Below are 230686 nucleotides of genomic sequence, written 5' to 3' on the forward strand. Positions count from 1 at the left end.
ACCTTCCACGGCTGATCCAGATCCAGCAGTGCGCAGCCGATCCGATACACGAAGCCATTGCAGGTGTTAATGACGCCGTGGTAGATCAGGAGCCAACCCTCGTCGGTTTCGATCGGGATCGGGCCGGGGCCGATTTTTTTGGACTGCCAGGCCGATTCGTCGCCGCCAATCGTGCCCATCACGTAGCGGTGTTTGCCCCAGAAGGTCAGATCCGGGCTTTCACTGTAAAAGATATCGCCAAAAGGAGTATGTCCCGTGTCGCTCGGACGGCTCAGCATCGCGTAACGCTCGCCGATTTTGCGCGGGAACAACACACCATTGCGGTTGTAAGGTAGGAACGCATTCTCCAACTGATGGAATGTTTTGAAATCAAATGTGTAGGCGATGCCAATCGTCGGACCATGGTAGCCGTTGCACCAGGTAATGTAGTAGCGGTCGTCAATTTTACATACGCGCGGATCGTAACGGTATTCCCGTTTCGTCACATATTCGTCGCCTTCGAACGTGATCGGCTCATGGTTGATGTTCCAGTTGATGCCATCGTCGCTGAATCCGGCAAAAATGTCCATGCTGACCGAACGCGAGTCGCAGCGGAACACCCCTGCGAACCCGTCGCCGAACGGCACAACGGCCGAATTGAAGACGCTGTTCGAGTTAGGGATGGCATGTCGTTCGATGATCGGGTTTTGCGAATACCGCCATACCGGCGCATGCGTGCCTTCTGGCTTTTCCTGCCAAGGGATGTTGGGAAGTTTGTCTCCGATAATAGTACTCATAGGTGCACTCTCCTTTAATATTAATTGAGCCGTACTCGGGCTGCTGATGCGGGGTTAGCTTTTTTAGGCTTTTGCCACAATAGCTATTATCACATAATCCTTCGTATTTTGCAGTGATAGAAAACATAAATTTCGATCGATGTACTTTCAAAGAAGACAGACCGCATTTAACGGCTATTATTATTGCGATGATAGAATTCTTCAGCTCTGCTGAAAACTTAATAATTCTAAAATCTTAAAAAAGCTGTCGAGACTCTCTCGACAGCCTGAGAAACGGCCGAGAGTTCAAGCCGTTCCTCCTTTTGATCCAAAACCAGGGTTATAAGAAGTATTATTTATTTTGCGCTTTCCATTCATCGAATTGTTTTTGTGCTTCAGCAATGACCTTGTCAATACCGGCATCCTTGAATTTCTGCTCTGCTTTCTGCAAGTATTCGCCAGGATCAACTGAACCAGTGTACAATGCAGGGATAAACTCTTTGGCAACATTCGTGATTGCTGCTACCTCGGTTTTAACTGGATCTGTATTGAAGTTAAAGCCAAATGTAGGAGCAACTACTGCGGAGCTATTGAATTTCTTAAATGCTTCCCATTTGTCTTTAGGCTCCCCTTCGTGCAGGTAAGTCAGGTACATGTTGCCCAGTGCGAAACCTGGCATAGCATAATTTTCTTGCATCGCAGGCATATCTTCGATGTATGGATCTTCAAGCTTTTTGTAGTGGACGCCTTCCAAACCATATTGAATCATATTGCGCAGCTTAACATCCGTATTCAGCAGGTTCAAGAACATCATCGCCCGCTCCGGATTTTTGGAATACGCCGAGATCGCCATCATAGAGCCTGCAGCAGAGCTGGTGTAAATGACAGGATCTTGCATTGGTCTTGTGACGATATCATAGCCAGCATTTCTGGACCAGCCAAGCTCTGCGTATGGTTGTGTAATTTCACGGTCAACCAGCCATTTTCCAGTTTTGATATTATCAATGCCTTCCAATGTGGCAACATCTTCACGTAAATATCCTGCTGTGTAATATTTCCGCATGGTGGTCAAAGCGGATTTCAACTCAGGCGATTCGAGAATGTTGATGAATTTAAAGTCCTTGGTGTCCAGATACATCGCAATTGGAATTTCATCGCCAAGCGGGTAAGCAACCGGCAGATAAGGCTTGAAGGTTTTTGGTACCGCTAATGGTGTAATGTCCGCAGGCTCGTTGTCCTTAATTGTTTTCAGCAGCGGCTCCAAATCTTCCAGTGTTGTTACCTTGGAAATATCGAGTTTATACTTGTCCAAATATTTTTTGTTAAAACGCCATACAAACTGTTGCGCCAACTCTTTGTTCGCAGGAACGCCATAATTCACGCCATTTACTTTTGTTCCTTCTAAGAAACGCGGGTCCAGCTCCTCTTTGATGCCTTTTCCATATTTATCAAGCAAATCATTTAACGGTTTAAATGCACCCTTACTCACATTTGGCAGATAATCAAAAGCCCAGGAGCTGGTGAAGGCAATATCATAATTCTCACCGGAGCTGGTGATTACTTGCATTCTTTGGCTATAGTCACCCCAGTCAATCATGTTGATCTCAATAGTTGCGTTGATTTTTTCGGTTAAGTATTTATTGATCTCCTCTTGAACTTTTGGAAGATCCTTTTGATTAGGTCCAATCAAGTACATTTTTAGTTTAACCGGGTCCAGCTTGGAAGCGTCAATGGTACCATCACTTTGAACAGCAGCTTCTTCATTTGAAGCATTGCTGGATTTCCCGCCTTCATTGCTGCCGCAAGCCGATAAAACGACTGATAGCAAAAGCACTAGGGCAAGGGATATTAACGAAGCTTTTTTCTTGAACATGCAGTTTTCCCCCTATGTCGCTTAGTAGTAAATTATTTATTGATACCGCTTACACACCCGATGCATCGAAGCCGGATTTCTCCGGCGATGTGTACTTGCGGTTTCAACCTTGAATATCAACCTTTGACAGAACCTACGGTAAGACCTTGCACAAAATAACGCTGGAAGAACGGATACGCCATAACAATTGGCAGCGTAGCCAGTACAACCATTGCCATTCTGACCGTTTCGGTCGGCAGCCCGGCAGCGGCATCAAATGCCCCCAGATTCTGCGCGTTTTTAGTCAGGAAGTCCATGTTCTTTTCAATCTGCATAAGCAAAAATTGAAGAGGTGGAGTTGACTGAGGATTATTGTAATAAAGCAAGGCGTTAAACCAGTCGTTCCAATAACCCAATGAGCTGAACAAACCAATGGTTGCAATCCCTGGCAATGAAATCGGCAGGACGATCCGAGCAAAAATCAGAAACTCGCCGGCACCATCGATTTTGGCTGATTCGATAATTTCATCCGGTACCGTAGTCTGGAAGAAGGTTCTCATCACTATAATAGAAAAGGCGCTTAGGGATAAAGGGAATATCAACGCCCAAATTGTATTTTGCAAATGCAAAAACTGAGTCATGACGATATATCCAGGTACCATCCCGCCCGAGAACAACATCGTAAAGAAAGCGAGAAAGCTGAAAAAACCTCGGAATTCAAAATTCCGTCTGGAAAGCGCATAAGCGTAAGTCGTTACCAAAGCCAAGCTAATCAATGTACCCAGCACGGTAACCAATAATGTTAAAGCAAATGAGTTCAACAATTCGTTGCTAGATTGAAATACGTATTTGTAAGCCGCAAGGCTGAACTGGCTTGGCAGCAGCCTGAAACCCTCCAGGGCCAGAGTTTGCTCATCGGTTAAAGAAATAATAATAACGAACAAAAAAGGAAAGATGCAAGAAAATGAGAACAAGCCGATCACGATATTAAAGATCGTATTCCATAAAGGAGAGATGGCGTTATGGTCTCTTTTTTTTGACCGTCTTCCCGGCTGAAGAACGCTTTGCGTTGTGGTCTGCGTCATGAGATTCGCCTCCTTTGGATTAAAAGATCGCGTGATCTTTTTCAATTTTACGAACGATATAGTTCGCGATCAGAATCAGAACCAAACCTACAAGGGATTGATAAAGACCCGCTGCGGTGCTCATACCGATGTCACCCATGTTGATCAGTCCACGATAAACGAACGTGTCTATAACGTTAGTTACAGGGTATAATGCGCCTGAATCCTTCGGAAGCTGATAAAACAAACCAAAATCAGAACGGAAGATACCGCCGATGGCTAATATCGTCAGAATGATCATGAGCGGCTTTAGCAGTGGAATGGTGATGTACCGTGCTTGCTTCCACTTCGTAGCCCCGTCAATGACCGCAGCTTCATAATAGGACTTGTCGATGCCTGTAATTGCCGCCAGGTAAATGACGCTGTTGTATCCGACGCCTTTCCAAATCCCAACAAAAATAATGATAAACGGCCAATATTTCACTTCTGAATACCAACTGATCGGTTCTCCTCCAAAGAAGGTAATAATGTGATTGAGAGTACCTTTATCTACACTCAAAAAGGTAAATGCGAAGTAACTGATAATAACCCAGGATAAAAAATGCGGCAAAAACATGCCTGTCTGATACACCTTTGCCATTCGCTTGTTCACAAGCTCATTTAGCATTATGGCAAAGCCAACCGCTATAATCAGACCTAAAATAATAAAAGCCAGGTTATACAAAATCGTATTTCTCGTAATGATATAAGCATCGTTGGTTGTGAACAAGTATTCAAAATTTTTCAAACCAACCCACTTACTGCTGAACACACTTGCAAAGAAACCATCTGGATGAATTCGAAAATCCTTGAAAGCGAGAACCGTGCCGAACATCGGCATATAGGCGAAAATCAAAAACCAGATTGTTCCTGGCAGTATCATCAGCAGCATAAATCGGTTGCGAATAACCTTTTTGATGAATGCTGACATAAGCATCCCTCCCCATACTGTTAAATCAAGTGATGTCATTGCTCTTAACTGCAATCAGAAATCCCCCATGATCCTGATTTCAACACGGCTCCTTAAGGGAGCCGCCCGCTTTTCGTATCACTCGCCCTTAACTAATTCAATTGTGCCAAGAAAGCGTTACCGCTCTCAAGTTGAAAAATACTAGAATGAGATGGATAAATCAAAGATACCCTCCCTCGGCAGCAAAAAAACTAGCCCTGGGCCGAATCGCCCAGAGCCAACTTTGGCATGACTTTCTCTCGCACGTCGATTACTTCGGATTAGAGTACATCGATCTCATCTCCGTGGGAGACACGCCTGTATATTTTTTGAACTGTCTGTAAAAGTAGGAGCTGTCCGTATACCCGACGCTTAAAGCAATATCCGTGGTTTTCTGATCGGTATGCAGCAGGAGTTGCGTCGCTTTCTCAATGCGATATTGGTTCAAATAATCGGAGAAGTTCGCCCCTACCTCCTGCTGAAAGAGCTGCCCTAGATAATTCGGGTGCATTTGCAGCCGCTGACTTAACGTTTTCAAGGAAAGCTCTTCAGGGTAGCTATGCCGCACCTGTTCAACCAGAAACGAAACATGCGCGCTGTATCCCTGTTCCGCTTCCTGCCGGCGCTTCAACCCCCGCTCAGCAATACGCCATACATGCTGCTTCAGTCCCTGCAATGTGTTAATGTGGGGTATGGGGCCAAACACCTCGGCATAGTCCGGGTTCTTCTCCATATCCTTCACATCGACCATTAGCTGAACAGCAGTATTAATATGAGGCCCGCGCTGTATGATCTGTTTGCCCTCGCTGACATGAAGTGCAGAGGCAATATAAGCCTGAACTGCTGAAATTTCTCCTTCAATAAGGAGTCTGGAAAAGGTATCCGAGCGGACGTCAGACGAATTGCCTTGAACAGGCTCATTTGACGAAGATGAGCTGTAAAGAAGCATATCTTCTCCAGCGATAAGATAGGCTGCAAAATGATCCTTGGCCCTTTTATAGCCTTTTTGAATATCTTTAAAATCATTGATTTCGGAACTGCCTTCCACGCACCATAAACGCAACCCGGTCAGATCGTGAAGCTTGCGCATCGCATTTTCCATACTTATTTTTTGCGCAGTATCATGTTCCTCACTCATCGTTGCTGTTAACACAACGATGTCGTCGTCGACATCAGGAAAACAGATTACTTCGTCACTGTCCTCTAATTCCTCCGACAATACGCGGCAAAATTCGTCCGCCATGTTGGTCAAGTGATATAAGTAAGACATCGGCCGATCATCTGAGATAAGCCGTAATACATATACCTGATAAGAGGCACAGTTAAGCGGAATTCCAAGCAGCTCGGCACGTTGCTTTAGTTCAGGGCTCTCAATGTCGCCGTTTACCCATCGCTGCAAAATATTGCTTCGAAGAATCTTCCAGTCCTCCTCGGAGCGAAACCGTTTTAGCTCCTCGCGTTCCCAGTCTCCCCTAATATGCTTGATGGTGGCCTCCAGTTCCTCAATGTTGATCGGCTTCAAAATATAATTCTGAATGCCGAGTGTAATTCCCACTTTCACATATTCAAATTCATCATACCCGCTCAATACGATGAATTTAGTATGAGGTTGCATTTCCTTTACCTTTCTGATCAGTTCCAGCCCATTCATGTTTGGCATCATAATATCTGTAATCAACAGGTCTACAGGTTCATGGAGCAGTTTTTCCAGTGCCTGCAGACCATCATTGGCCGAACCAGTAATCTGTAGCTCATACTTGCGCCAGTCCATAATGGTTGAAAGTCCTTTAGCAATAAGCGGCTCATCATCCACAATAAATACCTTTCTCAAGCAGATCCCCCTCCTATGAGCATCGGTATCTCCATGCGTACCTCGGTCCCTTGCCCTACTTTACTGTTAATCGTTACACCATAATCACTGCCATAATTCAGGATGATCCGTTCATGTACATTCATCAGTCCAATTGAACGATAACCCTTCTCGGGCGGATCCAGCGTCCTGTTCAGCGTCTGCCTGATGTGTGCGAGTTTGTCTTCCGGAATTCCTGTTCCATTATCCAAAACAGTGATCACGATCCGCTCTCCTGAACGTTGTGCTTGTACAGTAATGCGATTGTCATGCTCCTGCGAGCGGAACCCATGCACAATATAATTCTCCACAATTGGCTGAACCAGCAGCTTGATAATACTGCACTGACGAATATCCGGATCAACCTCAATGTTCGCGCTAAGCTGTCCTTCATACCTCAGACAAAACAATTCCAAATAAACCGAACACATATCAATTTCTTCTTCAATCGTCACAATCGTGCTCTTTTTGGCCATGCTCTTGAACATGACCGATAAGCTATAAATCATTTGCCCTACATCTTTAACGCCTTCAAAATAGGCCTTCATACGAATAGACTCCAGTGTATTATACAAAAAATGCGGGTTAATTTGAGACTGAAGGGCTACAAGCTCCGCGTTTTTTTGTTTGATTTCCGAAGCATACATCCTGTCGATATACTGCTCTAAACGATCACCCATATCGTTAAATCTTTGCGAAATCTGCTGCAGCTCATCTTCTCCCGACATTTGAATCCGCGTGGACAAATCCCCTTCACCAATGCGGTTCATGGACCGAATGATGCGCTGTACTTTTTTGGAGTATTTTCTGATGATTGAAGATGTGATGACAAAGCTGAAGACGACAAATACGAGCGTTACCAGGATAAGTCCTGTTCTCAAGCTTTGCGTGCTTTCCCTAATCGAGGATTGGGATACAATTCCCACGACAGACAAACCGGCATTACCGACATTCAGAATGCTGACTCTGGAAGGCTCGTTCAGTTCTACCCACTCGCCTGCCTTTTCCGTGTCAAGACGGTACGGATAAGTCTGACCAAAATATTCATCTTTAGAATCATAAATGACCAATCCCTTTGCGGTCAGCACCAGAATCCTGCCGGTAATAGCAGCACGGCTCTCCAGCCATGAGGTAAACTGCCGGGCATCAAACTCTACGGTCATCATGCCAACGCGCTGCAGGGTCCACGGATCCTTTATTTCCCTGGAGTATACATAAGCCCTGGAAGCTTTTCCTTCCTGCACTTTTCCAGGTTCTTCAAGCGGCAATGTATCCCAGCTGTGCTGTTCCCTGCCAGCATACCAGCTTTCCTTGCCTTCAGCAGAGTTAGAGCCATTAAACAATTGTTGATTAGTTCGGCTGATTTGCATATGTACATCGTTAGGATAGCTGTAAATAGACACATTTTTGGCGCTTGAATCCTGCTCCAGGTAATTCATTAAGAGCGTCTTAAAGGAGCTCAGCCGCTGCTCCCGCATTCTGCTATACACATCCAGGCGATGCTTTAAATAATCCTCGTAGTCATGATTGAGAAAGTAGAGCAGATCATCGCTTAATGTAGCATCGCCGTAAATCTGCTGGAATACATTCTGGATGTTTTCGTATTGCCTGCTAAGATATATATTCAGAACCTGCGCGCTTTTAAGATTGTCATCCGTTTGCTCGCTAAGTATCCGCTGCGTCTGGTATTGGTACACCAAGGCTGCTGCGATTGCAAACAAAACGATCATGACCCCTGAATACAGCACCACGATTTTATTGAACATCTTCCGCTTCACATGATTTAAATAAAACTGACGTATTCTGGAAATATGAAACACACCCTGTTTTGTATATGGTCACTTCGCCCCCAGTTTAACACTGCATCTGTAAACGGAGCAAATGATTTTTGTACCCTTTACAAATGAGTGGCTCATGATTATAATGTACGATGATCCCCTAAGATCCCCGCATTATTATGCTTGGTCATGTGCAAATCAATGCCATTAAACCAGGTTTCCTGTATATACACATCGCCCCCCAAATCTATCAAGGGGGTTTTTCTATGTTTCTTACTTCACAAAAGCTGGATGCGCGTATTCATGAATTATCCCGTTATCGTTACCGTGATAGCATTTCTATTCCATCCTTCCTTAGTTTGGAGGATAAGCGCAAAGAAATTAATCCTGAAATTCCCGAGGTCAACGAATCCTGGACTCCGCTTCGTACGGGTGAAACCTGGACTGGTCGCGACCTTTATTTATGGTTGTCCGCCCATATTGATATTCCATCTGATTGGACTGGCAAAAAAGTGCTGGGCATTTTTGATTTTGGAGAGACTGGCGCCGGCAACAACTCCGGATTCGAGTCCCTGTTCTATTTGGATGGCCAGCCTTACCAAGGCGTGGATTCCAATCATACCGAAGTTTTTCTGAACGAGGATTTCGCGGGAACCCGTCAGCATTTTCTGTTCCGCCTCTGGTCCGGTCTTGAAGGTGGAGGACCACGCAAGAACCAGACACACGGCATACGCGCGGCAGAAATCTGCTGGCTTGATGAGATCGCTGATGACTATTATTTCTCGCTGTTGGCTGTAGCGGAAACTGTAAAGGTACTTGATCCAAATCTGGCCGAGCGGGCCCAATTGCTGAAATACGCAGATCAATCCTTGGCTTTGATCGACTGGAGTCACCCAGGATCACCTGAGTTCTACACAACTCTTTATGAGGCTCGGGATGATTTGGCCAAGCATATCGAAGCTATGGAAAAATCAACTCCGGTGGAGATTACTTGCATCGGCCATACCCATATCGATGTTGCATGGCTATGGCAGCTGAAGCATACCCGTGAGAAATGCGCTCGTTCCTTTTCGACTGTTTTGAGATTAATGGAGTTATTCCCAGAGTATATTTTCTTGCAAACTCAACCGCAGCTGTATGAATATGTGAAAAATGATTACCCTGAGCTTTATGAAAAGATCAAAGAGCGGGCTGCTGAAGGACGTTGGGAAGCTGGCGGCGGCATGTGGCTGGAAGCCGACTGCAACCTGACCTCCGGGGAATCCCTTGTGCGTCAATTGCTGGTGGGCACAAGATTTTTCAAGCAGGAATTTGGAGCGGATTGCGATTACTTGTGGCTGCCTGACGTCTTTGGCTACAGCTGGTCCCTGCCGCAAATTCTGAAAAAGTCAGGAATCAATACGTTTATGACCACCAAAATCAGCTGGAACCAATACAACCGGATGCCGCATGACACATTCAACTGGCGCGGGATTGACGGAACTGAAATTCTGACCCATTTCATTACGACAACAGAGCCATGGTCGGAGCCAGGGTCATGGTTCTACACCTATAATGGTCGTATCACGCCGAAGACCGTCAAGGGAAGCTGGGATGCCTACCGCAACAAAGACATGAACCAGGAACTGCTGCTATCATACGGCTTTGGCGATGGAGGCGGCGGCGTCAACCGCGAAATGCTGGAAATGCGGCGCAGACTCGATAAGCTGCCGGGAATGCCTAAACTGAAGACAGGACGTGCAGATGAGTTTTTCCGCAGGCTGAACGATACTGTAGCTAAAACAGACAGCTATGTCCATACTTGGGATGGCGAGTTATATCTCGAATATCATCGTGGCACTTATACTAGTCAGGCTCATAATAAGCTGATGAACCGCAAGCTTGAGCTGCTGTATCGAGAAACAGAATGGTTAAATGCGATGCACAGTGTCATTGGCGGCGACTGGAGCGTATATCCTGGCAGTTCGCTTCATGAAGGCTGGAAGATTATATTGCGCAACCAGTTCCATGACATTATCCCGGGCTCGTCCATCCGCGAGGTATACGAGGACAGTCGTGTTGAATATGACGAAGCGGAGCAAATCGGTAAACAGGCTTGGCAGCAAGCCGAGACCGCCCTTGTTGCTGAAGCAGCAAATAACGGCGAGTTCACGGTTTGGAATTCCTCGCCTTGGGCATGGACCGGACTGGTTGAAATTCCAACATGGGACGGAGCATCCAAAGGACGCTGGAAGGATATTCATGGGGTGGAACTGCTCTCGGAGAAGACCAACAACGGTTGGCTTGTAGAGGTACAGGACGTGCCTTCGCTTGGATATACAACGATCACCTTCGAGCAACAAGATAATGCGTATGAGGCAGACAGCACAAATCCATTTGTATTGACCGCACACGGCGTTGAAACACCTTTCTACAAGCTGGAGTGGAATGAAGCCGGACAGTTAACTCGCATCTATGATATTGAAGAGCAGCGCGAGGTGCTGGCGAAGGGGGCTCGCGGGAACGTTCTGCAAATTTTTGAAGACAAGCCGCTGGCCCACGAAGGATGGGATATTGATATTTTCTATCAGCAAAAATCACGGGAAATCAACGCTTTGACTGAACTTAAGGTTGAAGAATGCAGTCCATTGCGAACCGTCGTCAGCTTTGCCTGGACATACGGACAATCCACGCTGTCTCAGCAAATGATTTTGTACGGAAACAGCCGCCGGATCGATTTTGTAACGGAAGCAGATTGGCACGAACGGCAGCAGCTGCTTAAAGTAGCCTTCCCGGTTAACGTTCGCTCCACAGAGGCGACATATGACATTCAATACGGTAATGTAAAGCGCCCAACCCATTGGAACACAAGCTGGGATATGGCCCGTTTTGAGACGGTTGGACATCAATGGGCTGATCTATCCGATCAAGGTTATGGCGTAAGCCTGATGAATGATTGCAAATACGGTTACGACATTAAAGATAACGTGATGCGTCTTTCACTAATTAAATGCGCCATTCACCCAGACACCGAAGCAGATCAAGGCTACCATCGTTTCACGTATTCCCTCTTCCCGCATAAGGGAACATGGCTGCAAGGAGATACTGTCCGCAATGCCTGGGATCTCAATAATCCGCTTAAGGCCAGCCAAGGAAGCGCAGAGGTACAAACGCGCTCCATGTTCAAGCTGTCTTCAAATACAGCTATGATCTCTGCTGTGAAGAAAGCCGAAGACGATAATAAAGTGATCGTTCGTGTTCACGACTTTTCCGGCAGCCGAAATGTTATCAACATGGAAAGCGACTTTAACCTCGTATCCTGGCAGGCATGCAATTTGATGGAACAGCCGGAAGGCGAACTGCAGCATAACTCTCTTATTTCCTTTGTGCTAGAGCCTTACGAAATCAAAACCTTTATTATTGATCTTGCTAAATAAACGATTCATGGATTAAAAATGCCCCCTGATTTCAAATTCATCAGGGGGCATTTTGTTAATTATCAGTTCAATACTTACTTCAGTTTAGCTACACTAACAGCGATCTGTTCGATTTGGCTGCTGCTCAGAGAACCGTCAGGGGAACTGATCGTCACTGTCCGGTCGTCCAGTTGGAAACCCAACATCGGCGTATCTGAAGGTGAATACCACTTCGCGCTGACGCCGCCCGCCAGCTTAACCTTCTTGGATTCATAGCCAGTGGAATAATCCCGTGGCGACACATTAACAATCATATGCTTAAAGACCAGATTGACTCCATCACTCGTACCTACTGCTTTAACGTAGTTGTCGTTATTGGCCATTTGCTTTGGAGCATAAGCCGTCTCAAAGGAATCGAAATTGGCGTAAGCCTTTTTGATCGCCTTGATCTGTGCTTCACTGTAATTGACGGTTGTCAATTTACCTACGGGTTGGCTATCGCCGGCCTGTTTCGTATCCAGACGGATCTGCTGGCTGGCGGCATCGAACTCTACATTGATTCCAGCCATGTTGGAAATGGCCCGTACTGGTAAATACGTCGTATTTTGATAGGTGATCGGCACCAGCTTTTTGCCATTACTATCTGTTAAGGATTGAACGGTTCCGTTTACTTTAAAGATAATGCCGTGATTCAGATATGCGTTGATCTTCTCAAGCTTGCTTCCGGCATACACACCGGCGGCTCCCGATATAGTCATCCCCAATACGATAACGGACAAAAGTGTTTTTTTCATAACGAATCTCTCCTTTTTCATAACGAATCTCTCTCTTTTTTCTGAACAAAATCATTTTTTGAAATCGACGATATGTGTTACGATCAGCTTCTCTTTGTCATCCACCGTGATTCCCAGCCTGGTGCCAGAAGGATTCCAGCTTAGCGGATAAACCGGCTGATACGATAACCCTAGCGGCGAAACCTTGCCGGATACAGTATCAAAAATATAGATACCATTCATGCCACCTTTATCCTCGGTATAAACCGCGAAAGCCAGCTTGGAGGAATCGGGGGACCAGGATGGATAGGACAGCAAATCACCTTTACCAATCAGCAAGCCTTGCACATGACCACCCGTATCGTAGATGAGCAGGCGCGGTTCTTCCTGCCCGCCGTTTCCTGCGGTAGAGACGGCGATCCGCTGCCCGTCAGGAGACAGGCTCAAGCTGGAGACATCCTCTGCTAGTTGGATTGGCCGAGTTTGTGTGGGGGTGAAGCTCTTCAGGCGGCTTTTGGCATCCGTGTAATAAATCTTCCCGTTGCCCACAGCAAATTCGGTGAAGATCTCTATGTCGGAATCCTGCAGCGCAATCTTTTTCCGGCTACCGTCCACGGATATGTTCCATATCTCGCCCCGGTCCTTCATCGAGCCGGTTGCAAGAATATAGGAGTCATTATTAAGCCAACCGCCCATTTCCATATAATTGTCGATTGCAACTTCACGCAGCTCTCCTGTAGCGATATTTTTGATCGTATTCACGGCCGTATATTTATTCTTCCAGGTCTGAATGAAGCTGTATTTCCCATCCGGCGATGGAAAAGATTTGATGACTTCTCCCTGGTCCGCTTCTGCCTGATCCTTGATGTTCAGCCGCTTTCCCGTCTCCAGATCAAAACGGAACCGGCGGTAGCTATATTGCCCTTCCTTCGTAGCCGTGGCCTGTTTCTCCAACGTGGTTTCCTGGATTTCCAGTTCATGGTCTGATAGCCATTTCTCGATATTTGCGCCATCAATCCGGTGTATGCGCTGAACGGCAATTCCCTGCTCGGCAGGCGGTTTGCTCTCTTTGACTACTGTCAGTTCACGTTTTCCTCCTCCCGTCTCGGCTCTAGTTTGGCCTGTTGTATCCGGCGTGCTGCGCTCCTGCTTTGCGTTACAGCCGGATAAGATGCCGGCTGACAGCAAGGTCGCGGCAAGCAGTCCGGCGATGTATTTCCCTTTATTGATCTTCATCGGGGGTCCTCCTATTCAAAAATGTTATTCAGACCCAGGTCGCTTGATCCAGTTGTTATTTTCTTCCGTTTCAACAGGCTGCAAGCTCCCCCATGGCCCTTAGTATAAAGAGACAATATTGCGCAAACATATCTGGCTTGTAACGAACTTGTAAACAATCCAGGAAGCCGAAAGTCGGCTCAAATCACGGCGAAAAGCCCGGATGATCTCGTTCATTCCGGGCTTCGCCTTCGTCATTTTTGTATATTTTATCCTTTGCAACCGGAAGCATCTAATGGAAGCTCAACCCTGAAACGCGACCCGTTCGGTCCCGTCTCGGAAAGCTGTACCGTTCCCCCTTGCTTCTCAGCCAGATTGCGAACAAGAGCTAATCCAAGTCCTGTTCCGCCGCTGGCTCTTGATCGGTCTCTACTGACCGTATAAAACGGATCGAAAATACGGGATACGGCATCCTCCGGAATACCGAATCCTGTATCGGCAACCTCGATGATCATCCGGTGTGCTTCGTCTGCTGACGCTGCAGTGTAGTTAAGCAGGTGAACTTGTCCGCCTGGCCGATTATATTTTACCGCATTGTCCAGTAAATTAAGCATTATGTGCATCACGTTCTCTGGATCGGCCCACACCTCACCTGCAACAAGTGAAGTATGGATCGTAACCTTAGAGCTGTCTGCCTTTCCTTGCAGCCGGGCTACAGCTTCCTCCAGCAAAGGCCGCAGCGGAACCGTCTTCGCATGTGTCTCAAACTCGTAAACATCCATTGCTGACAGCTGCAGCGCCTTTTCCACAAGGCTGTACAGCCTCTGCGCCTCCTCATGGATGCGCCTGCCGGCATCATCCAACAGGGCAGGATCATCACTGTACATATTCAACAGGTCGGAGTACGCGATAATCGAAGTTAACGGCGTCTTCAGCTCATGGCTGATATTGCCGATGAACTGCTTTTGCTGCTGCTCCAGTTCCCGCAGCCTCCCCACTGTTTCAAGCAGCTTCTGCTTTTCTTCATGCAAAGCACCGACTGAAGTGGAGATGCTTCTGCTCATTTTATAGATTCCTTGTGCGAGTTCACCTAGCTCATCCTTTCTGACTACCGAAGGGGCTGACAGGTAATCACCTCGACCAATTTGCGATGCCACCCTGTTCAGCCGATCAATGATATTGACCTGCCGCCGGACATACACATATCCGATCAGGAAACCAATACCAAGCACGGTGGCTCCGACAAGAAGAAACAGCCGGCGAATTCGGGCGTAAAAAGCATTTTGCTCGGCGAGTGAAGCATGAAACTGCACCGTCCCCAGACGCTGCTCGGCATTGTACAGGGGAGCGAGAAACAACAGCTGATCCCCTTCTGTAATATACGCCGACTGTCCCTGGGCTGTAATTTGCAGAGCATCCTGCACATCGGCCCGGGGCTGAAATGGCAGCGAGGTGCCGGCAATGGAGCCATCCACCGTATACAGCGTCACCGCCATACCGCTTTGTGCGCCCAAATCCACGGCCAGCCGCTGACCCAATTGCTTCATAAACCGCTCCGGCGGCATCCTGCCTTCGGTCAGATATTCCTCCCGCACGCGCAGATTGGCAGCTTCTGCCTGCCGGGTAAAAGACTGCTCGAGCAAGGTTCGCTGGTTCTCACGGATGCCGCTGAGCACCAGCACGCTCAGGCAGGTTACGACAAAAACGAGCAGCAGGGCGAGCAACAAAGACATTTTCCCCTTCAGGCCCAGCCGGAATTTTCCTGTCATTAGGGTGCCCCCGTGCTTTTATAACCGATTCCGTACACAGTCTGAATGAGCCCATGGTGATTGCCCAGCTTTTTGCGCAGACGCTGCACATGGATGTCCACGGTGCGGGTGCCGCCCGCAAAATTCATATCCCACACCTTCTCCAGCAGCATCTCCCGTGAATAGACCCGCCCCGGATTTCGCATCAGCAAAACCAGCAGATCAAATTCCTTAGGAGTTAAATCCAGCAGTTCCCCTTGAATACTCACCGTGCGGCTGAACATCTCTGCAGTTAACTCTCCCAGTCTCAGCACATCCTGCTGCTCCTGCTGCATTTGTTGCACATAACCGCCCCGGCGTGATAGAGCCTTGACTCTGGCCAACAGTTCCCGCATATCAAAAGGTTTGGTCATGTAATCGTCGGCGCCCAGCTCCAGTCCCAGCACTTTATCGACAATATCATCCTTGACAGTCAGCAAGAGAATCGCAGGCCGCGGTTGTCCATCCAGCTTGCGACATACGTCATAACCGCTTACACGAGGCATCATGACATCGAGCACCATAACAGCAGGCAGGAACGTCTTCACCTTGTCCAGCGCCTCCTGACCGTCCGCAGCCATCTCCACCTCATAACCTTCTCTGCGCAGCGCGTATGCTAAAGCCGACCGGATGCTGCTCTCGTCATCTACCACAAGAATTTTTATCATGAATATCTCCTCGCATGCTTTGTGCCGATAATCTTGCATCGTTGCATCTGGATGAAAAAGTTACCTGTAGCATAAGAAAAACGTCTATCGACGTACTCTCTAGGAAGACAGACCGCGTTTAGCGGATGTCTTTCTTGCGATATCAGGATGCGTTTCCCGGAAGTTTATACTTTCTGATATCTTAAGATAAACGTCTATCGACGTACTCTCTAGGAAGACAGACCGCGTTTAGCGGATGTCTTTCTTGCGATATCAGGATGCGTTTCCCGGAAGTTTATACTTTCTGATATCTTAAGATAAACGTCTATCGACGTACTCTCTAGGAAGACAGACCGCGTTTAGCGGATATTTTTCTTGCGATATCAGGATGCGCTTCCCGGAAGTTTATACTTTCTGATATCTTAAAAAAGTATGTTGATTTCGTCAAATCATTCATTTCTAGGACAATAGCGGCGATAAAAAAGTAAACCAGCCGTCCCAATGAGCCGGCTGGTCGCAATTAGCAATCCCTAAAAAGACTATATGTTTCGTTCCTCATACTCAAATGGTCCTTCACATGAGTAAATCTCATGGAAAAATCCCAAATACGGGATATCGTCTTCCAAGCATTTTATACGATACGATAACTCCTCATCACACTCTAGCTCTTCGCCGTTGTTCCGCATTACCTCGAATGCATCTACAACATTTTCCATGAGCGTTACCTGAATGAATAAGGGTAGCGTATCCAACATCGAATCTTCGATCTCAGTCTCGGATCTGTATCCCGCGAGGACTGTTTCAAAATAATCATCCATAAAATTTTTACGTTTACCGGCGTCTGGTTCAAATTGTATCCAGCCTACTCCGTGTGTCCAGAGATTTGCCAGGTCATAAATATACCAACAGAAACATGAATTATCGAAATCATATACGGTGATTTGCCCGGTTTCAAAATCTATCATATAATTCCCATCACTGTAATCAAAATGGACCATGCCGAAAGTCTCCTGGTTCCTGTCCAATCCCTTTAACGTGTTGAGAAGCTCTACCAGCTTCTCCTTAAGCGGAGATAAGGAGCCAGGTATCAGCTTATCGATATATTCGGCATTGTATTTGTCAAAAAAACTATACCGGCGATGGACAGGAGTATACCCTTTCGATATTTGGTGCATTTTCCCCAGGACTTTACCGGAATTATAATAATATTCGGTAATTGGAGCTCCCTCCCGGTACCGATAATTATTTTCTGCCAGCATTTTTCCCTTGGCTTTTTCGAACAGGCAGATATAAAAGGTATGCTCATTATGCGTGATCTCTTCCAGCAGATTCCCCTTGCGGGAGCTGACTACATTCGAGACACTTCCGCCATGCTCAAATAAATACCTGATATACTCCACTTCGGCCAGAAAATCTTCCCGGTTTCTGTCAGGTAAGAAGGCGATTCTAAGTATTTTGGCGTCTGCGCCCTCTTTCTCACAGGTATAAACGACATTTCGTCCTCCATCATGTGCCGGAATCAGCTGAATTTCATAACCTTCTAATCCGAACAACTCTGATATTGATGGAAGCAAATATGCATCCACGATTTTAACAACCTCGTTAAAATTCAACATATTCATATTTTCTTTAGCTTGCAATCTTTCTGTGCACCTTCCTTCATCAATATTATGGACTTAAATGATAACCACCTTGTTTAACATTGATACGTCACCCTCTCGGCTTTTTCTATTTGATATTCTATATGGAAATACCAGCTAAAATCTAGGGAAAGTTCTTATATAACGAAAATCTACTTTCAAGACAAGATCACGCTTGCTCCAATAAAAAACAGCGGTAGTCTTTGACTGCCGCCGGTTTATTGAACTAACATGCCCGTTAGTTATGGCATATAATTTCCTTCTTAAAGAAAAGGCTCCGTACCTTTGTCCTGTGATAGCCGTTGCTTATCCATTTTGTGAAATGGTATGGAATAGGTCCACACTAGGATGACATAAGGAGACCTGTTCACTGCTATATTCTTTTAGAAACAGGTATACCATAAAATAACGGATGAAGGAAATGTTCCAAACGAATACGTCGGAAATATGAAGCCTTGTGTAAAACCAAACGGATTAGTAGATGTGACATACATAAGAAAAACATTAAAGGTGCGGGTCACAATTAGTGTCCATCGGTTCTGACAGCCTGCAGCGAATGTCGTAACGCCTTGGATCGGATACTGGGATACAAAGCTCTGCACTTGAGCTGGGGACTGGGATAACTGCTGAAACGCACCCAGCAATTGGGGCGGTGGTGGCGTAATGCCTGGAGGTAATCCCGCTCCCGGCCCTACCCCTGGTCCCGGAAATCCAGGCGTGGGAAGCACACCACCTGGCGTTGATGGAATTGGAAAAGGCAAAAATGGACTGAGTGCTCTATAGGTATTCATAAATCACACTCTCTCTTATTAGGATCGAAATATATCGTTACGCTACAGTATGCATGGGCGATAGCACATGTTCTTTGAACCCATAAATAAATGAACGCGTACTGCTAATGTTTTCGCTCCTAGCCGGTGATTCATAGCTCCCCTTCCCCCCGGAGATAATGCAAAAAAGCAACCGTCATCCGGCGCTTTCATGCATTAACCATCTACGCATGAAAAACCACGATGCGTTTGCGGACATCATCGCTAAGTACATCTGTCGATAAAATTAAACGGTTCGTCCCAAACATGCAAATGAGCGCGTTCGCAGAGGCTTTTCGCAATCAGAACCTTCTTCTTCTGACCGCCGCTATATGAAGCGATGTCCTTTTCAAATTGCAAGCGCGAAAAATCGAGTTTTGTAATATGGGTCAAGCACCATTCGATATCTTGAGGGGAGCCGAAATAAGCTTCGATCTGTCTTCCGATGTGTGCATTTGATTAATACGATATGGCCTTATAAAAACCAGGCTATCTCCTTGGTAGAAGACGACCTGGTTTTCTCTCTGCCTGTTAAGGGAAATTGACAGCTTATTGGAAGTTTGCCGCATAAATGCCGGGACGCTTATGATTCCATGGCCGGGCGGCTTCTAATTGACCAGCTAGCCGCAACAGCGCTGCTTCGTCGGCGAAGCGTCCGGCAAACTGCATCCCAATGGGCAAGCCGTCGGAGCTCCAACCGAGCGGCAGCGAAATAGCGGGCTGGCCCGTCGTATTAAAGAGACTTGTGAACGGAGCGTAAGTAAATACCTGTTCCAACCAGCGCCTTACGTCGATTTCCGGATCGTTGGCGTTCAGCACGCCGAGCGGAAGCGGCGGAGAAGCGAGCGTCGGGGAAAGCAGTGCATCATACTGCTCAAAAAAACGGCCGACGGATCGAGCGGCTTTCGCGCTGATATCGAGTGCTGTCAGCAGATCGTGGGCGGACAAGGAAGCGCCGTACCGGTACGTTTTCAGGATCGTTGCTTCAAGGTTATGTTCCGAAGGTATCCGGTTCAGTGCCTTCGAGAGCCGCTCGATCCCATGGTAGGTGTTGGCCGCCCAAAGGTTCATGGTTGCCTCGAACAATGCCTCGTCATCCACCTCCGGCAGGGCCTCCACCAATTCGTGCCCCAGTTCCTCGCATAAGCCGACGGTTTCATGCAATACCCGCAAGCATTCCTTATCAACGGGCGTGCCCGATAACGGATTTCCCGTCCACGCAATCCGCAACCGCCCCGGCTCCGCAGCTGCTTCTGCCGAAAAGGGACGACCCGGGCGCTCCGCCCAAGCATATGCTCCCGAATCGGGACCTGCTACCGCATCCAGCAGCGCAGCTGCATCGCGAACGCTTTTAGTCACGGCAAACTGAACACCAAGGCCGCTCAAGACTTCTCCGTTGTCCGGTCCGTTGGGCGTTCTTCCACGTGTCGGCTTCAAGCCGACCAGACCGTTGCAAGACGCCGGAATGCGGATAGAACCGCCGCCGTCATTGGCATGGGCAAGAGGCACGATGCCTGCCGCTACGGCTGCGGCCGAGCCGCCGCTTGAACCGCCGGGACTTTTTTCCGGATTCCAAGGGTTTCTCGTCGGCCCGTACAAGACTGCTTCCGTTGTTGCATTGAATCCAAATTCCGGCGCTGTGGTAGACCCTATCGCCACCAGACCCGCCTGACGGAACCGTCTCATCAGCTCGGAGTCGTACGGATAAATCATTCCTTCCCCCAACCGGCTGCCGCTATTGAGAGGCACTCCCGCGGCATGCAGAGTCGAATCCTTTAATAAAAATGGAACACCTGTAAACGGTCCTTTCGGTAAAACAGACTCGCTTTCCTTTATCGCCAGTTCCTGCATGGAAACGGCTATTACGTTTAATTGCGGATTCACCAGCCGGATGGCTTCGCAAGCCAACGCCGTCAATTCCCGAGGCGCAACTTCCCCGCGCTTGACCAGCTCAGCCAGTCCCAGTCCGTCATATCTCGCATATTCGTATAACTTCATTGCACTCACCTCTTTCTTGGTTATGCGCTTATCATAAGAGGTGGAGCATCCTTGAGATCAAGCCCGCCTTAAACCGGTTTTTCCAAAAAAATCTAGAGGGCACCCATAAAAATGGCTTATTATTATATAAAAGTAAGAAATGGAGGTATATAGCATGAAAATTGGGGCATTCGCCAAGAAGTTTGGCGTCTCCGTCGATACGGTCAGATACTACATTGAGTTGGAGCTGCTGCTACCGGATAAAAAGGCAAGCGCCCAATACGAGTTTACTCCTTCGTGCGTAGACGATATGGCGTTTATCAATGAGATGAAGCAATATCATTTTACTCTTCAAGAGATCCGCCAAATGCTGTTGTTGAAGCGAATTGCCGATTTTACCGTCGCCGAAGACGTCAACCGCTATTATCTTCGTTGGATGGACGAAAAAAAACAGCAGCTGAAGAGAGAAAAAGAGGAACTGGAAAACTCGCTTCGGCGGCTCGAAAACAAATTGCTCGCTTTGCAAGACGAAACAAGATCGGACGCGGAGATTGGAGTTCCTTACTCTTTTTTGCCTTTGCTCTACTGTCCCTCATGCCGCATCCCGCTGCAGATCCGTAACGCTTGCCTTCAGGGAAAATATATGCTTAGCGCTCAGTTGAGCTGCTGCTGCTCTTATCGGGCGGAAATCAGGAACGGCATCCTGCTTACCTCGACTAAAAGAAACGCACGCTCTACCTATGCCTATGGCTATGACCACGAGCGTTTTAAATTGATCTCCTCCGCTTTTATCGGCCTTACGGAAAAGGGCAACCTGTGGATGGCAAGACGTCTTATAAGCGAGTCTGCAAAGCATCGGCTGATTGTGGAAGCCAACGCTGACGTGTATGCGGTTCTGCCCAGATATATCTCGTCTCTCCCACCGGAAACGATGTATGTTTTTTGCGGTACGTCAAGCGAACTGCTCATCAGACTCCAAAAGCGGCTTACGCAGAGTCATGAAAATTTGCAGGCGCTTTACATCGTCAACGGCGATTGGCAGCTTCCTCTTGCTCCCGCAACCGTCGACTTGATCGTCGACAGCTTCTCGTTCAACGATTTCTCGTTGGAAAACCGGCTCTTTCCGCTTCTCCCGATGCTGCCTTATCTTAAGCCGGACGCCCGAGTGCTTGGACAGTACTTGTATTACCAGCCGCCAGCGGCTTCGCTCTCGTGGATTCGTCATTTGTTTCCGCAAGCGCATGAGCGGACCTATTATCCAGAATATTTGAATGAGAACTTCTTCCGTATCGGCATGGAGTTATCCGAGTGCGAGCCGCTTGGTTGCACGAAGGATCCGGGCAGCTATTTACGCTATCACGTTCCGAATGAAAAACTTCATCTGTTGGCTTACTTGGCTACATCATCACATTCTTGAAGCATGTGTATCCTGATAGAATAATCCGAAATCGGAATAGAAAAATCCCTCCGATCTGGCAGCAGTGTCATCACTGTAACTACAGGCATGATCAATGGGAAAGCAATGCTTCTGATCTGTCTCCACTCGACCTTGGAGCCGAGTTACGGGTGCCGTTTTTCTTAGATCCATCACTAATTGTGGATCTTGCTCATCCTTTTTTGTTAATATGATGCTGTTTTTTTATGATGAGGTTCTATTGACGTAATCAGCTATTACAATATTTCGATATACCCTTCTGTCCCATGCACGCGAATTCGTTGCCCGTCTATTATCAGTTTGGTAGCATTTTCTACTCCAACAACGGCTGGCAAGCCATATTCACGCGCGATAACTGCGCCATGGGTCATCAGCCCACCAACTTCGGTAACTAGGCCCTTGATGGATACAAATAATGGTGTCCAGCCAGGATCAGTAAAGGAGGTGACTAATATATCCCCATCTTCCAGATCGGCATTTTCCATGTTTAAAATGACACGCGCTCTTCCTTCTATCACTCCAGAAGAAACAGGTAGACCTGCAATCGCATTTGCCGGCAAATTTTCTCGTTTGTACTCACCGGAGAGCGTTTCACCATCAGACGTGATGACACGCGGGGGAGTAAGTCTTTCATATAATCTGTACTCGTCTTTGCGTTTGCTGATGATCCGATCATCCAGTTTGTTTGTGCGTACGACTTCATGAAGCTCCTCAAAAGTCAGATAGTAGATATCCTCTTTTTCATGAATAACGCCGAATTGCACGAGTCGCTCGGCTTCTTTCATTAAAGCCCGCTTATAAACGAAGTAGCGGCTAATATAACCGTATTTGGGATACTCCCTATACCCAATGAAATTCCGAACGAGGTCGATCATTCGTTTGGTTTCTTTGGCTTTTTGTTCGCCATCCGGTAATTGCTTCAATCGATCTATTAACTCTTGTTCTTTTTCCAAGGCTTCCTGAAGCCCTTGCTCAAATTTCCGGCTGCCGGCATTAGGCTCAAAGTTTTTGATGTTGCTAAGAATCAACGGGACTAGAGTAATTGGTTTTTCGCTCCATCGAGTTCTCGTAATATCGATTTCTCCGGTACACCGCATTCCGTATTTGCCGAGAAAATCATAGATCGCGTCACGGGTTTCCCGTCCGCCCTTAAACTTAACCAGTTCATCCAGAAAGTTATCTTCTTTTGCATGCTGCAAATAATCAATCACTTCCGGATAAGGACGGATTACGTCCGCGACATCCAATAGCGCCAGACCCATTTCCGAAGTAATATTGTTTGGTACGGATTGAGAAATCGTATCTGCCGCGTTTTTTTCACCCAACCATTTGTACATGTTTTCATTGATCCATAATGAAGCCTCCATCGCAGACATAAACACAGCCGTACTTTGCGGATCAAACAAGATTTTCTTTAATTGCTGGATATCCTCCAGAATAAAGTCAAATAAATCCGCCCCTGATTTCGTTCGGATATTTTGTTTTAACTCTTCTATCGAGGTTTGAGTACGCTTGATCAAATCGGAAACGATGGTCGGATCGTTCTCGAATTGTGCCAGCTTATCTGTATTCCTTCTGCCCGGAATCGGTGCTGTTTGTTCATTTGGCAACAATTTTATAAAATCACGCTCTATTATGGTCATGAGTGCGCCTTTTATGAGCGGATCGGATTCCATGGTTTTTAATAAAGCTTCCCGTCCGACAGATGTAGCCAGCCTAGGTGCAATATCAACAAACAACCTTCCGCCGGCTTTACGCATAGGTGCAGGAGTAATTAACAGGTAAAAAGACAATCCCAATGGTTTGATGGGGTCTGTCATCATTTGTTGATGACCAACGGATAGATAGACGTGTTTTTCTTGATCATTCGCTTCAGGAATCGGGTATAAAGTCGTGATCGGCCGACTCTGGACGATATAAAATGTATCATCAGCCAAACACCATTCGATATCTTGCGGCTGGCCGAAATAAGCTTCGATCTGTCTTCCGATGCGTTCTAGTCGTAAAATTTGTTGATCGGTCAGAGTTTGAGCCTTTTGCTGATCGGGATCGATCTTCCGGGTTTCGGTTCCGCCTTCTTTTCGTCCATAGATCGCCAACGTTTTGGTTGCTATCCTCTTATCGACGATTTCCCCTTCCCGTACTTTATAACAATCGGCAGATACAAAGCCTGAGACCAGCGCTTCTCCAAGTCCAAAACCGGCATCGATGGACAGTTGCTTCCGGTTTCCGCTCATCGGATCAGCGGTGAATAATATTCCTGAAGCCTGCGGGAAAACCATCCTTTGAACGATCACGGATAAATACACTTGATGGTGATCAAATCCATTTTGCATACGGTAGATGACCGCACGATCTGTAAAAAGGGAAGCCCAACATTTGCTAATATGCTGCAAGATGGCATCGACGCCGATGATGTTTAAAAAAGAGTCTTGTTGACCAGCAAATGAGGCATGAGGTAAATCTTCAGCAGTCGCACTAGAACGTACGGCATAAGCATGTTCCTCGCCAAACCGGGAGAGATAGTGAGTAACTGCCTCCACAACATCGGAAGGTATGTCTGCTTCTAAAATGATGTGCCGAATCTTCCTGCTAATGTCACCAATTTGATCTCGATCATCTGCATTTAGCATGGTTAGTCGCCCCAGCAAAGCATGATACGTTTCGTTTTGATCGATGGCTTTTTGATATCCCGCTGTTGTAATACAAAATCCTTCCGGTACTTGTACTCCTTGAATTTTTGATAATTCCCCTAAATTTAATCCTTTTCCGCCAACGAGAAAAAGCTGCGATTTTTCGATTTCCTGAAACCCGAGAACCAATGAACTCATTCGACCATCTCCCTAACCATTAGATTGAGAAAAAAACATTTGACAAGAGTTTAACCGGAATGTTACACTTAAGATGTAAGATGAAATACTTATGTCCATATTTAATTTGACAGTGGTGATCCGATTATATCATCATGTCTATTTATGTGCAATATTAAAGAACCTGGCCAAATTGTCCAGGTTCTTTTTGAAGATTATAGAATTTAATTTTAAGCGGAGCTTAAGAAATCCTATAATCGCAAGAAAAACATCCGCTAAATGCGGTCTGTCTTCCTAGAAAGTACGTCGATAGACGTTTTTCTTATCTCTATCATTCGCTTGTCTATTGCCCTATTTTGATCAATCATGGTTTTATATTACCGGAGTTGTTGCCGCTCTTGTGTCATTAGACACTTTTCTTCCAGACTTAATATTCGCCTTTAATTACAAAAAACGAACCCCGAATTGTTCCAGCTAATTTAGACTTCTGCCTAGCGAACTTAAACTTTCCTTCTAATTCTTTGGGTACCTCCATCCCCTCAGAAAGCTTAAAACCAACGGCCCGCTTCTTAGGGTCATCAATCGTATACATCACATTGAGCCCCAGACCATCCTCATAAAAGACGTAGGTAAATTGGATATTTTCCGCTTGAAAACGCGACGTTTCCAAAGGTTTGGCCGCAAACTCGATATCACGTTCTTCTTTTAAAATCCGGTTCACATACTCAAGGGTCTCCCGGCTTTCGCTGGCGGGCACAACCGTAAACTCATGCTTGTATTTGTTCATAATGTAACGGGCTTCATTCGCGCGCAAACCGGCAAGCGCTTCTGCGACAGGTGAAGATTCTAAACCAATCGTGGACACATTTTTAAAATCAACGATATAGGACATTTCTGTTCCTCCTAAAAGTTTTGCGAGCGTTACATCTTAGAGCATACTTCGAGCAAAACTCGCATCGGAAGCATTCGCATATCTCTTCTATTTTTTAACGACAGGAATCCACATTTCACCAAATACTAAGCCGTCTCGCTGCCCCATCTCAACCGTTGCATTTGGCCCGCCAACATAGGCAAAATTCTTTGCCTCTGGCAGCACTTGACCAAAGGCAATGCCGGCAAGCTTATTACTCAACTCATCAGCGGTATTTCCTTCCCCTTTAACAACCAGGTATTCCCCTTTAGGAAACTGGATTACTCTGGTCGCTTCTGGTAACGATGCCTCTGTCATGACGCCAGCATAGTGCATCATCTTGCCATTCACTGCTTCGTTTACGGCAAAAATATAATCATTTGTGGCTAGGGCTTTTAAATTGTCAAGCGTACCATCTTGTTTGACGGCTGACCAAAAGTCAGCCTTTTCCTTGTTTATGCCAGCATAGTCAGTGTAATCGCTCTTAAGCTCGGTTCCAATACCTAAAACGGTAAAACTGTCTTTTTCCTCCAACTTATATTGTGCCATTTTCAAAATCCTCCTTTTTAAATGAACCAAATGATTTGTCTTTTCACTTGATGGGTTTATAATAGCCTTAAATCATGTCAAAAAATGATACTGTTTAGGAGGCTCCATGAAAAAAGTTGAACGGATAAATATTATCATGCGCTATATCAACAACCGCGCTCACTTTACAATTACCGAAATCATGCAAGAATTTAACATCTCTCGTTCGACAGCTATTAGAGATATCAGGGAAATTGAAGCCATGGGGATGCCGCTTGTCGCTGAAGTTGGGAGGGATGGAGGTTATTTTGTTATGAATAACTCAGTCCTGCCCACGGTTCGTTTTACCGATAATGAGATTAAAGCTCTTTTTATTGCTTTTATGGCCACAAGAAATCAACAACTCCCTTATCTGAAGAGCCGTCAGTCTTTAGCTGAAAAATTACTAGGCCTCATCTCAGAAAACCAGCAAGATGACCTTGTTCTTTTAAATCAAATATTGCTTTTTGAAGGGACTAACCCCAATAATCCCGATCTGCTTGATCTGTCGGACCTACCCCATCCCATGTTAGAAAAACTTATCCAAATCCTTCTTTTGGACAGCTATTTACTAGTTACCATCCAAGAAGAGAAAGTAATAAAGTCTTATCCAATTTATCTCTTGCACCTTTATCGCGAAAAAAGCGTTTGGCTGATTGAAGGCTTTGATTTGAAGGAAGAAAAAAGAAGGATTTTTCCTGTTGATGATCTTGCCGATGTAGAACCTTACCCTGAGAAAAAAAGAGTAAGCAAGAAAAAGATTCTAGAAAAACTAAGTAAGCAGGAAGAAGTCATCAACCTTGTCATTGAACTTGGTCCAAAGGCGATTGCCCAGTTCAAAAAATACCATCCTTTAAAAGTTTCAATTTCCTATACGAATCCTTACCAAACCACAGCCGTTCTAAAGACTTTTATCAATGTCAATCATTCAGAAGAATTAACCGAAATAACAAATTGGCTGCTTTTCCTAGGTGGGGATATCAAGGTCAGGGAAGTGCCAAAAGAAGTCCTAGAAGGTTTACAAGAGAGATTATGCTTATATACCAATAGCATTCCCAGCAATGCGCAGAAAATAACCGATGACTCCGTAAAAATCTATAATTGAAAGACGACTATCTTTTGTTTCCCGATTTTTTTAGGTACTGTAACGCCTAACCATGACGCAACGTAAAATCAAACCTTGCAGGGGTCTGCATGCTTGGTAAGCTTTAAGGCGATCCCTTGGGCTGAGCGTTTTTTTCTTATATTTTCTTATAGTCGATCTTCATGATCCCTTTCACCAGACTTGGCCATTTCGGATTCGCTGGGCAATACTTTTTCCCGACTTTCTCAATGGTGGTATAGCCTTTCTTCACGTAATTCTTCGAGAGTAGTTGGCCGAATTTCTCCACGCAATCTTCTTTCGAATCAAAATAGAACGCGTTCTTGTTCGAACCTCCTGTTGCGTTCAGCCCGAACAAATTGTTCTTCTTCCTCGCAAGCTTGCTTCTTCCATTGCCGCTCTCGAGCTTCATGACCGCAATTGTGAAATAGGCATTAATGCCGTACTTATCTTCGATTTCGAGCACCGCTTCTTCGAGTTCATGTCCCTCAAGCGCCGTTCCGCGGAAGATTTCCTTAATATGCGATGCTTCCAATCCCGAAACCGAACGAATCGATGACGACGGTGCCGAAGGTTTGGCAGAGGACCGCTTTGCAGCCGGCTTGACCGAAGTCTTCGGAATTGTTCGCGCAGGGCGTTTCGTCATGGTCGCAGAATCCGGTAACAATGTCGACGTCTGCCCTTCAATTTTTTTCGCATAACCACTATGTACGTATCCACCAACCTTAAGCTTAAGCCATCCGTTTTCCGTCACATCGTCGATTTGCAGCATATTGCCTTGCTCTTGTACCGCGAGAATCCGGGATTCCGCAGTCGGCTCGCTTCGAACATTCAAATAAGTCGCAGTCACTTGATACGTGCGCGGTTGTTCCGTCCCGGATAAATTCAATGCACGCATGGATTTTCGCATATGTAATTTTTCAGAATTCAAAGCTTCGGCCTGCAGGGATGGCGAGGATGTAGGAGCATGGGGAACGGTAGGCGAATATACAGGGGACAACACGTTGGGAAAAATAACGGGCGGACTCGATTCTTGAACAGACATTGCCAACTTATCGTGCTTCTGCCCATCAGCGACCCGACTCGGCAAAAAATCCATACCGATAGTAAGTAGCATACTTATACAAATCACATATACGAACCATTGTTGCTTGAATATTTTACGCATGAACACACCTCTTCCTAGTAAAGTGATGAATGTGTGATTATGATGTTATACGCGTTCGATTCTTCATCAAGTTCGTAAGATCTATTTGTCCTACAATATGTAACAAAACTGAAACTTATTCATCGCGTTCTTTATCATGCATTTCACACAGACAGACCGCGATTAGCGGCAGTTTTTCTTGCGCTAAGGATGCGGAGGCTCCGAAACATATACTTTTTCTTATATCAAAAAAAACATCGCCTTCCTTAGAAGGCGATGTTTTTGCAAAGCATTGAACCCTATTCAATTGGACATGACATATCTTTATTCGTACGCTCCGATATTAACGGCTGCACCCTGCACCCTGGCATTGCCGTCAAGATCATATTCTCCAATGATCGCGGTGTCCGTCGAGCCGGCATCAATCGCCGGCGACGTAGGCTGAAGGTGAAAATCGTTCAACGAAACGTTAACGAACTTAGGGTCGGCAAAAATGGAATGTGCATCATTGCCTGTTCCCGTTTTGTATGCAGAGAAGCCGGTGTACTCTTTGTTTTTCCACGTCCAGGATGCATTGGCGTTTCCGCCAGGCGCGAAGTAAAGGTTGTAATCGACGATATTCCCCGTATTTTTAGTGTATTCATTATAAATGAGGACATCGGAGGAGTCAGCTACCATGATGTTGTTTTTAATGACGTTATTTTGCGTATCGTACTGAACGTATAGTTGGCCGTTTCCACCGCCCAAGGAGTCGTTTTTATAAAGCGTATTGTTGACGATTTTGCAATTGACGGTGGAGCCGCGCTTCGTGTCATATCCGCCCATGGCAATGCCGGTCAAGCGATTTTTGTAAATCAAATTGCTGCGTATGGATATGTTGCTTGTCGACTTGCCGGCATGTTCGGATGCAATTTCGATGCCGATGTCGTTATTGTAGCTGTAGTTTTGCTCAATGACGCTGTCTTTGCCCCCATCGACATAAATCCCGCCTGCTTCCGTGCTGCCTTTCTCGTAGGATGGATTATTACTGGACGTGATATTGTAGACCTTATTGCCTTTTATAAGTCCGTTTCGTGCCTGATCGTAAGCGGCGTTCGGAGACTTTCCTTCAAAGCCGATTACGTCGATCCCGATGTTGTCGTTGTCGTGAATCACGTTGTCCGTGATTTTGTACGCGTCGACATTGCCGTTCACCACAAGCGATTCGCTGGAGCCAAGTACGAGATTATATAGCTCGTTGCCGTCAATCGTAATGTTGTTGATCGATTCCGGCGCTTTGGTGCCATATACGGCGATCCCATGGGCGTCCCTGCCTGACAAACCTGATCCCTTTGGAGTAGCCGTATTTTTAATGTCATGGACCTTATTATTCGATAAGGTAATGTAACTGCCCGAACCATGCACATAGATACCGACCGGCATGACACCGTTTGTTGTCGTAGTATAATTCCGGATTTCAAAGCCGTTAATCGTGATGTATTTAGCATCGGTCAGATCGACGATTCCTTCCGAGCCGCTTACCGTAAGCCCGGTACCATCGATAATAGGCACTTCAGAAGCATAATTCGAAAACGTGATAGCTCCTTGCTCTGCAGACCCGGAACGGGTGATTTTCAACTTTTGGTTATAGACGCCTCCGCGCACGTAGATCTTGCTGCCAGGCACGGCAACGTCGGCTGCGTGCTGCAGCGTTTTCCAAGGCGAGGCGATCGTTCCGGCATTCGAATCACTACCGCTTGGAGATACATAATACTCTCCCCCTTCCGCTAAAACCTTCGTCGGAGCAGCATCTCCAAAGGATGCCCCTAGGAAGGCAATACTCAAACCAATAATCATACCGAATTTCAACATGTTTTTTTGTCATCTCCTTTAATATTAGTTTTTTAAAACTAGCTTTTTCCACTTCCCGATGGACTCAAATGCATCTTTTGCAGGCAGCCAAGAGAGCTTTGCATGGCTGCCTGCTTTGCTATAGGCTATCCTTCCTCTTGCAAGCGGGCAACGCCCTCCACCGTCGGCAGGCTGCCGGTGCCGCCTACGCCAAGCGTCGACAAAGCGCCGCATGCATTGGCGTAGCGAAGCAGCGATTTAGCCGTTTTTCCATGCAAATACCCATAGATGATGCCGGCATTAAAGCAATCCCCCGCCCCCGTCGTATCGACAGGCAAGACGCGGTATCGCTCAGCCAACATAACCGTACCGTCCGGTTCGCGCAGCGAAGCCCCTTTGGACCCTTGTTTGACGGCAATGCGGCCTGCGATCGGAGGGATTTTGGCAAACACTTGGCCGAGAGACGCCGACTCGAAAATATGCAGAATCTCCTCCTCGCTCGGAATAAACAAATCGGTATGGGCCAACAACGCAAGTATCCCTTCGCGGTCCCATAAATTCCTCACGTCCCAGCCCGTATCGAATGAGGTACTGACGCCATGGCTTTGCGCCCGCTTGAATAAATCAGGCCAATGCGGCCTCATTCCGTCCTGCAAATAATAGGAGCCGAAGTGAAGATGGTCTGCTTCCATCAGCAGCGTTTCCGGGACATGCTCCGGTCCGACAAGCGGAATGCTTCCCGGATAAGTCAGCAATCCGCGGTCCGACGGCGTGGAGAAGGACATCGTGACGCCTGTCTGCACGCCGGGCAAGGAGATGACATGCTCTGTATCCACCCCCATGCGCTTCAATTCCGAAATGCAGAACGACCCGAAATCATCGTCGCCAACCACGCTGACGAACCTCACGTCCGCCCCGAGGCTGGCAAGAGCGCAAGCGGTGATCGCCGACGAAGAACCGAGGACGACCCGAAAGCCGTCGACGATTTTCTCGCGATTCCATTCCGGTATAACGTCGCTGCCCGTAACGATGACATCCACGTTCAATTCACCGACGATGACGACAGTAGGGGCCGTCCCCCCTTTTCCCGCTCTGCTCATCGCAAATCCGGGATGAAATCCCGCTCCGCTTCGTAAAGTTCCTCGAACATATCGCTAATTTCTTTAAGAGAACATACGGCGGCAGACAATGGATCCACCATAAGCGCATGACGCGCCATTTCCTTGTCGTTTTCGAGCACGGCACCGACGGCCAGTTCGAAAAATGCCATATTGGAGCGGCAGAGCGCGGCCAAATGCCCCGGCAGCTCGCCGAATCGGCAAGGGTTTACGCCGTTTCGGTCGATCATGCATGCAACCTCAACAACCCCATTTTGCGGCAAATTATGGATAAGCCCCTCATTCGGCACGTTGCCGTAAATCACTTTCGGTTCGTTTTTCAGCATCGCTTCAATGATAATCGCCGCATATTCATTGCTGGACTCCAGGCTGATCGGGAGCTTTCCTTCAAGCTTCTCCAAGATCTGCTCGTCGTTTTCCTTGCGCCAGATCGGCCAGTTATTGGCATAGAAGCCGGTCGCTCCATTATAACCTGTACTGCAATGCTGGTCGATCAAATCCTGCCGTTTGCGGTAATACGGAATATATTCGGAGAAATGTCCGCTTGATTCCGAGACGAATGCTCCTAAATACTTCATCGCATCAAAACGCACAGGATCTTTTTTCAGCAGATCGGGGTCCTTGATTTTTTCGCGAAGCACCGGATATAAATCCTTGCCTTGATGCGTCAGCTCCACGAACCAGGACATATGGTTGATGCCTCCGGCTCTCCACTGCATCTCTTCGTAAGGAACACCCGCATATTTGGCAAGCTGGCTGGACGTGTTTTGGATCGAGTGACATAACCCGACGACCGGGATCTCGGTAATCCGGGACGTGAGCAGCGTCACGGCCGACATCGGGTTCGTATAGTTCAGAATGATACTATCCGGGCATAACTCCTCGATATCCCGCACAATATCCATCCAACTCGGAAGCGTTCGCAGCGTTTTGAACAAACCGCCGGGGCCAAGCGTATCGCCGATACATTGATTCACCCCATATTTCAATGGAATCTCGTATTCATACCGAACGGTCTGCAGCCCGCCGACTTCAATCTGATTGATAACAAACTGAGATCCGGCCAGCACCTCTCTGCGGTCGACGGAGGCGATGACATCCCATCGTTTCCCGGTCATCTCGATGATCTTCAGTACGAGCTTCCGGGCAATTTCCAGCCGATCCGCATCGATGTCGACCAACGCGATCATGCCGCCCTCCACACCTTCAATATTCAAAATATCCACGGCAATTTCTTGTGTAAAGGCACTGCCTGCGCCGATAATCGTTATTTTCGTCATAAGTTATCTCTCCATATTTTTTTATTTCATGCCGGTCATCGTCAAACCTTTAACGAACTGCTTTTGGAAAATAAGAAACACGATGATGACGGGAATCGTAATTAAGACAGCTGCCGACATGACGACATTGTAATTGACGATATGAGTGCCGTTAAAATAGACCAGCGCCAGCGGAACCGTCATTTTTTCGGTATCGTTTAACACAATCAGCGGCCATAAGTAGTTGTTCCACGCATTCATAAATGTGAATATGCCAAGCGCAGACAACATCGGTAAAATAAGCGGTGCGATAATGCGGACCATCAACTTCAGCTCGCCAGCCCCATCCAGCCTGGCGGCCTCGAGCAAATCGTTGGGAATCTCCTCAATAAACTGCTTTGCCAGAAACACGCCGTAAGAGCTGACGAGATTCGGCAAAATGATCGCGGATAGATTGTTGACAATCCCAAGCTTGGCCGTAATTAAATATGTCGGAATCATAATGACTTGAAACGGAATCATCATCGTCCCCAGGATGAGAAGAAACCAGATTCGTTTGCCCCGAAACTGATGTTTGGCGAAAACATATCCGGCAAGTGCGCTTGTGAACAGCGTAACGGCCGTGATGATGACCGAAGTGACGGCGCTGTTCAAGAGCCAAGTGCCGAACGGGGCATCCTGCAGCACCGTACGATAGCCGTCCAGGCTGGGATGCTTAGGCCAGAAGCCGCTTGAGCCCGACATGATGTCCATATTGCCCTTAAACGATGATAGCACCATCCACAGATAAGGGACTAGCATGATACAGGCCGCCACCACGAGCATGATCGTGACGGTAGTATCAAGCCATACATTTTTACGATGCATACGTTTTCAGCCTCCTGTCAATATTCCCACTGCGTGCGGCTCCATTTCATCTGCAGCAAAGTGACAACTAAAATAATAACGAGGAACAAGGTGGCCAAAGCCGAAGCATAGCCCATATTCGAATTGGAAAAAGCTTGATCGTAAATTTCCAGCGCAAGTACCCTCGTTTCATTGAAAGGCTCGCCCTTGGTCATGATCTGGAACTGCGGAAATGCCTGAAAATAAGAAATAACGGTTGTAATCGTGACGAATAACGTCGATCTGCTTAACAGCGGCAGTGTCACATGGCGGAACAAATGCCAGCGATTCGCCCCATCTAAAATGGCGGCTTCATAGTACATATCCGGGATCGAATCAAGGCCCGCCATAAAGAGGACGATATTGTAGCCGATATCCGCCCACAACGTCATTATGATGACCGAAAGCAGAGCATAATGCGGGTCGCTCAACCATTGAACGGGTGCGATGTGAAACTGTTCGAGTATCATGTTGAACAAGCCGTTCTGGTAGCTAAACATCGTGCTCCAGACGATCGCCGTCCCGGCGAGAGGAGCAATGGTCGGAAGAAAAAATACGGAGCGGAAGAAATCCTTGAGCCAGCGTACCCGCACTCGCTGAATGGCCATCGCAATCAAAAGCGTAATGACAAGATTGGAGATTACGGTGATGAAGACGAATTTGAATGTGACCCATAGCGATTTAAGGACAACCTCGTCCGTAAACATTCGCACATAATTCGCCACCCCGACAAACCGGCCGTGATCGCTCATCGGGTTATATTGAAATAGGGACAAAATCAGGCCCCATGCAATGGGCAGGAAAGCAAATACGCCGAACAACAGCAGTACAGGCGTTAAGAAAGCGAATACAAACCGTCGTTCGTTCCGGAATCGGACAGGCTTCTTTTGTAATCCTGCCCGCTTGTTATCGCTCATTACGGTCGCTTCATTCATTTTCCAGACACTCCGATCATTTATGGTTGTCCTGACTATCGTTAATCGCTCTCTCCATGGTTTTGAGACCGTCTTCCACGCTTTCCTTCCCCATCGCGATCAATTGAAAATGGTCATTCACTTGCTTGAAGAAATAATTGCGGTCCGCTATAGGACCGATCCATTGACCGTACTGAAGGATGGAGAGCGATGTTTTCATATACGGATTTCCCTTGACGAATTCCGGGTCGGCGGCAACCTCCTTCTTGGCCGGAACCGTGAAGGTATCGAGATTCCATGCTTTAAGATGATCCTTCTGTGCCATAAATTGAATGAAATCGAGCGCTTCCGCTTTCGCTTTGCTTTTTTCAGCGACAACCGCCCCCCAACCAGATTCCGCTGCAAAGACCGGTTTCTCCGAGGTGAACGACGGTATGGGCACATAATCAAAATCCTTCACCTGATAGTTGTTCAAACCCGCCGCGATCGTCCATGGCCCGCGGTAAGTCATAGCGGATTTACCTTGAAAAAAGTAATCCGAGGTGTCCAACTGGCTGCCCAAGGTTGTCAAATCCGTCACTTTATCGTCGGCGACAAGCGTCTTAAGTACCGTCATCGCCTTGACCGCTTCCGGGGTTTGGAAATTTACATGATCGTTTTCTCCCCAGAAATCGCCATTCTGCTGCAAAATAAGCGAAAGAAACGTAAAGGTGATATTATCTAAGGATGCAAAGTCGAAACCTTTCACTTTAATGTCTTTGCCGTCTCGCACAGTCAACTTCTTCGCTGCGTCAACGAGTTCGTCCCATGTAGCGGGCGGTCGGTCGATTCCCTTCTCCTTCAGCATCTGTGGATGAATGAGCATGCCGCCGTTCTCGATGTTGTACTCCATCGGCAAACCATACAGTTTGCCATTCAACATGTAGCCGCCGATCGGAGCCGGGTAGTACTCCTTGCTCAGTTCTTCTCCGTTCGGAAGCTCCGCAAGTGCCCCATTCCGCGAATACTCGGGCACCCATGTACCGAACATTTCAGCGATATCGGGAGGGGTCCTCGCCGAGAAGGAAGCCTTTAATTTCTGGTTGTAAATGTCATAAGGAAAAGACTGAAATTTGATTTCTATGTCGGGGTGTTCCCTTTGGTAGGCTTTAATGAGCCTCTTGTATGCTTCGACAAAAGCGTCTTCCTGATGGGCCCAGAAAACCAGCTTAACCTTGCCTTTGCCAGCAGCCAAGTCTGTGTTGCCTCCACCCGAACATCCTGAAATTGCAAAAACAATGCAAAAACACATGATTATTGCCGCAATCCTCGCGAAACGCATCATTCCTCCTCCTTTTAATCCTTGTTTCAACATCATCTCCAAGCTCTTCATGTCTACATGAAAAAATATAGCGCATTCATTGGAGCCAGTCAATCGTTTTATTTCATATATTTGCCGCAAATACAATCTATTTTTTCTATATTTTTGCGCAAAACGTAGTTGACCTTGCTCCTCTTTTTACTTATCATAGGATGTGGGGGTTTATCGCCAAAATTAGGAAATAAATATGACTGACATCGTGAAAAGGCAGGTTATCCATTATGCCCACATTAAAAGATATAGCTGAACGCGTCGGTGTTTCCATTTCCACCGTGTCCCGCGTGCTGGCCAATGAATCCAACCGCTCGGTCAACAGCCAAACCAAGCAAAAAATCTGGGATGTCGCCAGGGATCTAGGTTATCCCATCAAATCGAGCGCTCAAGAACCCGCTTCGGCGGTCAAGGGAATCGGTTGCATCGTATCGACGATGCAGGATCGATATTACCATCCCTACTTCTCCGTTATTCTCGATGGAATTGACAAGGAATTGACAAGAAATGGCTACAAAATCGCTTTTACCCGTACTCAGGAGGATCTGAAAAGACCGGAGATTTTGCGGGAAGTTACGGAGGATCCGCAGATCGAGGGGATCATTCTGATTGAAGGCATTGACAAACAAATTTACGATCACATAAAAAAACACATCAAACATATCGTCGGTATCGATGTGTCCGACCCGGGCATTCCAACGATCTCTTACGACCGGGTTGAAGCAGCCCGTCTGGCCGTTGCGCATCTGATCGACCAAGGGCACCGCGATATTATATTCATCGGTGGAACCGGCCTCTCCGGCAACTTTGAGCGTGAAAAGCGGTACCGCGGCTACAAGACCGCACTGGAGCAGGCAGGTCTCCCTATACATTCACAGCATGTGCTTAATGCAGAGTGGGAACCGGACAATGCTTACCAGCTTATGCTTAAATTCCTCGACCAGCCCCCGGGAAGGCTTCCGACAGCCGTTTTCGCTGCCAGCGATATTATGGCCATGGCTGCGATGCGAGCCATTTCGGAAAAAGGCTACCGGATCCCGCAGGACTTCGCCATTGTCGGTTTTGACGACAACGAGCCGTCCCGCTATACGGTGCCGCCGCTGTCGACCATCCATATCCCGACATTCGAGATCGGAGTTGTTGCAGCCAAAACGATGCTGCAGTGCATTTTCTCCCCGTATCCGCTGCCTATCAAAATTTTGCTGCCGTATGAGCCAATGTTCCGACAGTCAAGCGGGCGCGTATCAAGGCAGCTATAAGACTAGAAGAGATCACACAATCAAAACCACCCGTTTTCAGAACGGGTGGTTTTCGCTACGGCTACAGGGCCCCATTGTCATTCCATTGTCCGTACATTTTGTTTTCTCTCGTGTTTGTTATGAATTTGTCTAATCTGCTCTTAAATAATTCCGGTTGATTTTTAACGCTCTGTATCGTGTCGATCCGAACTCTTTTATAAAGATCCGGAAAAGCCAAGAAATTCTCATATACTTGCTCGTCTTCTTTTAACCTTTGCTCTATCTCCTTATCAATTCTAAAAGAATCTTGATCCATATCAGGAAGTACCTTTCTTCCCTCCTCACTCATCAACCCCAGCTTTTCGAGCCGGCGGACACGTTCTTTATTTAATTCCGTCCAAGAACTTTTTTTACTTCTGGGAGACAGTCTCTGCGCCAGCTGAGTTTCGGATATTTTCTTTTTGACTCCATCGATCCATCCAAAGCACAAAGCTTCCTCGACCGCATCCAAATATAACAACATATCAGGGGTAGGCTTCATACTAACCAATACCCAGCAGTACTTTTCAATCTGACCTTTTTCCTGCAGCCAAATCCTCAAATCTCCTCTCGTTTTCACTGGAATTAAATTTTCAATTTCCATAGATAATACAATAATCCTTTCATAATTGATTATATTTCCCATACTATATAAGTTGAACCAATGATTATGAACGGAAGGAGGCAGCCGGGTGAAATGTTCTATCGATCGCTGTTGCTCCCAGATTTCTATGATTGGAACCTATCTTAGGTAGAAATCCGCTCACAAAGGCGAACGCTCCGCTTCTCCGTAAATCTTTCCCCCTCTTGCCTGTCCCTTTTCATTTTCTTTAGTTCAACTTATATAGCAAGCTAAAAAATGTAAAGCAGTAATAAAGTCGATTCCTCAAGTTTATAAACAAGATTACCGACTATTTTCGTTATGCACTCATTCTCTGCGGTAGTTCATGTTTGCTTCCTCGACATTTGATTTGGTAATTGCTATTTTTAGCATGATCAGTAAGAAAGCAATCAACAAAAGCATTATACCGCTCCAGATAAGCTGATGCGCACCCAATTGAGAAATAAACAAGCCACCGATCAATGTCCCTACCGTAATGCCAACATTCGAAAAGGATACAAATAAACTGTTCCCAAATTCGGGAGCTTCTTTCGCATCAATCATCAACAAGGCTTGACTTAGAATAAGTCCCCCGGAATGCACAGCTCCCCAAACAAATACGATGATCGCCATCGGCCAAAAATAAGAACCAAAATAATAAGTGAAGAAGTAAATGACCGCATATACGAGTGGAAACAAGATAACTGTTTTTGTCATATTTTTGTTTAAAAAGTACCCGAATAAAAAGTTCCCTACAATCATGGTGACACCAAAGATCATCAACATCACGCTAATCCATGTACCGTTCATATGGGTGACTTCTCCGAGATATTCGGCAAAGTAGCTATACACTGAACTCATGGCTGTAAAGATCATCACAACGATCAGGATCGTTAACCACAATTGAGGTTTGCGCAATATGCCGAGTTGCTTGCCGAAAGACATTCTTTCCCTAACAGGCATAGAAGGAAGCCGGACAAGTATGCCTACAAAAGCAATCACGCTCACCATAGCTCCAAACAGGAAAGCAGCTCCCAGTGAGATTTTTGTGGCGAGATATGATGTAATCGGCACACCAAAAGCGAATCCAACGGTTACTCCGGCCAAAACTTGGGTGACCGCTTTGCCGCTCCTTTCGGGAGGAACAAGGCTGGCGGCGGTCGTAAGCGCAATCGAGAAAAAAATAGGATGGAAAAGAGCAGGAACAATCCGGAAAGCCAACATAACTTCGAACCTGGTAGTATAGGCGTACACAATATTAGAGATGGCGAACATAAGAATAGCGGCTAGCAAAATAACTTTTCGATTCGTACCGGATGCGAGTAACGTCAGAAATGGGCCTGAAATAGCAACAATTAAAGCAAAGGCGCTTACAAGGTACCCAGCCTGCGAGGGAGTTATATGAAATTTTTGAGTGACTTGGGGAAGAACTCCGATGATGCCCATTTCCGTTGTAATGATGCCAAATATACCCAAAGCAAGAAAAAAGATTAGCGAAGAGTGAATATTTTTCATAGAAGTGCCTCCATTGGTTTGCGTTATATTAACTCGCCACACACCGATCATCTAAATGTATCCAGATATACCTTTTTCAGATAAAGGATACATTAAAAAAATGGCCTTCAATTGCAAGACCATTTTTTTAGAATGAGTTACTGTTTGTTTGAAATTACGTTATCAAGAAACTTATCTGCGTCACTATTAAATTTCCAGGAGACTCCATACTTATCAACCAGCATTCCAAAACACGAAGACCAAGGCGTATCGGATAACGGCATGATCACATAACCACCCACAGACAAATTAGAAAAGTAATTTTCCAGTGTCTGTTTATCATCATTAACGATACTAATCAGCATATTATTGCCTTTAACCAACTCGCCCATTACACTCTTCATCGAAGGTAGAACATCCGACATCATGATTTTCCCGCCTGCAAATTCTACTGAAGACTCCATGATCATATTCAACTCATTTTCCGGCAACGGGTAGTTTGGATCTTGCGGGATGTCCTTAAATTTAACTTTTTTAACTCCTTTCGCATTCAAAGCCTCCGCATAAAAATCAATCGCTTGTTCTGCAACCCCATCAAAGTTTAAATAGACAACAGCTGACATAAAGTAAAACCTCCTTCTTGTGATATATGTAGTATAATGAATAAGAGGTGACATCTGTATGTCACCGTTTAAAAATAAATGCAGAATAGAAGGAGAACATATGGAAAAGGTTGAGAGATTAATATCCATCATCATGATATTGCTGAAAAAGGATGTTGTTTCAACCACAGAATTCGCACAATTATTTGACGTTTCCAAAAGAACGATTCTTCGAGATATGGAAACACTAAGTTTATCAAACATTCCTATCTATGCTGTCAATGGAGTCAACGGCGGCTACGGTATTATGGATGAATACAAGGTGGATAAACGTCTTTTAAGCAGCTCCGACCTAGAGAATATATTAACTGCGCTCGGCGGATTGGAACAAATCCTAATTAGTGAAGAAGTTGAAGTGACGATTAAAAAAATAGAAGCCATGGTTAGCCCATTAGCTTCGAAAGGTTCAATCCAACTGTCATTTTATGATTGGGAGGGCCGGTCTGAAATTCTTCAAACCTTGAAGACATGTCAGGAAGCAATATTAGCGAGAAGGTTCATTTCATTTGATTATATTGATAAAAATGGCATGGTAACGAATAGAACGGTCGAGCCATATCAGCTCCATTTTAGTGAAACGAGTTGGTATTTGAAAGGATTCTGTTTGCATCGTAAGAGATATAGAACTTTTAAATTATCCCGGATTGATCATCTTCATATAGATGAAAAGACATTTAACCCTAGAGATTATTTATCGGAACAAAAACTTGAAGCAAGTTATCAACCGGAACTAGTCGCTGTAAAGGCGTTGATCTCGCCCAGCATAAAAGATCATTTCATTGAAAGGTACGGTCGGAAGAGTATCGAAGACTATAGTTCTGAACTTTTCTTGGCAACAATCTATGTTCCTCAAAACAGTATAGGGTTTCAATTTTTAGCTAGTTTCGGTACAAATCTAGAAATAGTAGAGCCCAAAACATATGTCGAAGACTTTCGGGATTATTTAAATAAAATGATAGAGAAATATTCTTAAAAGACCCCGTTTAACCTTAAAATATTGGCAGGACCCCTAATTGAAAAAAACAACATCCCATTTCTCTGTTGGTGAGAGTGGGATGTTTATTGGTTTAATCAAATGGATATTTTGCCAATTCATTTTTTGCTATTTTCATGATTTGATTGCGTACTTATTGGAACGGCCTTTCCAATCCCAAAAGCGTAATAACTAATCACAACAATAGCTAAGAAAACAATGCCGATAATCAGGGGGATGCGCGTATCATTGTTCATCCACATGCCTGCCAGTACCATAAGCAAAAAGGCGATGGTCAGATAGTTTGTCACTGGGGCGAAAGGCATTTTGAACGGATGATGAGTTAGTGTATCCCCCTTGATTTTTCTGAATTTGATTTGACTGATTAGAATGACAAACCACGGCACCATACCGGGAAGTACGCTGGCACTGTACACGTGCACAAACAGATTTTCCGGTGCAATATAACTTAAGATTACGCCAATGCCTAATCCCACGAGCACGCCAATTGTTCCCAGCAGGGGCACTCCGCTATGGGACAGTTTCGTAAATATCTTCGGTGCCTGTCCATTGACTCCTAATGTATAAAGCATGCGTCCTGCGCTATAAATCCCGCTATTACAACCCGACATGGCAGAGGTGATGACGACAAAGTTGATGATCCCCGCCGCTGCAGTAATGCCGACTTTAGCAAATGTTGCAACGAACGGGCTCCCGATGGCTTGCAATTGATTCCAAGGGTAGACCGTTACAATCACAAAAATCGCGCCAATATAGAAGATCAAAATCCGCCATATAATACTTTGGGTCGCCCTCATTAACGTTTTTTGCGGGTTTTTTGCCTCACCTGCTGTAATCCCGATCAGTTCGACACCTTGGTAGGCCGCAGTCACCAGCGAGAGAGCAAAGAAAAAGCCCGACCATCCACCGGTAAAAAAGCCTCCATGCTGCCATAAGTTGGAAAATCCGATCGCATTCCCGCCGTTGCCAATTCCGAAGAAAATCAGGCCAAATCCCGCAACGATCATCAATACGATGGTTACGATTTTAATCATCGCAAACCAAAACTCAAATTCGCCAAATGATTTCACAGAAAATAGGTTGGCTGCGCCGAGAATCACCATGGCGATGATCCCTGGAATCCAAGCAGGCAAATCCGGGAACCAGTACTTCATATATGTCCCAACGGCAATGATCTCCGCCATCCCGACAATAACCCATTGAAACCAGTTGCTCCAAGCCGTCATATACCCTGCCAAAGGATGAATGTACTTATGGCCGAAGGTCGCAAATGACCCCGTGCTTGGTTCTACGTACTGCATTTCTCCCATTGCGCGCATGATGAAAAATATAAAAATCCCCACAATTGCATACGCAAGCATCACCGATGGACCCGTCCATTTGATCGTGCTTGCAGAGCCCATAAATAACCCGACACCAATTGTGCCGCCCAAAGCAATCATCTGAATATGACGGGCTCCGAGCCCCCTCTTTAATTCATTGTTTTCCATTGCAGTTTCCCCCTCTGCTACTTTTCTTTTAGGTGTTCATTTGAACAAGTTGCAGAATCTCACAATGATAAAGTAGACGCCAATTTTATTTTGTAAGCGCTAATCTTATTTTAGTATCTAGTTTCTATGAAAACAATGATATTCATTTGGTAAACTACAAAGGGACAGCTTGTGTCCGCTGGAATCCATCTTCATAATAAATGTATTGTCCCGTAAATTCATTTTTCACTCCCTGTCGGAAAGGATGCCCATCATGACCAGGAATTCAAATATACGCACAAAGCGCGATATTACCAATGCATTTATGGAACTGCTAGAGACAAAGAGTTTTTCATCCATTACAATCTATGATATTTGCGAAAAATCGCTTATCCACCGCAGTACCTTCTATCGTTACTATGAAGACAAGTACGATTTGCTTAGCCAAGTGACAACCAGTATTGGAAATGATCTTTTTCAGAATGTGAATAGTAATCACGAGTCGTCACATGCCTTCTATGAACAAATACTGGATTATGTAGATGAACACAAACAACCGTTTCTTAACATTACGAATGATGTATACAATGAATTGGTCAAAATAGGAAGCAGATTTTTGATGGAAAATTCAAAAGTAATGGATGATCCGATCTCCAAAAAAATTCGCCATTCCAACTACTCCAAGCTTGCATGCGACTTTTACATGAGTGGCCTGATCGAGATATTTAAGAATTGGGTTGATGGAAATTACAAAATTTCGAAACAAGAATTAACTGAAACGCTCCAGAAATTAATGGAATAACAACACAATTTGCGACAAATGTCTCATTTTGAATCATATATCTCAAATTGAATGTCGTATCCCCACTGCCCCTCTGCTATATTCGTCATACACTAATGAAGGGGGAGCATGAGTTGGAGAGATTATTTACAAAATTCGGAGATTTCATCATACGACGTTCCAAACTCACGATCATCGTGATCACGATATTGACCGTGTTTTGTTCTTTAGGTCTTCCGAAGCTTGAGATGCAAATGGGCAACAATGTATTCGTAAATGAAGCGTCTGATGTATTCAAACGCACGACAACCTATCAGGAGCAATTTGGCGGGGAATCGATCTTCATCATGATCAGCGGCGATCCGAAAGTTCTCATCTCTCAAAGAACTTCACAGGAAATCGTTCGCTTCGCCCAGAAAGCCGGTCAAATCGAGGATATTACAGGCAGCATGCACTATATTAGCTTAATGAATGAAATGCTTGCTATGGAGCATCCTTCCCTGCCTTTGGGTGAAGATGAAGCGAGTCGTTCAAAGCTGCTTAACACGATCATGGCTGCCATCAGCGAGCAGGATCAGCGGTCCATTCAGCAATCCATGATGAAGAACTTAACAGATCAGCAGCGAACAGATCTGCAAAATTACACGCTCAGCCAATTAACAAAGAATCAACAACAACAGCTCGCGGCAAAAATGGCCAATCTTGGTGAGAAGAATACTGTTGGACAGCAAAACGCCATTCTAAACGGTCTTCTTACCAAACAGCAAAACGATGCGATTGCGATCTACGCTCAAGGCTTGCTTACGCCGCAGCAACAATCGGCTATGGCCAGCCAAGTAGTTCAAGCATTGCCTGCTGTGCAAGATATGGATGACAATTTGCTGCAGCAGCTCGTATTTTCAGATAAGGGGAAAATTCCTTCTCAACTTATGACTATGATCCCCGATAATGGCAAACATATTTTAATCGTACTGAATACATCCAAAAATACAGACATCCTCACCTATTCACGTATCAATCGAGAACTCAATCAACTGATTGATAGCAGCAATTTCGAATCGAAGATTACCGTCAAAGCCGGCGGCATGCCGGTCGTTCTAGGCGAGGTGAAGGATGAAGTAATATCCACCATGGCAATCATGCTTGCAATAGCCGTGGTATTAATGATTGTCGTGTTATTCCTTGTCTTCCCGGTTCGCCGAAGGGTTTTGTCGCTCGCATTCGTATTAGTTGGTTTAATATGGACGTTCGGATTTATGGGGTGGGCCGGTCTCCCGATCACAGTTGCCACCATGGCTACACTGCCCATCATCATTGGACTGGGAACCGACTTCGGCGTTCAATTCCACAATAGATATGAAGAGGAACTGAAAATTAGCAATTATAATGCGACAGCAGCCGTTGCGAAATCCATCAAGCATATGGGGCCGTCCGTTGGTATTGCCGTATTTATTATGTCCTTAAGCTTTTTAACGATGCTGCTGTCCAAAGCTCCGATGATGCAGCAATTCGGCTTAACGTTAGCGATTGGTGTCATGTTCTGCTATATCATAGAGATCTGTCTGCTGTTCTCGACCTTTCATTTACTGGATCATAAGCATACGAAACCAGTGAAATCAGTAAAAGATAGTACGTGGCTATCGCGATTTCTCGAAAAATATACCCATTGGGTGGGCAAAATGCCTGTTCCCATTATACTCGTGGCTTTGATTCTATCTGTCATCGGCTTCTCCACGGAGTCATCTATACCGACAGAAACGAACTTGATGAAAATGATCCCGCAGGATTTGAAGGCATTGAAAGATACAAATTCCCTGCAAGACGTTGTAGGCTCTACAATTTATATTACGTATTTGGTCGAAGCGAAAGATGTAACCGATCCGGATACGTTGAATTGGATGAATCGCTTTGAAAACAAGGTTGTGACTCAATATAAAGATGTGGAAGGAGTAACTAGCTTACCAAAGCTCATGCTTCAAATGAATGGAAATCGCGATTTACCCAATGACCAAAAAGAAATTGCGAATCTAATTGAGCAGATGCCTCCTACTCTGCTGAAATCTATCGTTACTACAAACAAGCATTATGCGACGATCCAGTTTAAAATAAATAAAGATTTGGCATCGTCTGAGCAGTTGGCGCTAATGAATACCATTACACAACATATTGATGCCAGCGACGGGATTAAGGTGAGCCCAGTTGGTACTCAAGTCATGATGCTGCATGGGATAGATAATGTGAGTGCGAATCATAACTTAATCACGATTACAGGTTTATCGATTATTTTCATAGGTTTATTATTGGTCTATAGACGTTTGAAATACGCCCTTTATTCTTTACTGCCTATTGTCTTAGTCCTTGGATTTTCGCCAGGTACCCTGCATGTATTGGACCTATCCTATAACCCGCTTACAATTGCGCTAAGCTGTTTAGTCCTAGGCATAGGAACCGAATTCACAATTCTGATCATGGAAAGATATCGAGAAGAAAAATCGAAAGGATTATCTACAAAAGAAGCGATAACCGTATCCTTATCCAAAGTTGGGCAAGCGATTACTGTATCCGGCCTAACCGTTATGATCGGGTTCTCTACTTTACTATTTGTAAGCTTCCCTGTACTCCGATCATTTGGGATAACAACGGTTATCGACACACTGTATTCCTTGATCTGTGCCATAACGATCTTACCTGCTATCATCATTTTATTTCGCAAAAAGAAAAGATCTAAACGGTGATGAAGTAAATAAAAACTATTACAGATTGTCCCATTTACCCATTCGTAGTTTACAATATAAATATCGATTAACAAAATTTAAAGAGGCGGCTTATCGTAGCCGCCTCTTTTTGAAGATTATAGAATTTATAAATTTTCTTGCTACGCTGAACAATTCTATAATCGCAAGAAAAACATCCGCTAAATGCGGTCTGTCTTCCTAGAAAGTACGTCGATAGACGTTTTTCTTATTTGCATTATCAACTAATTGTCCATGACCATAAACATCCCTGTCATTCCAGGCGAATGGTCTTTGAATCCGAATGTTTCGTAAAACTTATCTTTTCCTTATGATGCGATTTGATACAAAAAGCTGAATTTAAACCTTAACCCAAAAAAGCAATAGAGCGTTTTACTTTTCTTGCAAAATCAACGGGATTATCGATCGATTCCCAGTGAATATACATAAGACGAGGTTCCTCAAACAGCCAGTGATTATGAACAGCCGTTACTTTAATCCCGTTTTTTCGAAGATTTGACAGTAATCGATTCACTTGGTTTTGGAAGAGAGCCGTTTCCCCTAAACAGAGTGCGCGTCCTGAACTGTCCAATGATTCAAACGAGAACAGCTGATAACGGATCAATGGGGATGTGGTACGTTTTCCTAAAACAGATGCTCTAAATTTCCTATTTCTGGTAACGAAACAAACCGGACCTTTTGTAATGGAATGCTCTGTTCCACCTAAAATGGTTGAAAATTGATTACATAGTTTTATAAAGCGGGGACTTGCTTTAGCTTGTTCAGACATACATTATCATCCTTTCATTAAATGATCGTTACACCTTCAATTCGGGCCGCATCAACCTAAGAATGCGATGGATTCTTTGGTTCTTCTAGCAAACACGACAGGATTCATAGTGGCTTCCCAATGCATATACATTAACCGGGGGTTTTCATTTAGCCAGTGATTATGGACCGCAGTCACTTTAATCCCGCGTTTACGAAGATTCGATATCAGTCGATTAACCTGATTTTGGTGTACGGCAGTCTCACCCAAACAAAGCGCGCGACCCGACTTATCAAGAGATTCAAACGAAAACATTTGCATTTGGACTAATGGGGAACGCGTTCTTCTTCCCAAGATCGTTTCCCTTAGGTTCGTCATCCGCGTGACAAAACAAACCGGACCTTCATCAACCTCCGATACGCCGCCTAATATTCTTCCAAATTGAGTACAAAGCTTTTTGAATTGTGGGCTTACCTTCACTTGTTGTGCCATATAAATCCTCCCTTTCATCATGTTCGGTTTATCCTATGACGAAAGATATAAACGGACTTGGATGACTATTCATATTATAAAAACTATTTGTAAAAGAGCCTAAGCGGAATACAGCTCTATTTAGAGATTTGCTCGTCAGTGTACCTTTATTTAATAAGGGGACTAGTCATTTGGGACCAGAAGATAGAGTCGCATTCTTCCCGGTTTGATGAGCAGGTCTGGTGCAGAAATAGGCACCTTTTTCAGAACGACATAATATTCTACATTAGTTTACTAAAGGGAGAGCCCTAATGAAAAAGAACTTAACTTATGATTACATTGTTGTTGGCACGGGTCCGGCAGGTTCTGTCATCGCGAAGACGCTTTCTGACGACAAACGAACCTCCGTACTTGTCTTGGAAGCGGGGGGAAACCATGATAAAGATAAACCGATCAAGGATTCCACTTTTGCACCGGAACTTGAAGAAAGCTTTTCCCCAAATTATTTTTGGCAAGGTGAAGGTGTTCCCCTAGAAGGCCTGGATGGCCGCACATTCGAGTGGACTACGGGACGTCTCTCAGGAGGCGGGTCTTCTATAAATGGAGAGCAATATGTGCGTCCGACAGCAGCTGTACTCAAAAAATGGGAAAGACTGCTTGGGCCTCTATGGTCACCTGATAAAGCCATACGGCGTTTCAAACAGTTGGAAAATTTCAATGGATCAACGACAAATCGGGCTGCGCATGGTTATAAAGGAAGAGTGGATATCAGGCAAGCGCCCGAAAATCCAACATCAATGGCTCAAAAATTGGCAACGGCAATCGAGCGGGCTTCAGGTTATCCTATAATTCTTGACTATAATGATCCTGATACCCCCCTTGGACCGTTCACACGCTGGCAATTATACCAACAACCTGACGGCCTTAGGGAAAGCTCATCTACAGCCTTTTTATCTTCGGATATTATGACGCCTTCAGGCGTAGGGGTTAATAATCGTAAACTAACCGTATTGTTCAGGACAACGGCTCTTCGGATTCTCTTTTCCGGCAAACGTGCCATTGGAATTGAATTTTTGAAGGATGGTAAATGCACCCGTGCGTATTCGCGTAAAAAGGTTATCTTATCGGCAGGAATCAACAGCCCGCAGATCTTGATGCTGTCCGGGATCGGATCCGCTAAAATGTTAAAAAAGTCAGGTATCGCTGTCGTTTTTAATAATCCAAACGTAGGGCAGCGATTAAAAAATCACACGTTAAACTTCGCTGTATTTGCTGTCAATTCAAATGATCGTCCCCTCCCTGTCCAAGATTCTAATGCACTTTATACAGGAGGAGCTTTTCTACCGGATCCATCCGGTAATAATCCAGAAGAGCGGGCCGTTCAACTGCTCGGTATCGGAGCCGATGAACAATTGACAATAGCGATTCTGTATTTACGGCCTAGGAGCAAAGGGAATATCCGCATACAGAGCAAAGATCCGCTAAACATTGTATTGGCAGACGAAGGATTTCTTTCTGATCCGGACGACATGGAGGCTGTAAAAAGGATTTATCGAATTTATATCAAGAATATCGCTCAGGAGCTATCACGAATCGATCCTTCATATCAGCTCCTCTCGCCTACATTAGATATAATTGATGATGATGAGAAGCTCGAAGAATTCATTAAAGAAAATTTCGATCATAATCATCATCAGCAAGGGTTTTTGCGAATGGCTCCTTTGTCAAAAGGGGGAGTCGTTGATTCTAGGGGAAATGTGCATGGGGTCAAGGATTTGATCGTTGCAGATGCTTCCATTATCCCTTTTACAGTCGATGGAAACACCTCTTCGGCTGCATATCTCATCGGCTATACAATCGCGAAGCAATTACGCAAAAAAACAACCCGTAATAAAAAGCAGCGAACGCGAACAGAATGGACGGAAGAGTAAATTCCAAAGGGGCTATCCAGCCCCTTTATGAAGTTTTCCTCTCATAGTTAAAACCCATTACTATAAATGGAATAGTTACTTGCTTGGCTTACCCTAGCTTGATAAATGGAAAAAACCGCTTTAGTTATACGAACTTAATTCGTTGGACATGTTATATTTAGGATTTAAAAATTGGAAATGAATAAGGAAAAGAGGTATCCAGCAGGAAGCATTAGCCTACTCCGTTTATGTCGCCGGGGAGCATATTGAAAACCTTGATGAGATCAAACCTGTAATTTATGATAATTATCGCTTGGTGGTCTGCTCAATCGAAAGTCCGGTTTATAATATCTCATACAAAAAAGCTTTTCATAGCCACCCTTTCGGGCGTATAAAAAGCTTTTCTGCTTTGCAGCGTCTATCGCTTTCGTTTAAAACTTTTCAGGAAACTGTTTGACGATGCCTTCTGTCAGGATATCCGCTAAATGAATCATATGGATCTCGTTTTTGTCGGTTGCTGCAATATCCGCTTTCCAATCTCCTTTGAGACAATCAAGGACTATTTCCGTAATCAACTGAAGGTGCGTATACAGCATATCTTGCAGCATTTTAAACTGCCAGTTCGGATTCGCTGCGCTTAAAAATTTGGCGATATCGTCGGCGTTTCTATGCCAATCCGCCTCTAACTTTTTTACATCCGCCTGATTTCCCGCTTTGGCCGCCGCTACAATTTTCCCTGCGATCAGAATATGCTCTCTCAGAAGATCAGCCAACTTATTGCCGGCGGCTTCTCCATAATAAGGCTTGATCACGTTGCCTATGTCCTGCTGGTTTCGCAAAAGCCGGTCCAATACGTCCTTCACATCCGGTCGATTGGAAACGGCGCTGACAATAAAGCTTCTCGTCCATATCGTATGGTCAATCCAAACCTTCTGCATATCGGTTTTCAGCTGCACCATTTTGGGACTGAGGCAAACCAAAACCTTCTCCTGATCTACCTTCGCTTGCGCGGATGCTACTGGCGTCGTGCTAATAACAAGCGCTAGGGTTAACGGCAACGCTAGCAACCATTTATTTTTCATATTCATCTACTCCTCTGTAACTCTGAAATAATACGGGCTGTCTTATTATGGGTGAAGTATCCGATTTTATACAGAGGATTAATTACAGTGTGTTCTCCGGTCACAACATTATTTTGTTCGGACAAACGCATGTTGGGGGGTAAAATGCCCAAATTTCAAATCTCTTCCAATACAGAGTTGTACTCGCCTAATTATAAAAATATGGTAAAAATGTCCAAGATAAATACGCTTAGTCCCATATAATAAAATTGGATTTAACCCAATTCTTATGGAGGTGGATCAATTTTGCAATTCATTCATCCAATTTCAGAAGATACTATAAGACCACATATGGGTAAAAGAGTTTGTGCTGTTCTATGTAATGGGACTTATTATTACGGTGTAGTCACGGATGTACGTGACGGCCATTTAGTTTTAGGTGGTAAAAGTCCCCAAACTGCAACATGTAGATCGAAAATAACAAAACCAGAAACCAAATCAAAAGCGGTTACTATTTCTCAATTTTTCCCCGGCGCTTTAGCACTCTCTTTAGGAACACTTGCCTTTTTGTTTTTAATTTAACTGAAGCGGAGCAATTAAAATCGATTTCGGACAATATGGCTTATGGAACCTTCCTATTCCTTACAAATCTGAAGAGCGTATATGAAGCTTTTGGAAAATTTGGATTGGGGCAGACTTAGAAACAACCATTTATAAACATTGGATTGGTGACATAGTGACCCTAACCTTATGAAGACCTGGCGATACGCTGCATCTTCCATACAGTATAGGCTCTGTTCAGTCCCGAATATCTCTTTGTTAAGCGAATAAAAAAGAAACGGCAACCGTTGTTAAAAGGCGGCGGCCTGTTTCTTTTTTGAAGTTTCTACGAAAAAAAATTAAAGCTCGTCACTCAGCAGCTCTTTCCGCTGTTTTTACCCGGGTTCATCGGTTTATTTCCTTCATCTTCTGTCAGCTTCTCACCGAATTGATCCAGGCGTCCAGGAGAAGAGGCAGGTCCGTTGTTCTTCGGTTTGTTGTTTCTTCCAGCCATGACGTTCACCTCCATTCAAAATAACTTGAGCGCCTGACCCTGTTTTCATACCCTAATGCTTATTCCAGATAAAGGGTGCAGGTATTCGTTGCCAAATTTGGGCCAAGGTTTATTTACCGTATTTCTTGCTGCGAAAGTTAAATGTAGTATTTGAAATCGGAGATTAGTTTATGCCGTAAATACATTCCTAACTCTCATCATCCGAATATGGCCCTTGTTGTCGGAATAACCCTCCTGGTGACACTGATATTAAATGAAGTCACACTTCTGAAGGAGTCGCTGTATAATTGCTGCAACTTCGGCTCTTGTAATGTACGCCTTCGGTGAGAGAAGGCTATTGCTTCTTCCCGATACGATGCCTGCTTGAATACCGTCGGCTATGCTGTTTTGCGCCCACTCGGATGCATCTGCCTTATCTGTGTACGGACGAATCATTGCCTCTGTCGCCTGGGCAGGAAGCTTGGCTTTCAGTTCCGTGATTTTCATCGCTTTGGCGATTATCACCATCGCTTGTTCCCGGGTAATTCGGTCATTCGGACGAAAAGTAACCGTTTTCAAAACCGTCGATCAGTTGATAAGCATATGCCGTGGTAATCGCGCTGCTGTACCAATCCGAAGTCTTTACATCCGAGAACGGCGTTGTTCCGTTTTCCAGCTTGAGTCCCTCTTCCGTTCACTTTCTGAAGAAGCATAATAAAATGAAGGAAGAATACCCACGTGTTCACGCATTTTGCAAAAAGCCATTTGGCTAATATTATGCTATGTAAGATATTCATTATCTTCATATTGTCTAATTGAAAAATTACTCTCAGTGAGAAGTTCACCTTCACGCTCCATATAGTACATAGAATAATCCACATAATATCCATTCTTGTATAAAAACTGCAAAGAAGAGCGGTCTCCGTCAATACATGCACCCATCGAACAGTTCTACTACGTCGTATTGCGAAAGCAATTTATCAGCCTTTTTTAATAAGTTTGGTACCAATACCCTTTCTTCTGTATTCCTTGCTGACAAATATCGTCGTTCCAGCTCCTCGCCCCCGCTTATAATTATTCAAGTAAAGAAAGCCTACTGTTAAGCCATTGTAACGAGCAACAAATAAACCGTCATGAAAATTTGCTTCGTTCTCTTGAAACGCTGCCCCCACTGCTCCTACGTAAGAGGACCGATCGGTTGAATCCCGATGCCGAACGACCAAGAAAAAGCTTTTCCACTCGACCAGGATTATAGTATGCTAGCCATATAAGGAAGGAGATGGAATCAATGGTGAAACAACTGATCGTCGGAGACGCCATGAATGAACTGGCCACTACTCGCCGCATCCTTGAGCGCTTGCCCGAGGAGCATATGACGTGGAAGCCGCACGTGAAATCAATGACACTCAGCGGGCTGGCCACGCACTTGATCAACCTGCTGAACTGGCAAGTCGCGATTTTTCTTTACCCGGAATTCGATCTTTCGACCGTGCCGCATCGGCGGGAACCTTTGGAAAGACGCGAAGACGTGCTGGAGGAATTCGACGCGAACGTCATCAAGCTTGAAAAGTTGTTAGCCGAATGCGACGAGAAAACGCTCGGCGAAGAATGGACCTTGCGCAACGGCGACCATATCATCCTGCGCCAACCGCGGGCGATCGCGCTCCGCACCTTCGGATTAAGCCACATGATCCATCACCGGGCGCAGCTCGGAGTTTATTTGCGGCTCCTCGATATTCCGGTGCCGGGTCTCTATGGTCCCTCGGCCGACGAGGGCAACTGAACTAAGACGCGACGAAAAGTCGCAGGGCATCGGCAAACTGCCGGTACTCTGCGACTTTTTTTCAGGACGAACGCTTTTTTATCTCCGGGCATAGCGCGAATGACTTGCTTTTTCGCCAAGCGGCAATACTTTCCATCTAGGTGTCCACATTCAGAACAAATCTGGCTTGAGGGAAACCATGGATCTACCTTTACAATTTGACGACCGTACCAGTCGGCTTTGTATTGTAACTTTTCTACAAAACTAGACCAGGATACGTCAGAGATGCTTTTCGCTAATTTACGATTACGCAACATACCTTTTGTGTTTAAGTCCTCTATACAGATCACATCGTGGTTTTTGATGATTTCTGTACTTAACTTATTTAGAAAATCGGTACGTTGATTCATCACTTTTTCGTGGAGTCTAGCGACTTTTCGCTTTTGTTTTTGGTAGTTCTCCGCATGAAAAAGGTCGATTCCCTTCTTTTTAGCCAGGAAGGCACGACGTGACAACTTACGCTGTTCTCGTTTCAGTTTCTTTTCCATCTGGGCAGTGAATCTATGGTTATCTTTCTTCTGACTATCCGATAGAATTGCAAAATCTGTGATACCTAAGTCAATACCAATCGCGGAATTCACTTTCGGTAGTTCATCGATTTCTTCCTCACACAGGATGGAGACGAAGAATTTTCCACTCGCATTTTTACGAAGGGTAGCATTAAGTATACGTCCTTTCGGTTCTCGGCTTTTAGCCAACTTTACGAATCCGAGTTTAGGTAGCTTCACGTAGTTTTCTTTGATTTCAATGCTTTGATTCACGTTCTTCGTAGTATAGCTTTGAACGGGATTCTTTTTACTTTTGAATTGAGGCCTTTTATTTTGTTTTTTGAAAAAACGAGAAAAAGAATCCGCTAAGTTTAAAAGAGAGGATTGGAGTGCGATGCTATCGACTTCTTTCAACCAACAAGTCTCAACGTCCTCCTTCATTTTGGGAAGCATAGCAGAACAAGAAGGGTAAGATAGACCTTTTCCTGTATTTGAATAAGCTGTATTCCACATATTTAGAAAGTGATTGTAGACAAATCTGGAACAACCGATAGTTTTAGCGATTAATATTTGCTGTTCTTGATTTGGATAGATCCGAAACTTATAAGCTTTATGTCGAGGCATGGCATTCACCTCACTTCTTATTCGTTTTAAGCTTAACATACGTCAGTTGATTAACATAGCTAAAGCTATGCCTCAACTGAAGCCGATTCATCTGCATGACAAAATTCACGAGTATTCTCGGCTAATTGATAAAAAACTCATTTCTCGTACTTAGCTAAGATTCTACCAACATAGTCTATGAAACCTTCCCGTACCTCAGAGGGTCCAACAATTTCACATTTATCTCCAAACTTGAGTAGTGTGTCATAGCCATATTCATTGTGTATGATTGGATACGTAGCCAAGCAAGTATTCCCTTCTACGCTTATTACATTTCCTTCGCCAAATCGTTCAATCACTTTATCCATTACGGATAAATCAATGCGGATCGTAACCTCAACCCAATCTTGATTCATCCAATCCATTCCATCCATAGGCAGCGGCGAGAAATTCCGTGACTCAAATGTTTCCCGCAAAACTTGCAACTTGCTCATGCGAGCCAATTTAAATATCCGATAGTCCATTTTTTCAACGCAGTAACCTTGCAAATACCAACTGCTTTCTTTAAAAACGACCCGATAAGGCTCGATCTTTCTGGAACTAATATGGCCTGCACTATCCACGTAATCAAAACTCAGATATCGCTCTTCATTTAAAGCTGTTTCCACGTGGCTAAGCAAAGAGCGCAATGATTCATTGCCCTGATTCAATGATAAATCGACAACAAACTTTCCTTCAGGGATCGAAGTTCCACCGTCATAAGCGATAGCGCTTAATTTCTCCAGCACATGGACAATATCCTTATGGTTGAAAAGCTGCTTGTAGCTCTTCAGACTGGTCACCAGCGCTTGAATATCCTGGTGTGTGAACAACTTTTTGTCAACTTTATACGATTTCATGAGACCAACGCCTCCCGATGCTCCTTGCTGGGTAAAGATGGGGAGCCCGGCAAACGTTAACGTATCAATATCGCGGTAGATGGTTCTTCTGCTAACTTCCAGCTTCTCAGCTAACTCTCGAGCATTAATGACCTCATATTCCAAGAGAATGACAATAATTGCAATCAAACGATCAATTTTCATGCCGCACCTCCACCTCAAGTATGCCACACAGGTGTCATATTTGACATGCTACGATAAACACGAATTCAAAATTAAACAAATCGGGAGGCAGTTAGAATGAACAATTTCAAAGTAGAAAGAAAAGAAGCTTTTCGAATTATCGGATTCAAAACCGCATTGACAGATGGGACAAGCATCCACTCGCCGCATTTTTCAAGTCAAAAAACAGCGTTTTTCAAAAGTATGATTGACAACGGGCAAATGGCGACGCTCCGTGCACTGGCAGAAAATCCGTATGGCTACGCTGCGGTGACCAAGGATCAAGAAACCGTGTTTTATTACTCGGGCGTCCAATCTTCACAGCCTTTGCCGGATCATGCCGGAGAAGTATGGTTTCCGGAAAGTGAGTATTTGATACTATCGGGCAGCGGCGGCTTGTCGCGTCTGGCCTTCGATCAGCTGGAGGACCAGGCTTTTGAAACCCTCTTAACCGATACGTTTGAGTGGGAATATTCCGGCGGACCTGTCGCGGAAATATTACTGAATGGAAATCCGGCAGACGCGGAAGTGGAAGTGTGGGTACCTGTACTGAAGCGAAAATGATCGGGATGCAAAGGGCCGCCCTAATGTGGGCGGCTTATTTTATGCCGACCGCACCCTGAGGATCTTTACCAAACGCTTCAGTCCCAAAGAAATTCATCGCCCATTACAAAGGCGTGCTGGAACGATTCAGAATAGTTCCCCATCAAACATGCTTTCTATGATCTCGGTTTCATCCTTATAAATCTTAAACATAAAGTACATCATACATGTTAACGAAAACAGAAGTAAATCGCGTGAAGCTTTCTCGTCCATAAAAAACGTTGCTCCAAAAGAAAAGGCATTCGGTTCAATGAGCGCAACCTTCTTTCCATCCACTTTCACTTCAATTTTGTGATCCCAATTCTCTTCGAACCGCAGCTTCTTCCCGTGTAACATGCCGTCCACACAGAAATAAAGAATGCTATTGACGGTGTTATCCTTAAGAATAAATTCCTCGCCATTTATTTGAAATCTGTAACTGGCGAAAATTAGCCGCCCCTCTTTGATGCCTAGAGCAGTTTGTTCTCCGTTTCGCTTTAAGACGAAGGTATTGCCTTTCTCATTTCCTGAAATGGATGTTTTCATGACTTCTGCGATCACATGATCCTCGTCGTCTAAAACGTTTACGTATTTTTTTTCGTTAAAAATAAACATATCTTGTATTTTAAAGGTTACCAAGTCTAGCACCTCTCCTAAGCTCAAGTCCTAACCTGAATTCCCACGCAGTTCATAAAAAAGCAGGTTAAATCCTTGTTGTACCAAGATATTTCCACACACACCGAATCCGATTACTCGGAGTTGTTCAGCTCCTATATCAAAAAGCAACTTTTCGGCCAGTACCGGACTGCCGCTTATTGCTTATGTTGAGTTCAACTAACCGATCACCTTTAAACCGATCACGGACAAAATAACGCCAAGTATGCAGCCGAGGCGGAGCCAGCCTTTGGACTCTTTAAAGAAGATCATGCCGACAATCGCGGCTCCGACCGTGCCGACGCCCGTCCAGACCGCGTAAGCGGTTGCCAGCGGGATCGTCTCCATTGCCCGCACAAGCAGTCGAAAGCTCATCACAAATCCGCCGATCAGAATCAAATTATTCTTCCAATTATTGTTTTGGGCAACGCGCTTTAAACCAATCACACCGATAATTTCCATTAACCCGGCTGAAATAAGCAGCAACCAGTCCATCATCCGTCACTCCCTTTGCTTGTCAGCTTTAATCCAATGATGCATGCCAGCAAAGTCAATATAAATACAATTCGCAACGGATGGATTGCCCCGCCCGACCAAATCATTTCTACGATGGTCGTGCCCACCGTCCCCATTCCGGCAAATACCGCATATGCCGTACCGATCGGCAGCACCTTCGCAGCCCGAATGACCAGATCAAAGCTGGCCAGCAGCGCTATGAGGACGACGAACGGCGGGATTTCATCATATTTGAACCCGCTGGCCCACACGACCTCGAGCAGCCCTCCCAGCACGACATAGCTCCAGGCTTTTGATTCACTCATGACCTTCCCCCTCCTGCTCATGTTCATGTTCCAAATACCAGTCCACGATGCAGTCGATATGATCCATAACCTCTCTGCTCAGCCCAAATACCTTGGCATCCTCGCCCCTATTTGGGCGAATCAGCGACCAATATTTAGAAATTAATTGCTCATCCTCCTTAAACCATTCCATCGACAGCTCAATAATGCGGGCAGCAAGCAGACGAGAAATTTCCGAGGATGGCGGCTCATGCAAGCTGGCCTTGACCATTCGAACAACCTTTGCCCATTCCATCGCCTGCGATTGATCGTCGCCTAAACCCGGCAATTGCTTAATGATTTCGACTTCAGACGCCGTGAAATTGTCAGGGAGAAACGATGATCTTGCAGAAGGCGGCGTCTGCATTGCCTTAATGAACAGAAAAATATCTTCCGGCTGCAGCTCCCCGTTCATCTCCAGCCCATACTGAGCCAATTGCAGCAGCTTTTCCATTTCATTCAGCCGTTTTCTTTCCGCTTCGATCGTCTTCAGCTCAAAGTCCAGATATACACGCAGACGCTGCTCCTTGGGATGCTCCTCGGCAGATAGCATATCCTTGATCGCCGCAAGCGTAAAACCTAATTCCTTGAGTGCTGTAATGTGCCTAAGCGTATTGATTTCTTCGTTTGAATAGTAACGGTAGCCGGACTCCGATATCTTGGCTGGCTTCAGCAAGCCGATTTCATCGTAATAGCGCAGCGCACGGATCGAAATATTCGTTTTCTTGGATAATTGGCCGATGCTGTACATGATCAATACCTCCTTCTTTTTAAATATAAGGTCTACCGTATACGTGAGAGTCAACTAAGAAGATCGGCGTCACTTCGTAAATCACCGCATGCCTGATCCATCAATTTTATCGACTTCAATATTCGCGATAAACAGCCTGATCCTTCAAGAGGATGATGAATGGTCGTCATCTTGTTCCAGAGTGATGTATCTAAAAAAATAATATGTCCTGCCTGCTTGAAGCTTTGTGTTAGTCCAAACCGTTCTGCTGGCTGTTTCGCTCCCAATCCAGTTGGTTGATGCGTTTTACATATTCGCTTGGATTGCAGCTATAATTCTTGCAAATGCCTTCGTGAAATTGCTGGATTGCTAATCCTTTGCGGTATTAAGGAGCAGGCTCCTCTACATTATATCCACCTATCATGAGAACTGAATGTTCAGGTTTAATAGATCGTTATATACAAACGCTTGACCTTAGGTCTGACCTAAAGTGTATCGTTGAGATATTCCGGGCATGATCAAACATGAAACAAGAAAAGCAAAAGGTTTCCTTCGTGGAAAAGCTTTAACAGCTTTGGAAAATGGAACTTTCTTAAAATGTTAATAGGGTTATCTTTCTTAGACCATAAACCGCAAGCTGGGGAATGTTATATTGCCGACGTTGTTGTCCATCCAGATCATCGAAGTAAGGGCGTCGGAAAGTAACATATTTTCTATGGAAGATTAGAAAGCTTCGTTTCTACGCAACCTTGGGTTTTAGTAAACCGTAAAGATTCATATAAATGTCCGCTACTTAAGCAAAAGGCTGCCGGTTCCGCCGGCAGCCTTGTTAAGCATACGTAAGTTTAACGTTTCATATGATCTACTTGTCATGCCGAGAATTATAAAGCCCATATATTTCTAAAGTTGATTAGACGATTACATCAAGTACCTTCCCGTGATCGACTGCTCCGCATGGATAATCTGCGAAGGTGTGCCCTCGAACACCACCTCGCCGCCTTTGCTGCCTCCGTCCGGTCCCATATCGATGATCCAGTCCGCTTGGCTGATCACTTCAAGGTTGTGCTCGATAACGATCACCGTATTGCCGGCATCCACGAGGCGGTTCATGATCTCCAGAAGGTGACCGATATCCGACATATGCAAGCCGGTCGTCGGTTCGTCCATCACATAGATGCTGCCCTTCTTGTGCAGCTCGCTGGCCAGCTTGATTCGCTGGCATTCTCCGCCTGAGAGCGTGCTGAGCGGCTGGCCGAGCGTAATATAGTTCAGACCTACATCGCTCATCGCCTGGAGTTTGCGAACAACCTCTTTTAGCTGGAAAAATTCCAATGCCTGCTCCACCGTCATCTCTAGCACTTCTGCAATGGACTTGCCGTTCAGCTTGTACGCAAGCACCTCTTCCTTGAATCGTTTGCCCCCGCATACTTCGCAGGGCATCTTCACGCTTTCGAAGAAGGAAAGGTCTGTATATACGACGCCCAGCCCTTGGCAGTTCTCGCAAGCTCCCTTGGAGTTGAAGCTGAATAAGCTTGGGCTCACCTTGTTCGCGGAAGCAAACGCTTTGCGCACATCATCCAGTATGCCCGTGTAGGTCGCGGGATTCGATCGCGTCGATACGCCTACCGCCGATTGATCGATGACGATCGCATCTGGATGCTGGCTGAGGAATACGTCGTTAATCAGCGTACTTTTGCCCGAGCCGGCGACTCCGGTAACGACCGTCAGCACTCCGGTTGGAATATCTACGCTCACGTTCTGCAAGTTGTGCAGCTTGGCATCTTTTATGGACAGCTTGCCGGACGGCTGCCTGCAATCATGTTTTAGCTGTAGTGGCCGCTTCATATGAGTGCCTGTCAATGTACCTGACTCCAACAGACCTTGGTAGCTTCCTTCATACACGATATTACCTCCGTGGTTGCCGGCGTAAGGCCCGACATCGACGATATGATCCGCTACCTTGATTACATCGGGATCATGCTCGACGACCAGCACGGTATTGCCCTTGTCGCGCAGCTTCAGAAGCAATTCATTTAACCGGTGTACATCACGGGGGTGCAGGCCAACGCTGGGTTCATCGAAGATGTAAGTGACATCGACCAGACTCCCGCTCAGGTGCTTTACCATCTTGACGCGCTGCGACTCGCCGCCGGATAAGGTATCGGTCTCACGGTCCAGCGTCAAGTAGTCAAGCCCGATATCCACCAGATGCTGCAGCCGCTCTATCAGCGATTTGACCATCGGCGAGGCGGCAGCATCGTCAATCTCCCGAATGACTCGGATGAGATGCCCGACCTCCATGGCGGACAGCTCCGCAATGTTGTGGCCGTTGATCCTGCAGCCCAGAGCGGCTTGACTCAGTCTTGCACCATGACAGCTGGAACATGGACCTTCAGAGATGTACGGCGCAACGGTTTGCTGCGTGCGTTCGGACTTCGTCTTCACGTCCTGCTTGATGTATTTGTTAGTGAACTTTTCGATGACGCCTTCCACGGTAATATTCGTTGCCTTCCCGGCGAAATCCATCTTCACTTTCCTTGCCTTGCCGTACAGCAGCTGCTCCAAGTCTTCATCCGAATAATCGCTGAGCTTCTTATCGGGATCAAAGGAACCCGATTGTACGAGCATGTTCCATTCCCAGCCTTTCACTGTATAGCCCGGCAGCATAATCGCCCCTTCATTGAGCGATTTGGACATGTCCACCGCCTTGCTCATGTCAACGCACATGCTGCGGCCGATCCCGTTACATTCGGGGCACATGCCTTGCGGATCGTTAAACGAGAACATATTCGCTCCTCCAACATAGGGCTGTCCTACTCGTGAAAAGAGAAGACGGAGAATGGGAGAAATATCGGTAATCGTGCCCATTGTGGAATGGGAGCCGCCGCCCAGCCGCTTCTGATCCACGATAACAGCCATGCTTAGGTTCTCGATTGCGTCCGCATCCGGCTGTGGATAGAGCGGCAGGAAAGTGCGCACGAACATGCTGAAGTTCTCGTTCAGCAAACGCGTGGATTCGGCGGCAATCGTATCGAAGACGATCGAGGACTTGCCGGACCCGGATACCCCGGTGAATATCGTGATCTTCCGCTTGGGAATGCGCAAGGATACGTTCTTGAGATTGTTCTCCCGCGCAGCCGAGATGATGATATATTCCTGATTCAATTCGCTCAAGGCTAACATCCTTTCGATCGTGTTCATTTCTAGTCAAAATTCAAATGGGAGATGATATATTTGCTTTATCTACAACTGACCCAAAAGACGTTGTCAGATCTTCCGAATTCGACATAAACCGGCTGCATACGCTATGCAGCCGGTTTATGCTGATTCGGATGAAACGAAGTGTAACGGTCGTTCCCGGCCTTTTATACTCAGGAAGGAGCCGCTTTGCACTCCAATGCGATTATTGTTGCAACATTTTTTCAAGCTCAACGACCCAACTGCTCCAACCATACTTGGCGCCTTCAAGTCCTTGGGCATTGGAGAAGCCGGTTTGTTCGAGATGAAGGTTCACCTTACCGTCCCCTAAGTCCTGCAGCGTCAAGGTGACCGTTTGCTTCTCTTGTCCGACGGCCCATTCATAGGACAACCGGTTTGGTTCGTCCACGATCAGGACTTCGCCATTGACGATTCCATCCCACCATTCGGACGGCTGGTGACGAAACTGAAAACGATGCCCTACTTCGGCCTTAAAATCATTTTCCGCGATCCACTTGGCAAGCTTGTTGGAATCGGTAATAGCGGACCATAGCTTCTCGATCGTTGTGGTGAACTGAAAATTCATAGATAATGATAAACTCATTCTTCTTCCTCCTCTAATAATTGCTTCAAGCGCACCATATTCGTACTCCAGTACTTGCTGTAGAAAGCCACCCAATCTTGAACTTCTTTGAGTGGAAAAGCGTTCAGCCTAAATCGCGTTTCTCTGCCGACTTTTCGGTCCAGTACCAGTCCGGCCTCTTTCAGGATTGTCAAATGCTTGGATACCGCTGTGCGGCCCATTTGAAACTGTGCCGTTAATTCATGAAGCGGTGTCTCCTCAGCCTCTGCCAACAATTGAATCAGTCGCCGCCTCGTTGGATCTGCAATCGCGTCGAACACATCCCGAAACTGGTTGTTCTCGCTCACAACAACCTCTCCTAAGTATTATTACCAATGGACAACCGTTAATTTCACCGCCTCTTTAAGGTATACGCTCTTTGAACGCAGCTCATCTGAGGTGAATGCTAGGGTTGTACAACTCCGCTCTCCACACCGAATGCTGGCAGTGCAATTGTAACTTATGTGATAAAATTATGACTAACTCTTAATAGGACACCATTTGGTGGCGATATGATTATAGGACACCGTTTAGTGTCATGTCAACAACACTTTTAAACTCTACATCAAATCTGTCAGTTGCATTACAAAGCAGATCTGCACACTAGCGAAAAATCTGGGTTTTCCTTATGTAATACTAGAACTTACATCGTTAAAACAAAAAAGCCGCCTAATAGGCGACTCATAGTTGAATTTAATCAATATATAAAAACACAGATAGCATAGACCAACAATATAGGGAACTTTTTTTCATATCGCTATGCCGATAAACTCATGAAATCAGAACAGCGCAATAGCTTAAAACAACATCAATGTCAGAAGCAAAAACTGTACAGAGCCAATAATCTCCATGATCCCAACTCTCATCGGTTTAAGTGATTTCCCGGCATACAGGAAGGTTTTTGCGAACGGATAAAAAAATGGCACGCACATCCATGGATACCCGCAGAGCAGCGGCAATATAAAGATCATCATATGAACCATTTTCGCATATACTGTCCAGCGTGTGTTTTTTCGTTCCCGAAAGACGGATTTGACGAAAAATACAGTACTCATAAAATACAAGAAATTGAACAATATCACGCCAGCAAGTCTTGCGTCGAATCCGCCGCCCCCCAGCATATAAGCGGCTGCACCCCCGGTGCAAAATAACAGAATTGCGCAAACATCGTTTAACAGGGCCCGTTCCTTCTTTTGAAGGACATGCCAACTGTTGATCAAAATCAGCAATATAAGGACAGGAGCAAACCCTAACAACCAGGGCTTTACTAGCAGTACGGGAACTAAGCATACGAACGCAAAGACGGCATATCCAATCCCCCAGGAAAGCCAAGTTTTTCGTTTCGCGGTCTTTTTTAAGGATTGCAGCAGCGGATAAGAAGATAAGTACAAAAACAGCCAGGCCAAAAACAAAGGGAGGTGCAGAAGTACCGGCTTGACTGCCATCATGCCGATGACATAAGGCAAAACGACCATCGCCCAGCCGCCATGCTCACGCGGAATGACCACGTTAGTCTTTTTCATTTGCACTTCCTCCCCCTTTTTGGGAATTCATGATCCTCTTAACCACCGATATAGGACATCCCGATTTTATTGAAGTTTTTGGCCGTATGCTCCGTACGCTCTTCCGAGTATCTGTCCCCTCTTTGTTCCCATGTCTTGCGAATCGCGGCAAGAAGCTCCTCATCCGAAGCGCCGCCTCGAAGCAGCGCCCGGAGATCGAAACCCTTTGATGCAAAGAGGCAAGTATACATCTTCCCGTCCGAAGACAAACGCACCCTGGTGCAGGATGAACAAAACGCCTCTGATACGGACGAAATAATTCCGACCTCTGCCTGTCCATCTTTATAGCGGAATCTCTTGGCAACTTCACCCGGATAACGGGGCTGAACCGGCACAAGGGCATCGGCCCCACCCAATCGTTCCCAAATTTCCTTTTTCGTGACAACCTTCTTAAGACTCCAGCCATTGGTATTACCCGCATCCATAAATTCAATAAAACAGAGCGTGATTCCCCTCTTTTTAAAATAATCCGCCATGGGGAGAATTTCCTGCTCATTAACGTCTTTTTGCACAACCATGTTTATTTTGACTTGAAGTCCGATCTCACTGGCAAGATCGATATTTCGGAGAATTGTATTGGACGTAACCCCCCTGCCGTTGATTCTGCCGAATAGATCCGGATCAAGGGCATCAAGGCTCACATTAATCCGCCGAAGCCCCGCGTCGTACAAGTTTTGTGCCTGCTGCCCGAGCAGCAGCCCATTTGTCGTGCAACCAATATCCTCGATGCCCCGGATGGATGACAGCATTCTGATCAGTTCCGGAAGCCCTCGTCTTAGGAGCGGTTCCCCTCCGGTCAGTCGGATTTTCCGAATGCCTAATGTTGCATACAATCCGGCCAAGCGGGTAATTTCTTCCCATGACAGCAGCTTCTCTTTGGGCATAAACGCATAATCGTCCCCGAAAAACTCTTTGGGCATGCAATAAGCGCAGCGGAAATTACAGCGGTCCGTCACCGAAATTCGCAGATCCCGCATCGGTCTTGCCAATTGGTCTACTATTGGATTCGCAGCCATTTCTCCCGCTTCCTTTCATACCACTTCTGCTGCAGTTCTAACCTTGTAGCTTCGCAGCGGAGTTAATCTTGTTGTCCCCCCTGCCGACTCGACTGTATGGCGTATGAGAGGTAATATCGCTAAAAGTGCCTACATAATTTATGATGTCTCCCGAATCGTCTTTTGCGGCATTGATCGTTAACAGCTCCAAATATTCCTCGCCGCTCTTTCTGCGGTTCCAGATTTCTCCCTGCCAGCTGCCATGTTCTTGAATTGCGGTCCACATATGGTTGTAAAATTCCGGAGATTGTCTGCCCGACTTCAATACGCTTGGATTTTTGCCAATGACCTCTTCTTTACTATAGCCCGTCAACTTGGTGAATGCAGGATTAACCGCGGTTATTTTCCCGGCTAGATCCGTTACCAAAATCCCTTGGCCCGTAGAGTTAAACACTTCGGAGGACACCGAAAGCTTATCCTGGTAATACATCCATACCACAATGACGAGACTGGCAAGGGCTATTTGCGACAAAGCCATAAATCCGATGGAATATTGACCTGTGATCGAATGAATAACAGAAAGCATAAGCGGAGGAAAGAAACCGCCAAGTCCTCCCATCATGGATACGACGCCATTCACGATGCCGGCCTGCTTGTTGAAATACAGCGGTACGAGCTTGAATATAATTCCGTTGCCAAGTCCGGCGCAGACGGCAATCGTCAGGCATCCGGCCGTATACAAGCCGATAGATGGCGAAAAAGCCAGCAGAATAGCGGCAATTGTAAGTCCGATAAAAACGCCCATCAACAAAAATAGCGGTTTGAATTTATCCGCAAGCCAGCCGCCGACAGGTCGCAAGCATGTCGCCACCACGATGAAGCCTGCGGTACGTATTCCCGCATCCACCTTCGCGAGCTCAAAATGCGACACCAGGAAGTTCGGCAGATAAACGGTAAAGGCTACAAATGAACCGAATGTGATAAAGTAAAACAGCGAGAAAAACCATAGTTTCTCATTTTTGTACACGCCTTTGATTTGTTCCATAATCGGCGTTTTGACCTTTGCTTCCTTGCGGTCGCCCAAAAAGACATTCAGCAAAACAAAAAACAAGAGCAAAATCAAATATAACTGAACGGTTCTTGACCAGCCAATTTGGTTGGCAATCACAGGCGCGGCAAAGGTGGTTATGGCTGTACCCACATTCCCCATGCCATATATACCGTTCACCAAACCCAGCTTTTCCTTGGCATAATATTTCGGCAACGAGGTTACGCCTACCGAAAACACGGCGCCGCCAATCCCGAGGAATAGACCTCCGATGACAAGATGAGTAAAGGATGAAGCCGTACTGATAAAATATACCGGAAAAAGAAGCAAGATAAAGCTGGCAATAAAAACAATCCTTGCCCCAATAACGTTTGCATAATACCCCAGAGGAATCCGCAGGATCGATCCCAACACGACAGGAATAGCGGTCAAAATTGCAAGCCGGTCTGCCGGAATGGAAATGTCCTCCTTAATAAACGGCAAGAGCGCGGATATGATGACCCACACCATAAAGCCAAGAACCAGATTCATTGTTTGCAGCGGCAGCTGCATTTTTTTGATCATCCCAATCACCTTTCTGCACTTAATGAATGGTTGTTACTTGATCCCCCATCACATATTCTAAGTGCGTACATTCACAAAGGTAATAGGGAAGTTCCCTGAACCTTATCAGGGAACTTCCCTAATATCAACTGCCGCTCCTCCCTCCTATAGGGAACCGATTAGAAGTCCAGAAGCTTTTTTTTGAGCGCGTATTCTACAAGATCCGGCCGGCTCTTCAAATTGAGCTTCTCCATGATCTTGGCTTTATGCGCCTCGACCGTCTTAACCGAAACGAACAGTTTCTCCGCAATTTCCTTGTTGCCGTATCCCTTGGCGATTAGCGGCAGAATTTCAATCTCCCGTTTGGACAAGCTGTTAAACGGATCATTGTTCGATCTCTCGTTGTCTTTCTTAATAAATTCGCGAACTAGTGAGGTTGCCATCTGCGGGTGGATGTAGGTTCCTCCTTTATATACCATGCGGATTGCCGAGAGAAGTTCTTCGTCGGGCGCATTTTTGAGCACGTAACCGGAGGCGCCGTTTTTGAGTACATGAAACAGGTAATCGTCATCGTCGTACATAGTAAGGATAAGAATTTTCGTTTCGGGGAAATCGCTGCTGATCTTGCCTGTCGCTATAAGTCCGCTCTCTCCGGGCGGCATGCTTAAATCCATCAACAGCAAATCCGGACGGTGTTTGGCCACCATGGCGTAGGCTTCGATGCCATCAGCCGCCGTGGCTACGACCTCCATGTCTTCCTGATAATTTAAAATCATCGAAAACCCGCTTCTGACGACGGCATGATCATCCGCAATAACAATTTTCATGGCGCATTCACCTCCCCTTGATTGAGCGGAATCCGGATCTGAATCGTTGTTCCCGATCCAGGAGCGGAGCGGAGAATAAACTGCCCGCTGACAAGCTCGACACGCTCCCTCATGCCATACAGACCCAATCCGGTACCTTGGGCTTCCCCATCGTTTATGTTAAATCCGAGCCCATAGTCCTTAACAGTCAGTTGAAGATTTCCTTCCTCCTCGCATAAACGTACATGAACTTCATCTGTGCCGGAATATTTCAAGGCATTCAGCACCGCTTCCTGGCAGACCCGGTATACTACGGTTTCAACCTCACTGTTGTAGCGGGCGGCTGCCAGCTCGGCTGAAAAATTGACCAGCAATCCGTAATTTTTCTCAATCCATTTAAAATGCGAGCGGAATGCCGCTTCAAGTCCCAGATCATCCAGTGCAGCAGGTCTGAGTTCTACCGACAAATGCCTTATATCGTCGAGCAGACGCGTTAAGGATACCTCGGTCTGATGCAGCTTCTTGAGCACGTCTTCCCCGACATTCATGTATTTAACGACGCGCAGATCAACAAGCGAGCTTAGTAGCTCCTGGGCTACGCTATCGTGCAGCTCGCGCGAGATCCGCTTGCGCTCGTCTTCCTGTGCCTTGATGACGTATTTCAGCATATTCGTACGCTGCAAAATCTCCTGGGTCTGCTGCTGCTTGGTCAGGTTGAGAAGCATTAGAACCCGGACACCCCGCGTTTCATCGATGGTATGGTAGCTGGCTGCATAGGGAACGTTCCCTTTTCCTCGGGTTTTAAGATACACTTGGAATGAAGAGAAGTCTCCCTTCGGGTAATCCAAATAACATTTGGTACAGGACATAAGCTCTTGTTCATCCGTATATCCCTCACAAACCTGACAAAAAGAACCATCGGCGCCGGAATGGATCCGTTCGATCAATTCAATGTCAAGGATTTCCTCTGCAGCCGGGTTCATGGCGACAATCGCCCCCTTCTCATCGATGAAGAAGATCGCCTCCATACTGTTCATATACATCTTTTTCAGCATTTCGCCTAATTGATTATCCGTCATTTGCTTCAAGGCTGCGCCACCACCTTGGCCAAAAAAGTTTCAAAATCCGTTCCGAGCTCTTTCTGAAATTGATTAAAGGCAGCTTCACCAAGCCGGTCCTTCTCGCGGTATCCTACCAGCAATACCCCCATCACCCGCATACCTTCCCACAAAGGCACGGCACCAAGGCTCTTCAGCTGCTCGGCGATAATAATCGGATAATTATATAAGTCTGAAGATTGAATATCCTTATTTACATTTTGAATGAGTATGGGCTTGCCGGTTTTAAATACCATCCCAGCGATCCCTTTACCGGAATGCAGGACGATACGTTTATAGCGCTCATTAATATTTCCCGAAGCATATTGCCAAGTTAATACAAAGCGGTCCTCAGCCGGCTGCACCAATGCCATGGACACGAAGTCGAATTGAAACCGGGCCCTAAGCTTGTCAATTTCATCTTGGTAATTGTTCGGCTGATCCTTCATCTTCATAACTCCTCTGATGTAGAAAAGAAGGCTACTTAAGCCTTCTCTTCTACGATTCATATTTTACGATGCTTTCTATACAGAATATATCTTCTCCCAACATAATTCAATGGAACACTCCACACATGTACAAGCCGGGTAAACGGCCACAAAGCAAAAATGCCGAAACCCGCAAGGATGTGGATTTTAAAAGACAGCGGTACATTAAGCATCAGCGAAGCGTCAGGACGCAAAAGAAAAAGGTTCCGGAACCAAACCGAAATCGTTTCCCGGTAATTGAAATCCGGCTGCGCAACATTCGTAACCAGCGTGCTGTACATTCCCATGATGACAATGAACAGCAGAAGGACATTAACAATCATGTCCGAAGCCGAGCTGAGCTGCCTTACATTCTTGATGGTGAACCGCCGGGATGTCAGTAATATCATGCCGCCCAGCGTTATAAATCCGAAGAAGCCGCCGATATATACAGCTCCGATATGATACATATGATCGCTGACTCCCAATGTTTCCATCCATGATTGAGGGATGGCCAGTCCCGCCGCATGGCCTCCGATGACCGGGATGATGCCCAGATGGAACATCAGGCTTCCCGCCTTAAGCCTTTTTTTCTCAATAAACTCACTGGATTTTGCAGTCCAATGAAATTGGTCCGTCCGGTAACGGTAAATATGGCCGACAATAAAAACCACCATACACATATACGGGAAAATAACCCATAAAAACTGATCAATCATGCTCATGCGCTTCAGCCTCCTGAATGATGCAGGCTTTAAATGTACTGCGAAGTCCTTGGATCAGATAAAAATAAGGGCTGTTGGCTTTTTCTAGAGCCTGCAACAGATGATAAGTCCCGTCCTCCATGACGGCGATCATCAGCTTTAGGCTTTCCGCCGCTTCTTTCTCATGCCCTTGCCAATCCGCCGCATACAAAAATTCACACATGAGCGGCAAATAATCCGACAGCTCAGAGCTTGCGATTTCCAGACCAAAAAGCTGATACGTTTCTTTAAGTCTGGCCAGCATCTGTCCCCGTTCCTTGCTATCTTCAAATTTGTAAAAAGTCATATATAAGGTGCTTTTTTTCTGAAAATCGAAGGTTTGAACGTACATCTCTTCAATCTGTTCCATACTGTATTCATGCATGGCATTCCAATATGTTTTCACAGATTCATAGGCAGGATGGGAGGACCCCAGAGCTTTCTCGATAACGGACGGATGAAAGTCCAGTTTTTCCGGATAGGTAAGCTGCTGGGCGAAAAAGCCAAACACATCTTTAAAATCATGCAGCCTTCCAAGATTAATCACGCCAGATCCCCCCATAGAAGTTTTCTTCGTATAATTCCTTGCCCGTTTTGCCTTGCGGGCTGGCCGGACCGCAGCCGCTGCAACCTGTGCCGAATCCTTCCAAACCCTGTGAGCGGTAAACGTCCATATGGCTTTCCTTATGCGATGTCGGGATGACAAACCGGTCATCATATTTCGCGATGGCCAGAAGACGGTACATTTGCTTGATCTGTTGAGAATTCAGACCGACGCGCGCCAGACGTTGCTCATCAAATTCGGTTCCTGCCGACAGGGAGCGCATATACGAGCGCATCATAGCCATTTTTTGCAATGCTTCTTTCACCGTAACGGTGTCTCCCGCCGTCAGCAGATTGGCCAAAAATTGGATCGGTGTGCGCATTTCTTCAATGGCCGGGAAGATCATATCCGGGTTCGCGATGGAATCCTTGCCTTCGAAATAGTTCATGATCGGGCTAAGCGGCGGAACATACCAGACCATCGGCAGGGTCCGGTATTCCGGATGAAGCGGGAAGGCAAGTTTATATTCAATCGCGAGCTTGTATACCGGAGAGTTCTGAGCTGCCTCAATCCACTCTTCGGTTAAGCCATCTTTCCGCGCCTGCTCGATTACAGCCGGATCATGCGGATCTAGAAAGAGGCTGCATTGTGCCTCGTATAGATCTTTCTCATTCGGTGTCGATGCTGCTTCGAGCACCCGGTCCGCATCGTACAGCAAGACGCCCAGATACCGGATGCGCCCCGTGCAGGTTTCAGAACATACGGTCGGCAAACCCGCTTCGATTCTTGGAAAGCAGAAGGTGCATTTTTCCGCCTTGTTCGTTTTCCAGTTGAAATATACCTTTTTGTAAGGGCAGCCGGTCATGCAATACCGCCAGCCGCGGCAGGCTTCCTGATCCACCAGGACAATCCCATCCTCGTCTCGCTTGTACATAGCGCCAGAGGGACAGGATGCCACGCAGCTTGGGTTCAGACAGTGCTCGCAAAGACGGGGCAAATACATCATGAACGCCTGCTCGAAGTTAAACTTGATCTCTTCCTCAATCTTCTCAATATTTGGATCTTTGGGACCCGTTACATGCGCACCTGCAAGATCATCCTCCCAGTTTGGGCCCCATTCCAGATTCATCGTATCGCCGGTTACGGCTGATTTTGGGCGGGCTACAGGCTGATGTTTTTTCTCTCCGGAATTCGTCAGATGCTCATAGTTATAGGTCCACGGCTCATAGTAATCTTTCATTTCAGGCATGTCGGGATTGTAGAAAATTTTGCCGAGCGCGATCTTGGACAGCTTGCTGCCGGACTTCAGCTGCAGCTTTCCTTTTTTTAGCGTCCAGCCTCCTTTGTATTTCTCCTGATCCTCCCACCGGACGGGATACCCGATCCCTGGTTTTGTTTCCACGTTGTTGAACCACATGTATTCCGCTCCAGGGCGATTCGTCCATGTACTCTTGCAGGTTACGCTGCATGTGTGGCAGCCGATGCATTTATCCAAATTCATTACCATGGCGACTTGCGCTTTAATCTTCAAGCCAATCCACCTCTTTCATTTTGCGGACAGCCACGTACACATCCCGTTGGTTGCCGATCGGTCCGTAGTAATTAAATCCATAGCTGAGCTGCGCATATCCTCCGACCATTTGCGTCGGCTTCACATGTATCCTCGTCGGTGCGTTGTGGCTGCCGCCGCGATCCTTTGTAATTTCCGAACCCGGTACATTGATGTGTTTGTCCTGGGCGTGGTACATGTACATCGTGCCTTTGGGCATCCGGTGGCTGACGACGGCGCGGGCAGTGACAACCCCATTACGGTTGTATACTTCGAGCCAGTCGTTATCTTGTATATCGTTAGCCGCCGCGTCATCGTTGTTGAGCCATACGGTGGGTCCTCCGCGGAACAAAGTCAGCATGTGCAGGTTATCCTGGTATGTGCTGTCAATGTTCCATTTGCCATGCGGCGTAAGATATCGGAGCACAAGCGCGTCCTTGCCTCCGGTAATTTGCTTGTCGCGCGGTCCGAATACCATCGGCGGCAGGGTTGGTTTGTACACTGGCAGTGCTTCGCCAAACTGCAGGAAAATTTCATGATCGATATAGAAATGCTGTCTCCCGGTCAGCGTCCGGAAAGGAACGAGCCGTTCGATGTTTGTTGTAAAGGGAGAATATCTTCTCCCCATTTTGTTGGAGCCGGTGAACACCGGGGTTGGAATGACCTCCCGCGGCTGGGCCGTGATGCTCTGGAATGTAATACGCTCAGCCGCGCGGTCTGCGGAAATATCCTTCAGTTCTACACCGGTATCCTGCTCCGCAGATTCCCATGCCCGCTGAGATACCTTTCCATTTGTTGCCGAAGAGATATTCAAAATGGCATCTGCCGCATTTCTGGCAGTGCGAAGCTTGGGCAGTCCATTTTTAATCGTATCATCTTCATAAGTCCCGTTTATGCGCTTCAGCTCTTCATATTCTTCAGCAACCGAGAAGCTGACGCCATGGGCTCCGATTTTCCCCGTAGCTAAATTGGGGCCAAGCGTGATGAATTTCTCATAGATTTTCGTAAAGTCGCGCTCGACAACCGTCAGATTCGGCATCGTTTTGCCGGGAATGGCTGCAATTTCGCCTTTACGCCAGTCCTTCACCTCGCCATAAGGCTGTGCAATTTCATTGACCGAGTCATGGGTAAGCGGTGTGCTGACAAGGTCTTTATACACCCCAGGCAAATAGGTTTCTGCCATTTCCGAGAAGGTCTGGGCAATCGTTCTATAAATATCCCAGTCCGAGCGTGATTCCCAGAGCGGATCCACCGCCGGATTAAACGGGTGGACGAATGGATGCATATCCGTTGAAGACAGATCCGTCTTTTCATACCAGGTGGCCGCCGGCAAAACTACATCGGCATACATCGGAGTGGCCGTCATCCGGAAGTCCAGGGCAACGAGCAGATCCAGTTTGCCTTCCACATCCTCGCGCCAGACCATTTCCTCCGGCTTTTCATCTTCATTGGGCGTCGAAAGCAGGCTATCCGCTGCGCCCAGCAAGTGCTTCATAAAGTATTCCTGTCCCTTGGCCGAGCTTGAGATCAAGTTCGAACGCCATACAAAAAGCGAACGCGGATAGTTCTCCGGCGCATCCGGATCTTCGGCCGCAAATCTGGTTTCTCCAGAGACAATTTGCTCCAGCGAATGTTTCACAATGTCTTCATTCGCGGTTTTTCCCTGCTTCGCTGCTTCCTCCGCAAACGTCAAGCTATTTTTGTTAAACTGCGGATAGGACGGAAGCCAGCCCAGTCTGGCGGCAAGCACATTATAATCGGCGGGGTGCTTGTAGCGGATATCCCCGCTCGTTGGCGATTTCAAGGAATCGGCGCCCATTTCTTCATATTTCCACTGATCGGTGGCGAAGTAGAAGAACGAGGTCGCGTTTTGCTGGCGAGGCGGCCCCTGCCAATCCTTGGCAAAAGCGACCGTAGACCAGCCCTCGATCGGGCGGCATTTCTCCTGCCCCACATAATGCGCCCAGCCTCCGCCGTTTACGCCTTGTGAAGCCGTCAGAATGACCAGATTCAAAATGGACCGATAGATGGTATCGCTATTGAACCAGTGGTTAATCCCTGCGCCCATGATAATCATGGAGCGTCCACCGGTATCCAGGGAATTTTGAGCAAATTCCCGGGCAATCTGAATCACGACCGATGCTTTCACGCCGGTTATTTGTTCCTGCCAAGCAGGCGTGTAGTGAGAGTTAGCATCTTCATATCCTGCTGATTCAGCCCCGCTTCCCGCGCGACCGATGCCATATTGGCTCAACATCAGATCATAGACGGTCACCGCTAAACGCTCCGTTCCATCGGACAGCTTTATCTTTTTCGCGGGAATTTTGCGTTCGAACGTACCGTTGGCGTTGTTATCGAAAAAAGGGAAGCAAATCGTCTGCCATTCAGCCTCGTGAGTTTCCACAGACAACGCGGGGTCGATACGGGAACCGTCTTCACGTTTGAGAATCAGGTTCCACTTCCGATCCTGCTCCCAGCGCTGGCCCATCGTCCCGTTCGGAGCCAGGATCTCATCGGTCGTTTCATCTATAATTACCGGCTTCCACTCGGCATGCTGCGAAGTATCTCCAAGGTCGCTCGCCCGCAGGAAACGGCCTGCCTTATACCCTCTCTCATGCTCATCCAGCAGAAGGAGGAAGGGCATATCGGTATATTGTTTGGCGTAATTCAGGAACAACGACTCCTGACGCTCATGGTAAAATTCTTTTAAAATGACATGCGTCATCGCCTGGGCAATTGCCGCGTCCGTACCCGGATTCGGAGCCAGCCAATTGTCGGCGAACTTCACATTTTCAGCATAGTCCGGCGCGACCGACACTACCTTGGTACCCTTGTAGCGCACTTCAGTCATGAAATGAGCATCCGGTGTCCGGGTTAAAGGGACATTCGAACCCCACATAATGAGGTAACCGGCATTGTACCAATCGCTTGATTCCGGAACGTCGGTCTGCTCGCCCCAGATTTGCGGAGATGCTGGCGGCAAATCGGCGTACCAATCGTAAAAGCTGAGCATCTCGCCCCCAAGCAGGGAAATAAATCTTGCCCCCGAAGCGTAGCTGATCATCGACATGGCCGGAATCGGCGTGAATCCGGCAATCCGGTCAGGTCCGTATTTGCGGATCGTATATATTAACTGGGCGGAGATCAGCTTCGTCGCTTCTTGCCAGGTTACGCGTACATGACCGCCTTTTCCGCGGGCTTGTTTATAAGATTTGGATTTTTCCGGGTCTTCAACAATGCTGGCCCAGGCAGCGACCGGATCGCTTTGTTCGTTTAACGCCTGATTCCACATCTTCCATAACCGGCCGCGCATATAAGGATATTTCACACGAAGCGGGCTGTACTCGTACCATGAGAACGAAGCCCCCCTCGGACATCCTCGTGGTTCGAATTCCGGCATGTCCGGTCCGCATGAAGGGTAATCAATCTGCTGATTTTCCCAGGTAATGATTCCGTTTTTGACGAATACCTTCCAGCTGCAGGAGCCTGTGCAATTCACGCCATGTGTAGTCCGCACGACCTTGTCATGAGACCAGCGTTTGCGGTACATGTCCTCCCATTCCCTGCTTTTTTCTTCTAGCACGGACCAGTTGCCTGAATAGCTCTCCAATCTTTTAAAGAACTTCAGTCCTGATTTTCGTTTCATTGGATAGTTCAACTCCTTTGCGAGAACAACAATGATTGGGGAATCAATTGTGTCTACCATTCGTCTGTCTTTATTATGAGTACCGCGTTAATCCGTTCCAATTAGGGAAACTCCTATATCCCCGCGAGAATTCCCTTGGTTCTGTGTTTGAGATACCAAACAGCCCCTCTCCGTGTAAAGGAAAGGGGCTGTTGCAACGTATAGCGGAAGTTACAAATGGTTTCTGGTATAAAAAAGCAACCAAACAGTCATTACTGATTGGTTGCTTTCGACATAGACCGATTTCCCTTAATTGAGAAAGTTCGATTTTTTCGTATCAACTATCCTGCATAAAGGAATCGTTTAGATTAACTTATACTCCTTAAGCAGCTGCATGATTCTGGTACGGGAAATCTTTTCTAGGCCTGTCATCGCAGCTAGTTGCACTGTTGGAGGCAGCTCCATCTCGGTTAGTTTCTTACCGTCCATCATCTTGGCTGTGGAATCCATCAATACACGGACGTCATAGGCGGATCCAAATACTTCAGGCACGCCCCGATCAACGTCAAGCAGCGTGTACACAGCTTCCATAGCTGTACGTACCGAATACTCTGTAGTGAACACCGTGTCTCGCGGTGTTTCGGCAAAGTTGCCGATAAAGGCGGCATTGACGCAACCATCAGGGACTACATTCGGACGGTCTCCCGCAGCTCTTGGCATGAAGTACGAGGTTACATAAGGCATCATGCAAGGAACACAGTTCGCGGAATTTACCGCTAGTTCATGAATCTCTGCTTCCGGTACGCCCATGTGATAGAGCCATTCTTCCGTGATCTCAATACCCGTGCAGTCCTTCATAGGTTTCTTGATGTAGTCACCCGGCACGTCGCAGTACAAGCTGTATACCCATACGACGAGCTGGTCTTTCGGCTGGGATTTGAAGTGAGGCTGACGGTTCAGCGTAAAGCTCATCAGCCATTTCGAATCTTTTACCGTCACGATACCGCCGGTAACGACCTTGCCGCTAAATGGATCGCGCTTGCAGATCTTCTCGATATAAGGCGGAATGCGGCCATCCAGCGTTGTAATGGTGGCAGATTCCCAATTGCTTTCCGCAATGTTGCCGCAGAATTTATCCGGACGGCCAAATGCAGGATCTTGTTCCGCGATCTTCTTCCAAAGCTCCCAGCTTCCCCCGAGGGATGTGTTCATAACTGCAGGAGTATTGTTGTCGCCTAAAGAGGAGCATTCGGTATTGCTGCCATTGGTGATGAATACCAAATCATTTTCAGTCAGGTCAATATGTTTTTCTTGTCCTTTTTGAACATAAACCAGCTTTTTGGCAACTTTCTTGTTCTCCGTAATGTCAAACTCGACATTGGTTACGGTCGTTGCGTATTGGAAGGTAACACCATGGCTTTTCAAATACTCGAGTAGTGGCAGCGCAAGGGATTCGTACTGATTGTATTTGGTGAATTTCAACGCCGAGAAATCTGGCAATCCGCCGATATGATGGATGAATCTAGCGATATATCTGCGCATTTCCATCGCGCTGTGCCATGGTTCAAACGCAAACATCGTCTGCCAGTAAAGCCAGAAATTCGAGTTGAAGAAATCTTCCGAAAAGACATCTGTAATCTTCATATCTTCAAGAGCTTCTTCTGGAGTAAAGAACAACTTGATGATTTCCATCGAAGCGGATTGACTAAGTGTGAATTTGCCATCGGTATGTGCATCCTCACCACGATTGAGGATAGCACGCTGCAAGGAGTAGTTAGGATCCTCCTTGTTGAGCCAGTAAAATTCATCTAATACCGATGCCCCCTCCGTTTCCAAGGAAGGAATAGAGCGGAATAGATCCCAAAGGCATTCGAAATGGTTCTCCATTTCACGGCCACCGCGGATAATGAATCCTCGTCCGTCATCATAGATGCCGTCCAATCCGCCGCCGGAGATATCGAGTTCCTCCAAAATATGAATGTTTTCCCCTTTCATCTGGCCATCGCGTATCAGGAATGCGGCTGCGGACAGTGATGCTAGGCCAGCGCCGATTAGATAGGCGGATTTTTGATCAACACCGTGTGGTTTCTTCGGACGGGCAAAAGCTTCGTAGTTTCCATTGCTGTAATACATCATAACAACCTCCTTTAATGTTCCTGACACTTAACTGTATTGGAATATAAGTGTTCCTGACACCTTTACTGTATAGGAACATAAATGGAATAAAAATAGACAGTAAAAGCCCTATGTACAAAATTTCAACATTTGTTGTCATGTGTCTAATAAATCAACGACAAAAAGCCGCAAGCAGCATGTCTTATCAAAGGCATACCGCTTGCGGGTCGGAATTATTTTATATAGCTACACGGCGCTCGACTGGATCTGCTGAACCAGCAGCTCAGTAAAATGTGCAGCATGCTTGGCAACGTCATCCAGATTATCATCGAAGCTGTCGGCCGTATCGCCACCGTGTCCGGTAATATCCGATACCGCCTTGATGGCTAACACCGGAATGCCATATTGGGCAGCAGCTTGCACGATCGCCAGCCCTTCCATGTCCGATACCTTGACGGAAGGAAAGGTCGATTTAATCCATTCGACTCGTTCCGATTCGCTCATGAATGAATCCAGCGTCAGTACTAATCCGAAATCCAGGGAATACGGCAGCTTATCTGCTACTGCAGCAGCTTGTCTGGCTACATCCACCCATTCCTCGTCCAAATCATATTTCACCGGCATTTGCGGAACCTGACCATGCTCATATCCAAAGCAGGTCGCATCGACATCGCCATACCTGTACTGTGTAGCGACAACGACATCGCCAACCTTTAATCCATCGGCAAATGCACCGGAGGAACCTGAATTGATGATTAAATCCGGTTTATAACGTTCGATAAGCAGCGTAACCGCAACAGCTGCATTGACTTTGCCGATACCGCTTTCCACCAAAATTATAGGCTGATCCCGGTAAATTGCTTCTTCAACGATGACCTTGCCCACCTGTGACCTTGCCTGTATTCGGGATTCACTGCGAAACGGAGCCATTTCCTCCGCCATTGCAGCTATAATTGCAATTCTCATAGTTAGCCTCTCTATTCTTCCAGGAATGAAACCGGCTTATTTACGGGCACTTTCGTGCCGCCGAATTCTTGTTCTATATATTTTTGCGTATCGTCGTTATGATACAATTCACCTAATTTCAAGATGCCAGGATCGTCCTTTTTATCAGAGGTGGTCACAAGCACGTTGATACTGCTTTTTGTGTCGACGGATACTTCCTCATGGAACAAGGAGTCCTTCAATACGTTTAATCCGCCTTCCATTGCGACCGTATTACCGATCAACACCAGATCCACGTCTTGGATCACGCGCGGACCGGTCGTGTCGTCGATCAACTTGAATTTTAGATGTTTGGGATTGTCGGCGATATCGTTAACCGAACCTGTTCCCTCATTGAAACCATCTTTTAACTTGATGAGTCCGGCTACCTGCAACAGTTTTAATCCTCTGGCCGTATTAGCCGGATTATCTGCCAATGCGACGAGAGCGCCATCCGGGACATCATTCATGTTCTTGATCTTCTGAGAATAAATCCCCATCGGCTCCAGATACGTGGTCGCTACCGCTACAAGATTAGCATTGCTTTCTTTATTGTAGCTGACCAAATAACCCCAGGATTGGAAGGCGTTCACGTCAACTTCTCCCTCTTTGGTTGCGTTATTTGTAACGACACCGCCATCGATCTCCTTGACTTCAATATTGAGCTTGGCATCCTTGGCCGCCTGAGATTGCGCGATATGCTTCCAAATCTGGGCGTCGGAACCCATGGAACCGATAACGATTTTCTCACCGTCGCCCGCTGCTTTGCTGCCACAGCCTGCGGCCGCTAGTAGTAATGTCAATCCAAGCGCTAATCCGCTCAACGTTTTTTTTATATTCATATGCCTTCGCCCCCCCTGGATGAAAAAAATATCATTACCCTAATGCATCGTCATGCCGCCGGTTACATTAATGGCCTGTCCTGTCATATATGAAGATAATGGGCTAGCCAGAAATAACACGACATTCGCAACATCTTGAACCTCGGCGGTCCTTCCCAGCGGAACCTGAGAACAATCCTCTGCATAGATCTCCTCTGCGGTCATCCCGCGGATTAATCCGCCTTCAATACGTTCTCGATGCTTCATCGGCGTCTCCACAATACCTGGACATACCGCATTGACCAGAATGTTATGCCGCGCCAGTTCAATCGCCATGACTTTAGTTAACCCTAGAACAGCATGTTTGGACGCGCAGTATCCGCCCATGGCCCGATATCCGTTTTTTCCGGCCTGTGATGCCATTTGAATGATTCTGCCCGGTTTCCCGGCTTCGACCATCTTCTTCGCAAATATTTTGGATACCAGATATAGCCCGGTGGAATTGATGGAGAATACCTTTTCCCAATCTTCCAGCCTGCTGTCAATCACATAATCCATCGTGGAAATGCCTGCGCAATTTACAACGATATCCGGAACCCCTGACTGCTCCAACAGGATATCTGACCAGCGATAGATATCCTCCGGTCGGGACAAGTCCAGTCTAGACTCATATAACCGACCGTCAATATCCTTATAATCATCTGTATACGCGAGATCGGCTGAGATAACCTTAGCCCCGCCCTCCAGCAATATTTGCACGATACCTTGTCCGATGCCTGAATTTCCGCCAGTTACAACCGCCGTTAGATGCGATAAATCAAGCGTAATCATCACGAATTACAATACCCTTTCAAATGGATCTCTGCTGATTCCGGCACCCAGTACAATCTTCGCGTATTCTTGCGCCGAGAACAGCGAATGATCCTTGTAATTGCCGCATTCCAACGCAGATACAGCCGGAACCTCCGTCGTTTCCAATACGCGCTGGAGCGTTCTTTCCAATGCGGATGCGATTTCTTCCGGTTCATGCTCATTCCAGAGAATCAAATAATACCCCGTTCTGCACCCCATAGGCGAAATATCGATGATTCCTTGAATCTCATCCCTCATATATGTAGCCAACAGATGTTCAAGAGTATGAAGCGCAGCCGTCGGAATTGCATCTTTGTTCGGTTGCAGGAAGCGCAGGTCGTATTTTTGCACGGTGCTGCCTTTCTCGTCATGCTCGATCCCTGCCGCTCTGACATAAGGAGCCTTTACGATCGTGTGGTCCAATTGGAAACTTTCTACTTTTGCCATTGTACTTCAGTCCTTTTTTATAGTTTTGTATATTTATTTCAGTACGTACCCGGAGGCAGATACTGCATAAACCGTTGCAGGCTTGATGTTAATGCGTTGCCTTCTTGGTAAAATAATCACCGATGAATTGGCACGCAAACACCAGAATCAGGATCAAAATGGTTGCTACAAGCGTGATATCCGTCTGGAATCGGTTATACCCCTTATTAATAGCCAGACTGCCTAATCCTCCCGAGCCAATAGCGCCCGCCATCGTCGTCAGTCCGATCAGGTTAATGACCGTAACCGAAGAAGCGCGGATAATTCCTGCCAAGCCCTCCTTCAGATAAACACGGAAAATAATCTCAATCGGCCCCGAACCCATGGATTGAGCCGCTTCAATTATCCCGGGATCCACCTCTATCAGCGCATTTTGTATTTGTCTGGCATAGAAAGGTACGATTCCGATTACCAAAGGCACTATAGCTGCATGCATGCCGATCGATGTCCCTACGATTAGACGGGTAAGCGGAACGACAACGGCGATGAGAATGATAAACGGAATGGATCTGAACAGGTTAATGATTTTTTCCACGACACTATAAATCAGCCTGTTCTCCAAAATACCTCCCTTATCTACCACAACTAGGGTAACGCCAAACAATATGCCGAATAACACGGAAAATAATGAGGTCACCGCCACCATATAAATCGTTTCATAGATGCTCAAGAGTATATCCTCTCTTAAACTCCATATATTCGGGAAATATTTCATGAAAAAATCGCTCATACCGGATCACCTGCTTTACTGTTCTGTAACAGACGGGAGTCGATCATCTCGACGGTCAAGTTAACCGCCTGCAAATACTGCAGAGCTGCTTCCAAATCGCTGGCGGCGCCCGACATGACAACGATCAAATTGCCGATCGGCGTCTGTTGTAAAATTTCCACATTCGCGAATAAAAGATTGGTCGTCACCCGATAACGCGCGGTAAGCGCTGAAATAACCGGCTCGCTTGTACTATCGCCAATATAAGAAATCTTGCACAAGATATCATTATCCTTCAGATGGACCAATGACGGATGCAGCGCGAGCTTTTCCAGCGTCTGCTCAACATGAGTCGCCGTATTGATAAAATCGCGGGTTAGCGCATTTTGCGGATTGCTGAAGATGGAGACGATATCACCTTGCTCGATAATCCGACCGGCTTCCATTACTGCTACTTTGTTGCATATTTCTTTCACCACCTGCATTTCATGCGTAATAATAACGATTGTCAAGCCGAGGTCTTGATTCAATTTCTTCAACAATTTCAGGATGGATAACGTTGTTTTGGGGTCCAGAGCGCTGGTTGCTTCGTCGCATAAGAGTATCTCCGGGTCATTCGCCAGCGCTCTGGCAATGGCTACCCTCTGCTTCTGTCCACCCGATAATTGAGAAGGATAAGCTTCCCGCTTATCCGATAATCCTACTAACTCAAGCAAATCATTGACCTTCCGGGCTCTTTCGCGCTTGGAAAGTTTGGAGCTTTTTAAAGGGTAATCCACATTATCAAAGATCGTTCTGGAACTCATCAGGTTAAAATGTTGGAAGATCATGCCGATCTTCTTTCTAGCCGCGCGCAGCTCTTTGGAATTCAAGGACAGTAAATCCTGTCCGTTCACTTCAACACTTCCCGATGTAGGTCGCTGCAGCAGGTTAATGACGCGAACCAAAGTACTCTTCCCGGCCCCGCTGTAGCCTACAATGCCATATACATCACCAGCATCAACCTGCAGATTGACATCCCGAACGGCTGGCACCGGCTGAGAGCCAGATTCAAAAGTAACATTAATATTAGATAGAGAAATCATAATGCCCAACCCTTCCTATTACTTCGATGTACTCAGATCTCCATAAAATTCATTTCAGTTATTGTACATCAGAATAGTCGGAATTGAAACTAAAATTTTTTATTAGGGATTCCGCCAACATTTTAACGAAGCGCGGTGCGGCGTTAGCATGCTGGCGGTCTCGGTATTAATGACACAAACATTACCTTAAAATCGGTTTCGCACGCTTCGCGAGCTCAAAGATGCAATTATAAAAACAGGCTCAAGCACTTGACTTGAGCCTGTAATTTATAACTCCCACGTGGTTTCGAGCATTTGCGTGGATTTGATTAACATGTTTGTATAGGCATCCCGGTTTTTCTCATTATGGAGGTCAGAAGTATGAAATTGCTCGATCTTATTCCCGCCTTTCATAACTAAAATATCGTTGCAAAGTCCGGATATAAGCGAGAGGTCATGGGTGATGAACAGAAGAGATACCCCTTGTTCCTTCTGGATGGACTTCAGTAGATCGATCACCCGCTGTTGCAGTACGATATCAAGGCCCGAAACTATTTCATCGCAAATCAATAGATTAGGTTTAATCAATAGTGCTTTAGCTAGGCACGCCCTTTGATACTGCCCTCCGCTTAATTTACCCGGGCGTTTTCTAAGCAGGTCCTCGCGAAGACCCACCTTGTCTAAATACTCTAGAATTCTGTGTTTGCGCTCCAATCTATTCAAGTTGGTAAAGTTAACTAACGGTTCTTCCAAACACTGAAACAAGCTCATCGCCGGGTTCAATATTGATGCCGTATTTTGAAACACAATCTGAATATCCCGATACCATTCTTTGTATGATTTGCTTCTTTTGCTGGGTAAGCTTCGTCCGTTAAACATAATTTGACCCGATGTCGGTTGTTGTAATGCCATAATCAACTGAGCAAGCGTTGATTTACCGCTGCCACTCTCGCCTATAATGGCCAGAGAGCCTCCATTTTCGATCTCGAAGCTAATGTCGTTCAGAATTTGCCTTCCATTAATTTCTTTGAACAGCTGTAGAACTTGAAGCACGGGGGCTAACACCTCCTTTGCTCAGGAACCTCTGAGATCGATACCTGCATAATTGCTGGGTATATTCATGCTCAGGCTGCCTTAATACCCTTTCGGTGCTTCCCTGCTCGATTATTTTTCCATCACGCATTACACCGATCGTATCCGCGAGATAACTCGCAAGGAGTACATCATGCGTAATAAACAGCATACTCATGTGTAGATCCGATATGAGATGATGCAATAAAGATATGACTTCCGCTTGTGTCGTGACATCAAGTGCACTCGTAGGCTCATCGGCTATGACGACTTCAGGCTTTAAACAAAGCGCCATCGCGATCATTACACGTTGATTCATTCCGCCGCTTAGCTCATGAGAATAACTTTTCATGACATGAGCCGAATCTTTCAAAAGAACTTGTCCCAGCATCTTTTCCGCTTGTTTTTCCGCCTCATGCCTCGAAATCGGTAAATGACTGCGCATCAGATCACTGAATTGCCTGCCGATCGGGATCGACGGATGCAATGCTTGTTCAGGATGCTGAAAAATGGCACCTATACGTTTCCCCCTGATTTTTCGCCAGTCCTTTTCAGTTAGACGATTCAGTTTATAGCCTCGTAACATGATGTCACCTGTCATGTGCAGATCAGCGGGAAGCATCCCTAAAATAGCTTTACTTGTTAATGTTTTACCGCTTCCGCTCTCCCCTAATAAGCAGTAAGTTTTCCCTGATTCCAAAGAAAAACGGCTGTGATGTACAAGCGACTGACCGTATGCGTTTCGAATATTCAAATTTTCTATTTCCAGTATGGCATCCATCACATCTCCCTCCTGAGTCGCTCGCCTACGATTTGGAACGAACAGGCTGTCAGGAAAATCATAAAACCCGGGAAAAACCCCATCCATGGCGCAACTTGCAAATAATTTTTCCCATCCAATAACATAACGCCCCATTCAGGCGAAGGAGGCTGAGCACCAATTCCTAAAAAGGATAAACCGGATAAAGTCAAAATCACCTTACTTACATCCAGAATCAACATAGTTCCAATCTGAGGGGCGATATTCGGCATCATATGCCTTATTATAGTTCTCATTCCAAATGATCCGCTTACCCTGCTCGCCATAATATACGGCTCCTTTTTAACATCATGGATCAAACCACGAATTAATCTTACATACTTGGCCCACCAGGAAAGAATAACTGCGAAATAGACATTCTCCATGCCAAAACCAAGGAAACCGACAATCACGATGGTGAGAAGGACACTCGGCATGGCCGTAAATATATCCGTCAAGCTCATCATCAACATGTCAAGTTTTTTTCCAAAAAAGGCACTTATCGTGCCGACGAAGAGTCCGATCAACATGACAACGCTGAGAACTACGAATACAGGGAACACGGAGTCGCCGATGCCATGAATCACACGACTAAACAAGTCTCTGCCTAAATAATCCGTTCCAAACGGATGAGAGAGGGTTGGCGGAAGAAGCTTTTCTTGTTGATTGGTTTGGAATGGGTCATAAGGTGAAATCCATGATGCCGTGAGTCCTGCAACCATGAGCAAGACAATAAATAACAAGGCTGTTGTTGGAAGTTTATTCGCTCGAACGAGATTCATCATAGTTCCCACCTCTGTTTGTCAAGATGGACACGCGGATCGGTTAAAAAAAATAGGACATCGGTTACGAAATTAAACACAAATATAAAAGCAGCCACGAAAAGCGCGCTTCCTTGAATGACAGGGAAATCCCGGCGATAAATAGCTTCGAGCATATATTTTCCAAACCCTGGAAAACTAAAAATCGTTTCGGTTATGATAGATGCGCCAAAAAAGCTTGGCAAGCTAGTCGTGATTAGCGTCAGTATCGGAATGAACATGGAGCGGAATAAATAAGATGGATAAAAGATAGATGGTCGCAAGCCTCTGGCTCTTGCCGCCTCAATATAGGAGAATTTACTATATTGAATGGTATATGATCGTACCATCCGAATGAAGTAAACACTTTCCGCGATGGAAATCGCCGTTATTGGAAGCACATAATGCAGTGCGGAAGAGCTCCCGACAACGGGAAGAATAGGCCATATAACACCGAAAACATACATGATTAGAATAGCGAGCCAATATAAAGGTACTGACAACCCTAAAATGGTTACCGAATAAATAACCCGATCCGGAATCGAGCCTGCATTTAATCCTAACCAAATGCCAACCGGTATGGAAATCAACGCCGTAAGTAAAAAGGAGCCTGTAATCAATCTGAACGTCGGATCTAAGCGGTCGATCATCTCATTTAACACCGGTTCGCCAGACATAAAAGAATTTCCTAATTCTCCTCGGAAGATCTGATGTACCCATGCTATGTATTGCTGAATAAACGATTGATCAAGGCCCCACTGCTCCTGTAAATGAGCCACCAACGATTGCTCAGGTACCACTCCAATTTGTAACAGTATCATCGACGCCGGATCACCCGGCGCCAGACGCATTAGTGTGAAGACGAACAATGAAAATAGGACAAGCGTAACCATTAGCATCAACAGACGATGGATCATGGAACGCAGCATTATTGTGCTTCTTTCTTTAAGCGATGCCACTTCACCGGATCGTCTTCAATTGCATTGAAAGTAAAGCCGACAAGTTCGCGCGAATGAACAAAAGTTTGCTTGGCGTAGTAAATCGGCACTGACATCGCTTCCTCGTGCATGCGCAAAAACACTTGGTCAAATAGCGCCTGCTGCTTTTCTGCTAAGACCGTAGAAGCAATCTGATCCAGCAAGTCCGACAATGGACGATCTTGATAAGCAACTCCCGGCGTTGACGGCGAACTGTAGAATAAAGAGGACAAGAATCGATATGGCAATTGAGCATCGGTATACGTTCGATACATCAACAGGTCATAATCCTTGCTGCTCCATAGCGTATCGTAGTAAGCTGCCCGTTCCTTATTCACGATGTTAATTTGGATTCCTATTTGCTTCATGTTGTCTTGAAAAATTTCAGCCATCTCTTTCCACTCCGGATATTCTTCCGTTTGAATCACCAATCGCAACTGCAAGATTTGTCCGTCTCTCTCATATAGCTGCTTTTTCTCATTCCATTTGTAGCCCGAGGCTTCAATCCGTTGTTTGGCCTTCTCGGGATGATAAGGATAGAAAGGCTGATTGTCGTCCGTTACAAAGGCGACGTTCTTTTGAAACAATCCTTTGATTGGATCACTGCTTCCATCTGCATATTTATTCGTATCATTTCCATAATTCATGGCTTGTCGTATATTTTTATCCGATAGAAATGCATTGTTTTGGTTAATGACCAAAAAATAGGACATGGTGCTGGTCCCCGTTTCAACCACATACTTGTCTTTATTTTGAAAAACACTTAGACTTTCCGCTGGAATATTGCCAAGTTCCCCGCCTGCAAGATCCGCCTCTCCGGATTGCAGTGCTAACACCCTTGCCTGTGGATCCGTAATGACTTTAAAAACAAGAGAATACTCTGAAGGTTTCTCTAACCAATAATGCTCGTTTGCAACCAGAACCGTCTCAACTCCTTGATGATAGCTGTCTATTTTCCAAGGGCCCGTTCCGATCGCTTTGTCAAAAGTTCCATTCACATCCCCCACAGGAATGACCGAGTTTGGACTCATAATTCGAAATGGCCTTGCTTGACTAAGCTCATACAATACTTGTGTTGCGGTTTCTTTAAAAGTAAGTACGACGGTGTTATCATCAGGAGCTTCTATTTTTTTTAGCAAACGGGATATTTCAAGCCCAGCATTCTCTTCTCTGCTCGTCGCTCGCTCCAAAGAAAACTTAACTGCTGCTGAATTCAAAGGACTGCCATCCGAGAATTTGATTTGTTTTCTTAGATGAAAACGATAGGTCTTTCCGTTATCGGAGACTTCCCATGATTCGGCCAGGCTCGGGGCGATTTTGCCTTCTCCTTCATATTCCACAAGCGCATCATATACGGCGGCATGCGTTTGCCGTGTTCCATTGTATGTCGTCGCATCAAGTTTATCCCCTTCCGTATCCTGTGTGACCGCTACAACGATTTGCTTGTTCGCTTCTTGGACAGTACTGGAAGTCGAGCTTTTTGTTTGTGAGCACCCCATAATTAACAAAAACGTCAAAACAACCACAACACTGAAACAATATCTGCTATACATCCCTACTCCTCCTACTTCTCTCCTTCGATGTTTGTGATTAAACTGCTGCAATAAACAGGAACACTTGCATACGGAGTAATCTTTGTTTATTATTAATCGTAATCATTACGATTTGCAAGATATTTTTTACTAAAGGAGACTATGTTTCATGACGGAGCATCAATTTGCGCAACAATATCGTGATTATTGGGACAAAGGAGCAGCTGTCTATGATGAAATCGTAGATACAGAATTTGAAACGGATACATATGATCATTGGAAAACGATCCTGAATAACCTTTTATCCGGCAAACAAAATCTAAAGATCCTGGATGTTGGAACGGGTCCCGGATTTTTTGGCGTTTTGCTTAGTCGTATGGGCCATCAGGTTACTGCCATCGATTCCTCGCCGGAAATGATAGCCAAAGCTAAAAAGAATGCGGAAAAATATAACTGCAATATCAAGGTCATTGAGACGGATATCATAGAATATAAAACTGAAAAAACATTTGATATCATCATTTCCAGAAATGTAACCTGGTTCCTATATAATCCTGTTGCCGCTTATCAAAATTGGCATAGGATGCTTAATGACGAGGGGCAAGTTATTGTTTTCGATGCGAATTGGAATTTGTTTTTGAGTAATCCCCAGGAAGCAGCGCTCTATCGACAAGCGAAGAAGGAGGCTTTTGAGCAAGGTTTCTTGCCTTACCGCGAAGAGAAAGACATTGAGGAAGGGGATCAACTGGCGCTTACCTTACCGTTGACCTACGTAAGAAGACCCGAATGGGACCGCGAAATGCTTAAGTTTATTGGCTTTAGTAAAATTCAAGTTCATGAAGGATTCGATTCTAACTTTTACAGTACAGGAGAAAAAATCCTAAACCGTCATAGGCCCATGTTTGTGATCGTCGCTGAAAAATAGGGTTCATATTTAAAAAAGCTAAAAGCAAACAGCCCTCTACTCTTTCAGAACAAGCAGAGGGCTGCATTCATTATGCATGATTCAGTTCAGCAGCTGCCTTGCGGCTATCCCTTCTTGAAGGTGCGTCGTGAGATTCATGCTTATCCTCCGCACATGAACAGGTGCAGAAGTTGAGCGCTTTGTGATGAAGGACATTCCTATATAAGCGCAGGTTTACTGAATCTTCTTCCCCTTGCCGTGAAGAATCTTCAATTCTCCGTTCTCATAACCGACCGTGTAGCTCATACGGTAACTCTGATAGACGGTACCGCTCTTGCGCCGCTCTTCGGCCGTAATTTCAACCCTGACCATAGCACCGTCGGCCTGCTCTTCAAGCGACAGGTGGTCTAGCGTAATGTAACCGGTATTCAGATATCCCGCTCGAAAATTTTCGTAACTTATCCCGCTCTGCCAATCGCTGCCCAGGAGGGAATACGCAGTGACATAATCGCCGTTGCTCAGGCTTTGATAGAAGTACGCGACAATATCCCGTTCGTCCCCTACCGCTCCGCCGCTGTCCGTACCATACTCATCTCCATCGGCTATGGCTGGAAGCTTGGTCATCGGCGTCTTCGACCACTCCCTTGCCTGCTGCAAAATGCTGGAGATTGGGATGCTGAATCCGATCCCCGACTCCTCGGTGGCGGCCGCCGAATTGATGCCCAGCACCTCGCCAGTTTCAGCGTTGACCAGCGGTCCTCCGCTATTACCATGGGTGATCGGCGCAGAGATCTGGTATAGATTGCTGTATGTATAAGAATCGATGTCGAAGCTTCGTCCAAGGCCGCTGATAATGCCGGTTGTAACCGTATTTTCCAGTCCCAGTGGGCTGCCTAGCGCGAGGATTTCGTCCCCGATCTCCGGCTTGTAGCGCTCAGCCACAGGGAGCGGATCGAGCTTCTTAAGCTCCTGTACGCGGACCACAGCAATATCTATATCCGTGCCGATACCGATGACTTTCCCTTTATATTCTTTGTGATTCAGCGTCCGTACTGTCACCTGCGCCGACCCGGCTACGACGTGGGCGTTGGTCAGCAGGTCACCTTCATTGTTGTACAGAAATCCTGATCCGAGTCCGCTTCCCGATTCGATGGTGACGACCCGTTTCTGGCTGTCTTCGATAATCTCCTTGCGGGTCTTCTGGGGCTTCGTCTTTGCAACCGGCGTGACCGTCTTCGCTGAAGTCTGCACCGCTAGTAGCGGCTGCCCTGCCAGCTGATTCTCGGCACTCCGGTGAATGATATACGCGCCTCCGCTTCCCAAGCCAATGATGATCAGGCAGCTCAGTGTACTCATCCAAAATCCTTTACTCATGTTCCATGCCTCCTATTCTAGATACCAGGATGCGTTGGTAACCTGAACCTGCGCCTGTTCGTATACCCCATAATACGAGGTTGAAAAGACCCCTGATTCTCCAGGGTTCAGCCTGAACGGAGAAACGTCGGTATAGACATTGCCGATATAGGCTCCCGAGGAGTTGCTGTAAATCTCCATGTTGACGCTGATTGAATAGATCGGGCGAGTCGCGCCGTTCGTGATCGTCCCGGTAATGGATAGATCGCCGTAATCGTCAAGAACAGCTTTAAGGTTCGACACATTCACCGCCGCCGTCCGGTTATTCAATTCTTCTTCGGCCGCCTTCTGCTGGGCCAGTTGTATACGCTTCGCCTCGGCTTTCTCGAATTCCCGCTTCGCTTGCGCGATCTGCTTTCGGTACGCCGTCAGTTTCTCGTTGCCCGTATCATAAGACAGTCCGTTGTCCACTTCCGCCAGCGCTCCTGCAAAATCCTTTTTTCGCAGCTTCGCTTCGGCGGATGAATAACTAAGACCGGTAATTTTGTTTATAATCTGTACTTTGACGGCTTCGGCTTCCTGGCCGCTAAGGCCGCGGACCGTGTCCAACTTGTCTGCAAGCGCATCAACCGTGCTCAGCTTGTCCAGCTCGCCTTTGATTCTTAGTACCTTTAGCATAACTTGATCCGCCGCAAGTACCTTCTGAAGCGGCGCGAACAACGGTTCTTCCCGCTTGCCTATCATGTCCGCAATTTCCTTCAGCGTTTTCTCGCCTTCACCCAGTTTCTGCGACTTCAGCTGCTTGGAAACGTCGGCCAGCTGAGTCTGAAGTCGAGCAGCCTTGGACGCGAGCTCCCGGTCCCGAGCAAGCACGGCATAGCGCGGCCTTTTCTCTTCGGCCCGTTCTAGCAGCTGGACGGCATCCGAGTAACGTCCGGCCAATGCTTCTTTCTTCGCCTGCTGCTGCAGAGCCATCACCTCCCGATTCACGGACTGCTCATGCTTGTAATAAAGCGTAAGCCCCAGGCCAACGACCCCGGCAAGCAGCAGCGGAATAATCCACTGGAACGCGCGTTTGCTACCTCTCTTGGAGATGACTGCTTGATTCTCTGGAAGCAGGTTTTCCCCCGGCTTACCTGCCGCGGCGTTCGACCGCTGGAGTGCCTCGGTGCCCGCCGCGACCTCCAGAACGGCCTGGCGCACTTCTTCCGTCAATAATTTTGCACCGCACTTACTGCATGTTTTCTGCTCCGAGGCACACTTTGCCCCGCACTGATGACAATACACCTTTCTCCCCCCAGAGTCCTTTTTTCCACCTAGCCGGCGATGATGTACGCAGTACTATGTAAAAGCCAGGTCCTTAGCGAAGCGTATGGTTCAATAGACCTAACTCGCTAGTTTACTATACCATATTGTGGATGGACAGGAGAATATTATTTCGATAAACCTCATACACCAGGTCTGCACAGTAAATATTGACGACTAAACTTCACAAAACCAATATTTGATGAATCATTAAGTCTTCATGAATGGGGAGAATTCGTATTGTGACTTATCGGTATTCATGTAGATAAAATTTTATCATGAGCCAATTATTAGTACAGCAACGCCGCCTGTCTTTTATAGTGGTCTTCGATCACCATACAAGCCATTGCTTCAATTACTGGCACAATTCTGGGACAGATACAAGGATCGTGTCTTCCAACTGTTGTTATATTCCTTTCGTTTCCATCCATATCGATGGTTTGCTGTGGAATGGATATTGAGGAGGTTGGTTTGACGACAACCCGGAAGACAATATCCGCCCCCGTACTGATCCCTCCAAGAATGCCACCCGCATGGTTTGTTCGAAATCCCATTTCATCCATCTGGTCGTTGTGTTCGCTTCCCAGCATGGATGCCGCACGGAAGCCCGCTCCGAATTCAATTCCCTTGATTGCGCCTATAGACAACATGGCCTTTGCCAGCTCAGCATCCAACTTATCAAACACGGGTTCCCCTAACCCCGCAGCAATTCCGCTAATGCGACATTCTACTATACCACCACAACTATCGCCTTCCGCTGCAAGTTTTTCAATCCGCTCAATCATTTTGTCCGCCGCTGCAAGATCACATGCCCGAACAGGGTTTCGCTCAATGGCATCTGGGTCGAATGTTGTGCAACGGATGCCACCGATCTCAGTCGTATATGACACTACTGAGACTCCTCGCCGTTCCAACAACTTCCGTGCCACCGCTCCAGCAGCTACGCGAGCGGCAGTTTCCCTGCCTGAAGCCCGACCGCTTCCTCGATAGTCACGAAAACCATACTTCTTAACGTAGGAAAAATCCGCATGTCCTGGACGAAACATGAATTTGATGTCGTCGTACGCTGATGGACGCATATCCGTGTTATTCAAAATTATGCTCAATGGCGTCCCTGTTGTTCTGCCTTCGAAAACTCCTGATAAAATACGAATTCTATCATATTCTTTACGTGAAGTTGTGACGGAAGATTGTCCCGGCTTTCTGCGATCCATCTGAATTTGAATGTACTCTTCGTTCAATTCAATATCAGGAGTGACGCCTTCAATAATTACGCCTACTGCTTCTCCATGCGATTCACCAAATGTAGTCATTTTAAAACGTTCACCAAACGTACTTCCCGACATAGATATTCCCCCTATTTTATTAATAAGATGTCCTTCTCCTTTAGATTAAGGGTATACTTGTAATAAATGAAATTGAAATATCAAACCTTTGTCATAGAGAGGATTGATAGCATTTGATTATTAACACTGAATGGTACCGTATTTTTTTACATACAGCCGAAGCCTTAAATATGACAAAAGCTGCACAAAGTCTCAATATGACACAGCCTTCCGTTAGTTATGCAATTAAGCAGTTGGAAGATGCCCTTGGGGTCAAATTATTCGACCGTTTATCTAAAGGCGTCCTTTTAACACAGGAAGGATATGCCCTGCATCACCACGTAAGACAAGTGTTCGAAGAATTGGAATATGCCGAACATTACATGAAGAAGTTAGGACAGTTGAACGAAGGCCGGTTGCGGATTGGTGCGAATGGCGCTATTATCAAAGACTATATTCTTCCTACTCTTGAAACCTTCCGTTCCCAATTTCCCAACATTAAAATCCAATTGTCGCAGCAAAAGACCGGTCATATTTTGGAGCAGTTAAAGCAGGGATTGTTTGATCTGGGATACGTTTATCTTCCAGTTGGGGATGAGGAAATCAAGATAGTCAGCTCTTTTATATCGTCCTATTGCGTGGTTGCGGGAACATCCTTTTCCGATTTGGCGCAAGCCCCCTTGCCGACTGTACAACTGGCCGAACTCCCCCTTTTAATGCTTTCCCCGGGAAGCGCAACGCGCACATTCATCGAAGGTTGGTTCAAGTCACAAGGTTTGGAAGTAGCCGCTGACTTCGAACTTAACAGTTTGGAGATGCTAGCAGAGTTCGTCGAGCGGGATTACGGGGTAGCTATCTTGCCTCGAGCTTTTGTGGCTTCACGAATCATGAAAGGCTCCTTATTGGAACTAAAAATGGAGGTACCATTACCCGACCAAAGTATAGGTGTAGCTGTCAGGAAACAATCGTCTCCATCATTGGCGGCTGAAGCATTCTTAAGCATACTTATTTAGCTATTCTATTTTTTTAAGGGGCCATCTCTGTGATGGTAATGACCATCAATTACACCACGCTAAAAATCTTGAAATTTCCATATACTTCTGGTTTATTTGGTCCATTCAACATGGACTTATAGTTCATATACATATAAGTAACAGCTATTATGAAGGGGGAATAAACCGTGGTGAACGTACAAATCTCGCCAAGTACGAGTAACCAGTTTGAGCCAACCATCGCGGTCAATTGGCTTAATCCCTCCGTTATGGTGGCGGTGGCAGTCGATTTTAGAACAGGGCCTGCATTGATTGGATTGTACAAGTCAATCGATGCAGGCGCAACATGGAGCACCACGTTACTCCCGCTTCCAACCGGATTTGCCGGCATAGAGTCGCCACATATTGATTATTTTTTTCCCAATTCATTCGTCGTGGCAGCACACGCCTTTGACGCCGACGGTCTCAGCGGAACAATCGTAACTTATACCTCCAACGACAACGCATCTTCGTTCGGACCGCCTGTCATTGTAAACCAAGGATTTGGACAGTTTGTCAATGACGACCAAGTGGTTGTTATCGCCGATAAGGCTGGGTCCAGCCCATTTTTGGGAAGCATTTACACTGGCTATACGCATGATTACAACACGCAATTTATACCGGGAAATACAATATTCTTTAATCGTTCCCAAGATGGGGGCAATACGTATTCGGGTCCAATTCTCCTCTCTTCAGTCAACGAATTTGAAGAATTTCCCGGAATTGCAATCACATTAAATGGAATTGTTATCGTTGGATGGATTACTCAACCTCCCGGCAGCAGCAGTTTTAATACTCGAACATCACAAGACGGTGGGGCGACATTCGGACCCGAGACTATGGTTACATCCGTAGTTGTTGCACCTTCGCCATTACCGGGATATCAATTCAGATGCCTGACATTCCCATCCTTAGCAGGGGACACCTCAAACGCCCCCACGACGCGAGGAAATGTCTACGCCGTCTGGCAGGACTTTCGGCAAGGTTATTCCGATATCTTTATGTCTGTCTCGACAAACTTTGGCGTAGATTGGAGCACGCCTAAGCCCATTGCAAACAGTCCGGCGGGTACCCAGAACTTTTTCCCGGCGATCACCGTTTCACCAACGGATGGAGCGGTTTTTGTTTCCTACTACACCAATCGAGTCAATCCGCCTGAGCTTGACGTTTTTCTTGCTACATCCAGGGATGGGGGAAATACGTTTACCAATACCCGCATTACGACAACTTCGTTTAGTGTTGCGGGCCTTACTTTAATTGGAGACTATATTGGAAATGCGGTTGTCCCGCAGACTGGTCGGCTTGTCACCGTTTGGACAGACACTCGGACAGGGGTTGAAAACATTTGGTTTGGCGATAACCAATAACCTCCTGATGGGTCAATGAAAAAACAAAAAACACAGGCAGCGCGTTTGCCTGTGTTTTTTTGTTTTTTCGATCATAAATGCGTGAAAACGGAGGCAACCTGTTTGTCACCATTTTGTTAAAATTATAGCCCTATCGAGTCATGCTAAAAAAAGAAACAGACCAGGGTCCAGTGACCGCCCCAACGTTAGTCCAGCCCTTCACCAGACCACGGACAGAAGATATGTTCATTTTGTTTTGTTAAATTTAATGGGTAACCAGTCCATTTTGAAGGAGCGAAGCAGGTGAAAACTGTATTACGCATCATGATCTATCTCATCGTTTTTATCGTCGTCGTGGGGGGAGCAGGCACGGTCGGGTCCATCAATACGATGAACGCGGGAATGTCGGTTTACGATAAAGCCCCCCCTGCATTGACGGATCTGCAGGTACCGAAATTTGACGCGACCAAACCGACAGTGGCTGTGCTGCTGGCAAACGAAGTGACCGAAGTGTTCGATTTCCTCGTCCCGTACGAGATGTTTGCGATGACGGAAGCTTACAATGTATATGGCGTTGCCCCCGATCGCGAAATTAAATCACTAACTGACGGACTTGATGTCGTCCCGCATTATTCTTTTGACGAAATAGATGCGATGCTCGGCAAAAGCCCGGACATTATCGTTATTCCGTTTATGCCTATTTTGGACGAGAAAAAATACGCTCCCGTCCGTGAATGGATTCGGAAGCACTCAGGCGCCAAGACGACATTGATCTCTATTTGCAATGGGGCTGAAAACCTAGCGGATACCGGCTTGTTGAACGGCAAATCGGCCGCGACGCACTGGGGAGACATCAACAGGCTCATTAACAAATATCCGGAAATCCAGTGGGTGAAAGATCGGCGCTACGTACCAGAAGGCAATATCGTATCTTCTGCCGGTCTGACATCAGGGATCGACGCTACGCTGTACGTCATCTCCCGGCAGTTGGGCGAGCCGGCGGCGAAGAAAGTAGCGAAAGAGATGAACTATCCCTCTTACGATTACGTGACTAACCCGCAAATGGAACCGTTCGTTGCCGGGTTGAGTGATATAACGTACGTACTGAACAACGCTTTTCAATGGAACAAAGTAAAAGCGGGCGTGCTGCTATATAATGGCACCGATGAACTGGATTTGGCCGCTGCATTCGATACATACGCCGCTTCCGGCACGACGACAACGTTGACCGTTTCCAGCGCGGATGAACCGATCGTAACAAAGCACGGCCTGAACCTAGTCGCGCGTTACCAGATAAAAAATGTGCCGAAGCTGGCGAAAATGATTGTTGTCGGTGCCGATGCCGAGTCTACGGCTGCCGAAGAGGTCAACCAATGGAAGAACAGCGGCAACAGCGAAAAATTGCTGTTCCTGCACCGCAACGCAGAGAATCGGTTTGCAATGGACCCCGCATTCGAGGATTTGGCCGGACAGGAGGATATCCAGACGGCGAAATTTGCCGCCAAGCGGCTCGAATATCGCGCTACCGACCACCTGAAGCTGGAAGGCAACTCCTTCTCTTTTGAAGCGTTTGGCATACCGGTTTTGCTCGGCGTCCTGTCCTTGCTCATTGCTTTTTTCATTGATCGCCTCTTCATCCGCAGGAAAAAGGGACGTCCGCAGATATAAACGCATCGAGGTAGTACTGTTCTATCCCTAAAAGAGTGCAATCGAGGAGATGATTCAGTTTACGGAGGCTCAGTTATAGGTACTGGGTATGTATCAGTCCTCGATTCGCTACTCCGTTTTTTTCTTGAAGAGTCGTAGGGCTATGTCAGGAGGGTGAGCGACTCGAACAAGCAGCTAAAAAATTTTATTTTTAGATATGATATTGACTTCTAAATTTGAAAATCTCATCAACAGCTTGATGATACCCCCCTGATTTTCGAAAAGATTCACTAATATTTGCAACAGCTTTCTTGAAAGATGAGAGGCTCAACACATGATCTACGGCTTCACGCAGTTGATTTGCAGTCAAGCTTTGCATTTGTAATTTAATGCCTGCTCCGATATTGGCGACTTGCTCTGCAATGACCGGCTGATCCGCGCTTTGCGGGATTACAATTAGCGGAACCCCGTAATAGAGACCTTCATGGGTACTGTTCATTCCACCATGTGTAATAAATAATTTTGCGTATTGCAGGATATCCGTTTGCGGAACATAGTTTTTTACGATGAAGTTATCAGGAATTTCCCCTAAATCAGAAGCTTGGGTTTTATTCCCAATGGACATGACGATCGCATGATCCGTGTTCCCTAATGCCTCAAAACACAGCTTATAGAAATCAATTGCATGGTTAAATACTGTTCCCAGTGAAATGTAAATTGGTTTTTTCCCCTGGATTTCAGTAAAGTCGAAGTCTTTTTGAGTTAATCGTGAAGAGATGGATGGACCTACAAACTTATAAGTTGGGTCGAATGCTTCTCCATCAGGTTGAAACTCCCTTGTTGTATAAACGATTGTAAGTGGCGCGGGGTTGCAAAACACTTCATAAGGTGATTGGATCTCCACATTATATTTTTCGCTCACTTTTTCAGTCAGGCTTTGAAATGTGTCGTTTATCGGTTTAACTATTTCTGTAAGGATATTTTTGAAAAATGGCTCCATCATATCATCGAATGAATCTTTTGTCTGTGCAAAAGAAGTACAAGAGTTGATTGCAGGAAGCTTAAGGATTTGAGCAAGTAAACGTCCACAACCAAACATGGAATCATGGATGATGTAATCAAAATGCTCCCCTTCGATCTGTTCAAGAACACTTGGGACCACGATATCTGCTGTATGTAAAAGCCCATTGATCCTTTCGAGTAAATAATTTCTTCCGCCTGAGACAAAGGCTTTTATAAATTTTTGATCGTCAAATGTTCGAACTGTTGCTCCCGTCTCCTCAATACGCTCCCGAAAAGCTTCTATACAAAAGTACACCACCTCTTCTCCACGCGAAATAAGCTCTTGCACAACCCCAATCGTTGGATTGATATGTCCCTCTGATCCACCATTAATAAATAAAACACGCGCCATTTCTACCACTCCTTTGGCATACTGTTCTGTAAAATTATGTAGTGTAAGGGGCACACCCCATCCCATCGCTCGAAACAAATAACTGAATTAAGTTTACCATAGAACAATAATTGAAAGTCTCAAAATTGGAATAAAACACCGTGTAGCTTCAGGTTAATTACGAATTGCTTAAAGGAAAATGAACTTAACTTATCGTATAAAGAGACTGCCGGTAAATTTCTCCGGCAGTCTTTCTCTTCCAAGTAGTATGCCCCTCATTCCTATTCGCTGGATAACTCCTTGAGCGATTTGATTTTACCGTGGGGATGCTGTTCTTGCTTTCGTGACTTCCAGGCAGCTTCTTTCCTTCTCTTCTGGTGAGCCATAACAGATATCCTCCTCTGGAATTTGAGATGTATACCACTTCCTTATGTTGTCATTCCCGGGTTCCGTTCATTCATGAAGCTGTGCGGACCGCTCCCAACTTTATCTGGTTTTCACCAGCTTATGCCTTATTAATTCTTCTGCAACTTCAATATCGTTAAATGAAATCGCCACATTTTTAACTATTTGATGCGTTTCATGGCCTTTTCCTGCAATAATGACGCAATCGTTCGCTTTAGTTGCTTGTTCGAGCGCATAACGAATCGCGTCCTTTCGATCAACGATTGTAACATAGCGATTTGTCAAACCGCTTTCAACTCCGTCAACCATCTGTTTTATTATCAATTCGGGATCTTCCGACCGAGTATTATCGGAAGTAAAGATGGCAATATCCGAATATCGGGATGCGATGCGGGCCATAATTGGCCGTTTTAAATGATCCCTGTCTCCCTCGCAGCCAATGACACATAATAGCCTTCCACTTGTGAATTCTCTTGCGGTCTTCAATGCATTCTCCAGACCGTCCGGATTATGGGCATAGTCTACAATGACATTAAAATCTTGACCGGCAAGAACGGGCTGAAATCTGCCTGAAACTCCCTTAAACGATTCCAGCCCCTCTTTGATTTGTTCCAATGGGATATTCTCTGCTATACACGCCGAAATTGAAGCAAGCGCGTTGTAGACATTGAACATTCCCGGAATATTTAAATGTAATTGAAAAGTACCTTTAAATGTTTCTACAACAAAATCTGTACCTTCCGGATGAAGCCGGATATATCTCCCTCTTACATCGGCTTCGTTAAGAATTCCATAACGGATGACTTGGGCTGTTGTCGCCTCGGCAAGAAGAGTTGATGTTTCGCAGTCGACATTAAGTACCGCGTACTTGGAATCCGAACCATACGCATTACCCAATTGAGAAAAAAGCTTCTCTTTGCTGCGAGCGTATTCAGTCATTGATTGATGGTAATCCAGATGATCATGCGATAAGTTGGTAAAAACTGCGGTATTGAAATCAACTCCCCTTACTCTCCCCATGGCTAATGCATGCGAAGATACCTCAAGAACCGCATATTGGGCTCCATCATCCACCATTTTATGTAAATAACGCTGTAAATCAATGGCTTCTGGCGTTGTATTTACCGTTTTTTCGCAATAATCACCACATATCATATGAATGGTGCCGATCAATCCGGTTTTCCTTCCGGAGCAATTCAGAATATTGTGGATCAAATGAGTTGTTGTTGTTTTACCGTTCGTGCCGGTTACGCCGATTAGTCTTAATTGTTTGGAGGGCTGTTCATAATAAAAATCAGATAAAACAGCCATTGCTCTTCGGGTATCGGGGACTTTTACAAGTGTTATAGAAGACGGAACATCTTTAATTTCAGTTTCGACTATAAGGGCTGTAGCCCCATTACTTATCGCATCACATGCAAAACGATGTCCATCAGCCTGAAAGCCCTTTAAGCATATGAACAAATTTCCGGGTTTTACCTTTCTGGAATCAACTGTAATACCTGTGATTACCTTGTCGGTATCTCCCGATACTTGTTTGATAAGTAAACTATCCAACAAAGATGCAAGCAGCACACCAAGTCCTCCTCAAACCGAAATGGCACGTCGATCATTCGTATTATTCTGACATATATTTTGCTAAATTTAGATTTTTATGCATTCTTTTGAAGATTAATAATGAAGATGCCGCATAATATTTACACATTATTTGGAAGCCAGACTTTGCGAGAATCCCGTACGCCACGTTGGATATATTGGCTAACAGCACGCGAGCGCCCATACCTTTCATAACATGGGTATTTTGCACGCTCCGGGTTATTGTCACAACCTCGGGTCCGGCCTATGGAAGACATTGAAGACAATGAAGACGATACTTTTGTGACATTGCAGCAAAAGCACAAGAACTTTATATTTCTTAAAATTAAAAAGCCCGCTAGACGCGGACTATTAAGCATTTCTGTCTTGTCCTTCGAGCCGGCTTATGGATCACCTAGCGATGGAATAACCCCCGTTAGCTACGGCTGTTAGCCGGATAACGAGGGTTTGCTTAATTAGTGGTTAATGCCACATTTGTTCATAATAAAAGCGATCTGATTTTCGAGCCGGTTGATTTTTTCCTGTGTCGCCTGGTCTTCCCTCCCCAGATCTCGCAGCGAGTCGACCTCCAGCTTTAACTGATGCAAATCATCCCCCGCATGTGAGCAGTCGTAGCTACTTTCGAGATTGTCCAGCATATGCTCTTTCCTCCCTTCTTTCTTGGGTATACTCCCTTATTATGGAGAATTTAGCCTGGCTTATTCTGCCGGAGGCATGCCTTGATCAGTTAAATAAAAGCAAGTTATATTAAAACTTAGAGATGATAAAGAAGCTTTTCACTTGGCTAAAGAACTTTGGAAACTAAGAGTATCCGTAAAAGAAAACGATAAAAGGCAATATTTTCGATAAAATCAGCAGGTATTTCTTTAACTATATAAGTTGAACCAATGATTGAACGGATGCAGGCAGCCGGGTGAAATGTTCTTTCGATCGCTGTTGCTCCCAGATTTCTTTGATTAAACTAATTCATTGTCGAAATCCGCTCACAAAGCATATGCTTACGATGCTAGCTTTCCTTCGGAAAGCTTTTAGGCGAACGCTTCGCTTCTCCGTAAATCTTTCTCCCTCTTGCCTATTCCTTATCCTTTTCTTTAGTTCAACTTATATAGATACCTGTAGAAACCAAATTATGGGGGGGTTTTTTATGGTTGATATAGTTCAAATTGTATTCATGATCCCTATTAGTTTAAGAGAAAGACTTTGTATCGAACCAGGAACTACACTTGAATATGAGGAGTTCGAGTCAGGTGGACGCAAGCGTGTTAGGATAAATTTAATCCAAAAAAAACATCTTCCATTCCAAGATATTTATCGGGTTTCAGCAAATGGCCAAATCACGATTCCAAAACATGTAATTGCCTATCTAGGCATTCAAAATAAGGATGAACTAGATATTGAGCTTTATGGTAATGATTTAACTCTTATCAGAGGATACCTTTTTCAATTCAAAGAAATAATTGAATCCAAAAGAAAAGGTTTCTTCACGAATAGTAGTTTGGATCTTCTGTCAGTTGTTTTCCATCAAGAACCCGATCAAGAGAATGAACGGACTTTATTTGTAGATAACGCAACGTGCTTAGAATTAAGACATCTATATTTCAAAATAAAATCTAAGTTTGACCCAAACAATCCAAATTGGTGGGTACTAATTCCAGAGAATCCAGCAGGGAGTTTTAAAGATAAGGGGATTTCAATTCATTATTCAACAGAATCAGAAACTTTAATAATCCAGAAATTCAGTTTTGAATCTTTACCAGATCAGGTAGCTAATCTTTGCCGAGAGCGAATTCCTTTTACAATACATAAATCAACGATAACCTACGGGAACGATAATTACCAACACGATGAGGAACTTCCGTTATCATCCGAGAAAATCGCAGCCATATTTCATAGATACGGGCATGAATTTGGAGACTATTTTTCCGAAAATGGATATACGGTATCTACTGTGAAGTTATATACTGACGATCTAGTAGTTATTGAGCAACGAGATTCAGTTATAGTTCGTTTTTGGCCAGCCAATAAGAATATCGGTAAAAAGATATAATGTGTTCACTTTTGTGTCAGCAGACATTTGTGTGGTATCAATACGATATATGTTCTTGTCGCCTCTAAAAGAAAAGTCGGTTTTCCTGTGCTAAGGATTACCGACTTTTTGGTTTTGGTATTCAGCTATTTACCTTTTTAGTAGAATGGGGCATCCTGTCCGTATCATTTTATATCTCTTAATCATAGATTACAGTATCTCATATAAAGGAGTTGATAAAAAATGGCACAAATTCTAGCTTATAACGTAAGCGAGCCAACACGGGTTACCGATGGTGCTGCGATTCCGATTCCACTTACTCCGGCGGGTGTAGGAATTGCCGAATTCAACTTAGTAATTCCGAGCGTCCCCAACTTTGTAGAGTTGAAAGCGATGGTAGGTATTCGCGGAGATTTTAACACAGGCAGTCTATTATTCCGGATTTTCCGTGATGGTCAAGTTATATTCTACGCACGGGAAGGCTTCGAATCCGCGGGCTCCGAACAATTTTATTTGGTTCCCATTCAAATGGTCGATCCTAATGTAACCCCGGGTGCTCACGCCTATACGCTGTCAGTTGAGAATTTAACGGCTGGTACCACCGCAACAGTTATTGGCCCGATTGTTTTCAGCGGATTGGCCGTATCTCCTTAATCTATCCACATCATCCGTCGAATCGATTGAAAAAAGAGAAAATGGCCTTTCATTGTTAACGAGTACGAAAGTTGAACGAAACGAGGAGCAGTTTTCGAAAGAGGCTGCTCCATTTTTTGATTTCCCTTGGTAACGTATGCTAGTCGCTATCGTGCATCCCCCTGGCCACAGCCGATGTCGCATATTTTCAATCGGTCAATTCTGAAAGACTCATTAGTTTATTTCGGTATTGATTCTCGGAGGCTCTTAGGAAGATTTTTGACAACCAAATCATAAGAGTGGTCAATCATATCAAAGACATCTGACTCTGCCAGAGAACCGTCCACTATAATTGTATTCCAGTGTTCTTTGTTCATGTGGTAACCTGGTCGAACGGCCTCATGCTGTTCTCTCAAATTTTCGGCAATCACCGGGTCGCATTTTAGGTTTAAGTATAAATAATTCCCTTTACTATCAAAAATAAGGGCGAACATTTTACCTGCAATTTTGAACACCAATGGATCGGGTCCGAAGGGATAATCCTTAGTCGCCCCTTTCTTCTTTAAACAGTATTCAATGATATTATTCTTCAAATCACTACATCTCCTTGGCCGATTAATAAAATTTGCCATGGTTAAGGATACATGTTTGTCCAAGGCTTGGACAAGAACATGTATCCCCAATATCCTATTTAAGCGAACCTTTCGATAACCATGATATTTTGCCAATCCTTCATCAATCATCGACTTCAATGATCAGATTAACGGTACGGTTCAGAAATTGCCTGTCATGGGAAGACATCAGAACCGTTCCGGGATATTCGCTCAGGTAGTTCTCCAACCAGTTCAAAGCCTGTGCATCCAGATGATTAGTCGGTTCATCGAGCAGCAGCAGGTCAGGTGTTTCTATCAAGAGGGCGGCTAGACCTACTCTGGTTTGCTGTCCGCCCGAAAGGGTAGCGAGACGACGTTCCTCATGGAGATTGCCAATTCCGAGCCCTTCCATCACAAGGCGCGTCCGATATTCAATATCGTAGCCGCCGCGCTGCTCAAAACGACTCGACACCCTACTGTACTCGGCCAAAGACGCAGTCAATTCCGTGCCTTTAGCGGTTGTCATGATATCAGTCAGTTCGTCCATTCGCCGCTGCAGAACATGCAGTTCCTTCTGCGCGTCATAAATATATTGGCGGATAGATATGGATTCACTGGTTTTCAGCGTTTGCGGCAAATAACCGATCGTGATTCCGTTTATAAGAGAAACCTCCCCCTCATCAGGTTCCTCCAAATTCATGATTAATCTCAAAATGGTTGATTTACCGGCTCCGTTAGCGCCGACAAGCGCAGCCCGGTTGCCGGAATGAACAGCAAAAGATACCTGTTCCAATATTTGATGGTCGCCATAACTTTTACTCACACTATGAAAAGATAGGATCGTCATAAGGTTTACCTCCTCGTTGAACTGTACGATGGTTGCGGTAATCCCTATACGAAAAAGGCTGCGAATGCAGACGCACTCACAGCCGGATAGACCTTAAAACACCACAGCTTAACATAACAAAAAAGCCTAGAATGAACTTGGACTTTACGATCAAATAAAAATCAAAGTTCATCGTGGTTTTCCAGTCTTGTGACTCCAACATGAGTAATCTGATCAACCGGGAATGGACACACCATCCCCTACGACGTACCTCCTAAACGGGTAGCGTCTGCATTCCGTATCCTTTTGTTAGGGATTAGGAAGCAATCAGATAGCGCATGTTAGAACTGGATACCACCTTTCCTTGAGTTAAAATGTTGACATACATTATTATATTGGCATTTTTTACGTTTGGCAACTTCAATTACCATGGAAGTGCAGCTTCTTCATAATGAAGAATATTTATCTGAAGATAGTCATGTGTTGAATTGGCTCACAAACTGTTTTATTCGTTCGTTCAACGGTTGGGGAGCTTTCGTCGGTATCCGGTGATCGACTTCATGAATATAAACCAACTCGCTCATTGGCAATTGTTGATGTAACAATGTGGCGTAACGATGGAAGTGCTTGTCTTTTTCCCCATAAATAAGCAGGACGGGAAGTTCGATTTCCCGAAGTTTCGACGTACAATTATACTTCAAGCTGTACTTGTAATATTGCTCCGCATTACTGGCATTTCCTCTTTTCGCATCATGGAATAACTCACGGAACAATGTAATATTTTCAGCTTGTGTCCAGGCAGTGGATAAAGCGATCGTGCCTATGGCTCCGATTTTGGAGAAAACGACGCCCAAAGATATTTTATTTCTGAGACGCCATTCGTTCACTTCCGACATTCCGCCAATTACGATACCTCCCAATGCCCGATCGGGATGAGACAAGAGAAACTCGAGCACAACCGAGCCACCAGCAGAATATCCGCACAAGAAAACCTTTTCGATGCTTAGCTGGTCCATCAACTGCTTGATATCCTCTACAATTAAAGGATAAGTAACTGTTTGTTGGGAAGGTTGGCTCTTACCGTGTCCTCTGATGTCAAAAGCAATAGTTCGAAAATGAGGGGAAAGCCCTTGAATCTGATATAAAAAAGTCAAACTTGTAAGTACGGGCGGATGAATAAAAAGGATCGGGATTCCTTTTCCGCGATCAATAAAATTCATCATGTAGCCATTTATCCAAGCTAAGGTCATTTTACGTCACTCCATATTCAATCATCGATGAGCTGTTTTTGCTCAATTATGATTTAGAATCTCCAGATACAAGGAAAGTACTCCAAAAATAACGCTAAGCTGCCTTCCTCTGCTTATTGAATAAATGGAAGTGCCGCAAATATACAAATACGAATTATTAAAGCTCCCTTCCGGGAGCCTTTGCCTTCATAGAAGTTTTATGTTGACGTGACCAACCGTCACCCCTATCTTATTGCTCTACCTCATACAAGGACGTATCCAATGCCTGAATGAATGGAGTCCATTCTCCTGTTGCGTAGAGCAGAAGCCGATGCATGGCACGCGTGCATGCCGTATAAAACAGCTTTCGCTCGCTTTCCCGTTGATACGTCTGCGAAGAGGCGTCGTAGATTAGAACGGCGTCGAATTCAACGCCCTTGGCGAGATACACGGGGATTACCAATACCCCCTTTTCGAAGGTAGGCGTTTTCTTCGTTACAAGCTTTAACCCCTGGCATCCCAGGGACGTCAAGAGATCATAAGCCTCTTTGCTTTCCGCCGCGGTCTTCGTAATGACGCCGATAGAGACGAAGCCTTCCGCCTGAAGGGCCTCGAGGTGCTTGGTCATTCTCTCAACCCGTTGCTCGACGCTGCCATTCTCCGTGAGAAGCGGTTTCTTGCCGAAACGTTCAAAGGGGATGATCTCCTTGGCGTTCGGCAAAAGAGACTTCGTGAATTCCACAATCTCGCGAGTCGACCGGTAACTGCGAACCAGATGAAACAAGGTTGTTTCAGATTCGCCGTATAGCCGGATGAGCGGTGAATCCTCACCATACAATTCCGTTGACTGCGTATAGATGGCCTGACCAAAATCGCCGAGCACCGTCATGCGGGCACGGGGAAACATTTTTTTGATGAACTCATATTGAAACATCGAATAATCCTGGCCTTCGTCAACGAATACATGCCGTATCTCCGTGTTCGTCCGAACGCCCTCGATGAGCTCTTTTAAATAAAGGTAAGGTGTCGCATCCTCATAAAACAATTCGAGCCGGCTGAGCTTATCCCTGGTCTGTTGGCAGATTTCCGGCCAGAGGGAAGGGATTTCGGCTTCATCCATCATCTTTTTAAAGGCAGCGCCATTTTCGAATAGCTGAACGTACAACCCAACCATATCTATGAATAACATCCGCTTCACGCTTCGCTTCAGCGGTTTGAATTGCTCTTTCACGATCATCCGGCGCAGCAGCTCCTCCTCCTGCTCGGCATAGTCGAAATCGCCCTCGTCCGGCCTGCGCTTGCTGTTCATCATTTCGCGGGCTTCTTCATATTGTTCGGCAAAGTCAAAAACGCCCCTCTCTTTGTGCAGTTTATGATACGCTTCGGCGTATTGATCCTTGTCGAGATAATCGAGCTCTTCCTGCACCCAGAGCGCCTCACGTTCCTTGCTTTCCAGTAATGTCAGCTCATGCAGCAGCCACTCTTGCAGTAAAGCGATACGATTGGTCATGCGAATGGAGGGGTCATAGCTGTAAAACTTTGATTCCATTTGCTTGGCCGTGATCAAATCGCGATTCCGAAAACGAATGCTTTTGAATCGCATGCCCTCCAGCTCCAAACACTGCGCATAATTCCGGAGAGCTTGAAGAAAATGTACGGATGCCTTGTATCGGATCCCGTTCAACCGGGCCTTGTACCCTTGCGTTGATTTTTCTGTCAGCACGTATTCGATCTGATCGAATGGATCTTCAAGACGAAACGTCCCGCCGAGCCAATAGTCAAGATATTCCTGGAAGGTCGTCTGCTGCATGTTTTCTTCGCCCAGCTCGGGAAGAACGGTTGATACATAGCTGTTAAACATCGGATTAGGCGAGAAAAGAACGATTTGGTCAGCCCTGAGCCGCTCGCGGTGTTTATACAGTAAATACGCCACCCGCTGCAGCGCCGCGGAGGTTTTCCCGCTGCCGGCCGCTCCTTGCACGATGAGCATTCGGCTGTTGTCATCGCGGATAATGGAGTTTTGCTCCTTTTGGATGGTCGCGACGATGCTTTTCATCTGATTGTCCGCACCCTTACCGAGCGCCTGCTGCAGCAATTCATCGCCGATCGTTAAGCTCGTGTCGAACACGTTCTGCAGCTGCCCCTCACGGATCTGATACTGCCGTTTCAGCTTCATCGTTCCAGAGATGTTACCGCCTGGAGTGTCATATCCGGCAGCTCCCGGGGAATAATCGTAGTACATGCTCGCGATCGGAGTACGCCAGTCATAAACCAGAAAACTCATGCCATCAGAATCGACGAAGGATGATACACCGATATAGACCTGCTCGCTAAAGCTCAAGCCGTCCTCGTGGAAATCGATGCGCCCAAAGTAGGGAGATGCAAGCAAGCGTTTCATGTTTTTCCATTGCTGCACGCGTTGTCGGTGGCTTCGTTCCCGTTCGGACAATAATGCTTCTTGCTGCCTGATGCTATAGAATGTTTCTTCAAAATCTTCGTCCGTGCCCGTGTTTACGGTAACTTCCTGCCAAAATAGTTTGCGAATGTCCGCCACCTGCTCATACAGCCCGGTCACCTCAGGTTCCAGTTCGGTGATTCTCGCTTGCAGCTTCTCCATAACCAAATCCAGTCGGTCCTGTTCTTGCTTCCAGTCCTCTGCGTTGATCATATTCCTGCATGCACTCCTTCATTCAAATTTGTAGGAAAAGAATGTTTGACAAACCGTAATGCCGTGTGGTAAGATTAAATTGTAAATAAGATGGAACATTTATGACTTTTTATAAAATGAGTGGTTTTTAAATCATATCATAGTGCTTCTATGTGCGCAACTTATTTATACATATTTAAACCCGGCAGATTTGCCGGGTTTTTTAATTCGACTTATGCGCAACTTCGTCAAATGCCTATCTATCTCCATCAACTATTTCTTAACGTTCTTCGTCGGTTCAATGCATCATTTTTAGCGGTCTTTTATTGATTACCTATCGGTAACCATCAGCATTCGCTGGTTTGCCTGCATCTTGTACCTCTACAAGATACCGCCAGCAGTCTGGCTGTGAGCCGTCAATATCATAAAAACCATACACTTGTGCGAGCTGACCGCTCGAAACGGAATGACCGTTCCACCGTGCAACTTCCGGATCTCCAGCTAACGCCGCAACGGCTCTCCCTACGAAACGGGGAGATTCTGAAATGATGAAATGAGGTTCTTTAGCAGCAGCATCCCGCCAATTTTCCTCCTTTACATCAAAGTGTTCAAGCATGATTTCCGAGCGCATCCAACCCGGAGTGACGGCAACGGCGGTACATTGATATGGGGATAGTTCATGGGCTAAAGACTGGGCCATACGAATGACAGAAGTCTTGGCTAGATCGTAGAACAGTGATAAACGGTAGTTTTTTGCGTTATATTCTGCGGTTCCGTCCGTTATCTCAACGACTAGTCCGTTATTACTTTCGATTAACAGGGGTAGTGCGTAGTGGCTTGTAATGATATGCGTGTCAATGGCAAGACGAAGCATACGGAACCCTTTTTCAAGCGAATACTCCCACACAGGCACGTTCCACTCTGCCAAATTCTCAGCTCCCCATACATCGTTGACCAAGATATCGAGTCGTCCATGCTCGTCCTTGATGCGTGCAATAAGAGCTTGAACCTGATCGGGATCGAGGTGATCCACTTGAACCGCTATACCTCTACCACCCGCGTCACAAACAAGTTCAGCGGTTTCTTCAATCGTCTCAGGCCGATTGTAATCGGACCGCTTCGTTCGTGTCGTACGTCCAGTCACATACACAGTGGCTCCAGCGGCTCCTAATTCAATAGCTATACCTCGCCCGGCTCCCCTTGTTGCACCTGCCACCAAAGCTACTTTTCCATTTAAAGGCTTCATGAATCAGTCACTCCTTTTTTATGATCTCCCGCTCATTATAAACCTCATTTATGACAAATCATGTCATATATAGGCCAGAAGCGAAAGCTCACAATTGAATCGGAAAAATTAAAGGTAACCCGTTTCGCATATGTTTAATCATAATTATATTATGTAAGTTGATAAGTTTAAGTAAGTCACATATACTGATACTGTAAAAGTAAATTTTATGCAAAAGGAGATATTCATATATGAGCGACGTTCAAGCAATCGTCAATAAAGTGCCTAATAGCCGCCGCCCGCTGAATGAGCTTGTTTATGAAGGGAAAATGGAGTAGTCATTCCATCGTTTAAGCTTCAATAGAAAAACAAAGATAAACATTAAAAAGCTGGCCGCTTGGGCCAGCTTTTTAATATTACGATGTTCTTCCAGCATATGAAATTTTGATCTCCTAATAAAGTCAACTCTTCACTTTCAATACTACTAGAATCTGGCTGATAAAACATTTCCAAATCCTTGGATATAGAATTTAATGCCCTGGCAATCATTTTACAACAAAATAAACCTTTGTCCCTGTGCCTAATGTACTTATGATATGAATTCCTGTTCCGAAGTGCCGCTTTAAACGCTGATCAGTATTTATCAATCCGACCCCTGAACTACGATCTGCTTTTCTTTCCAATATTCGCCGCAATTGAACTTCGTCCATTCCGATTCCATCGTCTTCAACGGTTATCTCCGCATGCGTTTCATAGACAGAAATCCGAATAATGATCTTTCCTCCGCGAGCGCGCTTCATAATGCCGTGTCGTATCGCATTTTCAACTAAAGGCTGGATCGATAAAAACGGGATTTTTAATTCCTTGTAGTCGTCATCCGTCTCCCAAACAACTTGAAGCCTTTCTTCAAACCGAACCTTTTCGATATATAGATAAGAGCGCACCAGACTTAGCTCCTCTTCGATCGGAACAAGTCCATCCATATTCTGAAAACTAAATTTATTCCTCAAAAAATTGCTGAACTCATTAAGCAAATCGCGCATTTTATCCAGATTAATATCACTTAAAGCTGTTACGGCATTTAATGCATTGAATAAAAAATGAGGCTGGATTTGGGCTTGCAGCCATGCCGCTTCTAATCGCAATTGTTCCCGGACGATTTGTTTAACCGTAGTTAACGCCTCTATCCGCGATTTTATTTCTAATGGTTCCACTGGCTTTGTCACATAATCGTTTGCCCCAGCTAAAAAACCGCTTTGGATATCTTTCGGTTGGCTTCTGGCGGTAAGGAGCAAAACCGGGAGCTCTGTGAGCGTAAACCGCTCACGAATGATTCGTGTCAGCTCATAGCCAGACATCTGCGGCATCATAATATCTGAGATGATTAGATCCCATTCCTTTGCATCCAGAACAGCCAACGCTTCTTTCCCGCTCGTTACCATCGTTATTTCATATTCGTCCGACGGGAGTATTGCTTCAAGCACTTGAAGGTTGACCGGATCGTCATCAACAATTAATATGAGCGGACGATCGCGATTCATTTCTATTGGAGTAGTTGTTGGTTTCGCAGCCGGCGGGATTTCCGCTTTTTCCAAACTGACTGCGACTTCTTCCTGAATCAGCATAGATTGCGATGCCAACGGTTCAAATGAGTTAGAAAAATCATTTTCTTCCTCTGCTCTAAGACCTGCTAGCTTTAACGAAAATGTGAACTTTGAACCTTCCCCTAAAACAGAGGACACTTCTAACGTACCTCCATGAAGCTCAACCAGCTGTTTGCTTATACTTAAACCTAACCCAAAGCCACCCTCAATCATGGTCTCGCTAGTGCTCGCCTGCTCATAAGGACGGAATAGGCGCTTAAGCATGTCCTCATCCATTCCGATCCCGGTATCGGTAATCACAATATAAGCTCTTCCTTCCCGTGTATAAGCTTGGATCGAAATGACCCCTTCATTCGTATATTTCACAGCATTATGAAGCAAATTGAAAACGATTTGGATAACCCGGTTTTCGTCCGCGATTACTGAAGGGAAATCTTCGGGAATTTGATTTGTTATTTTGACGGACTTCACTTCCGCATTAAATTGCAGCATATCAAGCACCCCGGTCACGATTGGCTGAATCCATATGTCTTTTTGCTGAAGACGCGGATTGCCTTCCCGTAAACTCATCACATCAATCAAATCGTTTAATATCAAAGTCAGCCGACGTCCTACGGATAAAACCGTTTCAAGCTCTTTGATGCTTCTCTCCTGTAACAAATGCCGTTCCCTTTTCAAAATTGATTGCGACAGGTTGAGGATGCTGTGGAGCGGATTTTTAAATTCATGTGAAGTGTTCGCCAAAAATTGATCCTTATGGTCATTCATTCTTTGCAATGTTGCGGCAATCTCCTTGGTGTTCGCATGCATTTTAAAATAATCCTTAAACCATACAGAGGCTAAACACCCCATCGAAATAATCATATCAAACGGATAGTGGACAACACTCAATCCGCTTTCCCGCCAAATTAAGGACCAAAGAAAATGATGAATCAGCGCAAGTATAGAAAAAAGCAGTAAAAGATGGCTTTTTATATCTGCAATAACTTTTTTAAAGATTGCAATCAACGTGACCACAGCTGCAATACCACCCAAAAGAATATACACCGGGAAGAGCATAATCACCTGATAGGGGGCCAAAAGCAACGTAATGCCAGCGGTACCTAAATTCATTACAGTATAAACAGGATATATCCTTCTCCAATAAGGGAGTTCACGATGATTCGTGCACTGGAGCAAAGCGTAGCATCCAATGATAAAAGCGGCGTTAGATAGCCGAAAATCCCAACGATAGCCAATATAAAACAATTGATGGAACAATTTCTCATCATTGCTTAATAGACTAGTAAGCGTTACACATAGTGTCAGTAAAGAAAAATAAAGCAGCTTCTTTTCCTTATTTCCTAACAAAAACAGAATAAACGCATAGACAGAATGCATAAGAAATATAATCGCTGCCAGAAGCTGCATAGAAACGGAGATTTTCATATCTTTTGTAATTGCTTCTTCTGATCCAAATTTAATGGATCGAATGATGCCGCTGTTTCGACTATCCACATAGTTTGCGGCCTGAATCACGAGTTCGATTACTCCGTTTTCATCAGCGGTAAAAGTTGTGGAATAAGGCAGGTTCTTCGCGATATAATCATCCTTCGTTTTCGCTACCCGCCCGGATTTAGCAAGCAATCGCCCATTTATGTATAATTCTGATGAAGTGCGCACGCTGGGTACGCGAATGCTATAATTTATATCCTTTTCCGGGTTTACATTAAGACGCAAGCGATAGGAAGCAAAACCATATGGAGTTGACTCACCAGCATGCAAAGCTTTATTCCATCCTCCCGGAACCTGAATTAGCCTTGGCTCACTTTCGCTTATTGCTTGTTGTCGACTGCCATCCATCAACCATTGTGAGGGGTAAAACTCCCATTCCCCATCAAGCAAAAGAACACCGCCATCTTCTGCATTCCAATCACGCAAATCTAACTGCCCATTCTGTATTGACATCTGTTTGTGATCAGGAAACAATTCCATCCACAACATGCGCAAGCTGGATAAAATGATTATCAATAGTCCAAGTATTAAAAAAATATGGCTCTTTTTCATGGGGTAATTTGGCGAATCACTGCCAAGAAACATTCCTCTCATAATCATTTTTTGATAATACACATGCAAAGATTTCAAAATTAGTCGTTACACATTATGACATTCACTGAGGTGCTTCCCATAATATACCACAGCAATCATAACAGAGAAATGACGATAGGGGTGTTCTTTTGTTTATTATACGGCCATGCTTCTTAGCGGATTTTAGTAGTTCAAATTCGGGAATAAGAAAAACGTCTATCGACGTACTTTCCAAGAATAAAGACCGCATTAGCGGATGTTTTTCTTGCGCTTAGATAATCACTTAAGCTCCATTTAAAACTTTTTTACTCTATAATCTAAAAAAAGAATGAACAAAGTCTATCCTTCGTCCATTCCCTTTTGATCTTGTATAATCTTCACTGCGCGTTTACGATGCAATTCCCTAGTTTGCGGGTAGAGACAATTATCTAGGTGTTGTTATATCTTGCAAAAGATCAAGGATCACCTTCGTCACAAGCTCAGGCTGATCTTCCATGACCATATGGCCGCTTTTCTCCGCTACGATTAACTTGCTCTTGCTCGAAATGCCCAGCATATTCCGTTGACCGTTCTGCCATATTTCTTCCAATTTTTCGCCTCCCTCTTTGGAAAAACCGAATGCGGCGTAATCCTGCGGCAATCCTCGTGCAATGACCCGTACAGGAAGATTCCCCAAGTTTTGCCCACGGATGGCATCCTCCGACGTATATACTAACTTCCCTTCATTTTCGGCCTCTTCAAAATAACCAGGCGTCGCAACGATGTTCAAAAAACGGCTTCGTTCCTCCTTCGGAACCAAACCTTCCAGTAAAAAGTTCTGAAAAAGCCGAAGCACTCCCGATTGTTTCAGCAGCGTCAACTCTGCCGCCGGCGGCTTTTTCGTAAACTTCTCTCGAGCAGTAATCGGAGCGGCGTCCTTCTCGTCATTTTCCGGACGAGCGTCAACAAGCACCAACCCCGCTACTTCATCCCTATAAGTTTGGGCGAACAACCTTGAGTACGTTCCACCCAAGGAATGGCCCACGAAGAGGTATGGCCCACGAAGTCCCTCTTTGTGCAAAGCCGTGTGAAGCTCGCGGACAATGTTGGCGCCGGTTCTTTCTGTATCCGCCTTTTCGCTCCAGGCATAACCAGCACGGTCGTAGCTGACGACTTTAGCATATGGAGCCAGCTGTTCCGGGATGTCCTTCCAGGACAGACTCGTCTCGCCGCTGCCCGCTTCAAGCACAATCGTGATGGAGCCCTTGCCCTGTTGATTGAGATGCAGCTTATATCCTCCCGCATCTACCAGCTTTCCCGGCATTGGATAATCCCGCTTTCCCGCCTCGGAAGCAATCGCTTCATAGGCAAACCCTGCCCCGATGAGTAGCAACACCAGAGCTAAAGCGATAAGAACAACTCTCTTCCATAAGCCCCTTTTTCTTTTTCTTGCTTGTACAGTTACTGTCGTCGTGTCCGTGTTCATACAGCTTTTTCCTCTCCTATGTTTTATTTAATACGAATGTACTATAAAATAATATAATACAATTGTATTAAACGTCAACCAACGGTCTCGGCTTAAAGGCTATTTCGGGTACGATACGGCATACGGCGCAGAAATGAGGCGAAAGTCGATTTCGTTTTTCCCCGCCTTGTTACGATCTTCAAAATGAACTACAAAAAGAGCCGCAAGGAGATCTTTTTTCTCCCTCCGGCTTTACTCTTCTATCTAGCACTTGTTTCCAATTGTGTTTATCCCATTTAGGAACATCTCTGTATAGACAGCCGCCACCTCGGTATCGGACAACGATCCGCCCTTCTTGAACCAGGTATAGCACCAGTTGCAGGCCCCTAGGACGCTGAATGCTACCATTTCAGGCGGCAGATCATCCCGAAATTCACCGCTCTCTATTCCCTGTTCGATGACAGACTGTACATTTAACCGGAAACGGTCCCGCTTCTGTTTGATCGCAGCAAGACTATCACCCGAAATATGAAGAAGTTCTCGGAAAAAGATGCGCGCGCTGCTTCCCCGGCCTTCGATTGCCTGAATGGTCATAAGGATGATCCCGGACAACTTTTCCTTCCAGGTTCGATCCGGCTGCTCGATGATGCGCTGCTGTTCCTCCAGCATGTAATCAATATACTGCAGTTGAATTTGCGTCAACAGTTCTTCTTTACTCGAAAAGTAATAATAGAAGGTCCCCTTGGTCACGCCCAGCGTGTTGACAATGTCCCGGATAGAGGCTTCGCTAAACCCTTTCGATTCAAATAGTGTTATGCTGTGCTTCATTATCTTCTCTTTCATGAACGGCTCCAAGTATAATCTCTCCTTCTAGCAATTCCGGGCACGATTCAAGGGCAAGCCCTCTAGTCTTCCCGGTTCGCTTGTTTCCTGGCCTCTTCCTGAAGCTTGCGCCATAATATTTTGCCGCTGCCGGTCATCGGGAGCGATGCGACGATTTCAACCAAGCGCGGATATTTATAGGCAGCCATATGCTGCTGCGCCCAGCGAATAATGTCATCCGCCTCTACCGAGCCGCGCTTGTCTTCCTGCAGGACGACGTATGCTTTGATTTCTTCGCCTTTCCTCTTGTCTGGCACCCCGATCACGCAGACTTCTTTAATCGCCGGATTCTTATACAAAATCGACTCCACTTCATTTGGCCACACTTTGAATCCGGAAGCGTTAATCATGCGTTTCAGCCGCTCGACGTAAAAGAAGTAGCCTTCTTCGTCGCAATAGCCGATATCTCCGGAGCGAAAAAATGGTTTGCCGTCTATCTCGACAAAGGCATTTTTTGTCTCTGACGGGTTGTTCCAGTAGCCTTGAAATAATTGCGGGCCGTTCACCATGATTTCCCCTTCTTCGCGGGGCCCCTTCTCTTCCAACGTTATCGGGTCAATAATACGTGCGTCTACGTCAAAGGACGGAACACCGAGACATTGCAGCTTCGGGCGATCGAGCGGATTAAAATGCGTCTGCGCCATCGTTTCCGACAAACCGTAACCTTCTACGAACCGGAGGCCGGTGGCCTGATAGAGCTTCTCACCGACCGCTTCCGGCAGACCGGCCCCGCCTCCGTTAATGACGATAAGCGAACTCAGATCATATTGCGAAAGCTGGGGATTGGAGAGAAAATCAACAACCATCGTGCTGATTCCCGTCCAATGTGTACACTTGCGGGTTTCGATGAATCGAGCTGCTGTAAGGCGGTCCCACCGCGTCATCATGACGATGGCAGCTCCCATATAAATCGGCGCGTGCATGCCGTGAACCATACCGGTCACATGAAACAAGGGAAGCGTGGACAGCACGATCGATTCCGTCGTCAGTTCTCCCCACAATGCCGCCGAAACCACATTCGCCTGCACCGACTTATGGGTATGCATGCAGCCTTTTGGTTCGCCGGTTGTCCCGGATGTATACGGGAGCACCGCGAGATCACTTCCTGCCGTCTCCGGGAAGGGCAGCGTTTCGGCGGCTGTCTGCATCGCTTCCATCCACGGGATGACTTGAGGAGAACCCGCTTCCAACCGTGGAGCCTTGACGAAGTCCGGGGCATCCATGCCTGGATTAACGCAATAGTCAGAATAAGCGGCGAGGATGATGCGTTCAAGACAGCTCGTTGCCAGCAGCGGCTCGATGCGCGGATACAGTTCCTGGCTGACTAGGCCGATCCTGATGCTGCCGTCTTTGATATAGAAGAAAAGCTCTTCCGTCAGATTCATCGGATTGATCGGCACAACAATGCCGCCGCACCGCAAAATGGCATAGTAGGATATGATGAATTGCGGACTGTTTTGCATATAGATAAGCACGCGGTCGCCTTTATTAACGCCCAGATGCATTAAATAAGCGGCCATACGGTTCACTTCATCTATCAACATCCGGTAGGTGATGATCTGATCATAATAAATGATCGCCGTCCGGTCCGGGTACCGGCGGGCGGTTACCTCAAGATTGTCGCTCAGCGTCGTATCCGGCACCGTGAGCGTAACCGGCATGCGTGCAGGCCAAAACGCAAAATGGGAACGTGTCAACTGAATCTCCTCCTCAAGGTTACGAATGGTTAAAAGCTTGAAACTGTACAGTCAGCGCTTAGAACTGGCCTCGTTCCGTCTGCCGCCAAGCATGCGTAATCAGCGCCCGGACGGTGTCGTTGAAGCGGGCAAACCGCTCATCGTCCGTCTGTCCTTTTTTATAGCGGTAATAGATCTGCTGACATATAACGGCAAGCTTGAAATAAGCAAACGTCAAATAATACGAAATACCGGACATATCGCGTCCGCTCCTTGCCGCGTAAGCTTGCAGAAATTCCTCCCTCGTCATGAAGCCCGGCTTCACCGTCAATGGCGAATGCCCCAGTCCGCGCAGCAGCTCCGGCGGATCATCCGGTTCGAACCAATAGCTCAGCGCCGCGCCGACATCGGCCATCGGATCGCCGACCGTTGCCATCTCCCAGTCGAACACGCCGGTTACCTCGCTTGGATGGCTGCGGGAGAACATCACATTATTCAGCTTGAAATCATAATGGATGACGGTCGGGGCTGGCGAAACGGGCAGCGTATCGATCAACCACCTCTGAAGCCGTTCCGCTTCCGGAATCTCCTCCGTCTTCGCGCGTTCATAGCGTTCGACCCAGCCTTGGACCTGACGGCGCATAAAACCTTCCGGTTGGCTGATCGACTGCAGGTTCGCCTCTTCATAGGGCACTTCATGAAGCTTGGCGAGTGTGGACACCATCGTGCCGGAAATCTCCCTGCCCAGCGCGGGCGTATATTCCACCTGCGGGGGGAAATCCCGGTCTAGAGTGATTCCATGCCGTCTCTCCATCACAAAAAACGGGCTGCCGATAACCGAAGGATCCCCACAGTATAAATATGGACGTGGCGCAAGCGGGAATAATGGATGGAGCTGTTTAAGAAGCGTGTACTCGCGCTCCATATTATGCGCCTTCAGCGCCACAGGACCAAGCGGTGGCCGTCGGACAACTGCCTCCCACTCTCCGGAGCGAATCAAGTAGGTCAAGTTTGAATGTCCTGCCGCGAACTGTTCGATCTGAATCGGACCACCGTCCGGAATATCGAGGTGATCCCGTATATATACATCAAGCGCGTTCAAATTCACCTCTTCGCCCTGACGCACGGGAATCGTATCCTTAAGAACTGACTTTTGTTTGGACATCGTTTTAAAATCCCCCTTTTTCCGTACCAATTCTATTCCCCTTTGATCCCGGCATAATGATTCTTTGTTGGCTTTGCCTTGGGCGCTACGTCGCTGACATACCTCCATCTACGGGCAGAATGACTCCGGTGATGTAATTCGAAGCGTCCGACGCCAGAAATACGGCACTTCCCTTGAGATCACTTTCCGAACCGAGCCGACCAAGCGAAGTACGGCGGAGGATTTGCTCGCCCCCATGATGGATGACATCCCGGGTCATCTTAGTCGGGAAAAATCCGGGCGCAATTGCATTGACGCGAATCTGATGCTTGCCCCATTTGGCGGCCAGATCTTTGGTCAACGCAATGATCGCTCCTTTACTCGTGTTGTAGCCGACGGCATCCAGCATATGCGGATCGGTTCCGCTGAGCCCCGCCACGGAAGCAATGTTGATGATCTTGCCTCCGCCCTGCTTGATCATCATCCGGCCGACCGCCTGCGACATGAGAAAAGTACCCGTCACGTTAATATCGATGACTTTGTTCCATGCTTCGAAGGGCATCTCGACGGCGGGCGCTCCCCATGAGGCCCCGCTGTTATTGACTAAAATATCGATGCGGCCATAGCTCTCCACGGATTCTTCAACCACCCGCCGTACATCATCCGGATTTCTGACATCGCAAGCCATCGCATGGCATGTTACGCCCGTATCCTGCTCGATGCGGACGGCCGTCTCACGGCATGTTTCCACTTTCCTCGAACACAGGACCAGATTAGCCCCCGCCTCGGCCAGGCCTTGCGCGATTTGCGCCCCAAGCCCCCGCCCGCCGCCGGTGACGATTGCAGTCTTGCCCGTTAGGTCAAATAATTGCCTGACATTCATTCCTATCTCCCCCTTAATCGGATGGCAGAAATCCATTATATAAGGATCGCAATCGCTTTCATTTATCGTCGTATTTACGAAGCTCCAGCTTGGCGATGGCAGCTTGATGCACTTCGTCCGGTCCGTCCGCCAGGCGCAGCGTTCTTGCGTTGGCCCAATGTGCGGCTAGCGGAAAGTCTTCGCTCACGCCTGCGGCGCCAAATGCTTGAATGGCCCGATCAAGCACCCGCAGCGCCATATTGGGAGCGACGACCTTAATCATCGCAATTTCCGCCTTGGCGGCCTTGTTCCCTACTGTGTCCATCATATAAGCCGCCTACAGCGTCAGCAGCCGCGCTTGTTCGATCTCAATTCGCGACCCGGCGATCCAATCCTGAACGGCCCCTTGCTGGGCAAGTGTCTTGCCGAACGCCGTACGCTTTCTCACGCGCTTGCATAATTGCTCAAGCGCCCGCTCCGCCGCACCGATCAGGCGCATGCAATGATGAATACGCCCGGGGCCGAGCCGCCCTTGCGCAATGGCGAAGCCTTTGCCCGCTTCCCATAGGATGGAGTCAGCCGGCAAGCGAACGTGGTCATATTCGATCTCCGCATGACCATGCGGCGCATGATCATAACCGAACACGGGAAGCATACGGCGGACCCGAACCCCGGGCGCGTCCAATGGAACCAGTATCATGGACTGCTGCTCATGGCGCGGCGCATCCGGATCCGTCTTCCCCATCACGATCGCCACCTTGCAGCGCGGATCGCCTGCACCCGAAGACCACCATTTGCGTCCTGTTACGACATACTCATCTCCCTCACGCTTGATCGTTGCCTCGATATTCGTCGCATCCGAGGAAGCGACATCCGGTTCGGTCATGGAGAAGCATGAACGGATGCTCCCCTCGAGCAGCGGCAGGAGCCACTGATCCTTCTGCTCTCGGGTTCCATATCGGACAAGCACCTCCATATTGCCCGTATCCGGCGCCGAACAATTAAACACCTCCGGCGCGATAAGCGAGCGCCCCATAATCTCGCATAGCGGAGCATATTCGAGATTCGTCAGCCCCGCTCCATACTCCCTGTCCGGCAAAAACAGATTCCAGAGCCCGGCCTGCTTGGCCTGCAGCTTCATATCCTCCATAACCGGCGGCACCGTCCACCTGCTGTCGGCCTGTTGAAGCTGTTCTTCATACGTTTTCTCGTTTGGATACACTACCTCATCCATGAATTCCAGTAACGAGCGCTGCAGCGACTTCACCTTTGCCGAATAATCAAAATGCACTGATATTCCCCCTTCAACCGGAACATACTGACCGGATAGTATGCTGAAATGTTATATACTTACTAAATCAAACCCCAAAATATTCCATATTCCCGTTGGGCTTTAGTGTGTGATTCTTTGGAGGGACGTGTTACTTGTGCAAATGCGATTTATGGAAAGGATGGAGAATTGGAATGATGGTAATATGAAAAAAGCACTTCCTGTTGGGAAGTGCGGAGAATAAGCAAGCGATACGGTATCTATCTTCTAAACACAGTATAAAGCGAACGGCATAATGCTACACTTCAGTGTTCACGATTCCATAATAAATAAGGTCTTCAAATTTATTTTCCTTATAAATATGCTGTAGTAAAAGACCTTCCTTCACCATGCCGCATTTTTCCATTACTCGTCCGGAACCGGGATTTGAGGCAAAATATCTCGCATATACTTTGTGGTAGTGCTTTTCTGAAAAAGCAAACTCAATAACAGCTTTTGCTGCTTCTGTTGCAAATCCGTTACCCCAATATTCCTCACCGATCCAATATCCAAGTTCGCCATTTCTATGTATTTTGTTATTTGTGAGTCCGATGGCTCCATACAGCTCATTTGTATATTTATCCGTTATGGCAAACTCATATGATTCATTATTGTTAAAATTATCTTCATGTGTTCGAATCCATGATATTGCAGATTCCAAAGGATATGGATAAGGCAGAGTTAACGTGCTTTTGTAGATATTATAGTTGTTGCAGAACTCACATACACGATCCGCATCGGATAATTCAAAAGGTCTTAACGTCAGTCTTTCAGTCGTTATCGTTCTTTTTTCTGCATTGTACATAACTTTACCCCCATTTAAATGAAAATAAGAAAAACGTCTATCGACGTACTTTCTAGGAAGACAGACCGCATTTAGCGGATGTTTTTCTTGCGATTATAGAATTGTTCAGCTTCGCTGAAAATTTATAAATTCTATAATCTTAAAAAAATACAAAAAACTCCATCCCGTAAGGGACGGAGTTTGATCCGCGATACCACCCTAATTGGTGTTTAATAGCAACACCCGCTTAGTCGCCATCCAGCAATGACGCTCCACAATAACGGTTGGACTCCGTGTCTGCGTACATATTTCGACAGACCTGCTCAGAGGTGACCTCTCGAAATCCGATGCCGACTGCTTCACACCAACCAGCAGTTCTCTGTACAGCATATCTGGATCTGAGTATCCTCTTCGCCGCATTTCCTTCCAAAAGTTTCATTAATTCTATATTCAAGCTGGAACCTCTGTCAAGCATGAATTCATGAACTACAGGAATTTTATTAATCGCGCTAACCCAACCTTTAAAATCAGCTGTTTTTAACTTAATTGAATTACTCCCCACATGTTCCCATTCGGGTCAAGGAATTTTAGAACCCATCCAAATCCTTCATTTTGAAAAAAGGTAATTTCTACTCCAATTGATTTCAAGTGATCGTGTAATTTATGTACTTGCTTTGTGTTATAGAGCAAAACCGGCATTGTCTGCCCATTAAATATGAAATTTGCATTTGTATCTTCTTTGGTCTCCCATAACATCAACATTGGACCTTCTTCTAATGTTAAAAATGCATGATGATGTTCTTCTGACTTACCTGTTAATTGGAAACCGAGGTTCGATACGTACCAATTGATTGATTCATTTAGATCTTGGACTGGAATCTGCATGTGTTCTAATTTTGTTAGAAAGTCATTATTCATTCTGCTCACTCCTTCTAGGTTATGAATTCAAACACTTCTTGTTTACCTTATCTGACAAGATTGAATAAATGAGCCTTTACTTTATGCACTTCCTCGGATGTTCGATGCACATTTACGCATTCGTTTACGTCAAATTTATTACCATCCGGATCGTAAAATACAAAGTTGATTCCACAACTATCGCGATCCTGAAGTTCTTCGATTCTCACATCATTTTTTTTCAGATGGTCATGCAATACCTCGATCTGCCTCACTTCAAAAGTTAGCCTGAACATTTCATAACCAGCTTTATTGGGGAATTGATTATCAATTGCCCCTACCGTTTCTACCAAGTGCAGCCATTGGCCATCAGATAACTTCAATATAGCTTGATCCTCTGCTGCATTATATGGCACCGCGTACTCTAATCCAAAATTACGCTGCCACCATTGCGCCGACTTCAACGGATTTCTAACCGGCACGTAAACCGAACAAACTGCCTTTAAAGCATTTCCTTGAATTCCCGACATCTCAATCATCCTTTCATTAATTGTTTCCTTACATATTAAGAAACGATTATTTCAGCAAAAACCAAACATATTCAAAAAGATTTTTTTGAGACGACACTAAAATAGTTGGAATACCACCTAGGATACACGCAACACAGCCATCAGAACAAAAAAAGAAGTTCCACCTGACTAGAATGAACTTCTTTCATTTTAATCGCTTTCTATGAACCAGACGCCGCCGCTTTATTAAGCTGCTTTACTCTATTTATAACTGGAACGTTGTGTCGATTTTTTTTCTGTGTTCATTTTATAGTTCCAACTCCATAAACACATCTGCTCTTACATACGGCATTGGCCCGATCTGCTCGACCGGAACGTGCTTGAACCCAACCGATTCGTATAGATAAACGGCGTTCGGCAGCTTGGTGCTACTGCCCAAAAAGAGCGATTTTGCGCCAAGCTCACGTGCGCGATCAATGGCGGCATGGATGAATGTCCGTCAAATCAGACTGCCAGCGAACGGCGCTTTATTTTCCGTAGTTACTCGTAGTTAACATAACATATATTATGATGAGTTATTTTTATAGCATACGATTTAATTTAAGACACAAATTATGCCAAATGCGCACTTCCTCCACATCGATTGGATTGGGGGCATTGCGCCGGCATTGGTCAACATGAAGCGGATTCCGATTTTATAGATAAAAGCCTAATGAAATTTTTACTTGAAAGTTCAACTTTTTCAGTATCCTTCTAATGTGATTTTAATCTTACTATATTACTGTTGTTTTATTCTCACTAAAACGCTTAAAAAAACAGATATGTTTTATAGATTGGGAGAGAAATAAGGTTGTGGAAAACAACTGCAAAGAAAGGAAAATATGTATGGAAGCGAACCAAGACAAATTGAAAATTTTACTTAGCAAAGTACCTGAAGTTACTATTTTTTTCTGGATCATTAAGGTTTTATGCACAACTGTAGGAGAAACATTTGCCGATTTCCTCAATTTCAATCTCGGATTTGGTTTGACTCTCACGACAATCATCATGGGAATTGCGTTTTTCCTTGTATTGTTTTTTCAGTTTAGAGCAAACAAATATGTTCCAGGCATCTATTGGCTAACGGTTGTGCTTATAAGCGTATTTGGGACGTTGGTAACTGATAATTTGACAGACAATGTCGGCATACCCCTTGAGACTAGTACAATAGTTTTCTCCGCGTTACTAGGATTAACTTTTCTTTTTTGGTATCTCAGTGAAAAAACACTCTCGATACACTCGATTTATACGAGAAAAAGAGAAGTTTTCTATTGGCTCACCATTCTTTTCACATTTGCGCTTGGAACAGCCGTCGGCGATTTATTTTCCGAACAACTCGGTCTAGGTTATCTTCTTACAGGAATAACAGTCGTTATTATAATAGCTTGCGTATTCTTGGCATATAAATTCTTGAAACTGGATGGGATATTAGCGTTTTGGATTGCTTACATTCTTACACGTCCGCTCGGAGCATCATTAGGGGATTACCTATCTCAACCAACAAATAATGGCGCGTTAGGTTTGGGGACAACAGTAACGAGTGTCATCTTTCTTATAACTATTTTAGCGATCATTGTTTATCTTGCTGTTACAAAATTTGATGCAACGGCGAAAAGCGAAACCGCGGAAACAAACCAGGCAAATGGAAGCAAGAAAAATGTTTTGATGCAAACCGTTGTTGCACTGTGTATTTTCTTAGTTACTGGTATAGGCGGTTATGTTGGGCTAAACAATAATATCGCGGCACAGAGCGATTCAACGCAAGCTACATTAGCTGGTCATTTAACAGATTTCGTTAAAATTGAAAGTGATATGCTAAACGACGTAAACTCAAATGATTTTGCTTCGGCCAAAAAAGGCGCTGACAATTTGGAACATCAATGGGACACATCTGAGCCTAAACTTAGGAAAATAGACGGCAAAACATGGACCCAAATTGATGGAACGATTGACGTGGTATTAGCATCAATTCGTTCAGGAAACCCTGATGCTAACCAAAGTAAATCTGCACTTAACGATTCGCTCAGTATCTTAAACGGGTCGAATAAATAAGAATGAAAACACAAAACCCGCAAGAAGTTCGCTTTTTTCAAAGTGTCCATCTTGCGGGTTCATTTATTTTTGCAATCAAACGATTAAACTAACTTTTCCGTTACGGATCTCAATACCCTATCCAAACTGCTTATGAACCGCTCCCGTTAAATCGCTCTATATGTGTGGAACAAGATTTTCAAATGCAAAACCCCATTTACCATCTTGATACTCAATTTTATGTATACTAGTATATGAAGCCGGAAATTTGATGCTTTTATTTGTCCACATCAAACCTTTTAAGGTATGGTATATGACATTTATTACCCCACCATGAGTTACGACAATTACATTTTCAGCATGATGTGCACTTTCCTGCTCTTTACATAATTTCGAAAACGTCTCACTTATTCGCGTGAAAAACTCAAGCGGGCTTTCTCCCCCAGGGTATCTTTCATCCATCTGTAAGGCCGAGAAATATAGACCTGGATAGCGTTCATTTACTATTTCGTGAGGCATCCCAGCTATTACGCCGTTGTTGGTTTCTCTCCAACAGTCGCTGCTTTCAACAGGCAAGTCAATCTCTCTGGCTATCTCGTTTGATGTATCTATAGCGCGTTGCAAATCGCTACTAATGATTCGAGTTATGTTAAAGTCGGTTTGGTTTTCCTTGAGATAACGGCCAAGCTTCTCCGATTGTCTAAAACCCTCAACTACAAGCCCCCGTTGACTCCAACCACCTCTAAAGCCTTCATCATCTATACCATGCCTAATAAAATAAATTGACATTTATCTTCTACCTCCAGAAATATTTTGATTTATTACTTCCATATGCATAAAACAGAGTCGTATCCCCTTAAAATGAATTCTCCAAGTTATTCTCACGATCCTTCCTTTTTGGTGAGAAAGGGCCTCGTCTGCCTGCAAAAAAAGCCGCCAATTGGGCGACTTTTTATACATATATGCTCTTACTCTATAACGTACCCCTTTTGTCGAATACGATTTGCCGGATTGCAGTATCCTCATTATTGGTTGACTGGTACCGTAAAGATCAATTCTGGTATAATCGTTATCTTATCGGTTTCACTAGAATAAAAGTATGGAATGATCTTGATTTTCTTCGGCATCCGCTCAAACGGGTCCATATCCATATTCATTGCAACCATTGTCGTACCGGGAATGCCGCGTCCAAATGCGCCCCTGGTGGAATCTACCTGATTGCCGTCCTGATCCTCAAGTATATACCACAGCCTGTCCCTCTGTTTAGTGATATCCCGCTTGCTGTAATCCTCATTCATGGTCAGCCGGGTCATGACGGGCGTGATTTCAATCCTTCCGAGAGAGATTTTGAAATCTTTCCATTCCTTTGGCGGATCGTCCGATGTCACGACCTTTGTCGCCGTTTCATTTTTCTTGACGGGGATATCAAAAACAAACGTATCTTTCTCCATCCCTACCAGGGTAATCTTAAGATTCAGCATAAATTCATTCGGGAAGCGGTAGGGAGTACCATCCTTGGAGCTATAATCGGAATGGCTGATTGTCACTACTGCTGCCGCAGGAGTGCCTGTACGTCCCCAATTTTTCATCGTCCCCTGGGATATGGTCATATCGACACTCTCCCCGTTGACCTTACCTCCGACACTGTAGTTTCGATTGTTAAATTGATGGTCTATGGTATCCTGTTCCAGCACAAAATAAATGTTTGATCCTGAATAAACGAGCTTAGGTATCCGCAGCGTTACCCCATGATGAGTTACGCTCACATTGGGCTCATCCATCATGCCTTTCTCGTCGGCGGTTTGCAAACCGATGTAATGGGTTAGTTCAAACAGATCCTGGAAGAAAGGAATCCCCTTTAGCGATTTGGCCATTGCCGGCGAAACAAACGCTGAACCCAACAGAGCTAAGCAAAGCACTAAAACGGCGGCAGCCGAGCCATAAATATACATCCACTTGCTTTTCCTTTTAACGGTTAAGGACGGCAATTCACGAAATGCCTCAGCCATCCGCTCATTTACAATCTCCGGTAGCTCGTCCGGAACTGATGCACGGCGATCCAACAACTTCATTTCAATATCATTTAGATTCATGCGCTACCTTCCTTTCCGGGGTATCGCCCAGTATTTGAAGCAGCTGCCGGCGTGCCCTGAACAGTCGCCCTTTGACTGCATTTTCCGTTATTCCGAGCAGTTCAGCTACAGCCAGCAATGGCATATCCTGAAAATAAAATAGCTGAATGACAATTTGCTGCTGCTCCTCAAGCTGCTCAACAGCATCCCGTATATCGACTGCATCGTAATCGGTTGGTGGTCTCGGTTTATCTATTTCATCCAAATTGTCCACTGGGACCAATCGTTTTTTATTTCTTAACACCTGATGACATTCGTTTATTAAAATACGGAATATCCAGGTATTAAAAAACTCCGGCTTTCTCAGCGTATGCAGCGATTTGTACGCCTTGAGAATCGTCTCCTGTATGGCATCCGCACAATCTTCGTCTCTGCCGAGAATCGAAAAAGCCAGCCCGTACATCTTCAGCTTGATCTCAAGTACAAGCCGGATAAATGCTTCATGATCCCCCTTCTTTGCTTTTTTCACCTCTTGTTTTACATTCACTCTTCTCTGCTCCTTTAACCGTATTCAGGTGTCATAGTAAATCAGCCGCTTTTTAGATACATGAGGGGGCCCAAAGGTTTTAAACGAATTTAAAAATTTTCTGAAACTCAATTTGTCACCCGAAAAAAGCCGCCAATCAGGCGACTTCTCATGTATATCCGTTCTTGTCCTCGGACATATTTAGTGCCATACGTTATACGCATTGGCCCTTTGTTTTTTAAGCGGCTTCACTCAACTAAAAAATCGGATTGTAAGTAACCATTAAAGTTAAATTGGTAATCATTGTCTATGCGGATATATCCAAGAATGCAATGATACCGCTTTCTGCGAAACACACTAGAGTAGTTCATATTGTCTCGGTTACCTTCTGCAACTAAAATTTCCTTTTCATCACAAGCTAGTATAATCCCGATATGATCATGAGAGTTTTCGGATAAAAGCTTTTCATAGATGACGATGTCACCTCGCTGCGGCGAAAAGCCTTCCTGCCCATCAATATGGAAAAATCCCGTTTCAGGTAGCCGGGCCCACTCTAACCATGCGCCAACTCCAGCAAATCGATAGATGCCATTCGGATATCGAATTGGCAATAAAATTCCGGCTTGTCTGCAACAGTGGTAGACAAATGCTGCGCACCAGCTGCCTCTGAGTATTTTATATATACCGGTATCTGGCCAATACATGCAGATTTCCCGATACTGCTCGTCTCCCGGTATACCGATAATGTTTTTCCCCGCGAGCGCTTCCGATATATCGGCCAATTTACGACGTCTATCGCCAGTATCTTCGGGTATCGATGCTTTATCTATTCTTGACACTTCAAATTCACATGGAATTGCCAATTCGTCTAACACATTTTGAAGTCTGTGTGCATCTAAATGGTATGTTTGACTGCCAGTAGTCTGAAAGAACATCTGAAGCACAATGGCATCCTTAATGATTTCTTCATACGGTCCATGAATTTGCTTTCTGTCATCCTGATAAAATATTGCCTGAAGGATGATCATCCGCTCTTCATTCGAAAAAATCTTGATATCTCTTATTAATGGCCTCACCGCCTCTGAACTGTTGGGACCAGGAAATTCAGCAATTCCGGTTTTATAGAAATAATAATGGTGAAGCAATCCCGCGATTGCAGCGAGTTCTGAATTTTGTCCTCTCTTCATAGCAAGCATCGATGCAAAAGTTGATACCCCGTAAAGATAAACACAGGCATTTGATTTTTCAACTGAGCTGTCCATTGTTTGTAGCATTTCATTAACAAGTACTCGAATACTTTCGATCCGTGAAGTCACACAATACTCCATATTTCTAAAACAAATCATGACTTACCTCCCCTGTGATTCCAAGTTTATTGGTTTGACATACATAGACGTTAGATACCCAATAATTTACGGAAAATACTGGAGAAAATATAGACTTATAATTTTCTAGCGATTATAATAATATTATGGATGACGAGGACACCCTAGTTGTATTAAGATATGATGAAAATGTACATACAAACAAATAAAACTGCAATGCTCTAGGCATTGCAGTTTTTTAATTTCAAAAAGATTAATGCTATTTGACTTGTGGCAATCAATGATCAGATTAAAATATCCGAGTTGTTTTAGTTCAATTTAGTTCAATTTAAAATTCATCAAATTCCAAACAATACCTTTGTATATTTTGACCGCTCAATTTAAAGAAAGTGTTCTGAGATACTTCTAACTTCAATGCTTGATCTTTTTCTAAATTTTTGTAGACTCCCCTTAATACCCGCCCTGTAAGTCCGTGAGACACAGCAATGACCTTTTCTTTATTTTTAATACTCTCTAGCCAATCTGATACTCTTTCTACTACAGAGTCATAACTCTCTCCGTTTGGAGAATTGAAATACCAGTTATAGTTATCTGTATTTTTAATAAGTTCTGGCCAAGAATCTCCAATTTCCTTTATCGTTAAACCCGCCCAGTCACCCACGGAAACTTCTCTTAATCGATCATCAGTAGTCACCTTTTTCCAATCATATCCAATTGCTTCGCATATTATTTTCGCGCTTTGCTCTGCCCTGCCTAATGGACTTGAAATAATCTCCCACTCATTGGGATCATTAATTAACAGCTTTAACAACCTTGAATTATTTTTAACTTGTTCAATTCCTTCTGCGGTTAACGATGAGTCAAGTTCTCCTTGATATCTTCCCTGGGTATTCAATTCTGTTTCCCCATGCCTTAGTAAATATATTACCTGTTCCAAGTTAGTACCCCCGCCCCAAAATAAATATAACTGCCTAAATTCTTGCTTGGTGAGCCATCCTAAATCTTTTAAATACATCTTATCCCAAATCAGTATTCAATTCATCTCAATGACCTCTATTACTCGTTACAGTCCCGAATGAGCGGAAGTGTACATTCCGAAATAATATTTCAGAATTTTAAATTTTATTGGAATTTATATTTTAAAATAATATAATAGAGATGCAGGACCATTTTATGGAAAGTGTGGTGATTGAGGGGATAGTCTAAAACAGCAGAAGACCGTTAGTCATTTGAAGTTAATCGGAGTCTTCATATTATTTCCGGGGAGGGAATTTATTGAAATTACTGCGAACAATCCAATGGAAGAAGCTGTCGCTCGCGCTCACAGTCGCCTCATTGGCGGTTGCTGGGTTCACACCCGGACTGCCTGCTTCATTCAAGGTCTCACCTTCTGTCTATGCAGAGCAAGTCAAGACGAATTCGCTGCAAGAAGCCTTCGAATCCGCTGCTCAGGAGTTTGGGGTACCTGTGAGCATTCTGATGTCCGTTTCCTACAATCTTTCCAGATGGGAACATCATAATGGCCAACCCAGTACTTCAGGCGGATACGGTATCATGCATTTGACTGAATTGCCGCAGCAGGATAACGAAGACCATAAGGGAACCGACGACGAAGATTACACATCGGCTTTGTCGAATGATCCGAGCCTTCATACACTGTCTGAGGCAGCGCAGCTATTGGATGTCGATCTGGACATACTGAAGCGGGATCCTGTGAGCAATATTCGGGGCGGAGCCGCATTGCTGGCGAAATACGCGCAGGAAACCCTCGGCAAAGTGCCGGAATCGGAATCCGATTGGTATGGTGCCGTAGCCAAATACAGCGGTTCTCAAGATTCGGGGGCCGCCCTGAAGTTTGCCAATAATGTATTTGATACGATTCAGCAGGGAATGTCGCGGCAAACTACGGATGGACAGACGCTCAATCTTCCATCCAAGGAGGTAAAGCCTAACCTTGATACCGTTCAAACGCTTCATCTCCGTCCAACGAAACCCGATACCGCCGAGTGCCCTCGCAATCTCCATTGCAATTTTGTTCCAGCAGCCTATCAGCAGAACGGGGATGACCCGTCGGATTATTCCAATTATGATCTTGCCGACCGTCCCAAATTTGGTCCTGCTATCCGCTATATCGTCATTCATGATACCGAAGAAACTTATCAGGATACGCTTAATATATTTACCAATCCAAATTCGAATGTCAGCGCGCACTATGTTATCCGTTCGTCCGACGGCCAGATCACGCAAATGGTCAAAAATAAGGATGTACCATGGCATGCAGGCAACTGGTATTTCAATATGCATTCCATTGGCGTAGAGCATGAGGGCTTTGCTATGGAGGGAGCGACTTGGTTTACCGAGAGACTTTACCGCTCTTCTGCTGCATTAGTTCGATATTTAGGGGAGAAATACGATATTCCGCTCGATCGGGCCCATATTATCGGTCATAATGAAGTACCGGGTTTAACTCCTGCACGTCAAAGTGTTATGCATCAGGATCCCGGCCCTTTCTGGGATTGGGAGCACTACATGGATTTGGTTGGATCGCCGATCCGCTCCAAGCATGGTATCAAAGGCATTGTGACAATCAAACCTGATTTTAAGACCAATCAGCCGGAAATCAATGATGCGCCTTCTCAGCCGTCTAACTTCCTTTACTTATATAAAGAGCCCGACTTTAACGCTGAGCTGATTGATGATCCCGCCCTTGTCTCACAGAACAAGAAAGACGGGTTCAGCGTAGGAGCCAAGGCTACCGTAGGGCAAACCTTCTCGCTTGCCGACAAGCAGGGGGATTGGACTGCGATCTGGTTCGGAGGACAGAAAGTTTGGTTCTATAACCCGAAAGGAAAAAATACGGTTGCAGGCAAGGGAACCTTGATCACTCCGAAAGCCGGCGCAGCTTCCATTCCGGTTTATGGGGCAGCTTATCCGGAAGCCGCCGCATATCCTGCCGAAATCACGCCTAATGTGCTGGTTCCACTGCAGTACACCATCTCGCAAGGACAGTCGTACGTTGCCGTGGACAAAGACAAAAGCGATTATTATTATGCTCCGGTATTCACGAATGACCCTTATGCGACCAATAAGCTGGTCAAGGGCAAAGAAGAGTTCTACCGAATATATTTCAATCACCGTTTTGCCTTTGTGAAAGCCTCTGATGTCGAGAAGGTACGAAAGCCGTCGGTGAATGCAGAAGAAAATGATGACTGAACTACGTATCAGGCTATCCCATAACGTGCAGAGGCTGTCCCTTTTGGGATAGCCTCTTTTTTCGCTGATCCGATTCCAACTCTCTGTTCGTGCCAAGATGTATCCTTTATCCTTTATGTTGGCGGAAGCTTGAGAGCAGTTCCTTCAGCCGGCAGGATGACTTAGAAAACGGAGCCGACTCCTTTGCGGCTTTCTACCTCGATCGACCCGCCATGGACTTCGATGATCGGACTGGCAATCGACAGCCCGGGCCCCACGCCGCCGTGTTTGCGGGTTCGCGATAACGTTTTATAAACCTTCCCTGGCTCTGTTCTTTAACACCCATTATCTCAACAGGTTGTTTATCTGCATCTGCCGATGATTCATTATGTCCGGCGCATATATGCACGCACGGTGATAGGTGCAAACACTGCCACAATCACAGCGGCCCCGATTAGGGAGATTCCTAAATCCCAACCTGCGGTGCCGGAGTTGGCGAGATCCCTGACGGCAGTAACGAGATGCGAAATCGGATTGATTTTCGAAAACCATTGGAGCCAGTTAGGCAGGGTCTCCGCCGGTACAAAAGCATTGGAGAGGAACGTGAGCGGGAACAGCACGATCATCGAAATGCCCTGTACGCTTGAAGCCGTACGCGCAATGACGCCAAAGAAGGCGAAGATCCAGCTCATTGCCCACGAGCACGCAATAACTAGCAGTGCGGCAAGGGCGACGTAGCCCAGCCCCCCCTCAGGCCGATAACCCATAACGTATCCCATCGTAAAAGTCAGGACCGTCGCAATCGTATACCGGATCGTATCTGCCAACAAAGCTCCCGCAAGCGGAGCAATGCGAGCGATTGGCAGTGATTTGAACCGGTCGAATACTCCTTTATCCATATCCTCGCGAAGCTGAACGCCGGTAACAATGGAGGTTGTAATGACCGTCTGGACAAGAATCCCCGGAATGATGATCGGCAAATAATTTTGCACGTTTCCGGAAATCGCCCCGCCGAAAATATAGGTAAACATTAAAGTGAAAATGATCGGCTGAAGCGTAACGTCAAACAGCTGTTCAGGTGTGCGCCGAATTTTCAGCAGGCCGCGGTAAGCCATCGTTAAAGAGTTGCGGACCGATTGGCTGAAGCTCGTTCTGCTGCGGAGTTTACGATTGGCAATCTTCGTCATGGTATTGGTGTTCATACTCTTACCTCCTTCGCTTCATGGAAGTGAGCTTTGGATTCGTCCCCTTGAACCCCATGACCGGTAATGGTCAGGAAGACCTCGTCAAGGGTCGGTTTTTGTACGCTCATCTCAGCCAGCGGGATTCCCGCCTCGCGAAGAGCGATAAGCAGATCCGTAACCCGGTCGGCATCTGCCATCGGAGCGGTAATCCGACCGCCTTCCGGCGATACCGCAGATTGGACTTGGAGCACCCGCTCGACCGTCCGGCGGGCATCTTGAATGTCTTGCGGATTTTGGATGCTCAAGTGCAGGGAAGATGTGCCCACGGACGCTTTAAGTTCATTCACGGTTCCCTCCGCGACTACCCGGCCGCGGTCGATTACCGCGATCCGGTCCGCCAGTTCATCCGCCTCCTGCAGGTACTGCGTCGTTAGCAGCACGGTCGATCCCGTCTTAACCAAGCGCCGGATCGTATCCCACATTTGGTTACGGGTCCGTGGATCCAGTCCGGTGGTAGGTTCGTCCAAGAAGATCAGCGGCGGCTGCGCAATGAGGCTTGCCGCCAAATCCAGCCGGCGGCGCATACCGCCGGAGAAGTTTTTGAGCGGGCGCTTCGCGGCTTCCGTCAAGCTGAATTCCTCCAGCAATTCTTCTGCTTTGCGCTTCGCTTCTGCACGGCTGAGGCCCAGGAGACGGGAGAAAATAACCAGATTCTCGGTAGCGCTAAGCGACTCATCCACCGAAGCGTATTGACCGGTCACTCCGATCAGCTGGCGTACGATATTGGGCTCCTTCGCCGCATCATACCCGAAAATGCGCGTCGTACCTGCATCCGCCCGCAGTAAGGTTGCCAACATGCGAATCGTGGTCGTTTTGCCTGCCCCATTCGGACCAAGCACGCCGTAAATCGTGCCTGCACGCACGTTCAAATCCACGCCATCCACCGCACGATTATCCCCAAAATTTTTGACGAGCCCCCGCGCTTCAACTGCCCATTCAGCACTCGCCGTATTCATTTCAATTCCGTTCATATTTTTCATTGAAAACCCTCCCTCTCCGTATTACTGTAATGGTCATTCGCTATTTCTAACATGGGCCCGCGCCGGAAAATGTTCTCCGTCTTGGGACTGATTTATCCATGTCACCTCTCTGCAGACCACAACAATCGCCCCTGCATGCTTCTCTTTTGTTAACTGTTTACGTAGAGGATGATAAAACACTTTTATGAACTGAATATGAACGGGATTGACAGCCTTCATCTGTCGATTTTGTGTAAATCTCCGTTAGTTGAGTTTCTCAAACGGCATTTTGTTCCTATGTCATCGATTCATCGATTCTTCTTCATCTCCAGTCGCCTCTTCGATTTGTGTCATGTATTATCTGTTTGATTCGCTGATGAACAAAACCCTTGATATCGGGATATTTCTTATATAAAGTAGCGGTATATATGATGGAAGACGCAAGGATTGCTGACCATACCAGCCAATCTCCCGCTTGAGATAAAATACGAATGATCTCATTAATAAACTGTTCGTTCCCCTCATGAAACGCCGCAGTTAACCCAGCAAAATGAAATCCAAACAATATGATCACTCTTCCCAAAAGCATAACAACCCAACCGACAATGTAGGCATACCCACCAACCGAACATAATTGATTGTCTCGCTCACGACGGAAAACCCTCGTTTTTCTAGCCTGAAAATATCCGACCGCCGTTCCCAAAGCCAGCAAACAAATGAATTCCAGCGCTACAACAGTATCAAATCCATCTGGAAGCCCTATCCATGTTCTGATTAAGGCCATTATAGGCATTCCAAGAAGATCGAAACTATCGATTTTCTTAGGGATTAGCTGTCGGATGATCAATATAATAACGATCCCAAGAACAATAATAGCGATTTTAGGCATGCGATCCCGCCCCTTTTTTTGTCGCTAAATAATAATCAATAAGTTGATCCACCCTGTCTTCAGAATAGTGTTCTGGCGACTGAAGAACGTGAATGACCAATCCATCAAGGAAGCCGTAGAGAAGCTCTAATTCAAATTCCCTATTGCTTTCCGCTGTCAGATAACCTAGCTCCTCCATTAGAGATAGAATCATCCCCATCAAATGCCTTGTATAGTTATCCATCTCCTGTTGCAATGTATGGAGTTCAGGATTACTGAAAGATTTGCCCAGGAAAGAGAGCCAAACCTTCGCCTCCATTACTTCTTCATTGTTCATCGGGATAATGAACCTCATTAGCCTTCTCACTGCTTCTTCATTCGAACCTGTGAAAGCGCTCGTACGAGCCCTGGCTCGTTCCCCCATCCGGTCCAATACTAATTTCATCGCATAATAAATCAATTCATCCTTTGCCACGAAATGATGTTGTACAAGTCCGACCGAGATGTTCGCTTCCTCGGCAATTTGCTGGATGGATGTTTTATCGATTCCGTGTTTTAATATAACGCGCCAGACCGCAGCTGCGATCTGTTCCTTCCTCTCTGTGTGGTCCACTTTCTTTGGCATATTCCCCCTCCTTTTTATAATATGATCATATTGTAAAAAGGAGATTTTTGCAATACGTTTATATTGTAAAAAAAATTCGGTCTCCTCCCTGCTCGCTCTAGGTGCACAAACGACGTGACTTCGAGGACGTATTGCAGCGGCAGATGCCCGGCCCATTTTGGCGATGACCGAAACTTCAGTTTTGTCACATCGCGGAAATGATGTTGCTGCCACTATAATTCGAATCTGAGAACTGCCGTCCCATCGATAGAACTTATATCCACAAAATATAAAAAGCCCACTATTTAAGCGGACTTTTAATCACCTATGTCCTTCTCCCTCAGGCAGCATATGATTTATAGTACCAGATAGAAGACAGCCTGGAATGTTCCAGGCTGTCTTCTCGACTTGTAAAAGACTAACGGCTTAACTTATACAATAAAAGTATCGATCGCATAAAAGAGCCATTCCCTAATAATTCTGCCGTTTACTGCAATCAGGTCATTTTTTCCGTGACTCGGGTCTTATTTTCCATTAAGATGGTAATTATCAACATTAATCTAAGGCGGAAAAAGAAATGTTACTCTTGCTGCAATTATTGAATATGGCCGTAAACCTGATTCTTTCCTTCTCCATGGGAGTATTCATTGTCGTCGGTTTTGTCTTCTTTCTGATCGGTTTTCACGATGCTAAGTTTTCTGAACTTATAAAAGGCAAAGATGCCCGCCGAGATCTGATTAAGATTTTCTCGACCCTTGGTATTTTACTCGTTATACTCCTTATTTCCTTTGAAAGCGCTCGTACGACTGGAATTTTGGCATTTACATCCGAGCTGGCACCGGAATCGGCCCGGCAAAACGGCATGAAGCTCTTGATCCTTGGCATCTTCCAAGCCGTCTGGCTCCTCATCTCGCTGAAATGGCTGCTTCCGCTTGTATTTAATCCTGTTGAGCTTAACAAAAAACAAACATTAGTTGTCATAAGCGCCCCGCTGCTTAATTTGCTTTGCGGCTTGTTAACCCTTCAGCGTTTCGAATTATTTTAGGGCCATTCCAGGTCATGAGCCGTCGACATCAAATATCGAACGAAGGTACGCCGACACTATACCTATGTTTCAAAGGATACAGAAATAAGTTGAAAGACGGAAAATCCATTTTATGCTCATCGTCCTAACGATTGGCGTACCAATCATTAGCCGCCTTCACCATATCCGCTCCCCCTTGTGCGCGCCATTCTGCAAGAAACTGGTCATAATTGTCGAGCGGCTCCGTTCCGCTGATGAAGTTGATGAATGTGTCTTCTTCGTATTTGTTCAGCTTTTGCACATTTTTCGATATCTCCGGCAAAGGAGGTGCGGAGCCAAGTGGATCTGTTTCAATGAGACCCTCCGCATTTTTCTGGAATGTGTTGAAGTAGCTCTCCACGAACGGGTTCTTCTTTAGTCTCGCCTGCCAGTATGTCGGATAGTTCTTCTCGTCCACGCCCGTTAAGAAGGCACTTGCATTTGTACGCTCATCAGCGAATTTCGGCATGATTGGCGTGTAGGCACCATTTTCGAACTTATGATGCACGCCTTCCTCACCGATGGAAATACCCTTGAAAATATCCTTGTCGAACTTCATGTCGAGCCACTTCATTGCCTCTTCCTTGTTCTTCGAGAACTTCGGAATCGCAATGTAATAATTGATGGTATTGCCAGGCGAGCCAACGCGCGCCTTACCCGATTTGTCCTTCAGCACCGGCACGATCGCAAGCTTTGCGTCCGGGAAGTTCTTCGCAAGCGCATTCTCCAAATTGGGAGCTATCCACCATCCCGGACTGTACATGGCGGCCTTGCCGCTGGCCATCTTTTCGATCGATTTGTCTGCCGTATTAATGCCCCATTCCGAATCAATGAGACCTTCTTTGTATAGTGTATTCATGAATGTCAGGTATTCCTTCATTTCCGGGGCCTCAACGGAGTGAATGATCTTCCCGTCCCGCTCCAGCCAAGGCGTCGTCAAGCCAAAGACACTGGCGATGTCCGAGTGTACCGGAACTTTGCCTCCCGTCAGCGGAATGACATTTTTCTTCTCTTTGAATGCCCGCAGCACCGTGACCAGCTCATCCAGATTCGTCGGCATCTTAAGGCCCAGTTCATCCAGCCAATCCTGACGAACCACAAGGGCATTTGATGACGTTGCGCCGCTTCCGGTTTCCGGAATCGCATAGATTTTGCCTTCATATCGGGCGCCATTCCAGGAATCCGGGCTAATAACCTGCTTCATGTTGGTTCCGTACTTCTCGATCAGATCATCAAGCGGTTCCAGCGCGCCGGATGATACAAGCTGATAATACTGCGCAGAACCTAGTTTCATGACATCATATGGCTCCTTGTTGGCCATGAGCAGATTTAACTTTTCGTCCGCATTTTCCGCTGGGAGCATCTCATATTTGACCGAATACCCCGTCTTCTCCTTCAAGTACAAAGCGACCGGATCGCCATTCGGTTCGAAGCGGTCGAACTGCATCAGCTGGCGCAGCTGCTTGCCGCCCCCCTCGCTGCCATTCGCGCCTTGTTCCGACTTCGTGTTATTACAGCCAAGAAGCGATAAAACCAGCGTCATTGCAATGATCGTAACCCAGACCTTTTTCCGTTGCATGAACATTCCTCCGCTCTTTTTTTGTCCCACACCATTGCATCACAGTACCTAACCTTTTACGGAACCGATCAGCACCCCTTTCACGAAATACTTTTGCAGGAATGGATATACGAGTAATATAGGCAAAGTAGCAACGAGAATCGAAGCAGCCTGAATGGCCTGAGGCGTCGTGTTCATGACCGCATCGACGTTCGTCACGTGGCCCCCGTCCTGATACGTAATATTGGAATGGACGAGCAGCTCCTTTAAGTACAATTGAAGCGGTTTCAATTCTGACGTGTTGATATAGATCATGGAGGCAAAATAATCGTTCCAGAATCCAACCGCATAGAAGAGCGCGATCGTAGCGAATACCGGCAAGGACAGCGGAACTGTAATGCGGAACAGAATCGTTAGATTGGACGCTCCGTCCATTTTCGCCGATTCCTCCAGTTCTTCCGGCAATGATTCGAAGTAATTTTTTATAATCAGCATGTTGAACACGCTTATCATGCTCGGCAGAAAGAGCACCCATAACGTATCGACCAGGTTCAGCCGCTGCATCAGCAAATACGTCGGAATAAGGCCGCCGCTGAATAGCATGGTGAATACATACATCAGGATAAAAAACTTGCGGCCGCGCAGCCTAGGTTTAGACAAGGGATAAGCGGCAAGCGCAGTCATGAGCAGACCGAGCGCCGTTCCCGCCAGCGCGATCGTCACCGAGACGAGAAAGGCCCTCATGAATTGGGAATCGCTTAATACATACAGGTATGTACCAAACTGAATGTCGACCGGGAACAAGGATACGCTTCCTGACATGACAGCTTCCTCACTGCTAAGCGACTTGGCAAGCAAATTGAGGAACGGGAACAATGTCGTCCATGATACCAAGGCAAAAAAGAGATAGTTGAACACATGAAATATCCGTTCCCCGACCGACATTCGAATGGCGGATCTCGTTCTCCGCGCAGTAATCCATTGACGTTCCATCCTTACGCCGAACCTCCTTTCTTCTTAAGTTTCTGTTTAAACAGACCCGTTTTCAGCACTGAGAAGACTGAGGAACATGAAGCGTATGCTCTCTGCGAGGAGTGCAAGTTACAATTTCCAGATTCCTGTCAAATGTCAAACTACCAAATGCCTCGATTCAGAAAACGCCGGCTGATATAATTTCCGCCCACGATAAGGACAAATCCAACAACGGATTCGAACAGCCCAACAGCAGACGCGAAACTGTAATTCTGCTCGCCAAGGCCGGTACGATACACATACGTTCCGATAACATCCGACACGTTGTAGACGACAGGATTATACATGACGAGAATTTGCTCTGTTCCGGCCTCCAAAATACTACCGAGACGAAGAATAAACATGAGCAGAATGACTGGCACAAGCCCCGGAAGCGTAATGTGCAGAATTTGCTTGAATTTGTTCGCCCCATCAATCTTTGCCGCTTCATACAGCTGCGGGTCGATAGAGCTTAAGGCAGCCAAATATACGATTGTCCCCCATCCCGCTTCCTTCCAACCCGCTGTGCTCACAAGCAGCCATCGGAAGAAGCTGTTGTCGAGAAAGAACTTGATCGGTTCTCCTCCCATCCATTCGATGATCCGATTCACCAGCCCGCCATTGACAGAGAGCAGATCCATGAACAGCCCGCTGACGATAACCCAAGACAGGAAGTGAGGCATGTATATAATCGTTTGCACCGGGCGCTTGAACCACATTTTTGTGAGCTCGTTCAGCAGAATCGCAAGCACGATCGGCAGCGGGAAGAGGAGCACGATTTTAAGTACGGAAATCATAAAGGTATTCCAGAACACCTGTGCAAACTTCGGCGATTGAAACAACCGTTCGAAATGTTCGAACCCTACCCAAGGACTGTCCCCGATTCCGCTGAAAATATTGAAGTCCTGAAACGCAATGACGATGCCATACATTGGTGTGTACTTGAACAGAAGAAGAAAGGCAATCCCGGGCAAAAGCGCGATGTACAAGTCCCAATCCTTCCGAATGTCGCCCCGCAGCTTTCGCCAATATGACGGCGAAGGCAAGCGAGGAGCATTGTCCAATTTCAGCCTAGCCATAGCTCCCACCCTTTCTTTGGTATAAGCAAGCACCCATCCTATATTCGTGATCACCTTGACTTGCCTTGCATTGCCTCTGCCTGCTTCTAGCGTACGGCATCCATCCGAATTCGAACACGGGAAAGCCATGACTTCTTCTGGTAAAATGATATCTAACATATGGAAGTAAAAGCTGGGCGATACCCTGCTACATTCATCTCCGCTTCCAATCGCTCGGCGTAACGCCCCAATGTTTGCGAAATACCTTCGTAAAATAGCTTACATCGCGAAATCCCACCGCTTGCGCTGCTTGATATACCCGTTCCCCTCGAAAGAGCGCCTCCTTAGCCCGTTCCATGCGTCGCGCAAGTAGGTAGGATGAGAAAGGCTGATTCATCTCCTGCTTGAACAGCCTGCTCAAATATGAAGCATTGATGAACAGCCGATCCGCAACGTCCTGAAGCGTCAGCTCTGTATGAAGCTCACATTCGATCAGTTCCTTCACTTCTGCCACCAAGCGGTTGCCGCCGCGGCGACGCACCATACATGCTTCCTCGCTAATCCGACGCATGACACTATGCATCCATTCGCTCCATTCCTGATTCGTTCGCAGTTCTGCTGTATTGAGGAACCATCTAGCATCTTCCCCTAAGACCCCTGATGGGGACCATCCCTGCTTGCGCATCCAGGTAATAATCCACGACTGCAGGATCATCATCTGCTCCTTGAACACTTCCGCCTCCGGAATGCTGCACACCGCACTGATCCAGGCCACGGCCACCTCCATTGCCAGCTGTTCATCGGCAGTATTCCAAGCGATATCCAATTCCCGTTCCCATTGCTCGCTGCATATGAAGACAGCGGAAGGCTTTCCCGTTTCCGCAAGAACATTATTGCGATATGGAATAACAATATCCCCTCCGTGCACGAGACGCTGACTGAGGGCGAATTCCGCTTCCTTATACAGGCGCGCTACATCGGCAAGTCCCCCGCAGGTTGAACTGATGCCTGCGCTGGCAGTAAGCTTCAATGATGCCTTGATGTATTCAAGCATCTTACCCGCCAGGGCATGAAGGCCGATCATGACATCGCCGTCGGACATTTTGCAATGTCCATCACCTTCCGCAGCATCACTCGGCATCAACGCCGTTCGCCCTTGACTATTTTCCTCTGGCGGATAGCGGAATAAGATCACAAGCGGTCTATCCACCTCATGGCAGACAAGCACGGAGCCATATTCCATCCCGGTCATCGTTTCTTCCACGACTTGGCCGACCGAGAAATGCATCAGGCCGCGATCTCCCCCGAATGCTTTCACACGCTCCTGCGGATAAGGATCGGGGTCGATCACCATAACCGCATAACGTTCATCCTCGTTCAGGACGATGCCCAGCTCTGCCATTCGCTCCGTCAAGGCCTTCACCGATAAGGTTCCGTCCAGCCCCTGACGCAATATGCGCTGGCGCAGCACGGGCAAGTGGCTGTGCCACTGCTGACGAAGCATATCATAATCATGCTTGCGCTGAATTTCCCGGCGACGCTCAGTGACGGCGTCTGTAACCGCCTGCAGAATCGCATCCTGTCCGGCAGGTTTCAACAAATACTGCCTCACTCCAATAGACAGCGCTTCTTGCGCATAAGGGAAATGATCGTGACCGCTAAGCACCACCGCCTTCACCTCGGGATTCCATTCTATCGCATGCCTCAACAAGGCCAAGCCGTCTCCATCTGGCAGCTGGATATCCACGAGCAGAATATCAGGCCTCTTCAACTGCATCCACCGCTTTCCTTCCTCTACGGTTGCCGCCGCGGTTACTCCCGTGATGCCTGCCTGCTCCCAAGGCATCATTTCCGTCAAACTTTGCCGCAGCCGCAGCTCGTCCTCCACAATTAACAGGTTCATCTGGCCCCTCCTTCAGAAGCTGACATAAATTTCGGGTGTAGATTGGATAACATCAATGACATCTACAACATCATCTGCAAATTAACCGCTTGAGCTAAAATCACGGCAAAAGAACTCCGGATCAAGGCCTAGCTTGCCTGGTGCCTTACCGAATACGGTTCAGACAAGGGAAGAACGAGCGTTACCGTGGTCCCCTTCCTCCATATGCTGTCAATTTGAATTTTCGCGCGCGGTCCGTAATTTAGGCGCATTCTCGCGGCGACATTGCGAAGCCCATAACCGGCTCCCGTATCTCCGCTTGCCGTTACGCTATGTTCCGCCGGCTGCCGTAATACGGCGGAGAGTTCCGCCTGCAATCGCGCACGCGTCTCCTCGGTCATCCCCGTGCCGGTATCATTAACTGCAATGATGAGACTTTCTCCTCCTTCACTTACCTCCAGCCGTATTGTAATGCGCAGCAGCATCTCCTGATCCTGTGAAGATTTCTCTAAGCCATGGATAATCGCATTCTCCACAATTGGCTGCACAAGCAGCTTGACAAGCGTGAGCTTCTCTGCGCGCGGCTCGATATCGTATTCAACACGAAATAGGTCCATAAAACGGATTTGTTGAATGCGGATATAAGCATGCAAGTGCTCCACACACTCCTTTACGGTAAGTACATCCTTGCCTTTGCTTAGGCTTAGACGGAAAAACTGCGACAGATGAAGCACCATCTCGGAAATATCCTCCGCTTCCGAATGCTTGGCCATCCAATAGATCGAATCAAGCGTGTTGTACAGAAAATGGGGATGAATTTGGGATTGAAGCAGCTTCAACTCCGTATTGGCAAGCCGCAGACTCTGTTCATAGTGATCATGAATGAGATGCTGCTGCTGAGATGCCATATGGTTGAATAAATGTGTGACTAGACCGAATTCATCCTGTCTTGTCGAATTAAGCCGCACATCCAGCTTGCCGCCCGTTATCGCTCTTAATCCGACAGCCAGCATCCGCATTGGCGCCGCGATGCTCTTGTAGATGCTGTACGCCATAACGAGCGCAAGCACGACGCTAAGCACGATCATGAATACCGCGTAATATTCCAATTGACGCGACTGAGCGAACAACTCCTTCTTCGGCTGGGATAAGGTCAGTGTCCAGCCATAATATGGCGATACTGCTTGAATCAGCACTTGATTGCTTGCTTCCGCTCTGGCCATATAATCCTGATAGGAGTCGGGACGCTGAGCCGTGCCTGCTACCCACTTGCCGTCAGCCGTATACAAATGCAGTTCGGCCTGTTCCGAAGGCTTGACGGAACGTATGTATTGCTGCAAGCGTTCCATATTCAAGCTAATAATCAATGCGTGCCGTTCACGGTTCGGGTTGTATATGTCCATCGCCCGAACGACTGCCAGGCTGTCAGCACCGAACGCTTGACCAAATGGCTTCCCTGCGCCTATTCGTTCATCCGGTTGAATGAACATCATGCCTGTTCCCAGACCGTTCAGCAGTTGGCGCAACCAAATGCGCTCATCCGCGCGTTCAACGGGAAGAACCCCGTGAAGTGTCGAAATAACCGAATTGGAATGGTCATGATATATAGCAATTTGAGAGAACATCGGATGGATCGACAGAAAATTAGCCAGTTTGCGCTTCATCTTCGCCAGCGCCATGACATTCTTTGCCTCCAGCTTCCGCTTGGCGTTCGACAGTACATCATTCATCTCTGAATCGGTCGACAACATCGCGGACAGCTCTTCTACGTTCTGCAGCGTCAGCTCAATATTGTCCATAAGTGCATGCATCGCACTTTCGGTACGTGCGGTTGTCTCTGACAACAGCAGCTCCTGCGAGCGTTTGTTGAGGAACCATCCCGATAACACCAAAGGAATGAGGATCAGCACGAAATAAATGGTCAGCCGCCACTGGATCCGCTGGCGAATTCGATTGTATACATATTTCAGCATCACGCACTCACCCTCCGTTCTTTTGTCCATTAACAGACTGACGCTGCTGCTGATCACCAGGCTGATTGCGCCCCAAGTGATACCAGTCATTGACCTCCTTCGTCATTTCACGTCCGCCCTCATTCATCCATTCAGACACGTACGTCTCGAAGTCGTCCAGCGGCCGGTTGCCAAGTACAATATCAATGAGCATATCGTTCTTCTTCAACAGAAGAGGGGCGTATCTTGTCATGGCTGGTGTCGGCAGGGAACGGTAAGAGCTTTGGCGAGCATGCTGGGAAGCAAACCGGAGATTATCGTATAAATGGTATTCTTGGCCTATTGAATCAAGCCGGGAACGGGTATAGGATTCATCCGGGATATCTGCAAGATTGGCATAAAGCCCGCGATAATGATCCTGATTATGACGTTCCATATCCGTTACCCGCTCCCCACTCTCCCATGTCCATACTTCTCCTTCGAATCCTAGCTTGAGCGTATCGCGTCCCTCTCCCGCAATATAGTTCAGCAGCTTCAGCACCTCCACGGCATGGGCGCTAGAAGCGGGAATCACCTGATAAGTCCGGACTGGCGGCAAAGCATAGGTTCCACTCCCGTGAGGGCCCTTCGGGAAAGGGATGGAGACCCATTCCGCATGTGAATCGTGGGCTTTACTCTTCTCCAGCACGCCGCGGGTATCATACCATGTGCCCGTGAACAGCCCCAGCTTCCCTTCGATAACTTGTCTTTCCAATCCTTGCTGCGTTTGAATAGGGAAAAGCGGATCAATGAGCCCCTCTTGTACCATCGTTCGTAAAAAGGCAAGCGCTTCTTTCATCTCTGGCTGAACATTGGAATATACGAGCTGGCCGTCCTTATCCATCCATTGGTTAAGCTGCACCCCAAACGCGCCGAACCATGGCGAGGAACGCCCCAGCTCTTCAATGAAGCTGGTTCCGTATGTATCCCGTATGCCATTGCCGTCCGGATCAAGCGATGAAAAGGCGCGCATGACGTTCACCATTTCCGAAAGCGTAGTCGGGGACTTGAGGCCGACGCGATCCAGCCAATCCTTGCGGATATACATCATCTCCAGCCCTATTCCTTCGTTCAGACTTGGGAGAGCATACACTTGTCCGTTAAATGATACCTGCTCCCATATTTCAGGCGGAATACGCTCTTTCAGCTTCGGTGCATATCGGGCAAGCAGCTGATCGAGCGGCGTCAGCATCTGCTTGCGCGCGTAGAAGGATACCCAATTTGCATCTGCAATACTGATCAGATCCGGCGTATGGTTCGACATCATCATGACGCCGACGCGATCCTCATACCGATGCGATGGGGGAATAATGACTTCCACCCGCAAGCCCGTCTTCGCCTCGATATCGAATAAGTATGGATTGTCATTTTCCGTCAGCGGATCGGGGAAGCCAATGCCCAGACTATTCAATACGACAGTAATCTTCGGTATATCTGACTTCTGGTCCGCAACTTCCATTTTCCCTGTATTTCCGCTGCATCCAAGCAGCATCAATAAACATGCAAGCCCTGTTCTCATCCCGATTCCCCTCAATGAAATCATTCGCTGGATTCTGGTTGTCCTGCCCTCTGGTGAAAGCGTATACAAAGGAGATCGCATGGCTCTCCTATTTCCTACCCCACTTACTTTTCTTTCTTCTGTTTGCTGCTCCAACCTGTCCCTCTCCTTTCGTTTATACATTTTTAAGACTTTTTAACTCCTGCTTGGGACAATGACCATGCATTCTTTCCATTATCATACAAAATGAGCCGATCAAATTGTACTTGATCGGCACCCTGATGGCCCTTTTGCCTGTTATGAGACGCTGCGGAACGAAGCATTCCTCTAATCGCTGTTGCCCCCGAATATCCCGAATTCATCTTAAAGGAAGATATATCGGGGACAAGCTTATGCTTTCAATGTGAGCTTTTCGTCGAAAAGCTCTTAGGCGACCGCTACCGCTTTTTACGGATTGGCTTCGTTCTCCCCGCTGCTTCGTTGCGTCTCAATGTTGAACTTTCACTTTCACAGTGTTTGGGTTATTTTTTAGTAGTCTTTATATTCCTTCTTAATCTGGTTCGAACAAACACCAATGTTCTTGGCGTTCTTTCCTGTATAATAAAACCACTTAACAGCAGACAATGTCTGGCTTCACTAACCCTTCTTCCTACAGCGATTAACGGAGTGCATGGTTCCGCGCTTCCCGTTATCGAGAAGTCGGTGATCGTTGCCGCTACATCAATGAATCTTAGAATGACAATATCTCTACTTATTCGGCGGCGTCTGCGACCGCTATTAGACGATTTGGAGCCCTTCTTTTGAGAGTTATTGCTTCCACATGAACATGACATGTTTCATCACCTCACTTTCTGATATTCTATTAAATGCCGGTAAGTTGTATTTTGTAATAGATAAGTAACGCTTCGTTTGAAAAATCCACTTGTAACATAGTTACACCACTCAAATGAGGAATGAGTTGGTACTTGAAGGTTGAAATGACAGAGCCATTCTCATAACCACAAGAAAATAGCGACGATCATATAACGGTCTTTTCAAGAAAAAAATCAGCCCTATAAAAGGACTGATTTTTTAGTTTACATGCTTTTTCTTTTCATCAGATGAATATACCACTTCAAGCCTGCATTGTGATTGAATAGACTAACCTTGTCCACAACGTCAAAATATCCAGACTGCTCTATTTCTTCGATTTTACGTTCAATCATCGCAAAGTCCGGGTCCTGTGTATTTTTATGGGAATATAGTGATGAGATGATAACGCCGTTTGGAGTAAGAAATCGGGAATATTCAAGTAACTTGTCAGAAGTATGGGGCACATACTGCAAAGACTCGTTAAACACGATTACATCATATAGCTTTTCGGGTACATACTGGTTAATATCACCGCAACGGAAAATATTCCTGGACGTCTTAGCCGCAGCTATTTGGACTGCTTCCTGCGAAAGATCCACGCCAAGATAACCTTCCTTTTCCTCGCCAAGAAGCATATCGAACAATATGCCTGTACCGCATCCCATGTCGAGAATGCCTTCTTTGGCAAGGAATTTACGGATGTAGCCGTACACGATGGAGTATCTGGCATACTCCGTGATATCGGCCAAATAGTCCCATACTCTGGAGCGGTACTCCTCATCCCATTGTTGTTGAGTGCTCTCAATATAATCTGGTATTTTCATGCTTTTCATTCCGATTCCTCCCGAATGCTTATTTAACTTTCATGTTACCAATCAGCAATAGAGAAACAATGATTTGAAGCAGCCAGATCTGATAATCAAAAATAGTAATACTAGTAATTATTACCATATTATATAATAACACTGAATTTCTATTATGTAAAATAATGGTTTTCGAGCGAGTTGTTATGCACAAAGGAAGTCAATTTTCTACCAATCTCGCAGTCGCAATGTAGACGAAAAAGTGACCCCCTCATCGAAGTCACTCTCTCTTTCCTTGCCGTCGTTTGAACTGAACGATTCGATAAATTGTATAGATGACCACCCCAATTACCGCCATCCAAATGCAAACGGATTTGAAAACGCTCCATCCACCCGAAGAAGAATTGTTTGGATAGTATAAAGCAGACACGGTTAAACACATCAACCCGATGACGATAAAGCACGCGGCAATTAGCCAGTCAACTTTTCTCATCTTTTTCCTCCTGCATGGTCGGGAGTGTGAATGTAACCGTAAAGCGCGTACCAATCTCCCTCTTGCTGCTTACTTGAATCGTCCCTCCTTGCAGCTCCACCAATTTCTTCACGATGGATAACCCTAGGCCTGTACCACCCGTTTTCCGCGATCTTGACTTCTCTACCCGATAGAAGCGATCAAAAATATATGGCAGCTCATCCTCAGGGATCCCAATCCCCGTGTCCTCTATCGAAAATAAGAGTGAGTCAGGAGTGCTCCGGAGATGGATTTCAATCCTTCCGTCTTCGGTATAACGAACCGCATTCTCCAACAGGTTGAGTACAATTTGTTCCATGCGCATCCTATCGCCACGGATTAATGGTACAGATGCGACAGGATGGACGATGAGTTCGATTCCTTTCTCCTTTGCTTTTAACGAAACCATTCTTACAGCTTGCTTTATCACATCCTTCAAGTCCACCCGCTCCATGGATAGACTGATTTGTCCCTCCTCCATCTTCGCAAGTTCAAATAGATCATCGACCAGGTGTTGGATCCGTACACCTTCTTGATAAATAATATCCAGATAGTGCTCCTTTTCTTCCTCCGTTTCATATAAACGGTTTTTCAAGACCTTTGCATAACCTTCCAAGTAAGTGATTGGAGTTCTCAGCTCATGGGAGATATGAGCGAAAAATTCCTGCCTCGTATCTCGAAATCTTTGCAGATCGGAAGCCAAGTTATTAATGGCCGCTGCCAGATCACCAATCTCGTCTTTGGTATGGATATCTAATCGAGTTTCCAGTTCCCCGATAGCGATTTTCTTCGTCGCTTTTTGCACCATAATGAGAGGTCGCGAAAATACCAGTGCCATAATCCATGTGATTCCAATAGCGAGTAAGAAAGCCCCGACACCTGAAAGGAGTATAAGATTTCGCACTGTAATAAGAGACTTATCCATGCTTTGCATGGAGGCCATCACATAAATAGCAGAAGAAATCCGACTATCTTGATAGATCGGTTGGCCAATGACCATATAACGATTGCCTAACGGATCTTCGTGTTCCAAATGGATGGACTTCCCGGAAAAAATTTGCTGTATATCCTCTGTCCGAATAAAAGACCGATCCGCTGCGTTATGTCCGCCTGAATGAAAGGTGATCTCACCTGATGCGTTAATATAGAACATACTTACATTCGAAAAATCCGCAAATGTCAGTATCATTTCTTCCATCGACGACTCCGTTGTCTCCGCCATTGCCCTGAAATGAGAGGTCATCTCGGTGACCTCCTTTCTCATCTCGGCATGATAGAAGTTGGAAAACATTTGATACAAGCTCAAGCCCAGAAAAAGGAGAACGATAAAAACGATCGAAGCAATGACGAGTCCGAGTCTCATCCCAATCCTATTCCGGCTCATCGATCTCCTCCGTCTGGCGAGAATTTATAACCCACACCCCATACCGTTTGTATCGGATCATAACCTAGTCCAGCGCGTTGTAACTTTTCTCGAATATTTTTGATATGGGTATCCACGACACGGGCATCGCCCATATATTCATACCCCCATAATCTTTCAATCAGTTCTTCCCGCGAAAAAGTGCGTTGACTATGCTTACCCAGATAGAGCAGTAAATCAAACTCTTTAGGCGTGAAATCAACGACCTCCCCGTGAATGTGAATTTCACGAGCTTCTGCATTTATTTGGAGATTATGCAATGTTATTGTCGATCCTTGAACCGTGTGCGCTTGATTAAGCATAGAGCGTCTCAATAACGAAAAGACACGTGCCAATAACTCTTCAGGTTCAAATGGTTTCGTTAAATAATCATCGGCTCCGATCCCCAGTCCATGGACTTTATCTTTGGTTTCAGATCGAGCCGTAAGCATCAAAATCGGTATCATTTCCGTTTCTCGAATGGCTTTGCAAACCTGCCAACCATCCATGCCTGGCATCATCACATCCAATATCAGAAGATCAAACGAATGACATCCATTCATCTAATACAAGGGTGTAATCACGATCGTAGCTATCATTCGGATCTTCCACAATCAGAGCACCGTAGAGGCCTTTATCAAGTTGATTGACACTATCTTGGTGCGAATGGTACCAATAGGTACCTGGAATGCTGGCTTTAAACTCATACGTGAAAGTTTTGCCCGGAACAACAGCATCTTGTGTAACGCCCGGAATCCCATCCATCTCATTCGGTACAGGGTAACCGTGCCAATGAATGGAAACGGGTTCTTCGAGCTCATTTTTTAGTTTGATCTTAACCGTTTCTCCAACTTTAACGCGAATCTCTGGACCTGGAACAGAATTATTGAATGTCCATACAGGCAGAGTCTTATCCTTGGATACCTTCAAATTGCTCGCTTGTGCGGTAATGGTATATTCCTTGCCATCTACCCTTGTTGTTTCATCCGTGAAGATGCTGCCCGTATTATTCGAACTCTGTGTCTGGATGCTATCCACGTTCATTTTGGAATGATCCATTCCCTTCATCATATCTAAATCATTAGAATTAGCACAGCCAGCTATTATGATGCTAACTATACCAATTGCAAGGAATATTTTTAATTTGCTCTTACTCTTCATCACACAACCTCCACTTCATATTCTGATATTTCATACTGTAACCAGAAATTATGTGGAAACGATGGAGAAATTGAAATTTTAAATATCGGAATTCTATGCAAATAAAAATCTCATCCCCAAGACTTTTGTCTTAGGGACGAGATTTATGCTCGTGATAACTTGGAAACATCCAGATGCGCCGATGTCACCAAATCGACGCTACATATCATCTAAAAGGGCACCGCCCAAAAAAAGTAAGGATGCGCTGTCTAAAGTCATCCTCCACCGGTTATAATGCTGCCCGTCATTTCGATAGACGATATACCAGTTCCATGCTGGCGAAGGAGTCTTCACTATGCTCCCGGTCGCCGCTGACCTTCATAGCCTCCTTGAATCCGCAGCCGATCCAGAAACGGAGAGCTCCCCAATTTTTGAGATCGACCGCCGCTCTTACGGTTTCATAAGAAAGCTTGGCGGCAAGCGAGATAATTCCGTTAACGAGTTCCTTTCCGTACCCTTGGCCGCGCCAAGATGGATCGACGGCGAACAGCCCGATGTACAGATCGCGTTCTCCAGGGTAGCCTTGGTAAAGCTCGAAAAAAGCGGAAGGGTCGGCATCCGACCCGCTTGCCCGATGAGCGGCGTGCTGAAACACTACCCGATCCGGGCTTCCGCCCGGAGGAAGCCCAGGGGTACCGTTTAAAATATTGGAAATATAGAGCGGGTTGAGAGACTGTCCGGTCCATTTGGGCAGCGGGGCGGATCTTTCATACAGGTCCTGAAGGGTCTTTTCCTCCGCATACTGCAGCATTCGAATAACGCATCGATCTGTCTCCCAGTTCATAGGCCATTGCGGCATCATATTCTCTTTCTCCTTTAGCATCAAAACTACAATCTAATTAGACATATATCTAATTAGATTGTAGTTTAATCAGTTAAATTTGGCAAGGAGGATCAATCAGTTTAAGAATACGATTCTGAAAGTAACTCCATTTCAAGAAATTGACTTTCCACCACTCAAACCCTCCATGGACCCTTAATATCCATAATTAAAATACAAGAAGCATATCACTTCTTGTTTACGGCATGCCTGCAATCTTTGGAAGCCGCATCCAACACCGACTGGATCGTATGCTCCCTCAAGTATTGATACAAATGCTGTTCGGCACCATCCATTACTCTTTTAACCAAACATTCGCTTTGTCCGTGACAATCCCGATCCGTTTGCGAAGCTTTTTCTTCAGCCAACATCCGATGCTGCTGCGAATTCAAATTCGAGCATTCGAACAGCTGCTGCCTGCCTTCGATCACCTGAATTACATCAAGAAATGTAATCTGCTCGGCTGGCCAAGCAAGCTCATAACCGCCATTCACTCCTGGTACTGCGCGTACGATTCCATCCTGTCTCAGCTTGGACATAATTTTGGATAAGTAGCTTTCTGAAACGCCAAGTGCTGCAGCTAGTTCCTTGATACCAACATTTTGACGATGCTCCGAGTGAGCCAAATGAATTAAGGCGTGCAGGGCGTAATCGGTGCTTTTGGAGAACTGCATGTTTGCTTCCTTCTTTCATAAAAGTTTGTTTACATCGTAGATCTGTGAAGTCTACATTATAACCGATCTGCTTCACTTTTCATAATTCAATAATTCCCTGGGCATCTTTGTTTTCGTTATTGTGCTTTGATGTTCGTTATAAAGTTTTAATATACCATGCATCGCAAGCAAAATGTTCCGTTGCATTTAAAGGTTTTTCTAATGGCATGAATCCGTTCTTTTTATAGAACTTGTTCGCCGCGACCATATTATTAAAAGTTTCCAGGTAACATTTTTTATAATGTTTTTTGGCAAAATCCAGGGCTAACCTAAGTAACTCGCTTGAAATTCCTGTGCCGCGCGCTTCTTTTAAAGCATACATCTTTTGCAGTTCACAAATATCCGGTATGCCCTCTACGGGTCCGATACCACAACCAGCGACTATTTTTGCATTTTCCTCAACAACCCAATATTTAGAGCCCTCGGATTTATACAGATTATAGAAATCTCCTAAGTTCGGATCAGTCCACGCGGTTCCCGGCTTATTCGCCCCAAATTCTATCAAACAGGTTCTAATCAGATCCTCAACTTGCTTATTATCCTTTTCTTCTATCTCTCTTATTAGCATGTAGTAACCCTCCACATACGCAATCTTCAAAGAGTGCTTTTTTCGAAGTTTTTTCTTCTATCTCCCGAAAATAGGCATTCTGTTCTCTCGAAAACGGATATCCGCCTATAATATGCAACACATATGAAAATACAGTAGAACCATAGACACGTCAATAAAACTGATAAATGAGATACCGGGTTGTCTTTAAGAAATGAGCCTTTCGCCGCAGAACGAAAATAAAGGAATATGCGAAATGCCAGCGAAAGAATAACCATCCGTATATGACATCTCATGATCGCCACCTGGAAGGATGCCACAATAAATTCAGGAGGGAATGAGCATGAAAAAATCGAAATCGCTGCTTCACATTGGGCTGATGGGCGCCCTGCTTCTTACCGGATCGGCCACGGCGCTTGCTGACGAAGCGGAACTTGTACCGATCGAATCGCTGAAACCCGCTGTTCCGATGGTCAAGCCGATACTGACAGGAACCGGCGGGTCCCTGATTCTGAGCGATTCCCCGGAATCTCCGAAAACGGAAGGTGCATATTACCGGGATTCGGTAACGGGATCGTTCCGGGTGTTCTGGCATCATCAAAATATGACTGGCGAGCCCCTGACCGTCGCGGTTGCCGTGACCAATGAATCCGACGAGCCCGTCATGCTGTTCTCTAATGGAATCGGACTGGCGACCGACTACTATCCGGATATCGCCGGACAGGTGGCGCTGGCCGATTTCATGAGCAATCATGCGGCCCAGAAGAAGGAAGCAATTCTGCAGCCTGGCGAAAGTTATTACCTGACCGCACTCACGGAAAATACGTATACCGCAAGCGGCATCGCGAATTTTACAGCTTATACGCAAAAAGGACATCGGGACGCCATGGTGACGGTAACGACGCTCGGCTACAAAGAGCAACCTGCCAATCCGCTCGACGTGCCGGTTCTGACGAAAGATATGCACGTACGCGGTACCTTCCCGCATGCAGACCGGACGGGTACGCTTGAGTACAATACGTCCAGCGGCAACTCGCTGATCCGCATTTCCTCTGCTGCCGCCGGCCCATGGAGCGACAGCATGCCGGGCGAATATGAGGAAGGTTGGAACGCGGTTGACGGCGGTGCCGTTATCAACAACGGGAACTATGGCGTAATGTACCACCTGAACGTGACCATTAATAACGAAGAGAACGTGAAGCGAGTCATTTCGGTGTACGACAACCCTTCCGGCGGCGCGGGCCACTATGTGATCCGCTGGGGCAAGGATCTGTTCCGGTCTCCGTTCGTGAATTACCAGATGGCTTGGAAATTTACACAGTTTACGGTCAACAAGAAAGGCAAAACCGTAGCGGCCGAGCTGAGCTTGACCGGCGGTGCCGCTGGACCGCAGACGCTTTATTTTACCAACAGTGATGTGAAATAGTACGATATATGATCTATACGATATTAAAAACTGTTCTTTCCAGGTCTGAGCGCGGAACTAGGACAGTTTTTTAAGATTATAGAATTTATAAATTTTCAGCGAAGCTGAACAATTCTATAATCGCAAGAAAAACATCCGCTAAATGCGGTCTGTCTTCCTAGAAAGTACGTCGATAGACGTTTTTCTTATCGATAACCGGTCAAGAGTGATCAAGGGGGCTAGCGGCGTAAACAACTGTAAGCCCCCTTTGACCCGTCTTTCGCCATTGATTTATAACTTGGAGCCTGGAATATAATGAGGTCATCATCGCTGCTGATCCTGACCGGGTACAGCGAAGTTATGTATCCATCGATATATCGTCCCATGCTTCATCGAAGCGGCCGATCATCCAGAACAGCCCTCTTCGTCTTTCGACGACGATACTCTCGTTCATGCCGGCCGGCGCTTCCTGCCCATTGATCCTGTTATTCACGCACGCCCAATGAAGACGGTAGATTTTGTCGGCTTCGTCCATGATTTCCTCCCGGCTGCGCATAGCGGTCTTCCGATAAAACTCTTCGAATGAATCGCATTCGGAGACGACCTGAATCGCATAGTCGCAGTCGCATATCCGGTCGGGAAAATCAAGAGATTCCACTAGACCGAGCGCCCAGATAAGCGCCCAATAAGCTTCGTACTGCCAAGCTATATTAACAGCTGCCTGACCTGCCGGATTTTCGTCCTGCAAAAGCTCGCGTTCGTTGTCGGTCAGGTGACGTTCCACGCCGAATTTCCGCAGCATCTCTGTCACGAAATCTTTTGATGCCGCAAGATCCCCGCCCTGGGCCACATCGCAAGCGTACTGGATCACGATCAGCAGTGCAACGGCCCTTCTGGCAATATCCTCTTCCGACTTCCACAAACAATCCGCCGCGGGCGGAAGCTCTGGCAACGTCTCGAGATGCGGGATATTGCGTTCCCGTATATAGGCGATGGACGCTCGCTTTCTCCGCTCGCCTTCCTCGGACTTCACTTCCGGCCCCATGACTTTATTGGTGCAGGCCCGAGGGCTGAAGTCGGCAGGACCCGAGGTTCCGTCCGGATAAACAATGACTTGTCCGTCGCTGTCGAGCAACGTTCCGTCCTGCAAGAAACCGATTCCCTCCATTCCGGACAGCAATGCCATGCACAGTTGGATCTGTCCTGCGTCCAACTCCTTGTCCGCTTCCAGCGCAACCACCGTATTGAATACGGAAATTTGCGTTAGCACCAATCCCTTGCGGTTTTCGTCAGCAAAAGCAATGCGATCGTAAAACCCCATCATCCCGGGGATATTGCTCGCAAAATAATCGGGATTCGTATCCTCGGTCAAGACTCGTATCGCCATCTTGCGTTTCTTGAATAGCGAATTGGTTTGCACGATATAATCGCTGCCGTTTTTCTCGATTTTATGGTCACCCGCGAACACATTCGCTATCCTTTCGCCTAGATCGTCAATATTATTCCTGGAAGCAAATATAGTAAAATATTTCAAACCCAATACCTCCTTGGAGTTCTCTATAGCTAGACTACTCGACTCCCGAAAAGGCTGTCAAATGCGCGATGCATCCGGATCATTGCGGAACACGCGCTCCAGATAGACGTTTCGACGCCACTTTTTAAAAAAATGCAGCGAGCATGTGGTTCGGCTGCATATTTTCCCTTGATTTAAGTCAATGAACGTTCATAACCTCCCGATTACAATAAAATCAATTACAGAACTCTAGGAGGTTACTTGATGATTACCGAAAGAAAACAACAAAAGGATCAGCGAAAAACTGCTTTGACTGCAGGCATATCGCTGATCATGATGACACTTGCTTCATTTTTTTCGTATGGATTTGTCCACGCAAGCCTTGTGGTACAGGGAGATGCCAGTTCCACATTTCATAACATCATTTCATCAAGTTCACTTTTCAAAGCCGAAATCTTTGGATGGGTCATCATCCTGCTTTGTGACATCGTGGTCGCCTGGGCTTTCTATATTTTCCTGAAGCCAATTCATCAAAGCCTTTCGCTGCTCGCTGCATGGTTCCGTCTTATCTATGCGGCTATGTTGGGAATAGCCATATTGAATTTATTATTTGTGCTGCTGCTTTCGAATAGTATGGATCAATTGTCTTTATCCGATCAGCTTCAAGCACAAGCTCTGCTGTATTTGGGAGCTTTTGAGTCCATGTGGTCTATTGGTTTAATAATATTTGGCGGGCATCTGCTGATTATCGGTTGTATAACTTTCAAAGCAGACATAATACCTAAAATTATTAGCATTTTATTGGTGATTGCCGGTATAGGCTATGTTCTCATTCATTTATGTAACGTGTTTCTTCCGCAATTCGACGGGATCATTACAACACTGAAATTTATATTCACGGTGCCAATGATTGCAGGAGAATTGGGTTTTGGTTTATGGATGTTGTTCAAAGGCGGGAAAGCCCCTATAACGACCTGATATCTGCTTCACCATTTTCTTTATGAATCCGCTTCTTGATTCGGCTTAATGACTCTGGCGTAATTCCGAGATAACTTGCCAATTGGTGCTGGGGCACGCGATCGATTAAATCAGGGCGGTTCTGTAATAGCGACTTGAAGCGTTCTTCAGGTGTTGAAGCGATAAAAGCGGCATATTCATCTTGGACCTGGCCGAACATTTCCTCGATCATCTTGCGTGTCATCGATTCCAATTGCTCATATTTGTTATACATGTTCTTTTCAATCGCAAGGTCGCCAACGACCAATACGGAGTCTTCAAGACAAGTAAAGGTATATTCGGATGACTTATCTTGTTTATGGGAATTGAAAATCGAGATGGCTTGCTCTTCGGTGTAGAAATTGGATGTGACCTCTTTTCCCGTTTCATTAATCGAATGCTGTCTTACGCATCCCTTTAACACAAAATAGCATTTAGTGGGAACATCTCCTTGTCTAAGGAGAACTGTTCCTTTTTTATATTCCTCAATAACGATATCCTCAAGAATAGCCTGTTGTTCTTCTTCGCTAAGGGATGTAAATTTAGTCATGTACTTGAACAATATTTCCTTCATTTTTCTTTCCTTTCATATTATTCATCATTTTCTTACGGCGAACAGGGGAAGTCCGCGAAGACGCTGACGCTCGTCAATCATCAGCAGCGTATCTTCAACGATTTGCTTAGCCGCCTCTCCTCTATCCATGGAAGCCATCTTGTTTCTGATTCGTTCCGAAGCAGCTGGATCATGAAGAAAATGGATCATTTTTTCTCCCAGCTCCCGGGTATCGTAAGCGATATCCGCCAGGCCGTTCTGTTGGAAAAACTGTGCATTCTCACGCTCCTGTCCGCCATACGGCTTTAAAATAAAGACGGGAACCTTCAAAACGAGAGCTTCGGATAATGTAACTCCGCCTGCTTTGGTCACGATACATGATGACGCCGCCATCAGCTCATGCATCTGCTCTACATAACCTAATACGTTCACATCCAAACGATCCGGGAACAGCGAACGCAGCTTCATAACCATTTTATCATGCCGCCCGCATACGAGATCAATGTCGCAGTTCCCCTTCTCCAACAGCATTTGCACAAGCTCCACAATATGATGAAATACGGCAAAAGATCCCGCCATGATCAGGACTCTATTGCGAGCCATGCGGGGTTCAACTGGGCTGGACATCGTCGCCGCGGTCGCAGTATGGTAAAAAGCGGCACGTACCGGAATTCCGGTCACGCAAATACGATCCGGAGCCGTCCCGTGGTCCTTTATCAGCTCACTCTCAAGCGCTTCGGTGGCGACATAATATTTGTCGGTATCCGGATGGATCCACCGTGAATGCAAGGTATAATCGGTAATGACAGTAGAGGTAGGAATGGAGAAGTTCCTGCTTGTTTCCGTGACTGCGCCGAATGGGAACGTATTAATAATGGCATCCGGCCGCGCGTTTTCAATCATTTCCAGTATTTTTCTTTTTCCAATGGCGTTTAAGTACCGATTAACGGACCCAATTGGATTGGTATCCCGCGTCATGTAATAACTCCATCCGTAATAATCCAAACCGAATTGGGATGAGTAGGTGCTCATTTGGTACAGTTTGGAAGATACCGAGTTTAAGATCGGATGCGCTTCCTTCATGAGGTCAACAATGTGCAGACTGTAGATCTCTTTAGACAGGAAACCTTGTTTCAGGGCGTGGGATACTTGTAAATGACCTTCTCCATAGCCGGCTGTCATAATCAGAATTCGAGGATGGCGGATGTTCACAATGATCCCTCCTGTAAGCTTATCGGTCTGAAAAGATTTCGACTTGTACTTAGTATAGAATTGGTATGTGAGAATTTCATTAAAAATAAACATTCTCATTGTTTTCTAATGAAATTTTGCCCGGATTTGCGTTTATGATGAGTATGACTGCAGGAGCTTATCTATCTTCGCGTTCACCCCATTTTTTTACTTTTCAATTCTGTTGGCATCCCAGTTTCTTTTCCTAAAGTTTATTGCTCATCTCAATTTGTATCACCGCTAAGCCTGCCACGGTTATGTATTAGCCCAATCATCGAAATGCAAAGTTAAAAATTTTATTTCATTCTGATAATGCGCTAAGTGACCATCTTCAACCATTTTCACAAACGCCTCTACCTTATCGGCAGCACCTTGCGAGAGGGTTACACATAAAGCTTCAAGGCGCTTAATAATCCATTGCTTAAGTTGATCCGAAATTTCCATGCCATAATTCTCCAAAAACAATGCGATTCTCCGGCGCCGATTTTCAGCATGAAGATCAGTACTATAGGGAATCGTCGATGAGTCGATGAGAGCTGGCTCGAAGCTGGCGAGCGGAACGGTAGTATAGAGTGTATACGCAATATCCCAAATACGAGGGCCAGGGCTTGCCATGTCAAAATCGATCAAGGCCACAGGACGCCGGTCTCTAAAGACGATATTGTACGGCGCGGCATCGTTATGACAGACGACCTCATTTATCGTTGGATCCGGATAAGCATTTTGGGGCAAAGCTTCGGAAGCAAAACCTCTTGTTGCATCGTGAAATTGCCGCAGCAATTTCGCTATTTCTATCAGCGATGCATCCGACCACATGTAAGGATCTAGATCAGGATAATCATTTCCGGGAACTTCACCCGGGATAAAAGTAAGTATTTCTCGCCCCTGCTGATCCATGCCGAGAAAACGAGGCGTCTTATCGAACCCGTTTTTTTCCAAGAAAATCAAAAGATCATTCACATATGGATTATTCTTGTCACTTCGGCGTACAGTATCGCCAATTCGTACAACTTCACTGACATTCCCGCCATGCAGCACTTCTTCTTTTTCAGTCAAAATATCCCTCCACCTCTTTCACTTCAGCAATGACTTGATCATTAATCCCTAGTTCTTTCAAAGATAAGCACCTGATGTATCAATAAATGTAACACAAAAAGCCGATCCCCTGTGAAGGAAGAAACGGCTTATCATTATGTTTCAGCAAATAAATAAGTAGAAGATATTAAATCAATTTATCAAGTATCTGCATATTAGGCATAGTCATCTTCATTTCATTTCCTGACTGGAGCATTTTTTTAAAGTTATCTTTCATTTCATCAATTGCTAATAATGCATGAGCTGTAAAACGTTGAACAATCGGATTTTCTTCTAAATTATTTTTAAACATGGGATATATTACGGAAAATGGCATGTTATACATTTCAGCTTCAGGATATTCGCTTAGATTAACTCCTCTTTTTTCGCATAGGCTATAGCATTCGCTCATTGCTTTAAAGCAAGTTTCCACTAGTTTTTCATCTTTCAAAAATCTATCAATATCATTATATTTCGAAAGACCAACCCCTAAAGGACTCGCTCCTACATTATGCATCCATAATGCATGCAATATGTTTGCAGGAGTTTCAGGAACAATAGAACACTCTTCAAACATCTTGATCGTTTTGCCCAGTAAAGGTTTTTGTTCTTCATATACTGCGCCTAATTTCACATCCTGCCCTATATTTCCCCAAAGCAAGTTACCTTTAAAGGTACCTCCACCTCCTGGGTATCCCATAATATACTGTTCTTTTTTCAATATACTATCGATTTCTCTTGTTCCATCCCAGTTTAAGGTAAATAATAAATAATTTGCATTAGGCGCTTGTTTTATAAGCGTTTCAATAACCTCATTTAATTGAAATGAATTGACAGGTACAATGATTAAATCATAATTACCCTCTGCATGAAGTGCGCATTTATAAGTATATTCTCCGATTGTATACATATTTTCTTTATCTTCACGTTCATCTATGATGTCATATGATATTGTTCTTTCGTTCATAATGTTAAACTTGCTCTCACGAACCAAATGAGTAATTTCATGATGCTCTGAAAGTGCATGGGCATAAAGCGTCCCGATTACACCTGTACCAACGATTAATATCTTCATTATTTTCACCTCAACCCAAAGAATTCACTTACAAAACTAAATGTATTATTTTCAGCACCCAAACTACGCGTGAGCAATTCCTCAAATGCAGTAACTTTTGAAATTATTGTTTCTTCACTCCATTTGAATAAATCAATATCCAAATAAAAATTAGAAAGCGTTAAAATCATTTCGGCTGTCTCAAGCGGATAAGTTACATTAAAAATCCCCTCTTCAACCCCTTGCGATATGATTTCTGCATAAAAAGGCGCAAATTGTTTAACAATGCTAACTATCAGTTTCTGATGAAATATTGCATTCGATGGAGAATTAATTTTTTCGTTCTGCTCACTATTATTACTGGCAGTTTGTATCCCCATTAAAATAATTTGTTTAAGTCTTTCATCAGATTTCAATTCTTTTACATCCTGCTCCGTTATTTCCTTAAACCAGCGTTTAACATACATTTCTACAGCTGCATCCGCACACTCTTCTTTAGAAGAAAAATAATGATAAAATGCGCCCTTCGAAATATTTAATGTCCTAATAATAAATGAGAGCGTTGTATCTTCATAACCGTTTGTAATAAATATGTTCCATATTTTTTCTAGCAACTCATTTCTTTTGTTATTGAAATCTTTATTTGTTCTAGCCATTTATCCTCCCTCCTATAAATAAACCGACTGCTGGTTTAATTATAATTTGGAACGAATCATTTGTAAATACGATTTAGAAAATTGCATTCATGGGCTGAAGTTGACTTTGTAATCCCAATCATATGGCATGATTTTAGTCAGTCTAGATCAACTTGCAGCAATCCAGCCGGATCGCAGCGCTTTACAGGCTCACCGTCATTTTTTGTTCTAATGAAACGGTCAATGGAATATAAATTACAGCCATCCGTGCTGATTGGATCCGTATCGATTTTTCTCGGAATTTTGGTGCTGCTTTATTTATGTAAAATTAAACATGCAAAGGAGGGTTCATAATGAACGAGTACATTCCTAATGGGATGATACAACAACAATTTCGACCTCATAAATAGTCAGCTCTCTCAAGTGAATACATTAGTTGGTTTAAAACAAGCCCTTTCCACCCCTGTAAAAGAAGAAAACAACACCGAAAAACCAGATTACTTAATAGAGCAAGGATATCGATTAGAGCGTTTTGTATCTGGTTTAACTTTTCCCACTGTAATGACCTTTGATTTGCAAGGGAACATCTATGTGGCAGAAGCTGGTTTCGCGTACGGAACCAAACCGGGAAAAGGACGTGTGGTACGAATTGAGCCGAACGGTTCCTTTACAGAAATTGCGGGTGGTTTTGGCGGACCCGTGACAGGAATTGCCTGGCATGATGGATACCTCTATGTGGCTGCCGGGGATATTGGAGAAGAACATGGGGCAGGATGTGGTCAGATTATTCGATTAGCGTTGGACGGAACAAAGGAAACGATCGTTACCGGACTTAAAACTTGCGGAGACCATTTTACAGGGGATGTGCTCTTCGGACCAGACGGAAAGATATATTTCTCGGTTGGAACCGCTACGAATTCTGCAGTTGTGGGTACCGATGATATGCTGATATTGAAATATCATCCACAATTTCATGATACGCCGGCCAGAGATATCGAGTTAGTCGGGACCAACTTCGTCTCTAGGAATCCATTATCGGAACAACAGGACGTAGCGGTTACGGGGGCATATAAACCTTTTGGCGAATCCAGCTACGAAGGTGAAATGATTAGCGGTCGACTGTTAGCCAACGGGGTCATCTATTGTTGCAATCCCGATGGCACCAATTTGCAAATTGTCGCAGATGGGTTTCGGAATACGTTTGGATTAAAATTCTCCCCGTTTAGCGGGAAATTGATTGCCATAGATCATGGCGCTGACCCGCGGGGCAGCCGTCAAATTCGGTTGGATTGGGATAAAGTCTGGGAGGTAGTTCCGTATGGTTGGCATGGTTTTCCGGATTTTTTCAGTGGCCTGCCTGCTACCCTCCCCCATTTTCATGCCGATGAGCAAGCAAAACCAACCTTTTTGTTGAAGGGGCATCCTCATCTTTCTTCTCAACCGCTTGCCAGACTCCAATCACACAGCGCTTCGATGAAATTCGATTTCTGTACAAATACGGATTTCGGCCGTCCAGGGGAAATTTTTGTTGCCCAATTTGGCGAGTCGGGTTTTGAAAAAACGGAGGAATTGCCTGGATTTAAAGTTGTTAGAGTGGATTTGGATACAGGGCAAATATCGGATTTCTTCACGAATCCCAAGGGTGACTCCGCTACGAGAGGGCCTGTACGTCCGATTGATGTCAAATTTAATCCTGCAGGGAATGAACTTTACCTTGTCGATTTTGGAATCATGGGAACCTTGCAAACCGGGAGGAATCCGAAGCCCAAAACGGGAAGCCTATGGAGGATTGTGAAAACAAAATGATATCAGCATATAAACCAGTCATCGGCAATTGTCCGGCGACTGGTTTATATGATTTGGCGAGATTCGCAATTAATGATCGTATCGTTATTTTTCCCTTTTAATATCTATTCATCTTATTCATCTTTAAAAGCAAATTCTGTTGTACCCAATCCTGAGTTGACATGTTTTCCTTGGAATAAAAATTCAAAGAACTTATCGTTTGAGCAGGCAATATGTCCATGAAATGTAGCGGAAGCGAGGATGTATATTCAGCATCCAATAATGCTTGATGTTGTTCTTGTTGCGCCTTTTCTTTTTGTTTCTCGGCCTCGATTTTTTTGCCCTTCTCTACTTCTTCTGGAGACGTTATACAGGCCGACCATATGGTATAGGTACCGTCTTCATGAATAATCAATCTGCGGCCAACTGTGGTTACACCACGCGTTTGCTCCATTTGCATAAACGCTCTTTGATCCTCATTTGTGTAATAGTTAATATACCCGTATACTTTCTCTTTCAAGGCGGGATCCGTCTTCATTTTCTGCAGGATACCTGGTGCGATAGTCACATCCTGCAAGCTTCCGCTTCTGCCGCGTCTGACGATCTCTTTTTCATTCTTCGGAATGTTCTCAATCCCAACCGTAAGGCCGTATTTTTCTGAAATGGCTTGCGCCTCATTTTCGGTGGCGGCAGACAAGGCTTTGTCGAAACCAACCAAAGGAGTATCAGTGGTTATCTTGTTTTTTTGTTGTTCTGAACGTGTTGTTAAGGAAACATTGTTCATAGCAGGTGACGTTATATTCATTGAACATACCTCCCACATTCTTATTACTATAATTATCGGTAATGCTGGAAAAATTATTTAGTTGGCCAACATGCAGCAAAGCAAATTTCATGCCCGTGCGGAAAAATGCAAAGAGCTGCTGACAATCCCCCATCCGTTCATAATCACTGGTTCAACTTATATAGCAGGCTGCTATGAAGATCAATTTCTGTCAGTCAGGATCAGCTGCAGGCATCCATCCTGTTAGCAGCGCACCACCCCCCGAATGGTTGTCTGCGGCGAGTTCGCCTCCGTGCCGTCTAATGATTCTTTGTGAAATGGTCAAACCTAATCCGCTGCCTCCAGTTGAACGATTTCTGGATGCTTCGCCTCGATATAGAGGTTCAAAAACCCGTTCCAACTCTTCCGAATTGAAGCCTGGACCTGTATCGCGTACCGCAAACTTTACTTTGTGACCATCTTGACAGCATTGAACAATGATTTCCCCATGGGATGGCGTATGTCTGACGGCATTATCCAAAAGATTGTTCATGGCACGCTCCAATAAATGCGTATCGCCTTTAACGATGCAATTGCCAGCCGAATGATTCGAGATCAAAATGTCTTTTTGCCGGGCAGGCGGATTTAGGCTGTCTATCGACTTCTGGAGTATGAGTTTAAGATCAACAGTCTTGTCGTTAAGCTGCGTTTCCAAATACTCCATCTTTGTAAATGTGAACAGGTCTTCTACCAATCGATCCAATTGAACCGATTTTTCCTTGCAAACCGCCACATATTTTGCTATTTTCTCCGGTGTTTGTGCAATTCCTTGCTCCAGGCCGTCCAAATAACCTCGCAAGGCGAACAACGGCGTCCGTAAATCATGCGCGACCGCAGCAATTACAAAACGGCGTTCTTTTTCCAGTTCCGCTTGTTTTTGATAAGATTGCTGAAGCCCGTTCACCATCGTTTCAAATCCGTCACGCACTTCGGCGATTTCCGTGATCCTGGACGAAGGCAGCTTCGCATCCCAATCTCCTGCCGCAATTTGTCTGGCTGCAAAGCTCATCTTCTCCAGCGGTTTAAGAAGGAATCTCCGCATTTCTACTCCGATGATAAAAATAGCCAGCGATAGTCCGGCAATCGTGGAAATCATTTGAGTCGCATTTGACTTCGGCAAGTAAATGATGACCCTTCCAAGCAAATGACCGTCTTCTATGACGGAGAAGCGTTCGGTTGACGATAGGGAGCCGCCTCGATCCGGATTGGACTGGAATATTTCCTGACCGGACGATGATAGAATTACCGCATCCATCTTCGCTTGCCGCAATTGGGTATGCAATTGGTTCTGCCAATTTGCATCCCTCCATTGGGCCGCCCCCTCTTCGATCAGATGAATCGTCTCGGTCAATTTCCCTTGCAGAATCTCATTTTGCGGCTGGTTTTTTGCTAAGCTAAGCGTTTTTGTTTCTATGAAATGGGCTGTAACAAAAAAGATCCACGGAACTAAAGTGATGAAGAAGAAACAAAGCATAATAAACGTGCGAATTCGAAGTGTTCTCATTTTTATTCTCCCTCGAAGCGATACCCTACTCCCCATACGTTGACAAGGCATTGCGGTTGATTCGGATCGGATTCGATTTTCTCGCGTAGCCGGCTGAGATGGACCCGAATGGTATGCCTGTCGCCCACCCCATCCCAGAATTTTGCAAGTAATTGTTCATATGAAAAAACATGTCTTGGATTTTCGGCAAATAACCGCAGCAACTCATATTCCTTTGGTGTAAGAATGATGTTCCTTCCATCCACTGTCACTTCTCTTGCGGAAAGGTTTATTTTGATACGGCCATAATCCAAAATCCTTCCCTCGATATGCTGCTGGGAAGCGGAACGCCGCAATACGGCTTTTACTCTGGCAACAATTTCTCCAGGCGAAGCTGTTTTGACGATATAATCATCGCCACCGAGCGTCAGCCCCCGTATCTTGTCCACATCATCGCTGCGAGCGCTCAAGAAAAGAATCGGAACGTTGCTCTCCGCCCGAATCCTGCGACACAACTCAAAACCGTTTTGACCCGGCATCATAATGTCCAAAACAATGCAATGAATTGTACTCGCCTGAAACAAGGCCCATGCTTGAGTAGTGTCGCATGCGGTAATCACGCTGAAATGTTCGTTCTCTAAAAAATCTCTTAACAGTTCGACGATGCTTTGGTCATCGTCTACAACCAATATCGTATTTACTGCGCTCATAAAGATCCCACCTTTGCACCCTAGTTTATCATTTTTTCTGCATGAACTGACGCATTCAAATGTTTTGTGATATTTCGTGATTGTTTTGTGACCTTTTTATAGCTTTATTTGAGATATTCGTTTGTTACGATCTAATTGCGTAGTTACGATTCTATTTGCGAACAGCCGGCAAAAATCGCGGAGAACACGACCGGCATAGGTTTATTTGCCGTAACGATTTTAATAAGGGAGGATTTATTTATGTTAACGGTTCAAATCGTTCTTTTTGATGGCTTCGACCTTCTGGATGCTATTGCACCATATGAAGTTTTCTGCGCCGCAGCAATGAGTGCCAAAAACGCATTAAGCGTGGAATTCGTCACCGCCGAAGGGCCTAGATCCGTGGTCAGCGGCATCAACGGGTTAAAAATCGAAGCAAGCGGAAAGTTGAATCCGCAGCGGGCGGGGATCATTCTCGTGCCTGGCGCTTCCGGTAACGTCGATGGAGACGGTCCCGATTCGATCCCGGTTATTTTAAGCAAAGCAGTGAATACAGAATTAACCGGGCTGATGGAGCAGGCTCTCGGGCAAAAAGAAGTCATCGTAGCCGCGGTATGCGGCGGTTCCTTGTTGTTGGCTATGGGAGGGCTGTTGGAAGGCAGACCGGCGGTAACCCATCATATGGGCATGGATTTACTGGGAGCAACCGGGGCTGTCCCCGTCCCTGCACGCGTAGTGGATGACGGCAACCTGGTTACCGGCGGGGGCGTAACTTCTGGACTGGATGTGGCTTTGTATTTGTTGGAACGTGAGCTTGGACCTCGTATCGCACACGCGGTAGAGCGGTTGTTCGAGTTTGAACGGAGGGGAACGGTTTGGCGGGAAAAAGGAATGGCGCCTGGCAATTATAAGGAATGGACGGACGACGAATCTGGCATCGTGGCGAACCAAGCGGCGATGAGCTGCGGCGCTTCACATAACGAAGTCACACATGGGTCCGTTTTCGATGGGGACTGGGATGCGACAATCGCAACGCCGGTCGGGAAACTGGAGGTCAAGCTCTCAATTTCAACAAAAGATGGTATAATCCAAGGAACGGCTACGCAAGGGGACGAAACGGTCAAGTTCATGAATCCCGTCCTTCAGGACGACAAGCTTGCCTGGTCGCTGCGAATCACGAAACCGCTGCGGTTAAATTTGAAATTCGAAGTGGTTGCGGACGGAGATCATATGACCGGAGTTGCCAAAGCCGGAGTACTACCGGCATCCAAATTAACAGGCAAGCGGGTTTCTTAACTCATTATCGCATAACAAAATACTTATGAATCCGCGGGGGTTTTGGATCACATGTTAAAACGAAAAACGTTATATGCACTTTTGGCTTGTGTAACCATTCTATTTATCCTGTACGCTTTGGTAGAAAACTATTTGATTCATCCCGGAGCCGAGGGATTTTTAAGCCATAAAACCGGCCTTAAGCGCGAACTTAACCTCCCGGTATGGCTTAACATGATGTATATTCATGTTGCATTTGCCTGCATCGCCATGGCTGCAGGGCTTCTCAACTTTTCAAATCGTATTTTTAATAAAAACCGTAAATTTCATCGTATAAACGGATATGTTTATTTAGTGTCCGTATTTCTCGTCGTGCTGACCTCTGGATACATGGCGCCTTATGCCACCGGAGGAAAAATAACCAGTATGGGTTTCAATGCGCTGAATATCATATGGCTGATTATAACCATCACCGCACTTGTCCAAATCAAAAAGAAACGGATCGCCCGCCACCGGAACTGGATGATTCGGAGCTACGCCTTTTGTTTTACGAATATGTTGATTCATCTCATCTCCTCCCTTTTTCATCAGGGATTCGGATACACTTACGTTACCAGCTACACTATTGGCCTTTACGGCTCCATCATACTGCTGCTGGTTATTCCTTCGATCATGATCAGAACGATGGGGCGATCCACTGCTGAATGAGATTTATATAGGGGATTCGAGCTCAAGATAAATCACTATCAACGTTCGGTCAAAATAGACATAAAAAGCCAGTTTATCCTATTAGGATGAGCTGGCTTTTTACCAAACAAGCTTCGAAATCTCACATCATTTCTTGCCTGTTGCGGAGAGAACAAAAAATAATGCCCTACCGTTTTGCCTTCCGCAGTTTCGATTGGGTTATGATTACTTATGTTTGCTGTTCAATCATAAGCTTTGCGGCATTTCGAAAATGATCAGGGATATATGAAGCCCGTTCCAGATACGCCGACATCAAGGCTCCGTTAAACAGCATCAGCAGTTGGGCAGAAAGCGCATCTGGATCTTTTGCTCCTGCGCGTTCAGCGATTTCCTTCAAACGGCGGCGCATCTCCCGGTGATAGGTCACGACAGGCTCATGGCTCAGATGGTTTTCATCGGGAAATTCCACCGCCGTATTCAAAAACGGACACCCGCGGTAACCCGGCTGCTCTATTCTGGAGCTCAGACTTTCTATCACCTCATACAGTTGGTCAAGCGGTGATTTAGGATGCCGCTGCTCCGCCTCTTCGAAAGGTTTCATGAAAGCGTGGTAATACTTCTCCAAATAGGCCACGACAAGATCGTCCTTTGTGGCAAAACTCCGGTAAAAGCTTGCTTTTGCCACGCCGGATTCCTCAATGATCCGGTCGATTCCGACGGCTCTCACACCCTCCTTGTAAAACAACTCGGTTGCCGTACGCAATATCCGCTCTTTGGCTGTTTCTTTCTTCTTCATGTTCATCTCTGACCTATCCCTTCTGATTAAACCCATTGACACTGTACAGATCTGTCTGTATGATAATCCTGAGTAATGGTACAGACCCGTCTCATTCATTTTACAAAGGAATCCACCCTTCTGTCAAACAAAAGAGCAGGAATTTCATTTAAATCAAAATTTCGATCAAAGCAGGTGAATGTCATGAAAGTTGAAAACGAAGCAAGACAAGTGGATGTATTGGTCATCGGTTCCGGTCCGGGCGGATACACCGCCGCAAAAAGAGCTGCGGATGCCGGGCTGCACGTGGCAGTCGTGGAACGGAATCGGATCGGGGGCGTTTGCACCAACGTCGGGTGCATTCCGTCCAAGGCGTTGATCTCCGAAGCTCATCGCTTTGAAATCAGAGGCCAATCGAACATCAATTTTGAGGAAGTTCAATCTTTTAAAAATGCTATCGTCAATAAACAATCAAACGGCGTGGGATTCCTGTTAAAAAACAAAAATATTACCGTATTTCATGGTGAAGCGCGTTTTATCAATGATCATAAAGCGATTGTCGATAACATGGATTCGGAAATCCATATCCGGTTTGAGCATTGCATTATCGCTACCGGTTCCCGTCCGATCGAATTGAGGGCTTTCCCTTATGGAGGAAGAATCCTTTCTTCTACAGAGGCGCTCGATTTAAATCAGGTGCCGGAAAGCCTCATTGTCATCGGCGGCGGGTACATCGGCATCGAGTTGGGACAGACATTCGCCAGATTCGGATCCAAGGTGACGATTTTGGAAGGCGCCGATCAGATCCTTCCCGGATTTGAAGCCGATATGACCCGGCCGGTTGTAAAGAAGTTGGAAGAAAACCATGTTGACATCTATACCGGCGCGCTGGCCGATCGGGTGGAGCATCTTCAAGATCAGGTTACCGTTCATTTCAAAGAAAACGGAAATGAGCGCCATGTCACGGCACAATTCGTGCTTGTCACCGTTGGGCGTCGTCCGAATACGGATGGAAATTTAGGGCTTGAACGTATAGGCATCCAGCTAACGGATCGCGGGCTAATCCCCGTGGATGAACAATGCCGGACCAACATCCCCCACATCTTCGCCATTGGAGATATCGTAGCCGGTCCCGCCCTAGCCCACAAAGCTTCCTATGAAGCAAAGGTAGCGGCAGACGCGCTGACTCATCGCCATGCAAAAGTGGATTATAAGGTATTGCCGCTTGTGGTCTTTTCCGATCCTGAAGTAGCGAGTGCCGGGTTGAGCGAGACGGAAGCCAGGGCACGTGGTATGGAAGTCGTGACAGGAAGAGCTTCTTACGGCATCAACGGCAGGGCTTTGGCGCTGCGGGCCAGCGAAGGTTTCGTGAAAATCGTGGCGGAGAAAGAAACCGAGCGAATCATCGGCGCCCAAATCGTTGGGTCAGAAGCATCCAATCTCATTGCCGAGCTGGCACTAGCCATCGAAATGAGCGCTACCTTGGAGGACATTGCCCTTACGATCCACGCCCATCCAACATTGGGAGAAATCGTGATGGAGGCAGCCGAAGCGGCCATTGCAAAAGGACGTAGAGGATAAACGGCGCAGGGATAAGCCAATTGGGTGGTTCATCTATCCAAAACATGATATTCTAAGTAAGTAAATTGAAATCTGTTTGACCGCAAATCGATTAATATAATACCGAAAAGAGTGGGAAGCATGAAGTCATATATCAATTGGAGATATACGATAACCATCTACAAAAAAGCGGTGGAAGGAGCGTGATAAATTAAAAAAAAGGAGCAGAACAAAATGATCCAAAACAGAAAAGCAACCGTTAGTGACTATGATATGATTATAAAACTTTGGGAAAGATCGGTAATGGCCACTCATCATTTTTTGAGTTTCAAGGATAAAGAGGAAATCAAAAAAGAATTACCTACGTATTTTCCTCATCTTGATGTACGTCTCTGGTACACCGATGACTCTATCATTGGTTTTACCGCTATCAATGACAATCACTTGGAAGCGTTGTTTCTCGATGCCGATAAAATTGGCAAAGGGTATGGGAAACAAATCATGCAATCATGCATCGATGACTTTGGGATCACATCCGTTGACGTGAATAAGCAAAATGAGAATGCGACAAGGTTTTATTTGAAAAGCGGTTTCGTAATAACCGGTGAGGACTTGACGGATGGAGCAGGCCGTCCTTATCCCATTTTACATTTGAAATTACAAGATCAGCAGAAGTAATTCTGCCCGGGCTGTCGAGAAATCGACAGCCTTTTAATTACACTCTGTATACCGCTTTTAGCAGCACGCAAATGTTTAATGGCTCTGCGAATCCTGACATTCCTTAAAATTATTTCTGTTCAAACTATTTTGTTAGTGATTAGTCAATCACATACATGCAATTGATTACCCGCGGTTCATCAAAGTATGGATCGTTTCGGTAATACCCTTCTCAAAATCGGTTGCTGGGATCGGGCCGATTCTCCGTTTATACTTCTCTCCGCTTAATGTCAACGGTTCTTCAGTTAAATACAGCATTTCAACAATTTCCTTCATGACAGGATTGAACATGCCCAGCAATGACAAGCTCATTTTTCCGAGTGGAACAACGGGTTTCGTTATCCCGCTTGCTTTCCGTGCAAGGCGTACAATTTCCCGACCTGATATAATCCCTGCTCCCGGGATGTTCCAATTTTGGCCGTAAGTGTCGTTTCGGCTCGCAAGTTCAACAATCATTTTCGCTGCGTCAGGCAAATACACATACTCCCGGGGAACTTTCATATTACCGATAAAAAATGCCGGTTTCCCTGCTGCGATCGCTGCAAGCGTCGCCCCGAGATAAGATGCTTCATTGGCCGTAGGGCCATAATAATCCGGCAACCGGACGATCATTCTTTGTACATGACCCCAACGATCATCAAATATCATCTGCTCAAAAGCAAGCCGTGTCTGTCCTTTTCTCGTATGTGGTTGTTTAGGGTGTTCTTCGGTTACTTTCTCCATCTGTCTTCTTCCATAAGGATAAATGCCATCTACCGCTACAATTTTCAATCTACGCTGGTCGGCCGCTTCCATCACCGATTCTCCCAGAGGAATAAGCTTATCAACCATCTCATTGTAAGGCACATTCGCGCAATGGAATAGAACATCAGCCCCTTCAGCTGCCGCCGCAATGTCCTGAGGCCGGTAAGCATCGCCTGTAAATAATGTCAGATGTTTCGGACTACCGAGCTGCGCGGCAAGCCGTTCTAATTTCGACCGGGAACGTCCAAACGCAATGGTAGCCACTCCCCTCCTGATCAATTCTTCTGTGATAACTGCACCTGTTCCACCGGTTGCCCCTAATACGATTGCTGTTTGCAAGAAAATCATCTCCATCCGATTTGTTTAGTTAGTGATTGATCAATCACTATTTGTTATCATTTTATTACCCTGTTAGTGATTAGTCAATAACTAATTTGAAAATACGGTTCGTTCGTCATTTGCCTAACTTTCCATTAATTCCGGCATATCCAGCGCCATGGAAATATTACATAACATTCCTCTTGCCAAAAACAACAAAGTGCGCTCTTCCGGATGCGGAATCGCAGCATTTCGAAAAGCTTCCAGTACAAGCTCGCGAACCGTTCGGAATCCTTTTTGCATCTCCTCCCGGATGACCTCTGACTGAATGGTCTGGGCCTGCATTTGCAGAAGCATTTCATTGGAACGATCCGCCAATATCTTTTCATAGGCTTCGATTAACGCAGACTCTAATTGCATGGGCCGAGAGTCCACAACCCGTAGGAATGATTGAACGATTCTACCCCAAGATGCTCCTAAGGCAGCAACTAATAAAGCTTCCTTCGTCGGGAAAAATTTGAAAATATAAGGTTGTGAAATTTTGGCTCTTTCCGCTACCTGCGCCGTAGTGGCACGGTAATATCCAATTTCAGCAAAAATTTCGATCGCCGCTGAAATGATTTCTTCTTTGCGATTGACGGATGACGTTTCATGCTTGGACATAATTTATCTGCCTTCACTTTCTTATTTTATTAGTGATGAATCAATTATTTTTTATTATAGTTTAATTGTCCAGAGGCTGCAATTCCATTCCACTAGACGAATTCATTCACGCAGCGATGTAGTCATATTGATTTTCAAGTACTACATAAGGTTAAATTCATTTTCAGTATATCCCGCTCTGTTCCATAAAATTTGACCTGTTTCGATAGCCAGTAATGGAGAAACCCAGCCTTCGTTGGCCGGGTGTTGACTTGGGCGATCATATACTTAGTCCATAATAGCCGGGAAAATATATTCCTTAATCAATGTCCATCGATCTTTGGGATTCATGATGAATTCTGACGCAATGGCTATGACCAGATCTTTGTTTGGAATGCAGCAAATGACATTACCGCCATCTCCCAGTGCCACGTATGCAAAAATTCCGTCCTCTTCGCGCAGCCACCATAGGTAACCGTAATTGTTGGGAGTCATCGTTGTTGACTCATCGATCCATGTCTCCGAAATAACCTGATGATTGTCCCAAATGCCACGGTTCATATATAGAAATCCAAAACGTCCCATATCACGTGGGCTGAGCGTAAGTCCCCATCCACCTGTGGAATTATGGTTTGGGTCTTTAACCCATCCTTTCACGTTTTTTCCGAATAAATCGTCAAACCCAAATGATTTCATTTCAAAATCCGGGATTTCTTTCATGCCGATCGGTTTAAATAATCGTTCGTTGGCAAACTCACGGGCACTTTTTCCTGTGCTGCGAGTGATGATGGCTGAAAGTAGATGCGCCCCTGCTGTTGAATATTTGAAATCTCCAATAGTTCCTTTTTGGCCAAGCATATCCAGCGTATATTTTACCCAGTCGGGCTGCATGCACAATTTGTCCAGCGGTTCTTGCCAGTCAGCAAATGGATAAGGAGCAGTCATCGTGAGAAGATGGCGTATCGTGATTTCTTGTTTTTGCCGATCGGCTGCATCGGGAACGTATTCGGGAAAAAAATCCAGCACCTTCTGATCCACATTTTTAATGTATCCCGTATCTACGGCAATGCCAATAAGGGCGGACATGATACTTTTCGTTACAGATGCTACATGATGCGCGTCATCCGGACCGCAGCCATTAAAATATTTTTCATAAGCAATGAATCCATCTCTCACGATAACAATACCATTTATATTGCTGTACTCGGATTTTATCACAGGTTCAAGCTCTGATAGCTTTTCAGGGTCCATTCCCAAGCTTTTCGGGTCTGTGTCGCGCCATTCTATAGTTGGCCAGTAATCTCTTTGCATTATAGACACCTCTCTCAATACATTTTTCTGTTTTGTCTACCCAGTTCAAAAGGAAAATGGAGTATTGAGCTATTTTTTCTTAACGGGAAAATACACCTCGGTAATCATACCCTCGGCTGCGCTCGCTTGATTGGGATCAGTTACATATACTTCATATGGTGAGCTCACCAATTTATACCCTTCATTTTCTACCCATTCCCTCAGCTTGGCATATACCGATGTCAATTCTGAATACGGCCCCTTTAAAACGGACTTCGCACAAAGCCCGCCAGGCAAATCTCTTGTTCCCTTTACAGGCTCTTTGATCGGGATGGCAAATTCCGTATCGTTGCCGGCAGGATTATACTCAGGGCTGTGATAAATGGTCATTGGCGTACCGAGCAAAGTGAGTTTTTCAGTAGCGGCCTTTTCATAGAGCCTGCCAAAATACGTTCCATATCCTAGAGCATAGTCATCGCTAGTCATCATCTGACGCATATATAGAATATTCATTGGCTGGATCTCAACAAGTTGTACTTCTATATCGCCAAGGTATGACATAATGGGTATGCCCTTCTCTAGATTTAAAATATCATTACTCATTTGTTTTAGAGTATATTCAAAAGCATTTAGCTTTTCCTGTATCTCCCTTCTTTTGCGATTAAGGACAATACCAAGCTTCTCTTCTGACTGATCGTCTTCCCATTCCATAATGGTTTTGATTTCTTCCAGGGAAAAATGATAGGATTTCAAACGGTTGATGAAGAGCATCTTTTTTAGCTGCCTGATGGAATAATATCTATAACCGTTTTCAGGGTTTATTTCATCAGGATTAATCAATCCAATCTCAGCATAATAGCGAAGCGTTTTTGTAGATACTCCGCATATCTTTGAGAATTCTCCAATCGATAGCAAAAGGTCACCTCCATTCTTCATATTTTTAGGGACTAGTGCTCTAATCACTTTATTCAATATCAACCGTACACCTTGCCCTTAGGGCAAAGTCAACTGCAAAAAATATGGATTCCTGCGGTTAAAGAAAGGCGTCTTTTTCCATGCGAGTGAGGAAAAAATCGGCTTCCTTGTGCGTGAGCAGACCGAAAAAATCAGCCGCATCATCAGATGGCAGCTCATTTAGCATATCTATCGCATATTTCCGGTCGAGCTCAACGATAATCTTTTTCTGCATATCCGGATTCAGCTCGCTGAATATTTCACTAAACTCGGTTGGATGTAAAAAAGAATAAATTCGTAAACGTCTGTTATCATCCAAACTCAGAAAAAATTCCGTCTGATCCGTCGGATGCAGATTCAAAAAATCTTTGCGGAAAACCTCTTTATCTCCTTCTCTTAATGCTTGCAGCATATAGTAGGTATACTCTTCTTTATATTCGTATTGATTCAGTTTGATCATCTTCCAACTCTCCTTTAGTTATTTCGTTTCGGTTTATAACTGTTCAACCTCTACGCTTTGTACATGATCGATTTTTTTGATGTAATAATAGATTTCCGTTGTGTATTGGGTGTCAGGTACAGAAAGCGTCAAATCAATAAGCTGGCAGTTCGTATCGAGATCTTTTAACTTCATATACCGAATTTTGTATTCGCCTTTTTTGGTTTCTTCGTTTTGCCCTTTGCGTTCAATCATTTTAATCAATTCGGTCATTCTATAATTCCGCTCAACCACAATCTTAAGCGCCACATCATGCCGGCTGAGGTTCTCAGGTCCAAAGAATCTAATCAGCAGAGGAATAACATTCACTGCCACAATGAGAAGAGTAACTCCGAATATGGCTTCCGCGTAAAACCCAGCTCCGATCGTAATTCCAAGTGCCGATGCTGACCATATCAGAGCTGCGGAAGTTAATCCGGAAATAACCTCATTGCTTCTTCGCAGAATGACTCCTGCTCCGATGAACCCGACTCCGCTTACAATCTGCGCTGCCAAACGCATCGGATCCATATTCGGATGGTTGGCGCCGGCAAATTTCCCGAATGCCTCGATCGATACAATCGTGATTAAACAGCTGGCAATGCAAATGACCATGCTCGGTCGCATTCCAAGCTGTTTCTGTTTAATTTGTCTGTCTACCCCAATAAGCAGTCCAAATAATAAAGCCAAAGTAAGCTTCAACATCATTTCAAATTCCAGGACCATTTGTATCCCTCCCTGCCACACGTTTCAAAGCACAAAAAAAGCACCCTCAACAAATAGGGTGCACTGAAAACAACAATAACGGTGACCTCCATTCGTTGAGTTTTAGCACTGCATGGCATAGGAACTTATGTCCAGCTACATTAAAAACCACCTTATGTCGATGGTTTCTGTTGACCCATTGGCGTCTGTCGACGTTTCTGGGCAGCAGCATTTCTCCATGCAGGAGCCTCACCTAACGAGGTTCATATTCAATTACCAACTCATCATAGTGACAAAAATCCCCTTTGTCAATAAGCAATTTTTTTATTTTAACGGCTGTTGCTGCTAACCATTTCGTCAATGGTGCAATCCATTTTCCTCTTGACAAAGCCAAAAACAAGACATAAGATGGCAGAGGAATTGAATATGTCCTCGTTAGGTGAGGCTCCTATATAAACATAGGCCACTGCCCAGAAATATCGAAAGATGCCCATGGGTTGAACAGGGATTGCCGGATTAAGGCTTTTCATAATGTGGCTAAGGGAATCATTATTCTCTTTACGTTATATAGTGCCAAAACTCGACTAGGGGGAAACGAAGTTTTTTTCGTGCGCTTTTTTGTCCCTCTAGGAGAACTAGAGGGATTTTTTATTTTGTAAAGGGGGGAATTACATTATGGACGGTAGTCCGAGTTATCGATCGTGTCAAAATAATCAAGACCTAATTCAGAGGGAGAACCGAAACTTCTTCACTCTCCAATCTTGTCCATACTTTACTTCCCAAAAAAAGAAACCAAGCGGAGGTTTATTTAAGTATGCGCATTTGATCTGTGAGTGAAAAGAAAACAGTTCAGCACGCTCTCTCTGGCTAACAGGGAGAGCTTTTTTTGTGCCTTGAACTGAATGAAATCGTGAAAGCAGGTTTTAATTTTGAACCTGTGTTAAGGAGGATGGACAAATGAAAACATCAACAAAAGATAAAGAAAAAGTGACACAAGAAATCGCTGAGCGTCTCATTCAAGCATCCGTAACCCCGGAAGAGAATGTGATGAAGGATTTAAAGACCAGCCCTCAAGGTCTTAGCGAAAACGAAGCAAAGAAAAGGCTTGAAAAACACGGAAAAAATCAAATTGCCCATGATAAACCGCCGGCTTGGTACATTCAACTGCTCTCCTGCTTCAAAAATCCGTTCATACTGATCTTGCTTTTTTTAGCCGGATTCTCCTACTTTATGGACGATGATATCGAAGCGGTTGTCATCATTACGACCATGGTTACCATCAGCGTTATGATCACGTTCACACAAGAATTCCGTTCGGCACGAACGGCGGAAAAACTCAAGGCGATGGTTAAAACAACGTCAACCGTAAGCCGTCAATCGGAGCAAAAAGAAATCGACATGGAACTTCTGGTACCGGGAGATATCATCCACCTCTCAGCCGGTGACATGGTTCCAGCTGATGCAAGAATCATCTCATCGAAGGACTTGCATGTTGGAGAATCGGCTCTCACAGGAGAAGCGATGCCCGTTGAGAAAATGGACACTCTTCCTCGCGGCGTATTGGATTTGGCAGGCGCGAAGCAGAATAAACCAATAAATGCCCTGGAACTAAACAATATGTGTTATATGGGTACAAACGTTATCAGCGGTTCAGCTACAGCGGTCGTCGTTTCCACCGGAGCCGATACGTATTTCGGTTCGATGGCTAGTACGCTCATTGGGAACCCCCCTCTTACCAGCTTTGACAAAGGAGTCAAGAGCATAACTTTCGTATTGATCCGCTTCATGCTCATCATGGTTCCGATTATTTTCCTAGTTAATGGATTTACGAAGGGAGATTGGTGGGAAGCCCTTCTATTCGGTTTATCGGTCGCTGTCGGTCTGACGCCGGAAATGCTGCCTGTGGTTGTAGCCGGAAATCTGGCTAAAGGTGCGGCGACCATGGCCCGAAACAAGGTTGTCGTCAAACGCCTGAATGCCATTCAGAACTTTGGAGCCATGGATATTTTATGTACGGATAAAACCGGAACCTTGACTCAGGATAAAATCATTTTGGAAAAACATCTTAATGTTCAAGGCAAAGAAGACAACAAGGTGCTGGAATATGCGTATTTGAACAGTTATCACCAGACCGGGCTCAAAAACCTGTTGGATGTGGCCGTACTGGAGTATGCCGACCTGAACCACGTCTCAGGAGTTGAGACAAAGTATACGAAAATAGATGAGATTCCTTTTGATTTCAACCGCAGACGAATGTCTGTCGTTCTTGAAAAAATAGGTAATGGCCATACACTGATTTGCAAAGGAGCCATGGAAGAGGTTCTCGGCATCTGTTCACATGTGTCTGTCAACGGACGTATCATCCCCCTTACGGCGGATTACACCGAAAAAGTCCAACTCCTTGTCAACCATTTGAACAACGACGGCTTGCGCGTTCTTGCGGTTGCCATCAAAGAAACGGAAGCCCGGGATGAAGCTTACGGTGTGAAAGATGAACATGATCTTATCCTTGTCGGGTATCTTGCTTTTCTAGACCCTCCTAAGGAAACCGCAAAAATGGCGATCCGGGCGCTGAAGGAAAACGGCGTCGACATCAAGGTCATTACAGGCGATAACGCTGCGGTTACCCGTAAAGTATGCAAGGATGTCGGGATTAAGGTTAATGATATTTTACTTGGCAGTTCCATTGATGCTTTAACAGATGAACAATTGGCTGAAATTGCGGAAAAAACGACGGTTTTTGCAAAAGTCAATCCGCTGCAAAAAGCAAGAATCGTTAAAGTGCTGAAGACTAAGGGACATACCGTTGGTTTTATGGGTGATGGAATCAATGATGCGGTTTCCTTGAAAGAGGCGGATGTCGGCATATCCGTTGATACAGCCGTGGATATTGCTAAGGAGTCGGCTGACATTATTCTTTTGGAAAAGAGCCTGATGGTCTTGGAACAAGGCGTCGTTCAGGGGCGCATCACGTTCGGCAATATGATTAAATACATCAAAATGACCGCAAGTTCCAACTTTGGCAATGTATTTAGCGTATTGATCGCAAGCGCGTTTATTCCGTTCCTTCCCATGCTTCCGATTCATCTGCTCATTCAAAATCTGTTTTACGATATTTCGCAGCTCTCCATACCTTGGGATAAGATGGATAAAGAATATTTGCAAAAACCGCAAAAATGGAATGCCAAATCCGTTAGCAGATTTATGATCTTCATCGGGCCGATCAGTTCGATTTTTGATATCACGACGTATGCTTTAATGTGGTATATTTTCTCGGCGAATTCGGTCGATCACCAAACTTTGTTCCAATCCGGGTGGTTCATTGAAGGTCTGCTCTCGCAAACGCTCATCGTACACATGATACGTACCGAAAAAATACCGTTTATTCAAAGCACGGCAAGTGCTCCTGTCGTCCTGTTGACGAGTTTGATTATGACAATCGGCATCTATCTTCCTTTTAGCGGCTTTGGGTCAAGCATTGGTTTGGAACCACTCCCGCTCTCTTACTTCCCTTGGCTTGCAGCAACGCTGTTATCTTATTGCGTGTTAACGCAGTTGGTGAAAAAATGGTACATCCGCAAATTCAACGAATGGTTATAAGGGAAAGGCCTGGCGTAAATTCAACATCCTTTTGAACACAAACAAGGCGATATAGTCCTATGATTTGTAAGAAGACTATATCGCCTTTTAACTTAAAAAGTTGTCTGATGAATATGAGGCCGCCAGCAGGGAAACCTCCGCAGCCAATAAACGAATGAGGAGTATTAAAGCACAAAACGCAGAACGATAATCGAAAGGATACCTACTACAACCGTTCCTAATAAACTTCGCGTAAGTATAGCTGTCGCAAATGTCGGTATAGCCGCTAAGATCTCAATATATTTTTTAATAAAATCAACTTTCCCATCCGCCATGAATAATTCTTGTCCAATCAATGCAGCCATTACGGCAACGGGGACATAATTTAGCCATCGCATGGTCCAATCGGGTAATTGGATCCGGCTAAGTACCACGAGCGGAAGCACCCTTGGAAGGAGCGTCACAATGGATGCCCCCATGATTGCCAACAGGATATGCCATCTTATTTCCATTTTTCCACCACCATTCCGATAGTTGCCGCAGCCACTGTGGCTGCAATGACTGCCATGCTTCCGGATAGGAAAGTGCTTGTTCCCAGCACAATCAAAACGGCGCTAACTGCAACAACCAGATCTTTAATGATTATTTTTCTGCTTATCATCTGGAGAACCAGAAGACCGATAAACATGCCAGTCAGCGCAAAATCCAAACCGAACTTTTCGGGATTTGTAATCCATTGTCCGAAAAACGCTCCGGCTAAAGTGGCGATAATCCAATTGAGATATGCCGTTATATTTAAGCCATGCATCCACTTTTCGCTGATAGATTTTTGATTCATCGCTTTATTTATTGCAACCCCGAATGTTTCGTCCGTAAGCAATGAGCCGATTAAAGTCATTTTAAAGGAAGAAAGTTGGCGGAAATATGGCGATATGGCCGCACTAAGCAAAAGGTGGCGAAGATTCACGATAAAAACCGTGAGAATGATAGCTGTCACCGATCCTTGAGACGCAATCATGCCCGCCATGATAAATTGAGCGGAGCCGGCATAGATCATTGATGACATCAAGGTGATTTCCATTATGGATAGGCCGGAAGTTTTTCCTACAACGCCTGCGGCAAATCCAATACTCAAGTAACCTAACAATGTTGGTATGCAATCTTTGACGCCTTGCAAGAAGCTCTCTTCGCCCACATCAATTTCATGTTTATTTAGTTGAACGTTCTCAGACACTGTTTTATCCTCTATTCCTTTCGATGTTCTCAGATGTTATTTTCAATGACTCTCGGCCTCTCTCTTATTTCCACGAATATAGCAATCCACACTTGTCCCCCTTTTTAATAGTACATAAGAAACACAAAGAGCTTCCCTCGTCTGCATCAATCCGCGACGGGTCAGCCCCTATTTGTTAAGTCTATTTATTCAGTTTATGGCAGGATCGGGTTTATGGCAACCCATAATGTTGAAGTTTTCAGTATCGGATGTCATGCCCATCGATTCCATGTACTGCCGCTTATGTATAGAGATTGGGCTTATCGATCCGGAAGAGTATAACAAAGGCCTGTGGTATGATTATTACAAGAAAGCGGGTCAAAGCACCATTCCCAATGCAAATGAAAACACGGATCACGATCAAACAGTACACGGCTATCGAATGGCAGTTCCGCCAAGTCATTCACACGACTCATTTCCCTTCTCAATGCAGGATGAATACATGAGAATTATTTATTGTTTGTCCAGACGTTGTTAATTGGCTCAGCTTTTGAAGTAGCGCCCACATACGGCAAATGATACATGTCTTCCAGCATCCGAAGCACGTTCAAATGCGTGATCTTCTGATCGTAATTTCCTGGGCGGATATTTTCGCCTACCATAATGGTCGGGATATGGTTGCGGCTTCCATAATCGTCCTCATCCCAAGTCAAAATCAGTAAGCTATGATGGCTTTTCGCCCATTCTACATAAGGTCCCAGGTTATTTTTCAGCCAATTGTCCGCGCTTTGAATCGTTCCGTCATGCATATCATGATCCAGATTGGGAATGACAAAAGAAACGGTCGGAAGTTTGCGGTAATCGGTTGGGAAGTCTGAAAACCTCATATGAGCGGATTCCGGGACGTTGGTAAAGTTCACCCACGGACTATGTTTCCTTCCGTACTGTTTATGGGTGCATACTTTGGAACCGATCGAGGGCAAGTCCTCCGAATATCCCGCAAACGTATACTTATGTTTAATCAGCTCACTAGCCAAATTCGGCGCGTTTAATGTGTGCCCGCAGGAATCGCTATGGATGCCCTGGTTGGATCCTGAAAAAAGCACCAGATAATTAGGCTGGCTGGGGTGATCCGTACCATAGGATTGCGTGAAATACGCCCCCTGCTTAGCCAAGCTGTTCATGTAAGGAGCTGATGGATTTCCGATAATTTTTTTCTGGGAATGATTTTCCTCCATGACGATCACGACATGCTCTGGAGCTGCGGCAGCCTGTTTATTTACGTTGACAGAACGGCTGCCAGTTTTAGCGATTTGGGACTCAGGTTTGCTTTTCTCCGCTTCTGTCGGACTTACGCCTTGCACCCCCGTACAGGAGCACAAGACGATAAGCAATATCAAAACGAACGGTACTTTTCGCAGGTCGATCACTTCCTATGCGTAGAAATTTGGGCTTCTTTTTTCGCATACCGCGGCAAAATTTTCATTTCGTATTTTTCATAAAAATTCAACCCTGCATTCAACCAGTTGGATACTGTTTGGGACCGGTTCACAAGCATGTGAACGACTGCCGCCACGATGACCCCGATCAAGGCTCCACCAAGAATGTCGGTCGGGTAGTGCACACCTGTCCATACTCTTGAAAATGCAATTAAAGCCGCCATAATCAACCACGCTATGCCTTCCTTCTTCCGGTACAAGGCAAAAGAGGCGGCAATCGCGAAAGCCCCAATGGCATGATCGCTGGGAAATGAAGCGTTAGCCGCGTGCTGAATCAGTTGAATGACTGCGTGTGAAACAAAAGGACGGTCCCGGTAAAAAAGATGACCAAGCAGCCAGCTGACAGCAAGTCCACCACAAACCGATATAACGGACTGTATAACCATTTTTCGGTTATTTTCATTTCTTACAAACCAATAAATCAAAAACCCTGCAAAAAACAGATAAAAAGCATCCTCTGCGAAAAAACGCATGAACGGATTTAAAAATGAAGCGGATCTTCCCCATTCGTTGATGGCATGAAATAGTTGATAGTCGATTTGGTCAATACTCATTTTCATTCTTTCTCCTTCTGAAGATTCTAAGCCGGCCTGAGCAGGCCAGGTATGTTTACCTTACAGCATCAAAATGAGAAATTTATGAGAATTGCCTCTAAACATTTTTTTATTTCTACTGCGCGGCCGGAAGCGTGAGCGTAACCCGCGTGCCTTCATTTTCAACACTGGTCATCTTAATTTTCCCATGATAATACTCAATAAGATTTTTGGCGATCGACAGACCTAAGCCTGTTCCTTCGATTTCACGATTTCGGGCTTTATCCACACGGTAAAAGCGGTCAAATACATATTGCAGCTCTGCAGGGGGAATGCCGATGCCGTGATCCTGTACGGATATATAGACTTCATTCTGTTTCACGCGTGAAGTGATATTGATCAGCTTGCTGTCACCTGAATACTTGACTGCGTTTTCGATCACAATGAACACGATTTGCTCCAAATGGAGCGGATTGATTTTGACCAAGCTTCCCTTTTGCTCCAAGGTCAGTTCAAACGAAAATTCCGGATACAGCGTCTCCACCCGGCTTTTAATCTTGGCAAGAAAAGCATCGATCTGGATATATTCGATATGATCGGTTAATGAAGAAGTTTCCGCACGTGTTAAAGCAAGCAGACCTTGTACGAGACCTTTTAACCGGCGAACCTCCAGCAGTGATGCAGTAAGAGACTCTTCAAGTACGGCAGGGTTGTCTTTTCCCCAGCGGTTCAATAAATTTAAATGGCCCTCCAAAATCGTAATTGGAGTCCGCAGTTCATGCGACGCATCGTCTACGAATTGTTTTTGCTGCCGGAAGGACACCTCAAGTTGATCCATCAGCTCGTTGAACAAGCTGGCAAGTTCCGATATTTCGTCTCTGTTTTCAATATTGGCAACCCGTTCTTGAAGGCCTTTTTGTTTTACATTTTGAATGGTGCCTGCAAGGGCCTTAACCGGACGCAGAAATTGCTTGGCGATCGCCCATCCGCTTAAAGCACTGATGCAGACGGCTAAAAACCCTCCAATAACCATGACCCAAAGCAGGGTATCGTTAAAATGGTCGAAAGTCTCCAGATTTATCGCAATTTCGATGGTCCCATGTTCGGCTTGCAGCGCGAAAGGGCCTCTGTATACCAGGATATGATCTTCACCGTGCCATACATCTTTCAAAATTTTTCCCGCAGTTGGGACCGGTGTAATCCAGCTCGGATCAAAGTGGTTCGTGACAAGAAGCAGTTCTTTCCCCTTCGGGTCGATCATGCGGATCATCTGGTCTTTGCCGAGTATATCTCTCATATAAGATTTGGTCTCAGGGAGCATCAAGGTTTTTGCCGCATCGGATTTATCATTCAAATAAGCCTGGACCTGGGTCATCATGGTATGGAGCGTGTCTTGCTCCTGTTTCATCATCCATTGCTTCAGCACGAGGTATTGGGCAAAGTTGTACGTAGCAAACACAAGGAAAATGAGAAGCGTTGCTCCAATCATCAGCTTCCATATAACCGGCAGGCGCCTTAACAAATAAGTTATTCGCTTCATTATCGCATCACGTATCCCATGCCGCGGATGGTTTGAATAATGCTTTCTTCACCTGGCATATCAAGTTTATTGCGCAAGTATCTCACATAAACATCAACCACGTTCGTCTCTACCTGCGAGTCATAACCCCACACTAAATCCAATAACATGTCTCTGGTTTGTACCAGGTTCGGATGCTTCATGAACACCGCCAAAAGATCGAATTCGCGTTTGGTCAGATCTATGACGTTACCGCCGCGGGTTGCTATTCTTGCATCGAGGTCAATCGTTATTTCTTTGAATGTCAATACCTTATGCTCCTGATGTGCTTTAAGATCCATTCGCCGGAATAACGCCCGCATACGTGCAAGGAGTTCCTCAATGTCAAATGGTTTAGCGATATAGTCGTCCGCTCCATTATCCAACCCCGATACCCGATCCTCCAATCGGTCTCTGGCCGTCAACATGATCACGGGCGTGCTTTTTACCGTGCGGAGTCTGCGGCATACGTCAACCCCGTTGATTTTTGGAAGCATAATATCCAGCAATATCAAATCCCAGTCTTCAGACAAAGCCATCTGCAGACCGTTGTTTCCATCATAAGCCGCTTTCACAAAAAAATTCTCATGCTCAAGCTCTAGCTGTATGAAGCGCACCAAACTTTTTTCATCATCTATAATAAGAATCCGTTTCATTTTCTCCTCCTCTAACAATAATGATGCCTGGATACCATTCTAGAGGAAATCCATGAGAAATTGATGAGAAATCCTTTCCGCTCTTTATGGTACCCGAGAAATGCATCGTGATGTATTATTCCAAAGATTAATATTATATAAAATAACCCCGCAAAGAGTATCGGAAAGAATTCCGACGACTCTCGAAGAGAGGCGCTTTTGCGGAGCAAAAGTACTGAGTGACGTGCAGCCTTTGAAGCTTATTCCGATTACTTTACGGGGACCCCGGAAGTTTATACTGGCATGATTGTCTGGATTGTCTGAAATGTCAAAAAAAGCAGAACCTCGTTCGAGGCTCTGCCCTTATACAGATATTCTTCGTCTCATTCGTTCTCTGAATCCGATCTTCCGAAAGTTCTCCCGTGTTTCGAAACATGATTATGTTTTTTCACGTGAGAGACCTTGGTTGTTTGAGGCCATTTGTCTGTGGCCTGCGAATCCGCGGCAAACTGTGCATCTGTAGACTGTATATCCGCGGACTGCTTATCTGCAAACTGCGAATCAGTAGACTGCGCATTCGCCGACTGCGATACTGCGCGAGCTTGTACATTGCCAGGAATGACGCGGCGTGCGGTCATGAAACCTCGGTCCCAAGCGCTTCCCGCAAAGTTGGAAATCGTAACGCCAATGCCGACACGATAGGTATGCAGCAATTGACCATTACCGATATAGATGCTGACATGATTAATAACGCCATCATGATTCGTATCCGAAAAAACCAAATCTCCCGGCTGCAGTTGATTTTTGGAAACCGGCGTCCCTACGGTGGATTGTTGTCTCGAAGACCGCGGAAGATGGATGCCGCTTTGTTTGAATACATATTGGGTAAACGAAGAACAATCGAACTCATCTGTCCGCCCCGATGAAGCTCCGAAATGATAAGGAACGCCCATAAATTGTTTGCCTGTCGCTATAATATTGTCCGCAATGGAACTGTTGGACGAAACTGAAGCAGCATGAACCTGCTGTGCAGGAAGCAGCGCGCTTCCGGAGAAAGCAATGGAGAGACAAAGACCGACTCCGGTCAATACTTTGACGACTCGGTTTTTTTTGATGTTGTTCGTGTTGTTATTCATAAAGTCCTCCCTGAAGTAAAATTAAGGCGTGTCCCTATGAGCCTAACTATTAAAATCGAAAACGAAATGAGAGAGCGAGGGACACGCCGCCCTACACAGACAGTTATAAACGACGAAAATGAAAATTCAATGAGAAAAATTAAAAAATTGTAACTTGTTATAATTTGGATGAAAAAAAAGCCCGCAATTCATGCGGACTTTTAAAACATATATACTGCCTTTTATCAAATTAATTAGATAAGGCAAATACTCGCTTGATTTCTTTTGCTACTTCATTCATTAAATCTTCTGCTTGCGGATACAGACCGATTTTATCCATAAAAGCATGGTCTGTACCATTATACCGAATAAGCTTCGTAGGGACACCGCAGCGAGCAAGCTTCGCCGCATAAGCTTCACATTCTACAGCCAAATAATCATATTCGGCGATCGCAATCAGCGTTGGCGGCATGCCGTTTAGCTTAACCGATAAAAGCGGGGAGACATGAGGATCTCTAATATCCACATTATTTTGTAGGTAAAGCTGAAAAAGGAGATCTCCGCTTTCACCAAGCGCTGAAATCATTGGAGTGATTAGCTCTGCATGGTTGCGAATCTCATATTGGTCAAGACTCCAATTGAAATCCTCTGTTTGAACGCGGGCCATATTCACTGTCGGATAAATAAGCGCCTGAAACTTAATCATCCCTGTTCCCTTCTCATGATCCATGAGCGCGCAAACCGTAGAAAAATTGCCGCCTGCACTATCTCCAGATACGGCAATTTGCTCTGGATTGACTCTAATTTCTTCGGCATGTTTATAGACCCATGTCACGGCATCAAAGCAATCGGTCAGCCCTGCCGGGAACGGATGCTCAGGCGCTAAACGGTAATCAACGGAAACGACAACGGCGCCTGCCTTTTCTGCCAAGGCTTTGCATGGATTTTCCACAACATCGACACTTCCGCCGATGAATCCTCCGCCATGGATGAAGACAACCGCCGGAAGTATTCCTTCTTTCATAGGGGTATAGATCCGAAGAGGAATAGAACCATTCGTCCCCTCAATCGTCTTATATGTGGTTTCAACTTTGCTTTTCGTAACATCTTCATTATTCCAACCCATCATCGCCCGCATTCCCATTACAAAACCGGTCATATCTGTTGGATCTGGCGGTTGTATTTCCAACGAAGCCATTTTTTCCGCTGTCTGCAAAGTTACTTGAAGAACCCGAGGATCCAATTCACCGATCGCATTCGAATCTGGAATCGGCTTGACGATAAAATCGAATCCGCTCTTTTTTGTAGCAGGGATCTCCTCGCTCAGTTTTGATACCAGATTTTCGTAGGAAGTTGTATCATTCATCTAATTTCGTCTCCTTTTGACGTAAAACATCCCGTCTCATACGAATTAATAAAGCCACCTCGTTAAGAAAGCGATTACAATATATTATAGGAAAAACACCCGGCTTTGGAGAGACATAAATTTATCGAATGATATGGCAATATTTATGCCTTTTATATAGAGAGGTCATTTATCTCAGTAAAAGTGGTTAATTTTTGACATATGCATCATGTTCAAACTTATCATACGATTGATGGGGTTTAAAAGAATACAAAAAAGCAGCGCAGGGATTTCTCCCTGGCCGCTAAATTAATCCCGTCTTTCTGCAGCAGATTGTAGCAGGGAGCTCATCTGATCCACTAATTCCGTCTCACGGTTCCCAGCTTTATAAGCTTATAAGATCCATCCGTTGTTCCGATCAGCAACGCCTCCCCGTTTTGCAGTGGCTGTACAACATCCCCGGAATTATAATTGCCCCGATTGATGATCTTGGTCCAATCCGAGTCCCCGTTTTCGCGGATACCCCATACCAATTGCCGTGCCACGGTGCCGTGCCAATCCTCGTTTACCTTTCCGGTAGCGATAAAACCGCCATCGGAAGTTGGTTGGATATCGTTCAGCATACTTCTGTCAAAAGCAGAGTCGAGTACGCGAATCCACTTCTGCGAACCGCTTCGATCCACAGAAAGCAGACGGCTGTCGTTCGGGTTCGGATGATTGTAATATCCGGCCGCGACGACGCTTCCATCAATTCCTTCTGCGGTAGACATCACCCCAACACTTTGGGAGTCTTCAGCCGGGGATAAGGACTGCTGCCATTCCACATGTCCAGAACTATCAAACTTCGCAAGAAAAACATGCTCGCTCTCTTCATTCTGGCAACTCACTCCAGATACAACAAATCCTCCATCCGATGTGATTAGAATAGAATGAATCCGGTCAAAGACAACACCTTGCAGATCGTCTTCATGAACCACCTCTCCAGTGGATGAAAATTGAATCCAATGCAGCACATGGGCATTAGATTGACTGCTTGGCTTATCAACCACGGCCGCATAGCTTCCGTCTTTCAATTGATTCACTGAAGTAATGTAACCGCCTTCTAGCTGAAGCGTATACTCCCACTGCTTTTCTCCTTTGCCATTAACCTTTAAAATCTGCGTGCCGCCACCCGCAATGTAACCTTTGTCTTGGGTATGATGAAACTCCGAAATAGATTCGAGCTTCCGCCTCGGGAAAGCGATATCGGTTTTAATCTGGCCGTAAGCGCCAATGGTTTTGATAATGACTTGATCATCTTGAAGTGCTGCATAAGAAATACGATTTTCCCCATGTTCAAATACTGACTCATGCTTCGCATCCAGGTCCTTGTAGAACAGCATTTCCGGAGGTTTTACGGCAGACGACTCTGCGTTTACGTTACCTCCCGTCGTTATACACCAAGTACATGCGGTTGCCACTAGCAACCATTTTCGGATGTCATACTTTAACTTCGATTGACTCTTTGCTTTAAACATCAATGATCAGCTCCTTGGTCTGGTTTATGGGACAAGATCCATTATGGATGGCAACCCCCACTGCCAACAAGTGGCAAAAGGCCAAGTCTTCATCCATGACAAACAGACCAAAGAGACGGGCAAATCTAGCTAAACGATATAAGAAAAACGTCTATCGACGTATTTTCATAGAAGACAGACCGCGTTTAGAGATAGTTTTTCTTGCGATTATAGAATTGTTCAGCTTCGCTGAAAATTTATAAATTCTATAATCTTAAAAAAACGGAGCGAAACCGGGATTGAAATTCGCTGCAAAAGAAAAAAAGGCAACTCCGTTGAAAGCGAGTTACCCTTACTCTATTTAGTTAGGGACCTACTGATAGTACTTCTAGGGCAGCATCCTTTTTAATTTTTCCAGATTATTTTATATATACATGACTTACTAATGAATCGGCAATCACATGGGTCGGTATGATAAATTCAAGCACGCTCATATAACCTGGCGCAACTTCGTATTTATCGAAGGAAATGACAAGTTTGCCATCATTGTTAATATAAAAGGATTGATCTTTAGCAATGCTTTCTTGTCAATCGTCTCGTATTTAAATGTTGTTAAGGATGAAGCAACCGTATTTACGACTTATCTGCCAATGGCCGGAATCTGATCATTATGGAATCGAATAAAGGAAATCATTGACAATACAAAAATGAAGTGGTAATATCTACAATACTTTTTTTAACAATGTAATCTTGAAATAGAAAAAAGGGAGGGTGAAAAAATGTCCGCTCAGCAGCATTATTCAGTCAAAGTATATCCTTATAGCTCTGACTGGTCTATGGAATTTGAGAAGGAGAAAGAGCGATTGCTTGAAATACTGGCCTCATACGTTGTTACCATTGAACATACTGGCAGTACTTCCATACCCAATCAAGACGCTAAGCCCATTATCGATATTTTCGCTGCAGTTCATACATTGCTTGATGAACAGACCTATGGGAACTTGCTCAGCAATTCAGGCTATCGTTATATTGAAACTGGCATGACCGGGCGACACTTCTTTGTAAAGGAACATGCAGGAGCACGTACGCATCATTTGCATATATTTCCGCTTGATGGATTTTACGAAAGAAATGAACTGCTATTTCGCGATTACCTTCGGGCCCATCCCGATTTCGTAAAGGAGTATGGGGAACTAAAACGGTCGTTGGCTGAACAATATCATTCAGACCCTGACGGTTATACGCGGGGAAAAACTGCCTTTATCCAGCGTGTTGTTGACTTGGCTCGAACAGAGCATGGGCTTCCTCTTCAAAACGTATGGGAAGATTAGTTCACCGTCTTTCCAATACTGCGCCGGTTGATGGCCCCATACTACTGAAAAAACGGCTGAAGCCAATGGCTTCAACCGTTTTTTTCTTTCAACAACCCTTTGTACGGGTCTTAGAAAACCTTCGTGGTCCACGATTCGCAGTTCCAAACTTCGGTTGCGATATCGCTGTAAAATTCCGGTTCATGCGAGATCATCAAAATGCTGCCCTTGTACGCTTTCAGTGCCCGCTTGAGCTCGTCTTTCGCATCGACGTCCAAATGGTTCGTCGGTTCGTCAAGGACCAGCAAATTAGTTTCATTGTTGATCAGCTTGCACAGGCGAACTTTGGCTTTCTCGCCGCCGCTCAGCACTGCGATCTTGCTCTCGATATGCTTGGTAGTCAGTCCGCATTTGGCCAACGCCGCGCGCACCTCGAACTGCGTGAACGAAGGGAAGCTTTCCCAAATTTCCTCGATGCAAGTGTTGTAATTGCCCTCTTTCATCTCCTGTTCGAAATAGCCGATTTCCAGGTTGTAGCCGCGCTCGACGGAACCCGAGATTGGAGTTATTTCACCCAGAATGCTTCGCAACAGCGTCGTTTTACCGATACCGTTCGCACCGACGAGGGCAATTTTTTGGCCGCGCTCCATCTGCAGGTCAAGAGGTCTGGAAAGCGGGCTGTCGTATCCGATGACGAGTCCCTTCGTTTCGAAAATCATTTTGCCGGAAGCCTTGGCCTCCTTGAAATTAAACTGCGGTTTCGGCTTTTCCTTCGCCAGCTCGATGACTTCCATTTTGTCGAGTTTTTTCTGTCTGGACATCGCCATGTTGCGCGTAGCTACGCTGGCTTTATTGCGGGCAACGAAGTCCTTCAGGTCCGCGATCTCCTGCTGCTGCCGGTTATAAGCCGCTTCCAGCTGCTGCTTCTTCATTTCGTATACCTGCTGGAACTGGTCGTAGTCGCCGACATACCGCGTCAGCTGTTGGTTCTCCATGTGATAGATCAAATTGATAACGCTGTTCAGGAAGGGAATATCATGCGAAATAAGGATGAACGCATTTTCGTACTCCTGCAAATAGCGTTTCAGCCATTCAATATGCTGCTCGTCCAAATAGTTGGTTGGCTCGTCAAGCAGCAGAATATCCGGTTTTTCCAGCAGCAGCTTCGCCAGCAAAATTTTCGTGCGCTGACCGCCGCTCAAATCGTTAACGTCCCGGTCAAGACCGATGTCGGTTATGCCGAGCCCGCGGGCCGTTTCCTGCACCTTGGCATCGATCATGTAAAAATCCTGGTTCGTCAGCGTATCCTGGATGGTTCCGACTTCCTCCAGCAGCTTTTCCAGCTCTTCCGGGCCGACTTCGCCCATTTTGTTGTACATGTCGTTCATTTCCTGCTCAAGATCGAACAAATATTGGAACGCGCTGCGAAGCACGTCCTGAATCGTCATGCCTTTCGTCAGAACCGCATGCTGGTCAAGATAGCCGACGCGTACGCGCTTGGACCACTCCACTTTGCCTTCGTCGGGCTGCAGCTTGTTCGTAATGATGTTCATGAAGGTGGATTTGCCTTCGCCGTTGGCGCCGATCAATCCGATATGCTCGCCTTTTAATAGCCGAAAAGATACATCCTTGAAGATGGCGCGATCGCCGAAACCATGACTCAAATTTTCAACGTTTAATATGCTCATCGATAGACACCTTTTTCTTATATAATCGACCTATTATAAGCATGTTGAAGTCATGATTTCAATACAAAGACGTCAAATTTCATGTTAATTTTACGTTTCGTCCCAAATAAACCATATTAAAAAAAGCTCCCTTTGTCGTGGAAAGCTTTTTTTGTGAACTACGAAAGGAACACCTTTTTATTCTATCTCTATACGGAAACCTTCAATTTCGTCTTCCGCTTCTTTAAAAAGCTGCAGCAACTGTCCGCTGTATTCTCCAAGCTTCTTATCGCTTTCTTGGACATGCACCCAACGGATCGTAAGCGGCATTTCGACCCACCCGGTCAGGCAATCCCATAAAGCGTCCAAATTGTTGCCGTAATGGTCGGGCAGTTCCAGAGCTTCTTTCAAAACAGCGTGCAGTTGAGCTCTATTGTCTATTTTCTTGCCATCCAAAATAATATTTCGCATGTTCCGTTCCTCCGATACATCACTTTATTTGTTGAAACGTTTCATAATGGTCTTCCGTCTTGTATATCAAACCGTCATTGGAAAATAGGATTCGGTCTTTCCCCCGACGGCCGGATTTGTAATTGATATCCGCTTCGTACCATATCCTTCCCTTTTTAACAGGCAGCTTTTTTTCGCGATTTCGGAAAATATCGCCGCCGATGCTTTTGCCGGGCGCTACTTTATCAAGATTACCCTTCTGCGGGTCCCAACCGAGTTGTTTCGCTTCATCTTTCGTAATGAAATTATCCGGTAATTTTTGATGGGTCTTTATGTAGTCTGCGACACTTTCGAACGTAGTTAAGCCTTCTGATTTCGCCTGTTTCTCTTGTAATCCGCATCCGGTCAGAAGCAATAAACAGCTTAACAATACAAACAACACGTACTTCAAAGCTTTCAAATGTTTCATCCTCACTTCTATTTTGATAATTTGTCCCCGTTTGTTTACGCATTTAATGGCTTAAAGTTTCATCGGCTGCCATCTGATTATCATTTACACATATCAGGCTTTTCGGGATTCGGAGATAAGGTATCTTTGCTAATTAGGCATTAGAATATTAAATCCCCTTTATGGCAAAAGTAATAAATACCATTAGCCGAATCGAGGTTCGAAATGATCAATAATAATTGCAATTCTTCCTCATTAAAAGAACATTTGGAAAGACGGCTTGAAGACATCTCTTCATTGGCAAAACATAATATTGAACTATTAAGGAATGAAAATGTATGCCTCGTACAGCAGTTCGAAAGTATGAGGAACGTTATGACAGATATCATCACAACGGCGGCGTCTTACTATTTGAAATGTTATTTATCTCCTTACACATCTAAATACGAGGATTTGACTATATGTATACGAAACTTATCCGAACGCAAGCATGGCGCGCTAATCGTCGTGGAACGAAAGGATCCGCTTGAACTTCTCATTCGATCCAACATTCCGATTGGCGGAACTTTATCCCACTCCCTGATCGAATCGATATTTTTTCCGGGAAATCCGCTGCATGACGGCGCTGTTCTGATTCGCTCCGAAACGGTTGTGTCTGCCGCAAATGTTCTTCCCTTATCCGACATTAATGTTTCTGACAGAAAATTGGGAACGAGACACCGTGCAGCGATCGGCCTGACCGAACAATGTGATGCCCTTGTCCTTGTTGTATCTGAGGAAACGGGTCAAGCATCGTTTGCCATAAGCGGGGCCTTGCATCCAATTAATGTTGTCGCTCCCTGAAGTGTCAGGGCATCCTCATGAGGATGTGAAGGGCAGACCTTCCGGCTTGACGAAAAAAATCGAAACCTATAATCAGAAGATTAAAGGTTTCGATTTTTTGGGAAGTTGCTCATAGCATCAATTTCATCAAATAATTTATTTTCGAAAAACGGATTAAATTCCATACCGGTCAATTGATGTTCTAACGGCTCATAATGAAGAATGCTAAGACTGTCGGAATGGATTTTTATAGTTTTGATTATACCATTCTCTACGTTTAGAAGGGCTTGAATAATGCCGAAAGATGCTCTTTTCTCCAGTATCACATCGTACTTTGGACTCTCGCCATATACCCATTTAGGATCTTTGTATTGATGCAGATTCGTAGGCGTATAATGTATGCTATGATATTTTAAAGGCTCGGAAGTAACCCCATAGGCTTCTTCAAAATAGACCTTTAACAAATATGACAATTTGTCCACTGAAAAGGAAGGATTGAGTTTTTTTAAATTAACGACTCTGCTCTTCACGGAAGTGATCCCTTTCGCCTGCATTTTTAGCTTGGAAGGTTTCAGCACATTTTCCAATTGACCTAAATCCACATCCACCATTAATGTCCCATGATGGAACTCGTGACCATCCTCCGCATAAAATGCATGTCCGGAAAACTTTTGGCCCTGTATCGTCAAATCATTCCTGCCGGAAAGTTCAACCGTAACACCCCCCAAAGCTTCAACCGCTTTTTTAATGACATTCAGCTGCTTGTCCAAGTTTTTACGGCTCTCATGATAAATGAAGGTGAAATTCAGATTTCCCAAGTCATGATAAACCGCGCCTCCGCCTGAGATACGTCTTGCCAAGCGAACGCCGCTTGCCGTCAATTGCGAGACATCACATTCAAGATAGGGATTCTGATTTCTGCCGATGACGACGGTTTTTTCATTTTGCCACAGATACAGAATAACCTCATCCGGGCGGACGCCTCTCAGCAAATCTTCTTCTAAAGCCAAATTATAGTAAGGATCTCGCTCTTCAGAAACAACAATCCTATTCATCGAAATGCAAAGCCCCTATGCTTAGGCCCAAAACAGCCTCATGAATCACTTCGCCCGTTGTCGGGTGAGCAAAAATGGTATGCGTAATTTCTTTTTCGCTTATATTGGAGTTGATCATTACCGTCAATGTGCTGATCAAGGCAGAAGCTTCCGGACCTATGATCGAGGCGCCAATCATCTTGCCGCTGTCCAGGTCTTTGACCAATTTGATGAACCCTCTTCCTTCTCTCATCGTTAATGCTTTGCCATTGGCCTGGAAAGGGAATTTGCTCACCTGAATGTTTTTCTCCAGGAGTCTGGCTTGGTCTTCATTTAATCCGACCGCAGCAATTTCAGGCGAAGTAAAGATAACGTTCGGTACCATCCCGTAATCGACATGAGCGTCAATGCCCAAAATATGATCCACGGCTGCTATCCCTTCGTGAGAAGCCACATGTGCCAGTTGAATCCGGTTGGTGACGTCCCCAATGGCGTAAATATGATCGACGGAAGTTTGCAGATGTTCATTTACAGCAATTCCATTCCCGTTGTCATTTAGCTTAACGTCCGTGTTCTCAATGTCCAGCCCATCCAGATTCGGCGTTCTGCCGATCGCCACCAAAACCTTCTCACTCGTGATAAACTTTTCCAAGCCATCTTGTTCAAAAATAACAATCGCTTTCCCCGCTTGGTCTTGCTCAATTCTTGTCACCTTGGCTCCCGTATATACACCGATCCCTCGTTCAGCGGCAATATGAGCAATCTCTTCCGAGACGTCCTTGTCTACCATCGTCAGCAGCCTGTCGCAGAACTCCAGTACATTGACCTGTATTCCGAAATTGGAGTATAGGAAGGCAAACTCCATACCGATCACGCCGCCGCCAATAATCGTGACTGAACTTATATTTTCTTTGTATGCTAGAGCAGAAGTGCTGTTCAAAACAAAATCATGATCGATCCCCGGCAAATGGATGTCAGAGATTTTGGAGCCTGTAGCAATCAATGTGTTGTTAGCTTCAATGGTGTATTCATCTTTTCCGCTCTTGACGAGAACCTGGTTATCGCTTAGGAAAGAAGCCGTTCCCTTGATGACCCGAATGTCATTTTTACTGAGAAGGTATTCGATTCCCGATACCAGTGTGCCTTTGATTTCATCTTTTTTATCAATCACCTTGGCCATATCCAGTTCCAATTGTTTGACGGCTAGTCCGAAATCATCGGCATGCATCATTTGATGAAAAACCTCGGACGATTTAATCAAGGCTTTGGTCGGGATACAGCCTACATTCAGGCAAGTTCCGCCCATGGAGTCCTTTTCCACAAGCACGGTTTGGATTCCTTTTTTGGCTGCGTAGAGGGCAGCGACATATCCTCCCGGGCCCGCGCCGATAATGAGCAACTCGGCTTGCATCTCCTCCTTCTTCCCGCGCAGAAGCCCGCCGAAATAGTCCAACTTCGGTTTGGGCTGTGCAGATTTACTAGAAGATTCTTGATTGGCCTCATCCGCAGTCACTTCGAACAAGCTCTGTCCGAGTTCAATTTCCTGGCCTTCCTCGACCAGCACTTTATCGATTGTGCATTTATATTTAGATAATAAAGGCGAATTCCCTTTCTTGCTTTCCATCTGCAGTAAAGTTTGTCCAACTTCTACCTGATCTCCTTCGGCAACATTGAGCTTACCGATTTTCGTTTTCTTGTCATGCCCTGTCAGCTGCTCCAGCTTAATAATCATCATGTTTTCCTCCGGTTATACGTTGTACGGTGCATTTTGAAAAAAAGCAACCTCCTGCACCAGTCAGAAGGTTGCCGCGATTAGGATTATTTAAAGTCCTTTTCAAACTCATCGATGGCATCCTTAAGCAAGGTTACGGAATAAGCCATGCTAGGTCCGCCGCCAAATGCAACGGCAATCATAGCCGCTTCGATAATCTGTTCACGGGTTGCACCTGCTTCCAGAGCTTTATAGACATGGAAAACAATGCAATATTCACAGCGGTTGTATGCAGCGATCCCGACACTGATCAACTCTTTCGTCTTTGTATCCAGGGCGCCATCCGCATAGTTGGTTCCAAGCAAATTCATAAATGCATTGACGCTCTCCGGATGTGTTCCGGACAATTCATGCAGGCCGCCTGTAAAATCATTCAACATTTGTCTAACGTCTTTCTTCATTTGAACCAGCTCCTTATTTTGTGAATTGATTCACTTATGTTCTATTAATACTTTACACTGCATTGGTTGCTATGTAAAGTATTAATTAAAAAAAAGCCACTCCTCCTAAATATGCCCGCTTTTATTAACCTTATTTTGTTAAATTCGAGACCATTTTTTCTAATACATTTTTGAAAATTTCCAACTCTGCCGGAGAAATGTCTTTCGTAGCATCCTCATGAAAATCTTGCCCTAAAGGTAACAGCTCAGATCTTAATTGCTCTCCCTTTGGGGTTAAGCTAATTCTAATAATTCTGCGATCCGACGTATCTCTTGTTCTTACGCATAAATCATCTTTTTCCATCCGTTCCAGCAGTCTGGCTATGGAGGATTCGTTAGCATTCATCTTTTGAGCCAATTCTTTCTGAGAGATATTCTTTTCTTGGCCAATAAAAAACAAGGCAATCCATTTGACTCTCGTTATATTATTTTCTCTTAATCGCGCGTTAAATGCGTCTGATATTTTTTTGGAAGCTGTATTTGTAATGAATCCGATGCAATCTTTTAGATTAAACACAGGTGACATCCCTTTCTATTGTTTCAGGTTAATTATTTCATTCTGGCCATACTAACTATAACATATAATTTCTCTACAGATATTTTTGAAGTCCCTGCAGATAGATTCGTCATAACCTTTCTTTTCGAAAAACTGATGAGATCTCTTTAGTGTTTATATGAAACGCCCAATCACTCCCTTTCATCCACACATATATTGTGAATATCTAATAAGGGGAGATGATATTGTGGCACGTATTCTCGATAAAGCTGCCGTTCAGCCGCGGCGCAGGTTTAATCCAGCAAATTCATTTACGATCCGACGCTCGCCGGGAAGATCCCTCCTAGCAACTATTCGATTAAGAATACCTGCTGTAAATGCCCAACCTAATAGAGTTGAATTGGTTGCAACAATTGGCGTTCGAGGAGTTACCGGTATTGCTCAAATTCTCTTTAGAATCTTCCGGGACGGAATCGAAATATTTAACACGCAGCAGGGTATTGAATCAGCCGGCTCCGAGCAAAACTATGCTGTCACATTCCAGGCGATCGATAAAAATGTAAGACCAGGTACTCATGTTTACACCGTAACCGCAGAAAATGTAACCGCGAATACCCGAGCTGATGTGGTTGGTCCGATTTCTTTTAGCGGGCTGGCCGTTAAAACAGGGGTTTAAGGTTCAAACTTTGTACGTTGGCCGTATGTCATTTTAACCAGGAAAGTGCAAATGATTCATCCGGATCGTCTTCAAGGAGATCATTTGCACGTTCAATTATTTGTCTTCGGTTTCGTGAATGAAATAAAATTATAGCCCCGAATACTGACGTCATAAATTGGAGTATGGACCGAATTCCGTCTTCTTGCGCTTGAGAACCGCTACCCCGTATGCTGAAAGCTCAATAGATTGATGGACTCCTTCATCGCTCAGTACATATGTGTACTTATGCCCATCCAGCTGAACTGTTTGTAGACGGTCGGTAAAATTGAGCAGGAATACGAAATCCTGCACGCCATCTGTTCGAAGTTGCGCCGTTACACCCTGTGGCAGCTCCGTATCAAGAACTCGCGGGATTCCTATCACACTTGGTACGGGACCAAAGATGAACATGACCTGGCGCGGAAATGAGAAATATTTCCTAGTCCTCGGTCCGAATCAATCTGAAGCCATAAATTGTCTTTCCTCGAGGATTGCAATGATTTGAACCACTCGCTGTTTTCGATGCTGCGGGCGGAAAGAATATAATAATCCCGCTTGGTAATCGGTTTCGACATGTCATCGCCGGGAATTTCGTATATCTTTGTGTTTGTCGTGTAGAGTGCCAGGCGAATGTTATTCCCGAATAATAACAGCGGCGCTTTCATTTGCGGAACAATTTCATCCCTTGTTTTAAGCATAATGTTCAAAGGCTCCCCTTGGATCTGAAGGGCGTCTTGAAAAGAAATGCTGGTGAACAATGTGTTGGACATTCGCTGAATTTCATCCATTTGGTATTTCATGTTGTTTTTTGTTTGCTCAAGAGCGGTCCGAATATTGGTTTCGGCCATTTCGGTCCTTGATTTGATGAGCATCGTGTAGGAAATATAACCGATTACCACATCCGTTAGCAAGACCAGAATCAAATAGGGAATCATCATCTTGTATGTGTATGGAATATACAGCTTGCCAGATACTTTGCTCATCCGTTCCACCTAGGCTTTCTGTTTTTCGAGAAATGGAGTTAAAAAGAAACCGGATCTCCGAAACGACATCACTAATGTTAGAGTTGTTTCGACAACCGAAAATGAATTCCTCCTATCTATATTGACTCGATTACAAACAAAATCTAAAATGAAAACAAATTAAATTTCATGCCGGATGTCCAATCGCCCCATTGAATAGCTGTCGCTCATTGAATTGAAACCGATTACATAGGAGGAGTCAGACTATGCTGCAGATTTGTCATCACACTGAAGGAGTTTCAAAAGCTGAGGTTTCGCCAAACACATCGCTTCTAACACTATACCCTGTTGAAGGCAAGGATCAAGAAGCACTTCCCTTCGTATTGGTTCTGCCTGGCGGCGGATACTATCTGCTTGCTCCGCATGAAGGTGAACCTATTGCCCGCTGGTTCAATGAGCTGGGCATTCATGCGGGCGTTCTTCATTATCAACTTGACCATATTACGCCTTCGGCCTTGATTCGGGATGTCGAGGATGCAATTCTTTGGATTCGGGAGACTCCTCATGAGTGGAAGGTAAACCCGCAGCAAGTCGGCATGATCGGATTCTCGGCTGGAGGCCATCTTGCTTCCATCGCTGCCGTTACGGGTACCGTTAAACCGGATCTTCTGCTCCTCGGCTACCCGGTGATTACATTCGAGGAGCCTTTTGCGCATCAGGGAAGCCGTGAGCGTTTCCTGGGCGATAACCCAGGGCCTGATCAAATACAGGCCTTTTCATCCAACCGTCAGGCAAACTCAAGCAGCCCGCCGACCTTTATCTGGACTACCTCCGATGATGCCGTTGTTCCTGTGGAGAACAGCCTGCTGTTTGCAGGCGCGTTATCCAAGGCAGGCATTCCTTTTGAACTGCATGTATTTGAGGAAGGCCCTCATGGTCTGGGCATGTCCGAAGGGAACTCGCTATGCCGGCAATGGCTCGGATGCTGCGCCAATTGGCTCCGGCAGCATCATTTTGTAAAGGAGGACTTTTAAAAATATTATCATCGCAGCATTCAAAATCCCCAGTCAGGCATAACGCCTGACTGGGGATTAACTGATTACGATAATTTATATATTTAAGACTGCTCCGGGTTCTAGCGAAAACATACTCCGATGCCCCTCCTCAATCAATCGGGCAATCACGCGGTCGGTTTCAGGTTTTGGAGCATGAACCAGCACTGTATTCCGGCTGGAAACCTCTTGCAGCATAAGCCTTACATCATTGATCCCCTGATGGATTTTGTACCCCATCTGTACCACTTCGCAGTATGACTCTTCCGTCTCTCCCTTTAGCAGGCGTCGGGCAAAAGTACCTTCACTCGCATGGCCCGTAATAACAATAGCATTGTCCGTTGAAGAAGAGAGACGTTCTGCATACCAACGGGCGCGGGGGGACTCCATCATACCATCCGTAGTAAAGATGATTAACGGGTCCTTTCCCTGCAGCAGGCGAAGGCGCTCATCCTGGCTGCTCGGAACATGGACATGCGGGGAATTCATGGCTTCTTCGATATAATGAAGAGCCTCCGGCCGGACCCAGTCCTGCCAGTCAGCGATCTGATGAAGACCATCAAGGATCTCCTGTTCGACAAGTATATGTTGCCCAGGAAATATATTTATCGCCCATATCAGCAGCTCCTGCCCCCTGCCGAAAGCAGGAACCGGCAGCAGTACATGGCCCCCTCGCTCCCCTACACCATGAATGAACCGTCTAAGCGCATTCAGCTTTTGATCCTGCGATTCCTCGTCCGTGCCGTACGCATTATCTATAATAGATAAAGATGTTTCTTGCAATAACGGATGATTATCGGATGGATGGTGGAAGTTAGAATCTCCAGGTAAATCCACGGCTAGTAGCGCAGATTCACGGCTGAAGTCCCCCGAGTAGAATAGATGATTATCTCCCATTTGCAACCGCAGCCAGACCGAACCGAGCATATGGCCGCTCCGCCCCCACTGCAGCTTCATTCCTTCCTTCAGTTGAAGCCAGCCGCCTGGCTCCACCTCTTCCTCCAGAATACGGAAACGCATGGCTGAAATATGGGCGAGATCATAAGGCAGATCACCGCCTCGACCCGCTACATATTTACGCCAATTGGCAAAATACAGTTCAAGCTGCAATACCGTCGGTCTTGTTGTCCATATTTCCCCTTGATAACCATGCTTGTAGAGCAAAGGCAAGGCCATGGAATGATCCTCATGCGCATGCGACAGGAATACAGCCGTCAGCTGGGGAATTAGATCTTCCTGAAGCAAGGGATACTCTCCCGTCCCCTCTTTCTTTACACCGCAGTCGAACATGATCCGATGCTGATCTCCTGTCAATACATAACAAGAACGGCCATGCTCGCCGGCACCGCCCCATACTTTTAATTCCATCATGAAGCATTACGCTTTCTTTTGGAGCCCAGGACTTCCAGCAGTATGAGCAAAATGGTTGTTAATCCAACCGAGATCACGGCCATCGCCATGCCGAGCGATACTTGTCCTTGCTCGAACTGGGCATAGATATACGTCGCAGAGGTTTGTACGGACGGGGGCATAATCAGCAGGGAACCGACAAGCTCACGCGATGCAATCGTAAAAGTCATCATCCATCCGGCCAGCATTCCCGGAACGATTAGCGGCAGCAGTACTCTGCGGAAAATGTAACCCGGTTTTGCGCCAAACACCTGACCGGCCTGAAACAGTGAAGGATCAATTTGGGTAAAGGCGCTTTTGACGTACTGTACCGTATAAGGAACAAATAATACGACATAGGTGAGAATGACCATGCCATAGGTGTTATACAGCGGAATCGGAATCCATGGCGAATTCCATAGCAGGATCAAACCTACGACGAGTACTATTCCCGGCACCGTATTAGGCAGCAGACTGAACAGATCAATCGTCCGCTGCAGACGGGTTCTGGACCGCTCAATCAAGACGGCGAACCAAGTGCCAAGGAACACCGCAATAGTGGAAGCGGCCAAAGACAGCCAGAGACTGTTCATCAAAGCTTTCATGCTTGGTGAATTCCAGCTCAGCAGCTCTCTATAGAAATCGAGCGTAAAGTTGTTCCATGCCAGCCCAATTCCCCGCAGTTTCATTGTGGAAGCCGCCACAATGGAGAAGTAAGGGATACCGATCGATACGAGCAGAAGCAGAAACACGTAAATCCCCGCCGACCATTGCAACCAGTTGCTGCTGCGCATGGAAGAACGGCGCACGCCTTTTCCCCCGACCAGGCCATAAGTATATTTGCGGTTCACCAAGGATTGGGCGTACCAAACCAGGAGACAAGTAGTCAGAAGCACCGACGCCAGTGAAGTTGCTTTGCCAAAATCGATCGGCCAGCTGGAAATATATTTGTGAATTTCAGATGTCATGACCTCGTAACCGATACGTTTGCCGAACGTAACTGGCGTTCCGAATTCTGCAATGGTTTTGACAAAGACGAGCATCGCCCCCATGCCAAAGGCCGATAGCAGCAGCGGGGCAACGATCCGGCGAAAGCGGTATAAAAACGGTGCTCCCATCACTGCAGCCGCTTCTTCCATATTCCCGCCGATTCTCTCCAGCGCCCCTCGCAGCAGCAAATACAGGAAGGGAAATAGATGCAGGCTCATAATCGCAACCATCCCGCCAAAGGAAAAAAAAGCTCCCCCGAGCCCGGCGAGACCCGGAGCCAGCTGCTCCAGGTAGCCGTTTTTTTGCATGAATAGAATCCAGCCCATCGAACCGATGTAAGGTGGCGTCATGAAGGGAATCAGGAACACGATCTCAAGCCACCGCCACTGTCCCAGTCTGGTATTTACCATCACCCAAGCAAGCGGCAGGGCAAGCACTGTCGTTCCCAAAATGACACACACACCTAGCCAGATCGAGGCTGTCAGCACACTCACCATATCGGAATCTGCCAGAGTGCGGAATGGGGCTGACCACTGCAGCTGCCCATTCCGGTATACGCTTTGGATGAAGATTTCGGCCAAAGGCACAACGATGAGAAGGATCAGGACCAGGAGCGCAAGTACCATCGACCAGATTTTGAATTGTCGTTGTTGTAAAAAATATTTCATGTTATTTAAACAGCTTCGTAAATTTGTCGGTTACATCCGGGCCATGCTCGCCCATCCAGCCCCAGTCCGTCTTAAGAAGCGGAATCTCGTCCAGATTGGCGCGGTTCTCGGCCTTGATATCCGTGCGGCCCGGCAGCAGCGCAGCATCGGAAACCAGCTTCTGCGCCGAATCGGAGAGCAGGTAATCAATGAATGCTTTCGCATTCTCTTCATGTTTGGTAGACTTCAAAATCGCGGCAGGACGCGGGCTGACAACGGTACCTTCTTGCGGATAGACGATATCGATCGGCTCGCCTTTGGCCTTTGCTTTGTAAGTCATGTAGTCGACCGCGCCGGCAACAATGCTCTTAGCGCCTGTAATGACGGGATCAAGCGCCTCCTGGTTGGCCCCGGCCATGGCTACGCCATTAGCTTTGTACTGCTCGAACAGGGACCAGCCATTATCCCCTTTGTCACTTAGGTAACCTGTGATGAAGTCGAGCGCAGAACCGGACAGCGACGGATCCGGAATGTTAATTTGGTCCTTGTATTCCGGTTTGGCCAGATCGCTCCAGGAGGCAGGCGGTGTGGTTACCAGTTTCGTATTATAGGCAATGCCAAGCGCCGATGCGCTGGTGCTGAAGTAGTTACCTTCCGGGTCGGACCAATCCTTGTTCAACTTGTCCGCGTTTTTGGCTCCCGGATATGGCAGCGTCAGCCCTTCCTTTTTAAGACCTTGGGCGGATGGCAGCGAGGCGAGTATAACCACGTCCGCTACCGGATTGGATTTCTCCGCTTCCAAGCGGGCCAGAATTTTCCCTGTCGTACCCTGAAAGGTTTCCACCTTGATGCCGGATTGGGATTCAAACTCTTTGACGAGCTTGTTCGCCAGACCTTCAGGACCTGCCGTATATACGGTAAGCGTCTTATCCGCCGCCCCCGTCGTTTTGCTCTCTCCGGCAGCAATAGCTGTATCTTCAACGGCCTTATTGCCTCCGCAGCCGGCCAATGCAGCTCCAAGCGTCAATGCCAGAACCAAAGCGCTCCCTTTTTTCCATGTATTGCGTGTCATATTTACCATCTTCATTTCATCTTTTCCCCCTTGATTTGTTTTTTTGATTCGAATTTTTCAATTCTCCTTCAACCGGTGAATGCACTGCTGCGGCAAGTAGACCATGACTTCCGTCCCTTCTCTCAGCCGCTCCGGATGATAGGCCAGCCACGGTTCAGGAGACTCGTCTGTTTTCAGCTTGACCTCATACCGGTCGCCCATATAGCTTACCTGCGTAACCACGGCGGCATAGGACTCGGCCTTCTGCTCACCCTGATCAAATCGGATATGCTCCGGTCTGAACATGGATTGCCCATCCGCCAGCCAGTTGGACTTCCCGATAAACCGAGCAACGAACGAATGCTCCGGATGATTGTAGATTTCTTCCGGCGAACCTTTTTGCAGCACTTGTCCGCTATGCATGACAATTACCTCGTCCGACATGGACATGGCTTCGATTTGGTCATGCGTTACATACAGGGCTGTTAATCCCATTTCACGCACCAAGTACATCATTTCCAGGCGCATCTCATCACGCAATACCGCATCGAGCGCGCTAAGCGGCTCATCGAACAGCACCAGTCGCGGACGTGTCGCAACCGCTCTTGCGAATGCCACCCGCTGCTGCTGCCCGCCCGACAGCTGATGTGGATACCGCTGCTCCATACCGGCCAGCTTGACCTTGTCTAATGCCTCCATAACCTTGTCATGAATTCCATTTTTGCGACCGGTGGCCCGAAATCCGAAGGCTACATTTTCGAAGACAGTCATATGAGGCCACAGCGCAAAATCCTGGAACACCATCCCGAAGCCGCGCCGATGGGGCGGTACTTCTCTCGTCCCGTTGTACAGGATATCTTCACCAAAGCTGATGCTCCCAGTATCCGGGCGCTCCAGACCGGCGATCAAGCGCAGCAAGGTGGTCTTGCCGCAGCCTGACGGGCCGAGCAGTGTCGTGAACTTTCCCTGGCGGATCTTTAAGTCAGTCGGGTGAAGCGCGATATTGCCGTCAAAGCTTTTACCCAGACCGCGTATGTTCAAATCCATCTGATGATTCCCTTCCTTGCTTTTTGCATTTGGTATGTCTTTTGCTACTATCGTTCCTACAACAACTAGTGTAACTGTGGGAATGAAAGCCAGTATTACGGTAATGTAAAATGAAAATTAATTATTTCGATGAACTGCATTTACATTCATAGATTAAATCTATATATATGTCATTTTCATCATGGAATTAAATCGAGAGTTAGAGCCCCGATATTGGATCAAACAGCGGTTGGCATTATGAAATTTACTTTATAAGCAAGTTTATAAAGATTAAGGCAGGGATTTCAGATGATGAATCTTAATTTAATGAAGCTTCAAATTGTCGAGCTGCTGGAGAAACACCATAAAATCACCACAGTTGCCGACCTGTTAGGACTCAAGCAGCCTACGGTTACTTTTCATATGAAAAGTCTTGAACGTGAATTCGGGGTTAAGTTATTCGATGCCCGCATGGGCCGAATTATTTTGACTGACGCCGGATATGCCCTTCTTCACTATGCAACCAAAATCAATGCGCTTGCGGCGGAAGCCAAGCGGGTCGTAAATGATTTCGATACGCTCAGGCAGGGAGCGTTATCCATCGGGGCCAGCTATGTTCCTGCGACGTATATTTTACCGGCCGTACTCGATTCTTTTACCAAGTCCTATCCGGGCATACACATCTCGCTATCCGTCAAAACCGCTCCGGTCATCACCACAATGCTGCAGTCTCATCAGATCGATATCGGCATCATTTCAACCGGCCCTTTTCATAAAGCGCCGCTAAAAGCTCATACGTTATGCAATGACGAGCTTGTTCTGGTCTGCTCCCCTTCCCATCCGTTTGCGGAAGCCGCGGAATGGACAACGGAATTGATTGCCGCCTCCTCTTTCGTGCTGCATGGCGAGGCATCCAGTACTCGGCGTATCACGGATCAGTGGCTGGATGAGCAGGGCATTCGTCCCTTCTCCAAGCTAGAACTCGATTCCTTGGAAGCTATCAAGCAGGCGGTTATGCTCGGAGAGCATATCTCCTTCATCTCGCGTATGGCGGTTCAATCCGAGGTAGCCCGAGGCTTGCTGAAGATGTGGCCGATTCCGGACCAGCCCGCCGATCGCCAAGTATTTGTCGTTACCAATCAGGACCGGTATATGTCAGCAACGAGCAGCCGTTTCATTGAGCTGCTGGATCGGTGGCGGCTATCGTTTCAATAACCTCTCTTGGTTACCCAAGAAAAAATTTTTCTTTTTTTAACCGGAGTGCTCCATTCTTTTGATTTGGGTTTGACACTGTCCCCGTACAGTTAGGTAACGAAACATATATCCATATCAAAGGAGCTGAATTCATGAAAATTAAAGTCAAGTCGACCAAAAGATTCGTCATTGCCGCATTAAGTGCAGTCATGCTGGTTACCGGTTGGCAGTCCCCTGACAAAGCGAATGCCGCAGCCAATGCAGTTCCGTCTTATGAAGTCAAATTTTTGCTGAACGCTGATAAAGTCCTGCGTAATGGTCTTACCTTACAAGATCAGGTGGAGAATGCTTTTCAGATTGAGGAGCCGGCTGCAAAGATGCTGGTGGAATATTTTGATACAAAGTCCTTGACGCTGAACGATTCGGGCTGGAATGCGCGCTTCCGCAAAAAAGAAGACAAGAAGAAATACGAAATGACGTACAAAAAACGGTACGCAGTTGTTAACGGTGATATAAACGCTGCTTTGGACCAAGCCAATCGTGAAGGATTCAGTGCGGCTGACACGAATTACGAGGCGGAGATTGACTGGAGTTATCATAAACAGACGCTCAGCTTCTCGAATCATAAGGATGTTTCTGCTCCTAAAGGGCTGACGCTCCCAAGTGAAAAAGAGGCGCTCGATTTGCTTGTGAGCAACATTCCAGGCAAGCTCGATAAGACAAATACACCAGGGTGGGGAACAACCGCATTGAAACAAGCCTACGCGCATGGCCCTGTTTCAGTAAGCAAATATACGGGAACCTTTGATGGGCTAAAAACGGATATTGAGCTATGGCCTATTGTAAGCGCGGACGGCACTGGAACGGAGAACGTCGTTGAAATCTCGTTCAAAACCGATGACTATCAGACGGCAGCGTCCAGTCGCACTAAACTTATGGAGCTGCTGGAAGCCAAAGGTTGGCTGGTGCCTGCCGACTCACTCAAGACTAATCTGGTGTTGGAACGTTATTAAGAAGAAAACCCGCAGAATGGATAAAAACATTCAACTGCGGGTTTTGCTATGTTGTTAACAATCGAACTCCTTATTCTAAACTCAAGTTACTTATGATAGTCTTAGAATGGGTATTTTAGCCAATTAAATCAACTATAACGGATCTTTCATTTCTTTAAACTATATGAAAATGAAGAAAGGAAAACGGATATGTGGAAGAACTTTATCAATTAGCCGAGAATACTCGTGACTTTAGTCATGCAGATGAATCGGCTTCAGTTGAGGCATAGCTTTAGCTATGTTAATCAACTGACGTATGATAAGCTTAAAACGAATAAGAAGTGAGGTGAATGCCATGCCTCGACATAAAGCTTATAAGTTTCGGATCTATCCAAATCAAGAACAGCAAATATTAATCGCTAAAACTATCGGTTGTTCCAGATTTGTCTACAATCACTTTCTAAATATGTGGAATACAGCTTATTCAAATACAGGAAAAGGTCTATCTTACCCTTCTTGTTCTGCTATGCTTCCCAAAATGAAGGAGGACGTTGAGACTTGTTGGTTGAAAGAAGTCGATAGCATCGCACTCCAATCCTCTCTTTTAAACTTAGCGGATTCTTTTTCTCGTTTTTTCAAAAAACAAAATAAAAGGCCTCAATTCAAAAGTAAAAAGAATCCCGTTCAAAGCTATACTACGAAGAACGTGAATCAAAGCATTGAAATCAAAGAAAACTACGTGAAGCTACCTAAACTCGGATTCGTAAAGTTGGCTAAAAGCCGAGAACCGAAAGGACGTATACTTAATGCTACCCTTCGTAAAAATGCGAGTGGAAAATTCTTCGTCTCCATCCTGTGTGAGGAAGAAATCGATGAACTACCGAAAGTGAATTCCGCGATTGGTATTGACTTAGGTATCACAGATTTTGCAATTCTATCGGATAGTCAGAAGAAAGATAACCATAGATTCACTGCCCAGATGGAAAAGAAACTGAAACGAGAACAGCGTAAGTTGTCACGTCGTGCCTTCCTGGCTAAAAAGAAGGGAATCGACCTTTTTCATGCGGAGAACTACCAAAAACAAAAGCGAAAAGTCGCTAGACTCCACGAAAAAGTGATGAATCAACGTACCGATTTTCTAAATAAGTTAAGTACAGAAATCATCAAAAACCACGATGTGATCTGTATAGAGGACTTAAACACAAAAGGTATGTTGCGTAATCGTAAATTAGCGAAAAGCATCTCTGACGTATCCTGGTCTAGTTTTGTAGAAAAGTTACAATACAAAGCCGACTGGTACGGTCGTCAAATTGTAAAGGTAGATCCATGGTTTCCCTCAAGCCAGATTTGTTCTGAATGTGGACACCTAGATGGAAAGAAACCGCTCCACATTCGGGAATGGACTTGCCCTATTTGTCATACCCATCACGACCGTGATATCAATGCGAGCAAAAATATCTTGATTGAAGGATTGAGAATACAAGCTCTATCATAGACCAGACACAAAGAACCGTAGGTACTACGGGGATAGCTTGGTAAATAAGAGAAACCGCTGATTGTCGTGTATGCCACGATCGATCAAGTATGCTCTCTTCCCAAGAATCTCGTGACTTTAGTCATGAGAGGTTCAATTCAGGAAAGAAAAATCAAAGCGGTCGGCCATGAAACGTTCGATACCGATGCGAGCATCGACTATCAAAAAAATGGCGCTCTGTTAGCCGAGTATTTCGTACTCGAGCAAGACGCCTATCAAGTCGAGTTGATGAAGAATTTGGATAAAGTGCCGGCTACAGGCGCCATCATTTTTAACATTGTGCCCAAACCTGAAAAAGCATCCGGATTTCCGGTGCGGTCATTCGCCATTTTGCCATAAACGCAAAAAAACACGCCGTCGTCAAAAGCGAGCGTGTTTTTCTATGAGTGAGCCAAGCAGTTCGGCGTATCCGTACTTGTGTTCCAAGCCTAATGAGCATAGCGCGGACGCTTTTTAATGCCTCCCTCCTGGTCTTCATCATTAACAGTGTTCATCCAGACAATTGAAATCGGTAATGAGGCGCACGACTTGCCCCTTTTCGTTCAGGGCGAAGTAGGAAGCATAGAAACCGTCGCCCCACCCGGCTCTGAATACGGCGGCATTATGCGGTTGAGCCGGAAAAGGGACCGCCGTACAGTAATCCGAACTGATCGCTTCATCCCCTTCCAGCAGCTCGCTGAGATAGTCGTCATAATAATGTTCTCCCAGCTCTTGTTGGTGCATTATAAGCTGACGCGCGCTTTCTTCGTCCATGAAGCAGCCAAGTCCTGTATCGACCGGATAGCCAAATATTTCGCCGACCTTTAGTTCTTCAACCTTTTGTCCGGACAGAACAGCCATCTCCCAAGTCGCGACCTCATCTTCGGAAAAGCGGATTTCCGCGCAGCAGATCCGGCCATAATGCCGCTCTATATATAAATAGACTGGAAATGTTCCAACAGGCGACCTGCGGACAAATGCCGGTCTTTCCATGTTTGTCAACGGATCGGCTGCAACGATGCTGCCGGAAGGTATGTATAAATCAGACGCCCGAACGACTTCCTGCACATCAGGATGTCCTTCCCCCATGCTCAGGACGTCAAGCAACTTCCCGCCCGGCCTTCTCTGGCGGCGCAGAGCTTGCAGCGCTTCGCGGAACCTTTTTTTCACGGCCAACGTTGATGTATATTGATCCTCCGGAGCGGTTTGGAATTGGTACTGCAGTTCCCATTGCTCATTGTAGACATCGTACAGCATCTCCCACGATTGTTCCGTTATATACCAACAAACCCTCAAAATGTAATATCGCGTGCCGTCGATAAATCCTGCCTGCTTCCACTCCTGTTCGTGGCTTTGGAAGAAAAAACAGCTCCCGGAATCGTCCATTTTGATTTTGTAAAGTCTCTCGCCTTCCTGCTCCCAACCATGGAATATCTCATCAAACGCAGCGGGAAGTTCTTCGGCAAAATTCTCATAGGTTTGCTCCAGTCTTTCCCAGTCAATGACCGGCCCCCCTTCCTCAAAACGGCGAACGAGCATGCTTCTATCCGGCCAAAGACCGTCCGGCGAGGCATCATAATCAACCATAACGTCATGCAGGACGTCTTTGGCCCGGTAGGTCGAAGGGTACAGCGTCCATTGTTCGATCATCGAACCGCTTTCATTTTGAAACTTGTCGATACCATAAATATCGTTGTTTGAAATTAATACATTACTGCCGATTTTCCCGAAATACATTTCGAAATCGTCGGCAATGATGACGCCGGACTTCAATGTGCCGGCCACGACCAACTGGCCATGGTTGTAAAATCCGTACAAGCATTCGCAGCTCACATCCCCTCCTACAAAAAAGGTGGCGCCCCATAAAGCGATGTGCCTTCCGGTCAGGTCGCCAAATACAACCATTGGCGGCGAATAATCGGTATCATAAGCTTCGATAAAGGTGTCTACCATTAAGTTCGCGGCAAATATGCAGCCTGCAATTGTAAAGTTAAGTCGGTCCGCTTCCTCCATAAGCTGAGCCATATCCAGCCGCTGCAAATGCACGTTTTCTTCCGAAAGCAAATAATACGCCGGCTTCTCATCCATAAGATGAAGCCAAGCACCGTTAAGGATGTCGTACAATGGAGTATCGCGCGTGGGATGTTCGATCGCGTTCAAAAGGTTGTCCGCCTGTTTGACAGTGATGATGCGGAAAGTATGCTCAAGCAGCGTGCATGTCCGATCAATAAGGTCCTCCTGCTGCATTAGCGCCTGCATATACTGTTCCTTCATCTTCTTAAATGCCTCACTCTCGGCATTTTGCCGCTCTCTCTCTTGAACGTATTGTTTGTTATCATACCGCACCTTTGCATTAAGGCGCTCGAAATAACGAAGAGCCTTCTTCAGTGTATTCGTGTCGCCGGGCCATAGCGGTTTGACAGCTTTTTCATGACCGTTGCCTTCCTGGCAATACAAACCGACCGTTTTGTTTCCCTGTTCGTCAACGTCAATATCATAATGGAAAAAGAGCATATCCTCCTCGCCGTTTTCATTGGTGCTCTCTTCTCCAACGGTGAGGCGGGCCGGGCCCTGCTCCGGGAGGCGAAACCCGTAAAACAGCCTGCCATCCCAATAACCGTTTTTGTCCATATCATAATAATCGTTGTAATTTTCCTTAACGAGCGGCAATGTCAAAATATCTTCGATGGTTTGTACGGTAACCGCTGCACGCAGCTTATCATATTCAGTCAAAATAAGTCCCCCGTTCGGCATCTCCGTGTTGATCTGGATGCATCGCTACATCTGATTCCGTTTTTCGGCATAACTGTTTTTAACCGGTTCATACCACCAATCAAGAAACTGCCCCCACCCTTGCTCCGCAAGACTATTGTCGAGCACTTCGTACCCCGTTTCAAATTCCTCCTCGGCAGGCAATCGGGTCAGACCGTAATCATTGTTATATTCGTAAGCGCGGGTTTCTATGACCAGGCTTCGTATCGCCTGAAAATATGGATTTGCCATGACCTCTTGGGGGCTATAGGTAACCTGCTCCATCCCGGCCTCCGAACGTTTCATTTGCCATTCCGTATCCAGCGCATTCAGGATGGCATAGGCAGCCATGATCGGATACCATATGCTGATCAGAATCATCGCATCCTGTTTGCGCGCTTCCGGCAGCATCATGTTGATGATCTCTTCGAGCGGAATTTCGCGAGGCGGCTCGGCATCCTGTCCGGTTAATTTGCCGGCGTTTACAAATAGCTGCCAAAGCTCGCTGCCTGCATCAAAATACAGCATGCCGACATGCTGCAGATGATCGGGGATCTGATCTATATCATTCGGTCCCCAAGCTTCCATCGGATGGCAATAGATACCTACCTCGGGGTTGGTCTCCTCGTCCCACTCCCTGTCGGGATGACGCAGCATGTACTTCTGTTTTTTCAATCCGTCAAAATATTCCTTATGCCGTTCGTATTCCGGATGCTCCATTACCGGAAAGGCATATGTATACCGGTGTTTCAACAGCGGAGCAAGAACGTGAAAATGTTGGAACGAAGCGTCCCATCTGCCCACAAAACGAGCCAGGGAATGATATATGGAACGCATATCCAATGTGTTGCCGAGAGGGCTCTCGTCCAAAACAAGAACAGCGCCGTCAACCGCGCCCTCTATTTCGTGCATACCCATCAAGCTTCAATCCTTTCCGTTTGTCAAATGGTTAAAAATTTAACTATCATATATCGATTGCCCGGCTACTGTCGGGAGTGGTCAGACGCAATCATGCGTTTTTGGATCATTTTCCGCTCAGAAAATAATCTTGCACAATCACTCCTTTTAAGAACTTAATTTAAGTATAGACGAATCTATGACTATATCAAATCATAACCGTTAGCTTATGTTTGATACATATTCCAATGCCGTTGAGGGGGTTACATTCACTTTTACAACTACGAACGATTACAAGTAAAACTAAACAGCCTCAGTCCGATTAAATTTTCGGACCAAGGCCGCTTAATTGTTGTTGGGGCTGTCTACTTGGCATGGTGCAGTTTAGGACTCATGATGAGCATCTTCTTCGGATAGCCTTTGCGTACTACGCCAAAGCTATTGCTTGCCGCCGGCCCACACATCCTTGGCGTAACGGCCTTCGGCTCCGAGACGGTCCAGCCATTCCGAAGCCTCAGACTCGCTCATGCCGTGAACCGTCCGGTATGCCTTGAGCAATGCTTGCTCAACATCCGGCGCCATCTTGCCTCCATCTCCGCATATATAGAAATGACCGCCCTGATCCAATAAGGCAACGAGCTCCTCTGCCCGCTCCGGCTGCCCCATCACATGCTGCACATACGTCTTCCCCTGGCCCTCTTTTCGGGAATAAGCCTTATAGACGTTCACGATGCCTTCTTGTTCGTATTGCTCCAATTCCTCAGAATAAATATCGTCCGTCTCATTGCGGCAGCCAAAGTAAAGACATGCTTGACCAAGCTGCTCCCCTGCCTTCTGCAGCACGCTCCGTGCCTGCAAAAACCCGCGGAAGGGCGCGATTCCAACGCCCGGTCCAACCATAATGACCGGCGTTGCCGGATTGGGCGGCAGTTGAAAGCCCGATTCCGGCGTGCGGATGAACATCAGAATCGAATCTCCTTCTTCCGTGCCGGCCAAAAAGTTCGAAGCCACCCCCCGGTACTCCGTCTTGCCATTCCAGGCCGGCTCACGTACGACGCTGACTGTTATGCTAAGCTGCTCGGGCTGTTCACTAGGCGAACTGGAGATCGAATAATATCTCGCTTTAAGCGGCGGAAGCAGCTCTAGAAATCGCTCGAACGACAATTCGCAAGCTGCATATTGCTCTAATAAATCCAGCATCGTTACACGTTTTTGCAAAATATGTTCACGATAAGCCTCTTCTTCCAGCAATGCTTCCAGTTCACGCTTGTGAGGCGGGCATTCCGTCGCGGCAGCCAGTTCCCGCAGTTGGGCCCGAGTCGCGGCATCCTGGAGTTCAACACTGCAGCTCAGCAGCTCGAACAATTTGACAGGACGATCTAACGGCAAGTGGGCCATGCTCAGCCCAGTCGTCGTCAGCAAAACATGATCATTGCCGTTCAAATGAAAGCGTTGTAGAACTCGATTCACGAGTTCCTTTCGGTTGCGCGCAAATACCCCTAAATGATCGCCTTCACGGTACGTCACGCCTGCAGGCAATTTAATTTCAATATGTCGGGTACTTCTCTCTTCCGCCCCTCGCTGCAGTTCTCTGTTCATTACAACCTTCGCATAATAGGCATTGTAGGTACCAGCCAGAGGCGCTTCCATCTCGCCATCCACAACTTGCAGCGATAAAGTAGGGGATGTCTTCTTTGCCGTTTCATTAACAGCCAACCCCAATGTATGCATTACTGTCGGCCACAACTCTTCCCGCCATGCTTCAACCTGATTTTCGAAATCGCCGCTCACGTCGCCTTCGCCAAGTTCCGCTACTCGCTGCGCGCCTTTGGAAGCCATCAGTTCATCGATCAATTTCGGTACTTTTTGAAAAGTGCTCGCCCAGTTGCGGTCGCCGCAACCAAAGACGCAATAACGGACTCCCGCCAAATCGCCGGCAGGTATATCCTCTAACCATTGCACAAATTCACGAGCATTGTTGGAAGGTTGCCCGTTGTATGAAGAGGTCACCATATATACGATTCCTTCCTTCGGCAGCTTGCCGGCATAATCGTTTAATGACGCGACCACGGATTTAAAGCCTTGATTACGTCCGGTATCGGCAAGTTCCCGCGCGATCCCTTCGGCTGTACCAAGATCCGATCCATACAAAACTAATAACGGCGTGTTATGCAGGTCACCCGCGGATATCTCTTGTTGGCCATTCGCCGTTTCCTCTGCTGCCGCTTGAGCCGGTGATTTCGAATCATTGCCGCTTCCCACGACAAAATACCCCTTTTGTATACTGCGGGGACGAACTTTTATTTTAAAATTGTCAGGTTTCAGCGTTAATGACTCTCTAACTTTCAGCTTATAACGGGTATGGTCGATCAGCTCGAAATTTTTCAGAATAAGTCCCAGCACCAGCGTAGCCTCTTGCAAAGCGAACTGTTGACCGATACAGGCCCTCTGGCCAAGTCCGAACGGCTTATAGGCATCATGAGGCACCTTGCTCGGATCTTCGAATCGTTCCGGCCGGAATATTTCGGCGTCTTCTCCCCATGCCGCAACATCGCGATGGAGCTGTGGAACAAGCACCAGCAGATTCTCACCTTTTTTCAAATCGTATTTGCCTGCCAGCAGCGTATCTTCTTTCACTTCCAGATTGAATGCCGGAGCGGTAGGCCACATACGCAGCGATTCATCCAAAATCATCCGCACATATTTCAGATTTTTCACTTGTTCGAACGTCGGCACTGGATCTGTGAGAATCCGGTCCACCTCTTCATACCCTTTTTGCAGTTTATCCGGATGGTTCAACAAATAGTAGAGGGCGAACGAAAGCAGGCCGCTCGTTGTCTCATGTCCGGCTATTAAAAAAGTAATAATCTGATAACGAATATTCGCATCATCCAAAGCTTCGCCTGTCTCGGGATCTTTGCCTTTCAACATATGGGCCAATAAATCGGCCTCTCCTTGCGAACCGCGGGCTTTGCGTTCGGCAATGATTTTGTCCACCAGCGTAAACATATATTCGATGTCCTGATTGAATTGTCTTCTCGTCTTGACCATTAATTTGTCCTGGATGCCGAGACGCTGCGCCTGACTAAGCGACTCATCCAGCGCTCTCACCATGCTTGTGACGAATGGGTGGGATTCCTCGCGATAAAAACTGTTGAACCGGTAATTAAAACCGCATAAACCGATCGTATCGAGGGCGAGCCTCGTCATATCCTCAGGTACATCGATCTGCTCCTCCGGATTTGTCCGCGACCATTTCTGAATAAGCTGCATCGCCAAATCCAGCATCATGTCAAAATAACCGCGCATCGCCGTCCGGCTAAAGCTCGGCAGCAAAATATTGTGAGCTTTGCTCCAGTTTGGATCATTCGTCTCGGACGTAAATAATCCGTCTCCTGCATAAGCACGTACCTTTTCCAACGTAGTCTTCTCCACCACTTTACCGAACCGCGGCGAGTTGCCCACTTCTTTCATCAACTCATAACCGGACACAATGTAGAAATTGCCAAACGGAAGCTTCATACGGAAAATCTCGCCATACTCATCAGCCAGATTCATAAATGACTGAAGCGGCGTGTCGGCATTGATTTGCGGAACATTCCCAAGCGGTCCGTATGTTTTAGGTTGTGGAATCGCGATCGTCATCACTAACTATACCTCCCAATCGTCATATTATAGGAATGAACGTTCATTCCGATCTCGGCATAGTACGGCGATATTGACTATATTGCCGTACTAGCTGTGCCAGATCCGCCATCTCTAATGGACTTTAAGCGCATTCCAGCAGCATTCCTCAACACCGGCGAACAGTTCGTCTGTTTGCTTCAAATCGCCGTCTCTGATCACTAGAAACAGCTTAACGATTGGTCCGTAAAAAAGCGGAATCAGCGCATCAGGCGGAAGTTGCACGATTATGCCTTGCTGTTGCCCTCTCTTTAAAAAGCGGCGCAGGAAATCGAGCAGCTCAATAAACTTGCTTTGGCTTTCTTCATCTAATAAGCGCGGGTCCATATGGGAATCGATAAACGTTAACGCTTCATTATTTTCCTGGCCAAAGCGGGTCAACCGGTGGAAAATATGATGGAACTGCTCGCGCACTGAAGCCGATTCGGGAAAACCGTCCGACAATGCCTGAATAATCTGTCCTACGCATTCCCGAAATAATGAATTGAGCAGCACCTCTTTATTTTCAAAATAGCGATAAATCGTGCCTGCGCCAACTTGTGCCTTCTCTGCAATCATCGGAACCGTCGTCGCATCAAACCCGCGTTCTGTAAATAGCATCAAGGAAGCTTGCATAATATCTTCTTTCTTGTTTGTTGTCACTTCGATCCCCCCCCGTATGCGGAATGAACGTTCATTCTCATATTACAATAGTGCCCTTGTCTGCTGCAAGAGCCGCATCCCGCAAACCTAAAGGTTTCGCAAAATCGCAACAATAAATATTTGATAAAAATTAGTCCAACCTATTTCCGGATATTTTGAGATGAACTTATGTTTGATATATATTCCAATGCCGTTGTTCCGTATACGTTTTTAAAATGCCTGTTTAAATGAGACAAATCGACAAATCCGCATGCGGTGACCGCCGCGTAGATATCCTTGTTTTTTTCGATCAGCCGCTTGGCATGTTCAACTTTGCTGTTTAAAAAGAATCGGTACGGGGAAATTCCGGTGTCCGCTTTAAAGGCCCTGATAAATTGATATTTTGACATTCCGAGCTCGGTAGAAATTTCATCCAGCCTTAATACGCCGTCTAAACTGAAGTAGATCATTTCCTTTGCTTTATTGATGAGCATATCGCTTTTTCTGAACGCGCTGCTCATTTCAATATGAGAAAAATGATCCGCAAGGTTTAGCAGCAATTCGCTGCAGAGAGCTTCGTCTTTACCGCTAAATACCGCATGGGCCAGGTTTAATAAGCTTTGCTCAAGTCCACGATGATACACGACGGGAGAAGAGAACTTGACCACGTCTTTTTTCCCGACCAGCTCCAAAAATAAGGCAGGTTTGATATACACCATAACGTAATCAATGCCTGTTTTATCCTGCGACCTTCCATCATGGACTTGTTCCGGATGAAAAAGCATCACCCCGTTTTGATAGGACGACTGAAAACTTCCATCCAAATGATACTGCTGGACGCCGCGTAAAGTGACGCCCAGAGCATATTCCTCATGGCTGTGTTTTGCATATTGAAATTCAGATAGACTCGCAGACAGAGCAGTAATTCCTGCCGATTTTTTGTAAATAAATTTGTCCATATCCATCTACCTCATCCATCTACTTCTGATTATTTCAAGATTCCCGATACCTCGACTGCTGAATAAACCAATAGTCCGGCTAAGACCATATTCGTAACCTTTTGATATTTTTTCAAAAATCTTTTAAACACCGTACCAAAAAATGCCCATGTGCCAAATGCCAAAAAGGCAATGATGGTAATCACGATAACAAATATCAGCAAAATAAACGACGACTTATAGTAAGGCATAACATAGCTTGGAATGACTGTCATTGTAAACAGCCAAATCTTAGGATTTGCGAATTGCATCAGGAATCCTGAGATAAAGGTGGCAGCTTGGCCCGACGTCTCCCCCGATACGTTCATTTTGTATACTTGATAAGCAAGGTACAGCATATAAAGGCAGCCGATAATCTGCATAAAAACCAATATTTTCGGCAAAATGGATGCCAGCATACTATTGAGTAAAACGGAAACAGCCAGCAATATGCCAAAGGCCGCGCTTGCACCCAAAATGTACCGAAATATCTCTTTGAACCTGGCATGATGCGCTATGGACAAGATCGCAATATTCGTCGGCCCAGGCGTAAATGTAACAATAAAGCAGTAGATCAAAAAAGATGTAATGTTCATAAAAATACCTCCTGTATTCTTATGAATGTTACTCTTTTCCGTTCTTACCCGTATAGTACAATATTGCAGATTTGCAATGCTACACCGCTAATATTTGAGTTTTAAATCATTGTCGAGTTATCCCGGTTTCCTTCTTTAATCCATTTTGGTACAGCTCATAAAAATGATGCGTTGGCCCATGCCCTTTTCCAATCGATAAGGAATGCTGTATCGCGATCGTCACATACTCCTTTGCTTGTCGCACCGCTTCCTGCAATCCGAACTCCAGCGCGAGATTGGATGCAATTGCGGATGAATAAGTGCAGCCTGTGCCATGTGTATTTTTTGTTTCGATTCGCTGCGCGTCAAACGCATAAAATTCATTCCCGTCGAACAATATATCCAGCGCGCTTCCTGCAGCATGACCGCCTTTGACCAGGACATTTTTACAGCCCATTTCATGAATCGCCATCGCCGATTTTTTCATATCTTCGACATTGCGGATTTCCATGCTGGAGATTTTTTCGGCTTCAGGGATATTAGGAGTTAGCAGGTCGGCTATCGGTATGACCGTCTTGATTAGCGTGTCTATTGCATCCGGGTTCATCAGCGGGCAGCCGTTTTTCGCATACATCACCGGGTCAATAACGATGTTGGCGGGAGCATATTGTTTTAGCTTTTCTGCTACAGCTTCCATGCATTCGGGCTGCGGGAGCATGCCTATTTTCACGGCATCCACTTCTATATCCTCAAAAACGGCATCGATTTGTTTTTCAATAATATCCGGCCTGATGTCCTGAAGGTCAATGACCCTGCTCGTATTTTCCGCTACCACCGACACAATGACGCTCATTCCAAAAACGCCATGAGCCGAAAAGGTTTTTAAGTCGGCTTGAATTCCGGCGCCCCCGCTGCAATCCGAACCGGCAATACTGAGTACTTTTTTCATGACCAAAACTCCTTTTCCGTTTGAAATTAAATAACCCCGCAAAGTGAAGCCTATGCTTCGATACTTATTCCAAATACTTAGCGGAGACCCAAAAAACTTGTAAATTCTATAAAATAAGAAAAACGTCTATCGACGTATTTTCATAGAAGACAGACCGCGCTTAGAGATAGTTTTTCTTGCGATTATAGAATTGTTCAGCTTCGCTGAAAATTTATAAATTCTATAATCTTAAAAAAAGCCCTTGTCCAATTTTGGGCAAGGGTAAAACAACATAGATCCAAGTGTCATTTGCTTCCCTACGCCAGTATTAACTAACAGGTTCAAAGGGTCAGGTTTTAACCTTCTCAACTGCGAACAGTCCCCCCGCAAAACAAATAGTCATATTCAGTTTTAGCTGATTGAAATAAAAAAGAGCGCTTCCCCAGGTTCATTGAAAGCGCTCTAATCAAATACATATAATAGACGTATGTAAATGATTTGCTTCCCTACGCCGGTATTAACCAACAGGTTCAAAGGGTCAGGTTTTACCTTCTCAACTGCGAACAGTCCCCCCGCAAATGACTATATATATTACAACACGCGTATTTTAAAAAGTCAAACTGGAAGATTCAAAATCCAATTCTCCGCATCATCCTTGGTTTCAAAAACTCTAAATTGATTAGATGTATCATTCAAGATTGGGAAAGGCCGATGTTTACTTAAACCCATCTATAATTTCATGAATTTGTTTAATATGTCTTTGTTCATGCAAGTAAAGTGATTTAACCCATTCAATCAATAACATCTCTTTAAAGACTGGATGCATTGAATGTCTTCGACTTAACGCTGATGGATCTTCGAGCGCGTTTAACATGTCAAATAACTTCTGCCTGGAATGATTGAGTTTTGCAATGATTTCTTCATATTCCAAAATATCATCCGTTGGTTTTGCGATGTCAGGAGCTTCTAACTTTTTACTTCGATCAAGCAGAAAATCTAATGGTTTATTTTCTATAAGTGAATCTTCTTTGCTCTTTAATCCTCTTCGTATTGCCGCAACATATAACTCTTCTGTTCTAGACAGATGTTGACATACCTGACTTATACTCCAGCTGGATGAGTCTTTCTTCGTGTTCAATTCGTTTTCACTCAATCCACTAAGTATTCCTAGTAACTCGTTTCTTGTTTCTTTTAATTCGGGAATGATTTCTTGAAGTTCCATGGAAAACGCCCCTTTTTTAAGATTTTAGAATTTATAAATTTTCTTGCTACGCTGAACAATTCTATAATCGCAAGAAAAACATCCGCTAAATGCGGTCTGTCTTCCTAGAAAGTACGTCGATAGACGTTTTTCTTATTTTTTGCGTGTATTTCATATAACCTCCGTACGAGTGGCACCAAATTTAATTTTTTATGTATTCAAGACCTATTAATTTATGTATTCGCAACCTTCGAGAAATATCCTCTAATGGATAAATCTGGGATGGTTATTTTAGCAATGTTTTTTCCATGCTCCAAATCCCTTCATACAGAGAAATAACTAGAAATTCTCGCCAGGGCCTTTCATTCAAAATCAACTTGTTGTATAATCCATAACAAAATAACGTTAGATGGTGATCGAATGACAAATAATTATTCTATATCCATAGAACAATATCCGGCATATGAGTTAATTGTGAGCTTGTATACATTCATTTACAACCGCAAGCTGAAAACAATCGACTTAAAAGACCAATGGGTCAAAGAAACCAAAGGAAATTTACCGCCCCATTTAATCTGCAAGTTGGAAGACGAAAGATGGGAAGTTTTACACCGCATTGTGTTATTAATTTCGCAGTGCAGCGAAAAAGAAACGGTGGATGCCTTTTTAAAATGGTTTGAAGGAGTTTCCGCAGGTGAGCTCTATGAAAGATTAGCCCCTTGGGTGGATACGATTTCGACCGATTTGGGAACGATCCGCGATAAAACAGTGGAGATTCTTCATGAATGGAATGAATATTACTTTAAGAATGTTAAGCCTGCGATCCATGCTTTATTAAAACAAGATGCCAAAGACAAACATGGCAAAGTCGGTTCTTATCAACCCATCGACCTCATTGAAGAGGCCACAAATGGACTCAGAATCGAAAAGTCGGACCAGTTAAACCGGGTTGTACTAATCCCGCAATATCACTGCTCGCCCGTCACGATTTTGGATTTTTTCAATGGCATCGCGACATGTCTATATCCCGTAAGGAATCCTTCTGAATTTGACCCAACCAAAGAAATGATTAGCGCTTTGCAATGCCTGGGAGACGAAACAAGGCTGAAAATGTTACTGTATGTGGCGGAGCAGCCCCGAACATTGATCGATCTTCATAAACATTTCGGGTTAGCCAAAAGTACAATTCATCATCATATTGCCCATTTAAGGCGTGAAGGAGCAATTCGCAGTCATTTCATGGGAAGCTCGACGCCTGCATTTTACAGCTTAAGAAAGAGTTTTATCTCGAAATTCTCAGATGATTTTACAAAATTGTTTGAGAATCATGGGGAAGCTCAGGTATGAAAAAGCTAAAATGTTATTTAAAAGAATACCATCCGATCGTACACAGTTTAATATTTGGAACAGTCCTGATCTCGTTAACAAGTTCGATGAGTCTGCCTTTTTTGGCTATCTATTTAAGCGGCTTTAAAGAACTCAGTTTCTCCAAAATCGGTTTCATTATTGGTGTAGGCTCATTAGCCGGTACTTTCTGCGGCCTGATCGGAGGGGTATTGTCCGATTTTATCGGAAGGAATAAACTGTTAATTCTTTCATTGCTGGGATTAGGCGTTGCTTTCATAGGCTTTATTTCTACCTCCAACCTTGGTTTATTAATTAGCTTTAGTATCGTTAGAGGGGTTTCCCAAGCCTTTTTCGGGACCATATCCAAAGCATTAATGGCTGACTTCACTCCGGAATCCAAAAGATTTCGGATGTTCTCCAACCGCTATTTCGCCTCCAATTTGGGATTTGCAGCCGGTCCCGTCATCGGAGCATTGCTCGGAATCGGCGGCAATATGATTGCTTTTGTATTGACGTCGGTCATTTACTTTGGTTACGCGTTGTCTTTAATGATGATGCTAAAATCCGTTCCTAATAGCGGTTCTAAAGCAGAGGTTCATGACGAAGAACGCATTCATCCATCTCTTTTATGGAAGGTCCTGCGAAGTGATGTCCCTTTGCTGCTTTTTATCATCGGAGGCATCCTGTTAACTACGGTCCATGGCCAAATGTCAGTCACACTCTCGCAATATTTGCAAGACCATTTCATGGATGGGGTCACTTTGTTCGCTCTGCTAATGAGCTTAAATGGGGTCACGGTCATTCTCTTTCAACTTCCATTGTCGAGATGGTCGGAACGATACAGCTTATTTCATAGAATTCTGCTTGGATGCATTTTGTTCGCATGCGGGGAAATTGGTTTTGCCTTTTCTTCTAACTGGGCTTTGTTCATCGTTTCCATGTTCATTTTCACACTCGGCGAAATCCTTGTCATACCGGCTGAATATGCTCAGGTGGATGAAATAACTCCAAATGAATTAAGAGGTACGTATTATGGCGCGCAAAGTTTAAATGAATTTGGCAATTTCCTTGGACCATGGTTTGGAGGAGTGCTCTTAACCCGGTACAATGGAACCGTTATGTTTCTTTTTATGGGCTGCGTCTCTCTGGTAAGCGTGTATTTCTTTTTTGCAGGTAAAAGAAGATATAACAAGAAAACAAAGTCGGCAATCGATTCAGGGAAATTTTTCGCATAATATTTTTCCGGTCCGCTGAGCTAATGAGGACGAAAATCACCCCCATTTTGAGCGGATACATTCCGCTTCGTTCACCATTCTTTCGATTAATTCGGCTACCGTCGGAATGTCGTGAATCATGCCCGTAACCTGGCCCGCCCAGCCAAAACCTTTTTCCTTGATCCCGTCGTGAATCCAGCGTTTGTTGGCTTCGCCGCTAATAAAATCTTTAAGCGCCTCATACGTAGGCGTCGCGCGCTCGATTGCCAGAATATGATCGACGTAGGCGTTTCGCAATACTCTGGCAGGGGCGCCGATTGAACGCTTGATGACAGTTGTATCTGTCTCCGCGCTTTCGATCAGGGCATTTTTATAAGATGCCGAGGCATCCACACATTCAACGGTGGCGATAAAACGCGTCCCCATTTCGATCCCCTCCGCTCCAAGGGCATGAGCCGCCATCCATCCGCGGCCATCTCCGATACCGCCTGAGGCAACTACGGGGATTTGCACGGCATCGACGACCTGAGGCACGAGTACCATGGTTCCAATGTCGTCTCGTCCTAAATGCCCCCCTCCCTCCTGCCCGACGACAATGACGGCAGAGGCGCCAAGCTGTTCCGCTTTTTGCGCCTGTCTGCGCGAAGAAACGAGCACCATCGTTTTAATATCCGTGGATTGCATTTTCTTTAAAATCGCGGTAGGATTGCCTCCGGTAATGGTCACGACGGGTATTTGCTCTTCAATAACCGCCTCTACCCGATCCTCATAACCGGAGCCATGCATCCCGAAAGCAAAGTTGACTCCGAATGGTTTATCGGTAAGCGTGCGTGCCCGCCGTATTTCTGTACGCAGGGCATTGGCGTCCGGAAGGCTCATGGCCGTGATTTGCCCCAAACCTCCCGCATTCGAAACTGCCGCCGCAAGATCCGCGTATGCTAAATAAGCGAGTCCCCCTTGAACAATGGGATACTTAATTTGCAGTAATTCCGTCAGACGCGTGCTCCATTTCATCGTCGTTCCCCTCCATCTCCGCTGAATACTCATCATTTCTATTATCTTAACAACAGCAATGTCATTGCAAATACAATAGCTAATCCCCCTGCTATATAATCAATACGCGTAAATTTCAGCTGCTTATAAACGGTTCTTCCCTTGCCATTGCCATAAGCTCGCGCATCGATTGCCATGGTTAGCTGCTCGGCACGTTGAACGGTTGCAATGATGAGCGGAATAAGAATGGGAATATAAGCGAAAAAGCGTTTTGGCATTTTGAGGGACGTGATATCATATCCTCTTGCCTGCTGCGCCTCTTGAATACGATCCAGCTCCTGCATAATAGTAGGAATGAAACGAATTGCAATAGCGATCATTAACGAAAACTGTTCTACAGGCACATTTAATTTGGAGAGCGGCGACAGCAGCTTTTCCAGCCCATGGGCCAGGGATAGCGGTTTGGTGGTCAGCGTTAACACAGAAGCGAGCAAAACAAGCAGAACGATTCGAAAAACAAAGCGTGTCCCGTTTTGCAGGCCTTCCGCTGTCACATGGATGAATGACCAGGACCATATGATGACGCCTTTGGTAGTGAGCGCATGATAAACAAAAGTAAACGCCAAAATCCACAAAATCGGCCGTAACCCTCTCCCAAACATATGAAGCGGTATTTTTGACGATATTAAAATAATCAAAACGAAGATGGCTGCAGTCACGTAGCTGATAAACGTTCCCAGCATCAAAAAGCTCAGCATGATAGAAATCGCGGCTAAAAGCTTTGTTCTCGGATCCAAGCGGTGAAATATCGAATCGGTTTCCAAATACTGTCCTAATAATATGTTATTCATTACGAAGCAGACCTCTTCCACGCCAAATCGGCAGAATGCTTTGAAAAATATCCTGCTCCTTGCAGCTCCTGACTTCGATTTTCCGACCGGATAATTCCTCCGCCAGCTTTAAGAGCTGCACAGGTTCAGGCAGCGGCAATCCGGCTTCCTCCATCAATTCCGTTTTCTCGAGAAACAAGGTACGGGCTTCAATATGTCCCAGTAAGCATCCTTTATGGAATACCATGACTTCATCCGAATATTCCGCAACGTCCTCCATCTGATGTGAGATGAAGAGAAGGGTGCGGTTATCCTGCTGCTGCCATTCTTTTAACGTCCGCAGCAAATCCACTCGGCTTAACGGATCAAGACCTGCAGTCGGTTCGTCTAAAATAAGCAGTTTCGGATTCAGCATCAACACCGAGGCGATTGCGATGCGGCGCTTTTGCCCCCCGCTTAATTGAAAGGGAGCGCATGATAGGATCTCCTTGGACAGACCCACCTGCGGCAAGATCCGATCAATATCCTGTTCGATTTGTTCGCCTGAAAACCCAAGCATCTTAGGAGCGAAAGCAAGTTCTTTGTAAACGGTCGTTTCAAACAGTTGATGCTCCGGATATTGAAAAACAAAACCTATATCAGGGATAACCCTTATCCGTCCTTTGGAGTCCCTGGGAACAGAGCGCTGATCAATCCGGTATTCACCGTTAAAGGCAGGAATCAATCCCTTCAATACTTTGGCGAATGTGGACTTGCCCGCCCCCGTTTGACCAATAATGGAAATCCATCTGCCTTCGCGAATGGTACAGCTGACGTTCTGCAAAGCCGTCCGATCGGAATAGTTCACGCTCACCTGCTTTAGCTCATAGACCATTGGGAACGAAACATCTCCTTCCAATCTGCCATCAGCGGCGCCCTTAAACCCAGTGTTTTATGTAAACGTACGGCAAAGGGTTGATCCAATAGATAGCCGGCAGCAGGTACCGCTTCAAAAAAGGGTAATGGATCACCATCAAACTCAAGCCGTCCTTGATGAATAAGCAACACACGTTCAACAGACAGCACTTCCTCCATATGATGAGTGATGTGAATGATCGTCATCCCCTGGCGGTGCAGCTCATGCATAATGAACAGCATTTCCTTTCTTCCCTGCGGATCAAGCATGGAGGTGGCTTCATCGAAAATGATGATGCGGGGACGCATCGCTAGTATCGCGGCGATCGCGACCTTCTGCTTTTGCCCGCCGGATAGCTGGTGCGGCGCTGCTTCTGCATAGTCTTTCATTCGAACGGCTTGCAAAGCCTGTTCCGCGCGAATGCGCATTTTCTCTCTCGGCACGCGAATATTTTCCAAGCCGAAAATCACTTCATCCAAGACCGTCGTGGTAATGAATTGGTTATCCGGATTTTGAAAAACAAAACCTATTTGCTCACGAATCCTGGCAACATCCGCCGGCTCTGAGGTATCAAACTCCCTATATTTCACATGTCCTTCTTTCGGAAGCAGCAAACCGTCCATTAATTTGGCAATGGTGGATTTCCCGCAGCCATTCGCTCCGACAACCGCCACAAACTCGCCTTCTTTAATTGTAAAACTCATGTTATCTATGACAGGCTCGCCCTTCTTATAATAAAAATGTACTTGATCGAATGTAAGCATCTAATTTTCTTTGCCCTCCCGCTCCCGCCGCCATGTTTCAAAAAATGCCTCCGGACCGTTCTCGGAAAATGCCATCGTCGGTTTTTGCCATTTGGTAACCTTCGAACCGTTAACCCCGAAGATTTCGCCAGTCAACTCCTGATCCGGCTGAGCGAGCAGCGCAGCTGCAAACCGGGCGACATCGCCCGCTTCACCCACTTTCCAAAATTCAGGAAACGGTTCATTGCGGCTCGCGCATTTTTCCTTAAGATACTCGATGACAGGTCGCGTCATATCCGTTAAAGCGGCAGGCGAAATGGCGTTCACCCGTATCCGATTGCGCCGCAGTTCGGCTGCAAGCGTCCATACGATGCCGAGCATCCCTGCTTTGGCCGCACTGTAATTCACCTGGTAGGCGGAACCGGATAATCCGGCTGTCGATGTCATCAAAAGGATGTCTCCCCCGCCCTCCGGAAAATATGGCAGTACCCGCTGAATGCAATAAAAAGCGCCGTTCAAATGCACATTCAGAACGCTATGCCATTCTTCATCCTTCATGAGCAGACATTTTTGGTCGCGAACAATCCCGGCATTATGAATCAATACGTCAATACAGCTATATTTCGCTATAACAGCGTCTACCATCGACGTTACGGCCGACGGATCCGCGACATCGGCACAGCACCCTAAAGCCTCGCCTCCCATATGGCGAATCTCCTGCACGACTTCATCAACTAACGTTTGTTTCGTGCCATTTACGATGATTTGATATCCCTTTTTACCCCAGCTGCAATGCGATAGAGCGGCCAATGCCCCGGGTCGCGCCAGTAATTAAGGCTGTTTTAACCATCAGAACCTCTCTTTCACCGAAAAACTTCCCGCTGCGATCACCTCGCCCGTTTCTGAGGTAACCGTCACGCGGATTTGGTCTTCGCTTTCCTTAAAGTCAAAACTTGCCATCGTATCTGCTAAAAGCGGCTTTTGAAATCTCATGCTGCAAGCTGTAATCCAATGTGACCGATGTTCTGCCAAATACAAGGACTGAGCAAGCCCCATGATATACATCCCGTGTGCAATGGGCCGCTCATACCCAGCCTCAGCTGCGGCTTTATCATCCAGATGAATGGCAGCCGCATCGCCGGAAGCAGCAGCGTATTGCCGGATTGCACTTGCGGTAATTCGTTTTTTCATGCTTCGTCACCTACCGAAATAAGTACAGTTTCTGCCGTAACGATGAGGTCGCCGCAGCACTTGCAGATCAGGGTTTGGGTGTACAGGATCAGCTGCCCCTTACGGCCCGTTTTTTGCTCGACTCTCGTTAACGATAACTCGCAATCAAGAGTCATTCCTGCCACGACCGGTGCCTCATAAGAAAAATGCTGGGAACCGTGAATCAATGTTCCGTTCGCAGGAAACCAAGGAATATCGGATGCCTGCCAGAAAATAATGGGCATGGTTGCCGGAGCGATCAGAACGCCGTCTAACATTTGCACGGGAGCTTCAATGCTTTTCGCATACTGCAAAATTGAATCGGCGCGAATATGAATCCTTTGATGGAGCTTATTCATTCGACTGCCTCAACCAAGGCGGCAATGCCGATTCCGCCGCCAATACCAAGCGTGGCCAGCCCGCGCTTATACGGTTTTTGCAGCATTTCCGCGCATAAACGCGTCATCAAGATTGCGCCGGATGCACCATAAGGATGGCCAATAGCCAGCGCGCCGCCGCCTGGATTGACCTTGTCCTGCGGGATTTCCAGTTCCTTTAATGAGGCCAATACTTGTGCGGCAAAGGCTTCATTAAACTCAACGATATCCAAATCGTCAATGGTTAGATGCTGTCGGGTTAACAATCTCCGGACGGCCGGAACAGGTCCGATGCCCAAATACCGCGGATCTACTCCAGCCGCTTGGGCGTCCACGAAACGCAGAATGGGCTGCAGTCTAAGCTCCAGACATTTTCGTCTCGACATGATAAGAACAAGTGCGGCACCATCATTGATCGGACATGCATTTCCGGCAGTAACGGTACCTTGATCCAAAAAAACAGGCGGCAGTTTTTGCAGCTTTTCCAGACTTGTATCGGCTCTTGGACATTCGTCTGCAGTAACCCATCCAACATCGGTTTGCAGAGGAACGATTTCCTGATGAAATCTTCCCGTTTGCTGTGAAAGAACAGCCTTTTGGTGGCTTCTCAAGGAGTATTGATCTTGTTCTTCTCTGGAAATTGCGAATTTATGGGCTACATTTTCCGCAGCTATCCCCATATCCGGGTCGCCGTAAGCGCTTGGGGTGAAACGAGCACGTGCATAAAGCTGCGGAACCCCCATTAGCGTTCGCGGTTTGGCCATTTTCCACGGCGCCCGGCTCACGCTTTCGACGCCGCCTGCCAAATATACCTCGCCTGCGCCGCTCTGAACGAGTCTTGCCGCCATATTAATGGCCTCCAGACCTGAACCGCACTGCCGGTCGATCGTAACGCCAGGCACCGTGACCGGGAGTCCGGCCTCCAGCGCAGCAACCCGCGCAATATTTCCGCCTGGGCCAACGACATTGCCTATAATGACATCATCAATGGAGTCTTGTGGCAGGTTCGTTTGGGAGACGATATGCCGGATAAGCGGCGCTAATAATTCCTCCGGTTCAAGCTCACTGAACTGGCCGCCCATCCTGCCGACCGGTGTGCGTTTAGCCATGACAATGACGGCTTCCGTCATATCATCCCTCTATTCACGTATTCTTTCATCGCATGGCGGGCAATTTTTCCGCTGCTGGTATAAATGAACTGATCCACCGTGATGAGCCGTTTTGGCGCTTTATAGCTTGCCAAAAAACGACGGCAATAATTTTTTATCTCATCCAGGGTTAATTGCTGTTCCCCGCTCCATTTCACGATTGCCGTAATGCGTTCACCCCAATAAGCATCAGGCACCCCGAGGACCATGACTTCCCGGATCGCCGGAATTTGCTGCAGCACGGACTCCACTTCCTCAGGAAAAACATTCAGACCGCCGGATACCATCATATTTCTGGAGCGGCCGGCCATATATAAATAGCCATCTGAATCCAAGAATGCATAGTCTCCAAGCTTGAGCCATCCATCCCGAAACGCGGCGGCCGTTTCTTCGGGCAAATGATAATACCCTGAAAACATCATGCCGCTCCGGATGTAAAGTTGTCCGATCGTCCCGGCAGGTACCTCCCGGAAATGTTCATCGCGAATGGATACCTCTACGCCTGAGAAGGGTCTCCCTACCGAATCGGGCTTGTTTTCGGCAATGACGTCCATATAACTGATATAGCTCGCTTCCGACGAGCCATAATATTCGTACAGCTTAACCCCGCCAAATACCTCTCTGCACTTTCTTTTCGATGCCTCCGGCCATTTTCCGCCAGAGCTGATCAGAGCCTGAATTGGCGTTTGACCAGGGATAGCCTGCTGTATCATCGATTCAATCATCGTCGGCACGACAAACAAATTCATATCGGGAGTCCGTTTGCAAAGTTCCAGCATCGTCCCGGCATCAAAATGTCTGACGATATGAAACGTTCCCCCATTGTACAGGCTTTGCATTAAAGCGAATAACGATAAGGAGTGAACGAAAGGGCCCGGGGCTGCAATATGATCCATGCTGTCCAACTGAAAGGCTTCGTTTGTCGCCTCAAAGCTTGTCATCCACGACAATTGCGTTCGCATATACCCCTTTGGTTTCCCGGTCGTACCTGACGTAAAGCCGATAAATAATAATTCGTTGCCGTCATCCATTTCGGCTTCCGGTTGTAAAGCAGTGAGCCAGTCGTCATAGGAACCAGCCTCTTCTTCATCCGAAAAAGAAAGAATCCGGATGTCCCGCTCCTGGATGTCCAGGTTTTTTGCAGGTTCAGTTTCCGTAAAAATCATGCCTGGCTGACACAGCTGTAAAATGGCGTTCATTTCCGCTTTGCTCCATTGTGGATCAATGGGAACAGGTACGCATCCTGCATATACAGCTCCTAAAAAAACCTCCACAAATTCAGTGCGGTTCGCAGATAAAATAGCGACTTTATCATCGTTGAGCCCATCCCGCTTCAGTCCCTGGGCAATTTTTTTCATCCTCTGCACCAATGTGCAATAAGTTAGGCTTGTCTGGTTGTCGGATAAAGCGATTTTATCCGGATGCTGCACAGCATGTCGTACTAAAGATAAAGTTAGATTCATTTTCATCCACACCTATTCAAAATTCGTGCATTACGTGTTCTGCACTTTTTCTTCAATTGGACTGATAGGTTTTAATTGCACTGCGATGATGGCGGCGAGCACCGCTTTGATACAATCCCCGGGTAAAAATGCGGCAGCTCCCGCGAGTCCGGCCCAGACCGGTGTATGCGTGATGAAGGCCATAACCGGAGCGCCGATAAGAGAGACAAGAACAACTCCAAAAACAAAATTGATGACGATGACTTTCCATGTTTTTAACTTTGGCCACACCTTTTCCGTCATCCATCCGATACAGAATGCGGCGACGGGCCAACTAAAGATGTATCCTATGGACGGACCGATTAGGTGGGAGAGACCTCCCCGCCCTCCGGATAGTAAAGGTAAACCCAAAGCAACCAATACGATCAATAGAATTACGCTGAGCGCTGCGGTTTTCCTTCCCAAAAAGCATCCCGCCAGCATGACGCCAAGCGTTTGTGCGGTGACGGGAACCGGGATAAACCCTAACGGTATGGGCGGTATAAATCCCAATACCCCTATGAATGCTGCGAATAATGCGGCTAATACCATTTCTCTTGTCTTCAATAGACTACCTCCGATCAGGTTAACAATCTTATTACAGCTAGAGTCGACATCTAATGTAATAGGAATTATAGACTGATCAATTTCAATTGTAAACCATAAATATTTTTTAAGGTTTACGATTAGTTTGTTAGTTGGGATAGAACCAAGTTCATCAGGCACCTATAACCATGTATTCATGTCATTTTTCATGCGGTCAGAAAATGTTATAAATTGTATTTTTTTGACTGATTGCCCATTTTATTAATACAAAGGTTGAAACTATACACTGATGTCGGTATAATCTATCATGTAAAACGACAACAGTGTATATTTTATTACATGCATCTTGTCATTCATTATGGAGGTGGCTTTATGGCACCAAAAGTTAGTGAAGAATATAAAAAAGAGAGAGAAAGAGAGTTGATAGAAGCAGCCAAGAAGGTGTTTATCGAGAAAGGATTTGTTCGTACATCTATGCAAGATATTATGGACAAAGCTGGAATATCCAGAGGTGCATTGTATAGTTATTTCGATAATATTGAACATGTTTTTATCGAAGTTCTAAAATATGATGACCAAAAAGACATGCAA

202 protein-coding genes, 7 pseudogenes, 4 riboswitches and 1 other annotated feature (2 of these 214 running past the window's edge) are annotated in these 230686 nt (G+C 45.8%); of the genes and pseudogenes, 41 read left to right on the plus strand and 168 right to left on the minus strand.

Annotated features, from left to right (window positions below; genetic code table 11):
* The 6 genes from L6442_RS16035 to L6442_RS16060 all read right to left on the minus strand — a co-directional run.
* On the minus strand, positions 1–776 hold the 5' portion of the coding sequence (locus L6442_RS16035; protein WP_194231333.1) for a glycoside hydrolase family 130 protein. The gene continues 214 nt to the left of window position 1, outside the view; the window shows 776 of its 990 coding nt (coding positions 1–776); the start codon lies at positions 774–776; its stop codon lies off the left edge, out of view.
* A gap of 331 nt (positions 777–1107) precedes the next feature.
* A complete protein-coding gene (locus L6442_RS16040; RefSeq protein WP_212980705.1) occupies positions 1108–2628 on the minus strand; it encodes an ABC transporter substrate-binding protein in 1521 nt (506 codons plus the stop codon).
* Positions 2629–2744: 116 nt separating this feature from the next.
* Positions 2745–3692 (minus strand): carbohydrate ABC transporter permease, encoded by a 948-nt coding sequence (locus L6442_RS16045; RefSeq protein ID WP_194231335.1) that lies wholly within the window; start codon positions 3690–3692, stop codon positions 2745–2747.
* A gap of 19 nt (positions 3693–3711) precedes the next feature.
* Positions 3712–4641 (minus strand): ABC transporter permease, encoded by a 930-nt coding sequence (locus L6442_RS16050; protein ID WP_212980704.1) that lies wholly within the window; start codon positions 4639–4641, stop codon positions 3712–3714.
* A 289-nt stretch (positions 4642–4930) separates the two neighbouring features.
* Positions 4931–6490 (minus strand): response regulator transcription factor, encoded by a 1560-nt coding sequence (locus L6442_RS16055; protein ID WP_212980703.1) that lies wholly within the window; start codon positions 6488–6490, stop codon positions 4931–4933.
* The gene (locus L6442_RS16060; RefSeq protein ID WP_212980702.1) at positions 6487–8274 is read right to left on the minus strand and encodes a sensor histidine kinase; all 1788 of its coding nucleotides are present in this window, start codon (positions 8272–8274) and stop codon (positions 6487–6489) included. The genes L6442_RS16055 and L6442_RS16060 overlap by 4 nt, the downstream gene beginning before the upstream one ends.
* A 278-nt stretch (positions 8275–8552) precedes the next feature.
* Here L6442_RS16060 and L6442_RS16065 point away from each other — a divergent pair, with 278 nt between their 5' ends.
* Positions 8553–11702: an alpha-mannosidase gene (locus L6442_RS16065; RefSeq protein ID WP_212980701.1), complete on the plus strand. Its 3150-nt coding sequence runs from the start codon at positions 8553–8555 to the stop codon at positions 11700–11702.
* Positions 11703–11776: 74 nt separating this feature from the next.
* Here the strand turns inward: L6442_RS16065 and L6442_RS16070 are convergent, their stop codons facing one another.
* From L6442_RS16070 to L6442_RS16100, 7 genes and pseudogenes are all read right to left on the minus strand, one after another.
* Positions 11777–12475 (minus strand): stalk domain-containing protein, encoded by a 699-nt coding sequence (locus L6442_RS16070; protein ID WP_212980700.1) that lies wholly within the window; start codon positions 12473–12475, stop codon positions 11777–11779.
* Positions 12476–12526: 51 nt separating this feature from the next.
* On the minus strand, positions 12527–13690 hold the full coding sequence (locus L6442_RS16075; RefSeq protein ID WP_212980699.1) for a TolB family protein: 1164 nt from the start codon (positions 13688–13690) through the stop codon (positions 12527–12529).
* A gap of 248 nt (positions 13691–13938) precedes the next feature.
* Positions 13939–15438 carry a sensor histidine kinase gene (locus tag L6442_RS16080; protein ID WP_212980698.1) on the minus strand — a complete coding sequence of 500 codons (1500 nt, stop codon included), beginning with the start codon at positions 15436–15438 and terminating at the stop codon, positions 13939–13941.
* Positions 15438–16124 (minus strand): response regulator transcription factor, encoded by a 687-nt coding sequence (locus tag L6442_RS16085; RefSeq protein WP_212980697.1) that lies wholly within the window; start codon positions 16122–16124, stop codon positions 15438–15440. The genes L6442_RS16080 and L6442_RS16085 overlap by 1 nt, the downstream gene beginning before the upstream one ends.
* A 518-nt stretch (positions 16125–16642) precedes the next feature.
* The gene (locus L6442_RS16090; protein ID WP_212980720.1) at positions 16643–17725 is read right to left on the minus strand and encodes a phosphotransferase enzyme family protein; all 1083 of its coding nucleotides are present in this window, start codon (positions 17723–17725) and stop codon (positions 16643–16645) included.
* A gap of 1052 nt (positions 17726–18777) precedes the next feature.
* A pseudogene (locus tag L6442_RS16095) lies at positions 18778–19005 on the minus strand (ATP-binding cassette domain-containing protein); the annotation flags it as partial.
* Between the two features lie 96 nt (positions 19006–19101).
* Entirely contained in the window at positions 19102–20550 is a 1449-nt protein-coding gene (locus tag L6442_RS16100; RefSeq protein WP_212980696.1) for an amidase, read from the minus strand.
* Positions 20551–20704: 154 nt separating this feature from the next.
* Here L6442_RS16100 and L6442_RS16105 point away from each other — a divergent pair, with 154 nt between their 5' ends.
* On the plus strand, positions 20705–21946 hold the full coding sequence (locus tag L6442_RS16105) for a MerR family transcriptional regulator (RefSeq protein WP_212980695.1): 1242 nt from the start codon (positions 20705–20707) through the stop codon (positions 21944–21946).
* Between the two features lie 254 nt (positions 21947–22200).
* On the opposite strand, the gene ppsA is transcribed toward L6442_RS16105, so the two are convergent.
* The 3 genes from ppsA to L6442_RS16125 all read right to left on the minus strand — a co-directional run bounded on the left by ppsA (position 22201) and on the right by L6442_RS16125 (position 26233).
* Positions 22201–24795, minus strand: coding sequence for a phosphoenolpyruvate synthase (gene ppsA / locus L6442_RS16115; RefSeq protein ID WP_212980694.1), 2595 nt, complete (start codon positions 24793–24795; stop codon positions 22201–22203).
* 406 nt (positions 24796–25201) lie between these two features.
* Positions 25202–25666 (minus strand): phage tail protein, encoded by a 465-nt coding sequence (locus L6442_RS16120; RefSeq protein ID WP_212980693.1) that lies wholly within the window; start codon positions 25664–25666, stop codon positions 25202–25204.
* Positions 25667–25753: 87 nt separating this feature from the next.
* Positions 25754–26233: a GyrI-like domain-containing protein gene (locus L6442_RS16125; RefSeq protein ID WP_212980692.1), complete on the minus strand. Its 480-nt coding sequence runs from the start codon at positions 26231–26233 to the stop codon at positions 25754–25756.
* A 106-nt stretch (positions 26234–26339) separates the two neighbouring features.
* On the opposite strand from L6442_RS16125, the gene L6442_RS16130 reads away from it, so the two are divergent.
* Positions 26340–27356, plus strand: a complete 1017-nt coding sequence (locus tag L6442_RS16130; protein WP_212980691.1) for a helix-turn-helix transcriptional regulator — start codon at positions 26340–26342, stop codon at positions 27354–27356.
* 136 nt (positions 27357–27492) lie between these two features.
* Here L6442_RS16130 and L6442_RS16135 read toward each other — a convergent pair whose 3' ends face one another.
* The 7 genes from L6442_RS16135 to L6442_RS16165 all read right to left on the minus strand — a co-directional run bounded on the left by L6442_RS16135 (position 27493) and on the right by L6442_RS16165 (position 35740).
* On the minus strand, positions 27493–28398 hold the full coding sequence (locus tag L6442_RS16135) for a glucosaminidase domain-containing protein (protein WP_237100394.1): 906 nt from the start codon (positions 28396–28398) through the stop codon (positions 27493–27495).
* Between the two features lie 426 nt (positions 28399–28824).
* Positions 28825–30351, minus strand: coding sequence for a right-handed parallel beta-helix repeat-containing protein (locus L6442_RS16140; RefSeq protein ID WP_212980689.1), 1527 nt, complete (start codon positions 30349–30351; stop codon positions 28825–28827).
* A gap of 125 nt (positions 30352–30476) precedes the next feature.
* The gene (locus L6442_RS16145) at positions 30477–31430 is read right to left on the minus strand and encodes a carbohydrate kinase family protein (RefSeq protein ID WP_212980688.1); all 954 of its coding nucleotides are present in this window, start codon (positions 31428–31430) and stop codon (positions 30477–30479) included.
* The gene (gene melA, locus L6442_RS16150; RefSeq protein ID WP_212980687.1) at positions 31427–32728 is read right to left on the minus strand and encodes an alpha-galactosidase; all 1302 of its coding nucleotides are present in this window, start codon (positions 32726–32728) and stop codon (positions 31427–31429) included. The genes L6442_RS16145 and melA overlap by 4 nt, the downstream gene beginning before the upstream one ends.
* 21 nt (positions 32729–32749) lie before the next feature.
* Positions 32750–33574, minus strand: a complete 825-nt coding sequence (locus L6442_RS16155; protein ID WP_212980686.1) for a carbohydrate ABC transporter permease — start codon at positions 33572–33574, stop codon at positions 32750–32752.
* Between the two features lie 17 nt (positions 33575–33591).
* Positions 33592–34527, minus strand: a complete 936-nt coding sequence (locus L6442_RS16160; RefSeq protein WP_237099940.1) for a carbohydrate ABC transporter permease — start codon at positions 34525–34527, stop codon at positions 33592–33594.
* Between the two features lie 16 nt (positions 34528–34543).
* Entirely contained in the window at positions 34544–35740 is a 1197-nt protein-coding gene (locus tag L6442_RS16165; RefSeq protein ID WP_237099941.1) for an ABC transporter substrate-binding protein, read from the minus strand.
* 347 nt (positions 35741–36087) lie between these two features.
* Between L6442_RS16165 and L6442_RS16170 the strand changes: the two genes are divergently transcribed.
* Complete coding sequence (locus L6442_RS16170) at positions 36088–37116, plus strand: LacI family DNA-binding transcriptional regulator (protein ID WP_212980685.1); 1029 nt, start codon at positions 36088–36090, stop codon at positions 37114–37116.
* 61 nt (positions 37117–37177) lie between these two features.
* On the opposite strand, the gene L6442_RS16175 is transcribed toward L6442_RS16170, so the two are convergent.
* From L6442_RS16175 to L6442_RS16185, 3 genes are all read right to left on the minus strand, one after another.
* Positions 37178–37738 carry a YdeI/OmpD-associated family protein gene (locus L6442_RS16175; protein WP_194231357.1) on the minus strand — a complete coding sequence of 187 codons (561 nt, stop codon included), beginning with the start codon at positions 37736–37738 and terminating at the stop codon, positions 37178–37180.
* Positions 37739–38062: 324 nt separating this feature from the next.
* A complete protein-coding gene (locus L6442_RS16180; protein ID WP_212980684.1) occupies positions 38063–39250 on the minus strand; it encodes an MFS transporter in 1188 nt (395 codons plus the stop codon).
* 137 nt (positions 39251–39387) lie between these two features.
* Positions 39388–39852 (minus strand): VOC family protein, encoded by a 465-nt coding sequence (locus L6442_RS16185; protein ID WP_212980683.1) that lies wholly within the window; start codon positions 39850–39852, stop codon positions 39388–39390.
* Between the two features lie 100 nt (positions 39853–39952).
* On the opposite strand from L6442_RS16185, the gene L6442_RS16190 reads away from it, so the two are divergent.
* Positions 39953–40864 (plus strand): helix-turn-helix transcriptional regulator, encoded by a 912-nt coding sequence (locus L6442_RS16190; RefSeq protein WP_212980682.1) that lies wholly within the window; start codon positions 39953–39955, stop codon positions 40862–40864.
* Positions 40865–40983: 119 nt separating this feature from the next.
* Here the strand turns inward: L6442_RS16190 and L6442_RS16195 are convergent, their stop codons facing one another.
* Positions 40984–42375 carry an amino acid permease gene (locus L6442_RS16195; RefSeq protein ID WP_212980681.1) on the minus strand — a complete coding sequence of 464 codons (1392 nt, stop codon included), beginning with the start codon at positions 42373–42375 and terminating at the stop codon, positions 40984–40986.
* A 253-nt stretch (positions 42376–42628) separates the two neighbouring features.
* Between L6442_RS16195 and L6442_RS16200 the strand changes: the two genes are divergently transcribed.
* Complete coding sequence (locus L6442_RS16200) at positions 42629–43156, plus strand: TetR/AcrR family transcriptional regulator (protein ID WP_212980680.1); 528 nt, start codon at positions 42629–42631, stop codon at positions 43154–43156.
* A gap of 113 nt (positions 43157–43269) precedes the next feature.
* Complete coding sequence (locus tag L6442_RS16205) at positions 43270–45870, plus strand: efflux RND transporter permease subunit (RefSeq protein ID WP_237099942.1); 2601 nt, start codon at positions 43270–43272, stop codon at positions 45868–45870.
* A gap of 364 nt (positions 45871–46234) precedes the next feature.
* Here L6442_RS16205 and L6442_RS16210 read toward each other — a convergent pair whose 3' ends face one another.
* Together L6442_RS16210 and L6442_RS16215 are read right to left on the minus strand one after the other, a co-directional pair.
* Positions 46235–46657 (minus strand): DUF1259 domain-containing protein, encoded by a 423-nt coding sequence (locus L6442_RS16210; protein ID WP_212980678.1) that lies wholly within the window; start codon positions 46655–46657, stop codon positions 46235–46237.
* Positions 46658–46708: 51 nt separating this feature from the next.
* Complete coding sequence (locus L6442_RS16215) at positions 46709–47128, minus strand: DUF1259 domain-containing protein (RefSeq protein WP_212980677.1); 420 nt, start codon at positions 47126–47128, stop codon at positions 46709–46711.
* 290 nt (positions 47129–47418) lie between these two features.
* Here L6442_RS16215 and L6442_RS16220 point away from each other — a divergent pair, with 290 nt between their 5' ends.
* Complete coding sequence (locus L6442_RS16220; protein WP_212980676.1) at positions 47419–49038, plus strand: GMC family oxidoreductase; 1620 nt, start codon at positions 47419–47421, stop codon at positions 49036–49038.
* 410 nt (positions 49039–49448) lie between these two features.
* On the opposite strand, the gene L6442_RS16225 is transcribed toward L6442_RS16220, so the two are convergent.
* Positions 49449–50099: a glycosyltransferase gene (locus L6442_RS16225; protein ID WP_212980675.1), complete on the minus strand. Its 651-nt coding sequence runs from the start codon at positions 50097–50099 to the stop codon at positions 49449–49451.
* A 285-nt stretch (positions 50100–50384) separates the two neighbouring features.
* Between L6442_RS16225 and L6442_RS16230 the strand changes: the two genes are divergently transcribed.
* A complete protein-coding gene (locus L6442_RS16230) occupies positions 50385–50660 on the plus strand; it encodes a hypothetical protein (protein ID WP_212980674.1) in 276 nt (91 codons plus the stop codon).
* Positions 50661–50991: 331 nt separating this feature from the next.
* Here the strand turns inward: L6442_RS16230 and L6442_RS16235 are convergent, their stop codons facing one another.
* The 4 genes from L6442_RS16235 to L6442_RS33125 form a co-directional block, all read right to left on the minus strand.
* The gene (locus tag L6442_RS16235; protein ID WP_194231372.1) at positions 50992–51132 is read right to left on the minus strand and encodes a hypothetical protein; all 141 of its coding nucleotides are present in this window, start codon (positions 51130–51132) and stop codon (positions 50992–50994) included.
* A gap of 249 nt (positions 51133–51381) precedes the next feature.
* On the minus strand, positions 51382–51690 hold the full coding sequence (locus L6442_RS16240; protein ID WP_237099943.1) for an S-layer homology domain-containing protein: 309 nt from the start codon (positions 51688–51690) through the stop codon (positions 51382–51384).
* Entirely contained in the window at positions 51662–51787 is a 126-nt protein-coding gene (locus L6442_RS32975) for an S-layer homology domain-containing protein (RefSeq protein WP_336513165.1), read from the minus strand. The genes L6442_RS16240 and L6442_RS32975 overlap by 29 nt, the downstream gene beginning before the upstream one ends.
* 304 nt (positions 51788–52091) lie before the next feature.
* Positions 52092–52283, minus strand: coding sequence for a GNAT family N-acetyltransferase (locus L6442_RS33125; RefSeq protein ID WP_212980673.1), 192 nt, complete (start codon positions 52281–52283; stop codon positions 52092–52094).
* Positions 52284–52399: 116 nt separating this feature from the next.
* On the opposite strand from L6442_RS33125, the gene L6442_RS16250 reads away from it, so the two are divergent.
* Positions 52400–52894, plus strand: coding sequence for a DinB family protein (locus L6442_RS16250; protein WP_212980672.1), 495 nt, complete (start codon positions 52400–52402; stop codon positions 52892–52894).
* On the opposite strand, the gene tnpB (L6442_RS16255) is transcribed toward L6442_RS16250, so the two are convergent.
* A complete protein-coding gene (gene tnpB / locus L6442_RS16255) occupies positions 52864–54045 on the minus strand; it encodes an IS200/IS605 family element RNA-guided endonuclease TnpB (RefSeq protein WP_237099944.1) in 1182 nt (393 codons plus the stop codon). The two genes, L6442_RS16250 and tnpB (L6442_RS16255), sit on opposite strands and share 31 nt — an antisense overlap.
* Positions 54046–54182: 137 nt before the next feature.
* Complete coding sequence (locus tag L6442_RS16260; protein WP_212979227.1) at positions 54183–55106, minus strand: helix-turn-helix transcriptional regulator; 924 nt, start codon at positions 55104–55106, stop codon at positions 54183–54185.
* Between the two features lie 96 nt (positions 55107–55202).
* Here L6442_RS16260 and L6442_RS16265 point away from each other — a divergent pair, with 96 nt between their 5' ends.
* Complete coding sequence (locus L6442_RS16265; protein WP_212979228.1) at positions 55203–55688, plus strand: GyrI-like domain-containing protein; 486 nt, start codon at positions 55203–55205, stop codon at positions 55686–55688.
* Positions 55689–55814: 126 nt separating this feature from the next.
* Here L6442_RS16265 and L6442_RS16270 read toward each other — a convergent pair whose 3' ends face one another.
* From L6442_RS16270 to L6442_RS16285, 4 genes are all read right to left on the minus strand, one after another.
* A complete protein-coding gene (locus L6442_RS16270) occupies positions 55815–56345 on the minus strand; it encodes a hypothetical protein (protein ID WP_212979229.1) in 531 nt (176 codons plus the stop codon).
* 195 nt (positions 56346–56540) lie between these two features.
* The gene (locus tag L6442_RS16275) at positions 56541–56855 is read right to left on the minus strand and encodes a DMT family transporter (RefSeq protein WP_212979339.1); all 315 of its coding nucleotides are present in this window, start codon (positions 56853–56855) and stop codon (positions 56541–56543) included.
* Positions 56855–57181: a DMT family transporter gene (locus L6442_RS16280; RefSeq protein WP_237099945.1), complete on the minus strand. Its 327-nt coding sequence runs from the start codon at positions 57179–57181 to the stop codon at positions 56855–56857. The genes L6442_RS16275 and L6442_RS16280 overlap by 1 nt, the downstream gene beginning before the upstream one ends.
* Positions 57174–57950, minus strand: a complete 777-nt coding sequence (locus tag L6442_RS16285) for a MerR family transcriptional regulator (RefSeq protein WP_212979231.1) — start codon at positions 57948–57950, stop codon at positions 57174–57176. The genes L6442_RS16280 and L6442_RS16285 overlap by 8 nt, the downstream gene beginning before the upstream one ends.
* A 576-nt stretch (positions 57951–58526) precedes the next feature.
* On the opposite strand from L6442_RS16285, the gene L6442_RS16290 reads away from it, so the two are divergent.
* Positions 58527–58634 carry a GNAT family N-acetyltransferase gene (locus tag L6442_RS16290; RefSeq protein WP_212979232.1) on the plus strand — a complete coding sequence of 36 codons (108 nt, stop codon included), beginning with the start codon at positions 58527–58529 and terminating at the stop codon, positions 58632–58634.
* A 213-nt stretch (positions 58635–58847) separates the two neighbouring features.
* On the opposite strand, the gene L6442_RS16295 is transcribed toward L6442_RS16290, so the two are convergent.
* From L6442_RS16295 to L6442_RS16415, 25 genes are all read right to left on the minus strand, one after another.
* The gene (locus L6442_RS16295; protein ID WP_212979233.1) at positions 58848–61103 is read right to left on the minus strand and encodes an ATP-binding cassette domain-containing protein; all 2256 of its coding nucleotides are present in this window, start codon (positions 61101–61103) and stop codon (positions 58848–58850) included.
* Positions 61104–61332: 229 nt separating this feature from the next.
* Positions 61333–61731, minus strand: coding sequence for an SRPBCC family protein (locus L6442_RS16300; protein WP_212979234.1), 399 nt, complete (start codon positions 61729–61731; stop codon positions 61333–61335).
* Positions 61728–62057: an ArsR/SmtB family transcription factor gene (locus L6442_RS16305; RefSeq protein ID WP_212979235.1), complete on the minus strand. Its 330-nt coding sequence runs from the start codon at positions 62055–62057 to the stop codon at positions 61728–61730. The genes L6442_RS16300 and L6442_RS16305 overlap by 4 nt, the downstream gene beginning before the upstream one ends.
* 489 nt (positions 62058–62546) lie before the next feature.
* Positions 62547–63272 (minus strand): YwiC-like family protein, encoded by a 726-nt coding sequence (locus tag L6442_RS16310; protein WP_212979236.1) that lies wholly within the window; start codon positions 63270–63272, stop codon positions 62547–62549.
* Positions 63273–63310: 38 nt separating this feature from the next.
* Positions 63311–64327 carry a GTP 3',8-cyclase MoaA gene (gene moaA / locus L6442_RS16315; protein ID WP_212979237.1) on the minus strand — a complete coding sequence of 339 codons (1017 nt, stop codon included), beginning with the start codon at positions 64325–64327 and terminating at the stop codon, positions 63311–63313.
* Between the two features lie 37 nt (positions 64328–64364).
* Positions 64365–65918: a nitrate/nitrite transporter gene (locus L6442_RS16320; protein WP_212979238.1), complete on the minus strand. Its 1554-nt coding sequence runs from the start codon at positions 65916–65918 to the stop codon at positions 64365–64367.
* A gap of 158 nt (positions 65919–66076) precedes the next feature.
* Complete coding sequence (locus tag L6442_RS16325) at positions 66077–66724, minus strand: response regulator transcription factor (RefSeq protein WP_212979239.1); 648 nt, start codon at positions 66722–66724, stop codon at positions 66077–66079.
* A complete protein-coding gene (locus L6442_RS16330; protein ID WP_212979340.1) occupies positions 66721–67782 on the minus strand; it encodes a sensor histidine kinase in 1062 nt (353 codons plus the stop codon). The genes L6442_RS16325 and L6442_RS16330 overlap by 4 nt, the downstream gene beginning before the upstream one ends.
* 5 nt (positions 67783–67787) lie before the next feature.
* Positions 67788–68249, minus strand: coding sequence for a GAF domain-containing protein (locus L6442_RS16335; protein WP_194231389.1), 462 nt, complete (start codon positions 68247–68249; stop codon positions 67788–67790).
* Between the two features lie 56 nt (positions 68250–68305).
* Positions 68306–68992 (minus strand): respiratory nitrate reductase subunit gamma, encoded by a 687-nt coding sequence (gene narI, locus L6442_RS16340; RefSeq protein WP_212979240.1) that lies wholly within the window; start codon positions 68990–68992, stop codon positions 68306–68308.
* Positions 68979–69557, minus strand: a complete 579-nt coding sequence (narJ, locus tag L6442_RS16345; protein WP_212979241.1) for a nitrate reductase molybdenum cofactor assembly chaperone — start codon at positions 69555–69557, stop codon at positions 68979–68981. The genes narI and narJ overlap by 14 nt, the downstream gene beginning before the upstream one ends.
* Positions 69550–71085 (minus strand): nitrate reductase subunit beta, encoded by a 1536-nt coding sequence (gene narH / locus L6442_RS16350; RefSeq protein WP_212979242.1) that lies wholly within the window; start codon positions 71083–71085, stop codon positions 69550–69552. Before narH ends, narJ begins: the two co-directional genes overlap by 8 nt.
* Complete coding sequence (locus L6442_RS16355; protein WP_212979243.1) at positions 71075–74749, minus strand: nitrate reductase subunit alpha; 3675 nt, start codon at positions 74747–74749, stop codon at positions 71075–71077. The genes narH and L6442_RS16355 overlap by 11 nt, the downstream gene beginning before the upstream one ends.
* Before the next feature lie 342 nt (positions 74750–75091).
* On the minus strand, positions 75092–76861 hold the full coding sequence (locus L6442_RS16360; protein WP_212979341.1) for an oleate hydratase: 1770 nt from the start codon (positions 76859–76861) through the stop codon (positions 75092–75094).
* A 228-nt stretch (positions 76862–77089) separates the two neighbouring features.
* Positions 77090–77809 (minus strand): 5'-methylthioadenosine/adenosylhomocysteine nucleosidase, encoded by a 720-nt coding sequence (locus tag L6442_RS16365; RefSeq protein WP_212979244.1) that lies wholly within the window; start codon positions 77807–77809, stop codon positions 77090–77092.
* 11 nt (positions 77810–77820) lie between these two features.
* Positions 77821–78663, minus strand: a complete 843-nt coding sequence (locus tag L6442_RS16370; RefSeq protein WP_212979342.1) for a MetQ/NlpA family ABC transporter substrate-binding protein — start codon at positions 78661–78663, stop codon at positions 77821–77823.
* Positions 78664–78708: 45 nt separating this feature from the next.
* On the minus strand, positions 78709–79479 hold the full coding sequence (locus L6442_RS16375) for an SDR family NAD(P)-dependent oxidoreductase (protein ID WP_212979343.1): 771 nt from the start codon (positions 79477–79479) through the stop codon (positions 78709–78711).
* A gap of 6 nt (positions 79480–79485) precedes the next feature.
* Complete coding sequence (locus L6442_RS16380) at positions 79486–79947, minus strand: S-ribosylhomocysteine lyase (RefSeq protein WP_212979245.1); 462 nt, start codon at positions 79945–79947, stop codon at positions 79486–79488.
* 88 nt (positions 79948–80035) lie between these two features.
* Positions 80036–80716 carry a methionine ABC transporter permease gene (locus L6442_RS16385; RefSeq protein ID WP_212979246.1) on the minus strand — a complete coding sequence of 227 codons (681 nt, stop codon included), beginning with the start codon at positions 80714–80716 and terminating at the stop codon, positions 80036–80038.
* Positions 80713–81780: a methionine ABC transporter ATP-binding protein gene (locus L6442_RS16390; RefSeq protein ID WP_212979247.1), complete on the minus strand. Its 1068-nt coding sequence runs from the start codon at positions 81778–81780 to the stop codon at positions 80713–80715. Before L6442_RS16390 ends, L6442_RS16385 begins: the two co-directional genes overlap by 4 nt.
* A 267-nt stretch (positions 81781–82047) precedes the next feature.
* Positions 82048–82812, minus strand: coding sequence for an ABC transporter ATP-binding protein (locus L6442_RS16395; RefSeq protein WP_212979248.1), 765 nt, complete (start codon positions 82810–82812; stop codon positions 82048–82050).
* Positions 82778–83611 carry an ABC transporter ATP-binding protein gene (locus L6442_RS16400; RefSeq protein WP_212979249.1) on the minus strand — a complete coding sequence of 278 codons (834 nt, stop codon included), beginning with the start codon at positions 83609–83611 and terminating at the stop codon, positions 82778–82780. Before L6442_RS16400 ends, L6442_RS16395 begins: the two co-directional genes overlap by 35 nt.
* Positions 83611–84414, minus strand: coding sequence for an ABC transporter permease (locus tag L6442_RS16405; protein ID WP_212979250.1), 804 nt, complete (start codon positions 84412–84414; stop codon positions 83611–83613). The genes L6442_RS16400 and L6442_RS16405 overlap by 1 nt, the downstream gene beginning before the upstream one ends.
* Complete coding sequence (locus L6442_RS16410; RefSeq protein WP_212979251.1) at positions 84411–85358, minus strand: ABC transporter permease; 948 nt, start codon at positions 85356–85358, stop codon at positions 84411–84413. The genes L6442_RS16405 and L6442_RS16410 overlap by 4 nt, the downstream gene beginning before the upstream one ends.
* Positions 85358–87010 (minus strand): ABC transporter substrate-binding protein, encoded by a 1653-nt coding sequence (locus tag L6442_RS16415; RefSeq protein ID WP_212979252.1) that lies wholly within the window; start codon positions 87008–87010, stop codon positions 85358–85360. The genes L6442_RS16410 and L6442_RS16415 overlap by 1 nt, the downstream gene beginning before the upstream one ends.
* A 97-nt stretch (positions 87011–87107) precedes the next feature.
* Between L6442_RS16415 and L6442_RS16420 the strand changes: the two genes are divergently transcribed.
* A complete protein-coding gene (locus tag L6442_RS16420; protein ID WP_212979253.1) occupies positions 87108–87863 on the plus strand; it encodes a class I SAM-dependent methyltransferase in 756 nt (251 codons plus the stop codon).
* Between the two features lie 213 nt (positions 87864–88076).
* Here L6442_RS16420 and L6442_RS16425 read toward each other — a convergent pair whose 3' ends face one another.
* The 3 genes from L6442_RS16425 to aroC form a co-directional block, all read right to left on the minus strand.
* The gene (locus tag L6442_RS16425; RefSeq protein ID WP_212979254.1) at positions 88077–89216 is read right to left on the minus strand and encodes a S1C family serine protease; all 1140 of its coding nucleotides are present in this window, start codon (positions 89214–89216) and stop codon (positions 88077–88079) included.
* A gap of 12 nt (positions 89217–89228) precedes the next feature.
* Positions 89229–90410, minus strand: coding sequence for an FxLYD domain-containing protein (locus L6442_RS16430; protein ID WP_212979255.1), 1182 nt, complete (start codon positions 90408–90410; stop codon positions 89229–89231).
* Positions 90411–90790: 380 nt separating this feature from the next.
* Positions 90791–91846 carry a chorismate synthase gene (gene aroC, locus L6442_RS16435; RefSeq protein WP_212979256.1) on the minus strand — a complete coding sequence of 352 codons (1056 nt, stop codon included), beginning with the start codon at positions 91844–91846 and terminating at the stop codon, positions 90791–90793.
* 113 nt (positions 91847–91959) lie between these two features.
* Between aroC and L6442_RS16440 the strand changes: the two genes are divergently transcribed.
* The 3 genes from L6442_RS16440 to L6442_RS16450 all read left to right on the plus strand — a co-directional run bounded on the left by L6442_RS16440 (position 91960) and on the right by L6442_RS16450 (position 95870).
* On the plus strand, positions 91960–92838 hold the full coding sequence (locus L6442_RS16440) for a LysR family transcriptional regulator (RefSeq protein WP_212979257.1): 879 nt from the start codon (positions 91960–91962) through the stop codon (positions 92836–92838).
* Between the two features lie 167 nt (positions 92839–93005).
* Positions 93006–94223: a sialidase family protein gene (locus L6442_RS16445; protein WP_212979258.1), complete on the plus strand. Its 1218-nt coding sequence runs from the start codon at positions 93006–93008 to the stop codon at positions 94221–94223.
* 282 nt (positions 94224–94505) lie between these two features.
* On the plus strand, positions 94506–95870 hold the full coding sequence (locus L6442_RS16450) for a DJ-1/PfpI family protein (RefSeq protein ID WP_212979259.1): 1365 nt from the start codon (positions 94506–94508) through the stop codon (positions 95868–95870).
* 190 nt (positions 95871–96060) lie between these two features.
* Here L6442_RS16450 and L6442_RS16455 read toward each other — a convergent pair whose 3' ends face one another.
* The 4 genes from L6442_RS16455 to L6442_RS16470 form a co-directional block, all read right to left on the minus strand.
* Positions 96061–97263, minus strand: coding sequence for a macrolide family glycosyltransferase (locus tag L6442_RS16455; RefSeq protein WP_212979260.1), 1203 nt, complete (start codon positions 97261–97263; stop codon positions 96061–96063).
* A gap of 260 nt (positions 97264–97523) precedes the next feature.
* On the minus strand, positions 97524–97628 hold the full coding sequence (locus L6442_RS16460; protein WP_015735743.1) for a DUF6254 family protein: 105 nt from the start codon (positions 97626–97628) through the stop codon (positions 97524–97526).
* 100 nt (positions 97629–97728) lie between these two features.
* Complete coding sequence (locus L6442_RS16465) at positions 97729–99222, minus strand: UDP-N-acetylmuramoyl-L-alanyl-D-glutamate--2,6-diaminopimelate ligase (RefSeq protein ID WP_212979261.1); 1494 nt, start codon at positions 99220–99222, stop codon at positions 97729–97731.
* Positions 99223–99698: 476 nt separating this feature from the next.
* Complete coding sequence (locus tag L6442_RS16470; RefSeq protein ID WP_194231411.1) at positions 99699–99881, minus strand: DUF2524 domain-containing protein; 183 nt, start codon at positions 99879–99881, stop codon at positions 99699–99701.
* A gap of 106 nt (positions 99882–99987) precedes the next feature.
* Between L6442_RS16470 and L6442_RS33130 the strand changes: the two genes are divergently transcribed.
* The 3 genes from L6442_RS33130 (at position 99988) to L6442_RS16480 (ending at position 101923) form a co-directional block, all read left to right on the plus strand.
* Positions 99988–100092: a CysS/YqeB C-terminal domain-containing protein gene (locus L6442_RS33130; protein ID WP_420538881.1), complete on the plus strand. Its 105-nt coding sequence runs from the start codon at positions 99988–99990 to the stop codon at positions 100090–100092.
* A 295-nt stretch (positions 100093–100387) separates the two neighbouring features.
* Positions 100388–101290 carry an AbrB/MazE/SpoVT family DNA-binding domain-containing protein gene (locus L6442_RS16475; RefSeq protein WP_212979262.1) on the plus strand — a complete coding sequence of 301 codons (903 nt, stop codon included), beginning with the start codon at positions 100388–100390 and terminating at the stop codon, positions 101288–101290.
* A gap of 222 nt (positions 101291–101512) precedes the next feature.
* Entirely contained in the window at positions 101513–101923 is a 411-nt protein-coding gene (locus L6442_RS16480) for an exosporium protein C (RefSeq protein WP_194231415.1), read from the plus strand.
* 218 nt (positions 101924–102141) lie between these two features.
* Here L6442_RS16480 and L6442_RS16485 read toward each other — a convergent pair whose 3' ends face one another.
* From L6442_RS16485 to L6442_RS16555, 15 genes and pseudogenes are all read right to left on the minus strand, one after another.
* A complete protein-coding gene (locus tag L6442_RS16485) occupies positions 102142–102495 on the minus strand; it encodes an MmcQ/YjbR family DNA-binding protein (RefSeq protein ID WP_212979263.1) in 354 nt (117 codons plus the stop codon).
* 142 nt (positions 102496–102637) lie between these two features.
* Entirely contained in the window at positions 102638–103342 is a 705-nt protein-coding gene (locus L6442_RS16490; protein WP_212979264.1) for an ATP-binding cassette domain-containing protein, read from the minus strand.
* A 455-nt stretch (positions 103343–103797) separates the two neighbouring features.
* Positions 103798–104571 carry an alpha/beta fold hydrolase gene (locus L6442_RS16495; RefSeq protein WP_212979265.1) on the minus strand — a complete coding sequence of 258 codons (774 nt, stop codon included), beginning with the start codon at positions 104569–104571 and terminating at the stop codon, positions 103798–103800.
* Between the two features lie 229 nt (positions 104572–104800).
* Complete coding sequence (gene helD / locus L6442_RS16500; protein WP_212979266.1) at positions 104801–107218, minus strand: RNA polymerase recycling motor HelD; 2418 nt, start codon at positions 107216–107218, stop codon at positions 104801–104803.
* 313 nt (positions 107219–107531) lie between these two features.
* Positions 107532–108443: an SDR family oxidoreductase gene (locus tag L6442_RS16505; RefSeq protein WP_212979267.1), complete on the minus strand. Its 912-nt coding sequence runs from the start codon at positions 108441–108443 to the stop codon at positions 107532–107534.
* A 524-nt stretch (positions 108444–108967) separates the two neighbouring features.
* Entirely contained in the window at positions 108968–112072 is a 3105-nt protein-coding gene (locus L6442_RS16510) for a hybrid sensor histidine kinase/response regulator (protein WP_212979344.1), read from the minus strand.
* Between the two features lie 445 nt (positions 112073–112517).
* Positions 112518–113558, minus strand: coding sequence for an alpha/beta fold hydrolase (locus L6442_RS16515; protein ID WP_212979268.1), 1041 nt, complete (start codon positions 113556–113558; stop codon positions 112518–112520).
* A gap of 243 nt (positions 113559–113801) precedes the next feature.
* On the minus strand, positions 113802–114380 hold the full coding sequence (locus tag L6442_RS16520) for a TetR/AcrR family transcriptional regulator (protein WP_212979269.1): 579 nt from the start codon (positions 114378–114380) through the stop codon (positions 113802–113804).
* Between the two features lie 62 nt (positions 114381–114442).
* Positions 114443–116116 carry a long-chain fatty acid--CoA ligase gene (locus tag L6442_RS16525; protein WP_212979270.1) on the minus strand — a complete coding sequence of 558 codons (1674 nt, stop codon included), beginning with the start codon at positions 116114–116116 and terminating at the stop codon, positions 114443–114445.
* A gap of 58 nt (positions 116117–116174) precedes the next feature.
* On the minus strand, positions 116175–117260 hold the full coding sequence (locus L6442_RS16530; protein WP_212979271.1) for a phosphotransferase family protein: 1086 nt from the start codon (positions 117258–117260) through the stop codon (positions 116175–116177).
* Between the two features lie 85 nt (positions 117261–117345).
* The gene (locus L6442_RS16535; RefSeq protein WP_212979272.1) at positions 117346–118122 is read right to left on the minus strand and encodes an SDR family oxidoreductase; all 777 of its coding nucleotides are present in this window, start codon (positions 118120–118122) and stop codon (positions 117346–117348) included.
* Between the two features lie 58 nt (positions 118123–118180).
* A pseudogene (locus L6442_RS16540) lies at positions 118181–119392 on the minus strand (acyl-CoA dehydrogenase family protein).
* Positions 119393–119669: 277 nt separating this feature from the next.
* Positions 119670–120215 carry a GNAT family N-acetyltransferase gene (locus L6442_RS16545; RefSeq protein WP_212979273.1) on the minus strand — a complete coding sequence of 182 codons (546 nt, stop codon included), beginning with the start codon at positions 120213–120215 and terminating at the stop codon, positions 119670–119672.
* Positions 120216–120381: 166 nt separating this feature from the next.
* Positions 120382–120618, minus strand: a binding site (T-box leader).
* Between the two features lie 113 nt (positions 120619–120731).
* Positions 120732–121112: a VOC family protein gene (locus tag L6442_RS16550; RefSeq protein ID WP_194231431.1), complete on the minus strand. Its 381-nt coding sequence runs from the start codon at positions 121110–121112 to the stop codon at positions 120732–120734.
* Between the two features lie 47 nt (positions 121113–121159).
* Positions 121160–121621, minus strand: coding sequence for a VOC family protein (locus tag L6442_RS16555; protein WP_212979274.1), 462 nt, complete (start codon positions 121619–121621; stop codon positions 121160–121162).
* An 864-nt stretch (positions 121622–122485) separates the two neighbouring features.
* On the opposite strand from L6442_RS16555, the gene L6442_RS16560 reads away from it, so the two are divergent.
* Positions 122486–123691, plus strand: coding sequence for a COG4705 family protein (locus L6442_RS16560; RefSeq protein ID WP_212979275.1), 1206 nt, complete (start codon positions 122486–122488; stop codon positions 123689–123691).
* Positions 123692–123847: 156 nt separating this feature from the next.
* Here L6442_RS16560 and L6442_RS16565 read toward each other — a convergent pair whose 3' ends face one another.
* The 5 genes from L6442_RS16565 to L6442_RS16585 form a co-directional block, all read right to left on the minus strand.
* Positions 123848–124459 (minus strand): histidine phosphatase family protein, encoded by a 612-nt coding sequence (locus tag L6442_RS16565; protein ID WP_212979276.1) that lies wholly within the window; start codon positions 124457–124459, stop codon positions 123848–123850.
* A 236-nt stretch (positions 124460–124695) separates the two neighbouring features.
* On the minus strand, positions 124696–125763 hold the full coding sequence (locus L6442_RS16570) for a DUF4179 domain-containing protein (protein WP_212979277.1): 1068 nt from the start codon (positions 125761–125763) through the stop codon (positions 124696–124698).
* Positions 125750–126289 carry a sigma-70 family RNA polymerase sigma factor gene (locus tag L6442_RS16575; RefSeq protein ID WP_212979278.1) on the minus strand — a complete coding sequence of 180 codons (540 nt, stop codon included), beginning with the start codon at positions 126287–126289 and terminating at the stop codon, positions 125750–125752. Before L6442_RS16575 ends, L6442_RS16570 begins: the two co-directional genes overlap by 14 nt.
* A 227-nt stretch (positions 126290–126516) precedes the next feature.
* Positions 126517–127614: a CHAP domain-containing protein gene (locus L6442_RS16580; protein WP_237099947.1), complete on the minus strand. Its 1098-nt coding sequence runs from the start codon at positions 127612–127614 to the stop codon at positions 126517–126519.
* Positions 127615–127921: 307 nt separating this feature from the next.
* Positions 127922–128530: a histidine phosphatase family protein gene (locus L6442_RS16585; RefSeq protein ID WP_212979279.1), complete on the minus strand. Its 609-nt coding sequence runs from the start codon at positions 128528–128530 to the stop codon at positions 127922–127924.
* Positions 128531–128868: 338 nt separating this feature from the next.
* On the opposite strand from L6442_RS16585, the gene L6442_RS16590 reads away from it, so the two are divergent.
* Positions 128869–130806, plus strand: coding sequence for an N-acetylmuramoyl-L-alanine amidase (locus L6442_RS16590; RefSeq protein WP_212979280.1), 1938 nt, complete (start codon positions 128869–128871; stop codon positions 130804–130806).
* Between the two features lie 161 nt (positions 130807–130967).
* Here L6442_RS16590 and L6442_RS32980 read toward each other — a convergent pair.
* The 5 genes and pseudogenes from L6442_RS32980 to L6442_RS16610 all read right to left on the minus strand — a co-directional run.
* Positions 130968–131081, minus strand: a pseudogene (locus L6442_RS32980) (sensor histidine kinase); the annotation flags it as partial.
* A gap of 90 nt (positions 131082–131171) precedes the next feature.
* Positions 131172–131987, minus strand: coding sequence for an ABC transporter permease (locus tag L6442_RS16595; protein ID WP_212979281.1), 816 nt, complete (start codon positions 131985–131987; stop codon positions 131172–131174).
* Positions 131984–133009, minus strand: a complete 1026-nt coding sequence (locus L6442_RS16600; protein ID WP_237099948.1) for an ATP-binding cassette domain-containing protein — start codon at positions 133007–133009, stop codon at positions 131984–131986. Before L6442_RS16600 ends, L6442_RS16595 begins: the two co-directional genes overlap by 4 nt.
* A gap of 301 nt (positions 133010–133310) precedes the next feature.
* Positions 133311–133877 carry a hypothetical protein gene (locus L6442_RS16605; protein WP_212979282.1) on the minus strand — a complete coding sequence of 189 codons (567 nt, stop codon included), beginning with the start codon at positions 133875–133877 and terminating at the stop codon, positions 133311–133313.
* Positions 133870–134481 carry a TetR/AcrR family transcriptional regulator gene (locus L6442_RS16610; protein ID WP_212979283.1) on the minus strand — a complete coding sequence of 204 codons (612 nt, stop codon included), beginning with the start codon at positions 134479–134481 and terminating at the stop codon, positions 133870–133872. Before L6442_RS16610 ends, L6442_RS16605 begins: the two co-directional genes overlap by 8 nt.
* 556 nt (positions 134482–135037) lie before the next feature.
* Here L6442_RS16610 and L6442_RS16615 point away from each other — a divergent pair.
* On the plus strand, positions 135038–135505 hold the full coding sequence (locus L6442_RS16615) for a hypothetical protein (RefSeq protein ID WP_212979284.1): 468 nt from the start codon (positions 135038–135040) through the stop codon (positions 135503–135505).
* 124 nt (positions 135506–135629) lie between these two features.
* Here L6442_RS16615 and L6442_RS16620 read toward each other — a convergent pair whose 3' ends face one another.
* From L6442_RS16620 to L6442_RS16685, 14 genes and pseudogenes are all read right to left on the minus strand, one after another.
* Positions 135630–137102, minus strand: coding sequence for an extracellular solute-binding protein (locus L6442_RS16620; RefSeq protein ID WP_212979285.1), 1473 nt, complete (start codon positions 137100–137102; stop codon positions 135630–135632).
* A 48-nt stretch (positions 137103–137150) separates the two neighbouring features.
* Positions 137151–138074 (minus strand): carbohydrate ABC transporter permease, encoded by a 924-nt coding sequence (locus L6442_RS16625; protein WP_212979286.1) that lies wholly within the window; start codon positions 138072–138074, stop codon positions 137151–137153.
* A gap of 140 nt (positions 138075–138214) precedes the next feature.
* The gene (locus tag L6442_RS16630) at positions 138215–139171 is read right to left on the minus strand and encodes an ABC transporter permease (RefSeq protein ID WP_212979287.1); all 957 of its coding nucleotides are present in this window, start codon (positions 139169–139171) and stop codon (positions 138215–138217) included.
* A 193-nt stretch (positions 139172–139364) separates the two neighbouring features.
* A complete protein-coding gene (locus tag L6442_RS16635; protein WP_212979288.1) occupies positions 139365–141053 on the minus strand; it encodes a response regulator transcription factor in 1689 nt (562 codons plus the stop codon).
* Between the two features lie 128 nt (positions 141054–141181).
* Positions 141182–143095 (minus strand): cache domain-containing sensor histidine kinase, encoded by a 1914-nt coding sequence (locus L6442_RS16640; protein WP_237099949.1) that lies wholly within the window; start codon positions 143093–143095, stop codon positions 141182–141184.
* The gene (locus L6442_RS16645; protein WP_237099950.1) at positions 143013–144542 is read right to left on the minus strand and encodes an extracellular solute-binding protein; all 1530 of its coding nucleotides are present in this window, start codon (positions 144540–144542) and stop codon (positions 143013–143015) included. The genes L6442_RS16640 and L6442_RS16645 overlap by 83 nt, the downstream gene beginning before the upstream one ends.
* 1055 nt (positions 144543–145597) lie before the next feature.
* On the minus strand, positions 145598–146206 hold the full coding sequence (locus L6442_RS16650; protein WP_212979290.1) for a class I SAM-dependent methyltransferase: 609 nt from the start codon (positions 146204–146206) through the stop codon (positions 145598–145600).
* A gap of 250 nt (positions 146207–146456) precedes the next feature.
* Positions 146457–146669, minus strand: coding sequence for a hypothetical protein (locus L6442_RS16655; RefSeq protein WP_194232393.1), 213 nt, complete (start codon positions 146667–146669; stop codon positions 146457–146459).
* Positions 146656–148071 carry a sensor histidine kinase gene (locus tag L6442_RS16660; RefSeq protein ID WP_212979291.1) on the minus strand — a complete coding sequence of 472 codons (1416 nt, stop codon included), beginning with the start codon at positions 148069–148071 and terminating at the stop codon, positions 146656–146658. The genes L6442_RS16655 and L6442_RS16660 overlap by 14 nt, the downstream gene beginning before the upstream one ends.
* A pseudogene (locus L6442_RS16665) lies at positions 148068–148637 on the minus strand (response regulator transcription factor); the annotation flags it as partial. The pseudogene L6442_RS16665 and the gene L6442_RS16660, both read right to left, overlap by 4 nt.
* Position 148638: 1 nt before the next feature.
* Positions 148639–149250: pseudogene (locus L6442_RS16670) on the minus strand (multicopper oxidase domain-containing protein); the annotation flags it as partial.
* Positions 149251–149533: 283 nt separating this feature from the next.
* The gene (locus L6442_RS16675; protein WP_212979293.1) at positions 149534–150091 is read right to left on the minus strand and encodes a GNAT family N-acetyltransferase; all 558 of its coding nucleotides are present in this window, start codon (positions 150089–150091) and stop codon (positions 149534–149536) included.
* Between the two features lie 206 nt (positions 150092–150297).
* Positions 150298–150783, minus strand: a complete 486-nt coding sequence (locus tag L6442_RS16680) for an RrF2 family transcriptional regulator (protein ID WP_212979294.1) — start codon at positions 150781–150783, stop codon at positions 150298–150300.
* 136 nt (positions 150784–150919) lie between these two features.
* A complete protein-coding gene (locus L6442_RS16685) occupies positions 150920–151390 on the minus strand; it encodes a GNAT family N-acetyltransferase (RefSeq protein WP_212979295.1) in 471 nt (156 codons plus the stop codon).
* Between the two features lie 322 nt (positions 151391–151712).
* Between L6442_RS16685 and L6442_RS16690 the strand changes: the two genes are divergently transcribed.
* Positions 151713–152795 carry a hypothetical protein gene (locus L6442_RS16690; RefSeq protein WP_212979296.1) on the plus strand — a complete coding sequence of 361 codons (1083 nt, stop codon included), beginning with the start codon at positions 151713–151715 and terminating at the stop codon, positions 152793–152795.
* 337 nt (positions 152796–153132) lie between these two features.
* Here L6442_RS16690 and L6442_RS16695 read toward each other — a convergent pair whose 3' ends face one another.
* A complete protein-coding gene (locus L6442_RS16695; protein ID WP_212979297.1) occupies positions 153133–154308 on the minus strand; it encodes a DUF4272 domain-containing protein in 1176 nt (391 codons plus the stop codon).
* A 243-nt stretch (positions 154309–154551) separates the two neighbouring features.
* On the opposite strand from L6442_RS16695, the gene L6442_RS16700 reads away from it, so the two are divergent.
* On the plus strand, positions 154552–155265 hold the full coding sequence (locus tag L6442_RS16700) for a DUF4386 domain-containing protein (protein WP_212979298.1): 714 nt from the start codon (positions 154552–154554) through the stop codon (positions 155263–155265).
* On the opposite strand, the gene L6442_RS16705 is transcribed toward L6442_RS16700, so the two are convergent.
* The 5 genes from L6442_RS16705 to L6442_RS16725 form a co-directional block, all read right to left on the minus strand.
* The gene (locus L6442_RS16705; RefSeq protein WP_212979299.1) at positions 155252–155857 is read right to left on the minus strand and encodes a Crp/Fnr family transcriptional regulator; all 606 of its coding nucleotides are present in this window, start codon (positions 155855–155857) and stop codon (positions 155252–155254) included. The genes L6442_RS16700 and L6442_RS16705 overlap by 14 nt on opposite strands.
* Before the next feature lie 24 nt (positions 155858–155881).
* A complete protein-coding gene (locus L6442_RS16710; RefSeq protein WP_212979300.1) occupies positions 155882–157048 on the minus strand; it encodes an MGDG synthase family glycosyltransferase in 1167 nt (388 codons plus the stop codon).
* Between the two features lie 273 nt (positions 157049–157321).
* On the minus strand, positions 157322–158122 hold the full coding sequence (locus L6442_RS16715) for a phosphotransferase enzyme family protein (protein WP_212979301.1): 801 nt from the start codon (positions 158120–158122) through the stop codon (positions 157322–157324).
* A gap of 166 nt (positions 158123–158288) precedes the next feature.
* Positions 158289–159215, minus strand: a complete 927-nt coding sequence (locus tag L6442_RS16720) for a ketopantoate reductase family protein (protein WP_212979302.1) — start codon at positions 159213–159215, stop codon at positions 158289–158291.
* Between the two features lie 5 nt (positions 159216–159220).
* Positions 159221–159850 (minus strand): TetR/AcrR family transcriptional regulator, encoded by a 630-nt coding sequence (locus L6442_RS16725; RefSeq protein WP_194232407.1) that lies wholly within the window; start codon positions 159848–159850, stop codon positions 159221–159223.
* Positions 159851–160252: 402 nt separating this feature from the next.
* Here L6442_RS16725 and L6442_RS16730 point away from each other — a divergent pair, with 402 nt between their 5' ends.
* Positions 160253–161635 carry a PQQ-dependent sugar dehydrogenase gene (locus tag L6442_RS16730; RefSeq protein WP_212979303.1) on the plus strand — a complete coding sequence of 461 codons (1383 nt, stop codon included), beginning with the start codon at positions 160253–160255 and terminating at the stop codon, positions 161633–161635.
* A gap of 97 nt (positions 161636–161732) precedes the next feature.
* Here the strand turns inward: L6442_RS16730 and L6442_RS16735 are convergent, their stop codons facing one another.
* The 3 genes from L6442_RS16735 to L6442_RS16745 form a co-directional block, all read right to left on the minus strand.
* Positions 161733–162419 carry a DUF6033 family protein gene (locus tag L6442_RS16735; RefSeq protein ID WP_212979304.1) on the minus strand — a complete coding sequence of 229 codons (687 nt, stop codon included), beginning with the start codon at positions 162417–162419 and terminating at the stop codon, positions 161733–161735.
* A gap of 190 nt (positions 162420–162609) precedes the next feature.
* The gene (locus tag L6442_RS16740; RefSeq protein WP_212979305.1) at positions 162610–163941 is read right to left on the minus strand and encodes a sensor histidine kinase; all 1332 of its coding nucleotides are present in this window, start codon (positions 163939–163941) and stop codon (positions 162610–162612) included.
* 2 nt (positions 163942–163943) lie between these two features.
* Positions 163944–164630, minus strand: coding sequence for a response regulator transcription factor (locus L6442_RS16745; RefSeq protein WP_194232411.1), 687 nt, complete (start codon positions 164628–164630; stop codon positions 163944–163946).
* Between the two features lie 240 nt (positions 164631–164870).
* Between L6442_RS16745 and L6442_RS16750 the strand changes: the two genes are divergently transcribed.
* Entirely contained in the window at positions 164871–165905 is a 1035-nt protein-coding gene (locus L6442_RS16750) for a DJ-1/PfpI family protein (protein WP_212979306.1), read from the plus strand.
* A 51-nt stretch (positions 165906–165956) separates the two neighbouring features.
* Entirely contained in the window at positions 165957–166592 is a 636-nt protein-coding gene (locus L6442_RS16755; protein WP_212979307.1) for a DUF2306 domain-containing protein, read from the plus strand.
* A 208-nt stretch (positions 166593–166800) separates the two neighbouring features.
* Here L6442_RS16755 and L6442_RS16760 read toward each other — a convergent pair whose 3' ends face one another.
* Positions 166801–167373 carry a TetR/AcrR family transcriptional regulator gene (locus L6442_RS16760; protein ID WP_237099952.1) on the minus strand — a complete coding sequence of 191 codons (573 nt, stop codon included), beginning with the start codon at positions 167371–167373 and terminating at the stop codon, positions 166801–166803.
* A 177-nt stretch (positions 167374–167550) separates the two neighbouring features.
* Between L6442_RS16760 and lpdA (L6442_RS16765) the strand changes: the two genes are divergently transcribed.
* Positions 167551–168927 (plus strand): dihydrolipoyl dehydrogenase, encoded by a 1377-nt coding sequence (gene lpdA, locus L6442_RS16765; protein ID WP_212979308.1) that lies wholly within the window; start codon positions 167551–167553, stop codon positions 168925–168927.
* Positions 168928–169140: 213 nt separating this feature from the next.
* Positions 169141–169584, plus strand: coding sequence for a GNAT family N-acetyltransferase (locus L6442_RS16770; RefSeq protein WP_212979309.1), 444 nt, complete (start codon positions 169141–169143; stop codon positions 169582–169584).
* Between the two features lie 165 nt (positions 169585–169749).
* Here the strand turns inward: L6442_RS16770 and L6442_RS16775 are convergent, their stop codons facing one another.
* The 6 genes from L6442_RS16775 to L6442_RS16800 form a co-directional block, all read right to left on the minus strand.
* A complete protein-coding gene (locus L6442_RS16775) occupies positions 169750–170721 on the minus strand; it encodes an SDR family NAD(P)-dependent oxidoreductase (protein ID WP_212979310.1) in 972 nt (323 codons plus the stop codon).
* Between the two features lie 108 nt (positions 170722–170829).
* Positions 170830–171348: a TetR/AcrR family transcriptional regulator gene (locus tag L6442_RS16780; protein ID WP_212979311.1), complete on the minus strand. Its 519-nt coding sequence runs from the start codon at positions 171346–171348 to the stop codon at positions 170830–170832.
* A 267-nt stretch (positions 171349–171615) separates the two neighbouring features.
* Positions 171616–172638: a serine hydrolase domain-containing protein gene (locus L6442_RS16785; RefSeq protein WP_212979312.1), complete on the minus strand. Its 1023-nt coding sequence runs from the start codon at positions 172636–172638 to the stop codon at positions 171616–171618.
* 69 nt (positions 172639–172707) lie between these two features.
* Positions 172708–173532: a MerR family transcriptional regulator gene (locus L6442_RS16790; protein WP_212979348.1), complete on the minus strand. Its 825-nt coding sequence runs from the start codon at positions 173530–173532 to the stop codon at positions 172708–172710.
* Positions 173533–173650: 118 nt separating this feature from the next.
* Complete coding sequence (locus tag L6442_RS16795; RefSeq protein WP_212979313.1) at positions 173651–174031, minus strand: magnesium transporter; 381 nt, start codon at positions 174029–174031, stop codon at positions 173651–173653.
* Between the two features lie 33 nt (positions 174032–174064).
* Positions 174065–174775 (minus strand): MgtC/SapB family protein, encoded by a 711-nt coding sequence (locus tag L6442_RS16800; protein ID WP_212979314.1) that lies wholly within the window; start codon positions 174773–174775, stop codon positions 174065–174067.
* A gap of 79 nt (positions 174776–174854) precedes the next feature.
* Positions 174855–175022: riboswitch (M-box (ykoK) riboswitch) on the minus strand.
* 156 nt (positions 175023–175178) lie between these two features.
* A riboswitch (M-box (ykoK) riboswitch) is annotated at positions 175179–175352 on the plus strand.
* Between the two features lie 359 nt (positions 175353–175711).
* Between L6442_RS16800 and mgtA the strand changes: the two genes are divergently transcribed.
* On the plus strand, positions 175712–178354 hold the full coding sequence (mgtA, locus tag L6442_RS16805) for a magnesium-translocating P-type ATPase (RefSeq protein WP_212979315.1): 2643 nt from the start codon (positions 175712–175714) through the stop codon (positions 178352–178354).
* A 164-nt stretch (positions 178355–178518) separates the two neighbouring features.
* Here the strand turns inward: mgtA and L6442_RS16810 are convergent, their stop codons facing one another.
* The 10 genes and pseudogenes from L6442_RS16810 to L6442_RS16855 all read right to left on the minus strand — a co-directional run.
* Positions 178519–178845, minus strand: coding sequence for an AzlD domain-containing protein (locus tag L6442_RS16810; RefSeq protein ID WP_212979316.1), 327 nt, complete (start codon positions 178843–178845; stop codon positions 178519–178521).
* Positions 178836–179567, minus strand: a complete 732-nt coding sequence (locus L6442_RS16815; protein ID WP_237099953.1) for an AzlC family ABC transporter permease — start codon at positions 179565–179567, stop codon at positions 178836–178838. Before L6442_RS16815 ends, L6442_RS16810 begins: the two co-directional genes overlap by 10 nt.
* 488 nt (positions 179568–180055) lie before the next feature.
* The gene (locus L6442_RS16820) at positions 180056–180910 is read right to left on the minus strand and encodes an alkaline phosphatase family protein (protein WP_212979317.1); all 855 of its coding nucleotides are present in this window, start codon (positions 180908–180910) and stop codon (positions 180056–180058) included.
* 62 nt (positions 180911–180972) lie between these two features.
* The gene (locus tag L6442_RS16825) at positions 180973–181599 is read right to left on the minus strand and encodes an undecaprenyl-diphosphatase (RefSeq protein WP_212979318.1); all 627 of its coding nucleotides are present in this window, start codon (positions 181597–181599) and stop codon (positions 180973–180975) included.
* Positions 181600–181714: 115 nt separating this feature from the next.
* Positions 181715–183118: a HAMP domain-containing sensor histidine kinase gene (locus L6442_RS16830; RefSeq protein ID WP_212979319.1), complete on the minus strand. Its 1404-nt coding sequence runs from the start codon at positions 183116–183118 to the stop codon at positions 181715–181717.
* Positions 183118–183792 carry a response regulator transcription factor gene (locus tag L6442_RS16835; RefSeq protein WP_212979320.1) on the minus strand — a complete coding sequence of 225 codons (675 nt, stop codon included), beginning with the start codon at positions 183790–183792 and terminating at the stop codon, positions 183118–183120. Before L6442_RS16835 ends, L6442_RS16830 begins: the two co-directional genes overlap by 1 nt.
* Positions 183793–184154: 362 nt before the next feature.
* Positions 184155–184907 (minus strand): C40 family peptidase, encoded by a 753-nt coding sequence (locus tag L6442_RS16840; RefSeq protein ID WP_212979321.1) that lies wholly within the window; start codon positions 184905–184907, stop codon positions 184155–184157.
* Positions 184908–185136: 229 nt separating this feature from the next.
* Positions 185137–186252: an alpha/beta hydrolase gene (locus L6442_RS16845; RefSeq protein WP_212979322.1), complete on the minus strand. Its 1116-nt coding sequence runs from the start codon at positions 186250–186252 to the stop codon at positions 185137–185139.
* Between the two features lie 338 nt (positions 186253–186590).
* Positions 186591–187748 carry a hypothetical protein gene (locus tag L6442_RS16850; protein WP_212979323.1) on the minus strand — a complete coding sequence of 386 codons (1158 nt, stop codon included), beginning with the start codon at positions 187746–187748 and terminating at the stop codon, positions 186591–186593.
* A 398-nt stretch (positions 187749–188146) separates the two neighbouring features.
* Positions 188147–188311: pseudogene (locus tag L6442_RS16855) on the minus strand (RsiV family protein); the annotation flags it as partial.
* Between the two features lie 195 nt (positions 188312–188506).
* On the opposite strand from L6442_RS16855, the gene L6442_RS16860 reads away from it, so the two are divergent.
* Positions 188507–189058 carry a GrpB family protein gene (locus L6442_RS16860; protein ID WP_212979324.1) on the plus strand — a complete coding sequence of 184 codons (552 nt, stop codon included), beginning with the start codon at positions 188507–188509 and terminating at the stop codon, positions 189056–189058.
* Between the two features lie 110 nt (positions 189059–189168).
* Here L6442_RS16860 and L6442_RS16865 read toward each other — a convergent pair whose 3' ends face one another.
* From L6442_RS16865 to L6442_RS16875, 3 genes are all read right to left on the minus strand, one after another.
* Positions 189169–190725, minus strand: a complete 1557-nt coding sequence (locus L6442_RS16865) for an ABC-F family ATP-binding cassette domain-containing protein (protein WP_212979325.1) — start codon at positions 190723–190725, stop codon at positions 189169–189171.
* A 177-nt stretch (positions 190726–190902) separates the two neighbouring features.
* Complete coding sequence (locus L6442_RS16870) at positions 190903–191175, minus strand: barstar family protein (RefSeq protein WP_194232434.1); 273 nt, start codon at positions 191173–191175, stop codon at positions 190903–190905.
* Positions 191176–191194: 19 nt separating this feature from the next.
* Positions 191195–191623 (minus strand): ribonuclease domain-containing protein, encoded by a 429-nt coding sequence (locus tag L6442_RS16875; RefSeq protein ID WP_212979326.1) that lies wholly within the window; start codon positions 191621–191623, stop codon positions 191195–191197.
* 204 nt (positions 191624–191827) lie between these two features.
* Between L6442_RS16875 and cdaS the strand changes: the two genes are divergently transcribed.
* Positions 191828–192445 carry a sporulation-specific diadenylate cyclase CdaS gene (gene cdaS, locus L6442_RS16880; RefSeq protein WP_212979327.1) on the plus strand — a complete coding sequence of 206 codons (618 nt, stop codon included), beginning with the start codon at positions 191828–191830 and terminating at the stop codon, positions 192443–192445.
* 80 nt (positions 192446–192525) lie between these two features.
* Here the strand turns inward: cdaS and L6442_RS16885 are convergent, their stop codons facing one another.
* The 4 genes from L6442_RS16885 to L6442_RS16900 form a co-directional block, all read right to left on the minus strand.
* Complete coding sequence (locus L6442_RS16885; protein WP_212979328.1) at positions 192526–193479, minus strand: lipoate--protein ligase; 954 nt, start codon at positions 193477–193479, stop codon at positions 192526–192528.
* Positions 193472–195193: a dihydrolipoyl dehydrogenase gene (gene lpdA, locus L6442_RS16890; RefSeq protein WP_212979329.1), complete on the minus strand. Its 1722-nt coding sequence runs from the start codon at positions 195191–195193 to the stop codon at positions 193472–193474. Before lpdA (L6442_RS16890) ends, L6442_RS16885 begins: the two co-directional genes overlap by 8 nt.
* Positions 195194–195276: 83 nt before the next feature.
* Positions 195277–195630 carry a carboxymuconolactone decarboxylase family protein gene (locus tag L6442_RS16895; RefSeq protein WP_212979330.1) on the minus strand — a complete coding sequence of 118 codons (354 nt, stop codon included), beginning with the start codon at positions 195628–195630 and terminating at the stop codon, positions 195277–195279.
* Positions 195631–195760: 130 nt separating this feature from the next.
* A complete protein-coding gene (locus L6442_RS16900) occupies positions 195761–196186 on the minus strand; it encodes a MarR family winged helix-turn-helix transcriptional regulator (protein WP_212979331.1) in 426 nt (141 codons plus the stop codon).
* A gap of 226 nt (positions 196187–196412) precedes the next feature.
* On the opposite strand from L6442_RS16900, the gene L6442_RS16905 reads away from it, so the two are divergent.
* A complete protein-coding gene (locus tag L6442_RS16905; RefSeq protein ID WP_212979332.1) occupies positions 196413–196841 on the plus strand; it encodes an exosporium protein C in 429 nt (142 codons plus the stop codon).
* Between the two features lie 150 nt (positions 196842–196991).
* Here L6442_RS16905 and L6442_RS16910 read toward each other — a convergent pair whose 3' ends face one another.
* Together L6442_RS16910 and L6442_RS16915 are read right to left on the minus strand one after the other, a co-directional pair.
* Positions 196992–197273 (minus strand): Beta-galactosidase C-terminal domain, encoded by a 282-nt coding sequence (locus L6442_RS16910; protein ID WP_237099954.1) that lies wholly within the window; start codon positions 197271–197273, stop codon positions 196992–196994.
* The gene (locus L6442_RS16915; protein WP_212979334.1) at positions 197243–197845 is read right to left on the minus strand and encodes a hypothetical protein; all 603 of its coding nucleotides are present in this window, start codon (positions 197843–197845) and stop codon (positions 197243–197245) included. The genes L6442_RS16910 and L6442_RS16915 overlap by 31 nt, the downstream gene beginning before the upstream one ends.
* Before the next feature lie 245 nt (positions 197846–198090).
* Between L6442_RS16915 and L6442_RS16920 the strand changes: the two genes are divergently transcribed.
* Complete coding sequence (locus L6442_RS16920) at positions 198091–198858, plus strand: alpha/beta hydrolase (protein ID WP_212979335.1); 768 nt, start codon at positions 198091–198093, stop codon at positions 198856–198858.
* Positions 198859–198933: 75 nt separating this feature from the next.
* Here L6442_RS16920 and L6442_RS16925 read toward each other — a convergent pair whose 3' ends face one another.
* From L6442_RS16925 to L6442_RS16940, 4 genes are read right to left on the minus strand one after another with little or no spacing between them, the layout of a single operon-like run.
* A complete protein-coding gene (locus L6442_RS16925) occupies positions 198934–200247 on the minus strand; it encodes an MBL fold metallo-hydrolase (protein ID WP_306436690.1) in 1314 nt (437 codons plus the stop codon).
* Positions 200244–201923, minus strand: a complete 1680-nt coding sequence (locus L6442_RS16930; protein ID WP_212979336.1) for an ABC transporter permease — start codon at positions 201921–201923, stop codon at positions 200244–200246. Before L6442_RS16930 ends, L6442_RS16925 begins: the two co-directional genes overlap by 4 nt.
* 1 nt (position 201924) lies before the next feature.
* A complete protein-coding gene (locus tag L6442_RS16935; protein ID WP_212979352.1) occupies positions 201925–202983 on the minus strand; it encodes an ABC transporter substrate-binding protein in 1059 nt (352 codons plus the stop codon).
* A gap of 48 nt (positions 202984–203031) precedes the next feature.
* Positions 203032–204000: an ABC transporter ATP-binding protein gene (locus L6442_RS16940; RefSeq protein WP_212979337.1), complete on the minus strand. Its 969-nt coding sequence runs from the start codon at positions 203998–204000 to the stop codon at positions 203032–203034.
* Positions 204001–204291: 291 nt separating this feature from the next.
* On the opposite strand from L6442_RS16940, the gene L6442_RS16945 reads away from it, so the two are divergent.
* The 4 genes and pseudogenes from L6442_RS16945 to L6442_RS16960 all read left to right on the plus strand — a co-directional run.
* Positions 204292–205194: a LysR family transcriptional regulator gene (locus tag L6442_RS16945; protein WP_212979353.1), complete on the plus strand. Its 903-nt coding sequence runs from the start codon at positions 204292–204294 to the stop codon at positions 205192–205194.
* A 131-nt stretch (positions 205195–205325) separates the two neighbouring features.
* The gene (locus L6442_RS16950) at positions 205326–206186 is read left to right on the plus strand and encodes a hypothetical protein (protein WP_212979338.1); all 861 of its coding nucleotides are present in this window, start codon (positions 205326–205328) and stop codon (positions 206184–206186) included.
* A gap of 334 nt (positions 206187–206520) precedes the next feature.
* Positions 206521–207660, plus strand: coding sequence for an IS200/IS605 family element RNA-guided endonuclease TnpB (gene tnpB, locus L6442_RS16955; RefSeq protein WP_237099955.1), 1140 nt, complete (start codon positions 206521–206523; stop codon positions 207658–207660).
* Positions 207661–207801: 141 nt separating this feature from the next.
* Positions 207802–208038 (plus strand): annotated as a pseudogene (locus L6442_RS16960) (cyclase family protein); the annotation flags it as partial.
* A gap of 141 nt (positions 208039–208179) precedes the next feature.
* Here L6442_RS16960 and L6442_RS16965 read toward each other — a convergent pair.
* The 8 genes from L6442_RS16965 to L6442_RS17000 form a co-directional block, all read right to left on the minus strand.
* A complete protein-coding gene (locus L6442_RS16965; protein ID WP_212981079.1) occupies positions 208180–210411 on the minus strand; it encodes a DUF4241 domain-containing protein in 2232 nt (743 codons plus the stop codon).
* 45 nt (positions 210412–210456) lie between these two features.
* Positions 210457–211347, minus strand: a complete 891-nt coding sequence (locus L6442_RS16970; RefSeq protein WP_212981080.1) for a hypothetical protein — start codon at positions 211345–211347, stop codon at positions 210457–210459.
* 417 nt (positions 211348–211764) lie between these two features.
* The gene (locus L6442_RS16975) at positions 211765–214971 is read right to left on the minus strand and encodes a bifunctional cytochrome P450/NADPH--P450 reductase (RefSeq protein WP_212981124.1); all 3207 of its coding nucleotides are present in this window, start codon (positions 214969–214971) and stop codon (positions 211765–211767) included.
* Between the two features lie 114 nt (positions 214972–215085).
* Positions 215086–215652 carry a TetR/AcrR family transcriptional regulator gene (locus L6442_RS16980; protein WP_212981081.1) on the minus strand — a complete coding sequence of 189 codons (567 nt, stop codon included), beginning with the start codon at positions 215650–215652 and terminating at the stop codon, positions 215086–215088.
* Between the two features lie 140 nt (positions 215653–215792).
* A complete protein-coding gene (locus tag L6442_RS16985) occupies positions 215793–216590 on the minus strand; it encodes an AraC family transcriptional regulator (RefSeq protein WP_212981082.1) in 798 nt (265 codons plus the stop codon).
* 29 nt (positions 216591–216619) lie between these two features.
* Positions 216620–217204 (minus strand): LysE family translocator, encoded by a 585-nt coding sequence (locus L6442_RS16990; RefSeq protein WP_212981083.1) that lies wholly within the window; start codon positions 217202–217204, stop codon positions 216620–216622.
* A 106-nt stretch (positions 217205–217310) separates the two neighbouring features.
* Positions 217311–218132: a bifunctional hydroxymethylpyrimidine kinase/phosphomethylpyrimidine kinase gene (thiD, locus tag L6442_RS16995; protein WP_212981084.1), complete on the minus strand. Its 822-nt coding sequence runs from the start codon at positions 218130–218132 to the stop codon at positions 217311–217313.
* A gap of 275 nt (positions 218133–218407) precedes the next feature.
* A riboswitch (TPP riboswitch) is annotated at positions 218408–218507 on the minus strand.
* A gap of 89 nt (positions 218508–218596) precedes the next feature.
* A riboswitch (TPP riboswitch) is annotated at positions 218597–218695 on the minus strand.
* A 131-nt stretch (positions 218696–218826) separates the two neighbouring features.
* On the minus strand, positions 218827–219333 hold the full coding sequence (locus L6442_RS17000; protein WP_212981085.1) for a DinB family protein: 507 nt from the start codon (positions 219331–219333) through the stop codon (positions 218827–218829).
* A gap of 399 nt (positions 219334–219732) precedes the next feature.
* On the opposite strand from L6442_RS17000, the gene L6442_RS17005 reads away from it, so the two are divergent.
* Both L6442_RS17005 and L6442_RS17010 read left to right on the plus strand, forming a co-directional pair.
* Positions 219733–220659 carry an ArsR/SmtB family transcription factor gene (locus L6442_RS17005; RefSeq protein ID WP_212981086.1) on the plus strand — a complete coding sequence of 309 codons (927 nt, stop codon included), beginning with the start codon at positions 219733–219735 and terminating at the stop codon, positions 220657–220659.
* A complete protein-coding gene (locus L6442_RS17010) occupies positions 220656–221894 on the plus strand; it encodes an MDR family MFS transporter (RefSeq protein WP_212981087.1) in 1239 nt (412 codons plus the stop codon). Before L6442_RS17005 ends, L6442_RS17010 begins: the two co-directional genes overlap by 4 nt.
* A 36-nt stretch (positions 221895–221930) precedes the next feature.
* On the opposite strand, the gene L6442_RS17015 is transcribed toward L6442_RS17010, so the two are convergent.
* The 10 genes from L6442_RS17015 to L6442_RS17060 all read right to left on the minus strand — a co-directional run bounded on the left by L6442_RS17015 (position 221931) and on the right by L6442_RS17060 (position 230116).
* On the minus strand, positions 221931–222887 hold the full coding sequence (locus L6442_RS17015; protein WP_212981088.1) for an NAD(P)H-dependent flavin oxidoreductase: 957 nt from the start codon (positions 222885–222887) through the stop codon (positions 221931–221933).
* 41 nt (positions 222888–222928) lie between these two features.
* Positions 222929–223717, minus strand: a complete 789-nt coding sequence (locus L6442_RS17020; RefSeq protein WP_212981089.1) for an energy-coupling factor transporter transmembrane component T family protein — start codon at positions 223715–223717, stop codon at positions 222929–222931.
* On the minus strand, positions 223710–224570 hold the full coding sequence (locus tag L6442_RS17025) for an ATP-binding cassette domain-containing protein (protein WP_212981090.1): 861 nt from the start codon (positions 224568–224570) through the stop codon (positions 223710–223712). The genes L6442_RS17020 and L6442_RS17025 overlap by 8 nt, the downstream gene beginning before the upstream one ends.
* Positions 224555–225355 (minus strand): ATP-binding cassette domain-containing protein, encoded by an 801-nt coding sequence (locus tag L6442_RS17030; RefSeq protein ID WP_212981091.1) that lies wholly within the window; start codon positions 225353–225355, stop codon positions 224555–224557. Before L6442_RS17030 ends, L6442_RS17025 begins: the two co-directional genes overlap by 16 nt.
* Positions 225356–226057 (minus strand): SDR family NAD(P)-dependent oxidoreductase, encoded by a 702-nt coding sequence (locus tag L6442_RS17035; protein WP_237100396.1) that lies wholly within the window; start codon positions 226055–226057, stop codon positions 225356–225358.
* 126 nt (positions 226058–226183) lie between these two features.
* Positions 226184–226525, minus strand: coding sequence for a MaoC family dehydratase (locus L6442_RS17040; RefSeq protein WP_212981092.1), 342 nt, complete (start codon positions 226523–226525; stop codon positions 226184–226186).
* Positions 226522–226902 (minus strand): FAS1-like dehydratase domain-containing protein, encoded by a 381-nt coding sequence (locus L6442_RS17045; RefSeq protein WP_212981093.1) that lies wholly within the window; start codon positions 226900–226902, stop codon positions 226522–226524. The genes L6442_RS17040 and L6442_RS17045 overlap by 4 nt, the downstream gene beginning before the upstream one ends.
* Positions 226899–228050: a thiolase family protein gene (locus L6442_RS17050; protein ID WP_212981094.1), complete on the minus strand. Its 1152-nt coding sequence runs from the start codon at positions 228048–228050 to the stop codon at positions 226899–226901. The genes L6442_RS17045 and L6442_RS17050 overlap by 4 nt, the downstream gene beginning before the upstream one ends.
* Complete coding sequence (locus tag L6442_RS17055) at positions 228047–229531, minus strand: AMP-binding protein (protein ID WP_212981095.1); 1485 nt, start codon at positions 229529–229531, stop codon at positions 228047–228049. The genes L6442_RS17050 and L6442_RS17055 overlap by 4 nt, the downstream gene beginning before the upstream one ends.
* A 30-nt stretch (positions 229532–229561) precedes the next feature.
* Complete coding sequence (locus tag L6442_RS17060; RefSeq protein WP_194235148.1) at positions 229562–230116, minus strand: biotin transporter BioY; 555 nt, start codon at positions 230114–230116, stop codon at positions 229562–229564.
* Positions 230117–230467: 351 nt separating this feature from the next.
* Here L6442_RS17060 and L6442_RS17065 point away from each other — a divergent pair, with 351 nt between their 5' ends.
* Positions 230468–230686, plus strand: the start of a protein-coding gene (locus tag L6442_RS17065; RefSeq protein ID WP_212981096.1) for a TetR/AcrR family transcriptional regulator. The gene runs 405 nt beyond the window's last position; 219 of the gene's 624 nt are visible here — the first part of the coding sequence; it begins with the start codon at positions 230468–230470; the stop codon falls past the right edge of the window.

The organism is Paenibacillus azoreducens (assembly GCF_021654775.1).
GTDB classification, from domain to species: domain Bacteria; phylum Bacillota; class Bacilli; order Paenibacillales; family Paenibacillaceae; genus Paenibacillus_AQ; species Paenibacillus_AQ azoreducens.

Excerpts from the sequence above, each read along its gene's own strand:
- L6442_RS16040 (WP_212980705.1), bottom strand. The coding sequence starts at position 2,628 with ATGTTCAAGAAAAAAGCTTCGTTAATATCCCTTGCCCTAGTGCTTTTG.
- L6442_RS16045 (WP_194231335.1), bottom strand. The coding sequence starts at position 3,692 with ATGACGCAGACCACAACGCAAAGCGTTCTTCAGCCGGGAAGACGGTCA.
- L6442_RS16050 (WP_212980704.1), bottom strand. The coding sequence starts at position 4,641 with ATGTCAGCATTCATCAAAAAGGTTATTCGCAACCGATTTATGCTGCTG.
- L6442_RS16060 (WP_212980702.1), bottom strand. The coding sequence starts at position 8,274 with ATGTTCAATAAAATCGTGGTGCTGTATTCAGGGGTCATGATCGTTTTG.
- L6442_RS16065 (WP_212980701.1), top strand. The coding sequence starts at position 8,553 with ATGTTTCTTACTTCACAAAAGCTGGATGCGCGTATTCATGAATTATCC.
- L6442_RS16070 (WP_212980700.1), bottom strand. The coding sequence starts at position 12,475 with ATGAAAAAAACACTTTTGTCCGTTATCGTATTGGGGATGACTATATCG.
- L6442_RS16075 (WP_212980699.1), bottom strand. The coding sequence starts at position 13,690 with ATGAAGATCAATAAAGGGAAATACATCGCCGGACTGCTTGCCGCGACC.
- L6442_RS16080 (WP_212980698.1), bottom strand. The coding sequence starts at position 15,438 with ATGACAGGAAAATTCCGGCTGGGCCTGAAGGGGAAAATGTCTTTGTTG.
- L6442_RS16085 (WP_212980697.1), bottom strand. The coding sequence starts at position 16,124 with ATGATAAAAATTCTTGTGGTAGATGACGAGAGCAGCATCCGGTCGGCT.
- L6442_RS16090 (WP_212980720.1), bottom strand. The coding sequence starts at position 17,725 with ATGAATATGTTGAATTTTAACGAGGTTGTTAAAATCGTGGATGCATAT.
- L6442_RS16100 (WP_212980696.1), bottom strand. The coding sequence starts at position 20,550 with ATGAAGTTATACGAATATGCGAGATATGACGGACTGGGACTGGCTGAG.
- L6442_RS16105 (WP_212980695.1), top strand. The coding sequence starts at position 20,705 with ATGAAAATTGGGGCATTCGCCAAGAAGTTTGGCGTCTCCGTCGATACG.
- ppsA (WP_212980694.1), bottom strand. The coding sequence starts at position 24,795 with ATGAGTTCATTGGTTCTCGGGTTTCAGGAAATCGAAAAATCGCAGCTT.
- L6442_RS16120 (WP_212980693.1), bottom strand. The coding sequence starts at position 25,666 with ATGTCCTATATCGTTGATTTTAAAAATGTGTCCACGATTGGTTTAGAA.
- L6442_RS16125 (WP_212980692.1), bottom strand. The coding sequence starts at position 26,233 with ATGGCACAATATAAGTTGGAGGAAAAAGACAGTTTTACCGTTTTAGGT.
- L6442_RS16130 (WP_212980691.1), top strand. The coding sequence starts at position 26,340 with ATGAAAAAAGTTGAACGGATAAATATTATCATGCGCTATATCAACAAC.
- L6442_RS16135 (WP_237100394.1), bottom strand. The coding sequence starts at position 28,398 with ATGTCTGTTCAAGAATCGAGTCCGCCCGTTATTTTTCCCAACGTGTTG.
- L6442_RS16140 (WP_212980689.1), bottom strand. The coding sequence starts at position 30,351 with ATGTTGAAATTCGGTATGATTATTGGTTTGAGTATTGCCTTCCTAGGG.
- L6442_RS16145 (WP_212980688.1), bottom strand. The coding sequence starts at position 31,430 with ATGAGCAGAGCGGGAAAAGGGGGGACGGCCCCTACTGTCGTCATCGTC.
- melA (WP_212980687.1), bottom strand. The coding sequence starts at position 32,728 with ATGACGAAAATAACGATTATCGGCGCAGGCAGTGCCTTTACACAAGAA.
- L6442_RS16155 (WP_212980686.1), bottom strand. The coding sequence starts at position 33,574 with ATGCATCGTAAAAATGTATGGCTTGATACTACCGTCACGATCATGCTC.
- L6442_RS16160 (WP_237099940.1), bottom strand. The coding sequence starts at position 34,527 with ATGAATGAAGCGACCGTAATGAGCGATAACAAGCGGGCAGGATTACAA.
- L6442_RS16170 (WP_212980685.1), top strand. The coding sequence starts at position 36,088 with ATGCCCACATTAAAAGATATAGCTGAACGCGTCGGTGTTTCCATTTCC.
- L6442_RS16175 (WP_194231357.1), bottom strand. The coding sequence starts at position 37,738 with ATGGAAATTGAAAATTTAATTCCAGTGAAAACGAGAGGAGATTTGAGG.
- L6442_RS16180 (WP_212980684.1), bottom strand. The coding sequence starts at position 39,250 with ATGAAAAATATTCACTCTTCGCTAATCTTTTTTCTTGCTTTGGGTATA.
- L6442_RS16185 (WP_212980683.1), bottom strand. The coding sequence starts at position 39,852 with ATGTCAGCTGTTGTCTATTTAAACTTTGATGGGGTTGCAGAACAAGCG.
- L6442_RS16190 (WP_212980682.1), top strand. The coding sequence starts at position 39,953 with ATGGAAAAGGTTGAGAGATTAATATCCATCATCATGATATTGCTGAAA.
- L6442_RS16195 (WP_212980681.1), bottom strand. The coding sequence starts at position 42,375 with ATGGAAAACAATGAATTAAAGAGGGGGCTCGGAGCCCGTCATATTCAG.
- L6442_RS16200 (WP_212980680.1), top strand. The coding sequence starts at position 42,629 with ATGACCAGGAATTCAAATATACGCACAAAGCGCGATATTACCAATGCA.
- L6442_RS16210 (WP_212980678.1), bottom strand. The coding sequence starts at position 46,657 with ATGTCTGAACAAGCTAAAGCAAGTCCCCGCTTTATAAAACTATGTAAT.
- L6442_RS16215 (WP_212980677.1), bottom strand. The coding sequence starts at position 47,128 with ATGGCACAACAAGTGAAGGTAAGCCCACAATTCAAAAAGCTTTGTACT.
- L6442_RS16220 (WP_212980676.1), top strand. The coding sequence starts at position 47,419 with ATGAAAAAGAACTTAACTTATGATTACATTGTTGTTGGCACGGGTCCG.
- L6442_RS16225 (WP_212980675.1), bottom strand. The coding sequence starts at position 50,099 with ATGAAAAATAAATGGTTGCTAGCGTTGCCGTTAACCCTAGCGCTTGTT.
- L6442_RS16235 (WP_194231372.1), bottom strand. The coding sequence starts at position 51,132 with ATGGCTGGAAGAAACAACAAACCGAAGAACAACGGACCTGCCTCTTCT.
- L6442_RS16250 (WP_212980672.1), top strand. The coding sequence starts at position 52,400 with ATGGTGAAACAACTGATCGTCGGAGACGCCATGAATGAACTGGCCACT.
- tnpB (WP_237099944.1), bottom strand. The coding sequence starts at position 54,045 with ATGCCTCGACATAAAGCTTATAAGTTTCGGATCTATCCAAATCAAGAA.
- L6442_RS16260 (WP_212979227.1), bottom strand. The coding sequence starts at position 55,106 with ATGAAAATTGATCGTTTGATTGCAATTATTGTCATTCTCTTGGAATAT.
- L6442_RS16265 (WP_212979228.1), top strand. The coding sequence starts at position 55,203 with ATGAACAATTTCAAAGTAGAAAGAAAAGAAGCTTTTCGAATTATCGGA.
- L6442_RS16275 (WP_212979339.1), bottom strand. The coding sequence starts at position 56,855 with ATGGACTGGTTGCTGCTTATTTCAGCCGGGTTAATGGAAATTATCGGT.
- L6442_RS16280 (WP_237099945.1), bottom strand. The coding sequence starts at position 57,181 with ATGAGTGAATCAAAAGCCTGGAGCTATGTCGTGCTGGGAGGGCTGCTC.
- L6442_RS16285 (WP_212979231.1), bottom strand. The coding sequence starts at position 57,950 with ATGTACAGCATCGGCCAATTATCCAAGAAAACGAATATTTCGATCCGT.
- L6442_RS16290 (WP_212979232.1), top strand. The coding sequence starts at position 58,527 with ATGTTAATAGGGTTATCTTTCTTAGACCATAAACCGCAAGCTGGGGAA.
- L6442_RS16300 (WP_212979234.1), bottom strand. The coding sequence starts at position 61,731 with ATGAGTTTATCATTATCTATGAATTTTCAGTTCACCACAACGATCGAG.
- L6442_RS16310 (WP_212979236.1), bottom strand. The coding sequence starts at position 63,272 with ATGAAAAAGACTAACGTGGTCATTCCGCGTGAGCATGGCGGCTGGGCG.
- moaA (WP_212979237.1), bottom strand. The coding sequence starts at position 64,327 with ATGGCTGCGAATCCAATAGTAGACCAATTGGCAAGACCGATGCGGGAT.
- L6442_RS16320 (WP_212979238.1), bottom strand. The coding sequence starts at position 65,918 with ATGATCAAAAAAATGCAGCTGCCGCTGCAAACAATGAATCTGGTTCTT.
- L6442_RS16325 (WP_212979239.1), bottom strand. The coding sequence starts at position 66,724 with ATGAAAATTGTTATTGCGGATGATCATGCCGTCGTCAGAAGCGGGTTT.
- L6442_RS16330 (WP_212979340.1), bottom strand. The coding sequence starts at position 67,782 with ATGACGGATAATCAATTAGGCGAAATGCTGAAAAAGATGTATATGAAC.
- L6442_RS16335 (WP_194231389.1), bottom strand. The coding sequence starts at position 68,249 with ATGAAGGATCAGCCGAACAATTACCAAGATGAAATTGACAAGCTTAGG.
- narI (WP_212979240.1), bottom strand. The coding sequence starts at position 68,992 with ATGAGCATGATTGATCAGTTTTTATGGGTTATTTTCCCGTATATGTGT.
- L6442_RS16355 (WP_212979243.1), bottom strand. The coding sequence starts at position 74,749 with ATGAAACGAAAATCAGGACTGAAGTTCTTTAAAAGATTGGAGAGCTAT.
- L6442_RS16360 (WP_212979341.1), bottom strand. The coding sequence starts at position 76,861 with ATGTATTACAGCAATGGAAACTACGAAGCTTTTGCCCGTCCGAAGAAA.
- L6442_RS16365 (WP_212979244.1), bottom strand. The coding sequence starts at position 77,809 with ATGAGAATTGCAATTATAGCTGCAATGGCGGAGGAAATGGCTCCGTTT.
- L6442_RS16375 (WP_212979343.1), bottom strand. The coding sequence starts at position 79,479 with ATGATTACGCTTGATTTATCGCATCTAACGGCGGTTGTAACTGGCGGA.
- L6442_RS16380 (WP_212979245.1), bottom strand. The coding sequence starts at position 79,947 with ATGGCAAAAGTAGAAAGTTTCCAATTGGACCACACGATCGTAAAGGCT.
- L6442_RS16385 (WP_212979246.1), bottom strand. The coding sequence starts at position 80,716 with ATGAGCGATTTTTTCATGAAATATTTCCCGAATATATGGAGTTTAAGA.
- L6442_RS16390 (WP_212979247.1), bottom strand. The coding sequence starts at position 81,780 with ATGATTTCTCTATCTAATATTAATGTTACTTTTGAATCTGGCTCTCAG.
- L6442_RS16400 (WP_212979249.1), bottom strand. The coding sequence starts at position 83,611 with ATGGATGCCATACTGGAAATAGAAAATTTGAATATTCGAAACGCATAC.
- L6442_RS16405 (WP_212979250.1), bottom strand. The coding sequence starts at position 84,414 with ATGATGAATCTCGTTCGAGCGAATAAACTTCCAACAACAGCCTTGTTA.
- L6442_RS16410 (WP_212979251.1), bottom strand. The coding sequence starts at position 85,358 with ATGCTGCGTTCCATGATCCATCGTCTGTTGATGCTAATGGTTACGCTT.
- L6442_RS16420 (WP_212979253.1), top strand. The coding sequence starts at position 87,108 with ATGACGGAGCATCAATTTGCGCAACAATATCGTGATTATTGGGACAAA.
- L6442_RS16425 (WP_212979254.1), bottom strand. The coding sequence starts at position 89,216 with ATGAGTAAAGGATTTTGGATGAGTACACTGAGCTGCCTGATCATCATT.
- aroC (WP_212979256.1), bottom strand. The coding sequence starts at position 91,846 with ATGTCGGGAAGTACGTTTGGTGAACGTTTTAAAATGACTACATTTGGT.
- L6442_RS16455 (WP_212979260.1), bottom strand. The coding sequence starts at position 97,263 with ATGGCGCGTGTTTTATTTATTAATGGTGGATCAGAGGGACATATCAAT.
- L6442_RS16460 (WP_015735743.1), bottom strand. The coding sequence starts at position 97,628 with ATGGCTCACCAGAAGAGAAGGAAAGAAGCTGCCTGGAAGTCACGAAAG.
- L6442_RS16470 (WP_194231411.1), bottom strand. The coding sequence starts at position 99,881 with ATGCTGGACAATCTCGAAAGTAGCTACGACTGCTCACATGCGGGGGAT.
- L6442_RS16475 (WP_212979262.1), top strand. The coding sequence starts at position 100,388 with ATGGTTGATATAGTTCAAATTGTATTCATGATCCCTATTAGTTTAAGA.
- L6442_RS16480 (WP_194231415.1), top strand. The coding sequence starts at position 101,513 with ATGGCACAAATTCTAGCTTATAACGTAAGCGAGCCAACACGGGTTACC.
- L6442_RS16490 (WP_212979264.1), bottom strand. The coding sequence starts at position 103,342 with ATGACGATCCTATCTTTTCATAGTGTGAGTAAAAGTTATGGCGACCAT.
- L6442_RS16495 (WP_212979265.1), bottom strand. The coding sequence starts at position 104,571 with ATGACCTTAGCTTGGATAAATGGCTACATGATGAATTTTATTGATCGC.
- helD (WP_212979266.1), bottom strand. The coding sequence starts at position 107,218 with ATGATCAACGCAGAGGACTGGAAGCAAGAACAGGACCGACTGGATTTG.
- L6442_RS16505 (WP_212979267.1), bottom strand. The coding sequence starts at position 108,443 with ATGAAGCCTTTAAATGGAAAAGTAGCTTTGGTGGCAGGTGCAACAAGG.
- L6442_RS16510 (WP_212979344.1), bottom strand. The coding sequence starts at position 112,072 with ATGAAAAAGAGCCATATTTTTTTAATACTTGGACTATTGATAATCATT.
- L6442_RS16515 (WP_212979268.1), bottom strand. The coding sequence starts at position 113,558 with ATGAACACGGACACGACGACAGTAACTGTACAAGCAAGAAAAAGAAAA.
- L6442_RS16520 (WP_212979269.1), bottom strand. The coding sequence starts at position 114,380 with ATGAAAGAGAAGATAATGAAGCACAGCATAACACTATTTGAATCGAAA.
- L6442_RS16530 (WP_212979271.1), bottom strand. The coding sequence starts at position 117,260 with ATGTCCAAACAAAAGTCAGTTCTTAAGGATACGATTCCCGTGCGTCAG.
- L6442_RS16535 (WP_212979272.1), bottom strand. The coding sequence starts at position 118,122 with ATGAATGTCAGGCAATTATTTGACCTAACGGGCAAGACTGCAATCGTC.
- L6442_RS16545 (WP_212979273.1), bottom strand. The coding sequence starts at position 120,215 with ATGTACAATGCAGAAAAAAGAACGATAACGACTGAAAGACTGACGTTA.
- L6442_RS16550 (WP_194231431.1), bottom strand. The coding sequence starts at position 121,112 with ATGAATAATGACTTTCTAACAAAATTAGAACACATGCAGATTCCAGTC.
- L6442_RS16555 (WP_212979274.1), bottom strand. The coding sequence starts at position 121,621 with ATGTCGGGAATTCAAGGAAATGCTTTAAAGGCAGTTTGTTCGGTTTAC.
- L6442_RS16560 (WP_212979275.1), top strand. The coding sequence starts at position 122,486 with ATGGAAGCGAACCAAGACAAATTGAAAATTTTACTTAGCAAAGTACCT.
- L6442_RS16565 (WP_212979276.1), bottom strand. The coding sequence starts at position 124,459 with ATGTCAATTTATTTTATTAGGCATGGTATAGATGATGAAGGCTTTAGA.
- L6442_RS16570 (WP_212979277.1), bottom strand. The coding sequence starts at position 125,763 with ATGAATCTAAATGATATTGAAATGAAGTTGTTGGATCGCCGTGCATCA.
- L6442_RS16580 (WP_237099947.1), bottom strand. The coding sequence starts at position 127,614 with ATGATTTGTTTTAGAAATATGGAGTATTGTGTGACTTCACGGATCGAA.
- L6442_RS16595 (WP_212979281.1), bottom strand. The coding sequence starts at position 131,987 with ATGAACACCAATACCATGACGAAGATTGCCAATCGTAAACTCCGCAGC.
- L6442_RS16600 (WP_237099948.1), bottom strand. The coding sequence starts at position 133,009 with ATGAAAAATATGAACGGAATTGAAATGAATACGGCGAGTGCTGAATGG.
- L6442_RS16605 (WP_212979282.1), bottom strand. The coding sequence starts at position 133,877 with ATGCCTAAAATCGCTATTATTGTTCTTGGGATCGTTATTATATTGATC.
- L6442_RS16610 (WP_212979283.1), bottom strand. The coding sequence starts at position 134,481 with ATGCCAAAGAAAGTGGACCACACAGAGAGGAAGGAACAGATCGCAGCT.
- L6442_RS16615 (WP_212979284.1), top strand. The coding sequence starts at position 135,038 with ATGTTACTCTTGCTGCAATTATTGAATATGGCCGTAAACCTGATTCTT.
- L6442_RS16620 (WP_212979285.1), bottom strand. The coding sequence starts at position 137,102 with ATGCAACGGAAAAAGGTCTGGGTTACGATCATTGCAATGACGCTGGTT.
- L6442_RS16625 (WP_212979286.1), bottom strand. The coding sequence starts at position 138,074 with ATGGAACGTCAATGGATTACTGCGCGGAGAACGAGATCCGCCATTCGA.
- L6442_RS16630 (WP_212979287.1), bottom strand. The coding sequence starts at position 139,171 with ATGGCTAGGCTGAAATTGGACAATGCTCCTCGCTTGCCTTCGCCGTCA.
- L6442_RS16635 (WP_212979288.1), bottom strand. The coding sequence starts at position 141,053 with ATGAACCTGTTAATTGTGGAGGACGAGCTGCGGCTGCGGCAAAGTTTG.
- L6442_RS16640 (WP_237099949.1), bottom strand. The coding sequence starts at position 143,095 with ATGACTGGTATCACTTGGGGCGCAATCAGCCTGGTGATCAGCAGCAGC.
- L6442_RS16645 (WP_237099950.1), bottom strand. The coding sequence starts at position 144,542 with ATGAGAACAGGGCTTGCATGTTTATTGATGCTGCTTGGATGCAGCGGA.
- L6442_RS16650 (WP_212979290.1), bottom strand. The coding sequence starts at position 146,206 with ATGAAAAGCATGAAAATACCAGATTATATTGAGAGCACTCAACAACAA.
- L6442_RS16655 (WP_194232393.1), bottom strand. The coding sequence starts at position 146,669 with ATGAGAAAAGTTGACTGGCTAATTGCCGCGTGCTTTATCGTCATCGGG.
- L6442_RS16660 (WP_212979291.1), bottom strand. The coding sequence starts at position 148,071 with ATGAGCCGGAATAGGATTGGGATGAGACTCGGACTCGTCATTGCTTCG.
- L6442_RS16675 (WP_212979293.1), bottom strand. The coding sequence starts at position 150,091 with ATGATGCCGCAATGGCCTATGAACTGGGAGACAGATCGATGCGTTATT.
- L6442_RS16680 (WP_212979294.1), bottom strand. The coding sequence starts at position 150,783 with ATGCAGTTCTCCAAAAGCACCGATTACGCCCTGCACGCCTTAATTCAT.
- L6442_RS16685 (WP_212979295.1), bottom strand. The coding sequence starts at position 151,390 with ATGCTAATAAGAGAGATAGAAGAAAAGGATAATAAGCAAGTTGAGGAT.
- L6442_RS16690 (WP_212979296.1), top strand. The coding sequence starts at position 151,713 with ATGAAAAAATCGAAATCGCTGCTTCACATTGGGCTGATGGGCGCCCTG.
- L6442_RS16700 (WP_212979298.1), top strand. The coding sequence starts at position 154,552 with ATGATTACCGAAAGAAAACAACAAAAGGATCAGCGAAAAACTGCTTTG.
- L6442_RS16705 (WP_212979299.1), bottom strand. The coding sequence starts at position 155,857 with ATGAAGGAAATATTGTTCAAGTACATGACTAAATTTACATCCCTTAGC.
- L6442_RS16720 (WP_212979302.1), bottom strand. The coding sequence starts at position 159,215 with ATGAAGATATTAATCGTTGGTACAGGTGTAATCGGGACGCTTTATGCC.
- L6442_RS16725 (WP_194232407.1), bottom strand. The coding sequence starts at position 159,850 with ATGGCTAGAACAAATAAAGATTTCAATAACAAAAGAAATGAGTTGCTA.
- L6442_RS16735 (WP_212979304.1), bottom strand. The coding sequence starts at position 162,419 with ATGAATATAACGTCACCTGCTATGAACAATGTTTCCTTAACAACACGT.
- L6442_RS16740 (WP_212979305.1), bottom strand. The coding sequence starts at position 163,941 with ATGAGAACACTTCGAATTCGCACGTTTATTATGCTTTGTTTCTTCTTC.
- L6442_RS16745 (WP_194232411.1), bottom strand. The coding sequence starts at position 164,630 with ATGAGCGCAGTAAATACGATATTGGTTGTAGACGATGACCAAAGCATC.
- L6442_RS16750 (WP_212979306.1), top strand. The coding sequence starts at position 164,871 with ATGTTAACGGTTCAAATCGTTCTTTTTGATGGCTTCGACCTTCTGGAT.
- L6442_RS16755 (WP_212979307.1), top strand. The coding sequence starts at position 165,957 with ATGTTAAAACGAAAAACGTTATATGCACTTTTGGCTTGTGTAACCATT.
- L6442_RS16760 (WP_237099952.1), bottom strand. The coding sequence starts at position 167,373 with ATGAACATGAAGAAGAAAGAAACAGCCAAAGAGCGGATATTGCGTACG.
- lpdA (WP_212979308.1), top strand. The coding sequence starts at position 167,551 with ATGAAAGTTGAAAACGAAGCAAGACAAGTGGATGTATTGGTCATCGGT.
- L6442_RS16770 (WP_212979309.1), top strand. The coding sequence starts at position 169,141 with ATGATCCAAAACAGAAAAGCAACCGTTAGTGACTATGATATGATTATA.
- L6442_RS16775 (WP_212979310.1), bottom strand. The coding sequence starts at position 170,721 with ATGGAGATGATTTTCTTGCAAACAGCAATCGTATTAGGGGCAACCGGT.
- L6442_RS16780 (WP_212979311.1), bottom strand. The coding sequence starts at position 171,348 with ATGTCCAAGCATGAAACGTCATCCGTCAATCGCAAAGAAGAAATCATT.
- L6442_RS16785 (WP_212979312.1), bottom strand. The coding sequence starts at position 172,638 with ATGCAAAGAGATTACTGGCCAACTATAGAATGGCGCGACACAGACCCG.
- L6442_RS16795 (WP_212979313.1), bottom strand. The coding sequence starts at position 174,031 with ATGATCAAACTGAATCAATACGAATATAAAGAAGAGTATACCTACTAT.
- L6442_RS16800 (WP_212979314.1), bottom strand. The coding sequence starts at position 174,775 with ATGGTCCTGGAATTTGAAATGATGTTGAAGCTTACTTTGGCTTTATTA.
- mgtA (WP_212979315.1), top strand. The coding sequence starts at position 175,712 with ATGAAAACATCAACAAAAGATAAAGAAAAAGTGACACAAGAAATCGCT.
- L6442_RS16810 (WP_212979316.1), bottom strand. The coding sequence starts at position 178,845 with ATGGAAATAAGATGGCATATCCTGTTGGCAATCATGGGGGCATCCATT.
- L6442_RS16825 (WP_212979318.1), bottom strand. The coding sequence starts at position 181,599 with ATGAGTATTGACCAAATCGACTATCAACTATTTCATGCCATCAACGAA.
- L6442_RS16830 (WP_212979319.1), bottom strand. The coding sequence starts at position 183,118 with ATGAAGCGAATAACTTATTTGTTAAGGCGCCTGCCGGTTATATGGAAG.
- L6442_RS16835 (WP_212979320.1), bottom strand. The coding sequence starts at position 183,792 with ATGAAACGGATTCTTATTATAGATGATGAAAAAAGTTTGGTGCGCTTC.
- L6442_RS16840 (WP_212979321.1), bottom strand. The coding sequence starts at position 184,907 with ATGAATAACAACACGAACAACATCAAAAAAAACCGAGTCGTCAAAGTA.
- L6442_RS16845 (WP_212979322.1), bottom strand. The coding sequence starts at position 186,252 with ATGAATGATACAACTTCCTACGAAAATCTGGTATCAAAACTGAGCGAG.
- L6442_RS16850 (WP_212979323.1), bottom strand. The coding sequence starts at position 187,748 with ATGTTTAAAGCAAAGAGTCAATCGAAGTTAAAGTATGACATCCGAAAA.
- L6442_RS16860 (WP_212979324.1), top strand. The coding sequence starts at position 188,507 with ATGTCCGCTCAGCAGCATTATTCAGTCAAAGTATATCCTTATAGCTCT.
- L6442_RS16865 (WP_212979325.1), bottom strand. The coding sequence starts at position 190,725 with ATGAGCATATTAAACGTTGAAAATTTGAGTCATGGTTTCGGCGATCGC.
- L6442_RS16870 (WP_194232434.1), bottom strand. The coding sequence starts at position 191,175 with ATGCGAAATATTATTTTGGATGGCAAGAAAATAGACAATAGAGCTCAA.
- L6442_RS16875 (WP_212979326.1), bottom strand. The coding sequence starts at position 191,623 with ATGAAACATTTGAAAGCTTTGAAGTACGTGTTGTTTGTATTGTTAAGC.
- cdaS (WP_212979327.1), top strand. The coding sequence starts at position 191,828 with ATGATCAATAATAATTGCAATTCTTCCTCATTAAAAGAACATTTGGAA.
- L6442_RS16885 (WP_212979328.1), bottom strand. The coding sequence starts at position 193,479 with ATGAATAGGATTGTTGTTTCTGAAGAGCGAGATCCTTACTATAATTTG.
- lpdA (WP_212979329.1), bottom strand. The coding sequence starts at position 195,193 with ATGATGATTATTAAGCTGGAGCAGCTGACAGGGCATGACAAGAAAACG.
- L6442_RS16895 (WP_212979330.1), bottom strand. The coding sequence starts at position 195,630 with ATGAAGAAAGACGTTAGACAAATGTTGAATGATTTTACAGGCGGCCTG.
- L6442_RS16910 (WP_237099954.1), bottom strand. The coding sequence starts at position 197,273 with ATGTTCATCTTTGGTCCCGTACCAAGTGTGATAGGAATCCCGCGAGTT.
- L6442_RS16915 (WP_212979334.1), bottom strand. The coding sequence starts at position 197,845 with ATGAGCAAAGTATCTGGCAAGCTGTATATTCCATACACATACAAGATG.
- L6442_RS16920 (WP_212979335.1), top strand. The coding sequence starts at position 198,091 with ATGCTGCAGATTTGTCATCACACTGAAGGAGTTTCAAAAGCTGAGGTT.
- L6442_RS16925 (WP_306436690.1), bottom strand. The coding sequence starts at position 200,247 with ATGATGGAATTAAAAGTATGGGGCGGTGCCGGCGAGCATGGCCGTTCT.
- L6442_RS16930 (WP_212979336.1), bottom strand. The coding sequence starts at position 201,923 with ATGAAATATTTTTTACAACAACGACAATTCAAAATCTGGTCGATGGTA.
- L6442_RS16935 (WP_212979352.1), bottom strand. The coding sequence starts at position 202,983 with ATGGTAAATATGACACGCAATACATGGAAAAAAGGGAGCGCTTTGGTT.
- L6442_RS16940 (WP_212979337.1), bottom strand. The coding sequence starts at position 204,000 with ATGGATTTGAACATACGCGGTCTGGGTAAAAGCTTTGACGGCAATATC.
- L6442_RS16945 (WP_212979353.1), top strand. The coding sequence starts at position 204,292 with ATGAATCTTAATTTAATGAAGCTTCAAATTGTCGAGCTGCTGGAGAAA.
- L6442_RS16950 (WP_212979338.1), top strand. The coding sequence starts at position 205,326 with ATGAAAATTAAAGTCAAGTCGACCAAAAGATTCGTCATTGCCGCATTA.
- tnpB (WP_237099955.1), top strand. The coding sequence starts at position 206,521 with ATGCCTCGACATAAAGCTTATAAGTTTCGGATCTATCCAAATCAAGAA.
- L6442_RS16970 (WP_212981080.1), bottom strand. The coding sequence starts at position 211,347 with ATGGGTATGCACGAAATAGAGGGCGCGGTTGACGGCGCTGTTCTTGTT.
- L6442_RS16975 (WP_212981124.1), bottom strand. The coding sequence starts at position 214,971 with ATGACGATCGCGATTCCACAACCTAAAACATACGGACCGCTTGGGAAT.
- L6442_RS16985 (WP_212981082.1), bottom strand. The coding sequence starts at position 216,590 with ATGGACAAATTTATTTACAAAAAATCGGCAGGAATTACTGCTCTGTCT.
- L6442_RS16990 (WP_212981083.1), bottom strand. The coding sequence starts at position 217,204 with ATGAACATTACATCTTTTTTGATCTACTGCTTTATTGTTACATTTACG.
- thiD (WP_212981084.1), bottom strand. The coding sequence starts at position 218,132 with ATGAAAAAAGTACTCAGTATTGCCGGTTCGGATTGCAGCGGGGGCGCC.
- L6442_RS17000 (WP_212981085.1), bottom strand. The coding sequence starts at position 219,333 with ATGGAACTTCAAGAAATCATTCCCGAATTAAAAGAAACAAGAAACGAG.
- L6442_RS17005 (WP_212981086.1), top strand. The coding sequence starts at position 219,733 with ATGACAAATAATTATTCTATATCCATAGAACAATATCCGGCATATGAG.
- L6442_RS17010 (WP_212981087.1), top strand. The coding sequence starts at position 220,656 with ATGAAAAAGCTAAAATGTTATTTAAAAGAATACCATCCGATCGTACAC.
- L6442_RS17015 (WP_212981088.1), bottom strand. The coding sequence starts at position 222,887 with ATGAAATGGAGCACGCGTCTGACGGAATTACTGCAAATTAAGTATCCC.
- L6442_RS17020 (WP_212981089.1), bottom strand. The coding sequence starts at position 223,717 with ATGAATAACATATTATTAGGACAGTATTTGGAAACCGATTCGATATTT.
- L6442_RS17025 (WP_212981090.1), bottom strand. The coding sequence starts at position 224,570 with ATGGTCTATGAGCTAAAGCAGGTGAGCGTGAACTATTCCGATCGGACG.
- L6442_RS17030 (WP_212981091.1), bottom strand. The coding sequence starts at position 225,355 with ATGCTTACATTCGATCAAGTACATTTTTATTATAAGAAGGGCGAGCCT.
- L6442_RS17040 (WP_212981092.1), bottom strand. The coding sequence starts at position 226,525 with ATGAAAAAACGAATTACCGCAAGTGCAATCCGGCAATACGCTGCTGCT.
- L6442_RS17045 (WP_212981093.1), bottom strand. The coding sequence starts at position 226,902 with ATGAATAAGCTCCATCAAAGGATTCATATTCGCGCCGATTCAATTTTG.
- L6442_RS17050 (WP_212981094.1), bottom strand. The coding sequence starts at position 228,050 with ATGACGGAAGCCGTCATTGTCATGGCTAAACGCACACCGGTCGGCAGG.
- L6442_RS17055 (WP_212981095.1), bottom strand. The coding sequence starts at position 229,531 with ATGAATCTAACTTTATCTTTAGTACGACATGCTGTGCAGCATCCGGAT.